The sequence below is a fragment of the Gordonia rubripertincta genome (genome assembly GCF_038024875.1).
Classification (GTDB): domain Bacteria; phylum Actinomycetota; class Actinomycetes; order Mycobacteriales; family Mycobacteriaceae; genus Gordonia; species Gordonia rubripertincta.
The window spans coordinates 1,496,458-1,727,143 of the sequence record NZ_CP136136.1 but is presented as its reverse complement, the minus strand read 5'-3'; the positions used below and the strand labels follow the sequence as shown (position 1 = coordinate 1,727,143).

At 67.0% G+C, this 230,686-nt stretch carries 186 protein-coding genes, 5 tRNA genes, 1 other RNA gene and 10 pseudogenes (2 of these 202 running past the window's edge); 101 read left to right on the top strand and 101 right to left on the bottom strand.

From position 1 onward, the window contains the following. The 5 genes from recR to RVF83_RS07715 all read right to left on the bottom strand — a co-directional run. Positions 1-450, bottom strand: the 5' portion of a protein-coding gene (gene recR, locus RVF83_RS07735; RefSeq protein ID WP_005199058.1) for a recombination mediator RecR. It extends 162 nt beyond the left edge of the window; only the first 450 of its 612 coding nucleotides appear in the window; its start codon is at positions 448-450; its stop codon lies off the left edge, out of view. Between the two features lie 51 nt (positions 451-501). Further along, positions 502-918, bottom strand: coding sequence for a YbaB/EbfC family nucleoid-associated protein (locus RVF83_RS07730; protein WP_005199059.1), 417 nt, complete (start codon positions 916-918; stop codon positions 502-504). Then, positions 896-1,225, bottom strand: a complete 330-nt coding sequence (locus RVF83_RS07725; protein WP_005199060.1) for a hypothetical protein — start codon at positions 1,223-1,225, stop codon at positions 896-898. The genes RVF83_RS07730 and RVF83_RS07725 overlap by 23 nt, the downstream gene beginning before the upstream one ends. A 160-nt stretch (positions 1,226-1,385) precedes the next feature. Beyond that, positions 1,386-2,252, bottom strand: coding sequence for a pseudouridine synthase (locus tag RVF83_RS07720; RefSeq protein WP_005199061.1), 867 nt, complete (start codon positions 2,250-2,252; stop codon positions 1,386-1,388). A 68-nt stretch (positions 2,253-2,320) separates the two neighbouring features. Then, positions 2,321-2,758: an SRPBCC family protein gene (locus tag RVF83_RS07715; protein WP_005199062.1), complete on the bottom strand. Its 438-nt coding sequence runs from the start codon at positions 2,756-2,758 to the stop codon at positions 2,321-2,323. Positions 2,759-2,839: 81 nt separating this feature from the next. Between RVF83_RS07715 and RVF83_RS07710 the strand changes: the two genes are divergently transcribed. Further along, entirely contained in the window at positions 2,840-4,222 is a 1,383-nt protein-coding gene (locus RVF83_RS07710; protein ID WP_005199063.1) for an FAD-binding oxidoreductase, read from the top strand. Continuing rightward, positions 4,219-5,538 (top strand): class I SAM-dependent methyltransferase, encoded by a 1,320-nt coding sequence (locus tag RVF83_RS07705; protein WP_005199064.1) that lies wholly within the window; start codon positions 4,219-4,221, stop codon positions 5,536-5,538. The genes RVF83_RS07710 and RVF83_RS07705 overlap by 4 nt, the downstream gene beginning before the upstream one ends. 82 nt (positions 5,539-5,620) lie before the next feature. On the opposite strand, the gene RVF83_RS07700 is transcribed toward RVF83_RS07705, so the two are convergent. From RVF83_RS07700 to RVF83_RS07675, 6 genes and pseudogenes are all read right to left on the bottom strand, one after another. Beyond that, positions 5,621-6,316, bottom strand: coding sequence for a M15 family metallopeptidase (locus tag RVF83_RS07700; RefSeq protein WP_005199065.1), 696 nt, complete (start codon positions 6,314-6,316; stop codon positions 5,621-5,623). 32 nt (positions 6,317-6,348) lie between these two features. Further along, on the bottom strand, positions 6,349-8,955 hold the full coding sequence (locus tag RVF83_RS07695; RefSeq protein ID WP_005199066.1) for a DNA polymerase III subunit gamma and tau: 2,607 nt from the start codon (positions 8,953-8,955) through the stop codon (positions 6,349-6,351). A 43-nt stretch (positions 8,956-8,998) separates the two neighbouring features. Then, positions 8,999-10,459 (bottom strand): glycosyltransferase 87 family protein, encoded by a 1,461-nt coding sequence (locus RVF83_RS07690; RefSeq protein ID WP_039880581.1) that lies wholly within the window; start codon positions 10,457-10,459, stop codon positions 8,999-9,001. A 112-nt stretch (positions 10,460-10,571) separates the two neighbouring features. Continuing rightward, positions 10,572-11,847 (bottom strand): annotated as a pseudogene (locus RVF83_RS07685) (aminotransferase class I/II-fold pyridoxal phosphate-dependent enzyme). A gap of 77 nt (positions 11,848-11,924) precedes the next feature. Next, positions 11,925-12,019, bottom strand: an RNA gene (ffs, locus tag RVF83_RS07680) — signal recognition particle sRNA small type. A gap of 156 nt (positions 12,020-12,175) precedes the next feature. Further along, positions 12,176-12,264 (bottom strand) — tRNA-Ser (locus RVF83_RS07675). 79 nt (positions 12,265-12,343) lie between these two features. Here RVF83_RS07675 and RVF83_RS07670 point away from each other — a divergent pair. Next, complete coding sequence (locus RVF83_RS07670) at positions 12,344-13,192, top strand: NmrA family NAD(P)-binding protein (protein ID WP_005200495.1); 849 nt, start codon at positions 12,344-12,346, stop codon at positions 13,190-13,192. Positions 13,193-13,202: 10 nt separating this feature from the next. On the opposite strand, the gene RVF83_RS07665 is transcribed toward RVF83_RS07670, so the two are convergent. Both RVF83_RS07665 and RVF83_RS07660 read right to left on the bottom strand, forming a co-directional pair. Next, on the bottom strand, positions 13,203-14,285 hold the full coding sequence (locus RVF83_RS07665) for a DNA polymerase domain-containing protein (protein WP_005200496.1): 1,083 nt from the start codon (positions 14,283-14,285) through the stop codon (positions 13,203-13,205). Between the two features lie 2 nt (positions 14,286-14,287). Beyond that, positions 14,288-15,340 carry an ATP-dependent DNA ligase gene (locus RVF83_RS07660; RefSeq protein WP_005200497.1) on the bottom strand — a complete coding sequence of 351 codons (1,053 nt, stop codon included), beginning with the start codon at positions 15,338-15,340 and terminating at the stop codon, positions 14,288-14,290. Positions 15,341-15,485: 145 nt separating this feature from the next. On the opposite strand from RVF83_RS07660, the gene gluQRS reads away from it, so the two are divergent. Then, complete coding sequence (gluQRS, locus tag RVF83_RS07655; protein ID WP_005200498.1) at positions 15,486-16,403, top strand: tRNA glutamyl-Q(34) synthetase GluQRS; 918 nt, start codon at positions 15,486-15,488, stop codon at positions 16,401-16,403. Positions 16,404-16,406: 3 nt separating this feature from the next. Here the strand turns inward: gluQRS and RVF83_RS07650 are convergent, their stop codons facing one another. From RVF83_RS07650 to tgt, 3 genes are all read right to left on the bottom strand, one after another. Then, positions 16,407-17,417: a hemolysin family protein gene (locus RVF83_RS07650; RefSeq protein WP_005200499.1), complete on the bottom strand. Its 1,011-nt coding sequence runs from the start codon at positions 17,415-17,417 to the stop codon at positions 16,407-16,409. Then, positions 17,410-18,831, bottom strand: a complete 1,422-nt coding sequence (locus tag RVF83_RS07645; RefSeq protein ID WP_005200500.1) for a hemolysin family protein — start codon at positions 18,829-18,831, stop codon at positions 17,410-17,412. Before RVF83_RS07645 ends, RVF83_RS07650 begins: the two co-directional genes overlap by 8 nt. Before the next feature lie 287 nt (positions 18,832-19,118). Beyond that, complete coding sequence (tgt, locus tag RVF83_RS07640) at positions 19,119-20,375, bottom strand: tRNA guanosine(34) transglycosylase Tgt (RefSeq protein ID WP_005200501.1); 1,257 nt, start codon at positions 20,373-20,375, stop codon at positions 19,119-19,121. 117 nt (positions 20,376-20,492) lie between these two features. Here tgt and RVF83_RS07635 point away from each other — a divergent pair, with 117 nt between their 5' ends. Both RVF83_RS07635 and RVF83_RS07630 read left to right on the top strand, forming a co-directional pair. Continuing rightward, positions 20,493-20,990 (top strand): hypothetical protein, encoded by a 498-nt coding sequence (locus tag RVF83_RS07635; protein WP_005200502.1) that lies wholly within the window; start codon positions 20,493-20,495, stop codon positions 20,988-20,990. Positions 20,991-21,055: 65 nt separating this feature from the next. Next, complete coding sequence (locus tag RVF83_RS07630; RefSeq protein WP_005200503.1) at positions 21,056-21,853, top strand: MerR family transcriptional regulator; 798 nt, start codon at positions 21,056-21,058, stop codon at positions 21,851-21,853. 21 nt (positions 21,854-21,874) lie between these two features. Here the strand turns inward: RVF83_RS07630 and RVF83_RS07625 are convergent, their stop codons facing one another. Then, positions 21,875-22,690, bottom strand: a complete 816-nt coding sequence (locus tag RVF83_RS07625) for a tyrosine-protein phosphatase (RefSeq protein WP_005200504.1) — start codon at positions 22,688-22,690, stop codon at positions 21,875-21,877. 670 nt (positions 22,691-23,360) lie between these two features. Between RVF83_RS07625 and RVF83_RS07620 the strand changes: the two genes are divergently transcribed. The 5 genes from RVF83_RS07620 to RVF83_RS07600 all read left to right on the top strand — a co-directional run bounded on the left by RVF83_RS07620 (position 23,361) and on the right by RVF83_RS07600 (position 29,374). Beyond that, positions 23,361-24,092 carry an ATP-binding cassette domain-containing protein gene (locus tag RVF83_RS07620; RefSeq protein WP_005200505.1) on the top strand — a complete coding sequence of 244 codons (732 nt, stop codon included), beginning with the start codon at positions 23,361-23,363 and terminating at the stop codon, positions 24,090-24,092. A 4-nt stretch (positions 24,093-24,096) separates the two neighbouring features. Then, complete coding sequence (locus tag RVF83_RS07615) at positions 24,097-25,974, top strand: YhgE/Pip domain-containing protein (RefSeq protein WP_005200506.1); 1,878 nt, start codon at positions 24,097-24,099, stop codon at positions 25,972-25,974. Positions 25,975-26,086: 112 nt separating this feature from the next. Beyond that, positions 26,087-27,496 carry a glutamate decarboxylase gene (locus tag RVF83_RS07610; RefSeq protein WP_005200508.1) on the top strand — a complete coding sequence of 470 codons (1,410 nt, stop codon included), beginning with the start codon at positions 26,087-26,089 and terminating at the stop codon, positions 27,494-27,496. Positions 27,497-27,588: 92 nt separating this feature from the next. After that, the gene (locus RVF83_RS07605) at positions 27,589-28,263 is read left to right on the top strand and encodes a hypothetical protein (protein ID WP_005200510.1); all 675 of its coding nucleotides are present in this window, start codon (positions 27,589-27,591) and stop codon (positions 28,261-28,263) included. 58 nt (positions 28,264-28,321) lie between these two features. Further along, the gene (locus RVF83_RS07600; protein WP_005200513.1) at positions 28,322-29,374 is read left to right on the top strand and encodes a helix-turn-helix domain-containing protein; all 1,053 of its coding nucleotides are present in this window, start codon (positions 28,322-28,324) and stop codon (positions 29,372-29,374) included. A 19-nt stretch (positions 29,375-29,393) separates the two neighbouring features. Here RVF83_RS07600 and RVF83_RS07595 read toward each other — a convergent pair whose 3' ends face one another. Continuing rightward, the gene (locus RVF83_RS07595) at positions 29,394-30,707 is read right to left on the bottom strand and encodes a UDP-N-acetylmuramoyl-tripeptide--D-alanyl-D-alanine ligase (RefSeq protein ID WP_005200515.1); all 1,314 of its coding nucleotides are present in this window, start codon (positions 30,705-30,707) and stop codon (positions 29,394-29,396) included. Positions 30,708-30,838: 131 nt separating this feature from the next. Between RVF83_RS07595 and RVF83_RS07590 the strand changes: the two genes are divergently transcribed. The 22 genes and pseudogenes from RVF83_RS07590 (at position 30,839) to RVF83_RS07485 (ending at position 55,168) form a co-directional block, all read left to right on the top strand. Further along, a complete protein-coding gene (locus tag RVF83_RS07590; protein WP_005200518.1) occupies positions 30,839-31,915 on the top strand; it encodes a D-alanine--D-alanine ligase family protein in 1,077 nt (358 codons plus the stop codon). Between the two features lie 70 nt (positions 31,916-31,985). Further along, the gene (locus tag RVF83_RS07585) at positions 31,986-32,396 is read left to right on the top strand and encodes a hypothetical protein (RefSeq protein WP_005200519.1); all 411 of its coding nucleotides are present in this window, start codon (positions 31,986-31,988) and stop codon (positions 32,394-32,396) included. Positions 32,397-32,554: 158 nt separating this feature from the next. Continuing rightward, complete coding sequence (locus RVF83_RS07580) at positions 32,555-32,962, top strand: NADH-quinone oxidoreductase subunit A (protein ID WP_005200530.1); 408 nt, start codon at positions 32,555-32,557, stop codon at positions 32,960-32,962. A 39-nt stretch (positions 32,963-33,001) separates the two neighbouring features. Beyond that, positions 33,002-33,556, top strand: coding sequence for a NuoB/complex I 20 kDa subunit family protein (locus RVF83_RS07575; RefSeq protein ID WP_005200532.1), 555 nt, complete (start codon positions 33,002-33,004; stop codon positions 33,554-33,556). Continuing rightward, complete coding sequence (locus tag RVF83_RS07570) at positions 33,553-34,242, top strand: NADH-quinone oxidoreductase subunit C (RefSeq protein WP_005200534.1); 690 nt, start codon at positions 33,553-33,555, stop codon at positions 34,240-34,242. The genes RVF83_RS07575 and RVF83_RS07570 overlap by 4 nt, the downstream gene beginning before the upstream one ends. Then, positions 34,242-35,603 carry an NADH dehydrogenase (quinone) subunit D gene (nuoD, locus tag RVF83_RS07565; protein WP_005200536.1) on the top strand — a complete coding sequence of 454 codons (1,362 nt, stop codon included), beginning with the start codon at positions 34,242-34,244 and terminating at the stop codon, positions 35,601-35,603. Before RVF83_RS07570 ends, nuoD begins: the two co-directional genes overlap by 1 nt. Beyond that, the gene (nuoF, locus tag RVF83_RS07560; protein ID WP_005200538.1) at positions 35,600-37,642 is read left to right on the top strand and encodes an NADH-quinone oxidoreductase subunit NuoF; all 2,043 of its coding nucleotides are present in this window, start codon (positions 35,600-35,602) and stop codon (positions 37,640-37,642) included. Before nuoD ends, nuoF begins: the two co-directional genes overlap by 4 nt. Further along, positions 37,639-40,050 (top strand): NADH-quinone oxidoreductase subunit G, encoded by a 2,412-nt coding sequence (locus tag RVF83_RS07555; protein WP_005200539.1) that lies wholly within the window; start codon positions 37,639-37,641, stop codon positions 40,048-40,050. The genes nuoF and RVF83_RS07555 overlap by 4 nt, the downstream gene beginning before the upstream one ends. After that, positions 40,047-41,381 carry an NADH-quinone oxidoreductase subunit NuoH gene (gene nuoH, locus RVF83_RS07550; protein WP_005200541.1) on the top strand — a complete coding sequence of 445 codons (1,335 nt, stop codon included), beginning with the start codon at positions 40,047-40,049 and terminating at the stop codon, positions 41,379-41,381. The genes RVF83_RS07555 and nuoH overlap by 4 nt, the downstream gene beginning before the upstream one ends. After that, on the top strand, positions 41,374-41,943 hold the full coding sequence (gene nuoI, locus RVF83_RS07545) for an NADH-quinone oxidoreductase subunit NuoI (RefSeq protein ID WP_005200543.1): 570 nt from the start codon (positions 41,374-41,376) through the stop codon (positions 41,941-41,943). The genes nuoH and nuoI overlap by 8 nt, the downstream gene beginning before the upstream one ends. Beyond that, positions 41,940-42,756, top strand: a pseudogene (locus RVF83_RS07540) (NADH-quinone oxidoreductase subunit J). The gene nuoI and the pseudogene RVF83_RS07540 overlap by 4 nt, the downstream one beginning before the upstream one ends. Beyond that, on the top strand, positions 42,753-43,052 hold the full coding sequence (gene nuoK, locus RVF83_RS07535) for an NADH-quinone oxidoreductase subunit NuoK (protein WP_005200546.1): 300 nt from the start codon (positions 42,753-42,755) through the stop codon (positions 43,050-43,052). Before RVF83_RS07540 ends, nuoK begins: the two are co-directional and overlap by 4 nt. Before the next feature lie 10 nt (positions 43,053-43,062). Beyond that, on the top strand, positions 43,063-44,976 hold the full coding sequence (gene nuoL, locus RVF83_RS07530) for an NADH-quinone oxidoreductase subunit L (protein ID WP_005200548.1): 1,914 nt from the start codon (positions 43,063-43,065) through the stop codon (positions 44,974-44,976). Beyond that, positions 44,973-46,610 (top strand): NADH-quinone oxidoreductase subunit M, encoded by a 1,638-nt coding sequence (locus RVF83_RS07525; protein ID WP_005200549.1) that lies wholly within the window; start codon positions 44,973-44,975, stop codon positions 46,608-46,610. Before nuoL ends, RVF83_RS07525 begins: the two co-directional genes overlap by 4 nt. Then, on the top strand, positions 46,607-48,424 hold the full coding sequence (gene nuoN, locus RVF83_RS07520) for an NADH-quinone oxidoreductase subunit NuoN (RefSeq protein WP_005200550.1): 1,818 nt from the start codon (positions 46,607-46,609) through the stop codon (positions 48,422-48,424). The genes RVF83_RS07525 and nuoN overlap by 4 nt, the downstream gene beginning before the upstream one ends. A 247-nt stretch (positions 48,425-48,671) precedes the next feature. After that, positions 48,672-48,920, top strand: a complete 249-nt coding sequence (locus RVF83_RS07515; RefSeq protein WP_005200551.1) for a hypothetical protein — start codon at positions 48,672-48,674, stop codon at positions 48,918-48,920. After that, entirely contained in the window at positions 48,917-49,420 is a 504-nt protein-coding gene (locus RVF83_RS07510) for a hypothetical protein (RefSeq protein ID WP_005200552.1), read from the top strand. The genes RVF83_RS07515 and RVF83_RS07510 overlap by 4 nt, the downstream gene beginning before the upstream one ends. A 1,039-nt stretch (positions 49,421-50,459) precedes the next feature. Beyond that, the gene (locus RVF83_RS07505) at positions 50,460-51,056 is read left to right on the top strand and encodes a hypothetical protein (protein WP_005200554.1); all 597 of its coding nucleotides are present in this window, start codon (positions 50,460-50,462) and stop codon (positions 51,054-51,056) included. 158 nt (positions 51,057-51,214) lie between these two features. Continuing rightward, positions 51,215-52,096 carry a LysR family transcriptional regulator gene (locus RVF83_RS07500; protein ID WP_005200556.1) on the top strand — a complete coding sequence of 294 codons (882 nt, stop codon included), beginning with the start codon at positions 51,215-51,217 and terminating at the stop codon, positions 52,094-52,096. Beyond that, on the top strand, positions 52,093-53,022 hold the full coding sequence (locus RVF83_RS07495) for a serine hydrolase (protein ID WP_005200562.1): 930 nt from the start codon (positions 52,093-52,095) through the stop codon (positions 53,020-53,022). The genes RVF83_RS07500 and RVF83_RS07495 overlap by 4 nt, the downstream gene beginning before the upstream one ends. A gap of 100 nt (positions 53,023-53,122) precedes the next feature. Further along, positions 53,123-54,895 carry a penicillin-binding transpeptidase domain-containing protein gene (locus RVF83_RS07490; protein ID WP_005200569.1) on the top strand — a complete coding sequence of 591 codons (1,773 nt, stop codon included), beginning with the start codon at positions 53,123-53,125 and terminating at the stop codon, positions 54,893-54,895. A 48-nt stretch (positions 54,896-54,943) separates the two neighbouring features. Beyond that, entirely contained in the window at positions 54,944-55,168 is a 225-nt protein-coding gene (locus RVF83_RS07485; protein ID WP_005200571.1) for an amphi-Trp domain-containing protein, read from the top strand. A gap of 61 nt (positions 55,169-55,229) precedes the next feature. Here RVF83_RS07485 and RVF83_RS07480 read toward each other — a convergent pair whose 3' ends face one another. Together RVF83_RS07480 and RVF83_RS07475 are read right to left on the bottom strand one after the other, a co-directional pair. Continuing rightward, positions 55,230-56,075, bottom strand: coding sequence for a DUF5995 family protein (locus RVF83_RS07480; RefSeq protein ID WP_005200573.1), 846 nt, complete (start codon positions 56,073-56,075; stop codon positions 55,230-55,232). Between the two features lie 243 nt (positions 56,076-56,318). Then, positions 56,319-57,974 (bottom strand): nuclease-related domain-containing DEAD/DEAH box helicase, encoded by a 1,656-nt coding sequence (locus RVF83_RS07475; protein ID WP_005200574.1) that lies wholly within the window; start codon positions 57,972-57,974, stop codon positions 56,319-56,321. A gap of 396 nt (positions 57,975-58,370) precedes the next feature. On the opposite strand from RVF83_RS07475, the gene RVF83_RS07470 reads away from it, so the two are divergent. Next, complete coding sequence (locus RVF83_RS07470; protein ID WP_005200575.1) at positions 58,371-58,889, top strand: OsmC family protein; 519 nt, start codon at positions 58,371-58,373, stop codon at positions 58,887-58,889. 153 nt (positions 58,890-59,042) lie between these two features. Here the strand turns inward: RVF83_RS07470 and RVF83_RS07465 are convergent, their stop codons facing one another. Further along, on the bottom strand, positions 59,043-59,756 hold the full coding sequence (locus tag RVF83_RS07465) for a DUF1275 family protein (RefSeq protein ID WP_005200576.1): 714 nt from the start codon (positions 59,754-59,756) through the stop codon (positions 59,043-59,045). Between the two features lie 239 nt (positions 59,757-59,995). Here RVF83_RS07465 and RVF83_RS07460 point away from each other — a divergent pair, with 239 nt between their 5' ends. Beyond that, positions 59,996-60,718: a GNAT family N-acetyltransferase gene (locus tag RVF83_RS07460; protein WP_005200577.1), complete on the top strand. Its 723-nt coding sequence runs from the start codon at positions 59,996-59,998 to the stop codon at positions 60,716-60,718. A 6-nt stretch (positions 60,719-60,724) separates the two neighbouring features. Here the strand turns inward: RVF83_RS07460 and RVF83_RS07455 are convergent, their stop codons facing one another. Beyond that, the gene (locus RVF83_RS07455) at positions 60,725-61,600 is read right to left on the bottom strand and encodes a hypothetical protein (protein WP_039881127.1); all 876 of its coding nucleotides are present in this window, start codon (positions 61,598-61,600) and stop codon (positions 60,725-60,727) included. A 125-nt stretch (positions 61,601-61,725) separates the two neighbouring features. On the opposite strand from RVF83_RS07455, the gene RVF83_RS07450 reads away from it, so the two are divergent. Further along, the gene (locus RVF83_RS07450) at positions 61,726-62,697 is read left to right on the top strand and encodes a hypothetical protein (RefSeq protein WP_005200579.1); all 972 of its coding nucleotides are present in this window, start codon (positions 61,726-61,728) and stop codon (positions 62,695-62,697) included. Here RVF83_RS07450 and RVF83_RS07445 read toward each other — a convergent pair. Next, a complete protein-coding gene (locus RVF83_RS07445; protein ID WP_005200580.1) occupies positions 62,687-63,607 on the bottom strand; it encodes an NADP-dependent oxidoreductase in 921 nt (306 codons plus the stop codon). The genes RVF83_RS07450 and RVF83_RS07445 overlap by 11 nt on opposite strands. Positions 63,608-63,718: 111 nt before the next feature. Between RVF83_RS07445 and RVF83_RS07440 the strand changes: the two genes are divergently transcribed. Further along, positions 63,719-64,159 (top strand): winged helix-turn-helix transcriptional regulator, encoded by a 441-nt coding sequence (locus RVF83_RS07440; RefSeq protein WP_005200581.1) that lies wholly within the window; start codon positions 63,719-63,721, stop codon positions 64,157-64,159. Between the two features lie 85 nt (positions 64,160-64,244). Beyond that, a complete protein-coding gene (locus RVF83_RS07435; protein WP_168432619.1) occupies positions 64,245-65,993 on the top strand; it encodes a DUF3556 domain-containing protein in 1,749 nt (582 codons plus the stop codon). On the opposite strand, the gene RVF83_RS07430 is transcribed toward RVF83_RS07435, so the two are convergent. Both RVF83_RS07430 and RVF83_RS07425 read right to left on the bottom strand, forming a co-directional pair. Next, positions 65,911-67,257 (bottom strand): NAD(P)/FAD-dependent oxidoreductase, encoded by a 1,347-nt coding sequence (locus tag RVF83_RS07430; protein WP_255220661.1) that lies wholly within the window; start codon positions 67,255-67,257, stop codon positions 65,911-65,913. The two genes, RVF83_RS07435 and RVF83_RS07430, sit on opposite strands and share 83 nt — an antisense overlap. 58 nt (positions 67,258-67,315) lie before the next feature. Next, complete coding sequence (locus tag RVF83_RS07425) at positions 67,316-67,675, bottom strand: UBP-type zinc finger domain-containing protein (protein WP_005198761.1); 360 nt, start codon at positions 67,673-67,675, stop codon at positions 67,316-67,318. A gap of 411 nt (positions 67,676-68,086) precedes the next feature. Here RVF83_RS07425 and RVF83_RS07420 point away from each other — a divergent pair, with 411 nt between their 5' ends. Beyond that, positions 68,087-68,557, top strand: a complete 471-nt coding sequence (locus tag RVF83_RS07420; RefSeq protein WP_005198762.1) for a hypothetical protein — start codon at positions 68,087-68,089, stop codon at positions 68,555-68,557. A gap of 13 nt (positions 68,558-68,570) precedes the next feature. Here RVF83_RS07420 and RVF83_RS07415 read toward each other — a convergent pair whose 3' ends face one another. Then, positions 68,571-69,470 (bottom strand): helix-turn-helix domain-containing protein, encoded by a 900-nt coding sequence (locus tag RVF83_RS07415; RefSeq protein ID WP_005198763.1) that lies wholly within the window; start codon positions 69,468-69,470, stop codon positions 68,571-68,573. A 161-nt stretch (positions 69,471-69,631) separates the two neighbouring features. On the opposite strand from RVF83_RS07415, the gene RVF83_RS07410 reads away from it, so the two are divergent. Next, positions 69,632-70,465 carry an SDR family NAD(P)-dependent oxidoreductase gene (locus RVF83_RS07410; protein ID WP_005198764.1) on the top strand — a complete coding sequence of 278 codons (834 nt, stop codon included), beginning with the start codon at positions 69,632-69,634 and terminating at the stop codon, positions 70,463-70,465. Between the two features lie 14 nt (positions 70,466-70,479). Here RVF83_RS07410 and RVF83_RS07405 read toward each other — a convergent pair whose 3' ends face one another. From RVF83_RS07405 to RVF83_RS07365, 9 genes and pseudogenes are all read right to left on the bottom strand, one after another. Then, entirely contained in the window at positions 70,480-71,781 is a 1,302-nt protein-coding gene (locus tag RVF83_RS07405) for a PucR family transcriptional regulator (RefSeq protein ID WP_039880480.1), read from the bottom strand. Between the two features lie 23 nt (positions 71,782-71,804). Next, positions 71,805-73,231: pseudogene (locus tag RVF83_RS07400) on the bottom strand (phytoene desaturase family protein). Next, entirely contained in the window at positions 73,228-75,090 is a 1,863-nt protein-coding gene (locus tag RVF83_RS07395; protein WP_005198767.1) for a DUF3556 domain-containing protein, read from the bottom strand. Before RVF83_RS07395 ends, RVF83_RS07400 begins: the two are co-directional and overlap by 4 nt. A 119-nt stretch (positions 75,091-75,209) precedes the next feature. Beyond that, positions 75,210-76,676, bottom strand: a complete 1,467-nt coding sequence (locus RVF83_RS07390) for a class I adenylate-forming enzyme family protein (protein WP_005198769.1) — start codon at positions 76,674-76,676, stop codon at positions 75,210-75,212. A gap of 220 nt (positions 76,677-76,896) precedes the next feature. After that, positions 76,897-76,987: transfer RNA gene (locus RVF83_RS07385), tRNA-Ser, on the bottom strand. A gap of 78 nt (positions 76,988-77,065) precedes the next feature. Then, positions 77,066-77,275, bottom strand: coding sequence for a CsbD family protein (locus RVF83_RS07380; RefSeq protein ID WP_005198770.1), 210 nt, complete (start codon positions 77,273-77,275; stop codon positions 77,066-77,068). A gap of 170 nt (positions 77,276-77,445) precedes the next feature. After that, positions 77,446-77,715, bottom strand: coding sequence for a hypothetical protein (locus RVF83_RS07375; protein WP_005198771.1), 270 nt, complete (start codon positions 77,713-77,715; stop codon positions 77,446-77,448). Positions 77,716-77,838: 123 nt separating this feature from the next. Beyond that, complete coding sequence (locus RVF83_RS07370; protein ID WP_005198772.1) at positions 77,839-78,303, bottom strand: nucleoside deaminase; 465 nt, start codon at positions 78,301-78,303, stop codon at positions 77,839-77,841. 10 nt (positions 78,304-78,313) lie between these two features. After that, positions 78,314-78,856, bottom strand: a complete 543-nt coding sequence (locus tag RVF83_RS07365) for a tRNA adenosine deaminase-associated protein (protein WP_039880483.1) — start codon at positions 78,854-78,856, stop codon at positions 78,314-78,316. Positions 78,857-78,935: 79 nt separating this feature from the next. Here RVF83_RS07365 and RVF83_RS07360 point away from each other — a divergent pair, with 79 nt between their 5' ends. Further along, positions 78,936-79,946, top strand: coding sequence for a prephenate dehydrogenase (locus tag RVF83_RS07360; RefSeq protein ID WP_341262011.1), 1,011 nt, complete (start codon positions 78,936-78,938; stop codon positions 79,944-79,946). Here RVF83_RS07360 and RVF83_RS07355 read toward each other — a convergent pair. After that, the gene (locus tag RVF83_RS07355; protein ID WP_005198775.1) at positions 79,912-80,562 is read right to left on the bottom strand and encodes a putative glycolipid-binding domain-containing protein; all 651 of its coding nucleotides are present in this window, start codon (positions 80,560-80,562) and stop codon (positions 79,912-79,914) included. The two genes, RVF83_RS07360 and RVF83_RS07355, sit on opposite strands and share 35 nt — an antisense overlap. Before the next feature lie 62 nt (positions 80,563-80,624). Further along, a complete protein-coding gene (locus tag RVF83_RS07350) occupies positions 80,625-81,371 on the bottom strand; it encodes an MmpS family transport accessory protein (protein WP_005198776.1) in 747 nt (248 codons plus the stop codon). A 465-nt stretch (positions 81,372-81,836) separates the two neighbouring features. On the opposite strand from RVF83_RS07350, the gene helR reads away from it, so the two are divergent. Further along, positions 81,837-84,017, top strand: coding sequence for an RNA polymerase recycling motor ATPase HelR (gene helR / locus RVF83_RS07345; protein ID WP_005198777.1), 2,181 nt, complete (start codon positions 81,837-81,839; stop codon positions 84,015-84,017). Positions 84,018-84,076: 59 nt separating this feature from the next. On the opposite strand, the gene RVF83_RS07340 is transcribed toward helR, so the two are convergent. Further along, positions 84,077-84,149 (bottom strand) — tRNA-Arg (locus RVF83_RS07340). Between the two features lie 36 nt (positions 84,150-84,185). Next, positions 84,186-84,277, bottom strand: a tRNA-Ser gene (locus tag RVF83_RS07335). A 117-nt stretch (positions 84,278-84,394) separates the two neighbouring features. Here RVF83_RS07335 and hisC point away from each other — a divergent pair. Then, positions 84,395-85,462 (top strand): histidinol-phosphate transaminase, encoded by a 1,068-nt coding sequence (gene hisC, locus RVF83_RS07330; protein WP_005198778.1) that lies wholly within the window; start codon positions 84,395-84,397, stop codon positions 85,460-85,462. On the opposite strand, the gene RVF83_RS07325 is transcribed toward hisC, so the two are convergent. Further along, positions 85,459-86,499: an alpha/beta hydrolase gene (locus RVF83_RS07325; protein WP_005198779.1), complete on the bottom strand. Its 1,041-nt coding sequence runs from the start codon at positions 86,497-86,499 to the stop codon at positions 85,459-85,461. The genes hisC and RVF83_RS07325 overlap by 4 nt on opposite strands. Positions 86,500-86,655: 156 nt before the next feature. Here RVF83_RS07325 and RVF83_RS07320 point away from each other — a divergent pair, with 156 nt between their 5' ends. Beyond that, positions 86,656-87,135 (top strand): acyl-CoA thioesterase, encoded by a 480-nt coding sequence (locus RVF83_RS07320; RefSeq protein WP_005198780.1) that lies wholly within the window; start codon positions 86,656-86,658, stop codon positions 87,133-87,135. Here RVF83_RS07320 and RVF83_RS07315 read toward each other — a convergent pair. Then, positions 87,109-88,344, bottom strand: coding sequence for a hypothetical protein (locus tag RVF83_RS07315; RefSeq protein ID WP_005198781.1), 1,236 nt, complete (start codon positions 88,342-88,344; stop codon positions 87,109-87,111). The genes RVF83_RS07320 and RVF83_RS07315 overlap by 27 nt on opposite strands. Before the next feature lie 148 nt (positions 88,345-88,492). On the opposite strand from RVF83_RS07315, the pseudogene RVF83_RS07310 reads away from it, so the two are divergent. The 4 genes and pseudogenes from RVF83_RS07310 to RVF83_RS07295 all read left to right on the top strand — a co-directional run bounded on the left by RVF83_RS07310 (position 88,493) and on the right by RVF83_RS07295 (position 92,409). Beyond that, positions 88,493-89,588 (top strand): annotated as a pseudogene (locus RVF83_RS07310) (magnesium transporter CorA family protein). 7 nt (positions 89,589-89,595) lie between these two features. After that, entirely contained in the window at positions 89,596-90,510 is a 915-nt protein-coding gene (locus RVF83_RS07305; RefSeq protein WP_005198784.1) for an ABC transporter ATP-binding protein, read from the top strand. Then, positions 90,507-91,307: an ABC transporter permease subunit gene (locus RVF83_RS07300; protein WP_005198785.1), complete on the top strand. Its 801-nt coding sequence runs from the start codon at positions 90,507-90,509 to the stop codon at positions 91,305-91,307. Before RVF83_RS07305 ends, RVF83_RS07300 begins: the two co-directional genes overlap by 4 nt. A gap of 118 nt (positions 91,308-91,425) precedes the next feature. Beyond that, the gene (locus RVF83_RS07295) at positions 91,426-92,409 is read left to right on the top strand and encodes an alpha/beta hydrolase (protein ID WP_005198786.1); all 984 of its coding nucleotides are present in this window, start codon (positions 91,426-91,428) and stop codon (positions 92,407-92,409) included. Position 92,410: 1 nt separating this feature from the next. Here the strand turns inward: RVF83_RS07295 and RVF83_RS07290 are convergent, their stop codons facing one another. After that, the gene (locus RVF83_RS07290; RefSeq protein ID WP_005198787.1) at positions 92,411-93,085 is read right to left on the bottom strand and encodes a winged helix-turn-helix transcriptional regulator; all 675 of its coding nucleotides are present in this window, start codon (positions 93,083-93,085) and stop codon (positions 92,411-92,413) included. Between the two features lie 176 nt (positions 93,086-93,261). On the opposite strand from RVF83_RS07290, the gene RVF83_RS07285 reads away from it, so the two are divergent. After that, entirely contained in the window at positions 93,262-94,077 is an 816-nt protein-coding gene (locus tag RVF83_RS07285; protein ID WP_005198788.1) for a class I SAM-dependent methyltransferase, read from the top strand. A 21-nt stretch (positions 94,078-94,098) separates the two neighbouring features. On the opposite strand, the gene RVF83_RS07280 is transcribed toward RVF83_RS07285, so the two are convergent. Both RVF83_RS07280 and RVF83_RS07275 read right to left on the bottom strand, forming a co-directional pair. After that, positions 94,099-95,328 (bottom strand): multidrug effflux MFS transporter, encoded by a 1,230-nt coding sequence (locus RVF83_RS07280; RefSeq protein WP_005198789.1) that lies wholly within the window; start codon positions 95,326-95,328, stop codon positions 94,099-94,101. A gap of 13 nt (positions 95,329-95,341) precedes the next feature. Next, the gene (locus RVF83_RS07275) at positions 95,342-96,271 is read right to left on the bottom strand and encodes an exodeoxyribonuclease III (RefSeq protein ID WP_005198790.1); all 930 of its coding nucleotides are present in this window, start codon (positions 96,269-96,271) and stop codon (positions 95,342-95,344) included. Positions 96,272-96,478: 207 nt separating this feature from the next. On the opposite strand from RVF83_RS07275, the gene RVF83_RS07270 reads away from it, so the two are divergent. Further along, positions 96,479-97,234, top strand: a complete 756-nt coding sequence (locus RVF83_RS07270) for a dienelactone hydrolase family protein (RefSeq protein ID WP_005198792.1) — start codon at positions 96,479-96,481, stop codon at positions 97,232-97,234. A 36-nt stretch (positions 97,235-97,270) separates the two neighbouring features. Here the strand turns inward: RVF83_RS07270 and RVF83_RS07265 are convergent, their stop codons facing one another. Continuing rightward, positions 97,271-98,044: an SGNH/GDSL hydrolase family protein gene (locus RVF83_RS07265; protein WP_005198793.1), complete on the bottom strand. Its 774-nt coding sequence runs from the start codon at positions 98,042-98,044 to the stop codon at positions 97,271-97,273. A 188-nt stretch (positions 98,045-98,232) separates the two neighbouring features. Here RVF83_RS07265 and RVF83_RS07260 point away from each other — a divergent pair, with 188 nt between their 5' ends. Both RVF83_RS07260 and RVF83_RS07255 read left to right on the top strand, forming a co-directional pair. Next, a complete protein-coding gene (locus tag RVF83_RS07260) occupies positions 98,233-99,225 on the top strand; it encodes a hypothetical protein (protein WP_005198794.1) in 993 nt (330 codons plus the stop codon). Continuing rightward, the gene (locus RVF83_RS07255; protein WP_005198795.1) at positions 99,218-100,678 is read left to right on the top strand and encodes a hypothetical protein; all 1,461 of its coding nucleotides are present in this window, start codon (positions 99,218-99,220) and stop codon (positions 100,676-100,678) included. Before RVF83_RS07260 ends, RVF83_RS07255 begins: the two co-directional genes overlap by 8 nt. 230 nt (positions 100,679-100,908) lie before the next feature. Here the strand turns inward: RVF83_RS07255 and RVF83_RS07250 are convergent, their stop codons facing one another. From RVF83_RS07250 to RVF83_RS07230, 5 genes are all read right to left on the bottom strand, one after another. Then, positions 100,909-101,304, bottom strand: coding sequence for a hypothetical protein (locus RVF83_RS07250; RefSeq protein ID WP_168432618.1), 396 nt, complete (start codon positions 101,302-101,304; stop codon positions 100,909-100,911). A 247-nt stretch (positions 101,305-101,551) separates the two neighbouring features. Next, entirely contained in the window at positions 101,552-102,613 is a 1,062-nt protein-coding gene (locus RVF83_RS07245; RefSeq protein ID WP_341262010.1) for a UvrD-helicase domain-containing protein, read from the bottom strand. After that, a complete protein-coding gene (locus RVF83_RS07240) occupies positions 102,610-104,214 on the bottom strand; it encodes an ATP-dependent nuclease (protein WP_005198796.1) in 1,605 nt (534 codons plus the stop codon). Before RVF83_RS07240 ends, RVF83_RS07245 begins: the two co-directional genes overlap by 4 nt. Before the next feature lie 319 nt (positions 104,215-104,533). Then, positions 104,534-104,860 carry a hypothetical protein gene (locus RVF83_RS07235; protein ID WP_157226876.1) on the bottom strand — a complete coding sequence of 109 codons (327 nt, stop codon included), beginning with the start codon at positions 104,858-104,860 and terminating at the stop codon, positions 104,534-104,536. Positions 104,861-104,983: 123 nt separating this feature from the next. Further along, positions 104,984-106,693, bottom strand: coding sequence for a DUF349 domain-containing protein (locus RVF83_RS07230; protein ID WP_005199186.1), 1,710 nt, complete (start codon positions 106,691-106,693; stop codon positions 104,984-104,986). 1,033 nt (positions 106,694-107,726) lie between these two features. Here RVF83_RS07230 and RVF83_RS07225 point away from each other — a divergent pair. Next, positions 107,727-108,254 carry a zinc ribbon domain-containing protein gene (locus RVF83_RS07225; RefSeq protein ID WP_005199187.1) on the top strand — a complete coding sequence of 176 codons (528 nt, stop codon included), beginning with the start codon at positions 107,727-107,729 and terminating at the stop codon, positions 108,252-108,254. 501 nt (positions 108,255-108,755) lie between these two features. On the opposite strand, the gene RVF83_RS07220 is transcribed toward RVF83_RS07225, so the two are convergent. Both RVF83_RS07220 and RVF83_RS07215 read right to left on the bottom strand, forming a co-directional pair. Continuing rightward, positions 108,756-108,843 (bottom strand) — tRNA-Ser (locus RVF83_RS07220). 88 nt (positions 108,844-108,931) lie between these two features. Next, positions 108,932-109,081 carry a hypothetical protein gene (locus tag RVF83_RS07215; protein ID WP_085950796.1) on the bottom strand — a complete coding sequence of 50 codons (150 nt, stop codon included), beginning with the start codon at positions 109,079-109,081 and terminating at the stop codon, positions 108,932-108,934. Positions 109,082-109,155: 74 nt separating this feature from the next. On the opposite strand from RVF83_RS07215, the gene RVF83_RS07210 reads away from it, so the two are divergent. After that, positions 109,156-110,124 (top strand): NAD(P)H-quinone oxidoreductase, encoded by a 969-nt coding sequence (locus RVF83_RS07210; protein WP_005199189.1) that lies wholly within the window; start codon positions 109,156-109,158, stop codon positions 110,122-110,124. Position 110,125: 1 nt separating this feature from the next. On the opposite strand, the gene RVF83_RS07205 is transcribed toward RVF83_RS07210, so the two are convergent. Further along, the gene (locus tag RVF83_RS07205) at positions 110,126-110,620 is read right to left on the bottom strand and encodes a MarR family winged helix-turn-helix transcriptional regulator (protein ID WP_005199190.1); all 495 of its coding nucleotides are present in this window, start codon (positions 110,618-110,620) and stop codon (positions 110,126-110,128) included. Positions 110,621-110,695: 75 nt separating this feature from the next. Continuing rightward, positions 110,696-111,892, bottom strand: coding sequence for a cysteine desulfurase-like protein (locus RVF83_RS07200; protein ID WP_005199191.1), 1,197 nt, complete (start codon positions 111,890-111,892; stop codon positions 110,696-110,698). A 117-nt stretch (positions 111,893-112,009) separates the two neighbouring features. Here RVF83_RS07200 and RVF83_RS07195 point away from each other — a divergent pair, with 117 nt between their 5' ends. From RVF83_RS07195 to RVF83_RS07160, 8 genes and pseudogenes are all read left to right on the top strand, one after another. Beyond that, complete coding sequence (locus RVF83_RS07195; protein WP_005199192.1) at positions 112,010-112,567, top strand: bacterial proteasome activator family protein; 558 nt, start codon at positions 112,010-112,012, stop codon at positions 112,565-112,567. Positions 112,568-112,594: 27 nt separating this feature from the next. Next, the gene (locus tag RVF83_RS07190; protein WP_005199193.1) at positions 112,595-113,458 is read left to right on the top strand and encodes an ABC transporter permease; all 864 of its coding nucleotides are present in this window, start codon (positions 112,595-112,597) and stop codon (positions 113,456-113,458) included. A gap of 11 nt (positions 113,459-113,469) precedes the next feature. Then, on the top strand, positions 113,470-114,306 hold the full coding sequence (locus RVF83_RS07185; protein ID WP_005199194.1) for an ABC transporter ATP-binding protein: 837 nt from the start codon (positions 113,470-113,472) through the stop codon (positions 114,304-114,306). Then, positions 114,303-115,220, top strand: a complete 918-nt coding sequence (locus tag RVF83_RS07180) for a glycosyltransferase (RefSeq protein WP_005199195.1) — start codon at positions 114,303-114,305, stop codon at positions 115,218-115,220. The genes RVF83_RS07185 and RVF83_RS07180 overlap by 4 nt, the downstream gene beginning before the upstream one ends. Before the next feature lie 273 nt (positions 115,221-115,493). Next, complete coding sequence (locus RVF83_RS07175; protein WP_005199196.1) at positions 115,494-116,372, top strand: TIGR03619 family F420-dependent LLM class oxidoreductase; 879 nt, start codon at positions 115,494-115,496, stop codon at positions 116,370-116,372. A 204-nt stretch (positions 116,373-116,576) separates the two neighbouring features. After that, positions 116,577-118,130 carry an ABC transporter substrate-binding protein gene (locus RVF83_RS07170; RefSeq protein ID WP_005199197.1) on the top strand — a complete coding sequence of 518 codons (1,554 nt, stop codon included), beginning with the start codon at positions 116,577-116,579 and terminating at the stop codon, positions 118,128-118,130. A 1-nt stretch (position 118,131) separates the two neighbouring features. Beyond that, positions 118,132-119,097 carry an ABC transporter permease gene (locus RVF83_RS07165; protein ID WP_005199198.1) on the top strand — a complete coding sequence of 322 codons (966 nt, stop codon included), beginning with the start codon at positions 118,132-118,134 and terminating at the stop codon, positions 119,095-119,097. Further along, positions 119,094-121,680, top strand: a pseudogene (locus tag RVF83_RS07160) (dipeptide ABC transporter ATP-binding protein). The gene RVF83_RS07165 and the pseudogene RVF83_RS07160 overlap by 4 nt, the downstream one beginning before the upstream one ends. A 1-nt stretch (position 121,681) precedes the next feature. Here the strand turns inward: RVF83_RS07160 and RVF83_RS07155 are convergent. Genes RVF83_RS07155 through RVF83_RS07145 form a run of 3 tightly spaced genes read right to left on the bottom strand, consistent with a single transcriptional unit; the run spans position 121,682 to position 124,475 of the window. After that, on the bottom strand, positions 121,682-123,085 hold the full coding sequence (locus RVF83_RS07155) for a phytoene desaturase family protein (protein WP_039880623.1): 1,404 nt from the start codon (positions 123,083-123,085) through the stop codon (positions 121,682-121,684). 19 nt (positions 123,086-123,104) lie between these two features. After that, entirely contained in the window at positions 123,105-123,623 is a 519-nt protein-coding gene (locus RVF83_RS07150) for a GtrA family protein (RefSeq protein WP_005199201.1), read from the bottom strand. 21 nt (positions 123,624-123,644) lie between these two features. Continuing rightward, on the bottom strand, positions 123,645-124,475 hold the full coding sequence (locus RVF83_RS07145) for an aldo/keto reductase (protein WP_005199202.1): 831 nt from the start codon (positions 124,473-124,475) through the stop codon (positions 123,645-123,647). A 148-nt stretch (positions 124,476-124,623) separates the two neighbouring features. Between RVF83_RS07145 and RVF83_RS07140 the strand changes: the two genes are divergently transcribed. From RVF83_RS07140 to RVF83_RS07115, 6 genes are all read left to right on the top strand, one after another. Then, positions 124,624-125,862 carry an alpha/beta hydrolase family protein gene (locus tag RVF83_RS07140; RefSeq protein WP_210735381.1) on the top strand — a complete coding sequence of 413 codons (1,239 nt, stop codon included), beginning with the start codon at positions 124,624-124,626 and terminating at the stop codon, positions 125,860-125,862. Positions 125,863-125,917: 55 nt separating this feature from the next. Next, positions 125,918-127,552: a phytoene desaturase family protein gene (locus RVF83_RS07135; protein WP_005199204.1), complete on the top strand. Its 1,635-nt coding sequence runs from the start codon at positions 125,918-125,920 to the stop codon at positions 127,550-127,552. Positions 127,553-127,640: 88 nt separating this feature from the next. Further along, on the top strand, positions 127,641-129,065 hold the full coding sequence (locus RVF83_RS07130; RefSeq protein ID WP_005199205.1) for an FAD-binding oxidoreductase: 1,425 nt from the start codon (positions 127,641-127,643) through the stop codon (positions 129,063-129,065). Positions 129,066-129,141: 76 nt separating this feature from the next. Then, complete coding sequence (locus tag RVF83_RS07125) at positions 129,142-129,903, top strand: decaprenylphospho-beta-D-erythro-pentofuranosid-2-ulose 2-reductase (RefSeq protein WP_005199206.1); 762 nt, start codon at positions 129,142-129,144, stop codon at positions 129,901-129,903. 25 nt (positions 129,904-129,928) lie between these two features. Further along, entirely contained in the window at positions 129,929-131,932 is a 2,004-nt protein-coding gene (locus RVF83_RS07120) for a galactan 5-O-arabinofuranosyltransferase (protein WP_210735380.1), read from the top strand. A gap of 3 nt (positions 131,933-131,935) precedes the next feature. Continuing rightward, positions 131,936-132,703, top strand: a complete 768-nt coding sequence (locus RVF83_RS07115) for an MBL fold metallo-hydrolase (protein WP_005199208.1) — start codon at positions 131,936-131,938, stop codon at positions 132,701-132,703. 1 nt (position 132,704) lies between these two features. Here RVF83_RS07115 and RVF83_RS07110 read toward each other — a convergent pair whose 3' ends face one another. Next, complete coding sequence (locus RVF83_RS07110; RefSeq protein WP_005199209.1) at positions 132,705-133,385, bottom strand: nitroreductase; 681 nt, start codon at positions 133,383-133,385, stop codon at positions 132,705-132,707. Between the two features lie 235 nt (positions 133,386-133,620). On the opposite strand from RVF83_RS07110, the gene RVF83_RS07105 reads away from it, so the two are divergent. Both RVF83_RS07105 and RVF83_RS07100 read left to right on the top strand, forming a co-directional pair. After that, the gene (locus RVF83_RS07105; protein WP_005199210.1) at positions 133,621-136,200 is read left to right on the top strand and encodes an alpha/beta fold hydrolase; all 2,580 of its coding nucleotides are present in this window, start codon (positions 133,621-133,623) and stop codon (positions 136,198-136,200) included. Positions 136,201-136,421: 221 nt separating this feature from the next. Further along, positions 136,422-137,984 (top strand): HNH endonuclease signature motif containing protein, encoded by a 1,563-nt coding sequence (locus tag RVF83_RS07100; protein WP_005199211.1) that lies wholly within the window; start codon positions 136,422-136,424, stop codon positions 137,982-137,984. 30 nt (positions 137,985-138,014) lie between these two features. Here RVF83_RS07100 and RVF83_RS07095 read toward each other — a convergent pair whose 3' ends face one another. From RVF83_RS07095 to aroQ, 3 genes are all read right to left on the bottom strand, one after another. Next, entirely contained in the window at positions 138,015-138,332 is a 318-nt protein-coding gene (locus RVF83_RS07095) for an ArsR/SmtB family transcription factor (RefSeq protein ID WP_005199212.1), read from the bottom strand. Further along, positions 138,325-138,807, bottom strand: coding sequence for a hypothetical protein (locus RVF83_RS07090; RefSeq protein WP_005199213.1), 483 nt, complete (start codon positions 138,805-138,807; stop codon positions 138,325-138,327). The genes RVF83_RS07095 and RVF83_RS07090 overlap by 8 nt, the downstream gene beginning before the upstream one ends. Before the next feature lie 85 nt (positions 138,808-138,892). After that, entirely contained in the window at positions 138,893-139,363 is a 471-nt protein-coding gene (aroQ, locus tag RVF83_RS07085) for a type II 3-dehydroquinate dehydratase (protein WP_005199214.1), read from the bottom strand. 68 nt (positions 139,364-139,431) lie between these two features. Here aroQ and RVF83_RS07080 point away from each other — a divergent pair, with 68 nt between their 5' ends. The 7 genes from RVF83_RS07080 (at position 139,432) to RVF83_RS07050 (ending at position 158,423) form a co-directional block, all read left to right on the top strand. Next, positions 139,432-142,794 carry an arabinosyltransferase domain-containing protein gene (locus tag RVF83_RS07080; protein ID WP_005199215.1) on the top strand — a complete coding sequence of 1,121 codons (3,363 nt, stop codon included), beginning with the start codon at positions 139,432-139,434 and terminating at the stop codon, positions 142,792-142,794. A 69-nt stretch (positions 142,795-142,863) separates the two neighbouring features. After that, positions 142,864-146,181, top strand: coding sequence for an arabinosyltransferase domain-containing protein (locus RVF83_RS07075; protein ID WP_005199216.1), 3,318 nt, complete (start codon positions 142,864-142,866; stop codon positions 146,179-146,181). Then, the gene (locus RVF83_RS07070; protein WP_005199217.1) at positions 146,174-149,452 is read left to right on the top strand and encodes an arabinosyltransferase domain-containing protein; all 3,279 of its coding nucleotides are present in this window, start codon (positions 146,174-146,176) and stop codon (positions 149,450-149,452) included. Before RVF83_RS07075 ends, RVF83_RS07070 begins: the two co-directional genes overlap by 8 nt. 165 nt (positions 149,453-149,617) lie before the next feature. Then, on the top strand, positions 149,618-150,157 hold the full coding sequence (locus RVF83_RS07065; protein ID WP_005199218.1) for a Dps family protein: 540 nt from the start codon (positions 149,618-149,620) through the stop codon (positions 150,155-150,157). Positions 150,158-150,421: 264 nt separating this feature from the next. Then, positions 150,422-151,630 carry a DICT sensory domain-containing protein gene (locus RVF83_RS07060; protein WP_005199219.1) on the top strand — a complete coding sequence of 403 codons (1,209 nt, stop codon included), beginning with the start codon at positions 150,422-150,424 and terminating at the stop codon, positions 151,628-151,630. Between the two features lie 177 nt (positions 151,631-151,807). Next, positions 151,808-155,065 carry an arabinosyltransferase domain-containing protein gene (locus tag RVF83_RS07055; RefSeq protein WP_005199220.1) on the top strand — a complete coding sequence of 1,086 codons (3,258 nt, stop codon included), beginning with the start codon at positions 151,808-151,810 and terminating at the stop codon, positions 155,063-155,065. Beyond that, positions 155,058-158,423 (top strand): arabinosyltransferase domain-containing protein, encoded by a 3,366-nt coding sequence (locus tag RVF83_RS07050; RefSeq protein ID WP_005199221.1) that lies wholly within the window; start codon positions 155,058-155,060, stop codon positions 158,421-158,423. The genes RVF83_RS07055 and RVF83_RS07050 overlap by 8 nt, the downstream gene beginning before the upstream one ends. Before the next feature lie 99 nt (positions 158,424-158,522). Here the strand turns inward: RVF83_RS07050 and RVF83_RS07045 are convergent, their stop codons facing one another. The 13 genes and pseudogenes from RVF83_RS07045 to glf form a co-directional block, all read right to left on the bottom strand. Further along, positions 158,523-160,073, bottom strand: a complete 1,551-nt coding sequence (locus tag RVF83_RS07045) for an acyl-CoA carboxylase subunit beta (protein WP_005199222.1) — start codon at positions 160,071-160,073, stop codon at positions 158,523-158,525. A gap of 40 nt (positions 160,074-160,113) precedes the next feature. Further along, positions 160,114-165,474, bottom strand: a complete 5,361-nt coding sequence (gene pks13, locus RVF83_RS07040) for a polyketide synthase Pks13 (RefSeq protein ID WP_005199223.1) — start codon at positions 165,472-165,474, stop codon at positions 160,114-160,116. A gap of 101 nt (positions 165,475-165,575) precedes the next feature. Continuing rightward, positions 165,576-167,480 carry a long-chain-fatty-acid--AMP ligase FadD32 gene (gene fadD32, locus RVF83_RS07035; protein ID WP_005199224.1) on the bottom strand — a complete coding sequence of 635 codons (1,905 nt, stop codon included), beginning with the start codon at positions 167,478-167,480 and terminating at the stop codon, positions 165,576-165,578. 260 nt (positions 167,481-167,740) lie between these two features. Continuing rightward, positions 167,741-168,752: pseudogene (locus tag RVF83_RS07030) on the bottom strand (LLM class F420-dependent oxidoreductase). Between the two features lie 177 nt (positions 168,753-168,929). After that, positions 168,930-169,937: a cutinase family protein gene (locus RVF83_RS07025; RefSeq protein WP_005199226.1), complete on the bottom strand. Its 1,008-nt coding sequence runs from the start codon at positions 169,935-169,937 to the stop codon at positions 168,930-168,932. A 1-nt stretch (position 169,938) separates the two neighbouring features. Further along, positions 169,939-170,487: a DUF732 domain-containing protein gene (locus RVF83_RS07020; RefSeq protein WP_005199227.1), complete on the bottom strand. Its 549-nt coding sequence runs from the start codon at positions 170,485-170,487 to the stop codon at positions 169,939-169,941. Between the two features lie 183 nt (positions 170,488-170,670). Continuing rightward, positions 170,671-172,146: an alpha/beta hydrolase-fold protein gene (locus RVF83_RS07015; protein ID WP_005199228.1), complete on the bottom strand. Its 1,476-nt coding sequence runs from the start codon at positions 172,144-172,146 to the stop codon at positions 170,671-170,673. A 275-nt stretch (positions 172,147-172,421) separates the two neighbouring features. Then, on the bottom strand, positions 172,422-173,411 hold the full coding sequence (locus RVF83_RS07010) for an alpha/beta hydrolase (RefSeq protein ID WP_005199229.1): 990 nt from the start codon (positions 173,409-173,411) through the stop codon (positions 172,422-172,424). A gap of 393 nt (positions 173,412-173,804) precedes the next feature. Continuing rightward, a pseudogene (gene zomB / locus RVF83_RS07005) lies at positions 173,805-175,903 on the bottom strand (flagellar motor control protein ZomB). Next, positions 175,890-176,813 (bottom strand): decaprenyl-phosphate phosphoribosyltransferase, encoded by a 924-nt coding sequence (locus RVF83_RS07000; RefSeq protein WP_005199231.1) that lies wholly within the window; start codon positions 176,811-176,813, stop codon positions 175,890-175,892. Before RVF83_RS07000 ends, zomB begins: the two are co-directional and overlap by 14 nt. After that, positions 176,810-177,568, bottom strand: coding sequence for a phosphatase PAP2 family protein (locus RVF83_RS06995; protein WP_005199232.1), 759 nt, complete (start codon positions 177,566-177,568; stop codon positions 176,810-176,812). The genes RVF83_RS07000 and RVF83_RS06995 overlap by 4 nt, the downstream gene beginning before the upstream one ends. Beyond that, complete coding sequence (locus RVF83_RS06990) at positions 177,549-179,492, bottom strand: glycosyltransferase (RefSeq protein WP_005199234.1); 1,944 nt, start codon at positions 179,490-179,492, stop codon at positions 177,549-177,551. Before RVF83_RS06990 ends, RVF83_RS06995 begins: the two co-directional genes overlap by 20 nt. Then, complete coding sequence (gene glf, locus RVF83_RS06985; RefSeq protein ID WP_005199236.1) at positions 179,493-180,701, bottom strand: UDP-galactopyranose mutase; 1,209 nt, start codon at positions 180,699-180,701, stop codon at positions 179,493-179,495. It lies immediately after the preceding gene. Between the two features lie 155 nt (positions 180,702-180,856). Here glf and RVF83_RS06980 point away from each other — a divergent pair, with 155 nt between their 5' ends. From RVF83_RS06980 to RVF83_RS06960, 5 genes are all read left to right on the top strand, one after another. After that, entirely contained in the window at positions 180,857-181,573 is a 717-nt protein-coding gene (locus RVF83_RS06980; RefSeq protein ID WP_005199238.1) for a glycosyltransferase, read from the top strand. Then, positions 181,570-182,532 (top strand): acyl-CoA dehydrogenase family protein, encoded by a 963-nt coding sequence (locus tag RVF83_RS06975; protein ID WP_005199239.1) that lies wholly within the window; start codon positions 181,570-181,572, stop codon positions 182,530-182,532. The genes RVF83_RS06980 and RVF83_RS06975 overlap by 4 nt, the downstream gene beginning before the upstream one ends. Beyond that, positions 182,529-183,311, top strand: coding sequence for a PIG-L deacetylase family protein (locus tag RVF83_RS06970; RefSeq protein WP_005199241.1), 783 nt, complete (start codon positions 182,529-182,531; stop codon positions 183,309-183,311). The genes RVF83_RS06975 and RVF83_RS06970 overlap by 4 nt, the downstream gene beginning before the upstream one ends. After that, positions 183,308-183,913, top strand: a complete 606-nt coding sequence (locus tag RVF83_RS06965) for a class I SAM-dependent DNA methyltransferase (RefSeq protein WP_005199242.1) — start codon at positions 183,308-183,310, stop codon at positions 183,911-183,913. The genes RVF83_RS06970 and RVF83_RS06965 overlap by 4 nt, the downstream gene beginning before the upstream one ends. Before the next feature lie 113 nt (positions 183,914-184,026). After that, positions 184,027-184,713 (top strand): GAF and ANTAR domain-containing protein, encoded by a 687-nt coding sequence (locus RVF83_RS06960; RefSeq protein WP_005199243.1) that lies wholly within the window; start codon positions 184,027-184,029, stop codon positions 184,711-184,713. Here the strand turns inward: RVF83_RS06960 and RVF83_RS06955 are convergent. After that, a pseudogene (locus tag RVF83_RS06955) lies at positions 184,710-186,198 on the bottom strand (SpoIID/LytB domain-containing protein). The gene RVF83_RS06960 and the pseudogene RVF83_RS06955 sit on opposite strands and share 4 nt — an antisense overlap. A 458-nt stretch (positions 186,199-186,656) precedes the next feature. Here RVF83_RS06955 and RVF83_RS06950 point away from each other — a divergent pair. Then, entirely contained in the window at positions 186,657-188,258 is a 1,602-nt protein-coding gene (locus RVF83_RS06950; RefSeq protein ID WP_005199245.1) for a peptidoglycan recognition protein family protein, read from the top strand. A gap of 19 nt (positions 188,259-188,277) precedes the next feature. Here the strand turns inward: RVF83_RS06950 and RVF83_RS06945 are convergent, their stop codons facing one another. Genes RVF83_RS06945 through RVF83_RS06930 form a run of 4 tightly spaced genes read right to left on the bottom strand, consistent with a single transcriptional unit; the run spans position 188,278 to position 191,361 of the window. Next, complete coding sequence (locus RVF83_RS06945; RefSeq protein ID WP_005199246.1) at positions 188,278-189,111, bottom strand: Cof-type HAD-IIB family hydrolase; 834 nt, start codon at positions 189,109-189,111, stop codon at positions 188,278-188,280. Continuing rightward, a complete protein-coding gene (locus RVF83_RS06940; protein ID WP_005199247.1) occupies positions 189,108-189,935 on the bottom strand; it encodes a lysophospholipid acyltransferase family protein in 828 nt (275 codons plus the stop codon). Before RVF83_RS06940 ends, RVF83_RS06945 begins: the two co-directional genes overlap by 4 nt. Positions 189,936-189,952: 17 nt before the next feature. Then, a complete protein-coding gene (locus tag RVF83_RS06935; protein WP_005199248.1) occupies positions 189,953-190,711 on the bottom strand; it encodes a lysophospholipid acyltransferase family protein in 759 nt (252 codons plus the stop codon). 35 nt (positions 190,712-190,746) lie between these two features. Beyond that, positions 190,747-191,361: a TetR/AcrR family transcriptional regulator gene (locus RVF83_RS06930; RefSeq protein ID WP_005199249.1), complete on the bottom strand. Its 615-nt coding sequence runs from the start codon at positions 191,359-191,361 to the stop codon at positions 190,747-190,749. 126 nt (positions 191,362-191,487) lie between these two features. On the opposite strand from RVF83_RS06930, the gene RVF83_RS06925 reads away from it, so the two are divergent. The 5 genes from RVF83_RS06925 to RVF83_RS06905 all read left to right on the top strand — a co-directional run bounded on the left by RVF83_RS06925 (position 191,488) and on the right by RVF83_RS06905 (position 196,461). Next, complete coding sequence (locus RVF83_RS06925; RefSeq protein ID WP_005199250.1) at positions 191,488-193,089, top strand: Rieske 2Fe-2S domain-containing protein; 1,602 nt, start codon at positions 191,488-191,490, stop codon at positions 193,087-193,089. 4 nt (positions 193,090-193,093) lie between these two features. Further along, a complete protein-coding gene (locus RVF83_RS06920) occupies positions 193,094-193,714 on the top strand; it encodes a TetR/AcrR family transcriptional regulator (protein WP_005199251.1) in 621 nt (206 codons plus the stop codon). A gap of 95 nt (positions 193,715-193,809) precedes the next feature. Beyond that, a complete protein-coding gene (locus RVF83_RS06915) occupies positions 193,810-195,234 on the top strand; it encodes a lipase family protein (protein ID WP_005199252.1) in 1,425 nt (474 codons plus the stop codon). A 440-nt stretch (positions 195,235-195,674) separates the two neighbouring features. Next, on the top strand, positions 195,675-196,079 hold the full coding sequence (locus RVF83_RS06910; protein ID WP_005199253.1) for a four-helix bundle copper-binding protein: 405 nt from the start codon (positions 195,675-195,677) through the stop codon (positions 196,077-196,079). A 169-nt stretch (positions 196,080-196,248) separates the two neighbouring features. Continuing rightward, positions 196,249-196,461, top strand: coding sequence for a hypothetical protein (locus RVF83_RS06905; protein WP_005199254.1), 213 nt, complete (start codon positions 196,249-196,251; stop codon positions 196,459-196,461). 24 nt (positions 196,462-196,485) lie between these two features. On the opposite strand, the gene RVF83_RS06900 is transcribed toward RVF83_RS06905, so the two are convergent. From RVF83_RS06900 to RVF83_RS06855, 10 genes and pseudogenes are all read right to left on the bottom strand, one after another. After that, the gene (locus RVF83_RS06900; protein WP_005199255.1) at positions 196,486-197,733 is read right to left on the bottom strand and encodes a lipase family protein; all 1,248 of its coding nucleotides are present in this window, start codon (positions 197,731-197,733) and stop codon (positions 196,486-196,488) included. 62 nt (positions 197,734-197,795) lie between these two features. Then, positions 197,796-198,674 (bottom strand): hypothetical protein, encoded by an 879-nt coding sequence (locus RVF83_RS06895; protein ID WP_005199256.1) that lies wholly within the window; start codon positions 198,672-198,674, stop codon positions 197,796-197,798. Between the two features lie 34 nt (positions 198,675-198,708). After that, a complete protein-coding gene (locus RVF83_RS06890) occupies positions 198,709-199,278 on the bottom strand; it encodes a hypothetical protein (RefSeq protein WP_005199257.1) in 570 nt (189 codons plus the stop codon). An 82-nt stretch (positions 199,279-199,360) separates the two neighbouring features. After that, positions 199,361-200,237 (bottom strand): annotated as a pseudogene (locus RVF83_RS06885) (aldo/keto reductase family oxidoreductase). A gap of 3 nt (positions 200,238-200,240) precedes the next feature. After that, complete coding sequence (locus tag RVF83_RS06880; protein ID WP_005199259.1) at positions 200,241-201,065, bottom strand: alpha/beta fold hydrolase; 825 nt, start codon at positions 201,063-201,065, stop codon at positions 200,241-200,243. A gap of 130 nt (positions 201,066-201,195) precedes the next feature. Continuing rightward, on the bottom strand, positions 201,196-202,758 hold the full coding sequence (locus tag RVF83_RS06875; RefSeq protein ID WP_005199260.1) for an HNH endonuclease signature motif containing protein: 1,563 nt from the start codon (positions 202,756-202,758) through the stop codon (positions 201,196-201,198). Between the two features lie 142 nt (positions 202,759-202,900). Then, positions 202,901-205,624 carry an AAA family ATPase gene (locus RVF83_RS06870; RefSeq protein WP_005199261.1) on the bottom strand — a complete coding sequence of 908 codons (2,724 nt, stop codon included), beginning with the start codon at positions 205,622-205,624 and terminating at the stop codon, positions 202,901-202,903. Between the two features lie 66 nt (positions 205,625-205,690). Next, complete coding sequence (locus RVF83_RS06865) at positions 205,691-206,629, bottom strand: hypothetical protein (RefSeq protein ID WP_005199262.1); 939 nt, start codon at positions 206,627-206,629, stop codon at positions 205,691-205,693. 14 nt (positions 206,630-206,643) lie between these two features. Beyond that, positions 206,644-207,903: a serine--tRNA ligase gene (gene serS, locus RVF83_RS06860; RefSeq protein WP_005199263.1), complete on the bottom strand. Its 1,260-nt coding sequence runs from the start codon at positions 207,901-207,903 to the stop codon at positions 206,644-206,646. Positions 207,904-207,978: 75 nt separating this feature from the next. Next, positions 207,979-208,389 (bottom strand): ankyrin repeat domain-containing protein, encoded by a 411-nt coding sequence (locus RVF83_RS06855; RefSeq protein WP_005199264.1) that lies wholly within the window; start codon positions 208,387-208,389, stop codon positions 207,979-207,981. Positions 208,390-208,485: 96 nt separating this feature from the next. Here RVF83_RS06855 and RVF83_RS06850 point away from each other — a divergent pair, with 96 nt between their 5' ends. The 3 genes from RVF83_RS06850 (at position 208,486) to RVF83_RS06840 (ending at position 210,634) form a co-directional block, all read left to right on the top strand. Continuing rightward, positions 208,486-209,679, top strand: coding sequence for a septum formation family protein (locus RVF83_RS06850; RefSeq protein ID WP_005199265.1), 1,194 nt, complete (start codon positions 208,486-208,488; stop codon positions 209,677-209,679). Between the two features lie 3 nt (positions 209,680-209,682). Then, positions 209,683-210,033, top strand: coding sequence for a metallopeptidase family protein (locus tag RVF83_RS06845; protein WP_005199266.1), 351 nt, complete (start codon positions 209,683-209,685; stop codon positions 210,031-210,033). Between the two features lie 100 nt (positions 210,034-210,133). After that, positions 210,134-210,634, top strand: a complete 501-nt coding sequence (locus RVF83_RS06840) for a hemerythrin domain-containing protein (RefSeq protein ID WP_005199267.1) — start codon at positions 210,134-210,136, stop codon at positions 210,632-210,634. Between the two features lies 1 nt (position 210,635). Here RVF83_RS06840 and RVF83_RS06835 read toward each other — a convergent pair whose 3' ends face one another. Together RVF83_RS06835 and pheA are read right to left on the bottom strand one after the other, a co-directional pair. After that, positions 210,636-211,295, bottom strand: a complete 660-nt coding sequence (locus RVF83_RS06835) for a histidine phosphatase family protein (RefSeq protein WP_005199268.1) — start codon at positions 211,293-211,295, stop codon at positions 210,636-210,638. Then, positions 211,295-212,266 carry a prephenate dehydratase gene (gene pheA / locus RVF83_RS06830; RefSeq protein ID WP_005199269.1) on the bottom strand — a complete coding sequence of 324 codons (972 nt, stop codon included), beginning with the start codon at positions 212,264-212,266 and terminating at the stop codon, positions 211,295-211,297. The genes RVF83_RS06835 and pheA overlap by 1 nt, the downstream gene beginning before the upstream one ends. Before the next feature lie 120 nt (positions 212,267-212,386). Here pheA and RVF83_RS06825 point away from each other — a divergent pair, with 120 nt between their 5' ends. Both RVF83_RS06825 and RVF83_RS06820 read left to right on the top strand, forming a co-directional pair. Beyond that, the gene (locus tag RVF83_RS06825) at positions 212,387-213,139 is read left to right on the top strand and encodes a DUF2470 domain-containing protein (protein WP_039880633.1); all 753 of its coding nucleotides are present in this window, start codon (positions 212,387-212,389) and stop codon (positions 213,137-213,139) included. A gap of 73 nt (positions 213,140-213,212) precedes the next feature. Continuing rightward, positions 213,213-214,010, top strand: a complete 798-nt coding sequence (locus RVF83_RS06820) for a CPBP family intramembrane glutamic endopeptidase (RefSeq protein ID WP_005199271.1) — start codon at positions 213,213-213,215, stop codon at positions 214,008-214,010. Positions 214,011-214,022: 12 nt separating this feature from the next. Here RVF83_RS06820 and RVF83_RS06815 read toward each other — a convergent pair. Beyond that, positions 214,023-215,376: pseudogene (locus RVF83_RS06815) on the bottom strand (APC family permease). A gap of 535 nt (positions 215,377-215,911) precedes the next feature. On the opposite strand from RVF83_RS06815, the gene RVF83_RS06810 reads away from it, so the two are divergent. Beyond that, positions 215,912-216,811 (top strand): LCP family protein, encoded by a 900-nt coding sequence (locus RVF83_RS06810; RefSeq protein WP_005199273.1) that lies wholly within the window; start codon positions 215,912-215,914, stop codon positions 216,809-216,811. A gap of 94 nt (positions 216,812-216,905) precedes the next feature. After that, a complete protein-coding gene (locus RVF83_RS06805; RefSeq protein ID WP_005199274.1) occupies positions 216,906-217,442 on the top strand; it encodes a ferritin in 537 nt (178 codons plus the stop codon). Positions 217,443-217,520: 78 nt separating this feature from the next. On the opposite strand, the gene RVF83_RS06800 is transcribed toward RVF83_RS06805, so the two are convergent. The 5 genes from RVF83_RS06800 to RVF83_RS06780 all read right to left on the bottom strand — a co-directional run bounded on the left by RVF83_RS06800 (position 217,521) and on the right by RVF83_RS06780 (position 221,916). Further along, positions 217,521-218,444 carry a DUF5926 family protein gene (locus RVF83_RS06800; RefSeq protein WP_005199275.1) on the bottom strand — a complete coding sequence of 308 codons (924 nt, stop codon included), beginning with the start codon at positions 218,442-218,444 and terminating at the stop codon, positions 217,521-217,523. Positions 218,445-218,506: 62 nt separating this feature from the next. After that, positions 218,507-219,316, bottom strand: a complete 810-nt coding sequence (locus tag RVF83_RS06795) for a glycerophosphodiester phosphodiesterase (RefSeq protein WP_006868046.1) — start codon at positions 219,314-219,316, stop codon at positions 218,507-218,509. Beyond that, positions 219,313-220,308 carry a DUF4328 domain-containing protein gene (locus RVF83_RS06790; RefSeq protein WP_005200855.1) on the bottom strand — a complete coding sequence of 332 codons (996 nt, stop codon included), beginning with the start codon at positions 220,306-220,308 and terminating at the stop codon, positions 219,313-219,315. Before RVF83_RS06790 ends, RVF83_RS06795 begins: the two co-directional genes overlap by 4 nt. Beyond that, positions 220,308-220,661: a rhodanese-like domain-containing protein gene (locus RVF83_RS06785; RefSeq protein ID WP_005200853.1), complete on the bottom strand. Its 354-nt coding sequence runs from the start codon at positions 220,659-220,661 to the stop codon at positions 220,308-220,310. The genes RVF83_RS06790 and RVF83_RS06785 overlap by 1 nt, the downstream gene beginning before the upstream one ends. Before the next feature lie 391 nt (positions 220,662-221,052). Continuing rightward, positions 221,053-221,916 (bottom strand): S49 family peptidase, encoded by an 864-nt coding sequence (locus RVF83_RS06780; protein ID WP_039881165.1) that lies wholly within the window; start codon positions 221,914-221,916, stop codon positions 221,053-221,055. Positions 221,917-222,014: 98 nt separating this feature from the next. Here RVF83_RS06780 and RVF83_RS06775 point away from each other — a divergent pair, with 98 nt between their 5' ends. Further along, positions 222,015-222,782: a VOC family protein gene (locus tag RVF83_RS06775; RefSeq protein WP_005200850.1), complete on the top strand. Its 768-nt coding sequence runs from the start codon at positions 222,015-222,017 to the stop codon at positions 222,780-222,782. Here the strand turns inward: RVF83_RS06775 and RVF83_RS06770 are convergent. Beyond that, a complete protein-coding gene (locus RVF83_RS06770; protein ID WP_005200848.1) occupies positions 222,751-223,842 on the bottom strand; it encodes a winged helix DNA-binding domain-containing protein in 1,092 nt (363 codons plus the stop codon). The two genes, RVF83_RS06775 and RVF83_RS06770, sit on opposite strands and share 32 nt — an antisense overlap. Before the next feature lies 1 nt (position 223,843). Then, complete coding sequence (msrA, locus tag RVF83_RS06765) at positions 223,844-224,557, bottom strand: peptide-methionine (S)-S-oxide reductase MsrA (protein ID WP_005200846.1); 714 nt, start codon at positions 224,555-224,557, stop codon at positions 223,844-223,846. 172 nt (positions 224,558-224,729) lie between these two features. Between msrA and RVF83_RS06760 the strand changes: the two genes are divergently transcribed. Both RVF83_RS06760 and RVF83_RS06755 read left to right on the top strand, forming a co-directional pair. After that, complete coding sequence (locus tag RVF83_RS06760) at positions 224,730-224,882, top strand: hypothetical protein (protein ID WP_005200844.1); 153 nt, start codon at positions 224,730-224,732, stop codon at positions 224,880-224,882. A 198-nt stretch (positions 224,883-225,080) separates the two neighbouring features. Continuing rightward, positions 225,081-225,710: a superoxide dismutase gene (locus RVF83_RS06755; RefSeq protein WP_005200843.1), complete on the top strand. Its 630-nt coding sequence runs from the start codon at positions 225,081-225,083 to the stop codon at positions 225,708-225,710. Positions 225,711-225,790: 80 nt separating this feature from the next. Here the strand turns inward: RVF83_RS06755 and RVF83_RS06750 are convergent, their stop codons facing one another. Further along, complete coding sequence (locus RVF83_RS06750) at positions 225,791-226,543, bottom strand: energy-coupling factor transporter transmembrane component T family protein (RefSeq protein ID WP_005200842.1); 753 nt, start codon at positions 226,541-226,543, stop codon at positions 225,791-225,793. Further along, positions 226,540-228,657: an ABC transporter ATP-binding protein gene (locus tag RVF83_RS06745; protein WP_039881163.1), complete on the bottom strand. Its 2,118-nt coding sequence runs from the start codon at positions 228,655-228,657 to the stop codon at positions 226,540-226,542. The genes RVF83_RS06750 and RVF83_RS06745 overlap by 4 nt, the downstream gene beginning before the upstream one ends. A 205-nt stretch (positions 228,658-228,862) precedes the next feature. On the opposite strand from RVF83_RS06745, the gene RVF83_RS06740 reads away from it, so the two are divergent. From RVF83_RS06740 to RVF83_RS06730, 3 genes are all read left to right on the top strand, one after another. Further along, a complete protein-coding gene (locus RVF83_RS06740) occupies positions 228,863-229,384 on the top strand; it encodes a hypothetical protein (RefSeq protein ID WP_005200840.1) in 522 nt (173 codons plus the stop codon). A gap of 148 nt (positions 229,385-229,532) precedes the next feature. After that, positions 229,533-230,252, top strand: a complete 720-nt coding sequence (locus RVF83_RS06735) for a TMEM165/GDT1 family protein (protein WP_005200839.1) — start codon at positions 229,533-229,535, stop codon at positions 230,250-230,252. Between the two features lie 121 nt (positions 230,253-230,373). Further along, positions 230,374-230,686, top strand: partial view of an SDR family NAD(P)-dependent oxidoreductase gene (locus RVF83_RS06730; RefSeq protein WP_005200838.1) — the beginning only. 449 nt of this gene lie beyond the right edge of the window; 313 of the gene's 762 nt are visible here — the first part of the coding sequence; its start codon is at positions 230,374-230,376; the stop codon falls past the right edge of the window.

The window sequence follows — 230,686 nt, the reverse complement described above, 5'->3', positions numbered from 1 at the left end:
CGTGTTGGGGTCGGTCGCGACGATCACCTCGCTGACGTCGACGCCGTCCTCCTGATTGGCGAGCCGACGCAGCAGCTCTCGGATGCGGAGCTGGTCGGGCCCGATCCCCGACAACGGGTCCAGTGCACCGCCGAGCACGTGGTAGCGACCGGTGAACTCCTTGGTCCGCTCGATCGCGTGCACGTCCTTGGGTTCTTCGACGACACAGATCTTGGTGGCGTCCCGACGCGAGTCGGAGCAGATCCGGCACAAGCGATTCGCCGACACATTGCCACATTCGGCGCAGAAGACGACGTCGTCGCGTACACACCCGAGTGCGGCGATCAACCGGTCGATGTCGGACTTCTCCCCCGCGAGCAGATGGAAGGCGATGCGCTGCGCACCCTTCGGACCGAGACCCGGCTGTTTGGCCAGTTCATCGATCAGATCCTGGATCGGTCCTTCATACATCGCGTGCCCGGGTTCTCTGGTGTGGTGGGAAGGATCGCGCGGCGGGCGCGATCAGCCGCCGAGCCCGGGGATGCCGCCGCCGAGGCCTCCGGCCAGCGGGCCCATCTTCTCGCTCGTGAGCTGCTCACGCTTCTGCGACAGGTCGGCGAGCGCGCCGAGCAGCAGGTCCTGCAGGGTCTCTACATCCTCGGGGTCGACGACCTTGGGATCGATGGACACCGCGGTCACCTCGCCGGTGCCGTTGCCGGTCACGGTGACCAGACCGTTGCCCGCGCTCCCGACGATCTCCGCCGCGGCGATCTCGTTCTGTGCGGAGAGCAGCTTCTCCTGCATCTGCTGCGCCTGGGCCAGCAGACCCGCCATCGGGTTCTCGCCGCCCTGGCCGCCGCCGAACAATGCGCTGGGATCGAATGGTTGCGTCACGCCGTCCAGGGTAGCCCCCGGGTCAGCGCAGCAATCGATCGACATGCGCGGCGATGTCGTCGACGGTCGTCTCGTCGACCGGGCTGATCTCGAAGGACAGCACCTCGTCGCCGAACAGATGACTCGCCCGCCGCGTGAGCGAGAACTCGAAACGGTCGTCGACGCGCCGCCACTCGACGATCCCGCCGTAGACGGGCGCACTCGCCCCGGTGGTGACGCAGTGTTCGTCGGCGCGCGGGCCGCCGGTGAGGTCCCGCTGGATCTGGAAACACGCCAGCGACTCGTCGTCGATGAACACGACGGCCTCGCAGCCCAGGTCGGGGTGTCGTTCGTACGACGCGCGGATGGTCACGGTCGCCAGGGTACTTTCCGCCACCCGTCTGGAGGCCGCCGCTGAAAAACGCCCCTGCGAAGGGCCCTCCAGAACCCGGCCGACGACACTGTGTCGCCGGTCCGGCTGTGGGGGGTGGATTCCGGTGGCGGATTTCAGGCGAGGTTTAGAGGGGCGCTTTTCAGCGCAGCACCGACCGCCGACTCTCGAATCGACGCTCCGTCCCGTCGAGCGGGTCGGTGAACTCCAGGGCATGAGCGACGAGCCTCAGCGGGGCCGAGAAGTCTCCATGGTCGGGCCGTTCCGCGAGCTCGGGGCGGACCTCGGGATACAGCGGGTCGTCGACGATCGGCACACCGAGCGACGACATGTGCAACCGCAGCTGATGCGTGCGTCCGGTGTGCGGCACCAGCCGGTAGACGCCGCCACGCTCGGTCTGTTCGACGAGGGTGACGTCGCTGATGGCGTTCACCGGCCCGTCGACGACGCGGGCCCTCAGGTCACCGGCGGTCTTCTCGATCCGGTCGCGCACGGTCACGGTCTCGGTGAGTCGCTCGTCGACCGGCGCCAGCGCGCGGTACTCCTTACGTGCCAGCCGGGAGGCGAAGAGGTCCTGGTACGCCGCCCGGACCTCGGGGCGCAGCGTGAAGAGCAGCACACCGGCGGTGAGCCGGTCGAGGCGGTGGGCCGGCGAGATCGTCTCGCTGCCCAGTTCGCGGCGGAGTCGGACCAGCGCGGTCTGCGTCACGTGACGACCCCGCGGCATGGTGGACAGGAAGTGCGGTTTGTCCACGACGACGATGTTCTCGTCGCGGTAGAGCACCGGGACGTCGAACGGGATCGGGACCTCGTCGGGCAGGTCGCGGTACAGGTAGAGCGAGACGTTCACCCGCGACGGGGCGTCGAGATCGACGGGCCGGCCGTCGGCGTCGACGATCTCACCGGCCGCTGCACGCGCGTGCAAATTCTCGATCCCGAGACCCACGAGGCTCGGCGACGCCAGTAGTGCCTCGGCGACGGTGGATTCCGGCCCCGCCCGCAGCACCACCCGCGTCGAGTCGACGCCGTCCCGGATCGGGAGCGGCGAGGGCCGGGCCCGACCCCTCCTCCGTGACGTCAGTTCTCGAGGCGCTTCTTGAGATTGCCGAGTACCTCGGCCTGGATGCGGTTGATCGCCTTGGGCGCGAAGGTCTTCTCGAAGAAGCCGCCGATGCCGCCGGCGCCCTTCCAGCTGGTGGTGGTCGTGACGCGCGAGCCGCCGGCCGACGGGGCGACGGTGTAGGTCGTCACCATGGTGGAGTTGGCGTCGCGCTCGGTCACGGTGTCCGGGGTCACGCTGACGGTCGCCTGGACGTCGCGCTGCCGCTTCTCGGAGGCCTGCAGAATCCAGTGCACGACGGTGCCGTCGCCGTTACCGCCGCTGATGACCTTGTAGTCGCGGTAGTGGGCCGGGAGGATCGCCGGGCGCACGTCGTTGTAGTCCGCGAGGGCTCCGATGACGGCGTCCGGGGCGGCGGTGATGTCGATCGACTGCGATGCGGAAACCTGACCCACGATGGAACACTCCTCGGGACGAAACGATTGGCGGGCGAACTGATCAAGTCCTAGGCTAACCGGGTGAGCTCTGGCTTGGAGATGGGGGGACAGGCATTTGACCAGGGGGTGTCCACCCTACTGGCCAGCTATCGTGCCATCCCTCCGAACGCGACCGTGCGCCTTGCGAAGAAGACTTCGAACCTCTTCCGCAAGCGCGCAGCCAATCCACATCCCGGACTGGACGTCTCCGGACTCGACCGGGTGATCTCGGTCGACCCCGACGCCCGCACCGCCGACGTCGCCGGGATGTGCACCTACGAGAACCTGGTCGCGGCGACACTGCCCTATGGTCTGGCACCCCTGGTGGTCCCGCAACTCAAGACGATCACCCTCGGCGGGGCGGTGACCGGCCTCGGCATCGAGAGCACGTCGTTCCGTTCCGGACTGCCGCACGAGTCGGTGTCGGAGATCGACATCCTGACCGGCGACGGGGAGATCATCACCGCGACGCCCACCAACGAACACGCCGACCTGTTCTTCGGTTTCCCCAACTCTTATGGAACGCTGGGCTATTCGGTCCGCCTGCGCATCGAACTCGAACCGGTGAAGCCCTACGTCGCGTTGCGCCACGTGCGTTTCACCTCGATCGCCGAACTGCAGGCGACGATGGCGACCATCGTCACCGAGAAGACCTACGACGGTGAACAGGTCGACTACCTCGACGGAGTCGTGTTCTCCGCCAACGAGTCCTACCTCACGCTCGGGCGCCAGACCGACGAGGAGGGCCCGGTCAGTGACTACACCGGCATGGACATCTTCTACCGGTCGATCCAGAACAAGACCACCGACCGACTCACGATCCACGACTACCTCTGGCGCTGGGACACCGACTGGTTCTGGTGCTCACGAGCTTTCGGGGCGCAGAACCCGAAGATCCGCCGCTGGTGGCCGAAGCGCTACCTGCGCAGCAGCTTCTACTGGAAGCTCATCGGACTCGACCAGCGTTGGGACATCGGCGACCGCCTCAATGCCCGCAAGGGCCTCCCACCGGGTGAACGGGTCGTCCAGGACATCGAGGTGCCGATCGAGCGGACCGCCGACTACGTCGAATGGTTCCTGGACAACATCCCGATCGAACCGATCTGGTTGTGCCCACTACGCCTTCGCGAACCAGCCCTGCCCGGTTCGGACTCGGCGCGCCCGTGGCCGCTCTACCCGCTCGAACCGCGACGCACCTACGTCAACATCGGCTTCTGGTCGGCCGTGCCGGTCACCCCGGGCGATCCCGGACACACCAACAAGATCATCGAACGCAAGGTCGCCGAACTCGACGGCCACAAGTCGCTGTACTCGGAAAGTTTCTACGAGCCGGAGGAGTTCGACGAACTCTACGGCGGAGAGAGTTACCGGCTCCTGAAGAAGCGGTACGACCCCCGAGGCCGCCTTCTGGACCTCTATGCGAAAGCGGTGAAACGCCAATGACGACATTCAAGGACGCAGCGACCGGTGCGGAATCCCAGACCGGGAAGATGTCCCTGTCGGAGATCTTCGAGACCCTCTTGGGCGGCAACCTGTCCATCCGGATCTCGGCGTACGACGGCAGCAGCGCAGGCCCGGCCGACGCCCAGTACGGCCTCAACCTGAAGACCCCGCGCGGCACCACCTACCTCGTCACGGCGCCCGGCGATCTCGGCCTGGCCCGCGCCTACATCGCCGGTGACCTCGAGCTCGTCGGCGCACATCCCGGCGACCCCTACCCCGCCCTGAAGGCGCTTGCAAGCGATCTGGACTTCCACCGCCCGTCGCCGCTGGCCCTGGCACAGATCGCCCGCTCACTCGGCATCGAACACTTCAAGCCGATTGCCCCGCCGCCGCAGGAGGCTGTGCCGCGCTGGCGTCGTTTCGCGGAAGGCCTGCGTCACAGCAAATCTCGTGACGCCGAAGTCATCCACTACCACTACGACGTCTCGAACACCTTCTACGAGTGGGTCCTCGGCCCGTCGATGACCTACACGTGTGCGGTCTACCCCGACCGCGACGCGTCGCTCGAAACCGCCCAGGACAACAAGTACCGCCTCATCTTCGAGAAGCTGCGCCTCAAGCCCGGCGACCGGCTCCTCGACATCGGTTGCGGCTGGGGCGGAATGGTCCGCTACGCCGCCAAGCGCGGCGTACACGCCATCGGCGCGACGCTGTCGGCCGAGCAGGCCGAGTGGGCGCAGAAGGCCATCGTCGACGAAGGACTCTCCGACTTCGCCGAGGTGCGCCACAGCGATTACCGCGACGTCACCGAATCCGGTTTCGACGCGGTGTCGTCGATCGGTCTGACCGAGCACATCGGTGTCGGCAACTACCCGGCCTACTTCGGCTTCATGCGCGACAAGCTGCGCCCGGGTGGAATGCTGCTGAACCACTGCATCACCCGGCCCGACAATGCGAGCCGCAGCAAGGCCGGCACGTTCATCGACCGTTATGTGTTCCCCGACGGCGAGCTCACCGGTTCGGGCAAGATCATCTCCAAGCTCCAGGACATCGGCGGCATGGAGGTCATCCATGAGGAGAACTTCCGCGAGCATTACGCGATGACCCTGCGCGACTGGAACATCAACCTCGTCGATCACTGGGACGAAGCCGTGGCCGAGGTCGGCGAGGGCACCGCCCGCTTGTGGGGCCTGTACATGGCGGGCTGCCGGATCGGCTTCGACCGCAACATCATCCAGCTCCACCACGTGCTGGCGACCAAGCTCGACAGCCACGGCGGCCATCAGGTCCCGCTGCGGCCCTGGTGGAACGCCTGATCCTTCTCGACCAACGAGACCCCGTCGGATGTCCGGCGGGGTCTCGTCGTTCAGGTCCCGGGATTGTTCATCCCCGAGCGGCTCAGACGAGGGGGACGTCGATGATCGGCCTGCGCTCGTCCGCGCCGGGGCCGTCGAAGTGCCACCACTCACCGGAGTAGACGGTCAATCCGCCGGCCGCCATCGCCTGGCGCAACCGCGCCCGAGCCGCTTGCGCCGACGCCGAGACCCCCTGCGTCGCATAGGCGGTCGCGCGTGGGGTGAACGAGTCGAAGTCGGTGCCCATGTCAACGCGACAGAGATTGCCGACCTTGCGCGGCACCGGACAGTTCGGGGTGCGGACGGCCAGGGTCACGTCGACCGAGCGTCCCGCCTCATGGCTGGTCGAGTACGGGCCGGGGGCGGCGACCCACGCCGGATCGGGGACCTTCTGGAACATCTTCTGCTGCACCGAATGCGGCCGATAGCAATCCCAGAACACCAGCGTCTCGCCGCGGGCCCGGAGCCTCTGGGCCGCGGTCCGCAGTCCCGGAGCCATCGACTCGTGGACCAGGCAGCGGGCGTTTCGCGGATACAGCCGCTCCCCCACGAAGTTGTTGGTCGTCGCATACCGCAGATCGAGCACTGCGTCGGCGACGACGGTCTCGACGTCGACGAGGCCGACCGCGCGTGCCTGCTGGTCGACGGGAGCCGCCTCGGCATCTGCCATCGACAACGTCAGCACCGCCACCACCGCTGCCGGCACCGCGGCCAGACGTAGGACCGATCGGATCTGCATGTCTGCGTTCTACCAGCCCTTCGTCTTGCCGGTCACTCGATCGGCCGTGCCCCGAGCTCGGACTTGAGGAGTTCGAGAGCAACCTGGTCGGGGTCGAGGCGCTTCTCGGGACCTCCGGTCCGGGCGTCGGCAACCATCTCGGCTCGCTCCTCGTCGGGGATGTCCTCGTCCGCGCGTGGCGGTTCGGGCTCCTCCGGCTCGGCCACCGGCTCGGGCGGCGGCGCGGCGGCGGACTGGTCACGGGACCGACTGGGGCGTGAGTACGACTGCCGGGGCTTGGCCTGCTGTTTCGCTGCCTGTGCGCCACCGGCCGCCGACGGCGCGACCGCCGTGCCCGGGGCCTGGTGCACCGTCCGCACGTCCAGCGGTGTGCCGAAGACCTCGGCGAGCGCCTCCCGGATGATCGTGACCGCGTGCGGCGCCGAGAGTCGTCCGACGAGCACCTCGACCGGATGTCCGAGCACCACCGTGGTGCCCTCGAGGTCGGCGATGACCGCCGCCGACAGCATCGGCTCGAGACTCTTGGAACGCTCCCGCACCGCGGCCCGGATCTCCGGGTAGCGCTTGCGGATCGCGTCGGCGTCGAGCCCGCCCGGGGCAGCCGGCTCTGGTTCCGGTTCCGGCTCGGGCTCCGGTGCGGGGCGCTTCGCCCGGGCCGGCATCGCATCGGGCGGCGGGACCGAGTACTCGTCGACCGGCTCATCCGGCAACGGGATGTCGTCGGAGTAGGCCGACGGGGCCGGCTCGGCCACAGGTTGCCGGGTCCGCTCCGGAGCCGGTTCGGCCACGGGTGCACGCGAGGGCGGCTCCGGCGCCGTGGGGGTTCCGCCGTTCCGGACCGCCGGGCGCACGGGTTCGGCAACCGGCTGCGCCGGCGCGGCGGCCTCCGCTTCGGGTTCGTCCCAGGGGACGTCGAGTGTCGGTGCAGCAGCGTCGACTTCGGGAGTCTCGGTGTCGGTGGTCCCGGTGTCGAGATCCCCGAGATCGAGCCCCTCGGGTTCCGGAAGCGCGTCGGCATCGGCCAGGGCATCGGGGTCGGGAAGGGCGTCCAGATCGGCGATGGCGTCGGGCGCGGGCTGCTCGACGATCAGTTCCTCGAGCATGTCCGCGTCGTCGGTCTCGACGGCGGCGGCCGCGGCGGCCTGCGGTGCGACAGCAACCGGTTCCGCGGCGGGCGCGGCCGGCTCGGGCTCTGCAGCCGCAGCGGCGGGTTCGGCCGGCGCCGGTTCAACCTTCGCGACCGGCGCAGGCGGTTCGGGTGCGGTGGGTTCCGGTGCGGTCGGCATCGGGGGCACCGCAGCAGCCGGGGCAGCCGGTACGGATGCCGGCGAAGCAACGGGGGTGTCGGCCTCGGCGGCCTCGGCCGCAGCGCGACGTGCCTCCTCGGCGGCCTTCGCCTCTTCCATGGCCTTGCGCTGCGACGGACGCACGAACTTCGGTTCCGGTTCGGGCTCAGCAGGTTTCGCGGGCACCGGAATCGACGTGGTGCCGATCCCCGACTCCAGACGCTCGAGTCGCTGCAGCAGGGCCGCGTCGTCGTTCGACACCCCGGGCAGCAGCATGCGCGCGCACATCACCTCGAGGAGGAGTCGCGGCGACGTGGTTCCGCGCATCTCGCCGAGGGCGTCGTGCACGATCTCGGCGAAGCGCGTCAACGAAGCGGGGCCGAGCGTCTCGATCTGGCCCCGCATCCGTGCGAGCTGATCACCCGGCGCCTCGACCAGGCCACGGTCGGCGGCATCGGGGACGGCCTGCAGCAGGATCAGGTCACGGAGCCGTTCGAGGAGATCGACCGCGAAGCGTCGTGGGTCGTGACCCGCGTCGACGACCTTCTCCACGGCGCCGAACAGCGCCGCGCCATCGGCCGACGCCAGTGCCTCGACGGCGGTGTCGATGAGCGCGACATCGGTGACGCCGAGCAATGCGAGCGCCCGCTCGTACGCGACGCCCTGGTCGTCGGCGCCGGCGAGGAGCTGATCGAGGATCGACAACGAGTCACGCGGCGAACCGCCGCCGGCACGGATGACCAGCGGGTAGACCTCGGGCGCGACGGTGACGCCCTCCCGTTCACAGATCTTCTCCAGCAGCCCGCGCATGACCGGCGGGGCGAGCAGACGGAACGGGTAGTGGTGGGTACGCGAGCGGATCGTCGGCAGCACCTTCTCGGGTTCGGTCGTCGCGAACACGAAGATGAGGTGCTCCGGCGGCTCCTCGACGATCTTGAGCAACGCGTTGAAGCCGGCGTTGGTCACCATGTGCGCCTCGTCGACGATGAACACGCGATAGCGCGACTCGGCCGGCGCATAGAACGCGCGGTCACGTAGCTCGCGGGTGTCGTCGACGCCGCCGTGGCTGGCCGCGTCGAGTTCGATGACGTCGAGGTTGCCGGGACCGCCGGGGGCGAGAGCCACGCACGACGTGCAGGTGCCACAGGGACGCGAGGTGGGGCCCTCGACACAGTTCAACGACCGCGCCAGGATTCGCGCCGACGACGTCTTGCCACAACCGCGCGGACCGGAGAAGAGGTACGCGTGATTGATGCGCCCCGAGTCGAGGGCACGGCTCAACGGATCGGTGACGTGCTCCTGCCCCACGACGTCGGCGAAGGTAGCCGGGCGATAGGTGCGATACAGAGCCACGCGTCGAGAGTACCGGCGACCCGTGACATCGGATGCGCCTGCCTCACACTGCGGGCGACGCCCCGGTCTCGGGCGCTTCACCCATCGACTCACCGGCGGTTCCGACCAGGTCATCGGCCATGCCGGCCGACAGGTTCACCCGCTCGGCGTCGGCCCGTACCACCGGTTCGACGCCCCGCGGACTCCCACCCTCGGCCTGCTCGGTGGACAGTCCGCCGTCGGCGATGACCGCGGCCGCCACCCCCGGGGCGATGACCGCGGCCGGATCGGCCGCGGTGGTCGGACGGGAACCGAAGACCCGCAGGGCGACGACCGTCGCGATCAGGATTCCGACATACGCGAACAGATAGGGACTGACGGTGAACCAGTTGAGCCAGGTGACCCGCGTCTTCACGTAGAGCCCGGTGTAGTAGCCGTCGGGCACGAGCGCCGGGACGTGCGTCGGCCAGGCGAACGCGAGCAGCACGAGCGCCGCGGCACCCACCGCCGCCAGGCCGCGTTCGAGCTGGGTTCGCCTCAGGTCGAGGGCCAGGTGCACCCCGATCACCACGATCGGCACGAACCAGACCCAGTGATGCCCCCACGACATCGGCGACACCTCGCAAGCGGTCATGCCGACGATGCTGACCGCCAGCAGCTCTTGACCCCTGCGGTGGGCGTAGGTCGCGACCGCGAACCCGGCGACGAGCGCGGTGAGCGCCAGGGCTCCCCACAGGAGGGTCGACGGGTGGTCGGTGTCGAGGTGGTTGGCGAGCATCCCGCGGATCGACTGATTGCCGCGCAGCTGCGCCGAGCCGACGCGTTCGGACTGGAACAGCTTGCCGGTCCAGTAGGCCCACGAGTCACGGGGCAGGACGAGGAACCCGATCGCCACCGTCATGACGAATCCGCCGATGACCCCGAAGAACGCACGCCAGTTGCGTTGCACCGCGTAGTAACCGGCGAAGATCAGCGGAGTCAGCTTGATCCCGGCGGCGATGCCGGCACCGACACCCTTGGTCCTACTGGTGTCGGAACGGGTGAGGTCGGCCAGGATGAGCAACATCAGGAAGACGTTGATCTGGCCGTACCAGATGGTGGTGCGGACGGGCTCGAGCAACATCGCCACCGCGACGAGCGACATTGCGATCACCCGCAGTGGCCAGGTCACCGGCCGGCCCAGGCTGCGGAAGCTCAGCAGAACGACGAGATAGAGGGCGACCACGATGCCCGCGGTCCACAACCATCGCGCCACGTCGAACGAGATCCATGCGAGCGGGGTGAAGAGCAACGCCGAGAACGGCGAATAGGTGTAGTCGAGGTCGCCGATCATCTTGACGTCGTAGAGGCTGGCGCCCTCGGTGACCGCCTGAGCACCCTGCCGATAGACGGCCAGATCGATCTGGTTGTTCAGCAGACCCCAGAACTGGGCTCCCCAGGGCACGACAACATCCTGGAGGACAAGAGCGATGACCCCCACGATGGCGAAACCGGATGCGAGAAGAACCGGCCTGGGCAGATTCACGATTTACAAGAGTGGCATAAGAGTCGGTGCATACCGGCTCACTCGCCGCCGAATGAGAGCTATCTAACGTCGATTCGGCGTTTGACAGCGGCGCGTCGGCGCGACGAGTGGCTCAGCTGCGCTCCGCCAGCAGGGTCTCGGCCGAGGCGAGGAGCACGCACGTCGCGACCCCGTCCATCGCGGCCCGCAGGTCGTCGGTGTTCGGGAAGGTCGGCGCGAGGCGGATGTTCCGGTCGTGCGGATCGGTCTTGTACGGGAATGCCGAACCAGCGCCGGTCAGGGCGATTCCGGCCTCCTTGGCCAGCTCGATGGTGCGTCGGGCGGCGCCGTCGACGACGTCGAGGCTGACGAAGTAACCCCCCTCGGGCTCCGACCACGAGGCGACCTTGGCCTCGGACAGCCGGTCTTCGAGGATCTCGAGCACCAGCTTGAACTTCGGCGCCAGGATCTCGCGGTGGCGCGCCATGTGCGCGCGCACGCCGTCGGCGTCGCCGAAGAACTTGAGGTGACGCAGCTGGTTGACCTTGTCCGGGCCGATGGTCTTGAAACCGAGGTACTTGCTGAACCACGCGAGGTTCTCGTCCGACGACCCGAAGAAGGACACCCCGCCTCCGGCGAAGGTGATCTTCGACGTCGAGCCCAGGACGTACACACGGTTGGGATGACCGGCCTCGGCGGCCATCTCGAGGACGCGCAGCGGCGTAGGTGGGGCCTCCACGAGGGTGTGCACCGCATAGGCGTTGTCCCAGTAGATGCGGAAGTCGGGTGCCGCGGGCATCTCGAGCAGTCCGCGGGTCACCGCCTCGGAGAAGGTGACGCCGGTCGGGTTGGAGTAGGTGGGTACCGCCCACAGGCCCTTGATGCTCGGGTCGTTGGCGACGAGTTCGGCGCAGAGGCGCACGTCCGGACCGTCGGGGAGCATCGGCACCGGGATCATCTCGATGCCGAAGCTCTCGGTGATCGCGAAGTGCCGGTCGTATCCGGGCGACGGGCACAGGAACTTGATCTTCTGGCGGCCCCACGGCTCGTCTGAGTCGGCGGTGCCGTGCAGCAGGCCGAAGACGGTGAGATCGTGCATGAGCTCGAGGCTCGAGTTGCCGAACGCGATCAGGTTCTCCGGAGCGACGGCGAGCAGTTCGCCGAAGATCTCACGCAGTTCGGGCAGGCCGTTGAGGCCGCCGTAGTTGCGGGTGTCGGTGCCCTTGCCGTCGCGGTACTCGTCGCCGGGCAGCGACAGCAGGGCGTTGGAGAGATCGAGCTGTTCGGGAGCGGGCTTGCCGCGGGTGAGGTCGAGCTTCAGACCCAGAGCGGCCAGCTCGTCGTAACGCTTCTTCAGATCCGCCTGGGGTGTCACGTAGTTGGTCGGCACTCATCGAGTGGAAATTCAACGTCTGGACCTTCCGCGGCACGACGCCGGTGCGGGTGTCCGACGCCGCAGACCTGAAATTCGAATCTGAATCTGGGATATAGGGGACCCCGCGCACCCGAGAGAGCCCGTTGACCCTTGCTGCCTTCCGGCCCTGGGGGAGTTCACAGGATGCACGCCGCGCGGGATCCGTCGTCCAGTGTAGCGATGGTTCACAGACGGGTGACACCGGGTGGTCACACGGCCGCGGTGGCCGAGGTCGGCGCAGGCGACGCGGGTGTCCGTCCCCTGAATACGACGAAGGTCCGTGGCGCGACTCCCGTGCGGGGTTGCGCACCACGGACCTTCGGTGGCGGAGGATAGGGGATTCGAACCCCTGAGGGCTGTTAACCCAACCCGCGTTCCAGGCGAGCGCCATAGGCCACTAGGCGAATCCTCCAACGTCGAGATGATAGCCGCCGGGGACTCCCACACCCAAACCCGCCTGCCGGCCGCCCGGTCGGCACTAGGGTCGGGGCATGTCCGATTCCTCTCCCGTGGTCGTGATCGGAGCAACCGGCGGACAGGGCGGTACCGTCCTCGACGCGCTGCTCGACGCCGGTTTCGCGGTGCGTGCCCTCGTCCGCGACGCCGTGTCGTCGAAGGCCGCGGCGCTCGCCGACCGCGGTGTCGAACTCGCCGTCGGCGACATCGTGAGTGGCGTAGGACTCACCGATGCGTTCACCGGGGCGGCGGGCGCCTTCGCGCTGACGACGCCCTTCGAGTCCGGCGTCGACGCCGAGGTCGCCCAGGGCACCGCGCTGATCGAGGCGGCCACCGCAGCCGCACTCCCCTACCTCGTCTTCTCGTCGGTGGCCTCCGCCGACCGCGACACCGGCGTCCACCACTTCGACTCCAAGTTCGAGGTCGAGCGGATGCTCGCCGCCACCGACATCCCGCACACCATCGTCGGGCCGGCCTACTTCTACGACAACCTGCTCGCCGGGTCCGACGCGCTCGCCGCCGGCGTCATGCCGATCGCGATGCCCGCGGATCAACCGCTGCAACAACTCTCGCGCCGCGATCTCGGCCGGTTCGTCGCGACGCTGTTCCGGGACCCGGGTGCGTACACCGGCGAACGCATCGACATCGCCTCCGACCAGCCGACGCCGGTGGAGATGGCGCAGATCGCCGGCGACGTCCTCGGGATCAGGGTGAGCGCGGAATCCTATAATCCCGAACGCATCCCGTCGCCCGACATGAGTGCCATGTTCCGCTTCCTCGGCGACCGCGGATACGAGGTCGACATTCCCGCACTGCACCGCCGGTTCCCCGATGTCGGGTGGCAGAGCTTCGCGGAATGGGCGGCCGAGGCCTTGTGCCGCTGAGCGGAGGACCTCAGTCCCCGATCCGGTTGCCCTTGTCGTCCCAGTGCTCGGCGACCTTCTTGCTGGGCTGCACACGTGGCGGTTCGCCGGGCATCTTCGGGTAGCTGGGCGGATAGGGCATGTCGGCCAGGCCGTTCGCGTCGTCCTCGTGGACCATCTCGAGCAGTTTCTCGATGCCGCGGCGGTGGTCGGCGATGTCGGCCCACGGATCACCGCGATCCTCCAGCAACTTCGGCACCGTCGCCATAGTGCAGTCGTCGGGATCGACGTCGGCCAGTTCGTCCCACGTCACCGGCGTCGACACGCGCCCGATCGCGCTGCGCCGGACGGAGTAGGGCGAGGCCATCGTGCGGTCGCGGGCGTTCTGGTTGTAATCGATGAAGATCCGTTCTCCGCGTTCCTCTTTCCACCACGAGGTGGTTACCCGGTCGGGGTCGCGGCGTTCCAGTTCACGGGCGATCGCTATGACACAACGCCGGGTGGCGATGAAGTCCCACAGCGGCTCGATGGGGACATAGACGTGAATCCCGCGACCACCCGAGGTCTTCACGAAGCCCGTGAAGCCGAGCTCGTCGAGCAGTGGCTTCAGCCCGTCGATCGCCACGCTCCGTACGTCGTCGAATGTCGTGCCGGGTTGCGGGTCGAGGTCGATGCGGAGCTGATCGGGATGGTCATTGTCCGGGTGCAGGGTCGGCCAGGTGTGGAAGGTGACCGTCCCCAGGTTCGCGGCCCACACCAGGTCGGCCGGCACCGTCGGCCGGATCGCGTCGCCGGTTCGCTTGGACGGGAACACGATCGGCGTGGACTGCACGTGCTCGGGACGCTTCTTCGCGATGTGCTTCTGGTAGATCTCCTCCCCCTCGACGCCGTCGGGGAAGCGTTGCAGGAAAGTCGGCCGGTCGCGCGTCGCGCGCATGAGCGGCCCGTCGCCGCTGTCGTCGACGCCGAGTGCGAGCATCCGGTAGTAGCCGACGAGATCCCGCTTGCGGCCGCCGTTCTCACCGAGCTCGGGAAAATAGATCTTGTCCGGGTTGCTGAGGCGGACGGTGATCCCGTCGACGTCGAGTTCTTCTGCAGGAGAACGTGATGCCATGGTCATTCCCCTTCGAGGACGTCGTGCAGGTCGTAGGTGAGCGGGACCTCGAGCTGGTCGTAGCCGCAACTCTCCGGGTCCCGGTCCGGACGCCAGCGGAGGAATTTCACGGTGTGACGGAAGCGCTGGTTCTCCATCTGGTCGTAGGCGAACTCCGCGACCAGTTCGGGGCGGATCGGAATCCACTCCCCCGACTTCTCCGACCGCCAGCGGGTGGGCTCACCCGGCGACGGTTTGTCCGGGTCGAGGCGCATCGGCTCGAACATCTCCTGTAGCTCGACGCGTTTGGCGTCGGAGAACGCTCCCGCTCCCCCGACCATGCGCAACTCGCCGTCGTCGCCGTAGAGCCCGAGCAACATCGAGCCGATCCCTCTGCCCGACTTGTGGATCCGGTAACCGAAGATCACGCAGTCCGCGGTCCGCTTGTGTTTGATCTTCAGCATCTCGCGCTTGTTCTCGACGTAGAGTCCGTCGAGCCGCTTGGCGACGACGCCATCGAGGCCTGCGCCCTCGAAGGCGGAGAACCAGTCCTCGGCAACCGACGGGTCGCCGGTCACCCGGCTGACGTGCATCCGTCGATCCCGGCCACCGGGTCCGACCGCACGCAGCAACGCCTCCCGGCGGACCTCGAACGGCTCGTCCTTGACCGACGTCGATTCCAGTGCGAGTGCGTCGAATCCGATGAAGATCGCCGGCGTCTTCTCGGCGAGCATGTTGACCCGCGATTCGGCGGGATGGATCCGCTGCGCCAGCGAATCCCAGTCGAGCCGGTGCGTGTCGCCGATGAGTGCGGGCACCCCGATCTCGCCGTCGAGGACGACCCTGTCCGGCAGCTCGACCTTTGCCGCGGCCACGACCTCCGGAAAGTACCTGGCCAGGTCTTTCCCTCCGCGGGAACCGATCACCACCTCCTCGCCGTCGCGGAAGATCAGCGCGCGGAATCCATCCCACTTCGGCTCATACGACCAGGCGGTGTCACCGTCGGGCTGCTGCGGCACGGCGGTGACCGCCTTGGCCAGCATCGGGGCTACGGGCGGCATGACCGGAAGATCCATGGCTTCACTGTTCCTCACTTCTCCGGGCGCTGGCAACGACCCGCCCGGAAGTCCGGGCCGACCGCCGGGTCTGGCGCAGAGACAGACCACCGGCGAGACCGGTTCTCATCGCGGGTCGTCGGAGCGACGCGGTAACCTCGACGCGATGTCGACACAGCACGCAGCGGGCCGGTATGCGCCGTCCCCGTCGGGCGACCTCCACGTCGGCAACCTGCGGACCGCCCTGCTGGCCTGGTTGTTCGCCCGCACGACGGGTCGGCGGTTCCTCATCCGCATGGAGGATCTCGACCGCGCGCTCGCCGGCGCCGACGCCCGGCAACTCGCCGACCTCGCCTCGCTGGGCATGGACTGGGAGACCCCCGTCGTCTATCAGACGCAACGACGGGACATCTACGGCCGGATCATCGACCGTCTCCGCAAGGGCGGCCGGACCTTCGAATGCTTCTGCACACGTCGCGAGATCCTCGAGGCCCCGTCCGCTCCCCACGCACCGCAGGGCGCCTACCCCGGCACGTGCCGGAAACTGACCGACGCCGAACGCGCCGAGAAGATCGCCGCCGGCCGGCCGCCCGCGATCCGCATCCTGGCCGACACCACCGAGTTCACCGTCACCGACCTGCTCCACGGCACGTTCACCGGAATGGTCGACGACTTCGTGATCCAGCGCAACGACGGCACCCCCGCCTACAACCTGGCCGTGGTCGTCGACGATGCCGCGCAGGGAGTCGATCAGGTCGTCCGCGGCGACGACCTGCTGTCGTCGGCTCCGCGCCAGGCCTACCTCGCCACGCTGCTCGGCGAGACCCCGCCGACCTACGCCCATGTACCCATGGTGCTCAACACCGACGGCGTCCGACTCTCCAAGCGCGACGGTGCGGTGACCCTCGCCGATCTTGCGGCCGACGGGGTTCCGGCCACGACCGTTCTGTCGCACATCGCGCGGTCGCTGGACCTCGCAGACCCCGGCGAGACCGTCGACCTCCCCACGCTCGCAAGCCGTTTCGACCCCGATGCACTCCCCCGCGAGCCCTGGTTACTGGGGCCCACGGAGTGGTCGTCCTGACCGCTAAGCGGTCGTCGCCAGCAACCTCTGGAGCAGGTCGTTGAGCGTGATCAATCCGATGGCCCGACCGGAGTCGGTGACCAGCGCGAGGTGGGCCCGGCGTTCACGCATGGCGGCGAGCGCCTCGTAGACCGGTTGCCCGGACTCGAACCTCAGCACCGGACGCATGAGGTCGGCGGCTGCCGCGTCCGGCGCCGCGCGCAGGCTGTCGCGCACGTGGACGACACCGTGCACCGGGCCCCGATCGGCGTCGCGCACCAGCAGCCGCAGATGTCCCGAAATACGTCCGGCAGTCTGGATCTCGCCGGCAGTCGCGGTCGGCAGCACCGCCCCCAGGGTGTCGCTGGGCGTGACGACGTCGCCGAGCGTCAGCGATTCCAGTTCGAGCGCGCTGGTCAGATGTGCGTGATACCGCTCGTCGAGTGTTCCGACCGTCGCCGAGTGCTCGACCAGGTGGCGCAACGCGTCGCTGTCCTGTCCGGTGGCGACCTGGTCCACGGGTTCGACGCCCACGCGCCGCAGGCACCAGTTGGCCAGGTGGTTGAGCTGCACGATGATCGGTCGCGTGAGCCACATGAAGGCTCGCATCGGCAGGGCCAACACGATCGCCGACCGCTCCGGGTGGGCGATCGCCCACGACTTCGGGGCCATCTCACCGACAACCAGATGCAGGAACGTCACGATGATGAGCGCCAGCACGAAGCCGACGATGTCGGCAGACCAGTACGGCAGGCCCCAGGTCTCGAACAGCGGCGTGAGCCAGTGATGCACAGCAGGTTTCGTGATCGAACCCAGCGCAAGCGTGCAGACGGTGATACCGAGCTGTGATCCCGCGAGCAGCACCGACAGTTCCGATGCGCTGCGCAGGGCGGCGCGGGCACTGCTACTCGTGGCGGCCTCGTCCTCGAGGCGGTGGCGTCGGGCCGCGATCAGTGCGAACTCGACGGCGACGAAGAAGGCACTCGCCGCGATCAGCGCAACGGTGATCGCCCCGATGACCCACGGGTTATCCATTGTCGGTCTCCCGTCCGGCATCCGATGCCGTTGCGGTGCTCGCTTCGGTGCCGAGTGACATCGACACCAGAGCCGGCACATGCTTCTCGACCTCGAGCACTTCGACGTGGACCACGCGGGGTGGCGCCTCATCGTCGTCGAGAAGCGAGGCGGGATCGGGGTCGATGGTGATCTCGACGGTCTCACCGACCTCGGGCAGTCCCACGAACTCTGCGATCACCAGACCGGCGATCGTCTCGTAATCCCCTTCGGGCAGTTCCCATCCCGTCGCACGGGACACCTCGTCGACGTGGGCGTCGCCTCGGACACGCCAACCGTCGGCGGTCTTCTCGATCGCCGCGGACGCCTCCGGGTCGTGTTCGTCGTCGATCTCGCCGACCAGTTCCTCGGCGATGTCCTCGGCGGTCACGACGCCGGCGAAACCACCGTATTCGTCGATGACGATGGCCATCTCCTCGTGTGCGGTGGAGAGGTTCTCCAGCACCTCCGGCAACGGCAGGGTCGACGGCACCACGACGGGGCGGCGGCAGAGATCACCCGCGGTGGCGGTCGGATCGGCCTTCGAGGGTTCTTTTTGCAGCGCGTACGACCATTCGAGGAGGTCGGGGAGATGTACGACGCCGAGCACTTCGTCGTCGTCTCCGGCGACCGGGTAGCGGGTGTGTCCGGTGCTCATCAGCGCCAGCACCTCGGACGCGGGCAGCGACGCATCCACCTGGTCGGTGTGCGGACGCGGGATCATCGCGTGTTCGGCTGTGCGCGTGGGAAATTCCAGCACGCGATCGAGCAGCACGGACAGGTCCTCGGGCAGTTCGCCGGCGTCGCGGGACTCGGCGACGATGTGTTCGAGGTCGCGGACCGACGCCGAGTGCTCGACGTCGTGGACCGGCTCGATACGCAGGGCGCGCAGCAACAGGTTCGATGCTTTGTCGAACAGCGCGATCAGCCAGCCGAAGACGGCCAGATACATCGTGGTCGAACGAGCGAGCCACAGCGCGACCGGTTCGGGCCGGGCGATTGCGAGGTTCTTGGGGAAGAGCTCACCGAAGACCATTTGCACCACGGTGGAGAACAGGATCGCGATGATCGTGCCGACCGCGACACCGACTCCCACGGGGATGCCGACGTTGTTCAGCAGGTCGCCGACGCCGGAACCGATCAGCGGCTCGGCGACGTAACCGACGAGCAGGCCGGTGACGGTGATGCCGAGCTGGGCGCCGGACAGCATGAACGAGGTGCGTCGGGTGACGGAGAGCGCGCGCTTGGCGGCGGCGTCACCGGATTCGGCGCGCGCCTTCAGGCGGGAGCGGTCGACCGCCATGAAGCCGAACTCCTGGGCCACGAAGTAGCCGGTGACGGCGGTGATCGCGAGGACCACCAGAATTCCCAGGAAGATTCCGAGAACGGTCAGCATGTCGCCGTCCGATCAACGTCGACGCCTGGGACGCCGGGGATGTTCTCGCAGTGGACTGTGGGCCCGGAACGCGGGTCAGGGCCCGGTTCGGAACAGGGTGCGGACGGGTGTCGTCGGCGTTTTCGGCGCTTTGCGCGTCTCATCGTCTCTCTCGCTGGTGCTCGAATACCCCTACAGGGTGCCGAGTGTTCGGGGGTGTTCGCAACCTCGTTGCGATGGGTTCACAACGAATCACCGTTCCGCACGGTTCCGGCACGTGACCCACCGCACGCCGGTCGCCGACCCGTTCAGTCCCGCATCGAACCGTAGTAGCGCCGCAGGAACTCGTCGCGGTACTCGATGTACGTGCCGTTCTCGATCGCCTGTCGGGCCCGGTCGACCAGCGTGACGATGAACGACACGTTGTGCAGGGTCGCCAGCGTCGGGCCGAGACCCTCCTTCGCCTTGAACAGGTGATGCAGGTAGGCGCGGCTGTACTGCGAGGTGTAGTTCTCGATCTCTGGGTCGAGCTGCCGGAAGTCGTTGCGGTACTTCGCGTTCGTGACGTTGTATCGACCGTCGAGCGAGTAGATCGCACCGTTGCGGGCGACGCGCGTCGGCGACACACAGTCGAAGGTGTCCACGCCGTTCTCGATGGCGGTGAAGATGTCGTCGGGTTCGCTGATGCCCAGGAGATGCTTGGGCGCGTCCTCGGGCAGTTCGTCGTTGACCCAGCCGACGATGGTGCCCAGGTTGTGCTTCTCGAGCGCGCCGCCGATGCCGTAGCCGCCGAAGCCCTTTCCGCCGGTCTCCCGGTCGGCGTCGCTCAGCGCGACCAGATCGCGCGACGCCTTGCGCCGCAGATCCTCGTACTGGGCTCCCTGGATCACACCCCACAACGCCTGCTGGGGCCGATGCGCACGCTCGACACTCAAGCGGTTGTGCTCGGCCAGGCACCGGATGGCCCACAACCGGGTTCGTTCCAGCGAATTTTCCTGGTAGGCACGGGTATTCATCAATGTGGTGAGCTCGTCGAAGGCGAAGATGATGTCCGCACCGAGCTGGTGCTGGATCTGCATCGACACCTCGGGGGTGAAGCGATGCGCCGAACCGTCGAGGTGCGACTTGAACGTCACCCCGTCGTCGTCGACCCGCGAGAGACGTTCCTTGCCCTCGGCGATGAGGGAGTCGTCGGGGCTGACCTCCATCGCGATGACCTTCTTGAACCCCGCGCCGAGCGACATGACCTGGAACCCACCGCTGTCGGTGTAGGTCGGGCCCGACCAGTTCATGAAGGCACCGAGCCCGCCGGCCTGATCGATGATCTCGGGCCCCGGCTGCAGGTACAGATGGTAGGCGTTCGCGAGGACGGCCTGCGCACCCAGCTCGGAGACCGACTCGGGCAGGACGGTCTTCACCGTCGCCTTGGTACCCACCGGCACGAAGGCGGGGGTCTGGATCGCGCCGTGCGGGGTGTTGATCACCCCGGTGCGGCCGCGGGTGCCGGGCAGGGTGGTGCCGACGGTGTAGGCGGGGTCGGCGACTTCGGTTCCGGTACTGCTCACCGGTGCATCCTCCCAGGTCGGCGCCCTCCACCCCAAACCGGCGGCGGCGCGGTCGGGCCCTTCGGCGGCCGTGACGACCGACCGGTCCGGCATTCCTGGATTCGATACGGTGGGACCATGTCGTGCAGAACGCGCCGCGCCATCGCCTCCGGGGCCAGGGTCGCCACCACCGCATTCGGCCTGTCGTTGGCCCTGTTCACGCTGTCCGCCTGCGGTTCGGAACAGGATGTCACCGACACCTCCGCGAACAGCGTGTCCGCATCGGCGGAACAACCCGCCGACGCCCCGTCAACATCCGCCCCTGTCGTCCCCGGCCGCAAGCCCGCGTCGGCCCGCGCCGACTCGGTCACACCGCGCGCCGACGCGGACGAATCAGGAAGCGGCCCCGGCACCACGTGCGGCAGCATCCCCGGCCCCGACGGCGCGCTGCGAGTGTTGATCCTGGCCGGCGACGTCGAGTGCGACGACGCGAAGTCGGTCGCGGACGATTACGGTCCCAAGATCGTCACCGGCGCGCAGCAGTCGGTCTCCGGCTGGACCTGCGGGCCGTCGCAACTGCAGGGCGTACTCGCCGCCTGCCAAAAGGACGCGACGGTCATCGGTTTCGCACCCTGACCCCCGAAACTCGCTGACCGAACCGCCTTGACCCTCACGCGACGTCAGACCCCAAGGTTGCTCATGTGAGTGAAGAGAAGCACCGACCGCGCCCCGCTCCCTCGTCGGACCTGACCGTGGGCGTCGTCGCGGGGATGGTCGGCGTCAGCGTCCGCACACTGCACCACTACGACCGGATCGGTCTGGTGACACCGTCGCGCCGCACGCCGGCGGGATACCGCGTCTACGACGACGCCGACGTGGCACGGCTCTACCGTGTCCTGCCCTACCGCGAACTGGGCTTCTCACTCGAGCGGATAGCGACTCTGCTCGACGATCCCGATGCCGACGAATTGCATCAGCTCCGGGCGCAGCACGAGCTGCTCACCGACCGGATCGATCACTTGCACCGGATGGTCGCAGCGGTGGAGGAGATGATGAGCGCGAAGAAGCAGGGAATCCAGCTGTCGGCGGCCGAACAACGCGAGATCTTCGGCGAGAACTGGCCCGGCGAAGAGTACGCGGCGGAGGCCGAGGAACAGTGGGGCGAGACCGACGCGTGGCAGGAGAGCCAGAAGCGCGCCGCCCGGTTCTCGAAGGAGGACTGGCGGCAGATCAAGGCCGAGACCGACGACCTCGAACGACGCCTCGCCGACGCGATGCTCCGAGGACTCACGCCCGGTACCGCCGAAGCCGATGCCCTCGCCGAGGAGCACCGCGCGCAGATCGGCCGGTTCTACGACTGCACGCACGAGATGCACGTCGGGCTCGCCGACGTGTACGTCACCGACCCGCGTTTCACCGCGCACTACGACGAGCAGGCCCCCGGGCTCGCCGTCTACCTGCGCGAGGTCATCCGGGCCAATGCCGAGAAACGCATCTGATCGACGCCGGCCGGTGTCTGCTCACTCGTCCAGATAACGCTTCCGGAGCGCTTCCGGCACAGCGGGATCGAGTCCCAGCCCGTCGCGGAAGTAGCCCTCGATGTCACCGAACTGTGCGGTCATCTCCTCGAAGGCGCCCTCGAGGTAGTTCCGCTGGACGCCGAGGATCGGCTTCAACACCTCGGGGTCGCCGCCGGCCGACTGGAACGCGGCGAAGACCGGGTGCAGTGCCGGGATGAGCTCGTCGTTGGTGAGCAGGTAGTCCTCGAACACCTCGTCACGTCCGACACCGAGCACAGAGAGGAAGGTGGCGGCGGCCCAGCCGGTCCGGTCCTTGCCGGTCGTGCAGTGGAACAGTGCCGCTCCCGGCTGTACGGGCTCGGCGAGTGCGCTGAACAGCCGGTGGTAGGCCGCATGGGCGCTGGGCAGGGTCAGGATCTGCCGGTAGGTGCCCTCCATCAACTCCGCCGCCTTACCTCCACCGAGCGCCTCGCTCACCGCGGCGGCCGCGGCCGGATCGGCGACCACCTCGTTGAGACGGGCCGGGATCGCGGTCGACGAATCGGCCAGCACGTCCAAGGGGACCTCGGCGACGCCGGGCAGTGCCGGGTCCGGCGCAGCCGAACGCTCGGCAACCGTGCGGAGGTCGTAGACGGCCGTGATACCCAGCGCGTCGAACTTGGCGAGGTCGTCACCGGCCAGTCGGTGGAGCTCGGTGGACCGGAAGACCAGACCGGGTCGGACCCGGCGTCCATCGGCGGTCGTCCATCCGCCGAGGTCCCGGAGATTCGGCACGGTGGAAAGAGACAAGGCGTGGGCGTGGGTGAGGTCGGTCATGACGAGAGATTCTGACAGGCGGATCCGACGACGATTGGGCCCAGCGACCGAAATGTGGCACCGATTCACACACCGCGAACCTGGTGAGGCACTTCGGTGGCGTCGCGACGACGAGAAGTTAACGCGAACTATGGTGTTACTCCCGGGTAACGGCAATATCGTGCCGTCTTCGGAGATTGCCCTGGCCCAGCCATTCTTTCCCCCGGAAAGGGGACACCGAAACCCAGTCCGCGGGATTCCGGACACATCATGAGGATTACGGCCGTTCACCCCAAACGCGCTGTTCGCGGACGTAGCGGGCACTTCGAACCGGACCCCGGAGCCGTTACAGGTTGCCGGGGCGAATTTCGTGCCAGGTTCGCCCTCTGTGACCTGCGCGTTCGCATTGATATGCCGGATATGCCTGGGCTAAGTTCCAACGTATGTCCAGCAAAGTGACTGTTCACGGTCGCACACTCAGCCGAGTCACTCGGGTATTCGACGGGACGTCCCAAGGACTGGTCGACGGCACAGACCCACTCATCAAGGGCGAAGCCGCGCGAATCTTCAAGAACCTCTGAATTCACCCCCAGCCTGTCGTACTGCTCACCGGCGGTACGGCAGGCAAGTCGGTTATGCCGACACAACGACAGAAAGTTGGACGATGTGGTCTTCGGATCGGGCGGCAGCGATGCGTGATGCCCCGGAGCCTGGCGGCACCCCCTCTGACGCGACCCTGATCGAAGGCCACGGACTCTCCGTGGATGCTTCCTGGGGCCACATCTACGGCCCGGTCGACCTTCGGGTCCGCACCGGCGGGGTCACGGTCATCGCCGGGCCGGAGGGCCGAGGCCGCACCGCACTGCTCCTCACCCTCGCAGGTCGCATGAAGCCGACGAAGGGTGAGCTGGTCGCCTTCGACCGCGCCAACGACGCCCACCACCTGTTCGAGAACGCGGCTGTCGCGTGGATCGACGAGGTCGACGGGATCGAACAGACCATCCGTGTCAGCGACGTCATCACCGAGCAGATCCGGTGGTCGGCGCCTTGGTACAAGTGGGTCACGCCCGCGCGCGAGGAAGACCTCGAGCGCATCTGCCGGCCCGTCTTCGGTCCCTACCCCCTTCCCGCGATGGAATCGTTCGTCGAGGAACTCCCCGAGCTGACCGCGGCTCTCTTCCGGATCGCCGTGGGCAACCTGCGCCGTCCGCCACTGCTGGTCGTCGGCGGAGTGGACAACCTGACCCGGCGCGAGAACCAGGTCCATCTCATGGACCGCCTCGTCGACCTGGGCCGCACCCAGACGGTGATCACCGCCGACATCAACGCCGTGTCCCCGGCCGGCGGCGTCCGTGACGTCATCCCCGTCGACAACCTCACAGATGGCCAGTTCGTCGGCCTCGAGCACGAAGATCGGACGTAGGAACATGTTTGCCGCATTCTCGCCGGGCAGCGACATCAAGCGCTACTACCGGGGCCGGATGCCCCGGCTGGCGCTCGTGGTCATCATGCTCATGCCGCTCCTCTACGGCGCGATGTACCTGTGGGCGTTCTGGAATCCGTTTGCCGCCGCCGACAAGATCCCCGTCGCACTCGTCAACGAGGACACCGGTGCAGTCGTCGAAGGGCAGAAACTCGACGCCGGCTCCCAGGTCGCGGCCGGACTGATCGAGTCCAAGCAGCTCGATCTGCACGAGGTCTCCGCCGCCGAGGCCGCCGACGGTGTCGCGCACGGCAAGTACTACTTCTCGATCACGCTGCCCGCCGACTTCAGCAAGGCGATCGCCTCGCCCACGAGCGACAAGCCGCGTTCGGCGCCGCTGGTGTTCACCTACAACGACGCCAACAACTACCTGGCGACGATCATCGGTCAGGACGCCGCCCAGCAGGTCGTCAACAAGGTCAGCGCACAGGTCGGCGCGCAGACGTTCGAGATCGTCCTCAACGAGGTCGGGGACCTCACGCCCAAGCTGACGGAAGCGGCCGACGGCGCGAACGAACTTGCCGCCGGTCTGAAGACCGCCGACTCGGGCGCTCAGGAGCTCGCGTCCGGTCTCGGCCAACTCGACTCCGCACTGATCAAGGCCACCGATCCCCTGCTCAACGCACTCGGCGCCGACCAGACCGGTCTGTCCTCAGCCGAGGTGAATGCGGCCGCAGATCGACTCGCCCGCAATGCCGGAGCGGCGTCGAACGAACTCACGACCGCCGCGAATCAGCAGTCGCAGGCCAGCAAGGGCCTCGACGCGGTCGTCGCCCAGCTGAGTTCGTCGGCGGATCCCACGATGCGATCTCTCGCCAATGCCCTTTCCCCCGCACAACAGTTCCTGCGCACCAGCGGACTCGGACCGGACGCGAACAACCAGCTCACCCAGCTGAACAACGACGCCAACCTGCTCTCGCAGCAGCTCGGCAATCCGAACAGCCCCCTCCGCCTCGGACTCACCCTCGTCGAGAACGGCGGCCTTCGCGACGACATCCTCGCCGCACGCGGTGCCGCCAACGAACTGAAGAGCGGCTCAGCCGAACTCAGCTCTGGCCTCGGTGAGCTGAGCGCGGGTGCCGACGAACTGGCGTCCGGTCTGGAAGAAGGGGTCAAGGCCATCCCGTCCTGGACCAACCAGGAGAAGACGGAGATCGCCAAGACGCTGGCGCAGCCCGTCGAGTTGCAGGAGGACTACACGCACGAGGCCCCGACCTTCGGTACCGGCTTCGCTCCGTTCTTCATGTCCCTGGCATTGTTCGTCGGCGGCATCATCACCTGGATGTTGTTGACTCCGCTCCAATCCCGCCCGATCGTTCAGGGCTTCTCCTCGCTGCGCGTCGTATTGGCCTCGTACACACCCGCTTTCGCCATCGGTTTCATCCAGGCCACCGTGCTGTACACGGTGGTCACCTTCGCGGTCGGTCTCCGTGCCGAGTACCCGATAGCCACGTTCCTGTATCTGTTGCTCGTGGTCGCCACCTTCATGGCGATGATCCAGATGTTCAACGCCGTCTTCGACGTCGCGGTCGGACGTGTTGTGACACTGGCGTTCCTGATGGTCCAGCTGGTGTCCGCCGGTGGTATCTATCCCGTGCCGACCACGGCCACGCCGTTCCAGTACATCCACTACGTAGACCCGATGACCTACACGGTGGAGGGCCTCCGACAACTCACGGTCGGCGGCATCGACTACCGACTGTGGCTCGCCATCGGTGTCCTCAGCGGAATCACCTTGGGCTGCCTGGCCATCTCGTCGTGGGCCGCCCGCCGAAACCGCCAGTACACGATGGACCGTCTGTATCCGCCGGTGGAAGTCTAGGGAGGTCAAGACAGACAAGCCCCCGTGACTGTCGTCTACCTCGAGTAGATCGCTTCAACCGCCCCCATTTTCGGTATTGAGCGCCTTAGCATCTGAACACCAGGAGGAATACATGACACCTAAATCGAACTCGCAAGCCCGCGCCACGACCAACATCGGCGACAACCTGAACCTGCGGACCGTCTTCACACGCCCGGGCGAGGCCACCGATCTGCCCAAGTTCTCGATGGCCGACGACATGCTGTTGCCCGAGACCGCCTACCAGATCGTCCACGACGAGGCGATGCTCGACGGCAACGCCCGCCTGAACCTCGCAACCTTCGTGTCCACCTGGATGGACGACGAGGCGAAGAAGCTCTACTCCGAGACCGTCGACAAGAACATGATCGACAAGGACGAGTACCCGCAGACGGCCGCCATCGAGGACCGCTGCTGGAAGATCCTCGCCGATCTGTGGCACAACCCGAACGTCGACAACGCCATCGGCACCTCGACCATCGGTTCGTCGGAGGCCTGCATGCTCGGCGGCCTGGCCCTCAAGCGTCACTGGCAGGCCCGCCGCAAGGCCGAGGGCAAGTCCACCGAGACCCCGAACCTGGTGCTGTCCACCGCTGTTCAGGTCTGCTGGGAGAAGTTCTGCAACTACTTCGAGGTAGAGCCGCGCTGGGTGCCGATCAGTCCCGAGCACATGGTCCTCGACGGCCATGAGCTCGAGAAGTACGTCGACGAGAACACCATCGGCGTCGTAGCCATCATGGGCCAGACCTACACCGGCATGTACGAGCCGGTGAAGCAGATCGCCGCCAAGCTGGACCAGATCCAGGCCGACACCGGCCTCGACGTGAAGATCCACGTCGACGGCGCGTCGGGCGCCATGATCGCTCCGTTCTGCCAGCCCGACCTCGAGTGGGACTTCCGCGTCGACCGCGTCGTCTCCATCAACACCTCGGGCCACAAGTTCGGCCTGGTCTACCCGGGTGTCGGCTGGATCGTGTGGCGCGACACCGAGGCCCTGCCGGAGAGCATGGTCTTCCACTGCAGCTACCTCGGTGGCGACATGCCCACCCTGGCACTGAACTTCTCGCGCCCCGGCGCCCAGGTGCTGCTGCAGTACTACCAGTTCCTGCGTCTCGGCCGTGAGGGCTACCGCCAGGTCCAGCAGGGTTCGCTCGACGTCGCGCAGTGGCTGTCGTCGGAGATCGCCAAGATCGAGGCCTTCGAGCTCGTCAGCAAGGGCGACACCATCCCGGTCTTCGCGTGGCGACTGAAGTCGGGCCATACCGAGAACTGGAACCTCTACGACCTGTCGGATCGCCTGCGCATGAAGGGCTGGCTGGTCCCGGCCTACCCGATGGCCGACGACCTCGCCGACCTGACCGTCCAGCGCATCGTCGTCCGCGCCGGCCTGAGCCACGACCTCGCGCGTGCCCTCATCGCCGACATCCAGACCGAGGTCGACTTCCTCGATCGTCTCGAGGGCCCGATCCCGGCCGAGGGTGAGCGCTCGCACTTCCACCACTGATCGCGAGATCGTCGCGATCCCCTGATGTGTCCCCGGCCTGGCATCCCCATCCAGGCCGGGGACGCATCGTCGCATTCACAGACAGGTAGAAAATGAGTATTGCCGCGTCAGCCCCCAGACGCAGCACGGCCTTCATCCCGACCCTGGACAAACAGTGTTGGGGCTTCATGATCGGATCCGCACTCTTCGCGTTGAGCGCGGCGCCGGGCTTCGGCAGCTGGGCGGGATCGTCGGCCGTCAATGTCTGCTGCTTCGTCGGGGCGTGGTTCTTCACCGCCGCCGGCCTGATCCAGCTGATCCTGAGCGGCCCGGTGACGACCAAGGTCGACTACGGCAGCGGCATCATGGTGCGCGCCGACTGGCTCGCGGCGTCGACCCAGTCGCTGGGAACGATCCTGTTCAACGTGAGCACCACCGCGGCACTCACCGCGCATTCGATTCCCTCCCAGAGAGAGTTCGTCTGGTCTCCAGACGCCGGCGGATCGATCCTCTTCCTCGTCAGCGGCTTCATGGCCGTTCGCGGCTACCGGCACGCACACAAGTTCTTCGATCCGGGTTCGGCGGGCTGGTGGTCCGTACAGATCAACCTCATCGGATGCATCGCCTTCGGCGTCGCCGCGGTGGGCGCCTACATGTCCAGGGGCGGAGTCACGGTCGACACGGCGATGGCGAACTGGGGAACCTTCATCGGGGCGATCTGCTTCTTCCTGGCGTCCCTCGTGGTCCTCCCGGCCTGGAACCGGAACTCCTCGGGTGAGTCGGCATGACCGGATCACGTACACAACCGGATCCCGGCGGGGGCGCACCGGCACCGGGGAGCCGGGGATGACCGAGTTGTTCCGGAACGACGTCTCGTCGGCGCCCCTGCCCCCGAAGGTGATCGCGGCGTGGGAGCGCCGGATCGGCTTGCACCGCAGCAACATACCTGCCGAGCCGATCCGACTCACCGGACCCGACGGCATGCGCGACTTCGGGCAGCACGTCGAGGTGCAGACCGATGACCCCGGTTCGTTCGACTCGCTGATGTACGTACGTCAGCTCTCGATGATCGGCACCTTCTGCAGCCTGCACACCCCGCTCCAGGTGTCGCGGAACCCGCGCCTCATCTCCGAGCAGCCCTCCGAAGACCTGGTCATCGGGGTTCACACCCTGGAGGGCAGGCACATCATCCGCCAGGGGTCACGCGATTTCGCCTATGGCCCCGGACAACTCGCCTTCGTCAGCAACGCCTCCCCCTATCTCGAGCGGACCTTCGAGATCAATGACCCTGCGGGCCTGGTGATCCCGCTCGAACTCCTCGGGAACCAGCGCCGTGTCGCCGAACAGGCCCGCCGGCCGGTCGCCTCCCATACCCTCCTGGCGCGCGCGACCGCCTCGTTCATCCTGCAGTTCGCGTCCGACACCGCAGTCGGCGTGACCGAACCCGACCCGGACACGGAGATGGCCGCCATCGAACTCGTTCGCGCTGCACTCGGACAGCTCGACTACGACAATCGACAGATCACCGACAACGCCCTCTACGTGCGAGAGGCGGTCTCCGACCTCATCGAGCGTCACCATCGTGACCCGTCGTTCACCCCGAACGCGATCGCCCGCTACCTGCACATCAGCCGTCGTCAGCTGTACCGGCACTTCGAGGACACGGAGGACTCGTTGGCCGCACGCATCGCCGACCGCAGACTCAAGACCGCCTGCGAGCTCCTCCGGACGCGTCCGGACATTGCGGTCTCCGAGGTCGCCAGGGTGTCCGGCTTCCCGTCGAGTCCCACGATGCGCAACCGCTTCCGGGCCGAACTCGGGATTGGCCCCAGCGAGTACCGCGCCCGTGCGGCCGCCGAGATCGACGCCGCGGAGAACTGGGAACCACCGACCGCGTGACACCTGGCTGAGGCGGACCTCAGCTGAGCAGGGCCTGCGCCACCCGCTCCAACGCGGCGACGCGACTTCCCTTGACCAGCACTGCATCTCCTTCGCCGAGGTCGCCGAGCGCGGCAACCGCCTCGTCGACACCGGAGGTGTGGCGCGCGGTGTCGCCGTAGTCGGGTTCGTCGACCGCGATGACCTCGATGCCGAGCTCGTGCGCCTCGAGTGCGATCGCGTGATGCTGGGCCGGGGAGTCTGATCCGAGTTCTGCCATGGTGCCGAGAACGGCGACGCGTCGTCCAACCGGCAGCGCGGCGAGCGACTTCAGTGCCGCCGACATCGACGTCGGGTTGGCGTTGTAAGCATCGTTGAGCACGATCGTGCCGTTCGCGGTCTTGGCGAGTTCCATTCGCAGACCAGACAATTCAGCGGCCGACATGCCGTTGGCGATGTCCTCGACGGAGACTCCGAGACCGCCGCCCGCCGCAGCGGCCGCGAGCGCATTGGGAACCTGGTGCTCACCCCGCGCGCCGAGACGCACGTCGGTCGAACCCCACGGAGTGTGCAGCCGGAAGGACGCTCGCAGCTCGTCGTCGACGACGATGTCCGATGCGTACACGTCGGCGTCCGGCGACAGGCCGTACCGCAGCACCCGGGCCGAGGTGCGATCCGCCATCGCCGCAACGTAGCGGTGATCGGCGTTGAGGACGGCGATCCCGTCGGCCGGAAGGGACTCGACCAGCTCCCCCTTCGCGCGGGCCACCGATTCGATGTTCCCGAACAACTCGAGGTGGACACCTTCGACGCGGGTGATCACGCCGACGGTCGGGCTGGCGATGGAGCACAGCAGATCGATGTGGCCGATCCCGCGCGCACCCATCTCGAGGACCACGGCCTCGACGTCGTCGGTCGCTCCGGCCAGGGTCAGCGGGAGGCCCAGTTCGTTGTTGAAGGACTTCTCGCTCGCCGCGGTGCGGTAGGTGGTCTGCAGGACACCGGCGAGGAGATCCTTGGTGGAGGTCTTGCCCACCGAGCCGGTGATACCCACGACGCGGTCAGGGATCCGACGGCGGACCGCGCGACCGAGGTCGGCAAGGGCGAGGGCCGTATCCGGGACCCGGATGGCGGTCCCTCGAGAGACCACGTCGCGCGAGGTGAAGTAGGCTGCCGCGCCGCCCTCGAGGGCAGACGCGATGAAGTCGTGCCCGTCCCGCTCGGCGACGATCGGCACGAACAGCTGCCCGGGCCGGACGTTGCGCGAGTCGATACTCGCCCCGTCGATCTGGACGTCGGGACCGATCAACTCGCCGCCGACTGACGCTGCGACCTCACTCGCCAAGAAATGCACGACCTCACGCTAGCCGACGGCCGCCGACCGGCTTCCCGAGCCGTCTCCGCTGCTGGTCGAGCCGTGTCGAAACCCACAACCGGCCACTCCACCCCGAGAACTCGGTTGCCGAGGGCCGTATCGTGACATGCATGTCTTCGCGGCTCCTGCGTCTTGTGGTCCTCTACGGCGGGGTCTCCGCCGAACATGATGTGTCACGGGTCACAGCCGCGCACGTGCTCGCCGCCGCTGACCGGCAGAAATACGACCTGGTACCCATCGGCATCGCCAAGGACGGCGCCTGGCTGCGCAACGACAAGGCCATCGCCGCGATCGCCGACGGCACCCCGCTCCCGGACGTCCTGGAGGTGGCCGGCACCGTCGTCGACCCGCTGACCGAACTCCGCGGTCACGCCGACCAGGCGATCACCGTCGTACTGCCGCTGCTGCACGGACCGCACGGCGAGGACGGCACCATCCAGGGCATGCTCGAGCTGTTCAAGCTTCCTTACGTCGGCGCCGGGGTGCTCTCGTCGGCGGTGTGCATGGACAAGGCGATGGCCAAGATCGTCGCCGCGCAGGCCGGCATCCCGCAGTGCCACTGGCTCGAATTCCGCGACGGCGTCGACGACCCGGACACCATCGTCTCGCGGGTCGTCGAGGACCTGGGTCTCCCGGTGTTCGTCAAGCCCGCGAACCTCGGATCCTCGGTCGGCATCTCCAAGGCGCACGACGAGCGTGAGCTGGACGCGGCGATCAACCTGGCGCTGCGCTACGACGACGTGGTGATCATCGAGGAGAACGTCACCGGTCGCGAGATCGAGGTGGCCGTGCTCGGCGACACGGCCCCCGAAACGTCGGTGCCAGGCGAGATCGAGCCCGGTAGCGAGTTCTACGACTACGAGGACAAGTACGTCACCGGCGCGGCGAAGCTCGTCATCCCGGCGGTCCTGCCCGACGACGCGATCGCCGAGGTCAGGGAGCTCGCGGCCCGCACGTTCACGGCGATGCGCTGCACCGGCATGGCCCGGGTGGACTTCTTCTACGAGGCCGACGGTCGCGGCTGGCTGCTCAACGAAGTCAACACCATCCCCGGGTTCACCCCCGGTTCGATGTACCCGAAGCTGTGGGAGGCCACCGGCGTGCCCTACGCCGATCTCATCGATCAGCTCGTCGCCTTCGCGCTCGAGGTCCACCGGCGCCGCGTCGGCTTCTCGACCGAGCACTGAACCTCACCGACGCCCGACGCGCGGGCCAAGTCACCCGAACCGGACGTCGAACGGCTGTAGCATCGCACGCGTGACCCACACCCAGGCTGCCCGGTCGCTGCGCGTGCTGGTCTATTCCGACGATTCCGAGACCCGGGCCCAGGTCATCAGTGCGCTCGGAGCCCGGCCGTCCCAGGACATCCCCGAGCTCAGCTTCATCGAAGTCGCCACGGCTCCAATGGTGTTCGCCCAGCTCGACGCCGGTGTGATCGACGCGGTGATCGCCGACGGCGAGGCCACCCCGGCCGGCGGGATGGGGATCGCCAAACAGATGAAGGACGAACTCGACCCGAGCCCGCCGGTGCTCGTGCTGCTCGGTCGCGCCGACGACCGCTGGCTCGCCGAATGGTCGCGAGCCGACGCCGTAGCCACTCTCCCGGTCGATCCGATCGCCCTCCCGGAGGCCTTCGTCGAGATGATCGAGAAACGCCGAACTGCCTGAAACGGGTGACTCCCGCGGGACGACCACCTAGGCTTGTGGTGTAGCTCACAACCGCGCCGGGAGGTTCTGATCGAACCCCTGGCACGGGCAGGAGAATCGCCGAGCCGGAATCGCCCACCAGGTGTTTCGGCCGCCCGGAGCGAGGAGGAGTCCACGCTTTGAACGCCTACGTCCCGATCATGATCCTCGGGGCAATCGGCGTGGCGTTTGCCGTTTTCAGCGTCTTCATCGGCGTCGCGATCGGCCCGAAACGGTACAACCGCGCCAAACTCGAGGCGTACGAGTGTGGCATCGAGCCGGTCGGCCAGAGTCTCCTGACTCCCGCCCTCCGGCGCGGGGGCGAGGGTCCCACCTTCAGCGGCCCGATCCAGCGGGTGCCGGTCAAGTACTACCTCACCGCGATGCTGTTCATCATCTTCGACATCGAGATCGTCTTCCTCTACCCCTGGGCCGTCGCGTTCGACTCCTTCGGCTGGTTCGGCCTCGCGGCCATGCTCTTGTTCATCGTCAACGTCTCGGTCGCCTACGCCTATGAATGGCGTCGCGGTGGACTGAGCTGGGACTGAGGACTTTTCGCCCGGTCACCGTCTGCAAGGAGGTCAGTCATGGGACTCGAGGAACGACTCCCCAGCGGTTTCCTGCTGAGTACCGTAGAGGATCTCGCCGGCTTCATGCGCAAGGGTTCGTTGTGGCCCGCCACCTTCGGACTCGCCTGCTGCGCAATCGAGATGATGTCCACCACGTCGGGCCGCTACGATCTCGCCAGGTTCGGCATGGAGGCGTTCCGTGCGTCTCCGCGGCAGGCCGACCTGATGATCGTCGCCGGCCGCGTGAGCCAGAAGATGGCGCCGGTGCTGCGGCAGATCTACGACCAGATGGTCGAACCCAAATGGGTTCTGGCGATGGGGGTCTGTGCATCGTCCGGCGGGATGTTCAACAACTACGCGATCGTCCAGGGCGTCGATCACGTCGTGCCCGTCGACATCTACCTCCCGGGTTGTCCTCCTCGTCCCGAGATGTTGCTCAACGCGATCCTCAAGCTGCACGAGAAGATCCAGGAGATGCCCCTCGGGGTGAACCGCGAAGAGGCCATCTGGGCCACGGAACGCGCTGCCCTGCAGTCGACTCCGACCATCGAGATGAAGGGGCTGCTGCGATGACCGACCTCGGCATGCCCGACCCGAAACCGCCCGATCCCGAGGTCATCGGCGTCCGGCACGGACTGTTCGGCGCACCGGGCACCGGCGACACCTCCGGATACGGGGGCCTGATCGATCCGATCACCCTGCCGCCGAGCTCGTCTCGACCCTACGGCAGCTACTTCGACGAGGCCGCCGATCTCCTGGAGGCCGAACTCGGCGACACCTACGACGCGGCAGTCGAAAAGGTGGTCGTCTTCCGCGACGAGATGACCATCCACGTCGCGCGGCAGCACCTCCCCACCGTCGCGTTGACCCTCCGCAACGCCCCGGGGTTGCGCTTCGAGCTGTGTCTGGGCGTCAACGGAGTCCACTATCCCGGTGACACCGACCGGGAGCTGCACGCCGTGTATCCCCTCGCCTCCCTGACCCACAACCGGCGTGTGCGCCTGGAGGTGTCGGCCCCCGACACCGATCCACACATCCCGAGCATCTGCGACATCTATCCCACCAACGACTGGCACGAACGCGAGACCTACGACTTCTTCGGCATCGTCTTCGACGGCCACCGATCGCTGACGCGCATCGAGATGCCCGACGACTGGGAAGGTCACCCCCAGCGCAAGGACTACCCGCTCGGCGGAGTGCCCATCGAGTACAAGGGGACCCGCGTCGACCCACCGGACCGGAGGAGGTCGTACAGCTGATGACCGACACAACCACCGGATCGTCGACGCCCCGTGCCACATCCCCCGACCGGGAGACCCCGACCCGCACCTACACCGTCTCCGGACAGGACTGGGACTCCATCGTCTCCGACGTCCGCACCCGCGCCGAACAGCAACCCGGCGACGAGCGCATCGTCGTCAACATGGGCCCCCAACACCCGTCGACGCACGGCGTGCTGCGGCTCATCCTGGAGATCGAGGGTGAGACGGTCACCGAGGCGCGCTGCGGAATCGGCTACCTGCACACCGGGATCGAGAAGAACCTCGAGTATCGCAACTGGACACAGGGCGTCACGTTCGTGACCCGGATGGACTATCTGTCGCCGTTCTTCAACGAGACCGCGTACTGCCTGGGCGTCGAGAAGCTGCTCGGGATCACCGACGACGTCCCCGAACGGGCCACCGTCATCCGCGTCATGCTGATGGAGCTCAACCGGATCAGCAGCCATCTCGTGGCCCTGGCCACCGGCGGAATGGAACTCGGTGCCGTCACCGCGATGTTCCTCGGCTTCCGCGAACGGGAACTGATCCTCGACCTCTTCGAACTCATCACCGGCCTGCGGATGAACCACGCCTACATCCGACCCGGTGGTGTCGCGCAGGACCTCCCATCCGACGGGCCGGGTCGGGTCGCCGAGGTCATCGCCCAGCTACCCGGCCGCCTGGACGAGCTCGGAGATCTGCTCACCGACAACTACATCTGGAAGGCGCGCACCCAGAACGTCGGATACCTCGACCTGACGGGCTGCATGGCTCTCGGCATCACCGGACCGGTGCTGCGGTCGACCGGTTATCCACATGATCTGCGGAAGACCCAGCCGTACTGCGGGTATGAGACCTACGACTTCGACGTCATCACCGCCGACACCTGTGACTCGTACGGACGCTACCTGATCCGCGTCAAGGAGATGCGCGAGTCGATCCGAATCGTCGAACAGTGCCTGGAAAGGCTCCGGCCCGGCCCGGTCATGGTCGCCGACCGCAAGCTGGCGTGGCCGGCAGATCTGGCCCTCGGCCCCGACGGCCTCGGCAACTCCCCCGAACACATCGCCCGGATCATGGGGACGTCGATGGAGGCGTTGATCCACCACTTCAAGCTGGTCACCGAGGGCATGCGGGTGCCGGCGGGACAATGCTACGTCGCGGTCGAGTCCCCGCGCGGTGAGCTCGGCGTCCACATGGTCAGCGACGGCGGCACCCGACCCTACCGGGTCCACTTCCGCGATCCGTCGTTCACGAATCTGCAGGCGGTGGCGGCGATGTGCGAAGGCGGCATGGTCGCCGACGTGATCACGGCTGTGGCCAGTATCGACCCGGTGATGGGAGGCGTGGACCGATGACCGATCCCGTGTTCGTGGAGCTCTCCACCTCACCGCCCACCGAGGATCCTGCGCCCGCGCAGGGAATCCCGGCGCCGACCATCACCTTCGACGGCCCGGCGGCCTACCCGGTCGAGGTCACCGAACGCCTCGCCGAGCAGGCGGCCCCGATCATCGCGCGCTACCCGCAGGCACGGTCGGCTCTTCTCCCCCTGCTTCATCTCGTGCAGTCCGAGGACGGTTTCATCACTCGCGCCGGCATCGAATTCTGTGCGGCACAACTCGATCTGACCGCCGCCCAGGTCGCGTCGGTGGCCACCTTCTACTCGATGTTCCGCCGCTCGCCGACCGGTGAGTACCTCGTCGGAATCTGCACCAACACGCTCTGCGCCACCCTCGGCGGCGACGCCATCCTCCGCGCGGTCTGCGACCACCTCGGGGTTCGTCCCGGCGACACCACTGCTGACGCGCGCATCACGGTCGAACACGTCGAGTGCAACGCCGCCTGCGATTTCGCGCCCGTGGTGATGGTGAACTGGGAGTTCTTCGACAACCAGACCCCCGAGTCGACAATCGAACTCATCGAGGACCTCCGCGCCGGTGTCTCGGTGGAACCCGCCCGCGGCACCGGGAGCGTGTGCTCCTTCCGCCAGACCGAGCGCGAGCTCGCCGGAGCCGCGCCCTCGTCGGCCGAACATGCCCCGAGCGCAGCCGAGACCCCACCCGAACCCGAACCACCGGAAACCCCGGTGCTGTCCCGGCATTGGGACGAACCCGAGTCCTGGTCCCTGACGAACTATCTGCGCCACAACGGATACCGCGGCCTGCGCTCCGCGCTAGACACCCCACCCGACGACGTCATCGAGATGGTCAAGGCTTCCGGCCTCCGGGGGCGCGGCGGCGCCGGCTTCCCGGTCGGGATGAAGTGGTCCTTCATCCCGCAGGAGAAGTCCCCCGGCGCCGAGCCCTCGATTCCGCATTACCTCGTGGTCAACGCCGACGAATCCGAGCCCGGCACGTGCAAGGACATGCCCCTCATGCTCGCGACACCGCATACCCTGATCGAGGGCGTGATAATCGCGGCGTACGCGATCCGCGCGCACCACGCGTTCATCTACGTGCGCGGAGAGGTCGCCTCGGTTCTGCGCCGTCTGCGCACCGCAGTGGACGACGCCTATGCCGCAGGCTATCTCGGCAGGAACATCCTCGGTTCGGGATTCGATCTCGAGCTCGTGGTGCACGCCGGGGCGGGCGCCTACATCTGCGGTGAGGAGACGGCACTCCTCGACTCGCTCGAGGGTCGTCGGGGCCAGCCGCGCCTCCGTCCGCCGTTCCCAGCGGTCGCCGGCCTCTACGCCAGTCCGACCGTGGTCAACAACGTCGAATCCATCGCGAGCGTGCCGTCGATCATCCGGAACGGTGTCGACTGGTTCCGATCAATGGGCACCGAGAAATCGCCGGGTTTCACGCTGTACTCCCTGTCCGGTCACGTCACTCATCCGGGCCAGTACGAGGCCCCGCTGGGGATCACCCTGCGGCAACTCCTCGAACGTGCCGGCGGTGTCCGCGCCGGGCACGAACTCAAGTTCTGGACCCCGGGCGGGTCGTCGACGCCGTTGCTGACGCCGGATCACCTCGACGTCCCACTCGACTACGAGGGCGTCGGCGCCGCGGGATCGATGCTGGGCACCAAGGCACTCCAGATCTTCGACGAGACGACCTGCGTCGTCGGCGCGGTGCTGCGCTGGACCGAGTTCTACGCGCACGAGTCGTGTGGCAAGTGCACGCCGTGCCGGGAAGGCACCTACTGGCTGGTGCAGCTACTCCACCGACTCGAGCACGAGGGCGGCACCACCGCCGACCTCGACACCCTCGCCGATGTCACCAACAGCGTCGTCGGAAAGTCGTTCTGCGCGCTCGGTGACGGTGCGGGCAGTCCGATCGTCTCCTCCCTCGAACACTTCCGCGACGAATACCTCGCCCATCTCGATCACGGTTGCCCGTTCGATCACTCGTTGTCGACCGTGCTGGGTTCCGAGCCGACGGGAGATGTCCGATGACCCTCACCCACGGCGGTGAACCGAAGACCGACGCCGACAACCTCGTCGGCATCACCATCGACGGCGTCGAACTGCGGGTACCGAAGGGCACCTTGCTGATCCGCGCCGCCGAGCAGATCGGCATCACCATCCCCCGCTTCTGTGATCATCCGCTGCTCGATCCGGTCGGTGCCTGCCGCCAGTGCCTCGTCGAGGTCGAGGGCCAACGAAAGCCATTGGCATCGTGCACCACCACTGCCACCGACGGGATGGTCGTCCGTACCCAGCTCAGTTCGCAGATCGCCGCAGATGCACAGCGCGGCGTCATGGAACTGCTGCTGATCAACCACCCGCTGGACTGTCCGGTGTGCGACAAGGGTGGTGAGTGCCCACTGCAGAACCAGGCCATGTCGGCCGGTCGCAGCGAGTCCCGGTTCGACGGCGTCAAACGCACCTTCACCAAACCGGTCCCGCTGTCGTCGGAGGTACTGCTCGACCGCGAGCGATGCGTCCTGTGCGCCCGGTGCACGCGCTTCTCCACGCAGGTCGCCGGTGATCCGCTCATCGAACTGGCGGATCGCGGTGCGCTGCAACAGGTCAGCATCTACTCCGACGAGCCGTTCGACTCGTACTTCTCCGGCAACACCGTCCAGATCTGCCCGGTCGGCGCGCTGACCGGTGCCCAGTACCGTTTCCGTGCGCGGCCTTTCGACCTCGTTTCCACGCCGAGTGTCTGTGAGCACTGTGCGAGCGGTTGCGCCCAGCGCACCGATCACCGGCGCGGCAAGGTGCTCCGGCGCCTCGCCGGTGACGACCCAGAGGTCAACTCCGAGTGGAACTGCGACAAGGGGCGGTGGGCCTTCGCCTACGCGACCGAGTCCGACCGCCTGACATCTCCCCTGGTTCGCGACCGGCACGGCGATCTTCGGGAGGCTTCTTGGGCGGACGCCATCCGCATTGCCGCCGAGGGGATCTCGACGGCCGCGGGTAACGTCGGAGTCCTGGTCGGCGGTCGCCTCACCGTCGAGGACGCCTACGCCTACGCACGGTTCGCCCGCACGGTTCTGAAGTCGGACGACATCGACTTCCGCGCCCGTGTTCACAGCACCGAGGAGGCGTCTTTCCTCGCGAGCCGGGTGGCCGGTCGGGGACTCGAGACCACCTACGACGACCTGTCCGCCGCGCCGGCGGTGCTCCTCGCGGGTTTCGAACCCGAAGAGGAATCCCCGATCGTCTTCCTCCGCCTTCGCCGGGCGGTGCGGACGAACGGGCAGCGGGTGGCGACCCTGGCCCCGTTCGCGAGCCGCGGTGCGCAGAAACTCGGTGCGCGACTGTTCCCCACCACGCCGGGCGCCGAAACGGAGGTCCTCGCCTCCGCCGAGGTGGCCGACCATCTGCGCGGAGCGGGTTCGGTGATCGTCGTCGGAGAGCGACTCGCCGGCGTCCCGGGTGGCCTGCAGGCCGCCGCCGACCTCGCCGACCGCACCGGCGCCCGCCTCGCCTGGATTCCGCGACGGGCCGGTGAACGCGGGGCACTCGAGGTCGGCGCACTCGCGGGTCTGTTGCCGGGCGGACGGCCGATCACCGACAGCGCCGCACGCGACGCTGTTTCGGAGGTGTGGGGTCCCGGCATCCCGACCCTGCCCGGTCGCGACACCACCGGCATCCTCGACGCGGCCCGCTACCACGGACTGTCGCTGATCGTCGCCGGCGTCGACCTCGACGATCTCCCCGATCCCGCGGCCGCGCGCGACGCACTCGCCGCCGCGCCGTTCGTCGTGAGTCTCGAACAGCGGCATTCGACGGTGACCCCGCACGCCGACGTGGTGTTCCCGGTGGCGACGGCCGCCGAGAAGGAGGGCACGTTCGTCGACTGGGAGGGCCGTCCACGCAGCTTCACCATCGCACTGACCGAATCGGGGCAGATTCCCGACCATCGGGTCCTCGACGCACTCGCACGGCGACTCGGCGTCGAGCTGCGCTGCGACGGACCACAGACCATCCACATGGACTTGCGCCGCATCGGGGCGTGGTCGGGTGAGCGACCGGCCGTCGTCGCCCACGAACGTCCGCAACGCGCACCGGCGGCCGGCCAGGCCGTCCTGGCCACCTGGCACATGCTGCTCGACCTGGGCCGCCTACAGGACGGCGAGCCGCACCTCGCCGGGACCGCCCGCCCGCCGGTTGCCCGGATGTCTCCGACGACCGCCGCCGAAGCCGGTGTCGCGGTCGGCGGGCGCGTGCGGATCAGCACCGCCGACGGGGAGATCACATTGCCCGTCGAGTACGCCGACATGCCCGACCGCGTCGTGTGGGTCCCGCTCAACTCCCCCGGCTCCCGGGTGCACGCCGACCTCCGGGCCCGGGCGGGTGATCTCGTCGCGCTGTCGCCGGCCTCGTCGGCGGACGTGGCGGGAGGTGTTCGATGACCGCTCTCGCCATCGACTACCCCGACCTCGCCGACTTCGGCCACGACCCCATCTGGCTCATCGTCCTCAAGGCCGTCGCCGTCTTCGCATTCCTGGTCGTCAACCCGTTGGTCGCGATCCTGCTCGAGCGCAAGATCATGGCACGCATGCAGTCCCGGATCGGACCCAACCGCGTCGGGCCCCGCGGAATCCTCCAGAGTCTCGCCGACGGTGTGAAACTCGCCCTGAAAGAGGGGATCATCCCGTCCGGCGTCGACAAGGTGATCTACCTCCTCGCACCGATCATCGCGGTCGTACCCGCGGTGATGGCGTTCGCGGTGATCCCGTTCGGGCCGATGGTGTCGGTGTTCGGCCACGAAACCCCGCTGCAGCTCACCGATCTCCCGGTCGGCGTACTCTACGTCCTCGCCGTGACCTCGGTCGGCGTATACGGCATCGTGCTGGCCGGGTGGTCGTCCGGTTCGACCTATCCCCTCCTCGGCGGCCTCCGTTCCACCGCACAGGTGATCTCCTACGAGATCGCGATGGGACTCACCTTCGCGGCGGTGTTCCTCGACGCCGGGACCATGTCGACCTCGGGAATCGTTGCGGCACAGGAGCACCACTGGTACTTCCTGCTACTGCTCCCGTCCTTCGTGATCTACGCGATCTCGATGGTCGGCGAGACCAACCGTGCCCCGTTCGACCTGCCCGAGGCCGAGGGCGAGCTGGTCGGCGGCTTCCACACCGAGTACTCGTCGCTGAAGTTCGCGATGTTCATGCTCGCCGAGTACATCAACATGGTGACGGTCTCGGCCCTCGCCACCACGATGTTCCTGGGCGGCTGGCAGGCGCCGTGGCCGCTGAGCACCTTCGACTGGGCGAACTCCGGCTGGTGGCCCGTCCTCTGGTTCACCATCAAGGTCTGGGCGTTCCTGTTCGTGTTCATCTGGCTCCGAACCAGCCTGCCGCGGTTGCGTTACGACCAGTTCATGAATCTGGGCTGGAAGGTGCTCATCCCGATCTCACTGGTGTGGGTGATGGTCGTCGCGATCATCCGCGCCTCCGTCGGCGGCGACGATGCCGAGTTGATCCGGGCACTCGTCTCGGCGGGCGCCGGTCTCGCGGTGACCGCGCTCATCGGTTACGCGATCTGGCGGATGATGCGGGTCCCGGAGGTGCCGGAGGCCCCGGCCGAGCCGGAGAGCCCGGCCGAGTTCGATCCCATGGCCGGAGGGTTCCCCGTGCCGCCCCTTCCCTCGACGGATTCGAGATCCCAGCCCGTCCGGATCGATCCCGAGCCGCCCCTTCCCGCCGATCGGACGCCGAGCAGGGAGACCACCGATGCCTGATTTCCTCAAGCCCGTCAGTGGATTACGCGTCACCTTCGGTGGCATGTTCCAGCCGACCATCACCGAGCAGTATCCCGAGGAGAAGCGGCCGACCGCGCCCCGCTATCACGGTCGGCACCAACTCAATCGTCATCCCGACGGCCTGGAGAAGTGCATCGGCTGCGAGCTCTGTGCGTGGGCCTGCCCCGCCGACGCCATCTACGTCGAGGGCGCCGACAACACCCCGGACGAACGGTATTCGCCCGGGGAGCGGTACGGCCGCGTCTATCAGATCAACTACCTGCGCTGCATCGGCTGCGGGCTCTGCATCGAAGCCTGTCCGACCCGTGCCCTGACGATGACCAACGACTACGAGCTCGCCGATGACAACCGCGCCGATCTCATCTACGAGAAGGATCGGCTTCTGGCGCCACTGGCACCGGACGTCGAACCGCCACCGCACGCCATGGCGCCCGGCGCGACCGAGGAGAACTACTACCGCGGTGAGGTCACCTCCGACGGCCGGGTGGTGCCGCTCCCGACCCCGACGGTCCGCGAGGGTGCCCGGGAGCCGCGCCCATGATGCCCGGGTCGATGACCGCGATACTGGCCGACGAGGTGGTCCGCACCTCGACCGGTGAGGCCGTGCAGTTCTGGGGTGCTCGGTGTGATCGCGGTGGCCGGCGCGCTCGGCGTCGTCTTCGCCACCAAGGCGGTGTACTCCGCGATCTTCCTGGCCACCACGATGATCGTGCTGGCGGTCTTCTACGTGGCGCAGGGTGCGCTGTTCCTCGGCGTCGTGCAGGTGGTCGTCTACACCGGCGCGGTGATGATGCTGTTCCTCTTCGTGCTCATGCTGATCGGTGTCGACTCCTCCGACTCCCTGAAAGAGACCCTGCGAGGGCAACGCGTCGCCGCGATGCTCGTCGGCCTCGGGTTCGGCGTCCTGCTGATCGCCGGGATCGGCAACGCCACCATCGCGGTCACCTCCGGCGCGACCGCCGCCGGCGCTTTGGGTACCGACAGCAACTACGGCATCGAGGCCATCGCCGAACTCATCTTCGTCCGGTACCTCTGGGCGTTCGAGCTCACCGGTGCACTCCTCATCGCGGCGACCCTCGGCGCGATGGTCCTGGCCCACCGGGAGAAGTTCGGTCCACGCCTCACCCAGAAGGAGTTGTCGCAGGCGCGATTCCGCACCGGCGTCAACATCACGCCCCTCCCGAGTCCCGGTGTCTACGCCCGGCACAACGCGGTCGACGTCCCGGCACGACTCCCCGACGGGAGTCCCTCCGACCTCTCGGTGAACGCCATCCTGGCCGCCCGTACCCTGCGCCGGAAGAGTACGGAGTCCCCGGAGAACTCGGGGGACCGGGATCCGGGGGGTCGATCATGAACCCGGAGAACTATCTCTACCTGTCGGCATTGCTGTTCACCATCGGTGCCGCCGGAGTGCTGCTGCGGCGCAACGCCATCGTCGTCTTCATGTGCATCGAACTGATGCTCAACGCCGCGAATCTCGCCTTCGTCACGTTCGCCCGCATGAACCAGTCCTTCGACGGGCAGGTGATCGCCTTCTTCACGATGGTCGTCGCCGCGGCCGAAGTGGTCGTCGGGCTGGCCATCATCATGACCATCTTCCGATCGCGCCGTTCGGCGTCGGTCGACGACGCGGATCTGCTGAAGCGGTAGAGGAGGATTGGTGAACGCCGAACTGACCGCGTCACTGCTCTGGTTGGTCCCCGCGCTCCCGCTCGCCGGTGCGGTGATCCTCCTTTTCGGTGGCCGGACGACCGACCGCTGGGGCCATCTCCTCGGTACCGCCGCGGCGATCGCATCGTTCGTGGTCGGGCTGGTGATGTTCGCCGGAATGGTGTCCCGTGCCGCCGATGACCGAGGCGTCACCGATACCCTGTTCAGTTGGGTTCCGGTCGGAGAACTGCAGGTGGACTTCGGTTTCCGCCTCGACCAGTTGTCGATGTGCTTCGTCCTGCTGATCACCGGCGTCGGGTCGCTGATCCACATCTACTCGATCGGTTACATGGCCGACGACCCCGACCGTCGACGGTTCTTCGGCTACCTCAACCTGTTTCTCGCGGCGATGCTCGTCCTCGTCCTCGCCGACAACTACCTCGGCCTGTATCTCGGCTGGGAGGGCGTGGGCCTCGCGTCGTATCTGCTGATCGGCTTCTGGCAGTACAAGCCGTCCGCGGCGACCGCCGCGAAGAAGGCTTTCGTGGTCAACCGCGTCGGCGACATCGGGCTCGCCGTCGCTCTGATGATCATGTTCGCGACCTTCGGGTCGGTGGCGTTCACCGCGGTCTTCGACGGTGCGCCGCAGGCCGGCGAAGGCACCCTCACCGCACTGGGTTTCGTGCTCCTGCTCGCCGCCTGCGGCAAGTCGGCACAGGTGCCGCTGCAATCGTGGCTCGGCGACGCCATGGAAGGCCCCACACCGGTGTCCGCGCTGATCCACGCGGCGACCATGGTGACCGCCGGGGTGTACCTCATCGTGCGGTCGGGTCCCATCTTCGACCTCGCCCCCACCGCGCAGGTCGGGGTCGTGGTCGTCGGTGCCGTGACGCTGCTGTTCGGCGCGATCATCGGCTGCGCGAAGGACGACATCAAGAAGGCGCTCGCGGCGTCGACGATGAGCCAGATCGGATACATGGTGCTCGCCGCCGGACTGGGACCGGCCGGTTACGCATTCGCGATTCTGCACCTCCTCACCCACGGCTTCTTCAAGGCCGGTCTGTTCCTCGGCGCCGGTTCGGTGATGCACGGGATGAACGACGAGACCGACATGCGACGGTACGGTGGGCTCCGCAAACTCATGCCCGTCACCTTCGTGACGTTCGGGGTCGGCTACCTCGCGATCATCGGCGTCCCACCCTTTGCGGGTTTCTACTCGAAGGACCACATCATCGAGGCAGCCTTCGGCGCAGGCGGCGCCAAGGGGCTGATCCTCGGTGGTGCAGCACTTCTCGGCGCGGGCATCACCGCCTTCTACATGACCCGCGTGATGCTGCTGACCTTCTTCGGCGAGAAGCGCTGGCACGACGGCACCGACGCCCCCGCGCCGCATCCGCACGAGTCCCCGCGGGTGATGACCGGGCCGATGGTCCTGATCGCACTGGGTTCGGTGGCCTCCGGCGGTCTGCTCGCGATCGGCGGATCGCTCGAGCATTGGCTCGAACCGGTGGTCGGCGAATACACCGCGCACCACCTGATCCCGGTGTGGGCGATGACCGCCATCATCCTCGTCGTCGTCGCGGTCGGCGTCGCGATCGCGTACCGGCAGTACGCGACCCGACCGGTGCCCGTCGTCGCGCCGGACGACGTGTCGGTGCTGACCCTCGCGGCACGGCGTGATCTGTACGGCGATGCGATCAACGAAGAACTGCTCATGCGTCCAGGACAACGGTTCACCGCCGGGCTCGTCGCGGTGGAGTCCGACGGCGTCGACGGCCTGACGAGCGGGGTCGGCGAGACCGTGACCCGCACGTCCCGTCGAATACGTGGGTGGCAGAACGGCTATGTACGTTCCTACGCGTTGTCGATGTTCGCCGGGACGACCCTGATCGTCGCACTCGTGATGGCGGTGAACGTGCTGTGAACATCCCCTGGTTGACGATCCTCTGGCTGGCGCCCGCGGTGGGCGCGGCACTCGTTCTGGCCGTCCCCGCGAACCGTCCCGCGGCGGCCCGGTGGTTCGCCTTCGCGATCACCGTCGGGGTCCTCGTCCTGGCCGTCGGTCTCGCGATCGGTTTCGATCCGGCCGGTGACCGCTATCAGTTCACCGAGGACGTGAGCTGGATTCCGGCACTGGGAACCCGATACGCACTGGGACTCGACGGAATCGGGCTGATCCTCATTCTGCTGACCGCTGCCCTCCTGCCGTTGCTGTTGCTCGCCGGCTGGCACGACGCCGACTCCGACGGTTCGCTGGATCACTCCGGTGGACGGGCACAGAAGGGCCCGCACATCTATCTCGCACTGTTCCTCGCGACCGAGGCGATGGTGCTGATGAGTTTCGTCGCCCTGGACATCCTGCTCTTCTACATCATCTTCGAGGCCATGCTCATCCCGATGTACTTCCTCATCGGCGGCTTCGGCACCGGGCCCAATCGCTCCGGTGCGGCGGTGAAGTTCCTGCTGTACAACCTGTTCGGCGGTCTGCTGCTGCTCGCCGCGGTGATCGGCCTGTACGTGGTGACCGCGCAGAACGGGGTCGGCGCAGACGGCGGTGGGACGTTCGCGCTCGGCGACGTCGTGGCCGCGGTGTCGAGCGGACAGATCGACGACACCACCGGCCTCGCGAAACTGCTGTTCCTCGGTTTCATGTTCGCGTTCGCGGTCAAAGCCCCGCTGTGGCCGCTGCACTCATGGCTTCCCGATGCCGCGGTCGCCGCCACCCCGACGTCGGCAGTGCTGATGATGGCCGTCATCGACAAGGTCGGGACCTTCGCGATGCTGCGGTTCTGCCTGCAGCTGTTCCCGGACGCCAGCCAGTACTTCGCACCGTTGATCTGCGGTCTCGCGGTCGTCAGCATCATCTACGGCGCGATCCTGGCCATCGGCCAGACCGACGTCATGCGTCTGATCGCGTACACGTCGATATCCCACTTCGGGTTCATCATCCTGGGAATCTTCGTGATGACCGATCAGGGCCAGACCGGTTCGGCGCTGTACATGGTCAACCACGGACTCTCCACGGCCGCACTGTTCCTCATCGCCGGGTTCCTGGTGTCGCGGCGGGGCAGTCGCCTGATCGCCGACTACGGCGGAGTCCAGAAGGTCGCCCCGGTCCTCGCCGGGACCTTCCTGGTCGCGGGTCTCGCGACCCTGTCGCTACCCGGACTCGCACCGTTCATCAGCGAGTTCCTGGTCCTCATCGGCACCTTCACTCGCTACCCGATCGCAGCGGTCCTCGCGTGTTCGGCACTGGTGCTCTCCGCCATCTACATCCTGTGGACCTACCAGCGGATGATGGGCGGGCCGGCAGAACCCGTCGAAGAGCGGTCGTCGCCGATTCGCGACCTCGCCGGCCGCGAACTGGCCGTCGTCGTCCCGCTGCTCGCTCTGCTCATCGCCCTGGGTGTGTATCCGAAGCCGATGATCGACCTGATCGATCCGGCCGTGCAGAGCACCCTGACCACGGTCGGGGTCACCGATCCCGAACCCGCTGTCGCGGACCCCGCCCATGACCGGCCCGCCGGCGCGACCACCGATGCGGAGGCTCACCGATGACCACGTCTCTGGTTGCTCTGAGTACGACACCGCTGGCCGCGATCGAAACCCCGAGCGTCGAATACGCCGCGCTGTCACCCATGCTGATCGTGTTCGGCGCGGGTGTCATCGGGGTCCTGGTCGAGGCCTTCGCCCCGCGTAGATCGAGGTACTCGCTGCAACTGGGGCTTTCGCTGGGCGGGCTCGTCGTCGCCCTCGCCGCTCTGGCCACCGTCACGGCCGCACAGACGGCGGACGGCGCGAACGGCCAGTTCGCGATGTCGGGTGCCGTTGTGATGGACCGTCCGACCCTGTATCTGCAGGGACTCCTGCTGATCATCGCGATCATCGCGGTCGGGTTCATGGCCGAACGGCGACTCGAGCGGGTCGTCGCACCGGTCACCATGCGCACCCTGGCCGGGGCCGGGGTCAACGACGATCAGTCCGGCAGAGCAGGTCTCAACGGCGGCGGCGTCGACGCGGACATGTTCACACCGTCCGGCGCGTCGGTGCCCAACACCGACGCCGAATTCGAGGCGACCCGCGCCGGGGCCGTGACGACCGAGGTGTTCCCGCTCGCCCTGCTCGCGGTCGGCGGCATGATGCTGTTCCCCGCCTGCGGCGATCTGCTCACCATGTTCATTGCACTGGAAGTCTTCTCGCTGCCCCTCTACCTGTTGTGCGGACTGGCGCGGCGTCGGCGGCTCATCTCGCAGGAGGCATCGCTCAAGTACTTCCTGCTGGGCGCCTTCTCGTCGGCCTTCTTCCTGTTCGGCGCGGCCTTCGTCTACGGAGCGACCGGCTCACTGAACCTGTCGACGATCGGGGCGTCGCTCACCGATGTCGCCGGGACCGGCGGGGACACCACGCTGGCGCTGATCGGGCTCGCCATGCTGGCGGTCGGGCTGTTGTTCAAAGTCGGTGCGGTGCCGTTCCATTCGTGGATTCCCGACGTCTACCAGGGCGCCCCGACCCCGGTCACCGCGTTCATGGCGTCGGCCACCAAGGTTGCCGCGTTCGGTGCGTTGCTCCGCGTCTTCTACGTCGGTTTCGGTGCGCTGCGCGACCAGTGGGAGCCTGCACTGTGGGCGGTCGCGATCGCGTCGATGGTCATCGCGTCGGTGATGGCCGTGACGCAGAGCGACGTGAAGCGGATGCTCGCCTACTCGTCGATCGCGCACGCCGGTTTCATCCTGCTCGGCCTGATCGCCTTCGACGACGCGGGTCTCGGCGCAACGCTCTTCTACCTGGCGGCCTACGCTTTCACGACGCTCGGCGCCTTCGCCATGGTGGCAGTGATCCGCGAACCCGACTGTGACACAGCACCTTCGGACACGACAGCTTCGGACACGACAACTTCGGGTACCAGCACATCGGCACGCACGGCCGCGATCCACGGCACCACGGCGACGGTTCGCAACCCGCACCTGTCCGGCCGCGAGGCCACCGACCTCACCCAGTGGTCGGGTCTCGGCCGTCGGTACCCCTTGGTCGGCGCCATGTTCGCGGTCTATCTGCTGTCGTTCGCGGGCATCCCGCTGACAAGCGGGTTCATCGCCAAGTTCGACGTCTTCGCCGCAGTCGCCGGCAACGGCGGCGGAGTCCTGGTGGTCATCGGCGTCATCAGCAGCGCGATCGCCGCCTACGTCTACATCCGCATCATCGTCGCCATGTTCTTCGACGACGTCCCTTCCCACGACGCACCGCACGTCGTGAAGCCGAGCATCCTCACCACCACGGGCATCGCGATCTGCACGCTGGCCACCGTCGTTCTCGGCATCTTCCCGCAACCGCTCCTCGACCTCGCCGACGCGGCCGCGACGTTCCTGCGCTGACCCTCACGCCAGTCGGTGTCGCCGGTGCCTCCGGTTGCGCATCGTATCCACAGCGAGTCCCCGTGGATCCGTCTCCACTGCGGCCGCCTACTAGGCTTCGGGCTTGGATCTGTAATGACTAATCGACTTCGGGGGAAGTGTGAGCGACAAAGTATCGGTTGATCTTGTCGAGTTGAGGTATGGAGGCCACCAACTGGGTGGTTGGCACGTCGAGTCAGCGGGCACATTCGAGGGAGGTTTTCGGCAGGTGGCCGAGGCAGCCGAAACCGGCTGGGTCGGCGCCTCAGCCAAAGCACTCGCTGAGAAGCTTGAGACCCTGCAAGCTTCTGCTCAGTCCGTTACGGCGCGACTCGGCCAGCATGGGGCGGGGTTCGTCTCGGCCGCCAACACCTACGATGCGCAAGACGCAGAAGCCGCCACAGTGCTGAATACTCGAGAAGCCTTCTCGCCTCGCATCAATGACGAAGGCGACGGGCACCGCCCACTGAACCTGTGATCTCCATATCCGACATCGACCGCTGGAGTGTCGCAGACATCGAGGCTGTCTTCAGCGTCTGCGCAGACCAGGCCGATCACTGCAGCACCCAGTCTGCCAACCTCAAGAATCTCGACACCTTCTCTACGTGGGACGGAGATGCAGCGGCCGCCGCCAAGCGATCAGTAGGACGCACGCGAGTCGATTTCGACGTCCATGGCAACCAGGTCTCGGCTATCGCCAATGCGGCTCGCGCAGCAGCACAGAAGATCGAGGCCATCAAAGAAGCGCTTGCAAAGATACGTGCCGATGCATTCCTGGATCACTTTGCCATCGACGACGACGGAACCGTCAGATCGACTCTCCAGACGGTTGCATCGAAGGAGGAAATGGAGAAAAGGGAAGGCAATCGTATTGCCCTCCAACTCCGCGTCAATCAACTCCTGATCAACGCAGAAGCTGCTGACGACGATTTGGCGGCAGCAATCAGAGCCGCGGATGGCGAACTGAACCCGAGCTGATTCCGCCCAGCGCCTTCGATGGAACATACGCCGGCGTGTTCGGTATCGCCTCTCTTGGCCTACCCAACTACCCCGATGCATCATTGACCGACGCGGAGACACGCAACTATTACGGGCTCTTCCGGAACGACGGTGCGTAGAACGGGTTCTACGCACCGTCGTTCCGGAAGAGCCAGTTTCGGTAAGGAGATTGGCGGTTTGTTCGATTGAGTAACGAGTGGTCCATTTACGAGCGCCTTCACCGGATGGCAGTCTCCCACGCCCGCGTAGTAGATCCACGCACTATCGCCGGAGACGTTCGCCTCGACGTCGACCCTGCCAGGTTCCGGCCCGACCCCTCGGGCTTCAAATTGGGATTTTTTGCCTTGTTCTCCGCATATCAAGGAACGGAAACCGCCTTCAGAGACAATGTGGCCGTCGTCTTGACCAGGTTCATCGTCGATTCGACGGTTGATGTCAATGACTTGTTCGACCATGCTTTCGTAGAGGCGCGATCACTCCCCGATTGGACCGAACAACGCGCAGACCGGTATCCGATCACATCACGAACACAGGGCGCCAGCATCCAAGCCGGGAGTTTCCGCGATCCAGCCGGACAGTGGTTGTATGCAGTCAGCAAATACGAGCTATACCAGCGCGCGAATGTTGCATGTCTTCTGCAGTGCACTGGAACCACGAGTTCCGAGGATGTTTCCACCTGGACCGCCCTCATCGATGCGGTCAGTTCAGCTCGAATTGACGACTAAGGAGTTTAAATTGGTTAGTCGAGCATCCTCCGTTGTCGATCTTGAGCAAGCATTGTCCACGCGAATCGATTTTGTGGCCGACCCTCAGGACCGCTCCTGGTACGTTGGCGATGCTGTTGGGTTCACCATTTACATTCGAATGGGAAACTTTCCTGATGAGGAGGCCTACTCCCTGTACCTCGGCCACGGCCGTTGGATGGACTTCAGCCGAGTGCCAGACAACTGGACGATAACGACGCCCCCTCAAGGCTGGCCGGCGACGGCACGACCCCGACTCCCCAAGGGGGAGTTCCATGCGTGACGGCATTACGCAGACTCCCTATCTCACCGAGGCCGAACGAGAGCAACTCCTCTCCAGATGGCGCGAACCACACCGCAAATATCATGATCTCAACCATCTGCGCACCGTGCTGACCGCGCTGGACGAGTTCCGTTCTGCAGGTGCCAGTTTCGACCACGAAGCCGTAACTCTTGCAGCCTGGTTCCACGATGCGATCTACGATGTCGGCGCTCCTGACAACGAGGAACAATCTGCTGTTCTAGCTGAGACGATGTTGGCGGGTAGGTCATGCGCGACCGAAGTCGCACGTCTGGTTCGTGTGACTGCCAGTCACAACGTTGCTCTGACCGACCTGAACGCGTCAGCTCTGTGCGACGCCGACCTGTCGATACTGGCGAGCGATTCGTCGCGATACTCCAGATACTGCGCCGACGTAAGACATGAGTATTCCAGATTCGAAGACAGCGTCTACCGCGCTGGACGGACACGGGTACTCGAGCACTTCCTGGCCCTCGAACGGATCCTCAACACCACGTTCGGATACGAAAACTGGGAGTTGCGTGCTCGATGCAATCTTGAAGCCGAACTGCGGTCCCTCCAGCCGGACTGAGTGGCGCAAGCACTCCGGCCCCCGGACGGGTCGAATGCAGAAGGACCCGTCGCCCGTCTGAGAAGCCCGTTTCACGGTCAGCTCGCCACTGATAGAGATTCGCCCATCCGTGGCGGGTTTGCGAGGCCGGCCGAAGGCGCCGTGCCATCCTGGAACCCGTGGATCTCGTCAGGCACCTGCGGTTCTTCGTCGCCGTCGCCGAGGAAGGCCACTTCGGGGACGCGGCTGCTCGGCTGGAGATGACGCAGCCACCGGTGTCTCAGGGGCTGAGACGCCTGGAGAAGGAGCTCGGGGTCCAGCTGATCCGACGTACCTCCCGCGGCGCCGAACTCACCGACGCGGGCCGCGACCTGCTGCCCCGCGCACGTCTTCTCATCGACGACGCAGCGCGGTTCCTCGGTGAAGCCCGACACCTTCACCACGGATCCGAGGTGCTGCGTTGGGGTGCAGTGCCTCTCGCCGGTGCCGTGGCGATTGCGGCAGTCGCACAACGTCTCGGTGACGTGTCCTCCGGCCAGGAGATGCTGAGTGCAACTGCGGTGAGTCTGGTCGAGCAGGTATCCGCGGGCACGCTCGACCTCGCGATCGTCGACGCTCCCTGTGTCACTGGCACTCTCGCCACCGGTCCGATCGTTGTGTTTCGTCGCCACGTGGTCGTACCCGCAAACCATCCGGTGACCACCACGGTGCGTCCGCGGTTGCGACAACTGGCCGGACTCGACCTCTGCCACCCATCGCGCGCGGCGAATCCACCCGCACATGATCAGCTGATCGACCGCCTCCGCGAATCCGGGCTCGATCCACGCATTCTGCCCAGCTCGTCGTCCGAACACCTGGTGGCCGCCGTCGCCGGCAGCGGAGCCTTCGGTCTGACGGCCGACGCGCAACGCCTCGCATCGCTGGACTCCATTAGCTGCCTGCCCATCGGGCGTGACGCAACAGCACTGCGACTCCGCGTCGTCTACCGGGAGTCTGCGCTCGGCGAGGTGGCCGACGTGGCGACGGCCGCACTGTGGAAGATCAGCAAGGCGACCGGGTGACCGTCGGCCCGGGTGAGCTGCCTGCCCACGTGAGAGATCGGATCGACCGCAACGTCGCCGAGATCCTCGCCGACGCCGGCTGTTCCGGCTGGCTTCATGCGACGACGATCGGCTCGCCCCAGATCAGCTACTCCTACGACGCCGACGCACCGGTGGTTCTCGCATCGGTCTACAAGCTCGCTGTCCTGATCTCGTTGTGCCGCAGCGCAGATCGCGGAGAGATCGACCTGACCTCGCCGGTGACCGTCGATCCCACCCGGTGGGCGCAGGGACCGACGGGCCTGGCCGCGTTGCGCGACCCGATCACCCTGAGCCGACGCGATCTCGCCACCTCGATGATGACCGTCTCCGACAACGTGGCCGCCGACGTCCTCCTCGACGAGATCGGGCTCGACCGCGTCCGAGAGGACCTCATCGGCCTCGGTGCCACGAGCACGCGCATCGTCGGAGGGGTCGCAGAACTGCACGAAAGACTCCAGCGCGAGACCGGAACGAGCACGGTGGCAGAGGCTTTCGCCGCACTCGCCGACCCGGACTGCGACACCACGGTGAGCGCCTACGACGCCGCCTATACGAGTTCGTCCACGCCTCGGGACTGCTCGACGCTCCTGTCCGCCGTGTGGACCGACCGCGCGGCGTCGGCCGAGATGTGCGCGTTCATCAGGGACACCATGCGTCGTCAGGTCTTCACCTCCCGACTGGCGTCGGGCTTTCCGTTCCGACGGGTCACGGTCGCGGGCAAGACGGGCACTCTGGTCGCGATCCGCAACGAGGTCGGCGTCGTCGAGTTCCCCGGCGAGCTCCCGGTGGCCGTTGCGGTCTTCACCAGGAGTGCACGGTCGGAGCCTGCATTGCCGCAAGTCGATCGCGCGATCGGCGAGCTGGCCCGGACCGTCGTGACGGAGCTCCGCATTCCTCGGGAATGACGCCGTTCATCCGGTGTGATCTGGGCCGATACTGGTTCGCTATCGCTTGATCGCGCGTTGTGACTTTGCATCGGGGCACTCCGGTCGGTTGTCTGACCACATGCGTCGATGGTTGGTGATCCTGAGCGTTCTCGCGGTTCTGGTCGGCACGTTGTCGGGGTGTTTTCTCACGAAGGACTCGCCGGAGGACACCCTGCGGTCGTTCGCGGAGGCACTCCAACGGGGTGACGTCGACGCGGCCGCCGGACTCACCGACAACCCGGCCGCCGCGCGCACCACCATCAAGTCGATCTTCGAGGGCATGGGCTCCACCCCGAAGCTGTCGGTCACCCCCGACCTCGTCGATGACAAGAAGGTCACCGGGACTCTCGACCACCAGTGGCAGATCCGGAACGGGAACACCGCCTATCAGACGTCGGTCGTCCTCACCGAGACCGATTCGGGCTGGCGTGTGCGGTGGCAGCCCTCCGTGATGCACCGGCAGCTCCGCGACGGACAATCCTTCTCCTACAGCGACGACCGCGCCTACCGCACCCCCGTACTCGACACCAACGCCCGCCCGCTGATGACATGGCAAGCCGTGACGCTGATCGATCTCGAACGGGCACAGCTCGTGTCGGCCGGTCAACTGGCGCGCGCGCTCCGGCCGATCGAACCGTCGATCACCACGGCAACCATCCGAAAACTGTTCGACGGCAACAAAGCCCCGAGCCAGACCGTGATCAGGTTGCGCGACAGCGATCTCGAACGTGTCCAGCGCAGCATCAGGTCGATCGCCGGCATCACGACCACCGAGCAGGGCGCGCTCCTCAGTGCCACCAAAGCTCTCCACTCCCCCGCGATGGCCGGCCTCGAGGACATCTGGCGAAGCGCGATCGACGCCACGGCCGGCTGGTCGATCCAAATCGTCGACAAGGAGGGCGCACCAACGCATCTCGTTGACTCAGCTCAACCTGGCGAGACGTCTCCGGTCCGCACCTCGCTCGATCGCGACATCCAGGCCCAGGCGCAGCGGGCCGTCGACCGGGAACGACGCCCCGCGATGATCGTCGCGATCACCCCCTCGACCGGTGGAATCGTCGCCGTCGCCCAGAACGACGCCGCGGACCGCTCCGGCGCAGTCTCCCTGACCGGGTTGTATCCGCCGGGCTCGACCTTCAAGACCATCACCACCGCCGCAGCCCTGGCATCCGGCGGGGTGCAGCCGACATCGCAGGTCCCGTGTCCGGGACGGACGACGATCGAGGGGAGGACGATCCCCAACGAGGACGAATTCGATCTCGGAACCGTCCCTCTACCAACGGCTTTCTCGCGCTCCTGCAACACCTCCATGGGTGCGCTCGCGAACAAGCTCCCCGCCGACGCGTTGACCTCGATGGCCCGCCGGTTCGGCATCGGCGCCGACTACACCGTTCCGGGCCTGACCACCGTGACCGGTTCCGTACCGAACGCCGACACCCCCGCCCTGCGCGTCGAGAACGGCATCGGCCAGGGCACGGTCACCGTCAGCCCGTTCGGCCTGGCACTGGCCGAGGCGAGTCTCGCGCGAGGTGAGACCGTCACCCCGACGCTCATCGAGGGACGAGGAACCACCGGCGACACCGAACCCCGGCCGATTCCCGACGATGTGGTGCGCGCGCTGCGAAGCATGATGCGCGACACCGTCACCCGCGGAACCGCCGCCGCGCTGCAGGACATCCCTGGCCTGGGCGGCAAGACCGGGACGGCTGAGTACGGCGACAACAAGAACCCGCACGGCTGGTTTGCCGGCATCGTCGGCGACCTCGCCTTCGCGACGCTGGTCGTCGGCGGCGGATCGTCGGCGCCCGCAGTTCAGGTCAGCGGCGAGTTCCTGCGGCCGCTGAGCAACTAGTCCGGCTTCTTCCTTGACCAGCCCATCACGATGGGCTCAGATGAACGCATGAGCGATGAACTGTTCGAGCACGAGACCAAGACCACGCTGACTCGCGAGGAAGCTGCGCAACGGCTTCACGACCTTGCCGATGCGATCGCCCGACACAACGAGGTGTCGTACGTCGAGAACAACAAGACCGTGCGTATCGACATCCCGACGCAGGTGAAGCTGAAGGTCGAATTCGAGCGCGGCGAGGACGAATCCGAGATCGAGATCGAGATCTCCTGGTAGTCGGACCTGTAGGAACCAACATGCGGGCCGGTGACGGGATGTCACCGGCCCGCGTTCATGGTCAGATCTGGCCGAGCTTCTCCATCACGTCGAGCGCGACGTTCGACGTCTGGAACAGAGCATTGATCTCGGCCACGGTCACGCCGCGGGTTGCCGGGTTCTGCAAGCCGAAACTGTTGACGAGTGCAGCGGTCCGGGTCGACTGGAAGAGGAGCGTCGTGGCCTGGCTGTCGCCGATCAGGTCGCCGACGAACCATGCGGTGAAGAGCGGCCCGAGGTCGACACCGTAGGTGCTCTTGACGTCCTTGACGATTGCCGGCGTGGCGTCGACCAGCGCCCCGCCGAAGGTGTAGAAGTCCCGGGTGTGGCCGACGGTCGTGTCGATGTTCTCCAGCGCGTACGGGAAGTCGACGAGGAGATGGGCGAAGATCTGCCCGAGCAGGACCCGTCCCGGGCTGCGGTCGCACGCGGTGGTCAGAGCGAACGCCTGCGCCCAATGCGCCTGCGGCTTGCCGCCGATGACGTACTCGTGGAGGTTCCCGACGTAGAGGCGGACGACCTCCACCGCGAGATCCGAAGCCCACTCCGGGTCCTCGTAGATTCCGGACTCGATGCTGGGTCCGACGAGCTCGAGGATGTTGTCGAAGGCGATCGGGAACGTGCCGAGATAGTTGTTCGCCTTGCTGAGCTCACTACGCAGGTCGCTGATCGTGGAGCGTGCATCGTCAAAGGTCTTGATCTCGGACGGATCAGTCAGTTCCGAGAGCCGCTGCTTCGTCTCAGGGGTCGAGGCGGGGGCACAGCGGCTCGCGGGAGCAGCATTGGCCGCTGGGGTCAGTACGCCGGCACCACCGACGAGGACAGCGACTGCTGCGAGGCCCGCACAGAGGGCGCGTCTGGCATTCATGCCGACGGAGCGTAAGGAGCTTCTCAACCGAACCAAACGGTTGTGAAGGCGGTGGACTCAAATCTTCTCGCCTTAGGTAACTACGTCCCGGCACCCACACGCCATAAGTCCACTTATCCTCGGGGCCAAAGTCCCATAGGGCGCGCGATCTCGTGCCAAACTAGGGCAAACGTCCTGGTCGGCGGCTTCTGTTTGCCTTGTCGAAGGCCGTCGTTCACCGCTGCCATCGTCTGTACGGGTCGGTTAGGCGATGCCGAGTTGTCGGGCGACCTGGGGTCCGCCGACCTCCCGCACGAACTCGGGATCACCGCAGACCACCAACTCATCACGGGCCCGCGACAATCCGACGTAGAGGCGTTCGCGAGACCGGTCCCACGCCTTCGTCTCGTTGAGCGCCAGCACCACGACGCGCCGTTCCAGCCCCTTGAACCCGAGGACGTGACCGTAGAAGACCTGCTCGCCATCCCAGAACGACGCCCAGTACTCCTTGGTGCCCTCGGCCTGGCGTGCCTTCTGTTCGGCGTGGCGACTCCCGGTGGTCAGCAGCGCGATGTCCTCGGGACGCCATCCCTTGTCGAGCAACGGGTCGATCTGGTCGTCGGCGACGTCGACCGCCTCTGCTGCCGTGCACGGCACGAAGGTCACCGCCGGACCATCACCGCCGTGTAACTGCATTCGCTGTCCCACAAGCGGTTTGAAGGTCTCGGCGATCTGTTTGGTGTTACGCAGATTGTGGTCGAGGACCAGCGGCACCAGGTCCACCGGCGGCGATCCTTGCCGGGCGAAGACACGTTGCGCCTCGTCGCTGAACACGTAGATGCCGCCGGACTCGGTGTCACGCAGGCACGCGAGCATCGGTTTCCACCAGTCGTCGGCGAAGTCCTGCGCCTCGTCGACGACGATCGAGTCGAAGCGCTTCCCCGGCGGAAGCTCCTGTGCGAGTTCGTACATCAGTTGCGGCAACGTGTGTTCCCAGAAGTCCTGCGCTGCTTGGGTTCGTTCCTGTTCGTCGGGGCCGGTGGGCGCACCCCATTCGATGCCCAGTTCGTGGAACTCGCCGACATACGCGGGTCGTTCCTTGTGTTTCCACGTGGCGGTGAGTCGCCGGAGAAAAGACGCCAGCCCATGCGAGTAACAGACGAGGGCAACCCTCTGCCCGTCCTTCGCGAGTCGTCGTGCCTGTTCGACGGCAAGGAATGTCTTCCCGCTGCCGGCACCGCCACGCACCTCGACGCGATTGAGCTGATGGATCGCACGGAGTATCACCGCCTGGTGGGAGGTGAGCGTGTCGGCGACGCTCTCGTTCTCCAGAGCACGGGCGACAACATCTCGTTGCGGTAAACCCCTGCCGCTCAGCGCGAGTCGAAGTCGACCGATCCCCTCGGCATCGATCCCGGGAACCTCGACGTCCTTCTTCAGCAGAACGTTCCGGATCAGGGGCATGAGCTGGTGGAGTTGGGTGCGGTCGACGACCTTCCATCGCGGGCACTCGGGAAGTGCAAAGGTGGAATCCACCTCCGAGTGCGGGAACACCACCACGTGATCCCATCGCACCCGCCCCTGCGTCCACCGGGGGTCATGCTCGACGAAATCACGCAGCGAGTAGCAGCCGTCCCTGACCTGTGCGACCGGGTCGATCCGCTTCGGAGCCTGCCCGATGCGCTCCTGCCACCACGACTCGCCGTCGTGCCACACCTCGCCACCCTTGACCTCGACACACACGACCCCGGCGCCCTCGATCGCGACGACGAAGTCGATCTCGTGATCCTTCGAGTGGTCGGTGACCCGCTGCCCTACGACGAGCAAATCCTCGTCCAGGAGCTGCTCGTCCAGCGCGTTGAAGACGACTTGCTCGCTCGCCGCCGCGAACCGCGGGTTCTCGGGGATCACGCTCGGCATGGCGGGATCATTCTTCCCAAGCCCCCACCAGGGGTGTCGTCCGTAGTCACTGGTCAACCTCGTGTCGTCGGTAGCCGGCCTTGCCGCAGGCTACCGCGCGGTTGCGACGTGCCCGCCGCGTAACCGGCAGTCAGATCTCGATTCCTTCATTCGAACCAACTGAACGCATAGGTAGGCGCGGGTGCCCCTACGCGCCCAATCGTTCGGGGAGCGCGAGGCTGTTCGCTCGGCCGTGAAGATCGGCGAACCGAACAACTGCTGACCGGCCGGGCCGGTCATGATGCTCCGGTTGCGTACCGTCGCCAAGACTTCGGCTCAGGATGACGCTGACTGGTGATCGCGGCGTCGCCGCCGGATAGCTTCGCCGGAGATCGAGAATCTTCGCGAAGGAGCACCATGACCGACACCGCCACCCGCCTCAACGACGTCGACATCGCAGCCGTCGGTCAGCTCGTCGAAGCCATCCAGGCCGACAACTCCAAGGCCCAGACGACCTGGGCGGCACACGTCCAGTGGAACGGCGCGTTCGCGTCCGAGGCCCGCGTCCGGAACTTCTCGCCGATCGGGTCCGACGAGCCGGCAGCCCTGGGCGGTGGGGACACGGCACCAAACCCGGTCGAGCAGCTCCTGGGTGCGCTCGGCAACTGCCTCGCTGTCGGTTACGCCGCCAACGCGACTGTGGCAGGCATCGAACTCAAGGACCTCCGCATCGACCTCAAGGGTGACCTCGATCTTCGCGTCTTCCTCGGACTCGCCGAAGGCCATGCCGGCTTCAGCTCGGTCACCGCGAACGTCACCATCGACTCCGACGCCCCGCGCGAGAAGCTGGACGAACTGCACGCGAAGGTCCAGGCCAGCTCTCCCGTCGGCCACACCCTCGGCAGCGCGGTGCCGGTCGACATCGTCCTGAGCTAGTTTCCCGCGGCCTCGGGCTCGGCGACCGTTCGGCCGGGACCTGAAAGGCGGTCGGCGAGCGCGCTTCTGCGTGTTCGCCGACCGTTTTCTTTGCGAGGCCGTCAGATCACGTTGCGTCTTGTGCCGTTTCCCGCGACAAGACGCAATGAGTGATCAACCGAGCGCATCCGAACCACCGCCCGCCGCCGCAAGCACATGCCCGCACACCACCACGACGAAGCTGACGACCGCGGCCACCGCGAAGACCGACCACAGTGCGACTTTCACCAGCAGCGCACCGACCAGGGCGCCCACCAGGATCGTGACGATCGCCGCGAGCCGACGGTTCAGGATCGTGGCCCGGCTGGGGCGGGAGAACATGTCGATCGCCCAGGCGGCGATCGTCGACGTGACGACGACGGTGGTCACGTCCGCGACACCGATGGTGCGCGCCGCGGCGGCCTGCATGCCCATTGCGCCCGCCGTCATCCCGATCGCGAACATCGCCGCTATGTGCTCGGTCGGTTGCAGCCAGACGAGGACCGCGGTACCGGCGACCAGCGACGCCGACACCGCAAGCACCACGGTCAACCGCGGACTCCATCCACGACGCCCGGAACGTAGGAACAGGCTCGCGACTCCGGCGCCGACGATGAACGCGACCAGTGCCAGGGACAGCGCGAGGACCGGCAGTCCGTCGGCGCCGGCCGCACCCATTCCGAGAATCAGCACGTTGCCGGTCATGTTCCCAAGGAACACGGTGTCGAAGCCGAGGAATCCGCCCGCATCGACCACGCCGGTCGCGAACGTCAGCACGAGCATCAAGATGACATGGCGCGTCGCCTCACGGTCGACGCCGACGTCGGGGGCACGCTCACTCGTCGCCACGCGCGGCTCCTTCTGGCCCTGACCTCCGCCGGCGACGTTCCGCGGAACGTCGTGACCAGCGCTGTTGACCGCCCGATCGTAAGGCCGAGAACGTCCAGGCGTCCTGCGCAGGCCGATTCCCGCGTGCGCGTTTCCCTCCCGCCCGCGTGTCTCCTTCCCGCTCATCAAGCCTGTTGAGCGGATAGGAGACAGGCCCGCGCGAACTCGGAACGGAAAGCACCACCGGGTATCGTCGTCGTGTGCCCGGAATCGTCGACGAGTTCACGGGCGGGACAGAGCGTTCCGGCTCCACACCGCTCGACAATCCGGCCCACGCCGCCCTGTCCGGTCCGCATGCGCAGTTCGCCGAGAGAGTCGGCACGGCTCTGCGGTATCACCCCGACGTCTGCCCGATGGCCGCACTCCCCGACGACCCGACCGCGGAGGACTGGGCCGACGCCGCCCGATTGGTCGGTCCGGGAGGTGCTCTCCTCCTTCCGGTCGTCGCCGACACGCCGCCCGCCGGCTGGCAGTCCGAGATGCATCTGCCCGGGGTGCAGATGGTCGACGCCGGGGTGCCCGCGAGCCCCGACGACTCCGCTATTCGACTGACCGCCGACGACGTCCCGGAGATGACCGACCTCGTTCGCCGCACCCGTCCCGGGCCATTCCGTAAGCGCACCATCGAAATGGGCACCTACCTCGGGATTCGACGCAACGGCCGCCTGATCGCGATGGCCGGCGAACGACTCACTCTCCCGGGACACACCGAGATCAGCGCCGTGTGCACCGACCCCGGTCACCGCGGCGAGGGCCTCGCGTCACGGCTGGTTCTCGCACTTGCACAGGGCATTCGGGACCGGGGCGCCATCCCGGTCCTGCACGCGGAAGCGACCAACGTGAACGCGATCCGCCTCTACGAGCACTTGGGATTCCAGGTCCGCAAGGAAGTGCTGTTCCAGGTGGTCATCGCCCCGTCGTGACCAGCCCTACGCCGCATCACTCTGCTTGAGCGACTTCGCCAGTGGTGCGATCTCATCCAGGTAGATGGAGGCGAGGACCTCCGATTCGTCGGCCATGTGTCGGACGCGGTCGCTCTCGGCGCGGTCCCACTCGGCGTCGACGACATGCTCGAATTCGTCTATGGCACTGACCCTGTCGAGCCAGGCCTGCTTCTCCTGACGCTGCTGGATGCGGGCGACGATCTGCTCGTAGTCGGCGAATGCCTCCAGGCGCGCGACGAGGCCGTCGAGTCGCCCGGACAGCACCCGCGATTTCTCCGTGAAGGTGGCGACCACCTCGTCATCGACGCCGAGGTGGCCCTTGGGTGAATCACCGAGGATGTCGAGCTGGTCACGTAGACCGGCGGCGACGGTGGCGATGGAGGTGACCTCGCCGTCGAGATCGACGCGGACCGCATGGCGGTCGAAGAAATCCAGCTTCCAGGCCGGGTGACCGGCCACGCTGTCGGCGACCATCGCCGTCGTCCAGACGATCTGTCCGACGCGGTCGCCTCTGAGCCGGTCGAGGTCACCGCCACCCCAGATCTCGAGAGCGCGGGCGATGTATCCGGAAGTCTCGTTCGCCGTGTCGGGGAGTCGGCTCTGCACGGACTGGCACGACGCCCATCGCCGGGCCTGTGCCAACCGCATGTCGTCGGCGAGCTCGCCGAGCGGGTCGCTCGAGTTCGACGCGACGGGGTCCGCCACCGAGATCGGCGAATCACCGCGCCCGGCACGCCGTCGCACGGAGTCGGCCTTCATCTCGCTGAACATCGCCGAGAAGGCACCGATGGCCATGGACATCAGCAGGACGAGCGCCACCGCAACCACCACCACGAAGACGGCCACCGCGACGAACATCATGCTTCCAGTGAACCACTCCGCGCTGGTCCCGTCGCCGGTTCGAACGCAGGTCTGCGGACGCCGGGAACTGTCGGACCCGACCTCTAACGTCGGCGACACACATCAGCACCAGCCGGAGGCCGCACATGTCCCCCACCGTCACCCGGAACCAGTTGGAATTCGCTTTTCCCGATGTCCACCCCGACGCCCGACTGCACATCCGCGTGCATCGCACCCTCCGCGTTCCCGACGACGAGACCACCTACGGGCTGCCGCCCGGAATCGGCTCGTTTTACCTGATCAATGCGGGAACCGTTGCCCACCGGCCTCGCACCTGGGCCGACTCTGACGTACTCCTGCCCATGTGGCAGGCCGAGGCCGCCTGGTTCAGCTTCAACTCGCCCGAGGACTACCCGTTCCTCGTCCGGATCTCCGTCGGCGGCATCAACGCGGTCACCGGCGACGACTTCTCCGACGCCGTCGACTTCCAGGGCGAGGACTATTTCGAGGTCCCCGAGCAACCCTGGCTCGACGGCTTCCGAGTGGACGACAAGACCGTCCGGCAGTTCGTAGCGATGCCACTCGGCGGCGGCTACACCGCTGCAGAACAGCTCAGTGGTGCCGACGACGGAAGAGTCCGCATCCAGGTCACCCCGCTTCGCTCGTCGACTTGGGACGAACGGGTCGCCGCACGACGTGAGGCCACCCGTCTGTCCGATCCCGGCATGATGGTTCTGTGCGCAGAAGCGCCCGGGGCCACCGGCGGGATGGGCATGGGCGCAGGCGGATCGATCACGCAGTCGATCGCGACGCCGGTCGAACCTCGCACCAACTGGGACACCGACACCACCGGCGAGGCCGTCCTGCGCATCGTCAACAGCGCCGACTGGGAGGGACTGACCGGGGCGGCTCCGCACCACGCACCTCCCACCATCGAGGAGTATCTGCAGTACGGGTACCCGTGGTTCGAGTGGTACGACGACTCGCTCGCGCGGCGCGGCGACTCGAAGCTCTCCGGCCTGAAGACGGTCAAGGAGATCGGGGACTCGAAAGGCGAATCGCCTCTCCCCGACAACCCCAGCTTCGATCCGCCCGCACCGCACATCGTCACGGCGTGATCACCCACCGACCCCGCCCGCCCGGTTTCGCCGCGGCCTTCTGAGCGTCGGCAACCCGGTCGAGCGGCAAAGTCCCCTCGACTCGGACCGGCAGGTCACCCGCTGCGGCGAGCTCCAAGAGGTCTCCGAGCCGACCGTCGGCGTGGGAGTCGACGACCTCGACGGTGATCCCACGTTCGGTGGCCGGCGCTCGACCGGGCATCACCCCGACCAGCCGGCCGCCGTCGCGCACCAGCGCGAGGGCGTCCTCCTGCATTGCGGCGGCGTCGGCGACCGCGGGCCAGCCGCCCTGCGGCCGGTCGAGGAAGCCGGCGCCGAGGCCGCGGACGAACTCCTCGTCGGCCGGGCGGGCGAGCCCCGTGACGTCCCACCCCCGATGCCGGGCCAGGACCAGCAGGTATCCACCGACCACTCCGGCCGCGCCGGTCACGAGTAGTCGGTCGCTGCCGGGTCCGGGTTCGCCGAGCAGGTCGAGGATCTGCTCGGCGGCAAGGACGTTGATGGCCACGGTCGCCGCCGCGACGAGGTCCAGGGATTCCGGCACGACCGCCACCGCATCGACCGAAGTCACGACCTCTTCCGCGTAGGCGCCGGTCGGATGGCCGAAGCCGGGCAGGACCCCGGCGACCCGGGTACCCGGTGCGAGGTCGACGCCGACGCCGGACTCGAGGACCGTGCCCGCGAAGTCCATACCCAGCCCGACGGGCGTGTCGCCGCTGATCACCCCCACCGAGTGGAAGAACCCGGACGACACCGCGAGGTCGACCGGGTTGACCGAGGCGGCGGCGACCGCGACGCGCACCTCGCCGTCCGCGGGTCGCCGCACCGGGACGTCGACGATCTCGATCGCGTCGGGTCCCGACGGCGTGGTCACGACCGCGGCGCGGAAAGTGTCTCGACTTGTGCTCATGGCGTCTCCTTCTTGTGTGTAGCGGTTCTAGGAACCACCATGAGAGAGCAACTCTCTAATGGGAAGTACGCACTTCGAAGTGCGTTACACACCGAAACGAAAGGTGCCGCCATGCCGACGCAGACCGCAGCCGACAAACGAGCCGAGGCTCGCGCCCAGTACGACGCCTTCCTCGCGCAGTGCCCGAGTCGCCAGCTCCTGGACCGCATCTCCAACAAGTGGGTCGCGCTCATCCTCGCCGCACTCGGCAGCGACGGGCCCGCCCCGGGAAACGACTGTCCCGGAGGCCCGCGGGCGATGCGCTACTCCCAACTCGCACAACGCCTGGCCGGTGTCAGCCAGAAGATGCTGACGCAGACGCTGCGCTCGATGGAACGCGATGGACTCGTCACCCGCACGGTGACTGCCACCGTCCCGGTCACCGTGACCTACGAGCTCACCGACCTCGGGCTGTCCCTGCACGGCGTCATGGCGTCGATCAAGACGTGGGCCGAGGCCCACATGGACGAGGTGCACGCTAGCCGCGAGGCATACGATGCCGCGCATCGGTGACCGGAATGCACGCACGGTGCCGAAATCGCTCGACCAGGCCTGATCCGACCCCGAGCAATCGCTTGGTTTGTTACGTTCGGCAACGATGGGATTCCTGAAGCAGACCACGCCGGACATCGATTTCCCGACCTGGAGTCAGGGCACGCGAGCGGAGAAGATCCGACCGATGGCGCGACACTGGGCCGAGGTCGGGTTCGGAACCCCGGTCGCCCTGCACCTGTTCTATGTCGCAAAGATCCTCGCCTACATCCTGATCGGCTGGGCGATCGTCATCTCGACGCCCGGCATCGACGGCTTCTTCGCGGTCACCGACTGGTACAACGAGCCGATCGTCTTCCAGAAGATCGTGCTTTACACGATGCTGTTCGAGGTCGTGGGATTCGGTTGCGGGTTCGGTCCGCTGAACAACCGCTTCTTCCCGCCCTTCGGTTCGATCCTCTATTGGTTGCGCCCCAAAACGATCCGCCAACCCCCGTGGCCGCGGATTCCCCTGACCGCGGGCGACACCCGAACCCCGGTCGACGTCGCGCTCTACGGCGCGCTGATCGTCGTCGTGCTGATCGCGCTCTTCAGCTCCGGGTCCGGGGCCGTACCCGCTCTCGACACGACCGTCGGGGTGCTGCCGGTGTGGCAGATCTGGACCATCCTCGCGCTCCTCGCCGCCATCGGGCTCCGCGACAAGACGGTCTTCCTCGCGGCGCGCGGCGAGGTGTACGGGGCGCTCACGGTGACGTTCCTGTTCAGCGGCGTCGACATGATCATCGGCGCCAAACTCCTGTTCCTGTGCATCTGGCTGGGCGCGGCGACATCGAAGCTGAACAAGCACTTCCCCTTCGTCATCGCGACGATGATGTCGAACAACCCGATCTGGCGGTCGCCGAGGATCAAACGGAAGTTCTTCGAGGACTTCCCCGACGACCTGCGCCCCGGACGACGCTCACGCTGGATCGCCCACTTCTCCACCGCCGTCGAGGGACTCGTTCCCATCGTGCTGTTCTTCTCACACGGGGGATGGGTGGGCGGGATCGCCGCTGCGATCATGCTCGTCTTCCACTTCGGCATCCTGTCGTCGATCCCGATGGGCGTCCCGCTGGAGTGGAACGTCTTCATGATGTTCGGCATCCTGGCGATCTTCGTCGGACACCCGGGGATCGGCCTCACCGATCTCGAATCACCCTGGCCCATTGTGCTGTTCGCGGTGTCGGCGACGACCGTCGTCGTCGGGAACCTGATGCCGCGCAAGGTGTCGTTCCTGCCGGGCATGCGGTATTACGCGGGCAACTGGGACACCGGGTTGTGGTGCATCAAACCGTCGGCGTCGGCGAAGATCGAAGCGGGCATCGTGGCGATCGCATCGATGCCGGCCGCGCAGCTCGAACGTTTCTACGGCAGCCCCGAAGCCGCGCAGATCCCGCTCTACATGGGATATGCGTTCCGCGCCTTCAACAGTCACGGCCGCGCGCTGTTCACGCTCGCCCACCGCGCGATGGCCGGAACTCCCGAGCAGCAGTACGTCCTCACCGACGGTGAGCGGATCTGCAGTACCGCCATGGGCTGGAACTTCGGGGACGGTCACCTCTCGAACGAGCAGCTGATCGAATCACTGCAACGGCGTTGCCGTTTCGAGCCCGGTGAGGTCCGGATCGTCCTGCTCGACGCCCAGCCGATCCATCGCCAGACGCAGGAGTATCGCCTGATCGATCCGGCGACCGGCATCTTCGAACGCGGGTACGTCCGGGTCGCCGACCTCGTCACCCGCCAGCCCTGGGACGACGAGGTCCCGACGACGGTGACGTGGCGTGCCGACGGGAGCCACACCGGCGTGCACAGCTAGATCTGAAACAACTAGATCGAGGCCGGTAACTGTGGACGAAGGTCACCGCCATCGCCCCTTCACCCACGGCGGACGCGACGCGCTTCACCGAGTTCCGGCGAACGTCGCCGGCCGCGAAGAACCCGGGTACCGAGGTCTCCATGTAGTAAGGGGCGCGCTCGAGCGGCCAGTGCGCCTCGCGATGGGTGCGCACGAGATCGGGTCCGGTGATGAGGAATCCGTGATCGTCGCGCACCAGCGGTGTCCCGGCAGCCCATTCGGTGGCAGGGTCGCCACCGATGCAGACGAACAGTCGTTCCGTGTCGGCCTCCTCGACGGCGCCGGTCCTGGTGTCCTCGAGACGGATCGCCGTCAGCCCCTGCGCTCCGTCGAGGCCGACCACCCGGGTGTTCGTCCTGATCTCGACATTGGGCCGGCGGACGACACGCTCCTCGAGATAGGCGGACAGCGTCGCCGACAAGGACGGCCCGCGGACCAGCATGGTGACGCGCTTGGCGTACGCCGAGAGGTTCATCACCGCCTGACCTGCGGAATTCCCGCCACCGACGACGAACACCTCGAGATCGGAGCACGTCGACGCCTCGCTGGTCCCCGCCCCGTAGAACAGGCCGCAGCCCATGTAGCGGTCCTCGTCAGGGAGTCCGAGACGTCGCCACTCGACGCCGGTTGTGCACACCGCAGTCCGTGAGACGACGGTCGTCCCGTCGTTCAGGGTCGTGTACACCCGGTCGTCGGCGAAGCGGGTCTGCATCCCGTCGCGCATGAGGAGGAGTTCGGCGCCGAACGACACCGCCTGCTGGCGGGCGCGTTCCGTCAGTTCGCCTCCGGGGATGCCCTTCGGGAAGCCGAGGTAGTTCTCGATGAGGCTGCTGTAACCGGCCTGCCCGCCGACGGCCTCGCGCTCCAGGACGGCCACGCTCAGCCCCTCCGACGCCGCGTAGACCGCTGCGGACAGTCCCGCCGGCCCGGCGCCGTAGATCGCGACGTCGTACTCCGGCAGCTTCGGTTCCTGGACCCACCCGAGCCGGTCGGCCAGCTCGGCGACCGTCGGCGAGTGCAACCGCGAACCATCGCTCAGATCGACGATCGGAAGATCGGTCTCGTCCAGTGGCAGACCGAAGTGCCGTGTGGAGTCGACGTCGGTGTCGATCGGGATCCATTCGAAGTGAACGACGCTCCGGCTGAGGAAGTCACGCAGTTCGAACGCACGCCGGCACTGAGTGCGACCGTAGACTCTGACGAGGTCGGTGGCGTGTGAATTCATGGTGGACATGGTGGGCTCCGTGGTTTGTGAATCGAAGTGGTGAAATCGGTTTCGGGAGTCAGCGTGAGTGCGCATGATTCAGTTGCCGAACCCAATCACCTGGCACGCGACCGACCGGTCCGGGAACGCCTTGATCGGCCGGGTGCGACGTGGGTTCGACCATCGTCGGGCCGTCGAACACCTGACGGGTTCGGAAGCTGTAGAACCAGTTCTCCCCCGGTTCGAAGCTCTGCATCACCGTGTGTCCGGTCTCGGCGGCGTGCTGACGGGCGTGGCGGCTGAGCGAGTCGTCACAGCAGCCGATGTGACCGCACTCGGCGCATCGCCGCAGGTGAAACCACCATGACCGGGCGGCCTCGCATTCGACGCAACCCGGCCCGCTCGGCGGAACGCTGGTGTCGATCGATGTGTCGTTCATGATGAGAGCTCCTCTCGCGCAGTGCCACTGCAGAGTCTTGGATCGGTGACTTCAAGACTCGTCCGGCCGCGGGCGGATGTCGTCGATGCTGACCGCCAACCCGACCGGGGGCTGGCCGGTGCACCGGGATACCGGCTACCGGGTAGCCCGGTGCCCCCGATCAATCGACAACGGCGTGTCCGAGGTGCGGAGGCGTGATGTTGCGCCATGATCGGTGCACACGACGAGATCGCGGTCGAGCACCCGATCGTCGTTCGCGTCGGATCGGCGCCGACTCCAGCGTGTGCGCTCCGGCACACACCGACCACCGATTTCGTTGTTGTTCAACATCTTTCCGTCGCGTCCTGGTGCAGAACTGCACTCGATCGGTCACACTGTGAGAACACAGTCCTTCGCCGAGAGGGGTCAGAAGTGACCAGAACCTTCGATGCATCCACCTGGGGAGCCCAGCTCAGCGCCGCCGGCGACGACATCCTCGCGGGAGAGGTCTCGTTGCGCGAGGAGTCCCTCCGGCGCAAGGTCGCCTTTTACCTCGACGCCGATGGACTACCCGTCAGCCAGTCCTCGTGCGAACCGTCGGAGTGGTTCTCGACGCTGGTGACCCGGATGACCTCGGTCGTGATCTCCCACGGACGCGCGGTCGTCGCCATCGATGCCGCACTTCCCCTCCACTCGTCGATCCTCGACGTCGCGTTCCCCGGGGCCGGCTCGACAGGGTCGATGCTCGACATCACCGTCGTCGACCTGTCCCGGCATCGGCGCACACTTCATGCCGTGGTCCCGTCGCACCTGGTGGTGACCGGCACCATCGCCGTCGCACTGTCTCCGGTCGCGGCGGCACGGAAGAACACCGCGCAGGAACGCCGGACCGCCATCGGCTGATACCCGGGGTCGCTCAGGTACCCGGCTCGGCGGCGCGCGAGATGGGCTTCGTCCCGGCAGGCGACGCCGGATCGTCGGCGAGCCCGGACAGCAGCTGGAGTGCATGTCGCGACGCCGATTCCGGTTCGGTCCGGTAGACGAAGATCGTCTGCTCGGGATCGTCGCCCGGTGTCAGGGCCTGGTAGGCGACAGTCAGATCACCTACCAGCGGGTGGTGATAGCGCTTGGTGCCGACGCTGCGCTCGTGCACGCGGTTACGGGCCCAGAGCTTGACGAATTCCGGACTGTGGATGGACAGTTCGCCCACCAGGGCTCCGAGCCGGGGGTCGTCGGGATGTTTGCCCGCGTCCATGCGCAACATGGCTGCGGTGTCCGCGGCGACACCGTCCCAGTCCGTATACAGGTCGCGCGCATGCGGGTCCAGGAAGACGAAACGGGCTTGATTGCGCTCCGCCGCAGGCAAGTTCTCGAAGTCGACGACGAGGAGTCCGGCAAGTCGGTTGTGGCCCAGCACATCCAACCGGCGTCCGAGGACGAACGCCGGCTGCAGCGCAGCGTCGAAGGTGGCGAGTAGTTCCCGGGTCGACTCGTGGAGGCGTTGCGGCCTGTCGGCGCGGCGCCTCCTGGCCGGTTCGCGACGAGCGATCGCGTGCAGATGGGAGCGCTCGCTGTCATCGAGCTGCAGGGCGTCGGCCAGCGCGTCGAGCACCTCCAGGGACGCGCTCTTGCTGCGTCCCTGCTCCAACCGCGTGTAGTAGTCGACGCTCACACCGGCGAGCATCGCCAGTTCCTCGCGCCGCAGGCCCTTGACCCTGCGGCGTCCCGCATCGGGTATCCCGGCGGCGTCCGGCGACAGCCGACCGCGAGCCGCGCGGAGGAAATCGGCGAGTGACGGTTCCAGCTGATCGGCCATGTCTCCATCCTGGGAGGTCCGTCGACCTGCGTCAAAGGGTGAAGGTGGCCCAGTTTGTCCCAGGAAGAACTCTCTCTTCACCGGTGCTCGCGGCATCGCAACCATGGATGTCATCGCCTCGACGGCGATTCACCACCATCCCAACGAAAGTGAGTACGAACATGTCTGTCTGGATGATCACCGGCGCGGGCCGCGGACTGGGCCTCGAGATCGCACGGGCCGCTCTTCAGGCCGGCGACAGCGTCGCCGTCTGTGCACGCAAAATCAACTCCATCCCCGACGACGTCCGCAATCACCCCGACGTCCTCCCGGTGCCGCTCGACGTCACCGACGTCGACCAGGTCGCCACCGCCGTCGCATCGACGGTGGAGCGATTCGGGATCATCGACGTCCTGGTCAACAATGCCGGCCGCGGCCTCCTCGGCGCGGTGGAAGAGATCTCCGATGCCGAGGCCAGGTCGGTGTTCGACGTCAACGTCTTCGGGCTCCTGAACGCCACTCGTGCGGTCGTGCCGCTGATGCGGGCCGCCGGTCGCGGCAAACTCGTGCACATCGGGTCCCGTGGCGGCTTCGAGGGCGAGCCGGGCGTCGCACTCTATTCGGCGACCAAGTTCGCGGTCGCGGGCATCAGCGAATCACTCGCCGGTGAGCTGGCTGCGTTCGGAATCCAGAGCACCGTCGTCGAACCCGGTGTGTTCCGCACCGATTTCCTCGACGTCAGTTCGCTGCAGCTCCCGGCGAATCAGCTTGCCGCGTACGACGGCACTCCGGCTCACGCAACACTCGAGTGGGCCGAGGTGACCAACCACTCGCAGCTCGGCGATCCGGTCAAGGGCGCCGCGTTCATCCATCGGATCGTGTCGTCGGACGATCCACTGCCACTGCATCTTCCGGTGGGCCAGGACGCACTCGACCGGCGGGTGGCGATCACCGAACGCATCGAGAAGGAGATCGCGCCGCTATGGGAGGCCTCGGCGGCCACCGCGTGTGACTGACCGGCGGCCCGGGGTCAGCCGTCGAGCACCGTGGGTCCGAGGAACTCGCAGACGGTGAGCGCCAGGGCGAGGTCGAGGCGATCGCGGTCGCGCGGCGCCTCGGCCAACGCCTTGCCGATGCGGTACTTCACGGTGTTGCGGTGCAGGTTCAGCCGCTCGGCGGTGCGCAGGTGGCTTTCCTTCGTGGCGAAGTACACCGACAGCGTCTCCCGGAGCATGGCAGCGTTGGGGGTGTCCTCGGCGAGGCCCCCCAGCACCTCATGAACCCAGGACCTCGTCGAATCCAGATCCCTCGCGAGCAGGGACACGACGGCCACACCACGGTCGCCGAAGCCGACGACCCGGCCGGCCGAACTGCCGGCGGTCGTCGCGACCGAGTAGGCAGCTCGCGCCTGTTCATGGGTGCGCCGGAAGCCGCGGGCACCCGATCCGGGCAGGCCCCACGCGACCCTGACCCCCGTCGGCAACGTCGCCCGCGCAACGCTTTCCGACGGGTCGTCACCGCCCCCTCGACCGGGGGCGAGTGGAATCCAGGCCCAGACCGTCGATCGGTCGATGGCGGTGACGATGGGGTCCCCGCCACCGCCCAGCGCGACCGCGAGATCCCTTGCCGCGCGGGTGAGGACCACCAGCTCGACCGGATCATCGTCGGCCGACCACACGATCAGCGCCAGATGTCGCCGGTCCAGACGGTATCCGGTCTCCCTCTCGAAGTCGCGGTCGTCGGTGTCGAGGCTGCCGAGGAACGTGTGGATCGCCGCCGACTGCACATTGCCCTCGACGCCCAGCCACCGGCGTCGCTCGTCCTCGTATGCCTCGAACACGTAGAGGGTGATCCAGTCGATGTATCCGAAGACCACATCGGAGATGTGTCGGATGAGCGCCATGGACGCCTCGCCGTCGAGGTCGAGTTCCTCGACCAGTCGGTAACAGCGGTGCATCATACTGTTCTGGCCCATGTGGTACGCCCGGACGAGTGAGTTCGACGGGACGTCGCGCTGCGCCAACCTGAGGGCGTACTCCACTGCGGCAGTAGCCGGTTGGAGATGCTCGATGGGTATGTCGTTGGCCAGGACATGGATGATGGTCGACACGTTGCCGTGCACACTGGCCGCGAGGAGTTCCACCAGTTTCGGGTCGGTGTCGAGTTGGTCGATGCCGCGGGCCATCATCGAGCTCAGCTCGGCGACGAGCTCGGACTCGCCCTCCCGCAACATCTTCGCGACCAGCGCGGCGTGTTCGAGCAATTCGGAGTCGGCGGCCGCGGGCACCCCGGCCAGCCGATCGCGGGCGGCGTCACCGGCCGCCGTCGACATCGATCGAAAGGAACCCGAACCGGTCAAGGCTTCGAGACCTTTCGGCTGTGCCGAAGCGCCGACTCCGCCGCATGGAATCCGCACAATCCGTGCACACCGGCTCCCGGGGGCTGGCCTGCGAGCAGATGTACACGCCCGGAACACCTGTCGAGTACGGGTCCATGCCAAGGCGGGGGCGCAGGACCATCTGCAGTCCGTCGTTGGCGCCGCCGATGATGTCGCCGGCCGCGAAGTTGGCGTTGCCCTGATGCAGGGCCTCGGTTCCCAGGCTCGTCGTGGCGACGATGCGGTCGCGGAAACCCGGAGCGAATCTCTCGATCTGCGCCACGATCTGGTCGGTGGCGTCGCCCTCGAAACCCCGTGGGACGTGGGCGTAGGCGTAGATCGGATTGATTCCGCCCGCACTCCGGCTGGGGTCGGCAACGTACTGCTGACCGAGCAGGACGAAGGGCCGGGACGGCATGACCCCCGCGGCGCGCTGCTTCTCCGTGTACGCGACCTCGTCGAAATCGCCGCCGAGGTGAACGGTTCCGGCCCGCACACAATCCGGATTGGTCCACGGGATGTCGCCGTCGATGGCGAAGTCGACCTTGAAGGCCGACGACCCGACGCGGTACCGCCGGTAGGAGCGGCGAACCCGCGCGGGCATGGCGTCGCCATAGATCGAAAGCACTTGCGCCGGCGAGAGATCCAGAAGAACGAGATCGGCGGGCGGGATGTCGGCGCGGGAGCTGACTCGGACCCCGGTCTCGATCTTGCCGCCGGCGTCGAGCAGTGCAGCCGTCACCGCCGCGATGATGGCGCCGGAACCGCCCTCGGCGACAGGCCATCCGTACCGATGTCCGCTAGCGGCGATCATCAGGCCGAGTGATGCGGTCAACGGCCGGTCGAGGCGGGAGAACAGATGCGCGGCGATCCCGCCATAGAGCGCCCGCCCGCGCTCGGTGCGGAACCAGCGGGCCAGCACGGTGGCCGGTAGCACCGCGCGAGGCCCGAAGGCGGCCAACCTGATCGGGTGTCCGGGGATGTTGACGATCGGCCTGAGCAGGTCCTCACCGAGGTCGTCGAAATGCTCGGCCAGGTCGCCGAACATGGATCGCCAGCGCCTTCCGTCGTCGCCCAGACCCGCGGCGGTCTCGGTGATCGACTGGTACAGCAGCGCAACGTCCCCGGAGTCGAGCGGGTGCGCGCAGTCGACCTCCGGCCACTTCCACACCAGCCCGTACTTCTCGAGTCCGACCTCGGCCCAGAACGGCGACCCCACACCGAGCGGATGGAACGCCGAGCAGTGATCGTGGATGACGCCGGGCACGGTCAGTTCACCGGACCGTGCACCACCGCCGACCGTGTCGGCGGCTTCCAGTACCTGCACCTGCACGCCGTTGCGGGCCAGGTGCAGGGCGGCGGCGAGCCCGTTGGGCCCGCCGCCGACCACGACAGCAGTGGTCACTGCTGCACCTGATCTGTCGCCTGCACGGGCGACGTGCCGCTGTCGTTGCGGCGCATCTGCGGTTCACGCACCACCTCAGGATCGGTGACCGCGCGACGAGCGTCAACGTCGAGAGTCCACTCGACGTCGAACGGGATCGGCCCGTTCGGCAGCCACGGCTGCTCGTTGACCGCGTCGACGACCCGGTAGGTTCCGGTCTCGATGACACCCAGCGCGGCGTCGATCACCTTGTAGCTCTGCGTGCCCTTGTGGATGGGTTGCGACTCGATCCACGCGACAGTGAACTCACCGGGCGCGAAGTTGCAGCGTCGCTGGAGAGCGGCGATGAGCTTCTCGTCGTGGAGGTGTCCGTCACCGAAGTTGAAGGCCACCAGTGAGTTACAGGAGAACTCTGCCTCCCGCAGGGTGTAGGTGTCGATGTCCTCACCGAGGTGGCGCATCATCAGTGAGTACAGCGCGCGGCCCTGGCTGTGCAGCGACCGCCAGGCCAGCAGCTGGTGCATCACCACGTCGGCGACCTCCGGCGGGTACGACTCGAGCAGCTGCGTGCGGGTGTTCTTGGCCGGTCGCACGACGTGCTTGTCGAGCTTCTCCTCGGCGCCCGGCGCGAATGCCCAGGTCGCCGACGCCCAGTTGCCGGCGTACTGACGCATCGACGGCAGGAAGGAGACTAGGTCGGGCCGCAGGTTGCCCAGAACCGGGAAGAAGCAGAGCGCCGCGGCGATCAGCGCCAGGCCCCACGGGGTCGAGGTGTCGGCGAGGGCGTAGCCGTCCCACGCCGGGAACCCGAGGAACAGGAAGACCGACGCGTAGGCGAACAGCATGTTCCATTCGAGAGGGACGGCCAGCGGGAACGTCGACAGGATGAACAGGTGGAAGCACACCATCAGCACGACCGCGGCCACAGTGAGCGTCTTGTTGGTGGAGAAGAGCAGCACCAGAGGCGTGACGATCTCGACGATGGTGCCCAGCACGTGCCCGACGCCGCCGGCCAGCTTCGACGGCCGCATGTCCTCGGGGAAGTTGCGGTAGTGCGCACGCTTGATGGTCTTGCTCGGCAGCCACGGGGTGTTCGACAGCATCGGCGGGATCACCATCGAGAAGTGGTGGCCCATCTTGGAGATGCCGGCACCGACCCAGACGGTCACGATCAGCAACTTCAGCGCGAGGATCATGTCCACGAACGGCAGGATTCCGAAGAAGATGATCGCGGGCAGATACTGCTCGGATCGTCCCGCCAGGAAGATGACCTTGTCCCGAAGTCCCATCACGACGATCAGCGCGATCAGCGGGTACATCAGCGTCGGGTTCACCAGGCCCTGGTTGTCTGCCATCGCCGCGTCGAGCGAGTCCGACGAGACACCCGGAAGAGCGATCGCGACAACGAGATTCGTGAGAATGAGGGCGTACACCGCGACGTCGAAGGGGGTGCGGGAATCGCCCTTGGTGAAGGGCACCTTGCCGGGCCACGGTGGGAGCCGGATCGTCTTGGGCCGCAACCAATACAGGATGCCACCGGTCATCGGCTTGAAGTGGCCGGCCAGCGGACCCCACGAGCCGCCGATGCCGAGGATCTCCACCAACACCGTCCACAGGATCGCCTTCTGGTAGACGATGGGCTGGTTCCACCATTCGGTGACGTGGAGCGGGTTGAGCCCGGACGTCAGGGTCGCGAGCGTGATCCCCACGCCGACGTAGAAGACGAAGACCTTCACCAGATAGATGATGTGCACCATCTTCGGTGTGCCGAATCCGTAATCGGCCCAATGGGCGCCGAGTGTGCGGATTCGGTCGAAGAACGGTCTCTGGAGGAATGTCTCCGGGTCCACTTGGGGGAAATCGGGTTGGGTGAGTCCCATTTCTGTGCACTCCTTTTCCGGTGGAATATCACTGGATTCGGGCGTCGCGGGGGTCCGTGGCGCGTGGGGTATCGCCTCGGCAGCCGGCGGCTGCGAGTCGGTGGATCGTGTGGTGGTCGTCAGATTGGTGCGGGGCTGCGCAACTCGTTGCGCAGGGCCGGCTTGTCGATCTTGCCGACGGGGTTGCGCGGCAGTTCGCCGACGACGTGGATCACGCTGGGCTGCTTGACCTTCGCGAGTCGGCCGGCGATGTGGGCAGCGAGTTCCTCGGCCGACGGGTTCCGGTCCGGGTAGGCGACCACGAAGGCGACCGGTAACTCGCCGTAGAGCTCGTCGGGGGCACCGACGACGGCGCATTCGAGGACGCCGGGGTGGGTGGCGAGCGCGTTCTCGATCTCCTTCGGGTAGATGTTCTCGCCGCCACGGATGATCATGTCCTTGATCCGGTCGACGAGGGTCAGGTAGCCGTCGGAGTCGAGACGGCCGACGTCACCGGTGTGCAGCCGGCCGTCGACGATGGTCGAGGCGGTGGCATCGGGACGATTGAGGTAGCCGCGCATCACATTCGGTCCGCTGATGACGACCTCGCCGATCTCACCGGTCGGCACCTCGGCGCCTGCGGCGTCGACGATGGCGATGTGCTGGCCGGGTAGCGCAGGCCCGACCGTGCCGAGTTTGCGTACACCGTCTACCGGGTTACAGGCAGATGCGCATGTGCCCTCGGTGAGCCCGTAACCCTCGACGATCGGGATGCCGAAGGCCTGTTCGACGCGGTCGAGCAGTTCCTTGGAGATCGGGGCCGCACCGCAGACCGCGAACCGCAGCGACGCGGTGGCGTCCGGGGTGAGCCCGGGCTGCGAGACCAGGAGCGCGTAAATGGTCGGGACGGCGGAGAAGTACGTGGGCTTCAGTCGCGCGACGTCGTCGAAGAATCGACTCGGCGAGAACTTGCCGGTGATGCTCAACTGCCCGCCGACGAGCATCGGCGCCAGGAAGCTCACGCAGATGGCGTTGACGTGGAACAGCGGCAACACGAGAAGGGCATGGTCCCGATCGGTGAGCGAGAAGTGTTGGGCCATCGCCGATCCCATGTGGTGCAAGTTTCCGTGGCAGAGACGCACGCCCTTGGGGCGGCCGGTCGAGCCGGACGTGTAGATGAGCAGGGCGTCGTCATCGAAGCCCGGCGCGGCCGGGACTCGCCAGCGCGGGCTTGGCGACGTGGCGAGGTCGCCGACGGAGAGGAAGTCACGATCGGGATCGGTCCCGCCCGCGTTCACTCCGACGACGAGGCGTGCGCCCGAGTCCGTCAGCTGGTACTCGGCCTCGTCGGGCGTGAACGCAGGGTTGACCGGGGTGGCGATCGCTCCGAGCCGCCAGGCGGCCATCAGCGTGATCAGCAGTTCGACGCGGTTCGGCAGGAAAGTCGCCACCACGGCGCCCCGGCCGACACCCCGCGCAGCGAACTGTTCCGCAGCGGCTTCGACGCGTTCGGCGAAGCTCATGTAGTCGAGTGCGGTCTCGTCGTCGCGGACGCATGGTGCGTCGCCACGCTTCGTCAGGTCCCAGGCAAAATAGGAACTGGTCACGGGTAGGGCCTCCAAGACTCGGCGTTCTGTCCTCAGATATGTGATCCAGAACACTAAGGAAGCCTGAAGTGATCTGGAACGGCCCGGGAGGCCAGACTTGGGAGGGGCCTTTGTGCTCGGAGCACAACGGTGGTCGAAGGACCGAAGATGCACTCCGGATTCTCCGCAACGGTATCGCCGAATGAGAAATGGCCCCCGTCTACTTGACGGGGGCCATTTCTGGCGGTGGCGGAGGGATTTGAACCCTCGGTACGGGGTTACCGCACACAGCATTTCGAGTGCTGCACCTTCGGCCGCTCGGACACGCCACCGCGAAAGACTGTACCGCAGCAGGGCGTTGAGTCTTAAATCAGCTGGTCAGAGCCATAAAACCGGGTGCAGCGGGCATCTCAGTGTCCTGTGAGCTTGTCCTTGACGTCGTCGACTTTGCCCTTGACGGCGTCGGCGGCCTCGGTGATCTTCTGCTTGCCCTGAGCCTGGGTCTTGTCGCCCTTGCCCTCGTTCTTGAGGTCGTCGTTGTCGGTGAGGCTGCCGGCGGCTTCTTTGCCGCGGCCCTTCAGCTCTTCGGCCTTGTTCTTGGCGTCGTCAGTGGTTCCCATGAAGCCTCCTCGATGAGGTTCGGCGCGGCCCGGTGCCGGCCGAGGTGGAAGAACTCAGCGGCCATCACGCGCCGGTGGCTCGACGCGAGCGTCGCTTGAAGGAGCTGACTCCTGGTTTCCACCGTGCCACAGACACGCCCCTAGCTGCAGAACCGCAGGTCACAGGGGGCTCACCGATTGTTGAACTTCTGGGCGACCTCGCTGATCTTGTCCTTCGCCGTGCTCACGGCGTCCTGAACCTTCTCGTTCTCGGCGAGTTCGCTCAGCTTGTCCTTGGCGGTGCCGAGCGCATCCTGGACCTGCTTGCTCTCGACGAACTCGTCGATCTTGTCGCGGGCGGTGCCCAGCGCTTCCTGCACCTTGCCGCTCTCGGCCAGTTCGTTGATCTTGGACTTGGCGGTGTCGAAGGCTGCGGTGACCTTGTCGGCCGGGTCGGACATGGCTACTCCTCGAGATCTGGTGGGGGACTACCTGTCCAATCTGCCAGAGCGGCACAGCACCGACCATCGGTCGCGACCCTGAGATCTCCCCGATTTTTTGGTGTCCCGCCCCGGACCGTCTGCTCAGCGCGCGCGCTTGGTCGCGAAGAAGTCGACCATCAACGCCCGGCACTCGTCCTCGAGGACGCCGCCCTTCACCTGGGGGCGATGGGTGAGGCGCGGGTCGCGCACGACGTCCCACAGGGATCCGACCGCGCCGGTCTTGGGCTCCCACGCCCCGAACACGAGCGCATCGACACGGGAGAGCGTGATCGCACCGGCGCACATCGTGCACGGCTCGACGGTCACCGCGATCGTGCAGCCCGGAAGTCGCCAGCCGTCACCGAACGCCCGGGCGGCAGCACGGAGGGCGAGTACCTCGGCATGAGCGGTCGGGTCACCGTCGGCTTCCCGGCGATTGGCCGCACGCGCGAGTTCGACGCCCTCGGGGTCGAAGACCACGGCACCGATCGGGACGTCGTCGGTTCCCGACAGCGATGCGGCGTCGAGTGCCGCGCGGACCATGCTCTCCCAGGCGGGCGCGCTCATCGGGCGCCGGTCAGTGTCCGAGGGAGTCGAGAACCTTGCCCAGTTCGTCGGCGAAGCCGAGTCGGGCGGCGATCATGCCGAGCTGTTCGTCGGCGTAGAGGTCGGTGTCGCCGACGATGATGCTCATGACCGCGTCGGGCAGGCCGAGATCGGCGAGGACCGCGAGGTCGCCTTCCTCCCACGGATCGATGGTGTCGAGCTCGTCCGGGTCGATGTCGGGGACGTCGAGGTTCAAGGCGTCGAGGACATCGGCCGCGACGTCGTAGTCGATCGCCGCGGTCGCATCGGACAGCAACAGTCGCGCGCCCGACGGGCCGGGGCGGATGACGATGAAGAACTCGTCGTCGACGTCGAGCAGCCCGAAGACCGCTCCGGCGGAACGGAGCTCGCGTAGTTGCCGCTCGGCGTCGTCGAGATCAGAGAGCGCCGACGGTTTGAGCGCGGTGACCTTCCAACCGCTCTCGTCACGGACCACCGCGACGGCGAAACCGTCGATGTCGTCGTCCACGTCTTGCGCGTTCGACCCCGACTTCCCAAATCCGGCACCAGCCATGGGAGAAACCGTAGCCGCTATCACCGGCAGTCCCAAGTCCCGGGACGGGCATCGATCAAGGTATGGGAACGTTGTCAGCGTGACTGCTGACTCGTCGTCCTCGCATTCTGCGCCCACGACGCCGGTGTGCGTACTCGGTCTGGGTCTGATCGGTGGCTCGCTGCTGCGCGTCCTGCACGACGCCGGCCATGACACGTTCGGCTACAACCGCTCGCCGGCCACCGTCGACGCAGCGACTGCAGACGGCTACCAGGCGTCGACCGATCTCGTCGCCACCCTGCGCCGGGCGGCCGAGACGGATGCCGTCGTGGTGCTGGCGACGCCGGTCACGACGATCGAACCGATCGTCTCGGCCATCGCCGAACACGCGCCCGGTGCCCTGCTGACCGATGTGATCAGCGTCAAACAGGAGGTGGAGAAGGTGATCGCGCGGGCGCATCCCGGCGCCCGGTACGTCGGCGGCCATCCGATGGCCGGGACGAGCCGGTCGGGCTGGTCGGCGACCGACCCGACGCTGTTCCAGGGAGCGATGTGGGCGGTCACCACGACCGATCACACCGACGCCGACGACTGGCTGGCCGTCGCGTCGATCGCGCGGCTCGCGGGCTCGCAGGTGGTACCGGTGGCGCCCGACGCGCATGACCGGGCCGTCGCCGCGATCTCGCACATGCCGCATCTGACGGCAGCCGCGACTGCGGCCGTGGGCGCCGGCGAGAGCGACCTGGCACTGCGCCTGGCCGCCGGTAGTTTCCGCGACGGGACCCGGGTCGCCGGAACCGCACCCGCGCTGCAGCGGGCGATGATCGAGGCCAACGGCATCGCCGTCCTGAATGTGCTCAGCGAGACCATCGACCGGCTGATCGCCGCGCGCGACGAGCTGCGTGACCACGGGACCGCGGAGGTCCTGGTCGACGACGGCCACCGGGCGCGCACGGCGTACGAGCGACTGCACGAGGGCGACCCGGACCCGATCAGCGGAGTGACCATCGGCGAGCCCGGCTGGCAGGAGGAACTCCGCCGCCAGGCCCATCAGGGCAGGGTCTGGGGTGGGTTGACTAGACCCGTCGGGCGAGTCCCGGGTAGTCGGTGACGAATCCGTTGTCGTCGAGCGTGAGGGTCGTGGTGGCCAGCGGCGACACGAGGTCGATGCCGTTCGCCGTGGCGGTGTAGGACATCGTCGCGGCCCTCACCTCACCGCTGGGCAGGTACATGTACATGACCGGGATGTCGACGGCACCGTCGGCCGGGGTCAGCGCCTTGCGGCGCAGCGGAAGCGCGTTGAACATGGGCGACAGCCCGAGGTCGACGTCTTCGGCACCGTCGAAGTCCGACTGGATGATCTCGCCGTCGGGACGCCGGATCAGCCAGGTCCCCTCGTTGTCGCGGGTGATGCCGAACTGGGTCTCCCCCGCTTCACAGATGAGGTGCACGGTCAGGCGTTTGGTGACGCCGGACTCGGTGGTCTGCAATTCGTACGACGCGGAGAACGCTTCGTGGTCGTCGGTCTCGGCGGCGATGATCCGGCCGTAGGCCTTCACGCGCGCGCCCGAGACGACCAGGCGCACCTGTTCGAGCCGATCGGTGTCCTCACCACGCCACGTCAGCACTGTCTTGAACTCGTCCGTGGTGGCGGAGGACTGCCCGTTCTCTGGGGCTGTCTGCGGGGAACTCACACGACTACGGTAGCGAGCCGACGGGCCGATCACACATCGGACGTGCTGGTCACTCCACCAGTCGGACGACCGAGGAGACGCCGATCACTGCCGGGTCAGGCGATACAGGAGGCGGTGCGCCGGGCCGACGACGCGGTCACGGTGTCCTCCACGACCACCTCACCGTCGACGGTGATCGAACATTTGGCGCCGCTCCCCGTCCCGGCGATCACGAGCAGGCGCAACGGATTGTCGCTGCCGGTGAACTCGACACTCCACGGATTCGACGGCGCGAACTCCGACCGCAGGCCCATCGCGTCGACGTAGAGGATGGTCGCCTGGCCGTCGATGGCGACCTCGTAGGTCACCGGCTTGTCCTGCGGGTTGACCCGCTCGTCGGGTCCGCCGGGCGCCGACCGGCCGGGACCGTCGGGGGTCAGCCGCGGCGGCTCGAATGTGCGGGGAAGCGGGACCGTGTCGATCGTGGTGGGCGGGTCGGCGAGCGGCGGCTCGGTGGGCTCGTTCCGGAATATTCCGCTGAACCCGACGATCGCCACTGCCACCAGCACGACGAGTCCGAGGCAGACGATGAGCGACGTCGTGGACACCTTCGGGATGCGCGACTCGTCGTCCGCCCCGGCGGTCGACTCGGCGGCGGCCCGAGACTGTTCGCGTTCGGCTTGCTCGGCGAGCCGGAGTTCGGTGTTCGTCGGCTGGCCGGGCGTGAAGAGGGCCGTACCGTCCGGGGCGTAACCGAGCGGCGGGTACAGCTGCGATGACGCGGGTGTCTGCGTGTACGGGTCATTGCCACGATCCCGCGGGTCGCGGGCATCGCGGTTCGGCCCGCCGTACGGCTGTCCCATCGTCGGCCTCCGGTCGAAGTGTCGTCTGTCTTCGACCTTACGGCGGGTCGCGATGCCGGTGTCCCCGCGTGGTCCGGAATCGCAGGTCGCCCGGGGCGCGGCAGGTCTCGGAACCGGCTGATCGAATGAGATCGAGAATGACACCGCGGCCCGGTGTCCCTGCGGGAACTCGCGTCGACCGAAGCCGCGCTGCCGCCCCTACCCCCAGTACCTGGGGGCGGCAGCCCCCTGACAGGCCCCACCGAAATAGTTCACCGAATGAACTGATGACACCTTCACACAACTGGAAACAGCGTGCAACAGATGGGCGCGGCGCGTCGTCATCCGTGACCCGCTCGGTGTCCGAAAGTTTTCCCTCTTCACCATAAGCGCTGGACGGGGCCTTGCCGCAAGACCCCCCACCGGGTGCAGAATCGCCTTCCCACCTGCCGAAAGTCTTACCCGCATCGCACCATCGGAGCCGCCTTGTCCGTGCCGTCCGCCCCGCTCGCCCCGGAACCCAGCACTGTCTTCGACCTGCCGCCCAGGCTGACCGTCAAGGCTTACCCCGCTCTCATCGCCGACGACGAACGGCATTTCGCCACGATCGCCACGAGCCTCGCCGAGAGCATCACGGACGCCACCGCCCGGATCGCGGTATTGCGGCGATCCAATGGCGGCGGCGGGCGTCGAGCCCTGGATCGGGATCTGGAGATCCACGAAACCCTCTCCCGCGTACGGGCTCTGCAGCGCTTCAGCCTCGAAACGTGTCTGGGTCGCATCGTCGGCGCCGACGGTGAGGTTCTCTACATCGGTCGGCTCGGTCTCACCGATGCCGCCGGTCGAACCCTTCTCGTCGACTGGCGTACACCCGTGGCGGCACCCTTCTTCGCCGCGACCCTGCGTGATCCCGCAGGACTGGTCAGCCGACGCCGCTACCGATGGACGCGAGGGCGGATCACCGACTACTGGGATGAGGTCTTCGTCGACGACCCGGCGGCCCTTGATCGTCACGCAGCTCTCGACGACCAGTCGGCGTTCATCGCCGACCTGGGCGCCGTCCGTTCGCCGCGGATGCGGGACGTGCTGGGCACGATCGCCGCCGATCAGGACGCGATCATCCGTGCCGGCTCCCAGGGCGCGCTGGTCGTCGACGGCGGCCCCGGGACGGGCAAGACGGTGGTGGCCCTCCATCGGGCGGCCTATCTCGTCTACGCCGACCCTCGACTCGCCGGTCACCGCGGAGGGCTCCTCGTCGTCGGTCCGCATCGCCCGTACCTCAACTACGTCGCCGATGTGCTGCCGAGCCTCGGGGAGGAGAGTGTGCAGACGTGCACACTCGCCGATCTCGTCGTCGAAGGGGATTCGGTGACAACGGAATCCGACGATCGCGTGGCACGGCTGAAGTCGTCGGTGCGGATGGTCGCAGCCGTCGAGCCGGCGGTGTCCTTCTACGAACAACCACCCACGACGCCGCTGGTCGTCGAAACCCCCTGGGCCGAGGTCACTCTCACCGCCGCGGACTGGGCCGAAGCGTTCGACGTCCCCGAGTCGGGAACACCGCACAACGACGGCCGGGACGAGGTGTGGGAGGAACTCGCCTCGATCATCGCCGCGAAGCACGACGCCGATGTCCCCTTCGGCGCACTGCGGCGTGCCCTAGCCGGCAATGAGGTATTCACGTCGGCGTTCAATCGCGCGTGGCCGGTTCTACGACCGGCGGACATCGTCGGCGATCTGTGGTCGGTGCCCGCCTACCTGCGCCGATGTGCACCATGGCTGTCGCCCGACGAGGTGCGTGCCCTGCAGCGCGACATCCCCGACGCCTGGACCGATGCCGACCTCCCGCTCCTCGACGCCGCGCGACGCAGGGTCGGGGATCCCGAAGCCGCACTGCGCAGACGTCGGCGGCGGGCGACGGTCGACGCCGAGCACGAGCGGATGAACCGCGTGGTCGACGATCTCATCGCCGCGCAGGTGTACGACGACGGCGAGGGTCTGATGACGATGCTCCGCGGCGAGGACCTGCGAAACACGCTCGACGACGGCGTCTTCGCCGACAACGACGCCCCGGACCGGCTCGCCGGCCCGTTCGCGCACATCGTCGTCGACGAGGCACAAGAGCTGACCGACGCGCAGTGGCAGATGCTCCTGAGCCGTTGCCCGTCGAAGAGTTTCACGGTGGTCGGCGACCGAGCACAGGCCCGCCACGGATTCACCGAGTCGTGGTCGGATCGGTTGCGGCGGGTCGGGTTCGACGATGTCGCCCGGTCGGGACTGAGCATCAATTACCGGACGCCCGAGGAGATCATGGCCGCTGCGGAACCGGTCATCCGTGCCGCGCTGCCCGACGCCAACGTCCCGACCTCGGTACGCCGCACGGGCGTCCCGGTCCGGTACGGACGGCGATCCGAGCTCGCCGGCGTCGTCGACGACTGGCTGGCCGCGCACGACGAGGGCATCGCGTGTGTCATCGGGGCCCCGGACTTCGCCGGGACCGAACGGGTGCGGTCGCTGACCCCGACCCTCGCCAAGGGACTCGAGTTCGATCTCGTCGTGCTCGTCGATCCGGAGTCCGTCGGGAACGGAATCAAAGGGGCCGTCGACCGGTATGTGGCGATGACGCGCGCGACGAACGAATTGGTGGTGCTCACCACAGACGCGTAGATCACCTCTGGCACAGACGAAGAAACCCGCCACCGGGAATCGGTGGCGGGTTCTCGCTGTGCGCCCGTAGGGATTCGAACCCCAAACCTTCTGATCCGTAGTCAGATGCTCTATCCGTTGAGCTACGGGCGCGTGTTATTCAGTTGTACCGCCGTCGGCCGACTGCGGTGGCGGAGGCGAGAGGATTTGAACCTCCGGTCCCGTTTTAGCGAGACAACTCATTAGCAGTGAGTCCCATTCGGCCGCTCTGGCACGCCTCCTTGGCGGAGTCCTTTCGAACTGCCGGGCCAAAGATTACACACCCGCCGCGTCCACAAGCAAACCGTTTGGTCAGAGCCGGTTTTTGCCCCTCTGACGGGTCGGCCTACATTGGTCTGGTGAGCCTGCGAATCCGCCCCGATCTCGACACCCTTCCCGTCTATGTTCCGGGCAAGACGTTTCCCGGGGCCGTGAAGCTCGCGAGCAACGAGGTCACCGAGGGTCCGCTGCCGAGCGTCGTCGACGCCATCGCCGCAGCGGCGGCCGGAGTCAACCGCTACCCCGACAACGGCATCGTCGAACTCACCGCAGCGCTCGCCAAGAAACTCGGCGTCACCGAGGACGAGATCCAGGTCGGGTGCGGATCGGTGATCCTCTGCCAGAACCTGATCACCATCACCAGCGGCCTCGGGGACGAGGTGGTCTTCGGCTGGCGTTCGTTCGAGACCTATCCGCTGGCCACGCGTGTCACGGGCGCGACGCCGGTCCAGGTGCCGCTCACCGGCGACCTCACCTACGACCTCGAGGCGATGGCCGCCGCCGTCACCGAGCGGACCCGCCTGATATTCGTGTGCAACCCCAACAACCCGACGGGCACCGTCGTCGAGGCCGCCGACCTCCGCGCGTTCCTGCAGAAGGTGCCGTCGGACATCATCGTCGTGCTCGACGAGGCGTACTTCGAGTACCTGCGTCTGCCGGAGAGCCAGGCCTACGACGCACTCGAGCTCCGTCGCGAGTTCCCCAACCTGGTGATCCTGCGCACCTTCTCCAAGGCATACGGGCTGGCCGGCCTCCGTGTCGGGTACGCGATCGCCGACCCCGAGGTCATCACCGCGCTGGGCAAGGTTCACGTGCCGTTTTCGGTGAGCAGCGTCGCCCAGGCCGCCGCCATCGCGAGCCTCGAAGCGGGCGAAGAACTCGTCGCGCGGACCGACGCCGTGGTCGCCGAACGCGCCCGCGTCACCGAGCGGCTGCGTGCCGCCGGGTACCGCGTACCCGACTCGCAGGCCAACTTCGTCTGGCTCGAACTCGGCGCCGCGGCGATGGACTTCGCGCGTGCCGGTGTCGACGCCGGTGTGGTGATCCGCCCGTTCGACGGTGACGGCGTCCGGGTGACGGTCACCAACGCCGTCGAAAGCGACGTCTTCCTGGCCTTCGCCGAGAACTGGGGCGGCCCGCGGGCCTAGAGACCGCGCGCGATGGTGGGCCACGCGACTTCGAGGTCGCGTTCCCAGTAGCCCCAGGTGTGCGTACCGATGAGGCGGAAGCCGTTGGTGTACGGAATGCGCGCGGCGCGCAGGGTGACCGCGAACTCGAGCGAGCAGCGGTAGGCGCCCAGCTCGAGGGCCGACGACGACGCCGTCACGACGTCGCGGGTCCCCTCTTCGGGGTCGATCCGGCGCTGCAGATCGAGCGGGCCGATGGCCCCTGAGCCGGCGGAGAGGAAGATGTTCTTGCCGCGGAGTCTGTCCAGATGGTGGGCCGGATCGTGGGCACGCCATCCAGCGGAGCCGAACGGTCCCCACATGTTCGTCGCGTCGCCGCCGTCGCGGCCGACCGTCGAGCGCACGTATGCCTCGTTGAACGGACCCGACACCGGCGGGCATCCACTGAGTGATGCGACGCCGGTGTACATCGCCGGGTTTCGGACGGTGAGCGCGAACGCCGCCTGTCCGCCCATCGACAGACCGATGATCGCGTTGCGCCCGTTTCCGTTGAACCGTTTGTCGACGAGCGGGGGCAGCTCCTTGGTCAGGAACGTCTCCCACATCGGCTTGCCGAGTTTGGCGTCCCGCCTCTTCCAGTCGGTGTAGAAGGTGCCCGACGCCCCGGCGGGGAGCACTACGTTGACGTTCTTGTCGGCGAAGAACCGGCCGGCACGGCCCTTGGTGATCCAGTCGCTGACATCCTTGTAGTTGCCGGCGCCGTCGAGCATGTACACCGTCGACCGGGGACCCGTGGCACCCTTCGGGGTCAGGACGGACACGCGGATGCGGTCCTGCATGGCCGGGGAGTACACCCAGACGTCGGTGCGCAGGGCACTCATCTTCACGGTCTTGGCGATCCGTGCGACGGGTTTCGGCTCGGTCGTCCGCGGTGCCGCATGGGCGACCACGGGGGTCAGCGCAGCCGTCATCACCAGACTGGCAAGGCCCGCGATCAAGCGCCTCGAAATCACGTCGAACTCCCTACCCGGCAAAACCCCGACCGCACCGGAAGTCATCTTTTGCCATGCTGATGCACCGAACCGTACGGCTCGTACGCGTGGCAGACATCTAGACTGTCAGACTACCTGCCGGTCGGCAGGGCGAGACGTCCCGAAAGTGGCCGATCCGATACCAAGGGCCGAACATTCTTAGTCCCCGAGCGAAAGTCGACGATGAACGCAGCGAAGACCGGTGTCGAGGACGGCGGGCTCGCCGACGACGGGTACGCGTTCGTCGCCGAGGTCGGGGTCCGGTGGTCGGACATGGACGCCTTCGGGCACATCAACCACGCGCGCATGGTCACCCTCATGGAGGAGGCGCGCATCGCCTGGCTCCTCAGCGCCGGCGAGGAGTACGCCCCGCTGATCACCAGCGCGATGATCGTCCATGTCGACATCCGCTATCAGGCCCAGCTCCGACACGACGACTCGCCGCTGCGAATCGGCATGTGGATCAAGAACTTCCGCTCGGTCGACTTCACCATCGGCTACGAGATCCGGGGCGCACACGCCGACCCGGCGAGCCGCCCGGCGTGCGTGGCGAGCACCCAGATGGCCGTCGTCGACGTGGAGAAACACACGCTCCGGCGCCTCAGCCCCGGCGAGAAGGATTACCTCAAGGCCTGGTCACGACGGCTCGTAGCGGGCCGGTAGCTCCCGGGGCACGGCCGGTGATATCCGGGCGATGTTGCCCTGCAACACATCCCGGTAGATCCGAAGCTGCTCTTCGCCGCTGCGCACCTGCTCGGTGAGCCGCTTGGCGTTGTCGACGCTGATCTCCCGATCCCCCGACCGCGCGATCAGGGCGTCGATGCGGTCGTCGAGGGTCATCGCCTTGTTGTACTCGGCGAGCACCTGTAGTTCGACGGCCGCCGACTCGACGACGTGTGCGACCTCGCCGAGTGCCTGGACGCGATCGATGAGTTCACTCCACACCGGGCGGAGCGTCGTCTCACGCTGGTCGATCTGGGCCGCGAAGGTGCGGTCGAAGCCGCCGTTGCGCTTCGCGCGGTCGAGGTCGATGCGGACCGCGCGGAGGGCGATCACGTCGGCGGCGATCTCGGCCAGCTCGGCATGCAGGTTGACCTGGGTGCGCTGGACCTCGAAGTGATCTGAACGCCACGCGGGGTTGCCGACGATGCGGTCGTAGTAGTGGCCCGCGATGAACAGCAGTGTCTCGTAACCGTCGACGAAGGTCGCCGACCGAGGGGCGCCCGCCTGCGCCGAGTCGCGACCGGCGGTCAGGAGCTGATCGGCCCACTGCCCGGCCTGGGGGTTGCCCGACTTCGCGGCGACCTGCCCGACGACGCCGGCGATGCGGTCGATGGCCGCGGTGCCCGCGCGTCGGACGTAGCCCGAGGAGTTGACGTTCGGGGTCGGCGTGCACAGCAGGCCGGAGAAGAGCCGCTCGCGTTCCTCGATCTCGAGGTAGATGTTCTCGCGGCGCTCACGACGGATCGCGCGCGTCCCCGAGGCGAGGACGCCCTTCGCGGTCACGATGTGCTTGCGCGCGTCCTCGCGGCGTCGTTGGAGACCGTTCAGTCGGTTGCGCATGACTGCGCCGACGACGCTCGGGACGACCGGGCTGGACAGCTGGTGTTCGAGCTGGACGATCGCGCGCTGCAGACGGCGCAGGTCGCCGAACCCGGCGGGGACCGTCGGCATCGGGCGGCCGGTGGAGATCCTCCGCACCACGACCGCGCGGCCTCCGGGGGTCAGGTAACCGGCTGCGACGAGCAGTGCTGCGGTGTCGGACAGCTCGCGGCGCTCACCCGGCAGTGCGGACCGGTCGCACCACTCGCGGATCTGTTCACTGCTGCGCGCAGGCATCCGCCTCTGCCCTCTCGAGCCGTTCTCGACCATGCCATTGCCGCCTTACCTGGGAGAATCGGTGCGCCCCCGTTTCCGCAAACACCGATTTCGATGCTACCCGCGGTTTCCGACACGCCGGGGTGACCGTGATCTCCTCACCTGGGTTCGCCCGAGGCGTTCGTGCTGTCACGATGTGGGCATGACCGATTCCGTCGAGGCCGATACCGGACGACACGCGAACGAGCGGATACGCGGCCAGCTCTGGCGCGACGGCGAGGCCGTCGACGGCTTCGACATCGAGGCGATCTCGGACTGCCTCGACGCCGACCAGGACGGCACCCTCATCTGGGCCGATCTCGAATGCCCCACGCACGAGACACTGTCGCGGGTCGCGGCCGAACTCGACCTCGATCCCTTCGCCGTGGAGGACACCGTCGCGGCGGCCGAACGTGTGAAGACGGTGATGTACTCGGGACACACGTTCGTGATGGTCTACGCAATCACGCTGCACGACGGCGAGTCCGGTGAGGAGTCGACCGACGATGTCGCGGAACGAGCCGCGGGGACCGCCGTCCGGGCATCACCGGACGGTCGGGCGCGGCTGTTCGACCTGCACCGCATCTCGATCTTCGTCAAACAGAACGTCCTGATCACCGTGCGTCCGACCCCGGATTTCGACATGGACGAGGTGGTCCGGCGCTGGTCGGAGAGCGGCGCGATGCAGTACGGCGTGGGCGCCCTCGTCCACGGCCTGCTCGACGTCGTCGTCGACGGGCATTTCGACGCGGTCCAGCTGCTCGACGACGAGATCGAGGACCTCGAGGCGCTGCTCTTCGAAGCGCGTGCCGGGCCGCGAGCTCCAGCGCCGTACCTACGATCTGCGCAAGGACCTCGTCGTGCTGCGGCGCGTGGTCCTGCCGATGCGGGAGGTGATCGCCGGTATCCAGCGGCGCCGCTTCGACAACCATGCACCACCCGAACTCGATCCCCACTTCTCGGATCTGTATGACCACGCCCTGCGCGCCACCGAGTGGACGGAATCGTTGCGGGACATGATCACCACCGTTTTCGAGACCAGCCTGACGCTCGCCGACGCACGGCTGAACACGGTGATGAAGAAGCTGACGGCCTGGGCGGCGATCATCGCGGTACCGACGGCCATCACGGGCTTCTACGGACAGAATGTGCCGTTTCCGGGTTACCTCGACACGCTTGGTTTCGTCATGAGCATCAGTTTGATAATTGTTGTCGTGCTGGGCCTGTACATCTCCTTCCGACGCCGCGATTGGTTGTGACCCGACGTTGAACTCCCCTGCCATCACGATCGATGGTCTGACCAAGCGCTTCGGCGCGGTCACCGCGGTCGACGAACTGTCGTTCACGGTCGCGCCGGGGCGCGTGACCGGCTTCCTCGGACCGAACGGTTCGGGCAAGACGACCACCCTCCGGATGCTGCTGGGTCTCGTCGAGCCGACGGCCGGCCGCGCGCTCATCGGCGACCGTCCGTACCGGCAGATCCGTCGGCCCGCACAGCAAGTCGGGGCGGCGCTGGAGGCGTCGAGCTTCCACCCGGGCCGCACCGGACTCGGGCACCTCGAGGCCCTGGCACCGCAGGTCGGAGTGTCCACTACACGGTGCCGGGAGTTACTGGACTTCGTCGGACTCACCGGGGCCGTGGACCGTCGGGTCGGTGGCTACTCGATGGGCATGCGCCAGCGCCTGGGCCTGGCGACGGCACTGCTCGGCGATCCGGGCGTGATCATCCTCGACGAACCGGCGAACGGTCTCGATCCACAGGGCATCGTCTGGCTGCGCGGACTCCTCCGATCGCTGGCACGCGAAGGTCGGACGGTGCTGCTCTCGAGTCACGTTCTGGCAGAGGTGCGCAGCACCGTCGACGACGTGGTGGTCATCAGCAACGGCCGGCTCGTTCGCGCCTCGACCCTGACCGAGTTCGAGGACCTCGCCGTCCACGCCGTTGGGGTCCGGACCCCGAGCCCCGCGTCGTTCGTGGCACTGGCACGCGAACGCGACTGGCGGATCGAGGACGCCCCCGGCGGTTTCCGTGTCCATGGTGTCGACACGGCCACCGTCGGCTCCGCGGCCTTCGGCGCCGGAATCGAGTTGCACGAACTCACCGACGCCGGAGCCGATCTCGAGACCGTCTTCCTGCAACTGACCGGTGCGGCCACGCCGGCGATGGGAGCTGTGCGATGAAGGCGGCGCTGGTCGCGGAGTACCGCAAGTTCATCTCCACCCGGATGTGGTGGGTGCTGCTCGTCGCGATGGTCGGATATCTGGCCTTCATCGGTGCAGTCCTTGCCTTTTCGCTCAACGCCGAGAGCGCGATGAACCAGCCGGTGCTGCTCTCCGGCGGCGACCTCGCCCGCTCGATCTACGCACTGACCTCACCGATCGGTTACGTCTTCGCGCTGGTGATCGGCAGTTTGGCGGTGACCGGCGAGTTCCGCCACAAGACCATCACCGCCAGCCTCCTGGTGGAACCACGACGCGGAATCCTGTTGACGGCCAAGCTGATCGCAGGCATCCCGATCGGTGCGCTGTACGGCATCCTCGGCACGCTTGCCGTCGTGGCGACCGCCGCCCCGGTTCTCGCCCTGGTCGGCGACGGCGCCTACCTCGGCGACACGTCGACCATCGAGGTCATCGTCCTGTCGATGCTCGTGATGGTGTTGTGGACGGCACTGGGCGTCGCCTTCGGCGCGGTGGTCTACAATCAGGTCGCCTCGATCGTCATCCTGCTGGCGTTCACCCAGCTCGTCGAGCCGATCGCCCGGATCGCGCTGGCCTCCTTCGAGGCCACCGCGTCGGTGTCGAAATTCCTGCCCGGGTCGGCGGCCGACGCCCTGGTGGGCACGAGCTTCTACGCCAGCATGGGTGAGGGCGCGGGGGATCTGCTCCCGCAGTGGGCCGGCGCTCTCGTGATGCTGGTGTACATCGCCGCGTTCGCGGTGATCGGGCGGTACACCACGCTGCGACGCGACATCGCCTAGCTCCCGAATCGGCGGCGTGTGCAGCGCCCGTCGTTACGATCCGGTCACAACACCTGCCTCATCCGTCACATCTGTCCCATACTCGACGGGTCACCAGACCCACGACGAGGGATGACGCATGCGACGACGCCGAACGCTGACCGGGGCACTGGTGGCGGTCGGGGCGTCACTCGTCGCGCTGGCACTCGCCCCGGGAGTCCCGTCCGCCGTCGCCGACCAGAACACCGCCCGCATCGTCTCGACCACCGCCTTCGACGGACGCGAGCGCCTGAAGGTCTGGTCGCCGTCGATGGGTCGCGAGATCACCGTCGACGTCCAGCATCCGGCCGGGGACACCACGCGCCCGACGCTGTACATGCTCGACGGCGCCGAGGCGCACGATGAGGAGTCCGGCTGGTACGCGATGACGCACCTGCAGCAGCTGGCCGCCGGCGAGAAGCTCAACGTCGTGACGCCGGTCGGCGATCCGCACAGCTACTACACCGACTGGCGCGCAGTCGATCCCGGCGTCGGCAAGAAGTACATGTACGAGACTTTCCTGACCGAGGAACTGCCCCCGCTGATCGACGAGGAGTTCGACGGCAACGGTCGCAACGCCATCGCCGGGGCGTCCATGGGCGGGGTCGCAGCCCTGACCCTCGCCACCCGACGCCCCGCGCTGTACCGCGGGGTGGCCGGTTACAGCGACTGCGCCAACATCTCGAGCCCACAGAATCAGCTGCTCACCCGATGGGACGTGAGCCGCGGCGGCGGCAACGCGAACAACATGTGGGGCCCGATGGGCGACCCGGAGTGGAGTGCCCACGATCCCTACGTGAACGCGGAGAAGCTGCGCGGCAAGACCATCTACATGTCGTCGGGCAACGGACTCCCGGGGAAGTACAACAACCTGCTCTCCGACCCGATCGGCGAGACCATCCAGGGCATGATCGCCGAGTTCGGCAGCTGGACCTGCACCGGACAGATGAGCAACCGCTTCAAGCAACTCGGCATCCCCTACACCTCCAACCTGCGACCCAGCGGGACCCACAAGTGGGGCTACTGGAAAGAAGAGCTGGCGGTGTCCTGGCCGATCCTGACGCGGTCGGTCGGGTTGCGCTGATTCACGCGGGACGCGGGATGGCCGCCGAGAGGCTCTGCCCGATCCACAACGGGATCTCGCGGGCGATCCCCACCGGGGCATGGACCTCGGCTCGATCGGCGCTGAGCGCGTACCGCCAGTCGATGTCGCCGCGCCAGATCTCGGTCAGGGTTCTCAAATCGGTCACGATGGTGGCGTCGACCTCGTAACCAGGATCGAAATCGCACACCTGCGCGTCGTCGCCCGACACAACCAGCCACCAGGATCGCGACTTGCCGATCACATCGCGAAAGACGAACTGCACCATGGTTCGTCGACGTGGCCACCGGCCGACCGGGATGGTCCGGCGCATGTCCCACATCAGCAGATGAGGATCGAGGTCGGCGTCGCCGAGCTCACCGACCCAGCGAATTCCCCACTCACTCAGGGCATCCACCACCGGCATCAAATCTTGTCCCATGGCCGTCAGGGTGTACACCGAACGACCACCGACCACCGACCTGTTGACCACCCCGGCGCGTTCCAGACTGCGCAGCCGCTTGGTCAGCAGCGCCGGTGACATTTTGGGCACCCCGCGCCGCAGATCGTTGAAATGTCTACTCCCCAGGAGCATTTCGCGGACGATCAGAATCGTCCAGCGTTCGTCGAGCAACTCCATCGCCTTCGCGACGGGGCAGAACTGTCCGTACGACGTCATCGCATCCTCCCTCACGCCGTCGACTCCAAGTACACACCCACCGCACACCGTTGACCAGTACAGAATGTGAACCGGTTCCGGTACAGATGTTGGTCTGGAGGGATGCACCGTGGACGGCGGATGCTCGAGAGGTCCGCCAGATGAATACGACACCAACGAGCACGAGGATTCCCATCATGACCACGATCCACCCCACCCCGTTCGACGCCGAGATGAAGGCCAAGCACCGCAAGCTGTGGGCGGCCGGCGACTACCCGGCCGTCGCCGACCTGATCGCACCACTGGGCAGGCGCCTCGTCGACGCCCTGCACGTCCGGTCCGGCGAGAAGGTCCTCGATGTCGCGGCCGGTGCCGGCAATGTCGCGGTTCCCGCGGCCCGGGCCGGCGGTCACGTCGTCGCCACCGACCTCACGCCCGAACTGCTGGAGACCGGCGAAGCGCGGCACAAGGACCTCGGCATCACCTGGCGCACCGCCGATGCCGAGGACCTCCCGTTCGACGACGACGACTTCGACATCGCGACGTCCTGCGTCGGCGTGATGTTCGCACCGAATCACCAGAAGTGCGCCGACGAACTCGTCCGCGTCGTACGAACCGGCGGGAGAATCGGTCTGATCAACTGGACGCCAACGGGATTCATCGGTGAGCTGTTCGGGGTCATGAAGCCGTACGCACCGCCCCCGCCTCCCGGTGCACAACCCGGCCCACTGTGGGGCAGCACCGACCACGTGCGATCCCTGTTCGACGGCCGCGTGACCGACCACCGGTTCACCACCACGACCGTGAAGATCGACGAGTTCACCGACGGCGCCGCCTTCCGGGACTTCTTCAAGGCCCACTACGGTCCGACGATCATGACCTTCCGCAACATCGCCGGCGACCCGACCCGCGTCGCCGAACTCGACGCCGCCATCGCCGAGCTCGCCGACCGGTACATCACCGACGGCCACATGGAGTGGGAGTACCTGCAGGCGGTGCTCACCGTCGTGTGAGCCCCGTCCCCGCCGCGCGGGTCACGCGCGCGCGAACGCCGCCTCCGATTGCGGGTTGCGCGCGACGTAGCGCCGGCCGACCACGAAGCAGACCGCGGTGAGGATCGACGAGACGATCATGAGGCAGGCCATCGGCACCGCGGTGTGGTCGCCGGCGAGGCCGCCCAGCGGGGACAACGCGCCACCCACGAGGAACATGATCCCGCCGAGCACGGCACTGCCGGCGCCCGCGGCGTCGTGGGTGTGCTCCATGGCCAGGGCGGCCGCGTTGCCGAAGATGAAGCCGATGGCCGTGGCGAGGACGAACAGCGGGACAACCAGCAGGACCGGCACCGACGACACCGCTGCGCCGAGCACCCCGCACGCGGCGAGGATCAACACGGGAAGACTGCGCCTGATCGTCGTCGCGGGATGGACCTGCCGACGCGCCAGCCTCGACGAGATCAGTCCCCCGCCCATCATCCCCAGCGCGTTGACCGCAAAGGCGCAGCCGTACACCAGCTCCGACGTTCCGATGACGTTCTGATACACGAACGACGAGCTCGAGATGTAGGCCATCAGCGCGCCGAACGCGAAGGCCTGCGTCAGGACGTAGGCCATGAACCCCGAGCGCTTCAGCCGACCGAGTAGGTCCCCGAACCGAAGTCGCGGTGCACGACGCTCCTGCGGCAGGGTCTCCGGCACCGAGGTCACCGCACCGATCAGCTGCAACACCGCCGTAGCCAGGATCACCGCGAGGATGCCGCGCCACGGAACATGCCCTGCGAGAACACCTCCCACGAGCGGCGCGATGACCGGCGCGAGACTCTGGATACTCATCATCAGCGTCATCGACCGGGCGCCGGCGAACCCGCGGAGGAGGTCGGCGATGACGGCGCGGGCGATGACCATGCCGGACGCCGCCGCGAGCGCCTGCACGAACCGGGCGCCGATCAGCACCTCGATGTTCGGTGCCGCGACCACCACCACACCGGCGATGACCGCGCCGGCAGAGCCGATGATCAGCGGGAGACGCCGACCGAACCGGTCCGAGATCGGACCCCAGATGACCTGGCCGACACCCACACCGATCAGGAACGCGGTCAGCGTCAACTGCACGTGCGTGGCGTCCGTGTGTAGAGCGTCCTGGACGTCGATGAACGAGGGCAGGTACAAATCGGTCGCGATCGGTGCGGTCGCCGACAGGAGCGCCAGAGTGAACAGGAGGCGCGCACCCAGGCCGTCGCGGGTGGTCGGAGCAGAGCTTGTCACCGGCGGGAGATTATCAGCCCAGTTGAGTACCTGCGGGTCGTGGACCGCCTGACAGCCCCTTCTCTACGTCGTTGACCTCGGTGTATTCGACGACGAGGGGCGCGTGATCGGAGAGCCGCAGCTCGGGTGCGGCTTCCTTGTCGACCTCGACCCACCGCGCCCCACGCGCGAGCCCGGGCGTCGCGAGATGGTGGTCGATGCGCCAGCCGACGTCCTTGACGAAGGACTCCCCTGCCCAGCTCCACCAGGTCAGCGGCCCCGGACGGTCTCCGTGGAGTGCGCGCACCACGTCGACGAGGCGGCGCGGTCCGGTGATCTCCCCGAACCACTCCCGTTCCTCGGGCAGAAAGCCCTCCATCTTGCGGGCCGCGCGCCAGTTGGTGACGTCGTGCTCGAGATGGGCGACGTTGAGGTCGCCGAGCAGCAGGAACTCCCGCCCGGCGCGTCGTGCCTCCAGCCGGTTGCGCTGCAGCTCGCGGGCGAAGGCCGCCAGAAAACGTTGCTTGCGTGCGTGTTTGGCGCCACCGTCGGGCTTCTCGCGCATCGACCCCGGCCGCTGCAGCTCCGCGGGCAGACCGCCCTTGGGCAGGTAGATGTTGGCGACGGTGAGCGGCCGGTCCGCCAGGTCGACCTCGACATACCGTCCTTCGAGCGCGAAGGCATTCAGGCCACGCGCTTTCGGGGGATGCGTCAGCCAGGTACGCACCGCGGCGGGTGCGCTGCGGGTCAGGATCGCGACGCCGTTCCGTCCCGGGATGGTGCCGACGTCGACTGCCGCGGTGTAGCCGGCGAACTCCCCGACATCGTCGACGCCACACCGTAGTTCCTGCAGGCCTACGACATCGGGATCGCGCTGCGCGAGCCAGTCGTCGAAGCCGCGCCGACGCGCCGCCCGAATCCCGTTGACGTTGAACGACGCAACGGTGAATCCGTCGATACTCATGGAACACCTCTCACTCGCGTTCAAGTTAGTGGCCGGCACGAGCCGACACCAACCACGGGGGCGCGGGGCTATGCTCATGCGAGACCGTGCCGAGGACGAGGAGGTGGTGCCCGTGAACGATTCGACGTGGGTGCTCCTCGCAGGGGTAACGGTCGGGCGGTAGGTCGTCCGGGAGCGCCGCATACGAGCACTCCGAAGGACAGAACCATGCCATTCTCCCCCGCACGATTCACCACCGGTCGACGCCTCGACGACGGTGTCCTCGAACGCGACCTCGTCATCGACGGCATCCCCGGCACCCTGTGGACGCCTCCCTCGACGCCGGCTCCGCTCATTCTTGCCGGCCACCCCGGCGGGCTGCAGAGCATGCACCCGCGACTCGTAGCCCGGGCGCGCATTGCCGCAGCCAGCGGTTTCGCCACCGCCACGGTCGAACTCCCCGGTAGCGGCGAGCGAAACCCGCTACCCGATGTCGATCATGCTCGCACCGAACTCCGCACTGCACTGTCGGTTGGAGAACCGGTCACCGAAGACATCATCGACCGGCTCGTGCTCCCGCTCGTCGACAGGGCGGTGCCGGAGCTGCAGGCGACCATCGACGCGGTGCTCCGCCTCCCCGAGGTCGACGGGCCTGTCGGTTATTCGGGTGGCGTGACGGCGATCGGGGTGCGCCTCGCCCTGGTCGAGCCACGTATCGCCGCTCTCGGACTCTTCGCCGGCAGCTACCTTCCGCGCGCCACGTTGCAAGAGGCCCGCGAGGTCGCCGTCCCGGTGCACGTCCTGCTGCAGTGGGACGACGCCTGGAACGACCGGCCACGAGCCCTCGAACTGTTCGACGCCCTCGGCTCGCAGGAGAAGACCCTGCAGGCGAACATGGGCGGGCACACCGGGATTCCGCTGCACGCGGGCGAGGATGCCGGTCGCTTCTTCGCCAGACATCTCAAATCCTCACTGCCGCAATGACGGTGGCACACCGCCAATAGGCAGACATCTGAGCCTTCAGTTGTCGCGGAGGATGATCGGGCTCAGTGACGGCCGCTTGGGCTCGCGGCCGTCGCCGAGGGAAACCCCGCGGAACTTGCGGATCAGCCACGGTGTGAAGAACTCCACCGCCCACCGGGTGTCGCGGACAAGGGCCGCCACCGGATGTGGAACCGGTGCGGGCGGCAGCGGATTGCCCCAGTCGGCGGTGGCGTCGGGGAGACCGAGGGCATGCGCTGCGGCGTCGGCGAACCGCTCGTGTCCGAACGGTGAGGCGTGCAGGCGGTCCGACGACCACGACCGCGGGTCCGTCAGCACCGGCGCCGCATGGAGGTCGACGAGAAGGAAGCCGTAGGTCGCGGCGAACTCGCGATTCATCTCGTTCAGCTCCAGCAACCGGTGTTCCTTGCGGGCGGCGAACGGAATGGTGCGGACGATGTTCGGGAAGGTCGAGACGATCACCGTGGCATCGGAGTCCGCGAGTCGGCGATAGATCGCGTCGAGGTCGGCGCGGACCTGGGCGAGGTCGGAGCGGCCGATCACGTCGTTCATCCCGAGCGGCGCGGCGATGAGATCCGGTCGCAGGGCGAGCGCCGGCTCCAGCTGATCCTCCAGCACCTGCCGCGTCCGTTTCCCGCGGATCGCCAGGTTGGCGTACTGCAGATTCGGGTTCAGCGCCGCCATCCGCTCGGCGAGGCGGTCCGCCCACCCGCGGAATTCGTACTCCGGGTGCGGGTCTCCCAGACCCTCTGTCTGACTGTCGCCGATGGCGACGAACCGCGAGTACTGCACGGCAGGAAATGATAGAGCGCGGCACCTCGTGTCACGATTCACAGCTGGGTCGGCGCCGACCGATTGCCTTCTTTGCGGAAGCGGTCATAGCGAATCCAACCGATGCATCCGACGTGTCACTCACAACGGATACTCTCTTGTCGCCAGGACAGACAAAAGGGACACAGGAATTGAGGTCAGGCATCTCGATGGTCGAACCGCTGAGGATTGACAAGGCCAAGCAAGGGTTCGACAAAGCTGTGGGCGGCTTCGGCAAGTTCGCGCGAAGTAGTACCAAGCAGTTGGTGGAGCAGACCAGCGATCTAAAGGACGCCGCTGTCGACACCGTCGAGCGGCTGACCATCAAGACACCCGACCCCTACGAGCAGGCCATAGCCGAGTACAACAACACGTTCACCTCGATGAACGACAAGGGCCTGTCCCTCCTCCTCCAGCGCGAACGCTCGACGGACCTGATAGAGCTCGTCGGGTTGCTGGTGAACAGCATCGTGAACACTCCGAAGTCATTCGACACCGACTTTTGCGAGATCGACTTCCAGAAGGCCGAGTTCCTTGCAGCGGAGGAATTCGCGCGGAAGGACCTCGAGGCCGCGCGAAAATCGGCTGCCGGCGCCACTGCCGGGTTCACCGCCGGCGCCGCGGTCGCGAGCATGGCTCCCACAGCTGCGCTGTGGGTCGCCACCACCTTCGGTACCGCGTCAACCGGCACCGCGATCTCCGCACTCTCCGGGGCTGCAGCGACCAATGCCGCCCTCGCCTGGCTCGGCGGAGGCGCTGTCGCGGCGGGCGGCGGAGGCGCGGCGGCAGGCGGCGCGTTGCTCGCCCTCGCGGGGCCAGTTGGTTGGACTGTCGCGGGGGCCACCCTCCTCGCGTCAGTCGCTCTGTTCACCAAGAGCAAGTTCGAGAACCGGGAGGCGAAGCAAGAAGCGCTGACCTCGGTGAAACAAAACACCGCGCTGGTCAGAGGTCTGGACGCCGAGATCGACGACCTCCTCCGACGCACGGTTTCCCTCCGCGAGCAGCTCCTGCAGAGTTACTCGCAAGGGCTAAAATTCTTCGGTGCCGACTTCCGCACGCTTTCCGCTCCGCAGCAGTCCCAACTCGTTGCTCTGGTGAATAATACGAAGGCGTGCGCAGCGCTGCTGAACAAACGCATCGAGCAGGGCGACGAGGATGACTGATGCGGTAAAGCTTGGAAAGAGCAACCAGGAGCAGGCCGTGGCCGCCTGGGTGAACTACCTCAATCAGCTCCGACTCGGCAACCTGCTGAGCACCCTGAACCGACAGGACGTGAACCTGAAGGACGCGCTCGCCACCATCGACAAGGCGATCCGGAAGATCGATCTCGAGGTGGTCGCGAGAAACCGTGGCGGAACGAAGGGCATACACGGCTTCATCGCCGAGGTCGCAGAAGTGGGCGTCGGCAATGCTCGCAGTCAGATTTGTGGTGGGGACGCTGTCTACGACTGGGTAAACGACAACGGCCCCGTGGACCTGATGCGCAACGGCATAGAGATTCAGCAGAAATTCGTCGCGGCCGGTGGCAGCTTCGGCCTCGGCGCGATCACGGAACACCTCCGGAAGTATCCCGACTTCGTCGAGAGGGGCGGAAAGTACCAGATCCCTCGCGACCACTACGAGTTGATCCAGAAGCTGCACGCCATGCCTCGCGAGGAAGGCGACAAGCTCCTAACGCTCGGCGGCGACGGCCCATCGCTCAAGGACTGGAGACGAGTCCAAGCCTTTTTCGAAGAGGGATCTGTCGACTTCGAGTCGCTCGAGCCCTCCCACCTGAAGTACTCCGAAGTTCAGAGGGGCGCCGTCGACGCGACTCTAGAGACCGAGAAAGTTACCCTTCGTGACACCGATCGATCCCAGCGGGACGCTGCTTACCAAGAAGCCCGGCCGACCGTAAGGGAGGGCGCGCAGGCCACGCTTACCGCCGCCGCTATCGAGGGCGGTACCGCCGTCGTTCTGGCCGTGGCCGCGAGACGCCGTGCGGGCAAGCAGCTTAAAGACTTCACCGGCGAGGACTGGGCCGCCATCGTAGGCGAAGGCGGCTTCGGCGCCGTCAAGGGCGGCGTCCGAGGACTCAGCATCTACTGGCTCACGAACTTCACCGCCACATCCGCGGCCGTCGCCAGCTCGATCGTCACTGCGGCGTTCGGCGTAGCGGAGCAGGCGAACATGCTTCGTCGCGGCGAGATCGACGAGTTGGAGTTCATCGAGAACGCCGAGCTCGTCTGCCTGGAGACCGCCGTCAGCGCCCTATCCTCCTTCGTCGGGCAGACGCTCATTCCAGTGCCGGTCCTCGGGGCCGTGATTGGCAACACCGTCGGCACCATCATGTACAAGGCGGTATCGTCCTCACTCTCCGAGCGGGAGGCCGCACTGATCCTGCGCTACGCCGACGAACAGCGAGCGCTGGACGGACAACTCGCCGCTGATTACCAAGACCTCATCATGACGCTCAATACGAGCGTTGCCGACTACCTCGAGGTGCTCGACCGAGCCTTCTCTCCCGACGTCGAGCTCGCTCTCCTCGGTTCGGTCGAGCTCGCACTCGAGCTGGGAGTGGCTTCGGAAGAGGTCTTGGACACCGACGAGAAGGTCCTCGCGTACTTTCTCGACTGACGAGAACCGCACGTCCCTTGAGAAGATGCGCTCTGGGCCGACGACCCGTTCCAGTTCTCCAGCGAAACTTCTGAATCAGCAAGGGATTCGCACAACTCGGGGGCCAATCACGCCGACCGGCCCCCGATATGCAGCGGAAGGAACGTCATGGCTTTCAAACCTCAGTAGCGAGACTAACCACTTGCTCAATCTGCCGTCTGACATGCCCAAACCCCGGCGCAGATAACCCGTTACGCCGCCTGCCCTAGCTCGTCGCCGACGACGTCCCGGGCGTGTAGCGCTAGGGACACCCACATCGAGTGCTCGCCGCTGTCGACACGCCAGTTCTCCATGACCATATCCCCAAGTACCCACTCTGCCCGGTGGGCGGGGATCGGGCGCTTAGACGAAGCTGCCGGGATGCGCACGACGAGCATGCGCCTCTCCACGCACGCGAAGGCGTGGCCATCCCAGTACAGCATGACGAAGAACCTGCTCAACGACACACCCGAGATGCGCTCGTCACACTCAAGCATCTCCCGAACGAACGCCTCTTGCTTGACGAGGTCCCCCGCCATGCTGATGAGCGCCTTGGCGATACTGCGTGTGGACTCCGGATGCTCCCGGCGCACCGCGCTGACCGTCACCCTGCCTGATACTTCCGGTGACGACGACTCTTTTTCGATTTCTTCATAAGCACCCCTCACGCCTTATAATGAGACATAGCGGAGACAATAGCGACTCCCCGATCGACTGCAATCGAAGGTCTCCCGAAAAGGACAGCGCGGGTAACGGCGTAGGCTTCAGAATATGCGCAACTACTGCTGCAAACCTCCAGGTATTATTAGTGCCCTATCATCCCACTAACCAGGCGTCCAAACAGGTAGCCCACTCTTAGCCGGTTCTTCCATGACAAACGTCACGCTGAAGATTGCGCGTGTAACTCCAACGTACAGTCCGCATGCAGATTTGGGGTGCAAGCATCGTGCCTTTAGTGAGAAAAGTCTTTATCGGACCTGTTGGGAAAATAAGTACGCGTTCGTGAGTCAAGCCCTTTGAAACTCCGAAATTCGTGGCTTCGTATCCCTCTGGAATCACAGTCGCGACTGTCTGCCGTAGCACAGCTACAGGCCGATACGCCTCAACATAAGCATCAACATGCTCAGGAGCGATGACGAATACCCCATCATGCCCGGAACTGCGCACTTGTTTAGAGATAGTAGGAGGGAAACCGAACGATGCATCGAAAATTGAATCGGCGAACGTCGCAACATCCTGAACGCAGCGCCAAGTATCAGATGAATAGTTGATATCCAGCCGACCATGCTCATGCTGGGCATTGAACCAATCCAACATTTTCAGGCCGCGGTAGATTTTGTGGCGAGGGTCCTGGGGGTTAGTATCAAAGACCGACTGCCGAATGTCTCCTACCAAAAAAATGGTACTCGTCGACTTTAGTAACTGCTCGAGTATGTCTAGGTCGTACCCTGTCATGTCCTGGACTTCGTCGACATATATCTCATCGTACATACGCTGCAATCTATCAATCACCGTACCCTCGGCCTTCTCGGCAACATCTACGGCGAGCTTGGATAAAAACCTCTTATAGGCACGCGAATCGGAATCGAGAAACCGTTCCTCGCCAGACGCGACTACGATCCCCCGTCGATTACTGGCCGGAGAACCTTCGAAATTCAGACCGGCAAGCCGTCTACCGGGATATAGGAGCGGAAGGAACGGTCGCACCCATTGACGAAGCAGAAATGCGTACCATCCGCAAATCTCGGGAATACGTTGCGGGTCACACGCCGCATTGAGTCGTCGCTCAAGGTCTCGCTGACCAGTCAGCGTGTATGTGAGTACAAGCCGTCGGCGATCAGTCGGGCCATCCTTGCACGCATCCACGATCGACTGGGTTTTACGTGATCCGGCTACCGCGAGAGTGGCTGTGTTCATGAGACGAAGTCGACCGCATCCTTCAGATACTGAGGGTACTCAACTGACGCCTCAGACTCTTCGAGCTTAAGTGCCCAATCGGTCTTGTGGGATGCCATCCATTGGTCGGTTTGCACCTCATCGTCCGTGATGCCGAACAGTGAACGCAATTCCGCATCATCGTTCAGCTTCAGAAACTGTGGTTCGAGGGTTCTTCCGTCGGCGGGATCACCGATAAACACTTCGCGGACGCCATCTGCGAGCCAATTCTGCAATGGATCACGCCAGTGATCCGGCGGCTTCCCGTCGTTGTCACGTATTGCCGCCACCTTGCGGTTAAGTGCAGAGGCCAGTTGCAATCCACGCTTCAACGAGACGCCGGCCATCGAGATTACGTCGACGCCAAGCTCCATCGGCACCCTGTCTTCATGCTTTGCTCGAAACGCGTGTTCAAAGACCATTTCGTCGGACGGGCCCTCTACCAGCACAACCTTGTCCGCTAGCACTAGCCGCATGGTGTCATAACCCGACAGCCTCTTAAAGTAGCGGACCGTATCCTCGGGTAGTACTTCGAATGTGGCCTTAGTACCCTGGTGTAGCAGAATCAACTTATCTAGGCCGAGTCTGTTCAGCACGAATGAGCTGTGCGTCGTCAAGAATATCTGCCTTTCACCAGCCAACGCCTCGATCCGAGACACCAACTTCGTAAGGCTAGTATGGGACAAGTGGTTCTCAGGCTCTTCAATCAGCGCGTACGCAGTTGTATCGACAGAACGATTCATTGCTAGGGCAACCTTGATAGCTGCTTGTTGACCTTGCCCCGCCATCGCGAATGGCACATCAGAAACCTGCGGCACTATGCTATTCTCCCACGAAGCGTTTGCCGACTGGTCCATGTGAAGACCTATAGGCTTATCGTGAAGCGTTTTGCTCTTCTCGGCGATACGCTCATTCACCGGGAGAAGTGTCTTCGTGCTAATAACGTGGCGAGCACTTCGATGCGCGATCGCAACAGCAGCACGCTCCTTCGGCTCGATAAAATCTGCAAGCATCTCACGAGTGTGGTAATCCACACCGGCACTGGATCGAATAGTTCGGGAATCAACCACTGCAACACCAAGGTGTTTCGGTCGCCTATTTAGTGGCTCGTCACAGAAGTTTCTCCAATCAACGGTGTACCACTCTGTTGGAAGGATCTCCGGACGATCTTCGGAACGCATGTAGTCCGCATACTCTTCGCTGGAGTCCGAGGCCGGGTGGATATGAATCCTTACTCCGGGGAGTTTGTCCTGGCGAGAATTGTGGACTCCGAGGAGGGGTTGTAGTTTGTCATCCTCATTTGTCAAGTATAGCTCAATAAGTATTTCCGGAGGAGGCAAAGGAGACTCCGTATCGAGCGCGCTGAAATACTCTGAAACATTCTCTTGATTGAACCAGTACGGATTCAGCTCATCCTGGGCCCAACGGCCGTTCAGCCGACCTGTTAGAGCTAACGAGATCGCTTCCAGCAGAGTGGACTTACCAGCCTCATTATCTCCGACAACGATGTTGGTCCCCGGATTGGGCTCAAGTTCGAATTCCTTGAACAGCCGGTATCCCTTTATTGCAATTCGAGTGATCATACGCCCCCATTATCTCACGGCCAAGTGTATTACAAAAGCGCGCACACGCCACGCACTACTCGAAACACAACGGGTAACGATACTGGAACATCAATCGCGTTTCATGACAATGAACGTCCGGAATTTGAACCCAGCCATCACCGGTAAGCAGCACAATTTCCTAGATGCCCGTGCGACTTCAAACCTCGTCGGCCCCTGTTAATTGACAATGATTTCCATTTGGCGGAAGGAACGTCATGGCTTTCAAACCTCAGTAGCGAGACTAACCACTTGCTCAATCTGCCGTCTGACATGCCCAAACCCCGGCGCAGATAACCCGTTACGCCGCCTGCCCTAGCTCGTCGCCGACGACGTCCCGGGCGTGTAGCGCTAGGGACACCCACATCGAGTGCTCGCCGCTGTCGACACGCCAGTTCTCCATGACCATATCCCCAAGTACCCACTCTGCCCGGTGGGCGGGGATCGGGCGCTTAGACGAAGCTGCCGGGATGCGCACGACGAGCATGCGCCTCTCCACGCACGCGAAGGCGTGGCCATCCCAGTACAGCATGACGAAGAACCTGCTCAACGACACACCCGAGATGCGCTCGTCACACTCAAGCATCTCCCGAACGAACGCCTCTTGCTTGACGAGGTCCCCCGCCATGCTGATGAGCGCCTTGGCGATACTGCGTGTGGACTCCGGATGCTCCGTGGCAGTGGCTGAGGCAGTTCAGGTGCAGGGAAATACGTTTGACGACATCGCGGCCCATTCTTCAGAAAGAAGTAGTCAGTACATGCTGCGCAGCTTTGCTTCCATATCGACGAGTGCGTTAACGATATCGTTCCTCTTGCCCTGCATGCTGGCGAGCTTGTTCCTTTTGTTGCTGATTGCCTCGTTGCGCCGACTAGCAATCTCCCAGCGCCGGGGGTTTTTGTACGAAGGTTTCGGGCGACTATATAGGTCAGACAGCTGCGATTCTGTACTACGGATTGCATTCTCAATGCGGCTCAGGGCTTCCTTCTTACGCTGGATTGCATCTTGAAGTCTCGACACTCGTTCTCGCTTTTGATTCTCCCAGGCGGCGTTAGCAGCCTGGTTGAATCGGTCCCTGGCACGCTGGAAGCGCTCCCACAGTTGGTTCTCCACATCCCGTTCGGCACGTCCAGCCGCCTTCCACTCATCCATCAGAGTTCGCATCTCTTGGCGCGCCAGCTTAAAATCGGATGTGTTGCTGAGTGACTCCGCACGCGATACCAGTCGCTCCTTAGCGGACCTAGCTTGCTGCTGTTCTCGCTGTCGGTTCTGCCGCTCGACATCCGAGCGTCGCCGGAGTTCGTCTTGGGCCTGGCGAAACTGTTGCCATAGTTTATCCTCGTCAGTGCGCGAGGCGCGAGGCGCTGCCTTCCAACGGTCCATTAACCCTTTCATCGACTGCCGGGCAGACCGTAGATCCGTGGCACGGGACAGCGATTGAGCTTCGCTCACTAGGGACTGCTTTGCCCGCACCGCCTTTGCTTGGTCGGCTTTCACATTCTCGAAGTGCTTCTCACGGTTGCGGTTGAATTTGTCCCGCGCACCGCTGAATTGCTGCCATAGCCTATCGCTATCATTCTTCTTGCAGTGCCCGGTAGCTTTCCAGCGTTCTTGAAGTCGACGGAACTGATCCCCTGTCGCCTTCCAATCTGTCGACGATACAAGGCGCTCAGCCTCACGCACCAGGTCTTCCTTGGCGCGTTTGGCCCGCTCCGAGTCGCGGTCCCTTGTTTCGAAGAACGCGGTGCGTTTGGCGTAGAAGCTGTCTTTCGCACTCTTGAACTCTTGCCATAAGCGGTCGTTGTCTTCGCGACGACACGACCCCGCGGCTTTCCATTCCTGGTCGAGCTTTTGCAAGCGCGCGGCCGTCGCTTTCCAGTCGGTGGATGCCGCCAGCCTATGGGCCTCTGCTACTATCCCCTCTCTACGTTCGAGCGCATGCTGCTGGTCACGCTGTCGACGTTCGTTGGCTTGGCGGCGGTTCTCAAAGAATGTGTCCTGCGCCTCCCTGAACTCGCGTCGCAGGCGGTCCCGCTCTGCATAATCGATGGTTCCGGGCCGGAAAGTGTAGCGCGGATCGCGCCACACTGAATTCCACTGATGTCTAAGGCTGTCCATCGTCTCTTTGCCTGCTCGCCAGTCGGTCGTGGCGGCAGTCGCTCTAGCCTGCTTAACAAGGTTTTCGAGTTGCAGCGCGGCGGTGCGGTTGTATTCGTTGCGGGTGGACTTCTGTTCGTCTTTGCCAGGGGTCGAAGGGAAGATCGCGGCCGACCAGCGTCGATCATGATGGTCAAGCTTGCCGTCGCTGCCCCGCCAGATATGCACATGGTCGTTCCACGGCTGAATGTCGCTGAGGTGGCCGAGAGCTACCAACACATCGTCGCTGTCGGCCGCGAACTTCAGGGTGACATACCGTCCGTCATCCAGGCTGCCGTGTATCACAGACTCACTCCATGCAGGCATATCATGCCCCCCTCGTCTAGACGCGCTCTGAAGAGGCAGTCTCGAAACGAGCGCAACCGCTGGTCAGAGTCCCAAGCCTTGATTGTGCAGCAGATGACTCTATTGAGCACGTCGTTTGCTGACTCCCGCTCTCCAAGTAGGTAAGGCCGAGGACCCGCAGCGGACCAGCGAGGCGGCGCACCAGATGGTTGTCAGTTTGACCGGTTTATAACTCACCTGCCGTTGTCTGTCACGGGACAAGATGGATCACAGAATTGATACTGCGCCGAAACCGTTGACCAACCGCACCCCTGACGCCTCACAAAAGACAGGGCGAACGCGGCCAGGTAATCTCTCGGCAGAATTTCCGCATTCTAACTTAACTAAGAAACGATTCTTCTCTAAACCAACAGGGACGCGATCATCTCATCCTCTCCAATTTCGCTTTTTAATTCATCAAAGGAACACAGAACTATGACCGGTTGCTCGATAGAATTTTTCAACCGAGAATCCTTGATTCGATCGACATCCATCATATCTATCTCACTATAATAGTATGACCTAAGCGAATAGGTTCTATCATCCACGTGATAGTCACTGACTGTGACCTCGTCATGAAACTTTGAGAAGTTATTTAGAACGAAACCATTCTGGAAGAATAAGTCTATCAGACTTTAAACTACGCGCTCGTCTTCAGAGCTCAGTGAAGCCAGTGAAGTCTGAAACAATCCATAGATGATGCTAGGGTTGTCTATGTCTACCGAGAATGGATCAGCCCTGCCTACTAGTACGAACTGGCGCGTCGCTCTGTCCCGCAGGAGAAAGTTCTGTTGATGAGTCATGAGTCTGAATTGCTTCATCTGTCAACTATTATACACTGGAATATTCCTCGGTAAAGCGCCGATGAAAGTGCTCGACGCGATGCTGCTTCTGGTTCACGCCGGCGGCGTCATCCGGATTGCAAACCGCGTTTGAACCGCCACTACGCCTCATTCGGGTTTTCATATAGAGCTTTTCGAAGATTCCTCTCTGAGAAGAGAACGAACCAGCATCAATGAAGCAGTTTCCGCAACCAGTTGCAGGAGTTTCGATTCTTGCGCTGAACAACTCCAGCCCACGTGAGCCGCTCGTCCCGCTCGAAACGTGGATTCGCGTGCAGGACATTCTTCACGCACACAACACGGCCGGGGAAAAGGACAACAAGCACAACCATCACCTGCGCGGCACGATCTGGTGCAGCCACTGCGGCCAACGAATGGTGTATTCCAAGAACAAGGGACGGGGCGGCACGTATGAGTACTACTTCTGCATGGGGAGGAAGGACGCCGACAATCCCTGCCCGCGCGGCTTCGTCCAACTCAGCAGGATCGAAGAAGGCATCGAAGATCTTTACAGGGCGATGTCCCTGACGACCAAGGACGCGGCTGCTATGAGCGAAACCGTCCACGACGAACTGAGCGCCCACAACAAACAAGTTGAACTCGACACGTCCGCCGCCAAGAAACGGCTCACACGCGCCCAGAATGATCAGGAGAAGCTCCTAACGGCGCACTACGACGGGCAATACCGCTGGAACTGTTGAAGAAGGAAATGAAGCGTCTGTCCGACGTAATCGAGGCGGCCACAAACCAGCTTGCTACGTCAAGCCAAGGCCTCGACGATCTCCGCCACCGGGCCGATAGCGCCATCGAACTCGCTCACCACCGCCACCGTCTCTACGAGAGGGCGCGACCATCCGAACGGCGCATGCTCAACCAGGGATTCTTCACTCGGATCTACATCAACAGCGACGGCACCGTCTCAGACGCGGAGCTGCAGCAGCCATTCGTTCACCTGCTTGCTGTCGACAAGCGGACGACCATCCAACACCGTCAGAAGCGTCTCAGGCAGGCCATGCCCGAGCAGAACGAATCCGATTCGGGCGACACTCCGACAGCTCATGTCGTGTCGCTCGTCCCGCGCGGACAGCGGTACCACCAAATGCAACAGGAGCACAGCCAGACGGCCGTGCTCCTGAGCTTCACTCCCAGACCACGTCAGACACCAGTGCTGACGTTCGCCCAGGGTTTGAAGGACGAACGTTTGGCGGAAGCGGAGGGATTTGAACCCCCGGTGGTTTTACCCACGCTCGCTTTCAAGGCGAGTGCATTCGGCCGCTCTGCCACGCTTCCCTGACCAGCAAGAGTACGTGAAACACGGTGATCGGCCGCCACCACCCCATCGCGCCGACGTTCCTCTGCTCGCCGGCACCCCGAGCAGTCAGTCCTCCTCGGCTTCGCGCTCCCGTCGCGCCGCCTCGATCACCTCGGGTGGAGCCGGCTTCCGCAGCCAGGCCTGCATCCGCAGCAGCCCGCCGGCAATCGTGCAGATGGCGACCACGGTGATGATGATCCAGAACGCAGTGGACATGGACCCATTGTCCGCCCACCGGGGTCGGGTGGACACCGGTTCGGCCCGCGCCGCGGTGTGGAACCATCGACAGGGTGAAAGCCATTGTCGTCGAATCCGAGAACCTGTCCGTGCAGGACGTACCCGACCCGACGCCGGCTGCCGGCGAAGTGGTGATCGACGTGGTCGCGGCCGGGGTCAACCGTGCCGACATCCTCCAGCGGGCCGGAAACTATCCGCCGCCGCCCGGTGCCTCGGGGACGCTCGGCCTCGAGGTGTCCGGGCGGATCTCCGCACTCGGTGACCAGGTATCGGGCTGGGCGGTGGGCGACGAGGTGTGCGCCCTGCTCGCCGGTGGCGGTTATGCGGAGAAGGTGGCCGTCCCCGCCGAGCAGGTGATGCAGGTGCCGCGTGGCGTCGACCTGGTGTCGGCGGCCGCGCTCCCCGAGGTCGCGTGCACCGTGTCGTCGAACGTCTTCGACACCGCGCACCTGAGTACGGGCGAGCTGCTTCTCATCCACGGCGGATCGAGCGGCATCGGCACCCACGCGACGCAGCTCGCACACGCGATGGGCGCGCGGGTCGCGGTCACCGCCCGCACCCAGGCCAAGCTCGACCGGTGCCGCGAGTACGGCGCCGAGATCCTGATCGACTACACGCGAGACGATTTCGCCGCGATCCTGAAAGAGAACGGTGGCGCCGACGTCATCCTCGACATCATCGGCGCCAAGTACCTGTCGTCGAACATCAAGGCGTTGAGCACCGACGGACGCCTGGTGATCATCGGGATGCAGGGCGGCACGAAGGCCGAACTCCCGATCGGTCTGCTGCTCGCCAAGCGACTGTCGGTGATGGGTACGACGCTGCGCGCGCGTCCCGTCCACGGGCCGGGCGGCAAGGCCGAGGTGGTCGCGGCAACGGTAGGCCGCACCTGGCCGCTGATCGAATCCGGCAAGGTCGTGCCGGTCGTCGACCGCACCTTCCCGCTCGCCGACGCCGCCGCAGCCCACGACCATCTCAACAGCGGTGACGCCATCGGCAAGGTGCTGCTGACGGTGGAGTAGCTCAGGGAACGGGAGGTTCGTCAGCGGCGTCGACCGCCTCCCTGATCTTGCGGAAAGCGGTCCCCAGGCAGGCGAATTCATCGGGGCTCATCGCGTCGACGACGAACCTGCGGATGACGCGGTCGCGGAGCGAGACGTGGGCGGCGAGTGTCCGGTGGCCTTGATCGGTGAGGCGGACGAGTCGATGCCGACCGTCTGCCTTGGACTCGAGGCGTTCGACATCGCCGACGTCGCTGAGTCGTGCGATCATCCGCGACACCGTGCTCACCCGCATGTGTACGGTGTCGGCGACCTCGCTGACCCCCAGCTTCGGCGATTGTGCGATGGCCTCGAGGATGCGCAGGTCGGACAACGCCATTCCGCGCTTCACGAACTCGTCGTTGACCCGTGCGAACAGCGCCCACCCGCCGTCGACGAGATTGAGCCAGCTCTCGGCCTCGGCTGAGGTGAGCGACCGTGGAGGACCTGCTGCTGGATCTTCCTGTTTTCCCGACACAGGGTGCAAACATACACGGTGGTGAATTTTGTGCACGCGATAGTGAATTGGGGTGCACAGACGCTGCAGATGCGCCTAGGCGAGCGAACCGAGGGTCCGTACGAGGTGGTCGACCTCATAGGGCGTCGAGTACGGCGCGAGGCCGACCGTGACGGCACCGCCGAAGTCCGGGGCGCCCATCCGGACCAGCGCCCGGTTGGGCACGTCGGCGAGCGCGCACACCCCGTTGTCGGCGAGTCTGCGAACGACCTTGTCGGCGCTCACTCCGTCGACGGTGAAACTCACGAGCGGCACCCGGTTCTCCTCGGTGCCGACCACGTTGACGTGGTTGAGCTGGGTCAGCGTCGTGACCAGGTAGTAGGTCAGACGCTGGAGGTACTCGTAGACGCCGTCGAGTGACGTGACCAGACGTCGGCGGCGTTTGCCGATGCCGTCCTCGTCAAGACCCGCAATGTGTTCGACCGAGGCCACCAGTCCGGCGAGCATCGACCCCTGGTGTGGTTCCGGTTCGAGTCGTGCCGGCCCCTTGGCACCCGGGTCCATCGACATCAGTCGTAACCGGTCGATGACCTGGGGCTCGCGGAACACCATCACCGACATGCGCGGACCGCCCCATCGTTCGGCGGAGACAAGAAGGACGTCGGCGCCGAGTTCGTGGATGTCCAGCGACAGGTACGGCGCGGCATTGGTGGCGTCGACGACGAACAGCGCGCCCGCCTCACGGACCAGCGGCGTGATCTCGCCGATGTCGGTGATCGCGCCGGTCGTCGACGAGGCGAGGGTCACCGCGACGACCTCGGTCCCGGGCGTGATGAGGTCACCGAACTGCCATGCGGGCAGTGCGCCGGTCTCGACGTCGACCTCGGCCCACCGGATGCGGCCGGCATACCGTTCGGCGGCGCGGACCCACGGGACGATGTTCGGCTCGTCGTCCTGCCGGGTCACCACCACGTCGCCGCGCAGGAAAGCGTGCGGAGAGAGCGCCTCGGCCAGGCAGGCCAGCAGCGAGTAGCGCGAGGGACCGAGGACCACCCCCGCGGCGTCGCCGCCCACGAGATCGGCGATCGCGCGGCGAGCGCTGTCGGTGACTTCCGCGGACGCACGGGCCGACGGGTACACGCCACCGGGAGCCGCCGCCAGATGACGGAAGCTGGTGGTCACCGCCGTGGCGACCGAATCCGGGACCTGCATTCCCGCTTGCGGGTCGAGGTGAATCCAGCCGTCGCCGAGCGATGGAATCAATCCACGCACATAGGCGACGTCGAAGGGCATGGCACGAGGATAGACGCCCCTACTCACGCCGTTCACCGCCTCTGGTCGGTCCCGGCATCCGAACGATCAGTGCGCCCGGCGAGGTCTCGGTCGGTGCGGATGGGCACAATGGGAACCATGGCAATCGATGGCACTCCAGGACCCGGTTCGACACCCGGCAGCCCCTTCGGCGCCGGCGACTCCGAGAACGTGATCGTGGTGGGCGCAGGCGTGGACGGTTCGAAGTCCGGCGACGAGTCGTCGGAATCGACGAGCGTCGCCGACATGGTGGAGCAGCCGGCCAAGGTCATGCGTATCGGCACGATGATCAAGCAGCTGCTCGAGGAGGTGCGGGCCGCACCTCTCGACGAGGCCTCGCGTAACCGGTTGCGCGAGATCCACGAGTCGTCGATCCGTGAACTCGAAGAGGGCCTCGCGCCCGAGCTGCGTGAAGAGCTCGAGCGCCTCGCACTGCCGTTCTCCGACGAGCAGACGCCGTCCGACGCGGAGCTGCGGATCGCTCAGGCCCAGCTCGTCGGCTGGCTGGAAGGCCTCTTCCACGGCATCCAGACGGCGCTGTTCGCCCAGCAGATGGCGGCCCGCGCCCAGCTCGAACAGATGCGTCAGGGTGCACTGCCCCCGGGTATGCCCGGACCCGGCGGTGGCCCTGGCCACAGCACCGGCCAGTACCTCTGAGTCCCGGCGCGGGTACGCTGACTCCTCGTGTCAGCGGTAGTAGACGACGACGCGATACCCGCGCGTCCCGAGAGTTCTGAGTCACGCACCTTCGCGCGTGCGGTCAAGGACCTCCGCGACGGTCTCGCCAGCCGCGAGCTGTGGTTCCATCTGGGTTGGCAGGACATCAGGCAGCGGTATCGCCGATCGGTGCTCGGTCCACTCTGGATCACCATCGCCACCGGCGTCACCGCTACCGCGATGGGCCTGCTGTACGGCGAGCTGTTCGGCATGGACATCAAGGTGTTCCTGCCCTACGTCGCGTTGGGCTTCATCTTCTGGAACTTCATCCAGACCTCGATACTCGACGGCGCGGAGGTGTTCGCGAAGAACGAGGGTCTGATCAAGCAGCTCCCGGCCCCGGTCAGCGTGCACGTCTACCGGGTCGTGTGGCGGTCGCTGATCATCTTCGCGCACAACGTGGTGATCATCGTGATCATCTTCGCGATCTTCACACCGCCGCTGAACTGGACCGTGTTCCTCATCGTCCCGGCCATCGGCCTGTACGTGCTGAACGCGGTCTGGGTGACGATCGTCTTCGGCATCCTGTCCACCCGCTTCCGCGACATCGGTCAGCTCCTGACCACCGCCGTGCAACTGGTGTTCTTCATGACGCCGATCATCTGGACGACGTCGAGCCTGAGCAGCACGACCGGCGAGACGTCGTCGCGGCTGAAGCTGGTCGAGCTGAACCCGATGTTCCATTACCTCGAGATCGCGCGCGGACCGCTGCTCGGCGAACCGGTGGAGTTCTACCACTGGGCCGTCGTCCTCGGATGCACCGCCGTCGGCTGGGTTCTGGGCATGCTGGTGATGCGCAACTACCGCGCCCGCGTGGCGTACTGGGTGTAGGGACTCAACTGATGGCCAGAAACAACAACCTCGGCGACAACCGGGTCCGCGTCGACACGTGGGACGCCTGCGTCGACTTCCCGATCTTCGACGCCAAGACGCGTTCGCTGAAGAAGTCCGTCATCGGCGCCGCCGGCGGTGTCATCGGCTCCAACGCGTCGAACGTGGTGGTGGTCGAGGCACTCAAGAACATCAACCTGCACCTCAAACACGGCGACCGCATCGGTCTCGTCGGCCACAACGGCGCCGGCAAGTCGACGCTGCTCCGCCTGCTGTCGGGTATCTACGAACCGACCCGCGGCGCCTGCCGGGTGCACGGTCGCGTCGCCCCGGTCTTCGACCTCGGCGTCGGCATGGACCCCGAGATCTCGGGCTACGAGAACATCATCATCCGCGGCATGTTCCTGGGCATGACCCGCAAGGAGATGCTGAAGAAGATCGACGACATCGCGGAGTTCACCGAACTCGGCGACTACCTGCAGATGCCGCTACGCACCTACTCCACCGGTATGCGCGTGCGCATCGCACTCGGCGTCGTCACGTCGATCGACCCGGAGATCCTCATTCTCGACGAGGGCATCGGCGCCGTCGACGCCGACTTCATGAAGAAGGCCCGCGGTCGTCTGCAGGCGCTCGTCGAACGTTCCGGAATCCTGGTCTTCGCCAGCCACTCCAACGAGTTCCTCGCCCAGCTCTGCGACCGCGCACTGTGGATCGACAAGGGTGAGGTCCGCATGGAAGGCGGCATCGAAGAGGTCGTCGAGGCCTATGAGGGCCCGGGCGCCGCGGCCCACGTCCGTAAGGTGATCGCCCAGGTCGAGGCCGACTCGCAGAAGGCTTCCGAGTGACCGGTTCCCGGCCGGAGAAGGTTGTCGCGGTGGTGGTCACCCACCGTCGCGTCGAACTGCTCGCCGAATCCCTCGCGGTGGTGTCCGGTCAGGACCGGCCCGTCGACCACCTCATCGTCGTCGACAACGCCGACGAACCCGAGGTCGCGAAACTCGTTGCCGCTCAGCCTGTTCCCACAACATACCTGGGGTCGCAGCGCAACCTCGGCGGCGCCGGCGGTTTCGCGCTGGGCATGCTGCACGCACTCGCTCTGGGGGCCGACTGGGTCTGGTGCGCCGACGACGACGGCCGGCCCGACGGATCGTCGGTGCTGTCGACGCTGCTCGACTGCGCGAAGCGTCACGAGCTCGACGAGGTGTCGCCGGTGGTCGCCAACCTCGACGACCCGGACACCCTCGCGTTCCCGCTCCGGCGCGGACTCGTGTGGCGTCGCAAGCGTTCTGAGCTCTTTGCCGACGGAGAAGCGCAGTCCGACGATCTGCTCCCGGGTATCGCGTCGCTGTTCAACGGGGCGCTGTTCTCGGCGGAATGCCTGGAGCAGGTCGGCGTCCCGGACCTCCGGCTGTTCTTCCGCGGCGACGAGGTCGAGGTACACCGCCGTCTGGTGCGCTCCGGGGTGAAGTTCGGGACCTGCCTGCGCGCCGGTTACCTGCATCCGGACGGCTCGGCGGAGTTCCGCCCGATCCTGGGTGGCCGAATGCACACCCAGTACCCGGACAACGACACCAAGCGCTATTTCACCTACCGCAACCGCGGCTACCTCATGAGCCAGCCCGGTATGCGCAGGCTGATCCCTCAGGAGTACGCCCGCTTCGGCTGGTTCTTCCTTGTGCAGCAGCGTGACCCGAAGGCGTTCGCCGAGTGGGTTCGCCTCCGGGGGTTGGGCCGGCGCGAGCGGTTCACGAGGCCCTGAGCCGGTCAGAAATTTCTTGGGGCAGTTGTTTCCGGATACCGGAACCAATTGCCCCAACTACTCCGCCGGATTCCCGCTGGCCGAGTAGGCCCGGGGCGCCAGCCGAGGGGCCCGGAACCCGACTGCCGAATCTCAGCTCGACCGGCAGACGTCGATCGAAGTCTGCCGGTCGGGTTGAAGTCGACCGGTGCGTCGATGACGGACTCTTCCCGAGCAAACTAGAACGTGTTCTACTGTGGGGAGAGTTCCGTCTGGACGTCCTTGAGGAGCATGATGCGGTTCACTTTCGCCGAGGCCATGACCGACCCGTCGTACTACGCGCCGCTCGCGCAGGCCGCGGAGAAGGCGGGGTACGCCGGCTTCACCATCCCCGACTCGCTCGCCTATCCCGAGGAATCGGACGCCAAATACCCGTACACCCCCGACGGCAATCGCGAGTTTCTCGACGGCAAGGCGTTCATCGAGACCTTCATCCAGGCCGCGGCACTGGGCGCGGTCACCTCGACCATCCGCTTCACCCCGTTCGTGCTGAAACTTCCCGTTCGCCCGCCGGCCCTGGTCGCCAAGCAGGCCAGTTCGGTCGCCTACCTCACCGGTAACCGCCTCGCCCTCGGCGTCGGCACGAGTCCGTGGCCCGAGGACTACGACTTCATGGGTGTCGACTTCCGCCGCCGTGGCAAGCGGATGGACGAGTGTATGGACATCATCCGCGGCCTCACCACGGGCGAGTACTTCGAGTTCCACGGCGAGTTCTACGACATCCCGAAGATCAAGATGACACCCGCGCCCACCGAGCCCATCCCGCTGCTCGTGGGCGGCCACGCGGACGCCGCACTCAAACGAGCGGTGATCCGCGGCGACGGCTGGATGCACGGCGGCGGCCCGCCCGAAGAGCTCGACACGCTTCTCGATCGGATCAACGAGATCCGCAAGGCCGAGGGCAAGGCCGACGACCCGTTCGAGATTCACGTGATCTCGATGGACGCCTATACGGTCGACGGATGTAAACGATTGGAAGACAAGGGGATCACCGATGTGATCGTCGGCTTCCGACTGCCCTATGTGATGGGCCAGGACACCGAGCCGCTCCAGACCAAGATCGATCATCTGAACTGGTACGCGGACAACGTGATCGCGAAAGTCAACGGCTGATCTGGTTGCCTGTCAACCATATTCACCGCGACACCTGATCGGGCCACACCCGAACCGGCAACGGTTGCACGGGTCCTTCACCTGGGGCAGACTGCAGAACACGGACAATGCAGACCCCAGGTGTGAGCGATCACCGGGTGGGAGGACAGCGATGACCGATTCACCCGGTGGGTCGGCCTCGCGGTCGGGGCAGGGGCCGGTCGGGTGAATGCTCCATCTCGCCTGAGCAGGCGCACCTTCTTCAAGGCCGCGGGGGTCACCGGTACGGCGCTTCTCGGCGCCTCGGCGCTCGCCGCGTGCGGCGGGTCGTCGACGTCGCCGAACACCTTGCGCGTGGCCATCGCCGGCGAACCCGACCAGCTCGATCCCCAGAAATCCAGTTCGTACTTCACCTTCGAGGTCCTCGAGAACGTCTTCGACACCCTCGTCGAACCCGACGAGGACCTGCAGATGCAACCGGCTCTCGCCGAGAGCTGGGAGGTCAGCCCCGACGCCCGGCAGTGGACGTTCCTGCTGCGGCCCGGGGTGACCTTCCACAACGGCGACACCCTCACCGCCGCCGACGTCGAGTTCTCGTTCCGACGCATCCTCGACGAGGAGCTGTCCAACGCCTGGAAACTCGAGGCCATCGAATCGATCACCGCGCTCGACGACCGGCGCGTGCAGTTCACCGTCCGCGAACCCACTCCGAACCTGCTCACCAACATCGGCGGCTTCAAAGGACTCGCGATCGTCAACCGGCGCAACGTCGAATCCGGGGAGATCGCAACGAAGCCCGTGGGCACGGGACCCTTCTCGTTCGTCTCGCGCTCCCCCGGCGCCTCGATCGTGCTGAAGGCCAACCCCGACTACTGGGGTGGGGCGCCGGCCATCGACGGCGTGAACTACGGCTTCATCTCCCAGGGGACGACTGCGGTTTCTGCGCTCCGTTCCGGCGAGATCGATTGGACGGACGCGATTCCCGCACAACAGCTGAGCATCCTGTCCCGAGACGACACTCTTGAGGTCGGCACCGTCACGGCGAACGACTACTGGTACATCACGATGAACTTCGAGGCCAAACCGTTCGAGGACACCCGGGTGCGCCAGGCCGTCGCCTACGCCATCGACCGCCCGTCGATCGCGCAGGTCGTCGGATACGGCACCGCCACACCCAACGAACTCGCGATCCCGTCGACCAGCCCGTGGTTCGCCCCGTACGACCGATACACCGCGGGCCTCGACCGTGCCCAGGCGGTCGACAAGGCGAAAACCCTGCTGCGCCAGGCCGGTATCCGGTCGATGGACATGCGGCTCATGGTCACCACCGAGTACCCCGAGACCGTGACCGCGGCGCAGGTCATCGCCTCGAATCTCGCCGACGTCGGTATCAGCGTCACGATCGAGCAACTCGACTTCGGCGCCTGGCTCGACCGTCAGGCTGCCGGTGATTTCGACGCCCTACTACTCGGCTGGCTCGGCAACATCGACCCCGACGACTTCTACTACGCCCAGCACCATTCGAACGGGACGTCGAACGCCCAGAAGTACTCGAGCCCACAGGTGGACGCACTGCTCGACCGGGGACGCACCGAACTCGACGTCGAGGCCCGCAAGAGCATCTACGCCGACGCGGCCGGCCGGATAGCTGATGACGTCAGCTACCTGTACCTGTACAACCCCTCTGCCACGCAGGCGTTTTCGAAGGAGCTCCACGGGTACACGGTCCGGTCCGACAAAGCGGTCCGGTTCCGGTCCGCCCGGCTGGAGAGGAGCTGACGTGACCGCGCTCCGTTCCCCGCTGGTGCGATTCATCCTCATCCGGCTCGCCTACACCGTCGCCGTGCTGCTCGGGGTGATCGTCGCGGTGTTCTTCCTGATCCAGATCGTGCCCGGCGACCCGGTGCGCATAGCACTCGGCACGCGCTACACGCCGGAATCGTATGAGGCGCTGCGCAGTGCATCCGGCCTGGACCAGCCACTGGCCAATCAGCTGTTCGCCTACGTCGGTAACGCCTTCACCGGCGACCTCGGTGTCAGCTTCCGCAACAGCGAACCCGTCACGACCATGTTGTTCGACCGGTTGCCCGCCACCATCACGCTCGCCCTCGCCGCCATCGTGGTGGCCCTGCTCATCGCGATCCCACTGGGGGCGTGGGCGGCGCTCCGCGAAGGCCGTCTGGCCGACAACGTCATTCGCGTCATCAGCCAGTTCGGCATCTCGGTCCCGGACTTCTGGATGGGCATCCTGCTGATCGGCCTGTTCTCGACCGCGCTCGGCTGGCTGCCGTCAGCGGGATACCAGCCGTTCACCGACGGGCCGCTCGGCTGGTTCGAGCATCTCGTTCTGCCCGCGGTGACGGTCGGGGTCGTGACCGGCGCGATCATGACGCGGTACGTCCGGTCGTCGGTGCTCGAGGTCGTGAACACCCCGTTCGTCACCACCGCCGAGTCAAAGGGTCTGAGCAAGAAGAAGATCATGATCGACCACGTGGGGCGCAACGCACTGGTTCCGGTCCTCACCATCTCCGGGATCCAGTTCGCCGGGCTGCTCGGTGGCGTCATCGTCGTGGAGGTCGTGTTCGCCTGGCCGGGTCTGGGACTGCTGGTCTACGACTCGGTCGCGGCCCGCGACTATCCGGTGCTGCAGGGAGCCATCCTGCTGATCGCAGTGATCTTCCTGCTCGTGAACCTCGTCGTGGACATCCTCTACGCCGTCATCGATCCGAGGATCCGGTTGTCATGACCCTCCGCGCACCCGAACCTCCCGCCGCCACCACGGATTCGGCCTGGCGACTGCTGCTCCGCAATCGGGCGTCGGTCGCGGGACTGATCATCATCGCGGTGGCCGTCATCGCCGCGATCTTCGGTCCGCTGATCGCCCCGTACGGCGCCAACGCGATCGACGTGCCGAACGCGCTGCAGGCACCGAGCTGGTCGCATCTGTTCGGCACCGACGACCTCGGTCGCGACGTCTTCTCCCGGGTCGTGCTCGCCGCGTCGGTGAGTCTGCGGGTCGCGGTGATCGCCGTGGCGATCTCGCTGACCGTCGGCGTGGTCCTGGGAATGGTCGCGGGTTTCGCCGGCGGGGTGCTCGACACGGCGCTCATGCGCATCGTCGACGTGGTCTTCTCGTTCCCCGTGCTCCTCCTGGCACTGGCGATCGTCGCGGTCCTGGGACCCGGTGTCACGTCGGCGATGATCGCCATCGGGGTCGTGTACATCCCCATCTTCGCCCGCGTCGCCCGCGCGGACACGCTGAGGGTGCGGCAGACCCAGTACGTGCAGTCGGCTCGGACGATGGGTGTGCGCACCTCCCGGATCCTGTTCAGCCATGTTCTGCCGAACATCTCGGGGCCGGTCATCGTGCAGACCTCGATCTCCCTCGCGTTCGCCATCCTGTCGGAGGCTGCGCTGTCCTTCCTGGGCCTCGGTGTCCAGCCGCCCGATCCGTCGTGGGGCCGGATGCTGTTCGACGCACAGGGTTTCATCACCACCGCATGGTGGATGGGCGTCTTCCCCGGCCTCGCGATCCTGTTCACCGTGTTCGCGTTCAACCTGGTCGGCGACGGTGTGCGCGACGTGCTCGACCCGCGGCAGCGCACCCTGCTGCGCAACCGGGGACACGACCGCGGGTCCGTCACCGTCGCCACGGCGAATCCGAAGCCGGCACGCGCCGTCACCGAGGATTCCGTGCTGGATGTGGAGGACCTCATCATCGGGGTCGGACCGCGAGAAATCGTGCACGGCATCAGTTTCACGGTGGCACGCGGAGAGACTCTCGGCATCGTCGGTGAAAGCGGTTCGGGAAAGTCGCTGAGCGTGCTGTCGGCGACCGGCCTGTTCGACGCCCCGAGCGCCTACGTTCGCGGATCAGCTCGACTCGGCAGAACCGAGATCGTCGGTGCCACCCCGTCGACGCTGCGGGCCCTCCACGGGACGAAGGTCGGGTTCGTCTTCCAGGACCCGTCGTCGAGCCTCAATCCGCTGCTCACCATCGAGCAGCAACTCACCGAGGGACCTCGTCGGCATCTCGGCCTCGGTCGCGCCGAGGCACACGACCGCGCACTGCAGCTGCTCCGCGACGTCAACCTGCCCGACCCGGAAAGCCGTTTGCGCGCATACCCGCACCAACTCTCGGGCGGCCAGCGCCAGCGCGTGATGATCGCGATCGCCCTCGCCTGCGACCCCGAACTGCTCATCGCCGACGAGGCGACCACGGCCCTCGACGTCACCACCCCAGGCGCAGATCATCGACCTCGTCGCCGAGCTGCAACGCAAACGCGGGATGGCGGTGATCTGGATCAGCCACGACCTCGGGGTGATCGGCCGGATCGCCGACCGCGTCATGGTCATGCGTTCGGGTCGCATCGTCGAAAGTCGAGACGTGGCAGCGCTCTTCGACGACCCGCAGGACGAGTACAGCCGGAAGCTCCTCGACTCCCGGCCGTTGCTGAGCAAGGTCGGGGAACGCGACACCGGCCCGGGCCTGACGAAGGAAGTCGCGGAGTCACCCGTCCTGCAGGTGAGCGGACTCGGCGTGGAGTACGTCGTGCGCGGACCGACGGGCCGAAGCCTGGTGCACGCGATCGACGGGGTCGACCTCGAGGTGGCACGCGGCCGGACGCTCGGCATCGTCGGCGAGTCGGGGTCGGGAAAGTCCACTGTCGCAGGGGTTGTCACCGGACTTATCACCTCCGGCCAGGGAACGACGGTGACGGGCAGCGTCATGGTCTCCGTCGACGGGCGCGAGGTCGAGGCGGTGGGCGTCCGCGGCACCGACGAGGCGCTGCTCCGACGCCGGGTCGCGATGGTTTTCCAGGACCCGACCGCCTCGCTCGATCCGCGGATGACCGCCGCCGCGTCGATCGTGGAACCGCTCCGCGCACACGGGCTGACGTCCGGCCGCGACGCGATGCGGAGTCGCGCAGAGCAATTGCTCGCCGATGTCAGTCTCGACGCCTCCTTCCTCGGCCGCTATCCACATGAGATGTCCGGCGGACAGCGCCAGCGCGTGTGCATCGCGCGGGCGCTGGCCTCCGAACCGGAGATACTCATTCTCGACGAGTCGACGGCATCGCTGGACGTGTCGGTGCAGGCGGGTGTCCTCGAGCTGCTGCGCGGCCTGCAGCGCGAAAAGGGCCTGACCTTTCTGTTCATCGCACACGACCTTGCCGTCGTCGAGCAGATCAGCGACACCGTCGCGGTGATGCATAACGGCAGGGTCGTCGAAGCAGGTCCGGCGTCGCAGATCCTGCACGATCCCGAAACCGATTACACCCGAAGCCTTCTCGCCGCGATTCCGCCGGAGGTGCCGCAGCGGGCTTGAGCTACCCCCGCAGCGCGGCCTCCGCGGCGCGGAACCCGCACATGCCGTGCACTCCCCCGCCCGGCGGGGTCGACGAGGAGCACAGGTACACGCCGTCGACCCCCGTGGCGTACGGATTCGGCGACAAGCGGGGGCGGGCGACGAGGTGCCACAGGTCATTTCGGCCGCCGCCGATGTCACCGCCGACGTAGTTGGGGTTCTCGACCTCGAGTTCGGCGGGACCTGTGCTCCGCGACGCACGGATGCGCGACCGGAATCCCGGGGCGAAGCGTTCGATCTGCGCGGTGACCGCCTCGGTCGCGTCACCGGTGTAGCCACGTGGCACATGCGCGTACGCCCACAGCGGTTTCCGATCACCCTTCGCCCGGGAGGGGTCGGCGAGCCACTGCTGGCCGATGAGGACGAACGGATCGTCGGGCATCCGACCGTCGAGAACCGTGTTCTCCGCTTTCACCACCTGGTCCATCGTGCCGCCGAGATGCACAACGCCGGCGCGGTCGCATCCGGGTGCGGTCCACCCGACCTCGCCCTCGACGATGTAGTCCACCTTGAACGCCCCGGGTCCACCCTGGTGATGGCGATAGGTCCGGGCGGTGCGCGACGGCTGTTCGGTGCCGAGAATGCGTTGCGCCGCTGTGGGGTCGGTGTCGAGCAGGACGATGTCGGCGTCGAGGTCGGCGCGGCTGGTCACGGTGGTGCCGGTCTCGATCCGACCACCGAGATCGGCCAGTTTCGCGGCCAGCGCCCGGGTGATCGCGGCGGAACCGCCCTCGGCCACCGGCCAGCCCTCGACGTGGCCGGCCGCGGTGAGCATCACGCCGCCCGCCGCAGTCCCGATCCGGTTCAACCGCACGAAGGGATGCGCCGCGATGCCGATGAAGAGCGCGCGTGCCTGCGGGGTGGAGAAGGCGCGGGCCAGCAGCGTCGCCGGTAGCCCCGACCGGGCGGCGAAGCCGACGAAACCCAGCGGGTGCCGGGGGATTCGCATCATGGGCCCGAGCGCGTCGTCGGCGATGGTGGAGAAGCGTTGCGCCACGGGCCCGAAGATCGCGCGCCACCGTCGACCGTCGGCGCCGAGCCCGGCCGCCGTCTTCTCGACCGACTGGTGGAAGAGGCCGGCGGTGCCGTCGTCGAGGGGATGCGCGGCGTCGATCTCCGGTCGGAGAAAGCGCAGGCCGTACTGCTCGAGACCGAGGGTCCTCAGATACGGCGACGCCGCGCCGAGCGGGTGGAAGGCCGAACAGATGTCGTGCATGATGCCCGGCTCGAACAGCTCAGCACTGCGTGTGCCGCCACCGATCTCGTCGGCGGCCTCCAGCACGGTCACCTCCAGACCCGCCTGGGCGAGCCGGACCGCGCCCGCGAGTCCGTTGGGTCCTGCTCCGACTACGACGGCTCTTCGCATGCCGCCACGGTAGCCGCGATCAGCGGATCTTGAAGATGACCGCCCGCTGGACCACGAAGTTGATGACCGTCGCGGTGCCCTGCGCGATGACGAACGCGATCGCCGAGTAGAGGGCGGTCTTTTCCCACAGGGAAGACAGCCAGCTGTACAGACCGACGTTGACCGCGAAGGTGACCAGGTAGAGGAGCACGACCGCGGCGAAGCGGGCGGCGCTCGGCTCGGCGCGGAACGTCCAGCGCCGGTTGATCAGGTACGCGACGGTGGTGCCGAGGATGAAGCCGAGTGCCTTCGCGACCCAGTCCGGGGTTCCGACGATGTATTGCAGGAACAGCGTCAGCCCGAAGTCGAGGACCGCCGACCCGGCACCGGTGACGACGAAGCGGATCAGCTGCGTCTTCAGGTCGACGTCGGTCGACGCCTCTTCGTCGTCGAAGGGCAACTCGATCGGCATCGGCGCATGCCGCGTCTTGAAGTCCTCGTGGTGATCGTGGGGGACGTCACCTGCGGGTTCGTCGTTGCCGGGGTCGGGTCGAGACACGCTGACACCCTAGCCGACGTGTCAGAACTCCTCGTCGACGTCCGAGTCACGGGCGGCGCGTTCGCCGCGGTCCAGCGAGGCGAGGTCGGCGAGGTCCGCGTCGTCGAGGGCGAAGTCGAAGAGGTCGGCGTTCTCGAGCTGGCGCCCGGCGTGCGAGGACTTCGGCACGACGCCGATGCCGTGCTGCACCGCCCACCGCAGCGCGATCTGGGTCGGCGACTTGCCGTACTTCCGGGCGATCCGCAGGATCACCGGGTCGCCCAGGAGACCTTCCTTACGGCCGGTGGGATGCCACGCCTGCGCGTGAATCCCCTGCTCCGCCATGAATTCCCGGAGCTCGGTCCGCGGCAGCGCCGGTGAGCACTGGATCTGGTTGAGCACCGGCCAGCGCCCCGTCTCGTCGAAGAGGGTCTGAAGGTGGTGCTGTTTGAAATTCGAGACACCGGGCGTACGCACGTAGCCCTCGTCGGCCAGGGTGAGCAACGCCTTCCACGAGTCGACCGTGCGCCCGAGACTCGGGCACGGCCAATGGATCAGGTAGACGTCGATGTAGCCGACACCGAGCCGCCGCGCACTCTCCTTGGCCGCGTTGATCGCCTCGTCGAACCCCTGGTCACCGCCACTGAGCTTGGTCTGGACGATGACCTCGTCGCGAGCGATCCCCGAACCGTGCACACCCATGCCGACACTGAGCTCGTTGCTGTAGCGGGGAGCGGTGTCGAGGAGTCGGTATCCCGCCTTGAGCGCGGCGCTGACCGCGCCGATGCACGGTCGGCCGAGCATGTTGTAGGTCCCGAGTCCCACGAGAGGAATCGACTGACCGTTGCTGAGCTCGACCGAGGGGATGTCCACCCGACAAGGATAGGTCGGCTGCGGCCCGCGTTCGCTCCGCCGAGACCAAACTGGAAACCGGCAGCGGCACGGAAACCACTCCGGTACGGCACGAATAGTCACCGCCTCGAGGTGTACCCGGCACATGAGTACCTTTACTGTGCTGAACATGTCTGCCTTCACGTCCAGATCACCGGTGTCGCGCACCACACGAACACTCGTCTCCGTCATCACCGGCATCGGCATGGTGCTGCTCGCACTCGGATCGACCGCTCCGGCACACGCGGATGACGCGGTCTCCGTCGGTATCCCGAACTGGTCCGGCCTCGATGTCACCGAATACTCCGGCCCCATCCCGGCCAAGGCGGGCACCCTCATCGCCAAGGTTCCGCTGGCGGAGGAGCTCAACCTCCCCGCGGCCGGTGACGCCTACCGCATCCAGTACTCGTCGCTGAACCAGCACGGCAAGATGGCGACGGGCACCGGTGCGGTGTTCCTGCCCAAGGGCAAGGCTCCGGCCGGTGGCTGGCCGATCATCTCCTGGGCACACGGCACCGTCGGCATGAACGACGACTGCACGCCGTCGGCGTTCCCGCGCAGCGACCGCGACCAGAAGTACCTGGGCCACTGGCTGAACCAGGGATACGCGGTGGTCGCAGCCGACTACGTCGGCCTGGGCACCCCCGGTCTGATGGCCTACCTGAACGGCGTGACCGCGGCGCACGCGATCGTCGACATCGTCGTCGCGTCGCATCAGATGGATCTGCCGCTGGCCAAGCGCTGGGCGATCATCGGGCAGTCGCAGGGTGCGGCAGCCGCGCTGAACGGCGCTCGCTACGCCACCGAGTTCAGCCGCGGATCGGGTCTGGACTACCGCGGCGTCGTCGCCACCGGCATCCCGGCCAACCTCGAGTACCTGTACCAGAACCTGGGGCCGGTCGTCCCGCCGGTGAACCTGCCCGGCGGCCTGAACGCCTACACCGCCTACATCCTGGCCGGGTTCAACGACACCCGTCCGGACATGAACATCACCAAGGTCATGACGCCGAAGGGCATCGCACGCCTGGCCGAGGGTCGCACCACCTGCTACCCGATCCTCAAGAAGTCCCTTGCCGGTGACGATGTGCGCACCTGGTTCAAGGCACCGCTGATGTCGATCCCGGGTCTGAGCCCGGCGCTGCACAAGTACATGGCGACGCCGTACAAGGGATACGACCGCCCGATCTTCCTGGGCCAGGGCCTTCGGGACGTCGATGTGCCGGCGCCGTCGGCACTGTCGCTCTACGCACAGATGAAGGCCAACAACCAGCCCGTCGAGCTGTTCGTCTACCCCGAGGACGACCACTCCAGCGCGGTTCTCGCCTCGATGAAGGACTCGACCCCGTTCGTGGCCCGCATCCTGCGCTGACCCGAGAATTGCAGGACGCCTCTGCGGTGTCCGTCGATCTGAGACCCTGTTATCGATGGGCACAGGATCGACGGGCACCGCAGTTGCTTTTTATGACGACGTCATCATCGGCGCGGGACACAACGGCCTGACCGCCGCCGCCTATCTCGCGCGCGCCGGTCGCCGGGTCCTCGTCCTGGAGAAGGCAGACCACGTCGGCGGGGCGACCGTCTCGGCGATGCCCTTCCCCGGTCTCGCCGCCCAGCTGTCGCGGTTTTCGTATCTGGTCTCGCTGATGCCCCGCGAGATCATCACCGACCTCGACCTCGACATCTCGCTGATCCGCCGCCGCTACTCGTCGTACACACCGCTGCCGTCGGACCCGACGCGCGGCATCCTCATCGACACCCAGGACGACGACGCGACCGCGGAGTCCTTCCACCGGGTGCTGCACGCCGACCGCGTCGGCGCCGACGCCGTGGGCTACTCCAACGCCGCCTTCACGGCGTGGCAGTCCTTCTACCGCCGCGTCGGCACCATCGCGCAGCGCGTCTTCCCGACCCTGACCGAGCCCCTCCGCACCGCCGCCGACATGCACGAACTCGCCGTCGGCACCGACACCTCCGACGCCGAGCTGTGGGAGGCGCTCACCACGCTGCCGCTCGGCACGCTGCTCGCCCAGTACTTCGACCACGACCTGCTGCGCGGCATCGCCGCCACCGACGGCCTGATCGGCACGTTCGCCGACCTCGACGACCCGTCGCTGCGGCAGAACATCTGCTTCCTCTACCACGTGATCGGCGGCGGGACCGGGGACTGGGACGTCCCGGCCGGGGGCATGGGGGCGGTCTCGGGCGCGCTGTACCAGGCTGCGGCGTCAGCGGGTGCCGAGATCTGCACCGGGGTCACGGTGTCCGGCGTCGACCCCGCCGACGGGACCGTCGAATACTCCGACCGCGCCCAGGGCACACGCACGGTCCGCGGTTCGATGCTCTACGCCGCCTGCGCACCGCAGGTCCTCAACACGCTGCTCGACGAGCCGATCACGTGCGAGGCCCACCCGAGGGGTTCGCAGCTGAAGATCAACCTCCTCCTTGACCGTCTCCCCCGCCTTCGCGACGAGTCGGTGTCACCGGAGGCGGCGTTCGCGGGCACCTTCCACATCAACGAGACCGCGAGCCAGCTCCACGAGGCCTGGCGGCAGGCCACCCGCGGCGAGGTCCCGGAACTGCCGCCGTGCGAGATCTACTGCCACACCCTCTCCGACCGGTCCATCCTCGGACCCGAACTCGACGGCAAACACACGCTCACGCTGTTCGGGCTGCACATGCCGCCGGACGTCTTCGACGAGCCGGGCGCCGTCGAGCACGCGGTGGGCGCGACCTTCGCCTCGCTGAACATGCTGCTGGCCGAGCCGATCCAGAATGTCATCGCCCACGACCTCGACGGCCGTCCGTGCATCGAGGCGAAAACCCCTCAGGACCTCGAGGAGATGCTCGGGCTGCCCGGCGGCAACATCTTCCACCAGTCGCTGCGGTGGCCGTGGGCGGAAACGGCGACGGAGGTCGGCACCTGGGGCGTCGAGACGCGCCATCCGCGACTGTTGCTGTGCGGCGCCGGCGCACGACGCGGCGGAGGCGTGAGCGGTATCCCGGGTCGTAACGCGGCGGCCGCGGTGCTGGGGGACACCGAACTCGGCGCGCTGCGGTAGCCCGACACCACAGCCTCGCAAAAGTGCGACGCCTGTCGCAGGTCGTCTCTCACCGTGGGCGCAGGGCGGCCGAGTACTCTCTTCACCGATGTCTACTGAAGAGTTGCTGCCGATCACGACCCGCAAGCTGGTGGGTTGGTCTCGCACCACCCCGATCGAGGGCCACGTCCTGTCCACGCCGTACCCCGAGGTCATCGCCGAGGCGGTGGCCCGCGTCGCGAGCGACAACGCGGACAAGCCGGACTACCTCAAGCGCGGTGTCATCGCCCGCGGACTCGGCCGTTCCTACAACGAGTCGGGCCAGAACAGCGGCGGTCTCACGATCGACATGACCCCGCTGACCAGGATCTACGCCATCGACGAGGAGACTGCGACGGTCGACCTCGATGCCGGCGTCTCCCTCGACACCCTCATGCAGGCCGCGCTTCCGTACGGCCTCTGGGTGCCGGTGCTCCCGGGCACCCGTCAGGTCACCGTGGGTGGTGCGATCGCGCACGACATCCACGGCAAGAACCACCACAGCCAGGGCAGCTTCGGCAACCACGTCGTCGAGATGCAGCTCCTCGTGGCCGACGGCCGCATCTTGACGCTGACCCCGGACGGCTCCGGCGACGACCCGAACGGCGAACTGTTCTGGGCGACGGTCGGCGGCATCGGCCTCACCGGCATCGTGCTGCGCGCGAAGATCCAGATGAAACGCACCGAGAGTGCCTACTTCATCGCCGACACCGCGCGCACCGGGTCGCTGCAGGAGACGCTGGACCTGCACCTGCAGGACGGTTTCGAGGACGGCTACGAGTACGCCTCGGGCTGGTTCGACACCATCAGCGCGCCGCCGAAGCTCGGCCGCGGCACCTTCTCGCGCGGCAACCTCGCGCGCGTCGACGAGCTGCCGGAGAAGTATCGCGACAACCCGTTGTCGTTCAACAACAAGCCGCTCGTGCGGTTCCCCGACATCTTCCCGCGTGGACTGGCCAACAAGCTCAGCTTCTCCGCGGTCGGCGAGGCGTACTACCGGATCGGCCCGCCCAGCGAGGGCAAGGTCAAAAATCTGGCGCAGTTCTACCACATGCTCGACGTGTTCGGTGATTGGAACAACGCCTATGGTCGCGGCGGCGGATTCTGCCAGTACCAGTTCATCGTGCCGACCGGCAACGAGGCCGAGTTCACCAACCTCATCGAGCACATCCAGGCGTCGGGACACGTCAGCTTCCTCAACGTGATCAAGCTCTTCGGCGAGGGCAACAAGGCGCCGCTCAGCTTCCCGTTCAAGGGCTGGAACGTCTGTCTGGACTTCCCGGTCAAGGCCGGGCTCGCCGAGTTCCTCAACGATCTCGACCGTCGGGTGATGAGCATGGGCGGACGCCTCTACACGGCGAAGGACTCACGGACGTCGGCGGCGGCCTTCCACTCGATGTACCCGCGCATCGACGAGTGGATCGCCACGCGCCGTCGGATCGACCCCGACCGGGTGTTCATGTCCGATATGGGCCGTCGACTCGAACTCGCCTGACCCACAACCGGTTCCGACCTCCATTCCACCGCTACGGCCCACCGGCCGCAGACCACCGAAAGCGAGAAGACCCACGATGATGAACGCCGTCGGCGTCCCACAGTCCATCCTGGTCCTGGGCGGGAGCTCGGAGATCGGGCTCGCCATCACCGCCGAGTACCTGAGCAAGGGCCCGGCCCGGGTCATCCTCGCCGCGTTGCCGGGCGACCCGTCCGTCGAGGCCGCGGTCGAGAAGGCCAAGAAGGCCGGTGCCACCGAGGTCAGCGTCATCGACTTCGACGCTCGCGCCACCGACACCCACCGCGACGTGATCGAAAAGGCCTTCGCCGACGGTGACGTCGACGTCGCCATCGTCGCCTTCGGCATCCAGGGCGACGACGAGCAGGCCTGGCAGGACCACGGCCTCGCGGTCGCCGAAGCCCAGATCAACTACACCGCAGCGGTTTCCGTCGGCGTCCTGCTCGGCGAGAAGATGCGCGCCCAGGGCCACGGCCAGATCATCGCGATGAGCTCGGTCGCCGGTGAGCGCGTCCGTCGCAGCAACTTCGTCTACGGCTCCACCAAAGCCGGACTCGACGGTTTCTACCTCGGACTCGGCGAGGCGTTGCGCCCCTTCGGTCCTCGCGTCCTCGTTATCCGCCCGGGCCAGGTCCGCACGCGACTGTCGGCGCACGTCAAGGAAGCGCCGCTGACCGTCGAGAAGGAAGACGTGGGACGTCTCGCGGTCGCTGCGGCCACCAAGGGCAAGGAAATCGTCTGGGTCCCCGGACCTTTCCGCTACATCATGATGGTCCTGCGCCACATCCCGCGCCCGATCTTCCGCAAGCTGCCCGTCTAGCAGCCCTCGACTGCGATTGCGAGCGATGACGACTTCGGTGAGCGCTGACCGCCAGGACCCCACGACCGCGCCTCAGGAAACGGACTCCGGTCCCACCACGGCCTCACGCCTCGGCCGGACGGTGCTGCTCCTGCTGACGGCGGTGGTGGTCGGTGCGGTGGTGTCGATCGTCGGCCTCAAGGCGATCGAGACCGTCAACTGGCCGGCCTTCAACTCGTCGAACGTGACCCGGTCGCTGACGACCGCCGGTCAGGTCCTCGCGATCGCGGTGCTCGTCGTCGTCGCGCTGCTGTACCGCTACGGCAAGGGACGGGCCTTCATCCCGTTCCTGTCGGCGGCGGCGATGTCGGCGTTCGTGACGGTCACCATCGGGATGCCCTTGGGGGCAACCCGTCTCTACCTCTTCGGCCTGTCCGTCGACCAGGAGTTCCGCACCGAGTATCTGACGCGGATGACGTCGAGTCCGCGCCTGGCGGACATGACCTACCCGGATCTGCCGCCGTACTACCCGGCCGGCTGGTTCTGGTGGGGCGGCCGGTTCGCGAATCTGCTCGGCCAGCCCGGTTGGGAGGCCTACAAGCCGTGGGCCATCGTGTCGATGGCGGTGGCCGCGGCCGTCGGCGTCATCCTGTTCAACCGGATGTTCGGCGCAGATCGCGGGGTGGCACTGGGACTCGCAGTGACCACACTGGCGCTGCTGTACGCCTCGCCGGAGCCGTACGCCGCGATCCTCGTGATCATCGGGGTGCCGATGATGATCGTCCTCACCTACGCGCTGCGGGGTCGCACACGTGCCGCCGAGGGGCCAATCGGACCGCTGCGAGGTGCCACCAGTTGGCCCGCGGTTTCCGGTGCCGGTGTGTTCCTTGGCATCTCGGCCGCGACCTACACGCTCTACACCGGCCTGTTCGCGCTGACCGCGATTCTCCTGGCCTGCTACTTCCTCGTCCAGGGTTGGCTCGCGGCGTCCAACAAGGCCACCCCGACCCGGACCGTCAAGGCGCACCGCCGCGAGATCGTGGTCGCCGTCATCGGCCGACTCGTCTCGATGGGCGTCATCGCCGGAGGAATCGCGCTGCTGGTCTGGGCGCCCTATCTGCTGAAGCGTCTGTCCAGCGCCCCCGCCAGTGGCGGAACCGCCGAGCACTACCTCCCGGAGCGCGGGGCTACGTTCCCGCTGCCCATGTTCGGGGTCAATCTCGTCGGCGCGATCACGATGATCGGTCTGCTGTGGATTCTCCTACGGTTCCGCACCCGCACCGTCGCAGTGGCCATGGGCGCCACCGTGATCACGGTGTACCTCTTCTGCCTGCTGTCGATGCTCATGACCGCAATGGGCACCACCCTGCTGTCCTTCCGGCTCGAGCCGATCCTGGTGACTGCGCTCGCCGCCGCCGGCGTCTTCGGTGTCGTCGACATCGGCCGTTGGGCCGTGGGCAGGTTCGGTGACGTACGCGTCGTCGTGGGCGCGGTGGCCGTGCTCGCCGCAATCGCAGCGGCACAGAGCATCCCCGGCCATCTCGGCACGGAGATCACCACGGCGTACACCGACACCGACGGTTACGGTAAGCGCGCCGATGCACGCCCGGCCGGCGCCGAGTCGTACTTCGCCGAGATCGACAAACTGATCGGGAAGCAGACCGGCCGGCCGCCGACCGAGAACGTCGTCCTCACCGCCGATTTCGGATTCCTGTCGATCTACCCGTACTGGGGTTTCCAGGGGCTGACCTCCCACTACGCCAACCCGCTGGCCGAGTTCGACAAGCGCGCCGCCGCCATCGCACGCTGGGCGAAATCGGAGGACTCCGACCAGCTGGTCGCACACCTCGACGAGTCGCCGTGGAAGGCCCCCAACGTCTTCCTGTTCCGATACAGCTCGGACGGGTATTCACTCCGCCTCGCCGAGGACGTCTACCCGAACGACCCGAACGTGAAGCGCTACACCGTCACCTTCGACCCCTCGGTCTTCGACGACCCGCGGTTCGAGGTCACCGAGGTGGGCCCGTTCGTCCTCGTCGTCCGGAAGTGAGCGATGCGCCCCTCCTTCCGCACCGCCCGGCCAATGGAGCTCACGCGCCTCGACGCCGACTCGGCGACAACGTATTTCGTCCACACCGACGTCGTGAACTGGGTGCTGCTGGAACAGGACGGCGAGCTCACCCTGATCGACGGCGGTTACCCCGGACAAGCAGGGCAGGTCGTCGAGTCGATCAACCGGATCGGCCGTCGTCCGGAGGACATTCGGGGCGCGCTGCTGACGCATGCGCACGTCGACCATCTCGGCGGGCTCGCGAAACTCCAGACGCGGTACGGATTCCCGGTCTACATGGATCCCGTCGAGGTCGATCACGCCCTGCGGCACCATCTCCAGCAGGCGAACGCACTCGATCTCGCGCCACTCGCCGGCACCCGACGCCTGTGGTCCTGGCTCGCGAAGACCACACCTCTCGGGGTGCTGAGTCGAGCCGGACTGCCGTCGCCAGAGTCCTTTCCGGAGCAGCTCGACCTGCCAGGGTCGCCGGTGCCGGTGGCCAGCCACGGCCACACCGACGGCCACAGCTCCTACCTGGTCGGCGACGGGCGCGCCCTGGTCTCCGGGGACGCACTGGTCAGCGGCCATGAGGTGTCGGCGATCGTCGGGCCACAATGCATTCCGTCGCCGTTCCAGCACGACGAGGCCACCGCGCGCCGGAGCGTCGAACGGTTCACCGAGCTCGACGCCGAGCTACTGCTGGCCGGTCACGGACCGCTGTACCGAGGCAGCGTCGCCGACGCCGCTCGTCGAGCACTGGCGCTCTGAACTAGTCTGCGAACCCCACGAACGTGGTGGCTTCCTCGACCGTCTTGCGTTCGGAGACCACCGAATTGGCGGGGAACGTCTCATCCGGCCAACCCAGCGCGATGCTCTTCATGATGACCTGATCGTCCGGTATCCCGGCATGCTCCCGGACCACCGGCGACTGCATGATGCCCTGGCTGTTGATCACGGCACCGAGACCGCGGGACCAGGCGGCGTTCACGAGCGCGGTGGAGACCGCTCCGCAGTCGAAGGGGGTGTCGTCGCTGCCGTCGAGGATGCGGTCGTAGGTCACGATGACGCAGACCGGGGCATCGAACTGGCGGAATCCCCGTAGGACCCAGTTCTGCCGCATCTCCATGTCGTCGCGCGCGATGCGCATCGCGGTAAACAGCTGCTTCGCCACGCCGACCTGGCGATCACGATGGATGCCGGTGAACTTCTCCGCGCCGGTCCGGAACTCGCGAGAGTGCGGTACACCGGCCAGGTTGCGCTCGGTGTTGCCCGCACGGATGCGATCGAGTGGTTCACCGGTGATCACGTGGAAGTTCCAGGGCTGGGTGTTCATCGAGGACGGAGCCCGCATGGCGAGCGCGAGGATCTCCTCGATCAGCTCCCGGGGCACGGGCTCCGGTGTGAAGCCGCGGATGCTGCGCCGCCCCAGGATCACGTCGTCGAACTGCATCGTTCCCTCTCGTCGGGCGATCCGAACCTACGGATCTGTCCTCAACCCTACTGTTACCCGCGCCACGTTCTCACCGTCCAACGGTGCCAATCCGCCGAACAAAGGGTAGCTTTACCTGAGTAATTCCCGGGGCCGGAGGAGGGGCCGCGTCCCGCACGGAATCGCATCGTCCGGGCCGAGAACCGCGGCCCGCTCGCAACCGTGGTCATCCCCGCCACCTGGGGAGTTCGAGGACATGACCGTCGATAATCATCTGGAAGGCCTTGCGTCCGCCACAGCCGGATCATTTGAGTCGGCGGAGACGACCGTCGCCGCCCGATGGCGAGCCATCGCCCGCAGCCGTGGCGACTCGGCCGCGCTCCGCACTCCGGAGCAGTCGATCACTTTCGCGGAGGCGGCCAGGCGGGTGGACGACCTCGCCCGCGCAATCCTCGACACCGTCCCGACGGACAGCCCGGTCGCCGTCGAGATCGAATCCGACATCGACTCGGTGATCTCCATGCTCGCGGTTTGGTGCGCCGGGCGCCCGCTCGTCCTGGTCGACCCGTTCCTGCCCGAGGACCGCCGCACGAACATCTTGGAACTGTCCGGGGCCCAACTCCTCACCCCGGCGACCGCCGTCGATCACGAGCCGCTCGAGACGCATGTCATCGAACCCGCCCCCGATGATCCCGCGGTTCTGCTGTTCACCTCCGGATCCACCGGCACCCCCAAGGGCGTGGTGCTCGCCCAGCGGACACCCGTCAACCACGCGCGTGACGGCCGCCGGTTCATGGAACTCGGCCCCGACGATCGCGCGGCGGTGCTGCTGCCGCTGAGTTTCGGCGGCGGACTCGACGCGCTCGCGATGAGCCTCCTGAACGGCGCGACGATGCTGCTGTGGGATGTACGGCGCCGCACCACCACCGGGTTACGCGACTGGCTGTCCGCCGAAGGCGCCACCACCGCGCACTGCACGCCGTCACTGCTCCGTTCGTGGCTGGGCGAGCTGGACGCCGAGGACGCCGTTCACTCGCTGCGCCTGCTGTCGACCTGCGGCGAGCCAGCGCATCACACGGACGTCGAACTCGCGCGGAACACGGTCCTTGCCCGGGGCGTTTTCTGTTGCTGGGCAGGCGCATCCGAGGTCGGCAACCTCGCCTTCAATCTCTTTCCACCGGATCGCGAGGTCACCGACGGTGCGATACCGGTCGGAATCCCCGCCTCGGACAAGTCGGTCCGCATCGTCGACGAGCACGGCCAAGATCTATCGCCGGGGTCCACCGGCGAGGTCATCGTCGAATCCGTGAACATCGCCTCCGGGTACCACGCGAATCCGGAGCTGACCGCAGCCCGCTTCTCCTCGCTGCCCGACGGCCGCAGGCGCTATCGCACCGGAGATCTCGGCCGTCTCGACGAGAACGGTGAACTCGCACTCCTCGGTCGCGGCGACGACGCCATCAAGGTGCGCGGCTACCTCGTCGAACCGCTCGAGGTCGAGTCCGCGCTGCGCTCGCTGCCCTGGACCACCGACGCCGTCGTCACCGCCGACCGGAAGGAAGGTCGACTCACCGCTCATGTGGCCGTCGACCCGCAGAAGTGGTCACCGTCGCCCGCCGAGATCCGCCACGAACTCGGAAAGACACTGACCCCGTGGATGATCCCGCGCGACATCGTCGTGGTGTCGGAGATCCCGCGCAACGAGCGCGGCAAGGTCGACCGTGGTGCGCTGCCGCCTCCCCCACCGCGCCCGTCACCCGAACGGCCGCGCGGGCTCACCGAGATGGCGTTGCACCGCTTCTGGAGCGAGATCCTCGGTCTCGAACCTCAGTCCTTCGGGCGCCACGACGACTTCGTGGAACTCGGCGGCGACTCCCTCGCCGCGGCAAAGATGCTCTCCGAGGTCCAGCATCACCTGCAGTTGGAGGTGAACACCGCCATGCTCGCCGAGGCACCGACGATCGCGCAGTTCGCGCAGCGGATCGAGGCGGCCGCAAAGGAACGCTCCAAGAACGCCACCGGCGCGACGCTGATCCCGTTGCGGAAGGGGGTCGGCGACCCGATCTTCCTGGTCGCCGGGGCCGGCAGCCTCGCGACGAGCCTGACGCCGGTCGCCCGCGCACTGCAGACCGACCGCCCGGTCTACGCCATCCAATCGAGGGGCGTCGAAAAGCGCGGTCGTGCCGATCATTCCGTGCGCGCCGCGGCGCGCCGTGCCATCGCCGACATCCGCTCGGTACAACCCCACGGCCCGTATCAGATCGGCGGCTATTCGCTGGGCGGGTTCATCGCCGTCGAGGTCGCTGCGCGTCTGACCGAGGCCGGCGAGACCTGTCATCCGGTCGCCGTTCTCGATTCGGTTATCGACCCCGCTCTGGCGCAACGCCTTTCCGGGAACGCGCCGAACGTCGCACAGCGCGTTCGTGACTCGTTGCGCTCGTTGACCGGGACCGATGAGACGCTGCCGGACCGAACCGGGACCGACGAGAAGAAACCCACCGGCTCACCGGTCCAGCGCGTCGTGCAGGAGATCTCCCTCAACGCCCTCGTCCTCACCGCCGGACTCGTCCCGTTGTCGACGCCGGTCCAGTGGGTGGTCTTCTTCCGCCTGGGCACCAGTATGATCCGACGGCACCGGCCCAGCCCGTACTCGGGTCCGATCACGGTCGTCAAGGCGCGCACCAACACCGACGATCCCGCCCTGTGGGGTCACTTCACCTCGGGTAGGGTCGAATTCCTCGACATCGACGGCGACCACATCTCGATGATCCGGGCACCCCACGCCGCGGAGACAGCAAAGGCGATAGAGAAGATTTTGGAGCGCGCGGCAGGTTAGAACGTGTCTGCCAGACTTCATTTCGTCGGTGCGACTTCGATCGAGGTCGTGTTGCCGGAATCATGTCGCGCGCGACTTCATTCCGATCAAACCGTTTGCCCCGCAATGTGTCACTCCCCAGCTCTTGTGGATGAAGATCCGAGTTTGTCGGTGGTGGGGTTTACCTTGGGTGGTGACAGATTCGACCATCCTGGTTGGGTTGTAGACGTTGTGGGGGCAGCGTGTCGCGTGCGTGGACCGATCTACCGGGCGGGTTCCTCGCCGGGGTCGATCCTGCCCACCCCGAATTGTCTGACACCGCAACTCATATGGCGCGGTTCGGTTCGATCCGTCACGGCGAGGCTTACCTGGCGTGGTGCCGGTATGAATCGATTGTGACCGTCTACGACCAGCTCGTGGTCAACACCGGTGGCGGGTTCTTCATCGACCGCTACACCGAGATGGTGACCCGGGTCTGCCGTGAAGCCGCCATCACCCGCTACCAGGCCGATCAGTGGGTGGGTGAAGCGCTCGCGCTGCGTGACCGGTTGCCGAAAGTGTTGACCACGCTGCGCGATGGCATCCTGTCGCGGCAGCTGATCCAGACGGTCATCACCCGCACCGACCTCATCTCCGACGACGCGGTCATCGCGGACCTCGACACCGAGATCGACACCATCCTGCGCAGCCGTAAAGGCGCGTGGACCCCGCCGAAGCTGCGGGACATGGTCGATCGCCTGGTGTTCCGTCACGACCCCGACGCGGTGCGCGAACGCCGCAAGGAAGCGTTGGACAAGCGTGGGATGTGGACCGAGAACTTCGCCGACGGGACCGGTGAGATCACCGGTGTGATGGCGGCGGAGCACATTCGTATTGCCGCGAAAGCGGTGACAGCGTTGGCCGATACCGTCTGCGCCCACGACGGGCGCAACCGTAACCAGCGCAATTCCGATGCCATGTTCGCGCTGTTGACTGGCACCGTCTTCGATTGCCAATGCGGGCGGGAGGATTGTGACGCCGAGATCCCCGACCCCGCCGAGGTGGTCCGCGCGGTGTCCACCGAGGTCGTCGTCCACGTGGTCACCGATGCCGCCACCCTCGCCGGGGCTTCGGGGATCGGTTGGGTCGACGGCCACGGGATCATCTCTGATGAGCATGTGCGTGATCTCGCCACCCGGGCCGACGCGACCATCACACCTGTCACCCCGGTGCGCACACCACCGGCCCGCGTCGTCGCCGAGGACGTCCCGGCGAACGACGTCGTGATCGTCTACCCGGGTGCGCAAACCGCGGACCCGTACCGGCCGACCACGGCGTGCGCCGATTTCGTGCGTGTGCGTGATGGGTACTGCACCGAACCGGGCTGCGGGTGTTCGGCTTTCGACTCCGATCTGGACCACGTCGCCGAGTACGACCACACCAACCCCACCCAGGGTGGGGCCACGGCGAGTGAGAACCTCAACGCCAAGTGCCGGTTCGGGCATCTACACAAGACGTTCGGCGACTGGATCGACGTCCAGTACCGCGACGACGACGGCCACCTGGTCACCGAATACCGCACGTCCGAGGGGTTCGTCATCCCCGGTGACGCCGAGAACCTCGAAGACTCCTTCCCGAACCTGCGTCGTATCCGCTACGAACAGCCACCCCAAGCCCCACCGTCCCCACGGGTCATCACCGGGGACGACACCCCGCCCACCAGCAACCGGCTCGCGCAGAAGCACGCACGCCGGCGGGCGGAGCGTGCCCGCAACCAGCGAGAACGTGAACGACGTGAACAGGCCGACGGTCCACCGCCGTTCTGAGAGGTCACCCCACGAGCAACCTCTCGCGGATCAGTCGCGTTCGGCGGCCTTCCTGATACCGGCCAGTCGCCGATCCCATCCGCGCGCGATCATGTCCAGATGTCGTGCGAGGCGCGAGAGCTCCGAACCGACCGCCGCGTAACGGATTTCGCGCCCGGCGCGGGATGCGGCGACCAGGCCCGCATCGGTCAGCACCTTGAGGTGCTTGGCGATCGCCTGACGGCTGATCGGCAGCTCGGTGGCGAGGGTCGACGCCGAGGCCGGTTCGGCCCCCAATCTGACGAGGATCTGCCAGCGGGTCTCGTCGGCGAGAGCGCCGAAGATCTCGACGGGAGCGACCTCAGGCATCGGAGCCGCTCGTCAGGTGAGTACGTGCGAGTTCGAGCTCGATCTTCCAGCCTTCGACGTTGCCGTCGAACCTGGCGCGTCGTTCCGCGTCGGAACCGGACAGCGAAGCGAATCCCGACTCGACGACCCTGAGGATCACCCCGGACCCGGAGTCGGTGATCCAGAACTCGACGAGCGTCGACTCCGAATCGGGGTCAGATGCGTCGGCGAGCCACCGGAAGGCGGCGTAACGCGGTTCGTCGAGTTTCACGGTACGAAAGGTAAAGGCGCCGTGGACCGGATCGTGCACCGTCGACAGATCTCCGTCGCGGTCGATCCGGTGGTCGCTGATCACGCTGTCGTTGATGTACCAGCCCGGCTCGCTGACGAGCTGCCACACGCGCTCGGCGGTCGCCTCGATGGCGATCTCCCGCTCGATCCGATCGGGGTTCTCATCGGTTGCCGCACTGATTGTCTCGGGATCGGTTGCACTCATGACGCCTCCTGGGCCGCTTCGAATGATGCAACCCAATGGTTGCATCATTCGCCGGCGACTCGCAACCCCCAGGTTGCAATAATACTCAGTCCACGATCTCAGCGAGACGGCGGATCGCGAATTCGTAACCGCGGATGCCGTAGCCCGCGATGACACCGGCTGCGAGGGGCGAGACATAGGAGTGGTGCCGGAACGCCTCACGCTTGTGCACGTTGCTGATGTGCACCTCGAAGATCGGGACTCCGGGCACCACGAGGGCGTCGGCGAGGGCGACGGACGTGTGGGTCCACCCGCCGGGGTTGATGACGATGCCGCTGATCTTCCCCACCGCCTCGTGAATCCAGTCGATCATCTGTCCCTCGTGATTGGTCTGCGCCGCTCGCAGGCCGAAACCGAGTTCCGACGCGGTCCGCTCGGCGAGGTCGACGACGTCGTCGAGCGTCTCGGAGCCGTAGATCGCCGGCTCACGGGTACCCAGGGTGTTCAGGTTCGGCCCGTTGAGCAGGAGGATCGGCAGCGGCTCGGGACCGGCCGGATCGGGCGTGGAGTCGGACATGGGTTCACCATAGTCTCAGCCGCCTCGCCGACCGGGGCGAGACAGCTCAACGGCTACCATCTCTCTTTGTGCCAGCGCAGACCGTTCGACGAGCGAGGATCGTCGCCATAGTCACCGGCCTGCTCGGGTTCCTGCTCGCGCTCGCCACCCCGCTGATGCCGGTCGAGCAGAAGACCGCGGAGATCAACTGGCCTCAGAACGGACAGATCGATTCCGTCACCTCCCCGCTCATCGGCTACACGCCCGTCGACCTCGACGTCACGATCCCTTGCGACGCCGTCGCCGACCTCCCTCCCGGTGGCTCGGTCCTGCTGTCGACCACGCCGAAGCAGGCCGAGAAATCCGCCGAACGCGGCCTTTTCATCCGTAAGACGGGTGCCGCCGATTCCCCCGCCGACCGCCAGGGCGTCGAGGTGGTCATCCGCAACGTCTCGCTGATCTCCGCCAGCCTCCAGGACATGCGCGCGCAGGATTGCCGCGAGATCGTCGTCCGCGCCGATTCCGACGCGGTGACCGCCGAGTTCGTCGGCATGACCAACGACGCCGGGGAACCGCTCGAGGGGACCACCGAGGACAAAGAGGCCTTCAAGAACTCGCCCGACCAGCGGCCGCAGGTCACCGGCCTCTTCACCGACCTGTCCGGGCCCGCGTCCGAGATCGCCGGTCTCGACGCACATGTCACCGTCGACTCCCGCTACAACACCGCGCCGACCATCTCCAAGTGGCTCGTCATCGTCGTCGGAGTGGCCGCGACGCTCCTCTCACTGGCGGCACTGGCAACTCTTGACGCAACCGATGGCCGCAAGCACCGCCGCATCTTCCCCGCCCGCTGGTGGCGCCTCAATGCACGCGACTATGTGGTCATCGGTGCGTTGATCCTCTGGCACATCATCGGACCCAACACCTCCGACGACGGCTACCTGCTGACGATGTCGCGGGTCGCGCAGGACACCGACTACACCGCAAACTACTTCCGCTGGTACGGCGCACCGGAGGCACCATTCGGCTGGTACTACCAGGTCTTCGGACTGCTCAGCCATGTGTCGGTGGCCAGCCCGTGGATGCGACTCCCCGCGCTAGCCTGCGGAATCCTGGTGTGGCTCATCGTGAGTCACGAGGTCATCCCGCGGCTCGGTCGGGCCGCGGTCATCCGCCCGATGGTGGCCTGGACCGCCGCCTTTGCCTTCCTCGCCTGCTGGTTCCCGTTCAACAACGGCCTGCGCCCCGAGCCGATCATCTGCCTCGGCGCCCTCCTCACCTGGTGTTCGGTGGAACGCGCCATCGCCACGGGGCGTCTGCTACCCGCCGCGGTGGCCTGCATGGTGGGCGCGTTCAGCATCGCCGCCGGCCCCACCGGTGTGCTCGCCGTCGCCGCACTGATCGCCGGCGCCCGACCGATGATCATGGCGCTGATCAAGCGCGCCCGGGTCATCACCGGCGACTCGATGTCGCGCCGCGCGCTGAGATGGTCGTTCGTCGCACTGATCGCGCCGATCCTGGCCGCCGGCAGTTTCGTGGCCTTCGTGGTGTTCTCGAATCTGACCCTGCGCTCGTTCTCCGAGGCCTCGAGCATGAAGACCGCGCTCGGTCCGTCGATGAACTGGTACAACGAGCTCGGCCGCTACTCGGCGCTGTTCGCCTTCTCCGCCGACGGCTCCATCGCACGACGCTTCGCCGTCCTCGCGATGATCCTCGGCCTGGTGGTGGCCGCGGCGGTCCTCATCCGCAAGAACCGCATCCCCGGCACCTCCATCGGACCCACCCGGCGCATCGTCGCGATCACCTTCGCCTCGCTGGTGTTCCTCATGTTCACGCCGACCAAGTGGACCCACCACTTCGGCGTCTTCGCCGGTATCGCTGCCGCGCTGGCCGCCATCGCCGCGGTCGCCGCCAGTCAGCAAGCGATGCACTCACGACGCAACCGCACGCTGTTCTGTGCGCTCGTCCTGTTCATCGGCGGGCTGGCGTTCACCGCGCCGAACTCCTATTACTACTACTCTGCGTGGGGCATGCCCTGGGCCTACGAGCAGGTCACGATCGGCGGGGTGATGCTCGGCAGCGTGTTCCTGTACGCGGCGCTGGCACTGCTCCTCCTCGCGCTGTGGTTCCACTTCCGGGAACCGTTCACCGGCACCGACCCGCACTCCCCCGACGGGGACCCCACCCAGCAGGCCGACACCTCCGACCAGCGCTGGTACCGGCGCGTGTCCGCGTCGATGGCCGCCGCACCGCTCGCCTATCTCGCGATGGCCGTCGTCGTCTTCGAGATCATCACCGCGGTTTTCGCCGGTATCCACCAGTCGTCGTCGTACTCGGTGCCGCGCTCCAACCTGGCCGCGCTCACCGGCAAGCCGTGCGGCATGGCCGACAAGGTGTGGGTCGAGGGCGACCCCAACCGAGACATGCTGCGGCCCGTCGACGGGTCGCTGAGCAACCCGCTGGGCGGAGCGGCCCCGGCGCCCGGCACCTCGCCGAAGACGGTCGGCTTCTCCCCCGACGGTGTGCCGCTGGATCTCGCGTCGACGGCCAGTGAGGGCTCGTTGGGCGTGCTGTCCGGCAATGTGTGGGCCGACCCGAAGATCGTCAACTCCAACCCCGGCGGCACCGGTGGCGGTGAACTGGCCGAACCCGGCGTCAACGGCAGCAGGGCCGCGTTGCCGTTCTTCCTCGACCCGAAGACCACCCCGGTCATGGGTAGCTACTCCAAGCTCGACCAGGTCCCCGCCCGGCTCACCTCCGGTTGGTACGCGCTCCCGAAGGACTGGCGCGACCGTCCGCTGCTGACGATGTCGGTGGCCGGCGAATACGACAACCCGAACGTGATGCTCGAGTACACCGCCGACCCGATCGGACCGGACACCAAGGACGCCGACCTCACCGCCGCCGGCGAAACCGAACTCATCGACCCCGGCCCGCGCCCGGCCTGGCGGAACCTTCGCTACAACACCAGCGAGCTGCCGGCGGACACCACCGCGGTCCGCATCGTCGCCGCCGACGACAACCTCAACGAGGACCGCTTCATCGTGCTCACCCCGCCGCGGGTCCCGCAGATGAAGACGCTGCAGGACGTCGTCGGCAGCACCGACCCGGTGCACGTGGACTGGACGTCGGGTCTGGCCTTCCCGTGCCAGCGGCCGTTCACCCACGATGCGGGTGTCGCCGAGATCCCCCAGTGGCGGATCAAGCCGGGGTCGGATCTTGCGGCTGCGGTCTCGGCATGGCAGAACTACTACGGCGGCGGCCCGCTCGGCTGGATCGACGTTTCGCAGCAGCCCACCGCTCTGCCGACGTACCTGATGGCCGACATCGGACGCGACTGGGGCGCGCTCGAGCGCTACGAACCGTACGGCGGCGTGGACACCCTCGCCGACATCGACACCGGCACGGAGACCCGCAGCGGCCTGTGGAGCCCGGCGCCGATCCGGCACTGAGGAGCGCCGCAGCTCAGGGTGGGCGCTAGGTGGGCGAGTGCCGGTCGCATACGATCAAGCACCGTGCCTGTGACAGCCTCGACGTCCCGTGTTTCCGCACGTACCGCCCGTCTGATCGCGATCGTCGCGGGTGTTCTCGGCGTCGTGCTGTGCGCTCTCACCCCGTTCCTGCCGGTGAAGGCCACCGACGCCGACATCACCTGGCCCGCAGGTCAGGAGCTCGCTGCCGAGACGTCGTCGGTGATGGCGCCGCTCATCGCGCAGACCCCGCAGACGCTCGACGCCCGCATCCCGTGTTCGACGCTGGCGAGTGCCCGCAACGGCGTCGTCCTGTCGACGATGCCGGTGAGCGCGCCGAAGTCGAAGGGCTCGTCGCTGTGGGTGACGAAATCCGATCAGGCCGTCACCGTCACCTTCCGCAACAGCGTCGCGGCCACCGCGGCCCGCGCCGAACTCGACCGTTGCCGTGAGCTGCACATCTTCTCCGCCCCGAGCGGACCCGGCGCCCAGTTCGTCGGCCTCGGCGACTCGACGGTCCTGCCACCGGAGAAGCGCCCGCAGGTCGCCGGCATCTTCAGCGAGCTGAGTCCCGAGCAGGCCCGCGCCGCGGCCGCCGCCGGGATGTCGGTCTCGATCGTCGTCGACAACCGGTACGAGTCCTCGCCGACGGTCCTGAAGATCATCGTGATGGTCCTCGCCGTCATCTCGGTGATCGTGGCGCTGATCGCCCTGGCCCTTCTCGACCGCATCCAGGGCTACCACCGGCGGATCGGGGTCCGCACCCACGCCTGGTGGCACTCACTGAAGCCGCGCGCCGCCGACCTGGTCGTGACGGCGATCCTGCTGGTCTGGCTGTTCCTGGGTGCCGGGTCGCCCGACGACGGTTACATCCTCAACATGGGCCGCACCGCCGACGGGTTCGGTTACCTGGCCAACTACTACCGCTACTACGGCATCCCCGAGGCGCCGTTCGACTGGTACTACAGCTTCCTCTCGATGTGGTCGTCGATCTCGCCGTCGATCCTGTGGATGCACATCCCGGCGCTCGTCGCCGGCCTCGCCTCGTGGTTCGTGCTCAGCCGGGTGCTGCTGCCGCGTCTGGGCCCGGCGGTGCGCCGCAGTTCGTGGGCCACCTGGGCTGCCGCCCTGACGTTCACCGCGTTCTGGCTGCCGTTCTGCAGCGGCCTGCGCAGCGAGGGCATCATCGTCCTCGGCTCCCTGTTGACCTGGTGGGCAGCCGAATACGCCATCTCCACCCGACGCCTCCTGCCGGCGGCACTGGCTGCCGCGCTCGCCGGGTTCACCCTCGCGCTCGCCCCGCACGGCGTCGTCGGCATCGCGATCCTGCTCGTCGCCGCCCGAGCGCTGCTGCACATCCTGCTCCGGCGACGCGACGAGCTCGGCGGCTCGAGATGGACCTCGACCGCGGCGCTGGTCGCGCCGATCGCCGCCGCCGGGATGGTCGTACTGGTCATCGTGTTCCGGGATCAGACGCTCGCGACGGTGCTCGAGGCCATCAAGCTCCGCTACACCGTCGGCCCGGTGATCTCCTGGCACCAGGAGTTCCTGCGCTACTACTTCATCTCGGTCGTCACCGACGACGGTTCGCTGACCCGTCGCGTGCCCCTGCTCCTTCTCCTCGCCGGCCTGTTCGTGGTGGTCGCGGTGATGCTGCGGCGCACCCGGATCCGCGGCGTCGACCCCGGTCCGGTGTGGCGCCTCGTCGGCGCCGTCGGCGTCACCCTGCTGCTGTTCGTGTTCACCCCGACCAAGTGGACGATCCAGTTCGGCGTGCTCGCCGGTCTCGCTGCGGCGACCTCCGCGGCCGCGACCCTCGCCGTCGCCCAGTCGGCGGCACGATCGGCCCGCAACCTCACCGTCTTCGTGTCGGGTCTGCTCTTCGCGATGGCCGCGGCGATGGCCGGTTACAACTCGTGGCCGTTCGCCTACGAGTACGGCATCTCCTGGTTCGACCGGGCGCCCGTCATCGCCGGCTACGGGGCGTCGACGCTGTTCCTGATCCTCGCCGTCCTGGCCGCCGCCCTCGCGGTCTGGCAGCATCTTCGGCTCGACTACGTCACCAATCGCGGTCTCGCACACAGCGACACCGGCCCCGGTGAGACACGGGCCGACCGGCGCCGCCTGTTCCTCGCCTCCTCTCCCATCGCGGTGATCGCCGGTCTCCTCGTCGTGGTCGAGATGCTGTTGTTCGTCAAGGCGGCCGTGAGTCGGTATCCGGCGCCGACGGTGCTCACCGAGAATCTGAACACCCTGCGCGGCAACCCGTGCGGGCTGGCCGACGAGGTGCTCGTCGAGGTCGACCCGAACACCGGCATGCTCACCCCCGCGGGCGGGGCGTCGGCGACCGAGGCCCTACGCGGCGAGAACCCGGTCGGCTTCTCCCCCAACGGAATTCCCGGCGACCTGCAGCCCGAACCGGGCAGCCAGCGTCCGGGCCAGATGAACGTTTCGGCGAGCATGGCGCGTCCGTTCGCGATCACCGGCGGACTCGGCTCCGGGACCACCGGCGGTCGCGGCCCCGAGACCGTCAACGGATCGAACGCCAAACTCCCCTTCGGACTCGACCCCGCCACCACGCCCGTACTCGGCAGCTACGGGTACAACGGCGAGGCGCGCCTGACGACGGGCTGGTACGACCTACCCGCCAACCGTGCCGCGTCGCCGCTGCTCGTGTTCAGCACCGCCGGCGCCGTCTCGACCATCGACACCTTCGGGGTGCGGAACTTCGGACAGAAGATGGTCGTCCAGTTCGGGCGGCCCGGCCCGGGCGGTGAGTTCGAGCAGGTCGGCCCGGACATCCTGCCCATCGACCCCGGACCGGTCATCCTCAACCGACCGTGGCGCAACATGCGGGTGCCGATGGCGGCCGCCCCGCCGGCTGCGACCGTGATGCGACTGACGTTGCAAGACAACAACCTCGGCGACAAGCAGTTCATCGGGATCACCCCGCCGCGCGCGCCGCGGCTGCAGACCCTGCAGGAGGTCGTCGGGACGACGGCGCCGACCCTGATCGACTTCGGGGTGGCCTCGCACTTCCCGTGCCAGCAGCCGATGGGTGTCTCGCACGGCGTCGCGCAGGTGCCGCAGTGGCGGATCCTGGGTGACTACCCGCTGACCAACTCCCAGTCCAAGACCTGGCAGGCCGGGGTCGACGGCGGCCTGCTCGGCATCTCGGAGGCGACGACCTCGGCCCAGGCCGTGTCGACCTACCTCAAGGACGACTGGGTCCGTGAATGGGGCGCCCTGGAGAAACTGACGCCGCTGGTACCCGACGCACCGAACGCACAGATCGACACCGCACAGACGACGCAATGGGGCTGGTCACGCGCCGGCTCGATCAGGGTGGAGCCCGAATCCGATGAGTGAACCCAACCGCACCGCCAAGATCGTCGCCGTCGTCACGGGCCTGCTGGGCTTCCTGCTCGCGATCGTCACGCCGATCCTGCCGGTCAACCAGACCACCGCGGAACTCGAGTGGCCGCAAGGTGACTCGGTATCGGATGTGGCGGCACCGCTGGTGGCCTTCGTCCCGATCGACATGGACATGTCGGTGCCCTGTTCGCTGGCGTCCCGATTGCCTGCCCAGGGCGGGGTCTTGCTCTCCACGACGCCGGAAGGCGGTCAGGACGACTCCGCCCGCGGTCTCTTCGTCCGCGCCACCCCGGACGCCCTGACGATGACCGACCGCAACGTGGTGCTGCTCAACACCGATCGTGCCGCGGCACAGGCGAACCCGGACTGCCGCATCGTCATGCACGCCGACGGTGAGGGCGTCGCCGGTCGCTTCGAGGGTCTGCCCGCCCCGGACGCCGACACCGGCAGCCTGCACGAGTTCGCCATCCCCGACCACGAGATGCGTCCGCAGATCGTCGGGATCTACAGCGATCTCCCGGCCGACGTGTCCCGCGACGGCCTGTCGTTGCACGCGACCATCGACACCCGCTACGTCTCCTCGCCGACGCCGCTCAAGCTCGCCGCGATCGTCATCGGCATCGTGATGACGGTCCTGTCGCTGATCGCGCTCGGCGTACTAGACCGCCGGGACGGCCGCGCACACAAGCGTTTCCTGCCGACCGGCTGGTGGACCATCCGCCCGCCCGACGTCGCGGTCTTCGCGATCCTCGCCTTCTGGTGGTTCGCCGGCGCCAACACCTCCGACGACGGTTACAACTTCACCGTCGGCCGCATCACCAGCGAAGCCGGCTACGCCGACAACTACTTCCGCTACTTCGGCGTCCCGCAGGACCCGTTCGGCTGGCATTTCCAGGTCATCTCGTGGATGTCGCACATCAGCGTCGCCACGCCGTTCATGCGCCTGCCCGCCTTCCTCCTCGGACTTCTCGGCTGGTGGCTCATCAGCCGTGAGGTGATCCCGCGCCTGGGGCGCGCGGTCCGCAACAGCAGGCCGGCCGTGTGGTCGGCCGCGTTCGTCTTCCTGGCGATCTGGTTGCCGTTCAACAACGGTCTGCGGCCGGAGCCGGCGGAAGCGGTGGGCGCGCTGCTCACGTGGTGCTGCGTGGAACGGGCGATCGCGACGCGGCGCCTGCTGCCGTACGCGATCGCGGTCGTGACCGCGGCGTTCACCCTGGCCCTCGCCCCCGGCGGGCTGATGGCCGTCGCGGCGCTCCTCGCCGGTATCCGGCCGATCGTGAAGACCCTGGTGTCGCGCCGTTCCCGTGACGGACTCCTGCCGATGTTGGCGCCGATCCTGGCGGCCGGCACCGCGGTCCTCTTCCAGATCTTCTTCGACCAGCCGATCGGCGCGCTCATCGCCGGCAACAAGGTCGCGTCCGACGTGGGCCCGACACTCGAGTGGTGGCAGGAACCGATCCGCTACTACTACCTGATCCTGCCGACCGCCGACGGCACGCTCGCCCGTCGCTTCGGCGTCCTCGCGATGATCCTGTGCCTGTTCGTCGTACTGCTGCGCCTGCTGCGTCGTGAACATCCCAACGGCGTTGCGCGCGCACCGATCTGGCGATTGGTGGCGGTCACGCTGGGCACTATGTTCTTCATCGCCTTCACCCCGACCAAGTGGACCCACCACTTCGGCGTCTACGCGGGTATCGCCGCCGGTCTCGCTGCCGCAGCGGGCGCGATGATGGCGCCGGCCGTCCTTCGGTCGCGGCGTAACCGCACGTTCTTCGCGGCCGCCGTGCTCGCGATCACCGGGATCTCCTTCGCCGGGACCAACGGCTGGTGGTTCGTCGGCAGCTACGGCGTGCCGTGGTGGGACCGCCCGCCGGCCGTCGGCGGCGTCAACGTCGCGTGGTTCATCCTGCTCGCCTCGATCGTCACCGCACTGGCTGGTCTGTGGTTCCACTTCCGCGACGACTTCGTCGACGAACAGACCCGAACCCGCGGTGGTGACCACTGGTATTCGAAGCTCAAGTTCTCACCGCTGCCGGTGATCTCGGGACTGATGGTGCTGTTCATGGTCGCGTCGTTCCTGAAGGGCGCCTACGTGCAGCGCGACTCCTGGTCCTGGATGAAGTCCAATGCGCGTGCCCTGACCGGTAATTCGTGCGGCCTGGCCAACGACGTCCTGGTCGAGGCCGATCCGACGGCAGGGCTGCTGGCTCCCGCAGCGGTGAACGGCCGCCCGGCACCCGGCGTCGCACAGGCATTGTCGGGCACGGATTCCACCGGCTTCACACCCAACGGGGTTCCCGACAAGCTGTCGGTGGACGCCACCGAGAGCGACACCCCGTCCACCACGAGCGCCCAGAACACCGCGCAGACCGGTGCCGGCGCGGACGAGTCCGGCGACTCGTCGTCGGCGCAGGGTGGCACCGAGGGCGGCCAGGGCGCACGCGGCATCAACGGGTCGACGGTTCGGCTGCCGTTCGGCCTGAACCCAGCTGCCACACCGGTTCTCGGCAGTTACGGTTCGCCGTCGGGCACCGCCTCACTGACCACGGACTGGTACCAGTTGCCCGAACGTTCCGACGACGCCCCGCTGCTCACCATGGCGGTCGCCGGATCGGTCGAGGCCGTCGACGGCATCGGTGTCGTCCACGCGGGCCAGAAGGTGGTCGCGCAGTTCGGTCGCGTCGGCGCCGACGGTCGCGTGGTGCCGACGGGCCAGATGTTCCCCATCGACATCGGCGAGGTCCCGACGTGGCGCAACCTGCGGTTCCCGCTGGCCGATTCGCCGGCCCAGTCGACCGTGGTGCGCATCCTGGTCGAGGACACCGCCGCGGCGTCGTCGGAGTGGGTGGCCATCACCCCGCCGCGCGTCAGCAAGCTCGCGACGCTCGACGAGGTCGTCGGCCGGACCGATCCGGTGTTCATCGACTGGCTGCCCGGTCTGGTCTTCCCCTGCCAGCAGCCGATGAAGGTGCGGCACGGTGTGCTCGAGGTGCCGAAGTGGCGGATCATGCCCGACGCCGAGGCCACCCGGAAGAACAGCCAGACCTGGATGTCAGGCACCGCGGGCGGACCGTTGGGCATCACCGAGGCGATGCTGCGTCCGACACTGATGCCGACGTACCTGCGCAACAACTGGGGACGTGACTGGGGCGGTCTGCAGCGATTCACCGAGATCATCCCGGCGCCGCCCGCCGAGATAGAGCTCGGCGAGGCACGACGCTCGGGGCTGTACGACCCCGCGCCGATGAGATCCAGCGGCTACTGACAGCCTCTGACCTGGGCCGACGGGGGTGTGGCGGTTTTACCCACCACATCCCCGTCGAAACCCGTCGCACCCCGTTCGTTACCGCACCGTGATCTCCAATCTCGGTTGCGTCACTCATCTCCCGGGCCCCTCGATCCGACCGTGACCGCAGCCTAGCGTCGTGTCATGAGTAAATTCACGGCACCAGGACTCAGCACGGACTCGGCCGATAAGGTGGCCGGGATCCTGCAGGAGCGTCTCAGCGCACTGAACGACCTGCACCTCACCCTCAAGCACATCCACTGGAACGTGGTGGGCGCGAACTTCATCGGCGTGCACGAGATGATCGACCCGCAGGTCGAGCTCGTCCGCGGTTACGCCGACACCGTCGCCGAGCGCATCGCGACCCTCGGTTCGTCTCCCAAGGGCACCGCCAAGGCGATCGAGTCCGACCGCTCGTGGAGCGACTACTCCATCGGTCGCGACACCGCGCAGGCACATCTCGGCGCCCTCGACCTCGTCTACGAAGGTTTCATCACCTCGCACCGAGACGCGATCGAGAAGATCGGCAAGATCGACCCGATCACCGAGGACGTTCTGATCGGCCAGACCGCCGAACTCGAGAAGTTCCAGTGGTTCGTCCGCGCCCATCTCGAGAGCTACACCGGCGAGCTCAAGCACTCCGGTGCCAGCGGCGAGAAGGAAGCCGCCGATGCCGCGCGCTGACCGCTAGACCGGGTGCGGGCCCTCCCCCGGTCCCGCACCGGAACCGCGGTCGCGGCCGCCTCACCACCCCCGCGGCCGCGGTTTCCCCTTTCCACCCGATCACTTTGCGAGAGTTGAACTCTCGCTGTGCTGCGGGTGCTGTCGCACGTCCTTTCGACGACGCACTGTTACTCTGAGCACAGGCTTAGGCCGTGAACAGGATGTGAAGACAATTGCGTCCGCCGGATCGATCGGGGCGTACCTCGCTCTGACGGGGAGGTACGTGTGGCCGAAACACGATCATTCACGCTGTTCGACGATCTGGAGCTCCACATGCAGTTCGCGCCGGTGTGCCGGCTGTCGGACGGGGCGCTGGCCGCCGTCGAACTGCAGCTCCGTGGACCCGCCGGAACCCGTCTCGCCACCGCAGCCGCCCTCAAACGGGCCGCGCGCCTCGTCGAAGAGCATCCGGTTCTGGACGAACGCAAGCGCAAGATGGCTGCCAGCCCCCGTGCGCAGTCCCTGGCGAAGATCCTTCCGTTGCTGGTCAACCTCGATCTCGAGCTGATCGACAACCTCGACGCCGAGACGACCCGTACGCTCGAGCGTCACGTGATGATGGTTCTCCCGGACGCCGTCGAACGCAGCCCGCAGCGCACGCTCGCCCGGGTCGCGCGCGCCCGTGCGGCAGGCAAGATCATCTGCGTCGACGGCCTGGTCCGCAGCGAACACGCCGCGACCCTTCTCTCACTCGTCGAACCAGACATCATCGTGACCGGCGCCGAACTCCTGTCCAAGCAGGCCACCGCCGATGCCGCCCACCTCGCGCACGCGCTGGCCGCGCACACCGAACGAAGTCACGCCGTGGTGATCGCCGAGGGCGTCGACGACGAGTCGGCTCGCGTCACCGCACAGACGATGGGAGCTGCCTTCGGTATCGGCGACCTGTATCCCCCGGTGGCCGATCCCTCGACGCTCGCGACACGGACCATCGTGCCGCTGCCGGACATGCCGGTGTGGACGACGCCCGACCCGGACAAGTCGACGCCGTACCGCATCGCGTCGACCTCGATCGAGCCGCGCATGGGCAACAAGCGTCTGCTGATCGAGATGAGCAAGGCCCTGGAGCACCAGGCCGCGATCGGGGGCGCCGCCATCGTCCTGGGCACCTTCCAGTTCGCCGAGCACTTCACCCCGCGCACCGCCAAGCGGTGGCGGGAGATGTCGGCCAAGACCGGCCTGGCCGGCGTCTACGGCGTCGGGCTCCCCGACGTGCGGGACGGCAACGTGCACCGCGCACCGCTGGATCCCGAGGACGACCTGATCAACGAGTGGAACGTCGCGGTCCTGGGCCCGCACTTCGCCGCCCTGCTCTCCGCGCGCGACCAGCACGACGCGGGTCCCGACCTGGAGCGCACCTTCGAGTTCGTGCAGACCTATGACCGGATGACCGTCACCCAGGCGGTTCACTCGATCCTGGCCCGGTTCACCTGAGTTCCCGAGCGGAGCTCGATTTGGGATTGTCCCGAGCGGAGCTCGATTTGGGATTGTCACAGCATCGCTGACTACGATGCGCCTGTGCCGAAGTCGCCTGGAGTGTCCGAATCAGACGAGCCCACCGTCGGCGCCGATACCCCCGTAGAGCAGTCTCCTCACCGTTCCTCGCGACCCGTGGCGATCGTGGCCGCGGTTGCCGGACTGGTCGCCGTCGTCGCCGGTGTTCTGACGCCGTTCCTGCCGGTCAGCACGTCGACGGCGTCGGTCACCTGGCCGCAGGGCCAGGAGTTGGGCGCGGAGTCGGCATCGGTCACCGCGCCGCTGGTCGCGCAGACCGCGCGCGATGTACAGATCACCGTCCCGTGCCGGGTCATGGCCGCCACGCCGACCGATGCGTCCACCACGGTCCTCTCGACGATGCCGGCGAATGCCACCAAGGCGCGTGAGAACGGTCTCTTCGTCGTGGCCGACGGCTCGAACGTGACGGTGTCGGTCCGCAACAAGACGCTGGCCTCGGTGCCGCGGTCCGCGCTGGCCGAATGCGGCGAGCTGCGCATCTTCTCCGACGCCACCGCGACCGGCGCACAGTTCGTCGGGTTGCCGCCGGGTGCTGCGACGGCCGGTGGCGGCGACGTCGGCCTGGCCGAACCGTCGTCGAACCCGCAGATCGCCGGGGTGTTCACCGGCCTCACCACCGAGCAGGTCCGGACGTCGGGCATCGATGTGCGGATCGAGATCGACGACCGCTTCGACTCGTCGCCGTCGGTGATCAAGTGGCTCGTCATGATCGTCGGGATCATCGCGGCGATCGTCGCGCTGGTCGCCGTGGGCCGGCTCGACCGCATCCACGGCTACCACCGACGGGTGGGCGGCAGGCTCCGCTGGGGCACGGTGCTGCGCCCCACCCCGACCGACATCGGCGTCACGCTGACACTCGTCGTCTGGCACTTCCTGGGCGCGGGGTCGCCGGATGACGGCTACATCCTCAACATGGGCCGCAACGCGGCGGACGCCGGTTACCTGGCCGACTACTACCGCTTCTACGGCATCCCCGAGGCACCGTTCGACTGGTACTACAACTTCCTCGCCTACTGGTCGACGATCTCGACGACGGGCCTCTGGATGCGTCTGCCGTCGCTCATCGCCGGCCTCGCCGCCTGGTTCATCCTCAGCCGAGTTCTGCTGCCCCGTCTCGGCGGCGCCGTCCGCCGCTCGCAGTGGGCGATGCTGACCGGCGCCGCGGTGTTCCTGGCGTTCTGGCTGCCGATGTGTTCGGGCCTGCGCAGTGAGGGCATCATCGTGCTCGGCACGCTGCTCACCTGGTGGGCGGTCGAGGTGACGGTCTCCACCCGTCGCATGCTCCCCGCCGCGCTCGCCGCGCTCACCGCGCTGCTGACCCTGGCCCTGGCGCCTCACGGACTGATCGCGCTGGCGCTGTTGATCGCCAGCGCCCGGCCCCTGTTGCGCATCCTCGTCCGCCGTCGCCGGGAGAACGGCCTGTTGCCGCTCCTCGCACCGGTTCTCGGAGCAGGCGCGCTCGTCGTCATCGTGGTCTTCCGCGATCAGACGCTGGCGACGGTCTTCGAGGCGATCCGCATCCGCTACTCGGTCGGGCCGACGCTGGCCTGGTACCAGGAGCTGCTGCGCTACTACTTCCTGGCCGTCAACCACACCGATGGTGCGCTCGCACGACGCATCCCGGTGCTGCTGTTCGCCGTGTCGATGTTCCTCGTATTGGCGATCATGTTGCGCCGCAAGCGGATCGACGGTGTCGATCCCGGCGCGGTGTGGCGTGTCCTGGGCGCCTCGCTGCTGACGATCCTGCTGCTGTCGTTCACCCCGACCAAGTGGACGATCCAGTTCGGCATCTTCGCCGGTCTCGGCGCCGCACTGGCCGCCGTCGCCTGTGTCGCGATCGGTCAGGCCGCACGTCGCACGCTGCGCAACCTGTCGATCCTGATCGCCGGACTGCTCGTGGCGTGCGCCGCCGCCGCGGCCGGCAAGAACGCGTGGCCGTGGCCGTACAACTTCGGCATCGCCTGGTTCGACAAGGCGCCGGTCATCGCCGGCATGCAGGTCTCGACGGTGTTGCTCGCGCTGGCCGTCGTCGCGCTCGTGTTCGCCGTCTGGCAGCACCTGCGCATGGACTACGTGGACGAGACCGGTCTGGCCCATGCTCACGGTGCCGCACCGGCCGGTTGGCGCATCGGTGTCGCGTCGGCACCTATCGCGGTCATCGCCGTCCTCATCGTCGTGTGTGAGCTCGCGGTTTTCGCCAAGGCCGCCGTGAGCCGGGCCGACACGTTCACGGTGCTGTCGGCCAACCTGGACTCCCTGCGCGGCAACACGTGCGCCATGGCCGACGCTGTGCTCGTCGAGCCGGACCCCAACAAGGGCACGCTCACCCCGGCGGACGGCGGATCGGCGTCGAAGACCCTGGAGGGCGACTCGCATGGCTTCAGCCCGAATGGTGTGAAGCCCGACCTGACACCGCAGGCCGGTGCCCAGAAGCCCGGCGCCATGAACACCTCGGCCGATCTGTCCAAGACCTTCATCGTCTACGGCTCCAACCCCGGGACCGCCGGCGGCGAGGGCCCGCGCGGGGTCAACGGCAGTACCGCCGCACTCCCGTACGGCCTTGATCCCGCGACCACCCCGGTCATGGGCAGCTTCGAGACCAGCGACGGACAGGCGACGCTGACCACCGGGTGGTACCGCCTCCCGGATCGGAACGCCTCACCGCTGATCGTCGTCACCGCCGCGGGTGCCGTGTTCACCTACGACCGCGACGGTGTCCCGATCTTCGGACAGCAGTTGCAGGTCGAGTTCGGCCGCGAGGTCGACGGTCGGTTCGTCGAGGTCGGCGCACCGGCCGTCCCGATCGACGCCGAGCGCACCAACCGCCCGTGGCGCAACCTCCGCATCCCGATGGACCGGGTGCCCGCCGACGCGACGGTGATGCGCCTCGTGGCCAAGGACAACAACCTCGACGCCGACCAGTGGCTCGCGATCACGCCGCCGCGCGCTCCGGTCCTCGAGACCCTGCAGCAGGTGGTCGGTTCGACCGATCCGGTTCTCATCGACTTCGCCGCCGGTGCCTGGTTCCCGTGCCAGCGGCCGATGACGGCCCACGACGGCGTCTTCGACGTCCCGGACTGGCGAATCCTGCCGGAGTCCTGGATCGCCAACTCGCAGTCCAAGACCTGGATGGCCGCCGAGGACGGCGGCCTGCTGACGACGACCGAGGCACTGACCCGGCCGACGACGGTGGCGACATATCTCGACAACGACTGGTATCGCGAGTGGGGCAACCTGCAGCGACTCAACCCGCTGGTGCCGCAGGCGCGGCCGGCGGACGTGATGACCGGGGCGGCGACCACATGGGGATGGTCGCGCCCCGGCCCGATCAGGGTGGTGCCCCAAGATGACTGACCGCGTTGACGCTCCCATCGAAGCGGAGCACGACGACTCGCCGCCGGCGAAACGAGAGCAGAGTTTCTCCCAACGCAATGCGGGCAAGGCACGCATCGTCGCCATGGCGGCGGGCGCGCTCGGCATCCTGCTGGCGCTGCTGAGCCCGTTCCTGCCGGTCGACTACACGAAGTCCGAACTCGTCTGGCCGCAGCAGGGTTCGATCGCCAACGTCGCCGCACCGAACGTGTCGTTCGTGCCGGTGTCGATGGAGGTCTCCGTCCCTTGCGCGTTGGGTGCCTCACTCCCGCGCAACGGCGGCGTCCTGCTGTCGACGGTGCCCGAAGGCGGCGCGGAAGCCGGCAAGGTCGGCCTGTTCATCCGGGCCACCGCGGACAACCTGCAGGTCGTCCAGCGGAATGTGGTGCTGCTCAACACTCCTCGTGCACCCGCCCAGAACTCCCCCGACTGCCGGATCGTCGTCGTCGCCGACACCGACGGCAGCCGCGGCTCGATCCAGGGCGTGCCCGAGACCGACGGCTCGATCCACGAGTTCGATCTCAAGGACCCGAACGCGCGCCCGCAGATCATCGGCGTCTACTCCGGACTGCCGTCCAATGTGTCCACCGAGGGATTGTCCTTCCGGTCGACCATCGACACCCGATTCGTCTCCACCCCTACGACTCTGAAGTTCTGGCTGCTGGTACTGGGCGTGGCATCGACGATCCTGTCGCTCGCCGCCCTGGCGGTTCTCGACGCCCGCGACGCCCGCGGACACCACAAGATCTTCCCGGCCGGCTGGTGGCGGGTACGCCCGGTCGACGGCTTCGTCGCGCTCGTCCTGGGGATCTGGCTGTTCGTCGGCGGCAACACCGCCGACGACGGGTATCAGGTGACGGTGGGCCGGATCGCCCGCGAGGCCGGTTATCTCGACAACTACTACCGCTACTTCGGGGTGCCGCAGGATCCGTTCGGCTGGCATTACCAGTACCTGTCGGTGTGGATGGACATCAGCACGGCCACCCCATGGCTCCGCCTGCTGCCGTTCATGTTCGCGATGGCGTCCTGGTGGCTGATCTCCCGTGCCGCGATCCCCCGCCTGGGTCGCGCGGTCCGTGAGTCGACGCCCGCGGTCTGGGCTGCCGCCCTGGTCTTCCTCGCCGTGTGGATGCCGTACAACAACGGTCTGCGCGTCGAACCGCTGATCGCGCTCGGCACCCTGTTCACGTGGGTCTGCGTGGAACGGGCCATCGCCACCGGCCGGTTCTTGCCGCTGACGGTCGCCATCATCTCGGCGGCGTTCACACTGACGATCCACCCGACCGGTGTCATCGCGGCGATCGCTCTCGTCGCCGGAATCCGCCCCCTGCTCAAGCGGTTCATGGTGCGCCGCAAGCGCGATGGCGCACTTCCGTTGCTGCTGCCGATCCTGGCCGCGGGTCTGGCGGTGATGTTCGAGATCTTCGCCGACCAGCCACTCGCCCCGATCCTGGAAGCGGTGTCGGTCAACGGTCAGGTCGGTCCCACCAACAAGTGGTGGGAAGAGCCGATGCGCTACTACATGCTGATGAACCCGACCGCGGACGGCGGCATCGCCCGACGCTTCGGCGTCCTCATCGTGTTCACGTGCTTCATCCTCGTGGTGATCATGCTGCTCAACCGGCGTCGTCTGCCCGGGATCGCGACCGCGCCCACCTGGCGCCTGCTCGCCATGGTCGCGGGTTCGGTCGTGCTGATGGCCTTCTTGCCGACCAAGTGGACCCACCAGATGGGTGTGTACGCCGCGATCGGCGGCGCGCTGGCCGCGGTGGCGACCGCGTGTGCGGACCGGACGATCATGCGGCGGCGTCGGAACCGCACGCTGTTCGCGGCCGCCTGCGCCTACGTTCTCGCCCTGGCGTTCTCCGGACGTAACCAGTGGTGGTACGTCGGCAGCTACGGAATTCCTTGGCGCGACGCGGTTCCCGACGTCAAGGGCATCCCGCTCTGGACCGGCATCCTCGCCGTGGCCGTTGCGCTGACCCTGCTCGGCCTCTGGCAGCACTTCCGCGACGACTACGTCGACGAGGCCGCGCGTGCGGGATCGAAGACGCTGTTCTCGCGCCTGCGGAGCCCGTCGATCATCATCGTGTCGGCGATCATGCTGATGTTCACCCTGGTCTCGTTCGCGAAAGCCGACTGGACACAGCGCAACTCGTGGTCGTGGCTGAGCTCGAACGTGAACGCCCTCAAGGGCGAACCGTGTGCGCTCGCCGACGCCGTGCTCGTGGAGAACGATCCGACCGCCGGACTCCTGGCCCCGGCGCGCGTTGCCGGACAGAACAATCCGTCGCCGGGTGCGGCCCTTGCGGGCGCAGGCCTGGTGGGCTTCGATCCCAACGGCGTCGCGTCGGATCTCTCCGAGGACACCGAGGAGGAGTCCGACGACTCCGCGGGTACCTCGACCGCCGAGGTCGATCGCACGCAGACCGATCCGACCGAGGACGGCAGCAGCTCCGATGACACCACCACGTCGTCGACGACCGACACCAGCGGAGGCCGTACCGCACAGGCTGGCGTCAACGGCTCGACGGTGAAGCTGCCGTTCGGCCTGTCGCCGTCGAAGACCCCGGTCCTGGGCACCTACAACTCCCCCACCGGGACCGGAAGCCTCACCTCCGACTGGTATCAGCTGCCCGACGGCCGTTCCGACGCCCAGCCGCTGATCACCATGTCGGTGGCCGGTTACGTCGAGTACATCGACGACCTCGCGGTCGTCCGGCCGGGCCAGAAGGTCCGGCTGCAGTTCGGCCGAGTCGCGCCGGACGGCACGGTGGCCCCCGCCGGTCAGATGATCCCGCTCGACATCGGTGGCGCACCCGAGTGGCGCAACCTGCGTTTCCCGCTGGATCAGGCACCTCCGGGCGCCACCGTGGTCCGCGTGCTCGCCGAGGACACCTCGCCGCTGCGCGACCAGTGGCTCGCGGTGACCCCGCCGCGGGTGTCGTCGATGGAGACACTCAACAAGCTCGTCGGCAGCGAGGAACCGGTCCTCATCGATTGGGAGGCCGGACTGGCGTTCCCGTGTCAGCGGCCCGCTCAGGTCAAGAACGGCGTGCTCGAGACCCCGGTCTGGCGCATCTCCCCCGACCGCGAGGGCGAGCGGGTGAACTCGCAGCGCTGGATGTCCGGCGACGCCGGTGGTCCGCTCGGCATCATCGAGAACGAACTGCGCGGTCGCGTCTACCCGTCGTATCTGCGCAACGACTGGGCGAAGGACTGGGGCTCGCTCCAGGGCCTCACCCCGATCCTGCCGCAGAAGGACGCGGAGCTGATCGTCACGACCGAGACCCACAACGGCCTGTGGACACCGGGCCCGATGCGGGCGATCGGCAACTGACCCAACGCAAACCCACCCTCTTTCCGTAGACCCGCCCGCTCACCGGAAGGCGGGTCTACGGAAGAAGGGTGGGTTTGCGGCGCGGGGTGGGTGTGCGCGCTAGATCGGCATGAGGAAGTGCTTGCGCGGGGTCTTGAGGACCTGCTTGTCGCGCAACTGCGCCAACGCCTTTCGGAGCTGGAGGCGGGTCTCGGCGGGTTCGATCACCGCGTCGACGTAACCGCGTTCCGCCGCCAGGTAGGGCGTGGCCATCATCGTGTTGTAGAAGTCGATGAAGTCGCGGCGGACCTTGTCGGCCTCGGCGGCCGAGAGTCCCTCGGTCTGACGCCGCGTGAGCACCGCGGCGGCCGATTCGGCGCCCATGACGGCGATCTTGGCGGTCGGCCAGGCGAAGTTGATGTCGGCACCGAGGTGCTTGGACCCCATCACCGCGTAGGCGCCGCCATAGGCCTTGCGCAGCACCACGGTGACCTTGGGGACGTCGGCCTCCACGTAGGCGTAGAGGAAGCGACCCGACCGGCGGATGGTGCCCTTCTGCTCCTCGGCGAGGCCGGGGAGGATGCCCGGCGTGTCCACCAGGAACACGAGCGGGATGTTGTAGGCGTTGCAGATGCGGACGAACCGCGTCGCCTTCTCCGACGAATCGGTGTCCAGCACACCGGACATGACGCTCGGCTGGTTGGCGACGACGCCCACCGACCGGCCGTCGACGCGCGCGTAACCGGTGATGATGTTGGGCGCGAACAGTTCTCCGACCTCGTGGAAGGCGCCGTCGTCGAACAGCCGGATGATGATGTCCTTCATGTCGTACCCGGCGTTGTCGTTGTCCGGCATGAAGTCGTTGAGCGACAGATCCGACTCGGTGATCTCCGGCTCGAGGCCCGGGTTGATCACCGGCGGTTCCTCGTAGGCGCTCGACGGCATGTACTGCAAGTACTCGCGAACCCAGTCGAAGGCGGCCTTCTCGTCGGGCGCGATGTGGTGGATGTTGCCCCAGCGCGCCTGGTTGTGGGCGCTGCCCAGGTCCTCGGCGGAGATCTCCTCGCCGTTGACCTGCTTGAGCACGTCCGGGCCGGTGACGAACATGTAGGACTTGTCCTCGACGGCGACCAGGATGTCGGTGTTGGCCGGGGTGTAGACAGCACCGCCGGCGCACTTGCCGAGGATCACCGAGATCTGCGGTGCGAGACCGGAGAGCAGGTCGTTGCGTCGACCCATCTCGGCGTACCAGGCGAGCGAGGTGACGGCGTCCTGGATGCGGGCGCCGGCCGAGTCGTTGATGCCGACCATCGGGCAGCCGATCTTGCCCGCCCACTCCATCAGCGATGCGACCTTGCGGCCGAACATCTCACCGACGGTGCCGCCGAAGACGGTCTGGTCGTGCGAGAACGCGGCGACGGGGCGTCCGTGGACGAGGCCGTGACCGGTGACCACACCGTCGCCGTAACCGCTCTCCGCGGCGCCCGGCATCTTGGCGAGCGCGCCGATCTCGACGAACGTCCCGGGGTCGAACAGCATGGCCAGGCGTTCGCGAGGGGAACAGATCCCCTTCGCCGCACGCTTGGCGACTGCCTTCTCCCCTCCGGGTTCGCGAGCGGCCTCCAGCTTTTGCCGGAGGTCGGCGAGCTTGCCTGCGGTGGTGTCAGTCACGGTCCTTCACTTTCTACGCGACCACGATGTCTCGTTGAAGCTACTTCTTATCAAGCTCGCCGAGACGCGTGGCCAGATCGGCGCCGATCTTGGCGATGTACGGCTCGTCGACGATCGACAGGTGGTCACCACCGACGTGGATGATCTCGAGGTCGTCGACGACCTCGCCCCACCGGCCGTCCTCGTCGATCTCGGCCCACTGCGGTTCGAGCTCGATCGCCCCGGCGTGCATCTTGTCGGCGCGGTACAGCACGACCTTGCCGTCGTACGGTTCCGGCGCGATGTTGCTGAGCACGCGGTTCTCGATGAACGAGGTCCGCTGGTGTTCGATGATGCCGCCGGGGATCTTGGTGCCCGACATCGACATCATCTCCATGATGATCGCGAACTGTCCCTCGTCGTCGGCCTCGACGAGCCGCTCCATCGGGATCGGCACGTCCGGGTCGAGGTCGTAGTTGCGGATCGCGAACTCTTTCCACCGCTCCAGGCGGGCCCGTTTGGTATCGGGGGTCTCGGTCATGTCCTCCCGCGGACGCACGACGTCGATCAGGCCTACGAAGGCGACCTCTTCACCGGCTTCGCGGAGAACCTGGGCGACCCCGTAGGCGAGGGCACCACCGAACGACCAACCGACCAGCACGTACGGCCCGTTCGGCTGCAGTTCACGCAGACGCGGGATGTATTCGCGGACACGGTCTTCGATCGTTCCCTCGACGCCGCGGTCGAAACCGATGACCGGCCGGTCGTCGGGCAGACGCTTGAGCAGCGCCTCGTACGACGAGGTGTTGCCGCCGGCCGGGTGGAACAACAGGATCGGGGTCGGGTCGCCCGCTGCGGGGTCGTAGACCTTCTTGTCCTCGGGAACCAGACGCAGGTAGCGCAGGAATCCGTCGGTCGACGCGCCGGCATCGAGGTGCTCGCGAACGTAGTTCGACATCTCCTCGATGGTCTCCGAGTCGAGGATGTCCTCGACGTCGATGTCGCCACCGGTGCGCTCGTTGAGGCGGTCGGTGAGCTGCTGGGCCATCTCCTCCGACAGGACCGGCAGCTTGTTGAAGATGCCACCCGCGGACTTCTTGGTCACGACCGCGTAGGTGCCGAAGGTCAGACGCTCGGCCGCATCACGCGGCGGGACATCCGAACCCGCGGCCTCGGCGACGGCCTTCTGCGAGGTGATGTCGGTGGCCGGCTTCGGCTCCGGCGTGGGCTCGGGAGCCGTGACCGGTTCCGGGTCGGTGCCCGGCGAGGTCGCGACGGCGTCCTCGACGTCGACGACGTCCTGGGCCACCTCCTGCTTCGGCTCCGGCGATTCCTCCACGGCCGGCACGCCCGACGATGCGTCCTTGGCATTCTGCTCGTCGATGTAGGCGTTGAGCGCCGCCGTGTCGAGTTCGCCTCCGCTGCCGGCGTTCTCGGCGAGGTCGTCGAGCTGGTCGCGGTGGGTGACCGCGAACTCGACGAACTTCTGGACGTCGGCCAGGTTCGCCTGCCGCATCGCCTGCAGCTGCAGCTGCGGGATGTCGAACTCGTACTCGACGCGGTTCTTGATCCGCACGGCCATCAGCGAATCGAGGCCCAGCTCGATGAGCGGGATCTCGCGCGGCAGGTCCTCGGGGTCGTAACCCATCGACTCGCCGACGATGATCGCGAGGCGATCGCCCACGGTCTCACCGGATTCCGGATTCCACTTGTTGCCGATGTCGTCGACGATCTCGTCCTCGACGACGACCTTGTCGTCGGCGAACGCCGCGGCACCGGACTCGGCGGCCGACGCCGGGGCGGACACCGCGCCGGCGGTCTCGTCGAGGTCACCGGTCACCACGGCCTCGAAGAGCAGGCGGAAGTTTCTGTCCGCCTTCACATGCAGACTCACCGACGCGCCACCCGGATGCGGGCTCAGCGTGGTGGTGACCGTGCCGCCCGTCGGGATCTCACCGTGCGACACCGCGGCGCCGACCGAGGCGTTCTTCAAGACCTGAGCGGCGGCGGCGTGCACCAGCGCGCGCGGGTCGGTGACGGCGGCGGCGTTGACCTCCCAGGCGTGCCGACCGTCGGGCAATGCGACATGCGAGCCGGGAACCGAACCGGCCGAGCCACCCGAGGACAACTGCGCCTTGAGCCAGAACTCCTTGCGCTCGAAGCGGGTCCGCGGGATGGCCGCGTAACCACCGGCGCCGAACAACGACGCGACGTCGACCGGGTGGCCGTGCACGTACAGCTTCATCAGGGCGTTGACCAGACCAAAGCTCTCGTCTTCCTTGCGGCGCAACGTCTCGATGAGCTCGGCGTCGTGCAGACCGGCCGAGAAGGTCACGGCGGCAACGGAGATCAGGACCGCCGGGTTGGGCGACAGCTCCAGGAAGGTGCGGTGGCCGTTCTCCACCGACTTCTGGATGGCCTGGCTGAACCACACGCTGTGGCGCAGACCCTTGAGGAAGTAGTCGATGGTGTGGACCGGCTCGTGACCCGCGCGGTAGAACACCTCGCGGTCGACCGAGCTGTAGAACCCGGTGGTCAGGCGCCGCGGCTCGATGCCGGTGAGCTCGTAGGCGAGTTCACCGAGGATCGGGTCCATCTGCGAGGTGTGGCTCGCGCCCTTGGTCTGCAGCTTGCGGCCGAGTTTGCCTTCGGCCTCGGCGCGCGCGACGATCGCGTCGACCTGCGACTCCGGCCCACCGATGACGGTGTGCGTCGGCGCCGCATAGACGCAGATCTCGAGGTCGGGGTAGTCGACGAGGACTTCGTTGATGTCCTCGGCGCTGTACTCGACCAGCGCCATCAGGCGGATGTCGTCGCCCTGCAGCATCGACTCGCCCTCGCCCATCAGGCGCGAACGCTGGCAGATGACGCGGGTCGCGTCTTCCAGCGACAGGCCGCCACTGATGTAGGAGGCCGAGGCCTCGCCCATCGAATGCGGCACCAGCACACCGGGTTCCGCGCCATGGTGGCGCAGCGTGTCGGCGAGTGCGACCTGGATGGTGTAGATGCCGACCTGGCTGGTCTCGATGCCGTAGGTCTGCTCGTCGTCGAGGAACATCTGGGCGATCGAGTAACCCAGCTCGTTCTGGATCAGCGCATCGACGCGGTCGACGTACTTCGCGAAGATCGGGTTCTCGGTGTAGAGCTGCTTGGCCATCTTGCGGTGCTGCGAACCGAAGCCCGACAGCAGCCACACGGCCGACGCCGCATCAGGCGAATCCGACGAGTAGACAAGGGGATTGCCCTTGCCATCGGCGATCGCACGGACACCGGTGATGGCGTCCTCGTGCGTACGGGCCATCACCACCGCACGCGAACGACCGTGGTTGCGGTGTGCGAGCGCGCGCCCGATGTCGGCGAGCGGGGTGGCCCGGCCCTCGTCGGATTCGAGCCACTCGAGCAGGTCGGCAGCGGTCCTGCGGCGGCGCGACGGCAGGAAGCCGGAGAGCACCAGCGGGACCACCGAACCCTCGACGGCACACGGCGCGAAGCCTTCGGCCGGGTCGGCCGCGGTCTCGGCGACCTCCGGCTCGACGTGGCGCGCCTGGGCGGCCAGTACGGCCCGCTCGGCGTCGGTCAGGAACTCGTCCTCGTCGTCGAGATCCGGTTCGCCGGGCAGCGATCCGGTGGCGGGGAGCTCCGACGCCGCCGCGTCGACCGCAACCGTCTCCGGCTTCAGATCGCTCGGCAGGACCTCGCGGACCACCACGTGGGCGTTGGTGCCGCCGAAACCGAAACCGGAGATGCCGGCGACGGCGTGGCCCGAGTAGCGGGGCCACTCGGTGGTCTCCGGGATGACCTTGAGGTTGGTCGCGTCGAACTGGATGTACGGGTTGGGGCCGCTGTAGTTGCGCGACGCCGGGATGACGCCGTTCTTCAGCGCGAGGACGACCTTGGCGATCGCACCCGCACCCGCGGCGGATTCCATGTGTCCGTAGTTGGTCTTCACCGAACCGAGCAGCATCGGCTTGTCGGCGGTGCGGCCGCGACCGACGACGCGTCCGAGGGCGTCGGCCTCGATCGGGTCACCGAGGATGGTGCCGGTGCCGTGGGCCTCGACGTAGTCGACGGTGCGCGGGTCGATCGCCGCGTCGGTGTACGCCGAACGCAGCACCTCGACCTGGGCCTCGGGGTTCGGGGCGGGCAGACCGTTGGAACGACCGTCGGAGTTGACGGCCGAGCCCGCGATGACCGCGAGGACGTCGTCGCCGTCGCGGCGGGCGTCGGCCATGCGCTTGAGCACGACGAGACCACCGCCTTCGGCGCGGATCATGCCGTCGGCGTCGGCGGAGAAGGCCTTGATGTGGCCGTCCTTGGCCTGCGCGCCGATCCGGTCGAAGCCGAGGGTCGCGGCGGGGGTGAGCAGCATGTTGACGCCGCCGGCGAGGGCGACGTCGGATTCGCCGGTGCGGAGGCTGCGGACCGCCTGGTGAATCGCCACCAATGACGACGAGCACGCGGTGTCGATGGCGATCGACGGTCCGCGGAAGTCGTAGAAGTAGGAGACGCGGTTGGCCACGATGGCCGTCGAGGTACCGGTCAGCGCGTAGGCCGCGGTGTCCTCGGCGCCCTCACCGAGGCCGAGGGTCGCGAGCAACTGGTAGTCGTTGGTCGACGTACCGATGAACACACCGACCGGGGCACCCTTGAGGTCGCTCGGAGGAATGTGGGCGTGCTCGAGCGCCTCCCAGGTGAGTTCCAGCGCGAGCCGCTGCTGCGGGTCGACCATCTCGACCTCGCGCGGGCTCATCTGGAAGAAGTCGGCGTCGAACGACCGCACGTCGTCGAGGTAGCCGCCCTTGATGTTCGACGACTCCAGGATCTCGGCGAAACGCGGATCGGAGGTGAACTCGGTCCACCTGCCCTCGGGCAGGTCGGAGATGCCGTCGACACCGCCGACGAGCGCCTCCCAGGTCGACTCCGGGGTGGTGCCGGACTTGGGGAAGCGGGTCGACAGACCGACGATCGCGATGTCGTCGTCCGCGCTTCGCTCGCGCTGCCAGAACGTGTCGGCCGTGTCGTCGAGACCTTCGTCGGGATCGCCGTCGATGATGCGCTGGGCCAACGACGAGATCGTCGGGTGGTTGTAGACAACCGTGGCGGTCAGGATGACCCCGGTCTTGTCCTCGACGTCGGCGGCAAGTGCCACCGCATCGCGCGAGGACAGCCCGAGCTCTTCCATCGGGCGGTCGACGTCGATCTGGCCGATCGCCACGCCGGTCGCCTGCGACACCCATTCGCGCAGCCAGTCCCGCAACTCGTCGACGGTGAGGTCACCGGCGGTCTCACCGGGGGTGGCCTCGGCGCCGGCGGGTGCAGCGCTCGCGTCGGCGGTTGCTCCGTCTACCGAACCGGGGGTCTCGAAGGACGAATCGTCGGGCAGATCGGTGCTGCGTGACTCGTCGGTATTCAGTTCAGACATCGCTTCCAGACTACTGCTCTCGTCGGCACCCGAAACCGGATGCCGGGTGACTGTTGTGGACGATCACCGACACCGCGGCCGTGAACGGGTGGCCGGACGCGCTATTCCGCCGCGTCCGGGAACGCCGTCTGCTTGTAGCCGCCGCGCAGGCTGCCGTCGATGTAGGCGGCACGGGTTGCCCGGCGGGCGATCTTGCCCGACGAGGTACGCGGGATGGAGCCGGCGGGAACCAGCAGGACGTCCCGGGCCATGACGCCGTGACGCTGCGCGATGGCGGCACGCACGGTGTCGGCGACCTCCTGCGGATCGGCCTTGCGGCCCGGACCACGCTCGGCGACGATGACCAGCTGCTCGGAGGCATCGTCGGGATCGGGGGTCAGACCGCTGCCGGCGAACTCGAAGACCACGGCGGGCAGCTGGTTCGCCGGCACCGAGAAGGCGGCGACGAAGCCCGGACGCAGCGCGGCGCTGGCCTCCTGGGCGCTGTACTCGAGGTCCTGCGGGTAGTGGTTGCGTCCGTCGACGATCACCAGGTCCTTCACGCGACCGGTGATGTAGAGCTCACCCTCGAGCCACACACCGTAGTCGCCGGTCCGCATCCACAGGCCGTCGGCCGGGGCACCCTCGGAGTGGCTGCCCTCCGCGAGCGGGGTGACGAGCTTGTTGTGGAAGGTCTCCTCGGTCTCGGCCGGCTTGTTCCAGTAACCGGCGCCGATGTTGAGGCCGTGCAGCCAGATCTCACCGACGTGACCGTCGGGACGTTCGGAGGCCGTCTCGGGGTCGACGATGACCGCCCACTGGCTCACCGCGACCTGGCCGCAGGACACCTGGGCGACCGAGTTCGGCGTGCCCTCCTCGACGACGGTCAGCTTGCCGGCGTTGAGATCGTCGCGGTCGACGTAGATGACCTTGGCCTCGTTCTCGCGTTGGGTCGCGGAAACGAACAGAGTGGCCTCGGCCATGCCGTAGCAGGGCTTGATGGCGGTCTTCGGCAGTCCGTAGGGCGCGAAGGCCTCGTTGAACTTCTTCATGGAGCTGACCGTGACCGGCTCCGACCCGTTGATCAGGCCGATGACGTTCGACAGGTCGAGTTCCTCACCTTCCTTGGGCAGACCACGCGCGGCGGCGTGCTCGAAGGCGAAGTTCGGGGCCGCGGCGTAGGTCTCCGCGCCGTCGGCGGCCGCGGCGAGTTCCTTGATCCAGCGGCCGGGCCGGCGGACGAACGCCTGCGGGCTCATGATCGTGATGTAGCGGCCGCCGAGCGCCGGCAGGATCACGGTCAGCAGACCCATGTCGTGGAACATCGGCAGCCAGGTGACACCGCGCGCGTTGCGGTCGATCTGGATGGTGTCGGAGATCTGCAGGACGTTCGCGGCGACCGCCTGGTAGGTGATCTCCACGCCCGCGGGGACGCGGGTCGAACCGGACGTGTACTGCAGGTACGCGACGGTGTCCTTGTTGTGGTCCTTGCCCGCGACCGGGGCGACCCAGCTCGAACCCACCGAATCGGGCACCGCGTCGACGGCGATGACGCGCGGGCGCTCCTTGGCCGGCAGCGGCGCGAAGAAGTCGCGGACCGCCTCGGCGGACTTGGTGGAGGTGAGGATCGCGGTCGGCTTGCAGTCGTCGAGGACGGCGTGCAGACGATCGGTGTGCCCGGGCTCGTCGGGCGAGAACAGCGGCACCGCGACGTTGCTGGCATACAGGGCGGAGAAGAACCCGATCACGTACTCGAGCGACTGCGGCGCGAGGATCGCAACACGGTCACCGGGCTTGGTGACCTGCTGCAGGCGTGCGGCTACAGCGCGCAGGCGCTTGCCGAACTGCGCCCAGGTCAGGTCCTGCGCTTCGCCGTCGCGCTCGCGGCTGTAGTCGATGAAACGGTAGGCCAGCGTGTCGGCCTGCTCTCGTACGTTCTGCTCGACGTAGTCGACAAGCGTTGCTTCCTCGGTGAAAGAGATGTTCCCCGTCTCATCGAGAAAGTCTTCGAGTTCAGTCTTCAGCATTCATTACTCCTGTGGCCCCCTCGTGGACTCCCCCACGCGAGTGCAGTTCCCCGGTGACGTCCTTCGGCGACAACACCCGGCGCTTCTGCCATCCACGTCCTGTGCCGACCGCGGGATACGGTAGCGCACGTCCAGTTACACAACGAAAAGCTTGTGATCGTCATGGTCAGCTTTGAAAAAGCGTACGTCGGCCATCCGGCGTACACATTCGATTCGACGACCCACCACCTCGCGGTTCACTCGCGAGACAAACGGCCATCCTACTCCCCCTTCAACTGGGCCAGCACGGGCGCAAAGGCGTCCATCTGGGGTGGGGAAGACCCCGACGTAGGACATGGTCGTCCGGCGGCGGACCTCGCGGATCTGATCCGCGATCTCCTCGAAACTGCCGATCGCGATGTACGGCGAGGACAACACGTCGTCGACGGTGAACTCGGTGTCGTGCGCGATGTTCGGCGGATAGCCCTGTTCGAGGGCCTTCAGCGCCATCTCGGCGGTCGCCACGCGATCGTCGGTGATGACGATGACGGCGATGGTCCAGTTCAGCTCGATCTCGTCGAAGCGATCACCCGCGGCCTGGCGGATGCGGTCGACGCGTTCGGCCGTCTTCTCGATGGTCATGTCCGACAGCTTCATCTTGCCGTCGGGCGTGGTGCCCGGGGCGACGGAGATGATGTCGGCGTGCTTTGCGGCGAGAGCCAGCATCTTGGGTCCGCCACCGCCGACCGCGATCGGCGGGCGAGGCCCCTGACGGGGTCGCGGGCTGCCCTCGAGGCAGTTGATCTGGTAGAACTCGCCGTCGAAGTCGACGGTCTCGCCGCGCATGAGGCCGTCGAGGATGGTCAGCGCCTCGTCGAGCCGGCGGATGCGGACGCCTGGGGACTCGAACTCGATCCCCGCCTTGTCGAACTCTTCCTTCATCCAGCCTGCGCCGATGCCGAGCTCGAGTCGCCCCTTGCTCAGCACGTCGATAGTGGTGGCCTCCTTGGCCAGCAGCGCCGGGTGGCGGAAGCCGTTGGCCAGCACCGACGTCGCCAGCCGGATCGTGCTGGTGGCCTGGGTCAGCGCACCGAGCGCGGCCAGCGGACCGACCTGGTTGCCCAGGTGATCGGGCACCGCGAAGGTGTCGTAGCCGTACTCCTCGGCGGTCTGGGCCAGCTTGACGAACTTGCGGGCTCCGCCCTCGTCCTTGTTGCCCTCACCACCCGCACCGAAGCGGAACTTGCGCAGACCGGAGGAGCTGCCACCCGCATCATTCGGGGGTTGCGTCATCGCTGTCCTCTCCTCGTGTCCGGCCGTCGAGGACGCCGTCCGGCATCCTGTGTCGTTCGCCCGGACGAAGCCCGGGCCAGCCCAACACGTTAATGCAGCGTGACGGCCCCGCAAAACGAATCGGTGGTGTTGGCGACCGGGTTACCGCGAGTTCGCCGACCGCGGGACGTCGAGGGGTCACTCGTGCGCGGGACGCGGGGCCTCGTCGATGAGATCCCGAGCCCACGCGTACATCCACTGGGTCGCGGTGCGACCGTCGGCCTCCCAGTACTTGGGGGTGGCATACATCGCGTGGATCGGGTTGCTCGCGGCATTGGCCAGCTTCGACACGGCGGCGAGCGGATTGAGGACCGTCGGCGAATCGCAGATGAGATCGCCTGGCGCACAGATGGACTGCACGCGGTCCTCGAGGTCGCCGAAGCCGCCGTTGCGCGGGCCGGTCATGGTGATGCCGGGGACGATGTTGCCCATGCCGCCGAGCGCGATCTCGGCGCCGACGCCGTCTGGGCTGGGGTCCACGTCGTTCTGCTTGCCAGGCTGACGACGCCCGTCGGCGATGAGTCCGACTCCGAGAACGAGATCCTGATCACCGTCTTCGAGCACACCCCGGCCGTTGCCGATGTTGCTGGCGAGATCGCCCGCGATCACCGCGCCCTGACTGAAGCCCATGAGCACGTAGCTGGTGAGCGGGCAGCGCTTGTTGGTGTTGATGATCTTGCCGGCCGCACGCTGGTACCCCTGTGTGCGCGAGACGTTGTAGTCGGCCTGACGGTCGGCGAGGTTCGTCGGATTCCGGAACTGTGCGGTGTAGGGCACCGTGTAAATCTCGGTCCGTGACGAGTCGAACTCCTTCGACAACGCGCGTGAGACCCGCAACATCAGCGAGTTCGGGTTGGCCGAGGGCGCGTACGGGTCGTCGGTCGGACTCGACTCCCAGGTGCCGGGGATCACCACGGTCAGCACATCGGGACAGTCCGCGGGCTGCGCCTCTGGACGTTCCTTCGACGGGGTCGACGGCGTCTGGGGTCCGATCGGCGGGACCGGTCCGGGCTTCAGCCAGACCAGGACGAGCAGCACGATGAGCACGATCGCGATGACCGCGAGCGCGAGCAGGAAGAGGGAGAACTTCCCCAACCGCCGGGCGGGGCTCTTCCGAGCGCGACCCGCGGTGCGTCTGGCCATCACGTCAGCAGTAGTGCTGTTCTGCCGCGCGAATCACCTTGTCGGCCTTGGTGTTCGCCTCTTCGACGGTCTTTGTGCCCGGCCCGACCGATGCGGTGACGAAGGCCTTCACCATGCCCGGGTCGGTGCCCTTCTGTTTGGCGCCGCACACGTACTTTGCCATGGTGAGCGAGACGGAGTGGTCGCTGTCGCCCATGAAGGTGACGTTGTCCGCCTTCAGCGCCGCGAGGTAGGCCTTGGCCTTGGCGTCGAGCGGAGCACCATTCGGCCCCGGGAAGTCGTCCGGGACCTTGGTGCTCGGATTGGGCTCGGTCTCGGGCAGCTGCGAAGCGGTGCCCGACGGCGCGTCCGAGACCTTGGTGGTCGGCTCGGCCGAGGCCGAACCCGACGCGGGCGTGGACGAACCCGCGGCCGAGTACAGCGACGTGGTGGTGACCGGGTTGTTGGTGATCGGCGCACTGGCCGTCGAATCGTCGGAGCACGCCGAGACCGAACCGAGCGCGAGTGCGAGTCCCGCCAAGGGCAGCACCAGCCGAGCACACTTCGTTGTCATCGCCACTTCCTGTCGAACCTCTATCCCGCCGGACGCGGCACAGTCGGACACTGCACCGCACGCCCCGCCAGGCTACCGTCCCAACACACCCCGACGATCCCGCCCACCGGCGCGACCTGCGCGAACACCTCGATTCCTCAGCGAAGTCTCAGCGCCCGCACACGTGCGATCGAGGTTAAGGCCTCACTTGAGGACCTCCGTGCCGTCCTTGGCCGTCCAGGTGATGCGGCCGTGCTCGAAGTAGTTGACCCGGCCCTTGCCGTCGCGGGTCGGTTCCTCGTTGCTAACCGGCTTGCCGAGACGCCCGCCCGGACCGCCGGCCGCCACGTAGGCACCGCCGATGGCGCCGGTCACGATCTTCGGACCCTTCGGGCCGGTGAAGATACGGCCGTTGGCGAAGTCCTGGGCCTTGCCACCGGGGACGCCGTAGGCCGGCGTCAGGCAGCCGCCCAGGTCGCCCTTGTTGGCATCCCAGAGCTTGCGGAAGGCGCCGTCCACCCGGCAGGCGACCGCGTCTCGCGAAAGGCCGAGGGCTGCCGCGGCCTGCGGCCACGCCTGCATCATCTCGAACTCCCAGTACGGCCAGGTGTGCGTTCCGGACGGGCGGTAGACCGCCTGGCCCGGAATCCCCTTGCGGTTCAACTGGACCGCGAACTGCTGCGACGTGACGCGGCTGAGCATCTCCAGGCCGACGCCCGAGTAGTTGGTCGCGAGCAGCGGGATGTCCGACGGCTTGTCGTGTGGGCCGACCATGCCGTTGCCGGAGGATACGTAGAGACTCGTGCCCTGCAGCTTGTCGGCGAGGACGTACGGGTCGTGCTCCTTCCAGGCCGGGTCGGAGGGCGGACCGAACATCTTCATCGAGTCGTAGCCGCCGCCGTCACGGACGGCGAACTGGATCGCCTGCGGCATACCGAAGGAGCTGAACTGCAGGATGCCGGAGAACGACGCGGCGAACTTGTAGAAGCCGGGATTGCGCGCGGCCAGCATCATCGCGGCCGAGCCACCCATCGACAGACCCTCGATGCCGCGAACGTCCGTGGAGCGCCAGTCGTTCTCGAGAATGGGCGGCAGTTCCCGCATCAGGAACGTCTCCCACTTGTAGTTCTTGCCGCGGTCGGGTTCCTTCCAATCGGTGTAGAAGCTCGACTCGCCACCGATCGGCAGGATGACGTTGACGTTCTTGTCCTTGTAGAAGTCGACGATCTTGGTGTTGAGAACCCAGCCGCTCTGATCGTCCTGCGCGCGCAGACCGTCGAGCATCGTCAGCTGCGGGAACTTCTCCTTGGGCTTGGCGTGCCAGTCACGCGCGAGGAGGATCTGCACCTGGATGTTGGTGTTCATCGACGGCGAGTACACCCACAGGGCGACGCGGCGATCGGTGTACCAGTAGGTGTTGGTCACCTTCCCCGGCGGAACCGGGGCCGGTGCGGCTGCCGGAGCCGCCGACGACGGGGGCGCCGAGGGCGGTGCAGCCGGAGAAGCCGGGGGCGCAGCCGGCGAGGCCGGGGCCGGGGCGGGTGCCGGGGCGGGCTCGGCGCCCGCGAGTCCCTGACCCACGACAAGCGTCATCACGGCCACGATCGCCACCACGGCGGCCATCACCGTTCGCCAGGTCACTCGCGCACCGAACGGTCGGGTACCACTGTTTCGCCGCATAACTCTCCAGAACTCCTTCAACCCAGTACAACGGCGTCCGCACGTTCTGACCGATTCCCCGTCAGTCACAACTGCATCATCAATACCAAACGCCTCAGGAGTTTCTTACACGCAATCAGACCCGGATGTCCCAACGCCACGCTGTGACTCGTGGGATTTGTGTGACAGTTGATACCGACGGGCCCGCCGCAATTCGTTGCCGAGAACGACGACGCCCCGCCCGGGAATCCCGGACGGGGCGTCGTGAAGGCCGTGTCAGGCCGGTCTGTTGCCGATCAACGGAAGAAGCCGCGGTTCTTGGCGTTCCAGACCATGTCCTGCCAGTAACCCCAGGCGTGGGTGCCGTTGGCGTAGTACGTCATGAGCGGCACGCCCTGGACGAACGCGGCAGCCTCGAAGGCCTTCGACTGGGTGAACGCCAGCAGCTCCAGCGTCGATCCCTTGAACAGGTCGTCGAAGACGTTGGGCAGCGCGTTGTACTTGCCGAAGAGACCGTTGCCCGAGCCCACGAAGATCTTCATGCCGCGCATGTTGCCGATGTTCCAGAAAGGATCGTTCTGGAACCAGCGGATGCTCCACGGCGGACCCCACATCGCGTCGATGTTCCACGGCTTGGGATCGACATCGAACATCGCCAGGCGCAGCGCGGTGCGCATGCCGGGGGCGCTCAGGAAGTTGTAGCCCGACAGCGAGCCGGCACGGTCGAAGTGCTGGCGGTTCTGCGCACCGATGACGAGAGCGGCGTTACCGCCCATCGACAGACCCATGATCGCGTAACGCTTCGACGGGCCGACGCGGAAGCCGCGCTTGTCGAGGGCGCCGACCAGCGACTTGGTGATGGCGCAATTCCAGCGGTACCGGTACTTCTGGCCGTTGAAGTTACTGGGTGCGTCCCAGTCGGTGTAGAAGCTGGCCGGTCCACCGATGGGCTCGACGACGTTGACGCCGGACTTCACCATCTCCTGGACGTTGGTGTTGATCTCCCAGCCGTTGTAGTCGTACTGGGCGCGCATGCCGTCGAGCAGGATGACGGTCTTGTAGTTGCCCGGCTTCTTCCAGGCGCGGACCTTCACATCGGGCATTCCGCAGCCGTTGATGAAGAACTCCTGCTTGCCGATCTGCGTTCCGCCGATGCGGGCGGTGGCCTGTCCGGCGACCACGCCGGTCAGACCCACAACTGTCAGCACGGCGACGAGTGCGGCGATCAGCCGGTTCCCCATCCGGCCGCGCGCAGGCTTGTTCGCCTGAGTGGCAGCTTCACGCATGTACAGAATCTCCCTCTTCGGCCGATCGGATCGCCGGAGGTCCTACCTCCCGCGGAACCCGACCGGTTCTTGTGCGTCTCACATCTCTCGTCCCCGCGCGTGCGCGGCGCGACGATGGTTTCCGAGCCGATCTCGCATGCGATTCGCCGTCGGCGAGCCTATTCGATGCCCCCGAACCTGACAAACCTTGTGATCGCGATCACAACCCCGCCACCGAGCCTGCCCCGATACTCCAGGACAGCTCGGTCACGATCGGATTATCGGCCTCTGAAGCCGGGACGTTACCGATCCGAGATGTTCTGGGGCAAGTCCTCAGTGCAGAGTACGGGTTTTCTGTGCATTTGCTTGGGTTCGTGTGCCACGGTCGCGCACACCCGCGTACCGCCCGGCCCTCTACTCCGGGTTCACGGGCGGCGGCATCTCGAGTCCGCACCGGGCGATCTCGTACTCCGGCTCCCGCTGGATCCGATAGCTGTTGAACGTGAACGCCTGCTTCAGATTGTGCTTGAAGCGGCTGAACGACCACTCTCCCTCGAAGGATGCGAACCGGTCCTTGGTCTCGGGGCACTGCAGGGCCACCTGCGCCTGGCGGACGAGGTCCTCGTCGAGGTACCCCGGCAGAACCGGCTTGCGCGGATAGGCCCCGGCCTCGGCGACAACCCATTCGCTGGGCAGGATCTTGTCGTGCCCGATGCGGCCGTCCTCGAGTCGCTCGGTGTGTGCCGCGAGCGGATACGCCAGACCCATCTGGTCGATGACGCGCACGTCGAGCGGCGCGTTCATGCTCGTCATACCGAGATTGAGGAAGTAGACCGTCACCTGACGCTCGGCCCCCTTGGGCATCACCGCGGGCAACTGCGCGACGTACCACTCGTCGTAGTTGAACGACGGCAGGATGACGCCGCCCTCCTCGCGATACTTGTCGATCTTCTCGACCATCGCGCTCATGCGCGGGTAGGCGAGATAGTCCTCGGCGGTCACCGGGTTCTCGTTGCCCATGTTCGTCACGTAGAAGCGACGCTCGTCGACGATGCCGCTGCGGCCGATGTCGATGCCGGCGTTGGGCAGCACGTTCGCGTGGGTGCTGATCCCCCAGACCAGGACCGTGATCCACAGGCCGGCCATGGCGACCGCACCGGCCAGTCCGACGCGGGTCCGGCGACGTTCGGCCGGCGACACCTCGACGGGCTCGGGCTCGTCGTCGATGACCGACTCCTGCGCGGCACGACGCCGACCGAAGGCGGCACCCCAGATGCGCGGGAACCGTCAGCGGTACGACCATGAGCGGGAGCAGCGTGACGAACAGCGGCACGAGCAGCACGCGGCCGTGCATGAAGTCGCCACCCTGACGCATCCAGTAGACGATCAGGATGAGACCGGCCACGACGACCACGGACACCACGGCCGTCGACGACTGGAGCCGGGCCGACAGCGCGCCCAGACGGGAGCGGCCGGGGTCGACGGTGGCCGGGTCCGCGGTGGTCGTGCCGGCATCGCGGCGCAGACGCGCCCCGACGACGAGGATCACGCCGGCGACGACGGCCATCACGACCGGCAGCAGGAGCACGTACGGACCGAACAGGTTGGTGAGGTAGGCGAAACCCTGCTCCCACTTGGCGCCGCTGGCGTCCTTGGCGACCGCCGGGTTGGGGACCAGCAGGGCGTAGTACCCCATCCGGAAGATCTGATAGCCCACCGGCAGGGCTCCGGCGACCACGGCCACGCCGAGGCGCATCTTCCAGCCGAGCGGCGCGAAGAAGACCAGCAGGAGCACCAGTCCGCCGAACACGGTGAGTTCGGGCCGGACCAGGGGTGCGAGACCTGCGGTGAATGCGAGCGCGAGCGTTGCCGCCGACGCTCGACGCGTCGTCTGCGGACCGCGTCGGGCCCAGGCGACGAGCTGACACCACAGGACTGCGGCCCAGAAGATGCAGAGGCCGTTCTCCAGACCGCTCGTCGCGAAGTCGCGGGCCGGCGGGAGGGCGATATAGATGATGGCACCGAACGGGAGCAGCAGCGTCCAACCGTCACCGGTGAGGCCGCCGAGGCGGTTGCCGTAGAGACGTGCGCTGCCGTACATGGCGATCGGGATCGCGGCGACCGAGCACACCAGGGCCACCCCAGAGGGCGACGTACTCGAGCTGGCCATCGGTGACCCACGCCCAGAACCACAGCAGATAGGTCCAGGCGGTCGAGGTGTTCGCCTCGACGCGTTCGCCCGCGTTGAACACCGGCCCGTTGCCGGCGAAGAGGTTCCGCAGCGTGCGCAGCACGATCAGACCGTCGTCGGCGATCCACCGGCGCTGCCAGGCGCCGACGGCGAAGAACGTGCTGACGGCGACGGCGCCGATCAGGAAACTGGCCGCCGCGAGACGCCGACGAGCCTTGTCGACCACGGGCACGCCCGTCGCGCGAGGGCCCTTTACCTCGGGGTCGTCGACGGCATCGGTACCGACACCGTCGGTGGATTGCAGACCGTCAATTGACTGCATAGACCGCGACACCCACGCATACTAACCAGGCCACGGCCAGCAGCTGCAGAATGCGGTCGCCGAGGGCGATCTCCTCGGGCTCACCTGCGGCGCCACCGTCGACATCGACCGCATAACGCAGGATCGCGACAGTGAACGGCACCATCGAGATCGCGTAGGCGACGTTCGTGTCATGGTTTTCGGCGCCCTTGTCGAACGCCCAGAGTCCGTAGAAGACCACCACGGCCGTGGCCGACAGCGTCCAGACGAATCGCAGGTAGGTCGTGGTGTAGTACTGCAGCGCCTTGCGGATCTTGGCGCCGGTGCGCTCGGCGAGCTGCAGCTCGGCGTACCGCTTGCCGGCGGCCATGAACAGCGAACCGAAGGCCATGACGAGCAAGAACCACTGCGACAGCACGATCTCGGCCGCGACGCCACCGGCGATCGCGCGCAGCAGGAAGCCCGACGACACGATGCAAATGTCGATGACGGCCTGGTTCTTGAGGCCGAAGCAGTAGCCGAGCTGGATGATCAGGTAGATCGCGATGACGACCGCGGTCTGCCAGTTCGCGAGGAACGAGATCCCGATCGAGGCGGCCAGCAGCACCGCGGCGAGGCCGTAGGCCAGCGGCACCGGGACCACGCCCGCGGCGATGGGACGGAACCGCTTGGTCGGGTGATTACGGTCGGACTCGACGTCCATCGCGTCGTTGACCAGGTAGATGCTCGACGCGGCGAGGCAGAACGCGACGAAGGCGATGCCGGCGGAGGCCAGCACCGAGGCGTCGGTGATGTTGCCGGCGGCCAGCGGTGCGGCGAGCACCAGGACGTTCTTCACCCACTGCCGCGGACGGATCGCCTTGATCAGCCCGGTGGCCAGGTTCTTCGGGGGCCCGGCGACCTTCCCGTGCTCGATCGGCTCCTCGCTCATGCACTCTCCCTGTGTCGTGTCACCCGTGCGATGACGGGGGACGCGGCGAGTCGCAGCGGCCCGCCGGGCACCGCGGCCGTGAGGCCGAGCCGGGTCAGGGCGCGCGCCGCGCGGCGGGCACGTCCTGAGGCCGGAGCATTCCGGGTGGGTTCGAGCAGCACCTTATCGCCCGCGATGACGGCCGCTGCGCTCGCGGCACCGATCGCGGCACCCGCGGTGACGTCTGTCGGATAGTGAACGCCGAGTACAAGACGCGACAGGAGCATCGGCGGCACCAGTGCCGCGGGCAGCACCTTCGCGTCCCAGCCGGCTGCCCGGCCGATGAGGATCGCCGCTGCCGTGGTCGAGGTGGCGTGCGACGACGGGAAGCTCAGCTTGCTCGGCGTGGACACCCCGATGTCGATGGCCGGATGCGCCGGCCGGGGCCGGCGCACGATTCGCTTGATGATCACCGAGGCCGCATGCGCGCCGAAGGCGCCCACACCGGCTTCGATCCACAACTGCTGGGAGCGCACGTCGCCGCGGGCACGCGCCAGCGTCCAGCCGGCACCGGAGATGGCCAGCCAGCCCAGGGCGTGCTCGCCGAAATGCGACAGCCCGCGCGCCGCCGACCGCACACCGGGACGCGAACCGATGCCCGTCTGGATGGCGACGAGGATCTTCTCCTCCCCGGCGAGGGGTCTGGGGGCGTCGTCGGCCGGGAGCTTCGTCGACTCCTCGACCTGTATGTCAGAACTACTCGATTCCGAAGACACCCGCCCAGCTCTCCTTACTGGTCAACTCACGATGTGCGGCGCGGTACTGCTGCTTCATGTCGCCGAACTTGTCCTGGAGTTCCTTGATCAGGGCGAAATGCTCACGAGCGAGCGCGATCATCTTCTCGCGGTCACGCTGCCGGTACACCACTCCCCGACCGTCGGCCGTGGTGACGGTGACACCGTCGACGCGGCCGAGCGAGAACCAGCGCGCCTCGATCGGCGGGTAGTTCGCCTGCGGGACCTCGTGATGGCGAGGGTCGGCGGGCCGGGCGTTGTTGACGACGGCAGCGGCCAGCGCCTTGACCTTGCTGATCGGGTTCAGCGGGATCGAGGTGCCCAGATGGGTTGCCTCACCGGAGGTCCGGGGCAGCTCGGTGGCCGACGGCAGCACGACCGCATCCGGGTACTCCTTGCGGATCGCCGCGACCTTCGGCAGCGCGGTCGGCAGGAGGCTGCGGATGTGGTCGGGACCGGCGAGGAAGTCCCGGATCGCCTCGTTCTGAATGGCGACCGTCGAGTACTCAAGACAGAGAAGATGTTTCGCGGTCGCCTTGGTCATCGACCGGAGGATGCCCTTGATCGGTCCGTCGTGGTGGATGGATGCGACGACGAGCCGGTTGCGCAGATGGAAGTACGCCTGCCAGTCGATGGCGTCGTCCTTGTCGCTCCACGCCATGTGCCAGATCGCGATGCCCGGGACGGTGGCCGTCGGATAGCCGGCCTTGGCCGCGCGCAGCGCGAATTCCCAGTCGTCCCATTTGATGAACAGCGGCATCGGCAGGCCGACGGTCTCGGCGCATTCGCGGGGGATCATGCACATCCACCAGCCGTTGCCCTCGACGTCGATCCGGCGGTGCAGGTTCTTCGAGTTCTCCCGGTCCCGCAGCGGGTACTCGGAGAAGTTGTGGTCGTATTCGACGAACGGCGCCGCGGTCCACATGAAGGTGTCGCGGCGAATGACCTCACCCATGCAGTGCAGGTGGCTGCGGTCCTGCAGGTTGAGCATCTGACCGCCGACGAGCATGGGGGACTTGGCGAATCGCGACATGGCCAGCGCGCGCAGGATCGAGTCCGGCTCGATGGCGATGTCGTCGTCCATGTAGAGGATGTAGGGCGAATCGGTGAGTCGCAGCGCCTCGTACATGATGCGGGCGTAGCCGCCCGAACCGCCGAGGTTGCCCTGGTCGAAGATGTGCAGCCGGTCGCCGAGAGCCGTTGCGGCCTCGGTGTATCCGGGTTCGTCGACGACCTTCTTGGTGCCCTGGTCGGGCATGATGACCGCGTCGATGACCTCGTCGACCATCGGGTCGGAGGTCAGGGCGGCGAGAGCGTTGACCGCGTCGGTGGGGCGGTTGAAGGTCGGGATGCCGACGGTCACGCGCTTGGTGTCGGCGTCGGAGGTAGGCGCGTCGATCGGCGAATACCAACCGGCGGAGACGATCTCGGTGTCGGTGTCGGTGGTGATGTCGAACCAGATCCAGCCGCCGTCCTCGAACGGTCCGAGGTCGAGCTCGAACTCGACCACGCCGCGGCCGTGTTCGTCGGTGGCGATGAGGTCGCCGCCGATACCGATGCGCGAGCCGTCGATCTTGGAGCGGTACAGGTCGACCCGGGCGGTGCCGATCACCTCGATGCGCAGCACCACCGAGTCCAGGATGCTCCAGCGACGCCAGTAGGCGGCCGCGAAGGCGTTGAAGTAGGTCTCGAAGCTGACCTCGGATTCGCCGCCGAGAAGCACCGAGGTCCGGCTCGGTGCATGTGCCCGCCGGTTGTTGGAGTCCGACTCGAGCAGGTACAGCGACCGCACGTCGAGCGGCTCACCCGCGCGCGGAAAGATCACGCGCTGCAGAAGGGATTTCGCCTTCGACGGCCCGATGCCCGCGTCGGGGATCTCGGACTGGTTCACGGGGGTCACCGTCATCTATTCGGCTCCTGCGGGGTCGGACACCAGCGGCGCACCGTCACGCAGATGCGGCGCCAGGGTGTTGTCGAACATGGTGAGCGCGCTGGCGATCGCCATGTGCATGTCGAGGTACTGGTAGGTACCGAGGCGACCGCCGAACAGCACGTTCGCACTGGCGGTCTCGGTGCGGGCGAGTTCGCGGTAGGCCGACAGCTTGGCGCGGTCGTCGGCGGTGTTGATCGGGTAGTACGGCTCGTCGTCGTCGTCGGCGAAGCGGCTGAACTCGCGCATGATGACGGTCTTGTCCGCGGGGTAGGAGTCCCGTTCCGGATGGAAGTGACGGAACTCGTGGATACGCGTAAACGGCACGTCGGCGTCGTTGTAGTTCATCACCGGGGTGCCCTGGAAGTCCCCGGTGTCGAGCACCTCGGTCTCGAAATCGAGTGTGCGCCAACCGAGTCGGCCGGCGGAGTACTCGAAGTAGCGGTCCAGCGGGCCGGTGTAGACGACCGGCGCGTCGGGGTTCTGCTCACGCAGCTCGTCGCGGACGGCGAACCAGTCGGTCGACAGGCGCACCTCGATGCGCTCGTCGGCGGCCATGTTCTCCAGCCAGGCGGTGTACCCGTCGACCGGCAGGCCCTCGTATTTGTCGTTGAAGTACCGGTTGTCGAAGGTGTAGCGGACCGGGAGGCGGGTGATGTTGCCGGCGGGCAGCTCGGTGGGATCGGTCTGCCACTGCTTGGCGGTGTAGTGCTTGATGAACGCCTCGTAGAGCGGCCGACCGATGAGGCTGATCGCCTTCTCCTCGAGGTTCTTGGCGTCGGCGGTGTCGATCTCACCGGCCTGCTCGGCGATCAGCTTTCGCGCCTCGTCGGGCGAGAAGTAGCGACCGAAGAACTGGCTGATGAGGCCGAGGCCCATCGGGAACTGGTAGGCCTGCCCGTTGTGCAACGCGAACACGCGGTGCTGGTAGTTCGTGAAGTCGGTGAACTGGTTCACGTACTCCCACACCCGGTCGTTGGAGGTGTGGAACAGGTGGGCGCCGTACTTGTGGACCTCGATCCCGGTCGTCGGCTCGGCCTCGGAATAGGCGTTGCCACCGAGATGGTTGCGCCGTTCGATCACGAGGACCCGCTTGCCCAACTGGGTGGCCGCCCGCTCGGCGACGGTGAGACCGAAGAATCCGGAGCCGACGACGATCAGGTCATAGCTGCTACTGGTTGCCACGGGTCCTCAGGGTAACGGACCCGTCCTGAGGATTCTCCGAGCCACGGTGGTCGCCGGGTAATGTTCGATCGTCGGTCTGCAGACATCGGGCCGGTTCCTCTGCTTCTCGAGTAGTTCGGGGCACCGTGACGTCATCGCCTGAGTTGTCGGCACCTGTGGCCGCCTCGCCACCTCCCGCGGCGGCCGCCGCCATCACGGACATCGTGGTCGTCGTGCCCGCCCACAACGAGCAGACCCTGCTCCCCTCCTGCCTGGCCGCGCTCGACGCCGCGCTCGCCGTCGTCCGACCGTCGGTGCAGGTGATCGTGGTGCTCGACTCCTGCGACGACGACTCCGCCGGCGCCGTCCCCGACCATATGACGACGGTCCACGTGACCGCGCGGTGCGTCGGTACCGCGCGGCGGGCGGGCTTCGCCGCGGCATCACCGACGCCGGCCGACACCACCTGGTTCGCGACGACCGATGCCGACTCGACGGTGCCGCCCGACTGGCTGGTCACCCACGTCGAGGCCGCGGACTCCGGAGCCGACGCGTTCGTGGGCATCGTCACTCCTGACGGCTTCGACGGATGGCCACCGGGAACCGGGACGATGTTCGACGCCCGCTACGACGCCCGGCCCGGCCACCGTCACGTGCACGGCGCCAACCTGGGCGTACGAGCGACCGCCTATGCCACTGCGGGCGGATTCCGGGATCTCGACGCTCACGAGGACGTCGACCTCGTCCGGCGGCTCGAGGAGGCCGACGTGCCGATCGAGTGGGGCGCGGACGCCCCGGTACGTACGTCGACGCGGCGGGTGGGCCGGACCGCCGACGGTTTCGCGTCCTACCTGCGAGAACTCGCCGACCAGACTCCCGGGACGATCCGATGAGCGCCGAAGCGGCCCGCACGATCGTGGGCTCCGCAGGATTCGGCCTGCCTCGGCCCGGCGCCGGCGCAACCCTCGAGCGCTTCGCCACGCTCACCCGCCTCTGCTCCGAAGACATCAGCACCGGGCGGCTCGTCGAGGCGCACGCCGACGCCGACGCCATCCTCGGCGAGATCATCGGCGGCGCGGTCCGTCCCGGCGAGTTCTGGGGTGTCTGGGCCGCTCAACCGCCCGGGACGCGGGTCGATGCCCGGCCGGTCGCGAACGGTTTCGAGCTCGACGGCGTCAAGGAATGGTGTTCGGGCGCGGGGGCGTGCACCCATGCGCTCGTCACGGCCGCGACCGCCGACGGCAACCGCCTGTTCGCGGTCGACCTGAGGCAACCGGGCGTGTCCGCCGACCTCTCGTCCTGGCACGCCACCGGCATGCGGGACACCGACACCGGGACCGTCACCTTCGATGCGGTTCCCGCCACCGCAGTCGGGGCGGTCACGGCGTACCTGGATCGTCCCGGCTTCTGGCACGGCGGGATGGGTGTGGCGGCGTGCTGGTTCGGCGGGGCGCGGCGAGTCGCCCGCCCGCTGTACCGCGCGGTGGGCCGCTCCGACGACCCGCTCCTGCGGATGCACGCCGGTGCGGTGGATGCACTGCTCGCAGCCGGATGGGCCGCGATCGAGGCCGCCGCCCGGCACATCGACGCCGATCCCACCGCGCGCGCGCAGCGCGAGGCGTTCGCCCTGCGATGGTCGATCGAACAGCTCGCCACCGCCGTCGTCGATCGGGTCGGCCGGGCGCTCGGCCCCGGGCCGCTGGTCGCCGACCCCGATCACGCGCAGGCGGTCGCCGACCTCACCGTCTACATCCGGCAGTCACACGCCGACGCCGACCTCGCGGTTCTCGGGTCTCTCGTCGACGGGCGCATCCCCGGTCCCCACGATGATCCGGCGAAGGAGAAGTCATGAGCCCAGATGTCGACAGCATGTCGGAACGTTTCGCGGCGACGCCGGTCACCGAGAACGGAACCCCGGAACCGGAGTGGCAGCGCTGGTTCGCCGAGCGAGGTCGGTGGCCGGGCGTGGATCTGTCGGTCGAGCGCCTCGTCGTGCTGTCCGCGCATCCCGACGACGAGGTGCTCGGGGTCGGCGCTCTGCTCGCGGCGGCCGCGCACCGCGGGATCGACGTGGTGACGGTGTGCCTGTCCGACGGAGCGGCGTCGCACCCTGGTTCGCCGACCCTCACCCCGGAACAGCTGGCCGACCGTCGACGCGATGAACTCAACTCGGCGACAGCACAGTTGGGCCTGGCCCCGTCACGATGGTGCGGCCTCCCCGACGGCGGCCTCGCCGAGCACGAGGAGGAGATCGAGGTGATCGTGTCCCGGGTTCTCGCCGAGAAGCCGGACGTCACCACCGGGCTGCTGGCCGTGTGGGCGCACGACGGCCACCCCGACCACGAGACCGTGGGTCGCTGCGCCCAGCGTGTCGGCGACGGGCTCGGCGTTCCGCTGTGGATGTACCCGATCTGGATGTGGCACTGGGCACTTCCCGACGATCCGACCGTCCCGTGGCACCGGGTGCAGACCTTCGACCTCGACGACGAGGCGCTCACACGCAAACGTGCCGCGGTCGAGGCATTCGGCACCCAGGTCAATCCCCTCTCGGACGCTCCCGAGGACGCCGTCGTCCTGGGTCCGCACATCCTGGCCAGACTGCTCCGTGATCGAGAGTTTGTGTTCGTATGAGATTGCCCGACAGCTACTTTCACGAGATGTACGCGGCGAGCGACGATCCGTGGGGCTTTGCCTCGCGGTGGTACGAACAGCGCAAGTACGCACTCACACTCGCGGCGCTGACCAAGCCGCGATACCGGTCGGCCTTCGAGCCCGGATGCTCGATCGGGGTGCTCAGCGAGGGGCTGGCCCCGCGGTGCGATCGGCTCTTGTCCACCGATGTCAGCCCACGGGCCGTCGACCTCGCCCGGCAACGGCTCGCCGGGCACGCCCACGTCGACGTCCGGGTCGGCGACATCGCGGCCGACTGGCCGTCGCAACCCTTCGATCTGGTCGTTCTCAGCGAGGTGCTCTACTACCTGGACGCGGATTCACTCATCGACCTGATCGCCCGTCTACCCGCGGCACTGGCCCCGGGCGGGGAGGTCGTCGCCGTCCACTGGCGGTGGCCCGTCGACGAGTATCCGCAGTCCGGCGACGACGTCCACACAGCCCTGTCCGAATCTCCGATGGTGACCTCGACGTCCTACTCCGACACCGATTTCCGCTTGGATGTTCTCCATTTGTCACCTGAACGGTCGGTTGCGCAACGAGAGGGGCTCGTTGATTCGTAAGGGTTATACGATCCGGCATAATGGATTATCGACAAACGAGTGTTTCGTTTCCTGCGCTCAGCTGTCGTGTGCCGGCTGAGATGCGCGAAACGCGGTCTCCCAAGGAGGCAGGAGTGACCCAATTGTCGGATTTCGGAGCGCAGATGACGCGCATCGCCGGCGAGATACGTAAACAGAGCGACGACACCGAGGCCGCCGTGCGGTCGATGACGAAGTACGCGGTCGACGCCATCCCGGGTGCGGAATACGCATCGGTGACGCTTGTGTCGGACGGCGTCGTCGAGACCCCCGTCATCATCGGCGACCTGGGCGGCGAGGCCGACGAACTGCAGCGCAAACTCGGCGAGGGTCCGTGCATCCGCGCCGCGGTCAACGACGTGACGGTGTGGATCGACGACATGCACGCCGACGAACGCTGGCCGCGGTTCGCCGCAGCCGCCGCCGATATCGGCATCCGCTCGATGGCCTGCTTCTTCCTGTACATCGACGGCGACGACTTCGGCGCGCTGAACCTGCACAGCACCCGTCCCCACGCGTTCCCGACCGAGGCGCGACAGCTCGGCGAGCTGTTCGCCGCGCACGCCGCGACCGCGTTCGGTGCCATCCGGGAGAAGCAGCAGCTCCGGGCGGCGCTCAGCTCACGCGACATCATCGGTCAGGCCAAGGGCATGATCATGGAGCGCTACAAGCTCGACGCCACCGAGGCGTTCGCGTTGCTCGCCAGACTGTCGCAGGACACCAACACCAAGCTGGTCGATGTCGCTGCGCAGATCGTCGTGGCCGGTCCGGAGACCTCCTAACCGAGCCCGTCTTCCCTCGGAAACCCCAGCGCCGGGATGCCGCCGCGTTCCTGGAACTCCGCGAGACTCTTGCCGACCAGGACCCGCGGTCCCGTGGCAGGGGTGAAGAACATCATCCCCTTCTCGTAGACCTGCGTGACGCCGGCGGCGTCGGGGGTCAGCGACGGGAGGCCCATCGCCTCGCCGAGCGGACCGGAGAGCCCGCCGAGGTCGGCGAACTTGCCGTCCATGGCCGATGAGGCGATCTCCAGGAACTTCGCCCCGCCGGGGATGATCTGGTCGACGAACTGCCCGAAGCTACCGAAGTCGAGACCCAGCGAGGGTCCGGACGGGCCCGTGGGCGGCTTGACGATCCGCGGCGCCGGTTGGCCCTGCACGGTGAACCACGAGGACTTCAGCTTGAGCTTGGTGCGGGCTTCCTCGCCGGAGACCTCGGAGGTTCCGCCGGAACCCACGGCGCGGACCTTGATCGCGCGACCGTGTTCGGCACCGAGGCCGTTGGCCTCGACGACCTCGAAGCTGCGGAGCGCACCCACACCGAACGCCGAGCCGATGGTGCCGGCGGAAATGGTCACGGTCCAGTTGTGATTGGGCGAGACCGTGTCACCTTCGTCGGGCACGGCCGGGAATCGGCCGCCGGCCGAGAAGCCACCCGTCGAGGCGGAGAACTCGGTGAACGCGGGCTGGCCGTTCTGCAGCAGGATCTGGCCTGCGGTCGCGTCGGCCGCCACATTGGTCCGACGATCCTCGCCGGACACGCCGCCGTACACCTGGGAGTTCTGGGGTGTCGTCGATCTTCTTGCCGCCGGCGATCGCGGCGAGTGCGTAGGTGCGGGCGGCGACGGCCTGAGCCTGCAGTGCCGCCGCGCCGCCGGAGTCGGCCCAGGCGGGAAGGCTCTCGCGCGGGATGACGCCCTTGACGTAGTCGTCGATGTGGATGCGGTTGACCACGCGTCCACCTTCGAGGCCGAGTGCGCCTCGGTAGGCCTTCTCGGAACCACAGAACTTGAGGAACTCGGCCGCGGGCCGGTTCGGCGCCATGCTCAGCGGTTCGACGAAAGTGGCCGGGACGGAGCGGATCACGCCACCGCCGCAGCCGCTGCGGATGGTGGCGGTGCCCCCGGACAAGCTGACCGCCTGTCCGGGAGCCACCGTCTGACCTCCGACGCGCATTCCGGCGTCCGCATGCACATTCACCGAGTTCTGGCCCGTGAGGGCCACGATGATCTCGGGCCTGTCCACCTTCCCCGCGGTGGTTCCACCGTAGAAGTGACGCAGGATCTGCTGTGCCGACCAGCCCTTACGGGCGTAGCCGTACGCACCCCATTGCCCCATTCCGCGGCCGTGGCCATGACCGTGTCCGATCAGCGTCACCGTCGACCCGACCGAAAGCTCGACCCCGGGGGTCGATTCCGTTGAACTCGCAGCGACGAGTCCTCCGGCCAGCAGTGCGGGCGCGAGCCCGGCCGCCGCCCAGGTCAGCAACCTTCCGCGAGTCCGTGCGGGCCGGGAGCCGGTCGCCGGCCTCCCCGGCAGGAGCCGTCTGGGTCGGGCTTCGTTCACTGCAGAACACATCCTTCGGTCGCGACGACACCAGCCTCATAAGTTGCCTTGGAGCTACAACTTTCACTCGATCGTGGCCGATGTGACGATTGGGACTTACGTGACATTAGTGAACCTCATTCGAGTTCACCAAGTCGAGCAGATCACAACCGGATCACGAGTTGTGACCGCAATCGTGACCTCAGGAATATCACCAGTAACACCAGCCTCATAAGTAACAAGAAAGTCACGAGTGGTCCGAAGTCGGCGTGTGGCGTGTCGACCAAGGGCGGCCCCGCATCACGATGGCGGCCGAGACCGAGCACGCCTCGACGCCCGCCCGGCGCGCGAGGCTGCGCATCGCATCGATGACCGGACACCCTCCGGCGAGGAGACCCCCAGTGCGTTACCCCCGACCGAAGCATTCGATCGCTCTCGCGGCCATCGCCGCGGCGGTGGTCGCGAGTCCGTTCGCGGTGATCGCGAGCACCTCCGGCCCGCAGGCCGGCGACACCCGGCTCGTCGACAACAAACGGAAGATCGCCAACACCGAGATCGAGCAGGTGCCACTGCGTGAGCTGCCCGCCGCCATCCTCGACGTCGCGTCGTCGGGCCTCGCCGCCGCGGGCGTCGCGCTGCCGGAGATCGACCCCGATGCGTTCCCCCTCCCCGATCTGACGGTCCCGCTGCCGAAGGGGATCGTGCCGAGCGCTTTGACACCGAGCACTCCCGGGTCGAGCACCCCCGACTCCGGTGCACCGGAGACCACCACTTCCTCCGAGGCTCCCGCGCCGTCGACGACCGAGTCGGACCCGGCTCCCGCTCCGACCAGCACCACTCCCCCGCCCGTCACGACGATGCGCGACGGGCGCGAGGTGGGTGCCGCGGTGACGCACATCGTGCGCGAGGACCCCATCAAGATGGTCGCCTTCACCTGGGACCGCCCCGTCGACGTCGACCTGAAGCTGCGCGCCAAGCAGCCCGACGGGACCTGGAGTCCGTGGACCGTCCTGGAGCAGATCTCCAAGGGCGGCGCCCCGAGTGCCGAGAAACCGGCGGGCACCGAACCGGTGTGGGTCGGCGATGCGCGGGAGGTGCAGGTCGCCGCGTCGAAGGACGGTCTGGCGATCCCGGCCGCCGAGACCCAGGGCGGCGACCTGGCCCAGCTGGCCGTCGGCTCTGGAAGCGAGATCGTGACGAAGCTGGCCGAGACGGCCCTCAACACTCTCAAGGCAACGCTGATCAGCCCGGAGGGGCTGCTGTCCCTGGGTTCGTCGCTGCTGTCCCCGCTGACCGGCGGGCCGCAGGTGGTCGCGCGTCAGCAGTGGGGTGCCGACGAAGGGATCCGCTGCTCACAGCCGGTGTACTCGCCGCAGCTCAAGGGCGCGATCGTGCACCACACCGCGGGCAGCAACGACTACACCCCGCAGCAGTCGGTCGAGATCGTGCGCGGTATCTACGCCTACCACGCACAGAGCCTGAACTGGTGCGACATCGGTTACAACGTGCTCGTCGACAAGTACGGGCAGATCTTCGAGGGCGCGTTCGGCGGACTCGACCGCAACGTGGAGGGCACCCACACCGGCGGGTTCAACAAGGACACGGTCGGCCTGTCGTTCATCGGCAACCTGGAGGAGGTGCCGCCCACCGCGGCGGCGGTCGCCGCAGCCGGACGCTTCCTGCGCTGGCGACTCGGCAAGGCGGGTCTGAACCCCGCGGGCACGGCGACCCTGATGTCAGAGGGTTTCGCGGGCACCAAGTTCGCGGCCGGGACGCAGTCCAACCTGCCGATGATCTCCGGCCACCGCGACTACAACAGCACCAGTTGCCCCGGCGTGCACGGCTACGCGGCGCTGGAGCAGGTCCGCGCGCTGGCGGGTGGCGCAGCGCCGGCCCCGGAGGCGACTCCCGAGGCGACCCCGGAGGGAGCACCGCCCGCCGAGCCGGGGGCACCCGGGCAGGCCCCCGCGCCGGCGCCGGAGGCAGCCCCGCCGGCAGCGTGAGACGCGCGGGTCGATCGGTTCAGGCGAACCAGCGCTCGAGGACCTTCGCGACGCCGTCGTCGTTATTGCCGACGGTGATCTCGTCGGCGGCGTCGAGGGCGGCCTGATGGCCGTGCCCCATGGCGACGCCGTGGGACGCCCACGTGAGCATCTCGACGTCGTTGGGCATGTCGCCGAAGGCGATCACGCCGTCGCCGGGTAGCCCGGTCGCCTCACAGAGGCGCGCGAGTCCGGACGCCTTGTGCGTACCGGGCACCGACAGTTCGACGAGGCCGTTGTCGGTGGAGAACGTCACCTGGGCGAGGTCGCCGACTAACGGCTCCAGACGCGCGGCCATCTCGCCACTCGGCATGTCCGGTTTGCGCACCAGCAGCTTCACCGCCGGTTCGCTGAAAACCTCGTCGTCGCCGACCTCGACGTGATCCGGGTTCAGCCAGGCGTGTTCGTAACCGGCACTCGCGACGAACGGCGGCGTGGCGGCGTCGTGCGCCGACCGTCCGGCACGTTCGGCGGCGATACCGCATCCCGGGATCTGCCGGTAGGCGATCTCTCCCAGCTTCACGAGGGCGTCGGGTTCGAGGTTGGCCGACCACAGGACCCGGTCGTGCTCGGCGTCGTAGATGATGGCGCCGTTGGCGCACACCGCGTACCGGACGAAGGCATCGGTGCCGGCGAACTGATCGGTGATCTCGGCGATCCACCGGGGCGGGCGGCCGGTCGCGAGCACGAACTCGACGCCCGCCGCACGGGCCGCCGACAACGCGGACACGGTTCGCGACGACACCCGGTTCTCGTCGTCGATCAGTGTTCCGTCCACGTCGCTGGCGATGAGGGTGGGTGGACCGAATGTCATCTGTTTCCTCTGTCTCGGGCCTGGGTGGCCTCGCGTTCTCTCGCCGCGGCCTTGCGGGCGCGGGCTTCGGCCTTGCGAAGCGCTTCGTCGGCCTCGATGACCGCGGCCTCCTGCGGTGTCGGTGCAGACCCGCCGAGCCGGGCCGGAACCCAGAACTCACCCGCCGGGTGCGGGCCGTAGGCGTCCTGGACCTCGTGGAGCATGGAGCCCATCACCTCGTGTAGCCGCAAGGTCTCGCGTTCGGGTTTCTCTTCTGGGTCGACGGTGAAGGGCAATCCGTATCGGACGTGCACCGGGATGCGGCGACGGCCCATGTTCCGGCGCGCGCCCTTGGTCCATTGCCGGTGGGCGCCCCACACGATCGCCGGGACGATGGGGACCCCGGCCTCGGCGGCCATCCGCACCGCGCCGCTCTTGAACTCCTTGAGTTCGAAGCTGCGGCTGATCGTGGCCTCCGGATAGACGGCGACGACGTGGTCGTCGCGGAGGCGTTCGAGTGCCGCGCGGTAGGCGTCGGCGCCGCGGGACCGGTCCACCGGAACGGTCTTGGTGTGGTTGACCAGGAAGCGCATGATCGCGACATCCATCACCTCGGACTTGATGAGGAACCGCGTCCGCCGGCCGGCACGTTGCACGCCCAGCGCGGCCGGGATGAAGTCGACGTAGCCGGTGTGGTTGATGCACAGCACCACTCCGCCGGTTTCCGGGATGTTCTGGATCCCGGTGAAGTGCAGGCCGAGCGCTTGGGCGCGGACGAGCGTGTTCGCGATGATCTCGAGGGTCCGGTAAACCGGCTCCCGTCCTCGACGCGGCCCGCTGCTCATGCCTCCCAGGTTAACGGTCAGGGGTTGTGACGCTGAGCGCGCTTGGCGGCACGTTCGGCCTGTTCCTCGGCGTCCATGCGGTTCGCCTCCTCGAGCGTCGGCGCCGAGCCGCCGAGGCGTGCGGGGACCCAGAACTCACCCTTGGGATGCTCGCCGTAGGCGTCCTGCAGCTCGAGGAGCTTCGCACTCATGACCTCGTGCAGCTTTGCGGTGAGGGCGTCGGGATCGCCGGTGGGCTCGAGCGCCTCGCAGACCCCGATCGAGATCGGGTAGCCGGTGCGGCCGAGCCGCTTCGGGTGTCCCTTGGTCCACACGCGCTGCGCACCCCAGATGACGGTCGGGATGATCGGCGCACCGGACTCGATCGCCATGCGTGCCGCACCCGACTTGAACGCTTTCAGCTCGAAGCTGCGGCTGATCGTCGCCTCCGGGTAGACGCCGACGAGTTCACCGCGCTTGAGGTACTCGACCGCAGCCCGGTAGCTGTCGGCGCCGGCTGCGCGGTCGACCGGAATGTGCTTCAGCGACCGCATGATCGGGCCGGAGATCTTGTTGTCGAAGACCTCCTTCTTCGCCATGAACCGCACCTTCCGACGCCCCTGGAGGTGAGCGGGGATGCCGGCGTAGGTGAAGTCGAGGTAGCCGGTGTGGTTGATCGCGACGACGCCGGGGCCCTCGGCCGGGACGTGCTCGACGCCCGACACCTTGAACTTGAGACCTTCGGCCAGCCACAGCAGGCGGGCGGCGGTGATCACGGTGTCGTAGACGGGTTCCATGCCGCAAAGCTTAGCGATCGTGCTCCCGGTAGAGGTCAGGCGTCGGTCGCACCGATCCGGGTGACGGCGAACACGAGGTCGAGGGCGGCGTCGGAGAGCTGTGCGGGGGTCAGGGCGAGCCTGCCGTCGATGTGGTCGAGGTAAAGGGCCACGAGCGCGCCGGTGAGCGCGGAGGAGATCACCGCGACGCGTTCGGGGGCGAGCGAGTTCTCGTCGGCGACCATGCCCAGGACGGTTTCGACGAATCCGGGAACGGTGGCCGCGCGATGCGCGCGGAGGACGTCGTCGGCGAGCGGTTCGCGCAGCAGGATACGGGCTCGGCCCGGGTTGTCCTGGAAGAACTCGCGAAAGACCTCGAGCAGTGCACGCACGCTTCCCCGCAGGTCGTCGGGCCGCTCGATGCCGGCGATCCGGGTGAGGAGCTGTTCGGTGACCCGGTCGTACACCGCGGTGACCACCTGCTCCGTCGACTCGAAGCTCTCGTAGAAGTAGCGCGGGCTCAGGTTGGCCTCGCGCACGACCGCGCGCATCGTCACCGCCCCGGTGCCGCCGCTTCCCAGCAGGGTCTCGGCGACGGCCAGCATCTGCTCGCGCCGGTCGGTGGACCGGTCCTCGAGCGTCTGTCCGCGCCACAGCTTCCCCGAACTCATGTGTTCATCGTCGCATCTGCGCGGGGTGGGACTCATGGCCCACGCCACGGGAAATGGCGGCTCGATACCCTGGAGGCCTGTAGTGCTCGCCGCGGCAGCCCCGCGCACACCAGGAAAGGCCCCTACGTGCAGATCACCAGCATCGGTCATGCCGGTTTCCACATCCAGACCACCGCCGGATCGATCCTCTGCGACCCCTGGGTCAACCCCACCTACTTCGCCTCGTGGGTACCGTTCCCGGACAACTCCGAACTCGACTGGAAGACGCTCGGCGACTGCGACTACCTCTACGTCTCGCACCTCCACCGGGATCACTTCGACGAGAAGAACCTCCGCGAGAACGTCAGCAAGGACGCGACGGTCCTGCTCCCCGACTACCCGGTGCCGGACCTGCGTCGCGAGCTCGAGAAGCTCGGCTTCACCAAGTTCATCGAGACCACCGACTCGGTGAAAACGACGGTGACGAACGACAAGGGTTCGCTCGACGTCATGATCATCGCACTGCGCGCGCCCGCCGACGGGCCTATCGGCGACAGCGGTCTGATCGTCTCCGACGGCGAGACCGTCTGCTTCAACATGAACGACGCCCGCCCGATCGACCTCGACGTCATCGACGACGCGTTCGGCCACGTCGACGTTCACCTCCTGCAGTACTCGGGCGCCATCTGGTACCCGATGGTGTACGACATCCCGCGGAAGTCGAAGGCCAATTTCGCTTCTCAGAAGCGTCAGCGCGGAATGGACCGTGCGCGTTCTTACATCGAGCAGGTAGGCGCGACCTGGGTCGTCCCGTCAGCCGGCCCGCCGATGTTCCTCGACGAGGAGCTGTTCTACCTCAACGACTTCGGCTCCGGTGAGACCGCCGACGAGACCTCGATCTTCCCGGACCAGGAGACCTTCCTGGAGCAGATGCGCATCCACGGCACCGACGACGGCGAGAAGCATCGCGGTCTGATGATGGTCTCCGGTTCGGTCGCCGACTTCACCGGTTCGACGCTGAACGAGGTCAGCCACCCGTACGCGCCGGGCGACGTGTTCGGCGAGAACAAACGCGCCTACCTCGAGCGGATGAAGGAGAAGTTCGCGCCGGTCATCGCCGCGGACAAGGCCACCTGGGCACCCGCCGAGGGCGAACCGCTGATCGGCGCGCTCCGCGAGCTCTTCGAGCCGATCATGGCCCAGTCGGATCTGATCTGCGACGGCATCGGCTACCCCGTCGGCCTGGTGATGACCCCGGGCGGCGGTCCGGCGAACGACGCCACCGAGACCGTCGTACTCGACTTCCCCAACCGCATCGTGCGCGAACCGAAAGAGGGAGAAGGCAAGTACCGCTACGGTTTCCGTATCGCCACCGAACTCGTGCGCACGGTCCTCCGCGACAACGAGCCGGACTGGGTGAACACCATCTTCCTGTCCACGCGCTTCACCACGTGGCGCATCGGCGGATACAACGAGTTCCTCTACACCTTCTTCAAGTGTCTGACCGACGAGCGCATCGCCTACGCCGACGGCTGGTTCGCCGAGGCCCACGACGATTCGGCCTCGATCACCAAGGACGGCTGGGAGATCCAGCGTCGCTGCCCGCACCTGAAGGCCGACCTCGGCAAGTTCGGCGTCATCGAGGGCGAGAAACTGACCTGCAACCTCCACGGCTGGCAGTGGGACCTGACCTCTGGCCGCTGCCTGACGTCGAAGGGCCACGAGCTGCGCGCGAGCAAGCTCGACTGACGCGATGACGGCGTCCGAACGGACCTACGCCGGGCGGCCGGTCAGCGATCGCGCCGCCGAGCGTCGGCGTCGGTTCCTCGACGCCGCCCTCGTCGAGTTCACCGGTGCCGCCGGATACGCCGGCTCTTCGGTGACCTCCATCTGCCGGGCCGCCGGGCTCTCGCGGCGGCAGTTCTACGAGGAGTTCAGCGACCGCGAGGACCTGCTCGTCGCGCTGTACGACGAGATCCAGCACGCGGCCCGCGACGCCGTCGCAGAAGCGTTGGCGGGCATGGCATCCCGCGATCTGAGGCAATTGGCCACCGCCGCGATGAGCGCCTACATGACCTCGGTCGGCACCGACCCGCGTCGTGCGGAGGTCTCGTTCGTCCAGATCGTGGGCGTGAGCTCTCGCGTCGAGCAGCACCGCCTCGACGGGCGTGAGGAGTGGGTCGAGTTCTTCGTCGCGGCGATGGCCGACTTCGCCGGGCGCGCACCGAGCGAACGGCAACGCCACCTCGCGATCGCCTATGTCGGCGCCCTCACCGGGCTCGTCCACCGCTGGAGCGTGGCGCCGGACCCGGCAACGCTCGACGACATCGTCTCGGTCCTGTCCGACATCCTGCTCGCGTTTGCCGCGCTCTAGCCCTTCCCTGCCCGACGATTGTGCGCCGGCACACATCCATGTATGTTCGCTCAAAGTGTGAGACACAGACGTCTCACTATCTCGAGGGGGTCTTCATGGGTCGGGCATCCGGCAGGAGAACGGGACGTGGCCTGCGAACATTCATCGCAGCACTGACTCTCGCGCTCGTCAGCGGTACAGCACTCGGCGCCGGGACGGCCGCCGCAGTACCCGTTGCGCCACCCCTCCCGTTTCCGGTCCCGCCGGCCATCCCCGAGTTCGACAAGGACTTCTACCTACCCCCGGCGTCGGTATACGCGGACAAGAAGCCCGGCGAGTTGATCGCCGCCCGGCGCGTCCACCTCGCCGCGTTGTCGGTGATCCCGATCAACGTCGACGCCTGGCAGATCTCTTACCGCTCGACCAACACCCGGGGTGAGGCCATTCCCGCGGTCGCAACCGTTCTCAAGCCGAGGGGGCCGGTGAGGCCCGGACCGTCGAAGCTGGTGTCGTGGCAGTCTGCCGAGGACTCGACCGCGCTGTACTGCTCACCGTCATATGCGCTGCAGCAGGCATCGATCCCCGGTCAGCTGACCGGGTCGGTGGACTCCGCCTACGAGGTCCTGCAGATCACGTCGCTGGTCGGCGCCGGTTGGTCGGTCGTGATCCCCGACCACCAGGGACCCGAATCCGCCTTCGCAGCGGGCCCTCTCGCCGGACGGATCACCCTCGACGGCATCCGCGGCGCACGCGATTTCGCGCCGCTCGGACTGAAGAAGGACCTGCGGGTCGGGATGATGGGTTACTCCGGCGGAGCGATCGCGACCGGTTGGGCCGCGGAGCTCCACGAGCAGTACGCGCCGGAGCTGCCGATCGTCGGTGCGGCCGAAGGCGGTGTCCCCGCGGACATCCGGGCCATGGTGGACCTGGCCGACAGGAACGCCGCGTCGGGGCTCATCCTCGCCGGCATCATCGGCGTCAGCCGCGAATACCCCGAACTCGACCGGTTCCTGCAGCGCAATCTAAATCCGCTCGGAAAGGCGCTGCTCGCGAGCAAGAATCCTCTGTGTCTCACCTACCAGGCCGCGCTGGCACCGTTCGTGGACATCAAGGGCCTGGTGAACCTACCTGATCCGCTGAGCCACCCGACGCCGCGAAAAGTGCTGGGACAGCTGAAGATGGGCGAGCATGTCCCGCGGTTTCCGATGTTCGTCTACCAGTCGAATCCCGACTGGATCGCCCCGGTCGGCCCGGTGAACGAACTGGTGGGCACCTACTGCGCCGACCCGGATGCCAGTGTCCGATACGTCCGCGATCACTTCAGCGAGCACGTCTCGCTCGCGATCGAGGGCTTCGCACCGGGGATCGTGTGGATGCGGGATCGACTGGACGGCAGACCGGCTGGGATCGGCTGCACCACAACCGATCAGGGTTCGATGGCCCTCGATCCGAAGACCTGGCGCGCGTTCGTGAATCTCGTCGGCAACAACCTGGCTCTGGCGATCAACCAGGAACTCGGTAATCCTCCGCGCCTGCCCTAGGGCACGGCTCCGGCCCGCGCGGCGGGGAGTCGCCGGTGATGTGCACCCCGCATCACCGGCGACCCGGCCGCACCAGGGCGAGTGACGCGACGCCGGTCTTGAAGATGGGCTGGGCGGATGCCCGTGATGCGTGCCGAGGCGGTGATGGTGCCCCGGGGGCTGGTGATCGCGAGCAGATCGCCGTCCAGGACGTGCCGAGCCTCGGCATCGGAGGTCGCACACTTGGCCGACGTGTAGAAGCCGATCGCCGACGGCTGGGCAAGTCGTCGCCTGGACCGTACGGAGTGCGCTGACCCCAGGGATCTCGGATGCTGCTGGTTGCATCGCCGCTGGTCACGTCCCGACGGTTACCCAACGCGGGCAGTTTCATTCCGGGGTGTCGCGGGTACACGATTTCTAACTGAAATCGACGTTTCCCCGATACGACAGGGAGAAAATCATTGACGACTGTCACCGAGATACTCGAGGCACATCCGGTCCGCGACGACATCGACGACGCCGTGCTCGCGGCCTGTATCCAGGCGTGCGCTGAATGTACGCAGGCCTGCACCTCGTGCGCGGACGCATGCCTCGGCGAGAGCGGCGTGGAGCACCTCGTCGAGTGCATCCGCGCCGACCTCGACTGTGCCGACCTGTGTTCCGTCACCGAACGAGTGTTGCTCCGACGCACCGAGGCCAGCATCGCGGTGGTGCGGGAGACGTTGGAAGCGTGCGCCATCGCGTGTGGAGCCTGCGCTGACGAATGCGCGAAGCACGCCGACATGCATCAGCACTGCCGGATCTGCGCGGACGTCTGCCGACGCTGCGAGGAGGCCTGCCGCCGGCTGCTCGAGGTGCTCGGCTGAACACGACTCAAACCCGAAGACGCCCATCGTTACCGAGGCGTTGCCGGCCGGGCACGATCCGACGGCGATGATTGCCACCCAGCCACTGTGGGTAGGCAACTGAATACGGTCGAATGTGGCGCCACATCAGAGGCGCCCTGGTCGAACCCGACAGTGAGGAGAGAAGAACATGGCTCAGTACCGCGTCGTGGATTCCGACGAAAAGGTCATCGAGGAGAAGGATTTCGATGACGCCACCAGTGCATACGACTGGTTCAAGACCGTCGCCGCACCCGAGGACAGCCTCGGCACCGTCATGCAGGTCCACGACAACGGCGAGTGGAAGAACTTCGAGGTTTCCGATGGCGGCACCAACACTCATCCCTCAGCCGACGCAGAGTAGTTGCGATGCCGGCGGGCGGCTGCCTCAGCAGCCTCCCGTCGGACGTCCGGCGAACCGGTTGTCCAGAAACGCAAGAGCCTCGACGCTCCAGGGAATGAACGCCGCCGTGTGTGACTGACCGCGGTACTCGGTGAACGTCGTGGGCACACCGCGACGGCAGAAACTACCGGCCAGACGCGCGACGTCGGCGGTGATCATCACGCCGTCGCCTGTGCCGTCCGAATTCCCTACTCCCAGCATCATCGGCGCGCGCGGGGTTCCGAGCGTCCCCATGATGTTCTTCGAAAGGGCCTGGCGCGCACCGGGAACGTCGAGGATGCCACCGACCTGAGGCTGGAGAAGTTGACGGTCGGTGAGCCCCGGGTAATTGTCGGCGAACTGCTCGATGCACTGCCCGGCCACCTGACGGAGGATGCGAGTGCCTTTCCGGGACAGGTAGCCGGCCAGGTTCAGGTCGTAGGTCTCGTTGTATACGGCCATCAGCGCGGGGATGACCCCGGCCCAGTCCTGCTTACCGTTGATGTAACCCAGATTGTGGATGGGGTCGACGACCACTCCGCCGGCCGCCGCCCCGATGATGTTGAGCTCCGGTGCGTACTTCGGTGCCAGTTCCGCACCGAACCCGGTGGGCACCGATCCGCCGGAATAGCCGAACAGTCCGATCGGCGTGTGCGCCGGGGCGCGAAGTTGACGCAGCGTCGCCCGGAGACCGTCGAGAGCGGCGTACCCGGATTCGCGGGCGATCGTCCAGCGCAGTCCACGTCCCTCGTAGTCGGGCACCGACACCGTGTACCCGGCGGCCATCAGGCCGGTGACCAGGCTGATGTCGATCGGTCGCTCGGACATGTTACCGCCGCGCAGCGTATACGACGGGTCGCACTGGGAACCCAGCGCGTCGTAGAAGGAGTGGTACGACACGAGGCGACGCGGCGCCCCTGGCCCGACCCCCGGCGGAGAGATCACGGTGGTGACCGTCGACGTCGGCTTGCCGAAGTTGTTCGTGCTGCGGTACAGGATCTGCGTCGCGGAGATCGGCACATCCGTTCCACGCCAACCGAGTTGAACCTGGCGGGTTCGTAGTATCGCGCCCGGCACCCGGTTCTCGTAACCGCGGGGCGGCACGTAGAAGGGGTCCTGCGACGGGAGCCTGCTCGGCGCCGCGACCGGGTTCGGCACTGGCGCGGCGGTCGCCGGTTGGGCCACCAGACACAGGGAGACCCCCATGCCGATCACGGAGGTCAGCGTCGCCAGGAACCGCAGCATCAGGCGCATGGGCAGTAATGATGCCGGGGTTGTCGCCTTTTGGACGGCTTAAGCGGCATACCTGGCACAGTTCAGCCGACCGGTGTGCTCTCCCCCGCTCGTTCGACCTCCTCGACGACCGGCGACATGGCGACGACCACCGCGCCGACGACGGCGGCGATGAACGCGACCACCGCGACCGGTCCCCAGCCTTCCCGGACGGTGTCGCCGAGGACCACGATCCCGATGACGCCCGGCACCACGGTCTCGCCGACCACCAGCGACGCCGACGCCGCGCTCACCGCTCCCTTCTGCAGGGCCACCGTGAACATGTAGAACCCACCGGGTCCCGCCAGGATGATGGCGTACAGGGCGGGGTCGGTGACGAGTTCACCGAGATCGAAGGGGTCGAGGCCGTCGAGGATTCGCACCGCGACGGCGAGAACGCCGAACAGGACACCGCCGGACAGGCCGGCCAGCACCGCGACCCGGCTCTGCATCCGCGGGAGGATCGCCGCCCCGAGACCGAGGATGACGACCGCTGCGATGAGAACCGCCCAATGCAGCCACCATTCGTGTTTGCGTCCCTCGTCGCCCGCGGCGAACCCGAGCAGCACCAACGACACCACGACGACACCGATGGCGATCCAATCGCGCTGGGACAGCTTCGCTTTCAGCACGATGGTCGCCAGCACCACGGTCACGACCAGGTTGGCGCTGACGATCGGCTGTGCGAGGAACAGCGGGATCATCCGCGCCGCCACGAGGTTGCCGAGGAAACCGATACCGTCCAGCGCCATTCCCGCGATGAACGCCACCGTCAGCATGGCCGCGATGGTCGATCGCAACGACGGCGCCTCACCAGGCCCGGCACCCGTGTCGTCGACGCTCTGCGCGCCCCGTGCCTGCAGCACCGAGGCCGTTCCGTAGGCGAGTGCCGCGAAGACGGCCGCGAGGATTCCGATCAGCATCGGATCAGTATCCCCGCTTCAGACCGAAAATCGGTCACAGACCGGGACCTTCGGCACGCAAGTTGTCCACCTCGTCCATTGCGGCACGCAATTTGCCCAGCCACTCTTCGGTGTGGGCGCCGACCAGTTTGACCGACCAGGCCAGTGCGTCGGCCCTCGACCGGGCGACCCCGGCGTCGACAAGCGTGTCGAGCACGCGTCGTTCCGGCTGACGGAGTCGCGTCATGACCGGTACTGCGAGATGAGTGAAGAGGATTCGCTCGTCGCCGACGGCGACACCCCACGAGACCTTTCTTGCGTAGCGGGCCTGCGCCTCGTCGGCAATCGACATCCGTTCGGCGCGGGTCTCCTCGCGGAACCTCGACGCCCGCCCCTGCGCGGCGGCGCGTACGTCGGCATCGTTGCCGGTCGTCGGTGGCTCGAGCATTCCGATGACGGTTATCTCGTCGCGGTCGACGGTGACCTCTGCGGGTCCGGTGAACCAGGCGTCGGGCAGGCGGCCGGCGAACCACGCGGCCGCATCCCCGGCGTCGGGCAGTTCGGCCCGCTGCCAACCACCACGACGCCCGCCCGACCCTCGGCTTCCCTGTTGCGCGTTTTTCATGACCGCCTCCTCGAGCTGTATTACATGATTACAGTGTTACACCCCCGAGGAGATAAGTCACGAGCCCACTTGCCGGTTCTCGTCAGGCGCTGATGGTGTCGAGTTCGGCGATGTCTTCTTCGGTCAGTTGCAGTCCCGCGCCCGCGATGTTCTCGCGGAGGTGTGCAGCCGACGACGTCCCGGGGATGAGCAGGATGTTCGGTGAACGCTGAAGCAGCCAGGCCAGTGCGACGGACATGGGTGTGGCGCCCAGGCGGCCGGCGACCCGGGACAGCGCTTCGGACTGCAGCGGCGAGAAGCCGCCGAGCGGAAAGAACGGCACGTACGCGATGCCGTCGGCGGCGAGTTCGTCGATAAGGGCGTCGTCGGCGCGATGGGCGAGGTTGTACATGTTCTGGACGCAGACGATCGGGGCGACGGAACGTGCCTCGGCGACCTGCTCGACGGTCACGTTGCTGACCCCGAGGTGTCGGATCAATCCGTCCCGCTGCAGCTCGACGAGCGTCTCCATCCCCTCGGCGATCGAACCCGCCTGCAGCCCCAGCGTGTCGCCCATCCGCATGTTGACGAGGTCGAGCGCCTCGACGCCGAGGGCAAGAAGGTTGTCGTGAACCTGTTTACGTAGGTCCTCGGGTTCCCGGGCCGGTGGCCAGCCGCCCTCGGCGTCCCGGGTGGCGCCGACCTTCGTTGCGATGAACAGCGAGTCCGGATACGGATGAAGGGTTTCTCGGATCAGGTCGTTGGTGACACGCGGTCCATAGGCGTCGCTGGTGTCGATGTGGGTGATGCCCTGCTCGACGACGTCGCGGAGCACGGCGCGTGCCGCGTCGGGGTCGGCGGGCGGACCCATCACCCACGGACCGGCGAGTTGCATTGCGCCGTAACCGAATCTGGTGACTGTTGTGTCACCCCAGGGTCCAGGTGCCACCGGGCAGTGTGGTGGATGTGTTCACGGACATTCCTCAGTTCTTGATGTAGTCGAGTAGATCGGCGTTGATGGTCGCGGCGTTGACCGTGCACATGCCTTGCGAGAGGCCCGGGTAGACCTTCAGCGTGGCGTTCGGCACCAGCTTCACCGACCATTCGGCGGAGTCGGCGATCGGGACAACCTGGTCGTCGTCGCCGTGCATGATCAGGGTCGGCACGCTGATGGCCTTGAGGTCCTCGGTGAAGTCGGTCTCCGAGAACGCCTTGATGCCTTCGTAATGCGCCTTCGCGTCGCCGGCCATGCCCTGGCGCCACCAGTTGTAGATGACGCCCTGCGATGCTTCGGCGCCCGGACGGTTGTAGCCGTAGAACGGTCCCGACGCGACGTCGAGGTAAAACTGCGAGCGGTCGCCGGCCACACCGTCGCGGAAGCCGTCGAACACCTCTATCGGCAAGCCGCCCGGATTGGCTTCCGTCTTAACCATGATCGGCGGAACAGCACCGATGAGGACGGCCTTGGCCACGCGGCCGACGCCGTGCCGTGCGACGTAGCGGGCAACCTCGCCACCGCCCGTGGAGTGTCCGACATGGATGGCGTCGCGCAGGTCCAGGTGCTCGGCGACCGCCGCGGCGTCGGCTGCGTAGTGGTCCATGTCGTGTCCGTTGCCGACCTGTGCCGAGCGTCCGTGGCCGCGGCGGTCGTGAGCGATCACCCGAAATCCCTGCTGGACGAAGAACAGCAGTTGGGCGTCCCAGTCATCGGAGCTGAGGGGCCAGCCGTGATGAAACACGATCGGCTGACCGGCGCCCCAGTCCTTGTAGAAGATCTCGACGCCGTCGGTGGTGGTGACGAAAGGCATGATGTGCTCCTCGCGATCGTGCCCGGTGGGCGGTATTGATGACCGCTCCAGCGTCGCTCCACACACGGGTCGACAGCCTCCGTCAGGTGACTGCAATCCGACGACGGTACTGACTTAGGTCAGTCGGTCATCAGAAGGGCGGAGGTCCGTCGGCCTGCTGACGGCGTTCGCGTTCTCGCTGGTTGCGGGCGCGTTCGGCTCGCCGTCTGGCGTGTTTGTCTGCCAGTCGGTTGCGTGGGCGCGGCGGTTCGTCGCCGGTGATGACCCGTGGGGTCGGTGGGGCTTGGGGTGGCTGTTCGTAGCGGATACGCCGCAGGTTCGGGAAGGAGTCTTCGAGGGTTTCGGCGTCACCGGGGATGACGAACCCCTCGGACGTGCGGTATTCGGTGACCAGGTGGCCGTCGTCGTCGCGGTACTGGGTGTCGATCCAGTCGCCGAACGTTTTGTGTAGGTGCCCGAACCGGCATTTGGCGTTGAGGTTCTCACTGGCCGTCGGCCCACCCTGGGTGGGGTGGGTGTGGTCGTACTCGGTGACGTGGTCCAGATCGCTACCGAAAGCGGACTGGGCGCAGCCGGGTTCGGTGCAGTACCCGTCACGCACCCGCACGAAATCCGCACACGCAGCGGTCGGCCGGTACGGGTCCGCGGCTTGCGCACCCGGGTAGACGACCACGACATCCTTCGACGGGACATCCTCGGCGACGACGCGGGCCGGGGGTGTCCGCACCGGGGTGACAGGCTTGATGGTCGCGTCGGGCCGGGTGGCGAGATCACGCACATGCTCATCAGAGATGATCCCGTGGCCGTCGACCCAACCGATCCCCGAAGCCCCGGCGAGGGTGGCGGCATCGGTGACCACGTGGACGACGACCTCAGTACTCACCGCGCGGACCACCTCGGCGGGGTCGGGGATCTCGGCGTCACAATCCTCCCGCCCGCACTGGCAATCGAAGACGGTGCCAGTCAACAGCGCGAACATGGCATCGGAATTGCGCTGGTTACGGTTGCGCCCGTCCTGGGCGCAGACGGTATCGGCCAACGCTGTCACCGCTTTCGCGGCAATACGAATGTTCTCCGCCGCCATCACACCGGTGATCTCACCGGTCCCGTCGACGAAGTTCTCGGTCCACATCCCACGCTTGTCCAACGCTTCCTTGCGGCGTTCGCGCACCGCATCAGGATCGTGACGGAACACCAGCCGATCGACCATGTCCCGGAGTTTCGGGTTGGCCCACGCGCCCTTGCGATTACGCACGATGCGTTCGATCTCGGCATCGAGATCAGCCATGACCGCGTCATCGGAAATGAGGTCGGTACGGGAGATGACCGTCTGGATCAACTGGCGCGACAGGATGCCATCGCGCAGCGTGGTCAACACCTTCGGCAACCGGTCACGCAGGGCGAGTGCTTCACCGACCCACTGATCGGCCTGGTAGCGGGTGATCGCGGCTTCACGGCACACCCGGGTCACCATCTCGGTGTAGCGGTCGATGAAGAACCCGCCACCGGTGTTGACCACGAGCTGGTCGTAGACGGTGATGATCGATTCATACCGGCACCACGCCAGGTAAGCCTCGCCGTGGCGGATCGAACCGAACCGTTCCATATGGGTTGCGGTGTCGGACTGTTCGGGGTGGGCAGGATCGACCCCGGCGAGGAACTCGCCCGGTAGATCGGTCCACGCACGCGACACGCTGCCCCCACAACGTCTACAGCCCAACCTGGATGGCTGAATCTGTCACCACCCAATCTAGATCAACCCACCGACAAACTCGGATTCTCATCCACAAGGTCCCGGTAACCAACACGTTGTGCGCCAAACGGTTCCATCGACCTCAGTCGGTACCTGCCAAGGCATCGAGCGCATCACGAAGCGCTGCCCGCGAGGTGATTCCGAGTTTGGGGAACAACCGATACAGGTGCGACGAGACGGTGCGTGGCGACAGAAACAACCGCTCGGCGATCTGCGGGTTCGACAGACCCGACGCCGCAAGTCTCGCGACCTCGAGTTCCTGCGGAGTGAGTTCCGACCTCGACCGCGCACGACTCATCCCCGTGGCACGCAGCTCGGTGTTCGCACGGCTCAACCATGTACGAGCTCCGATGTCGGCGAACAACTTTCGCGCAGCGTCCAGCTGCCGCCGAGCATCACGTGCTCGACCCTGACGACGAAGAACCTCACCGGATGCGAGGTGTACTCGACCGACCTCGAAGGGCCACTGTTCGCGGCCCGGGATCGTCAGTGTCTCCTCGTGTATCCGTACGGCCTCGTCGGGTTCTGACGCCATCGCGGTACACAACCCGGAGATGAGAGCCAACCGCGACGAGATGCGTTCGAGGCCGGCCGAGCGGAACGCTTCGGCGTGTGCACGGGCCTCGTCGACCCGCCCGGTGCGCACTGCGGCCTCGATGAGATCTGGTGCAGCCCATACCGCCTCGGGATTGAAGCGGGCGAGCTCACCAGGTGTGCACACCTCCACCGCGTGGCGGTGAGCCGTCTCGAAGTCGGCGACTCCGAGTGCCGCCCTGGCCCTGGCGAAGTGGGCACATTTCACGAGCCGGTGCACCCGGCGAGGACCGGACCAGCCCCAGATCCGCTCGCAGTGTTCGATGGACTCTTCGAGGTCCCCGCGCTCCGCCGCAGCCATCGCTGCGGCGTAGTGCCCCACCTGAGCCCACAGCGGGTACCCGGTCCTCTCGGACAGTGTGATGAGCTCTGCTGCGGCATCCGACGCCGCTGAAAGCCTTGCAGCATAGAGATGATCGAGGGCAAGGTAGATGAGACCAGGCATGCTCGATCCGACCGCACCGCCGTCACGGATGACCCGCGTGACAGACTCCCGGCATCCGGGCAGGCGATCGACGTACGAGGCGACCAGTGCGGTGCGGATCACGATGTCGGTGTCGGTCTCATCGCGCAGACGGTCGATCGCCGCGTCAAGGCGCCGCAGCTGCTCGTTGTCCATCGAGCCGAGATCATGGTGGACGCGGGCCAGTGTTGCTGCGGATGCCGTTGACGGGTCGGGGAATCGCCCGACGAGATCCATCAACGGCTGCCAGTACTCACGGCCACCGAGATAGTCCGCTGCGAGGGTGAGAGTGAAGAGAGCGTCTTCGACGTCGCCGGTGCGCGGACCGTCGACGGACGTCGCGGCCTCGAGCGCCGGCATCAACATGGTGTACGCGGTGTCTGCGTCACCCTCGGTGACGAGGACGAGAAACGCAGCCGCCGCAGTGGCTCCGATCGGTTGACCCCCGGGAACCCCCTGGAGCGCGTGCAACAGTTCATGAGACGTGTCGAGTTCACCGGCGATCCAGGCGGCGACATAGGCGGCCTGCGACAACCGCCGCCTCCCCTTTTCGGCCTCCGGACTCAGCTCCGCCGCCCGTCGCAACATCGCGACCGCCCCGCCGGGATCGCCTCGGCGCAAGCTGGTCTGGGCCGCCACCTCGACCACCGAGGCAACGGACTCGTCAGGCGTGGTCGTCGACTTCGCCAAGTGGACACCACGACGGTCGGGCTGGTCGACCAGCACGTCCGCGAGCCGTCGGTGCGCCGTGCGCCGCTGCTCCGCGGTGGAACCGTCGACCACCGCCGACCTGACCAGCGGATGCCGGAACCGAATGATGTGGTCATCCTCCTCGACGATCACCAGGTGATCACGTTCGGCCGCGGCCAGGTCGTCGAAACCTTCTGACGCACCGACCACTTGGAGGATTCGGAGATCGCCGGAGCCCTCGAGGGCGGCCAACAGGAGCAGGTCGCGGGTCCGCTCGGGTAGTCGACCGATCCGAGCGCCGAAGAGTGCGCTGACATCTCGGGCCGGTCCGCCCACCCAGCCGGCGCGGTCACCTGATGCGCCCGTGGTCCCGGCGAACTCGAGCAGTGCCAGCGGATTGCCCTGCGCGTCACCGGCCACGGAGGACAGAACACTTCGGGGGAGGTGAGCGAAACGACGCGCGAGGAGGCGGAGGGAGTCCGCATCCGTCAGTGGGGTGACATCCAGTTCGGCGACGCCGGTCGGCCGGAATGCACCGCCTGGTCCCGACCGCCGGGCCGCCAGAACTCCGATCCGCCGCCCTTGCACCCGCCGGGCGATGAAGCCGATCGCGGCAATGCTCGGTTGATCCACCACGTGCAGATCATCGATCACGAGTAGAAGAGGATCGTCGGCCGCGGCCGCGGCGAACAACCCCAACGCAGCGTTCAGGACCGCTATCTGGCTTGGCGCGCTGCCGTCTTCGAGACCCAACGCCACCTCGAGAGCAGCGCGCTGGGACTCCGGGAGACGGCCGAGCTCGGCCGCCAGCGGGAGGACCAGCTGATGCAGGACAGCGAAACCGAGCTCGGACTCGAATTCGATGCCGCTCCCGCGGATGACGCGCATACCCGCGGCACGCGAGGTGTCGACGGCGGCGTCGAGCAACGCGGTCTTGCCGACCCCGGGATCGCCGGTGAGCAGCAATGCGGCGCCATCGATCCGGGTGCTGTCGAGAAAGGTTCGGAGCGCGGCGAGTTCGGCGTCCCGCCCGACCAGCCCCGCTCGCGCATCGCTCATGGCTGACATTCCCCGACCTGTTCCCGTCCTGCCCGAAGACCACGTCCTACGCACTGGCCAGATCGCCTAGTGGGGCCGGCCCAGTTCCCGCGGTGGATGTCCGTACCCACGAGGCGCATTCGTTGCGTCGGCGGTCTCCACCGCGGTGACGGCACCCGACGACGCGAGCACCACTCCGCCGCCGACTGCCGCGACGAAGGCGACGATCGCGACCGGTCCCCAGCCGGCGCGCGTGACGTCGCCGAGGAAGGCGATGCCGACCGCGCCCGGGAGCACCGTCTGCCCGACGACAAGAGCTGCCGCGGCACCGTTCACCGAGCCGGTCTGCAGTGCCACGGTGAACAGGTAGAAGCCGCCGATCCCGCTGAGCAGCAACCCATACAGAGCCGGGTCGGTGAACAGCACGGTGAGGTCGAGGGGGTCGATACCGTCCAGGATTCGAGACGCCACCGCCATCACACCGAACACCGCGCCGGCGATGAGACCGGTGACCGTCGCGATGTGGGTCTTCAAGCGGCGCATCACGATCAGACCGAGGAGGATCAGCGCGGGCCCGGCGACCAGCACGGCCCAGCGCATCCATGCGGTGTGGTCCACCCCCTCGCGGCCTGCCGACACCGCCAGCAGGATCAACGAAGCCACGACCACCGCACCGGCGATCCAATCACGCATGGTGAGGCCGACTTTCAGCACGACCATGGCGAGCAGTGCCGTGGCGACCAGCCGGGCCGAGATGATGGTCTGCGACAGGAACAGCGGGATCAGTCGGGCCGACGCGATCGTCGCGATAAACCCGATGATGTCGAAGACGAACCCGATCAGGAACGGCACCGTCAACATCGTCAGCGCGGTGGACTTCAGCGACGGGTGCGCAGCCGCGGATCGTCGACGCTCCTCACGGATGGCGGCGCGCTGCGAGACCTGCTCGGCGCCGAGCGCCTGCAGAACGGCCGCGGCGGCGAACGCCAGCGCACCGATCACCGCGATGACGATCCCGCTGGTCATGACGCAGGCTCAGATCAACGAGGCGTGAGGACGTCGGTGCCCACGAACTTCGCCAGCTCCGGCGGCAGTTTCACCGAACCGTCGGGCTGCTGGTGGTTCTCGAGGATGGCCACCAGCCAGCGGGTCGTCGCGAGCGTGCCATTGAGCGTCGCCGCAGTCTGCGGCTTCCCGTTCTCGTCGCGGTAGCGGATCGAGAGGCGACGGGCCTGGAACGTCGTGCAGTTCGACGTCGACGTGAGCTCCCGGTAGGTGTTCTGCGTGGGAACCCATGCCTCGCAGTCGAACTTGCGCGAGGCCGACGAACCGAGATCACCACCGGCGACGTCGATGACGCGATAGGGCACGTCGATCGCGGCCAGCATGTCCTTCTCCCAGCCCAGTAGACGCTGGTGCTCGGCCTCGGCGTCCTCGGGCTTGCAGTAGATGAAGCCCTCGACCTTGTCGAACTGGTGCACGCGGATGATGCCGCGGGTGTCCTTGCCGTAGCTGCCGGCCTCGCGGCGGAAACACGTCGACCAGCCGGCGTAGCGCTTCGGACCGTCGGACAGGTCCAGGATCTCGTCCATGTGGTAGCCGGCGAGCGGCACCTCCGAGGTCCCGACCAGGTACAGGTCGTCGTCCTTGTCGAGGTGGTAGACCTCGTCGGCGTGAGCGCCGAGGAAGCCGGTGCCCTCCATGACCTCCGGACGCACCAGGACGGGCGGGACCATCAGCGTGAAGCCGTTGGCGGCAGCCTTCTGCGCGGCCATGTTCAGCAGGCCGAGCTGCAGGAAGGCACCCTGCCCGGTCAGGAAGTAGAACCGCGAACCCGACACCTTGGCGCCGCGCTCCATGTCGAGCAGACCGAGCGACTCACCCAGCTCGAGGTGGTCCTTCGGGTTCTCGATCTCGCGGGGCTCACCCACGTGCTCGAGGACCACGTAGTCGTCCTCGCCGCCGGCGGGAGCCTCGGACGCGACGATGTTGGAGATCGCGCGGTGCGCTTTCGCGGCGGCCTCGTCGGCCTCGGACTGACGCGCGACCGCGGCCTTGACCTGTTCGGCGAGCTCCTTGCCCTTGGCGAGCAACGCCTGCTTCTCGTCGCCCTGGGCCTTGCCGACCTGCTTTCCGAGAGCCTTCTGCTCGGATCGCAACGTGTCGGCGTCGACGATGGCCGCACGACGGGCCGCGTCGGCATCGAGCAGGGCATCCACCAGGCCGGGGTCCTCGCCGCGGGTGCGCTGCGAAGCGCGGACCAGATCCGGGTCGTCACGAACAATCTTCAGGTCGATCACGCCTTCAAACCCTACTTGAGCGCGCGATGCGAACCCGATCACGCCACCGAAGTGAAACGCGGGCCGGCCCGCAGGTCAGCTCCAGAGCGCCCGGAGATCGTCGCGACCGAACATCGCCGCGGCATCGGCGGCCGACGGGGTGCCGCCGTACGGGTCGGCCCCGGCGTCGACGAGCAGCCGGACCACATCGTCGAATCCCTTGAACACCGCACCGGCCAGCGGCGTCTGGCCTTTGTCGTTGGCGAGGTCCGGATCGGCGCCACGGGTCAGCAGAGCCGACACCACCGCCGCATGGCCGTGGTAGGCCGCCAGCATGAGCAGCGAGTCGCCGGCCTGGTTGCGCAGGTCAGCCGGCACGCCGGCATCGACATAGACACCCAGGGCGGAGTCTCCGGATCGGGCCATGCCGAAGAGCCGGGTGGCCAGCTCGACGACCTCCGGATCGGGCGACGGTTCCGATGCGGGCGGTGAGGAATCGGCGGACACCTCCGCGAGTGTAGGCAGCCACCGACAAGGGTGCCGGGCTCCGCATCGGCTGATGCGGGTGTGCCCGGTCCCATCGACCAGGCATGATGGATCCCGATGAACGAGCCCGACCCCGACCGCCACCCGCCCGGCCCCGACGACGCGCACCACGCCCCCGCCGACGACTTCACCGCCGTCGACCCGGTCGAGCCGCACGACGAGCCGGCGAAGGCCGCCACCCGGCCCCCGCGATCCGCCACGCGCAACCCCGTCTTCGTCGTACTGGCCGCGATCGTCGTCGGCGCTCTCGTCGCCGGCGGCATCGCCTTCGCGATGGGCGTCTTCGACGACTCCGGCAGCGTCGGCGGCAGCAAGGTCGGCGAGGGCGAACGCCTCGTCCAGAACGCCTTCACCCAGTCGGTGGCCGGCGACTGTCTGGACTGGCCCGAGGGCAACCCCGGACAACCGACCGCGGTGGACTGCGCACAGAAGCACCGCTTCGAGGTGGCCGGCGGCATCGACACCTCCCTCATCCCCGGCGTCGAGTTCGGTGAGGACGCGCTGTGGCCCGGGCCCGAACGCTTCGCCGCCATCCGCGACGAACAGTGTCCGGTCATCGTCGACCAGTACCTGGACGGCCGCCTCGACCCGCAGGGCCGCTTCTCGGTCGGCATGATGTACCCGTCGCAGGCCCAGTGGGACAAGGGTGCCCGGCAGCTGCGCTGCGGAGTCCAGGAGGACGGGGCCGACGGTCAGCCCGTGCAGTTCTCCGGCCGCGTCGCCGACCAGAACCAGTCGTATGTGTGGCCCGAGGGAACCTGCATCGGCATCGACCCGGAGACCCGCAATCCCACCGGATTCCCGGTGAACTGCGCCGAGCCGCACGCCTTCCAGACCACCGGCATCGTCGACCTCGCGGTCCGCTTCGGCGACCGGATGTCGAACAAGCCGTGGCCCGCGACCGGCGCCCAGAACAACTACCTCGGCACCATCTGCCCGAAGCAGGCCGAACGCTTCGCCGGCGGCGCGCCCGCCCTCGACAAGACGACGCTGAACGTCCAGTGGTCGGTGCTCAGCGAGCCGAGCTGGCTGGCCGGCAGCCGAAAGGTGGTCTGCTACCTCGGTCTGCCCGACAAGCGCGGCGGATTCGCCACCCTCGTCGGCGACGCCAAGGACGGTGCGCTGCTGATCAACGGCAAGGCACCCGTTCCGCCACCTGCCGCTCCGCCCGGTCGTGCTCTTCCGACGCCGGTGCCGCTCCCGCCGGGAATCGCGCCGAATCCCGACCAGGCCCCCGCCCCGGCGGGCTGACCCATGGCCGTTCCGATGTCCGACGACGAGTTCGACGGGCTGGTCTCCGACGCACTGGACACCATCCCGTCGGAACTGACCGGCGCGATGAACAACGTGGTCATCCTCGTCGAGCCGTACAACCCCGAGGAGCCCGACATCCTCGGGTTGTATCAGGGCGTGGCGCTGACCCTGCGCGATCACGACTACGGCGGATTCCTGCCGGACACGATCACGATCTACCGCGACCCGATCCTGGCGATGTGCAACTCGCGCGACGAGGTGGTGCACGAGGTCGCGGTCACCGTCATGCACGAGATCGCCCACCACTTCGGAATCGACGACGCCTGGCTGCACGCCAACGGGTGGGGCTAGGAACCAACCCCGGAACCCCAGGTCAGGCCGGATGTTTCATCGTGGCCGGAATGCGGAATACCGAGATTCCGATGTCCAGCCCACATCCAGGAGTATCGCCATGTCCACCGACGCCATCGTCATCCTGAAGGACGACCACAAAGAGATCCGCAAACTCTTCCGCGACTTCAAGTCACAGGGCCCGAACGCCGTCAAGACCAAGGGCAAGATCGTCGACAAGATTATCGAGGCCCTCACCGTGCACACCTACATCGAGAACGAGTGCATGTATCCCGAGATCCGTAAGCGTGTACCCGATCTCGAGGACGACATCCTCGAGTCCTACGAGGAGCACCACGTCGCCGACGTCCTCGTCGTCGAGCTCGCCGCGCTGAAGCCGGACTCCGAGCGGTTCGACGCCAAGACGACCGTGCTGATCGAGAACGTCGAGCACCACATCGAGGAGGAAGAGGACGAGTGGTTCCCGAAGGTGCGGGAAGCCCTCGGCCGCAAGGACCTCCAGGAGATCGGTGAAGAGATGCTCCGCCTCAAGGAGAAGGCACCGCGACGCCCGTCTCAGCCGTCGGCGTTGAAGAAGACGGTCGACGCGATCATCAAGTAGCTCAACCCATCGGGTCGTCGACCAGCGGTTCGTCGACCCGGTCGAAGGGTGCGGTCTCGGCTCCCCAGCGGTGGCAGACCCAGATGCCGTCGGTGTACTCGAGTTCGATCGAGCCGGTGTTGCCCAGGTGCGTCGCCGCGGCGAAGCGGGAGTCGATGCCGGCCAGGCGCGCCGCGATGAGGCGGATCGCCGCACCGTGGCTGACCAGGAACACATCGCGCGGTTCGGTTCCGGTCAGGTACGAGCGGGCGAGGTCCTCGACGGTCGGGATGTAGCGGTCGTAGACCATCGCGAGCGACTCGCCGCCAGGGATGCGCACGTCGAGGTCACCGGCATGCCACTTCTCCATGACGTCGTGGAAGACGTCGTGGGCCTCGCGGTCGCTGCGATCCTCGAGCACACCGGCCTGGACCTCGTGCACACCGTCGACGGCCTCGGTGTGGACGTCCCACACCGAGCTGATCAGTTCGGCGGTCTGCCGGGCGCGCCGGGCCGCTGAGCTGAACAGGACCGCCTCGCGTTCGGGCCGATTCTCCAGGCCGAACCGGACGCCTTGTCGCGCACCGAAATCGGTGAGCGCGGCTCCGGGCAGCGCGGTGTCGAGCCGGCGCATGACATTCGCGGTGGTCTCGCCGTGCCGGACGAGGTGCAGGCGCGCCATCACACTTCTCCTTGTCGCAGGGACTCGATCCAGGCCAGCGACTCGGCGTGGTCGGGAGGCGCCGATCCCGTCGTCCGCACCGCGGGCCACGAACCGAGGTAGACGACCCGTTCACACCGGCGATGCAGCGCCGCAAGGGCTTCCGCGACCGCCGCGTCGTCGATGTGGCCGACGGCGTCGAGGAAGAACCGGTAGCGGCCGGCGATGGCCCGACCCTCCGCCTCGTCGCGTTGCGGCCGGGATTCGATGCGTGTGAGATCGATTCCCCGCGAGGCGAATTCGTTCATCGCGTTCATCAGGCTGCCGGGCTCGTTGGACAGGTCGAGGATCACCGAGGTGCGATCGGTGCCGGTCCGGCGCGTCGGGGCCGCGGGGCGTCCGAGGACGAGGAAGCGCGTGGTGGCCTCCTTCGCATCGCAGACCCCGTCGGCGATCACGGTCAGATCCGACAACCCTGCCGCGAGACCGGTCGTCACCGCGGCATCGGCTTTGCCGGACGCGACATCCAGCGCGGCAGCGGCATTCGAGCCGGAGGTGACGAACTCCGCGTTCGGGAACAGCTTCGCCACGGACTGCCGGACCTGCGCGGCGGCCACCGGGTATGCCGCAATGGTGCGGACGTCCTCCGGGGCGATCGGACCGTTCGCGGCGATGGCGAATGCGATGTCGAGGACGGTCTCGGCGAACACCTGGACGCGCCCGTCGGTACCGGACCGCGCCGGCGGTACGAGGGCGTCCATCGTCGCCGGTACCGATCCCTCGAGCGAACTCTCGATTGGCACACAGCCGTAATCGGCCTCGCCGCTGCGGACCATCGCGATGGCGGCAGCCGGGCTCGAGGCGTCGACCTTGGTGACGTCACGCGAGAGGTCGAGACCCCCGAGTGCGGGGTCATGGGCGGCGATGGCCGCGTCGAGTGCCATCTCGGTGAAGGTTCCGGGCGGGCCGAAGTAGGCGATCACAGGCACCACACGAGCCTAGTGGACGCCGGTCCGAGTACCCATTGACGATCACGCCGGCCGTATTTAGGTTAGGGTTACCTTTCACAAGTGATGAGCAAAGCAGCCGCCCGCGCCGACCGGAGAGACAACATGACGCGTACGACGACCGACCGACCCACGGATGCCGAGATGATCCAGACGGCCTGCCGTCGGGTCGGCTCCGCCATCCTCGCCGTCGAGGGCGCCGACACCACACCGATCGAGGTCGTGCACCTCTTCGAATCACAAGCCTTCGTCCTCGTCCCCACCGACGGCGGGGCCATGCCGGCCGTCGCCGGCACCGAGGGCGCCCCCGCGATGCTCGAGGTCACCGACTGGGCGCCCATCGACCTGCGCGAACGAGTCCGGTCGGTCGTCTGGCTCAACGGCACGCTCCACGAGGTCCCCCGCGACCTCGAACGCGACCTGGCCATCGAGATCGCCGCCGAACACCCCGACGACGGCCTGCTCGACATCGGCCACGGCGCGTCGATGCTCCGCCTCCAGGTCGACTCAGCGGTACTGGCGTCGAGCTCCGGAGCGACGTCGGTGTCGGCCGCCGAACTGGCCGACGCCCAACCCGATCCGTTCTGGGAGTGTGAGGCCGGCTGGCTCGAGCACCTCGACGCCGACCATGCCGATCTCGTCGGTCAGCTGGCCCGCAAGCTGCCCACCGACCTGCGTCAGGGCCGCGTACGTCCCCTCGGCCTCGACCGTTTCGGCATCCGCTTCCGGATCGAGGGCATCGCCGGCGACTCCGACGTCCGGCTACCCTTCCCCCGCCCGGTGACCGACGTCTTCGAACTGTCACGTGCTCTGCGGAACCTCGCGGGTTGCCCGTTCCTGAATTCGATGCCCGACTGACCTTTCGAGGCTCGCTCCGCTCGCACTCAGGGAGCGATGGAAGCAGGGAGTTCCATTCCTTAGGCTGACCGGCATGTCTCTGCGCGAGTACCTGCGGCCGTCGCCCCACGGCATCCCGGTCGTCACCGATCGCGTCGAGCGGCGCGGCCTGATCGCCGAACTCGTCATCGTCGGCGTCCTGACCTTCGCGTTCTCGGCGGTCTCGGCCGCGCTCGCACTGCTCGAAGCCCAACTGGCCGGGGGCATCGGCGGGACGACCGTCGCCCTCAACCCCAGTCGCTCCGACCTCGCCCTCATCGACGCAGCGCGTCAGGTGCTGAGCGTCCTGAGGCTGTTCGCCATCGCCGCGCTCGGCGTATACCTGCTGTGGCGCAGCGGGCTCGGACTGTCGCGTGTCGGCCTCGGCCGCTGGACCCCGCGCCGCGACGTGCCCGCGGGACTCGTCCTCGCCGCCGTCATCGGCATCCCCGGTCTCGCGCTGGTCGCGGTCGCCCGCGCCTTCGGACTCAACGCGAGCCTCGTGCCCAGCCAGGCGGACACCTGGTGGGAATGGCCGGTGCTCATCCTCATCGCGATCGGGAACGCGGCCGCCGAGGAGATAGTGGTGGTCGCCTACTTCATCACCCGACTTCGGCAGCTCGGTGTCTCGGACGCCAAGTCGCTGGCCGCCAGCGCTGTCCTCCGCGGCGGCTACCACCTGTACCAGGGCTTCGGCGCCGGCCTCGGCAACCTGGTGATGGGCGTCGTCTACGGCCGCTTCTACCAGGTCACCGCCCGCGCCTGGCCGCTCGTCATCGCCCACGGTGCCATCGACGTCGTCGCATTCATCGGCTACGCGCTGTTGCGCGATCACCTCTCCTGGGTCGGCTGACGACGCAACCGGTCAGTCGCGAGCCTCGGTGTGCTTACCCGAACCGGTGGCACGGGCCAGTCCGAAGAGCGCCAGCCCCACGAGCATCAGGATGCCTGCGCGCAACCAGGTCTCCGCGCTCTGCTGCGTCAGCAGGACGATGCACGTCACGATCGCCAGCACCGGCACGATCGTCCACGCCCGGAAGTGATCGGTGTCGGCGCGGTCGCGTCGAAGCACCAGGACCGCGACGTTGGTGCTGAGGAAGACGAACAGCAACAGCAGCACCACGGTCTCGGCGAGCGCGGCCACCGAACCGGTCGCCGAGAGCACCATCGCGATGGCGGTGGTGGCGATGATCGACGCCCAGGGCGTACGCCGACCCGGCAGGACCTTCGCCAGCGCCGAGGGCAGCAGTCCGTCACGGGCCATCCCGAACGTCAGACGCGACGCCATGATCATGGTGAGCAGCGCACCATTGGCCACCGCGATCAGGGCGATCAGCGAGAACAGCTGGTCCGGGACACCGACGTCGGCGATCGTGACCACCTCGAGCAGCGGGCCCGACGAGCCGGCGAGCTCGTCCGGTAACACCACGATCGAGACCGCGAGGCCCACGAGCACGTAGACGACGCCCGCGGTGATGAGCGCGCCGAACAGCGCCTTCGGGTAGACCCGCCGCACGTTGCGGACCTCCTCGGCCACATTCGCCGACGTCTCGAAACCCACGAACGAGTAATAGGCGAGCAACGCCGCGCTCAGCACGGCCAGCGCGGGGGTCGTCGAACTGTCGAACTCGAACACGCGATGCGGTTCGCCGTCTCCCCGACCGAGGACGACCGCGGCCAGGACGACGACGAGCACCAGACCCGACACCTCGACGATCGTCATGACGACGTTCGCGCGCACCGACTCGCTGATGCCCCGCGCGTTGAGTGCCGCGATCGCGACCAGGAACACGAGAGCGGTGGCGGTCGTGGGCACGTCGAAGAAGGTCGTGAAGTAGTCACCGGCGAACGCCAGCGCCAGACCCGCGGCGCTGGTGACACCGGCGGCGAGCATGCAGAATCCCACCAGGAACGAGACCAGCGACGACCGATAGGCCTGCTGGGCGAAGACCGCGGCGCCACCCGCCCGGGGGTATTTGGTGACCAGCTCCGCATACGACCCCGCCGTCAGCAGCGCCATGACGAGGGCCACCACGAGCGGCACCCCAGATGGCACCGCCCACCTCGCCGGCGATCTCGCCCACGAGCGCGTAGATGCCGGCGCCCAGCACGTCGCCGAGGATGAACAGGAACAGCATCTTGCCGGAGATCGCGCGCCGGAGCGGGGTGCGGTCGTCACCGGTCTCGGTGTCGGGCCGTGCGGCCACATCGTCGGTCATGGCGACCCGGATACCCCGTCGCGGGCCGATCATTCGTGTGATCTGCGCCGAATCCGTGCCGGGCACCGGCGGATGCGTACATTGGTTGGGATGAACGAGCAGGACCCGCCGATCATTCGGCGCGGTCGTCCGGGGCCGCAGGTACCGCCCGGGCGGCCGGCGGGGGGCATACCACCACGCCAGGGACCGCCTCCCGGTGCACCTCGACGACCCCATCCGCAGGGTCCCGCTCCCGCCGCACACCCCCAGGCCATGCCGCGAATCCCCGCGCAGGGCCCGCCGCCGCGACGGGCTCCCGGCCCTGCCCCGACAGCCGGGCCCGTTCCCGGCAGAGGCGCTGCCCCGGGTCAGTACGCACCCACCCCAGAAGCCCGAACCGATCCCGGCCGGCGAGCGTCGGGGAGACCGCGGCCGGTCGCCCGCGCGCCCGCCCGCACCGCCCGTCGGCGCTCCGCCCGCCGCGAAACCGGCGCGTCCCCGGCGTCGTCGGCGCCGGGGACTGCGCGTCGGCAGAATCCTGCTGATCCTGCTGCTCGTGTTCGTGCTCGGCAGCGCCGGACTGCTCTTCTACTACGACTCGCGACTCGACCGCATCGACGCGCTGCCCGCCTACGCCGGACGGCCGTCGGACACCCCCGGCACCAACTGGCTCATCGTCGGCACCGATTCCCGCTCCGACCTGTCCGACGAACAGCGCACCACCCTGTCCACCGGCGACGCCGACGGTTCGCGCACCGACACGATCATGCTGGTGCACAACCCGCCCGGGAGCGGGAAGGCGACGGTCGTCAGCATCCCGCGCGACCTCTACGTCGAGATCCCCGGCCACGGCAGCCTGAAAGTCAACGCGTCGTACAACATCGGCGGTCCGCAGCTGCTGGTACAGACCGTCGAGAACCTGACCGGCATCCACATCGACCACTACGCGGAGATCGGGTTCGGCGGCTTCGACACGCTCGTCGACGCCGTCGGCGGTGTCGACATGTGTATCGACCAGCCGCTCAACGACCCCAAGGCCGGACTCAGACTGACCAAGGGCTGCCACCACCTGAACGGGCGCCAGGCACTCGGACTGGTCCGGACCCGCGCCTTCCCCCGCGCCGATCTCGAGCGGGTCATCAATCAGCGGAAGTTCCTCGCCGCCTTGGTCTCCCGCGCGACGAGCCCGGCGGTGCTGTTCAACCCGTTCCGGTTGTTCGGGTTCATCGGCGGTGCGATCGACTCGCTCACCGTCGACGAGCGCGACCACATCTGGAACCTGGCCTCGTTGATGTTCGCCCTCCGTGACCCCGTGACGACCACCACACCCACGGGCGAGAGCATCTACACCGATGACGGTCTGGCACTACCGGTCACGGAGACGACCGAACAGTTCTTCGGTCTCTTACGTGCAGGTCAGCCGATCCCCGACGATCTGCTCGTCGACGCCGGGTGACAGCGTGGCCAGGCTGCCCAAAGCCAGGCCAGACTTGCCTTACTTAGCCTGAACTTGCTGGTAGAGGCCACTTTTCGGCACCTACGATGGAAGCATGACCGAATTCACGAAGTTCCATCAGCTGCTGCACGACCAGATCGGTAACGAGTTCTACGCCTCGCAGCAGTACATCGCGGTCGCGACCTACTTCGACAACCACGACATGCCCCAGCTGGCGAAACTCTTCTACGGCCAGGCCGTCGAAGAGCGCAACCACGCGATGATGATCGTGCAGTACTTCCTCGACCGGGACATGGAGGTTGAGATCCCCGGCATCCCCGCCCCGAACAACAAGTTCGAGGACTACAAGGCCCCGATCAATCTGGCTCTCGAGCAGGAGAAGACGGTCACCCAGCAGATCGTCGATCTCGCGAAGTCGGCCCGCGACACCGGCGACTTCGTCGGTGAGCAGTTCATGCAGTGGTTCCTCAAGGAACAGGTCGAGGAGGTCGCCACCATGACGACCCTGCAGACCATCGCCGACCGGTGCAACGGCAACCTGTTCGACCTCGAGAACTTCGTCGAGCGCGAGTTCAACAGCGCCGCGGCCGACGATCCGACGTCACCCCCCGTCGCCGGAGGCAACATCTAGCCTCCGACCAGCAGACGATCCCGGCGGCGCGACTTCACCCGAAGTCGCGCCGCCGGAACGGTTTTCCGATGTTCTCGCCTAGCGCAGGGTGACCTGGCGGCCGCGGATGCCGTCGCGCGAGCTCCGCTCGGCGATCGTCAGCTCCGAGGAGTCGGCGAGTGCCTCGCCCAGCCACTGATCGAGCTGGTTGAGACCCGCCTGCCACTCCTCGTGGTGCATCTCGTTGTCGAGGTCGAAGACCGGGACCAGCAGGCCGTGCGTGCGGAACGACCCCGCGAAACGCGAGCCCTCACCCATCGTCAGACGGCCGGCCGCATGCAGGCGGGCCATCGCGGCCATGAGGTCGTCCTCGGGCTCGGGGCGGATCCAGCGTAGGTGCGCCCGTTCACCGGCGTCGACCCACCACGGGGCGCCTGAACCGCTCTCGACGACGAGTCGCGCCGTCGGCAGCACGGAGTCGTTGGCGCGCTCGAACATCGGCGCGATCTCGGCGGGCACCTCGGTACCCTCCGGGAACCACCACGAGAAGTCCTGGTGCACGGTGATGTCCAGGATCGCGTCGGCCTTCAGCACCTCGTCGAGCGAGGGCGATTCGTCGGCGGATTCGAGGTCGAACTCGCTGCCGGCCTCGGCGTGCGCGGCCCACGCGATGGCGGCCGCCAGCTCCACAGCCGGCGCCATCCGGTCCGGTTCGGTCTGCAGACCCACCAAACCCTCTGTGGCGCCGTTGGATTCACGTGCCAGTGCCGGACCGGCACCCGGCAGGATCGTCACGAGGGAGACGTCGTTGCGCGTGTCGGCAGGCTCCGTCAGCTCGAGACGTGCAGTCGCCGATGCCACGAAGGTCCGCAGTGCGACGAAATCGCATTCGGAGGCCAGCCCCGCGAAGGGACGTGGCGGCGGTGCCATCGACGCCGCCTGCCGAGCCTTGCGAGCGGCGACCCGCTCTGCGCGATTGCTTCCCGGGCGGGGTCCACTGCCCCGCTTGCTCTTCTTGCCCATCGGTCCACTCTCTCACGAGCCGCTCACGGCGCCGGAAAGCCCGGGGAGGGCGAGAGCCGCGCTCAGTCGACGGTGACCAGCCAGTCGCGGACCTTGGCCGGGTGGTTGGTGGCCAGCCAGCGCACCCCGAGGTCGGCGCAGAGCTGGACGTCCACCAGTTCGTCGACGGTCCAGCAGTACGTCACGCGGCCGGCCGCGGCGGCGCGGTCGACGAGATCCGGGTACTGCCGCAGGGTCATCACCGAGGGTCCGATCCCGGTGGCCCCGACTGCGGTCGCCGCGCTGCCACCGAGTACCCGGGCAGTGTCGCCCAGCAGGATGGTGGGGAGCATCGGGGCATGGCGGCGGATACGCCAGACGCCGGCGGAGGAGAACGAGATGACCACGGCGCGACTGTGATCGGCCGACGGCGGAGTGGCCACGCCGAATTCGTGGAGGATCTCGAGGAGCTTCTGCTCGACGAGGCTGCCGAACCGCACGGGATGTTTGGTCTCGATGAACAACCGGACCGGCCGGCGCCAGTCCAGGGTGAGCGTGAGCAGCTCGCGGAGCGTCAGGATCGACGCGGGGTCGCCCGCGGAATGCCAACTCCCGAAGTCGAGTTCGCGGAGCTGGGCCAGTGTCATCTCGCTGACGATGCCGGAACCGTTCGACGTGCGGTCGACGGTTCGGTCGTGCACGCAGACGAGTTCGTGATCGGCGGTGAGCCGGACGTCGCACTCGAGTCCGTCCGCACCCTGCGCGAGTGCGAGCTCGTATGCGGCCAGAGTGTGTTCCGGACGGTCCCCGGAGGCGCCGCGGTGCGCCACCACCGCGGGTTTACCCGAACGCGACACCTTCTCGGCCGCACCCACGTTCACACCTGAGTTCATCCGACCGCCACCCACCTTCTCTTCGGGACCGGGGCCGCCGTGGCGGCGTCGAACAGCAACGGCAGGCGGCGTGCCGACCAGAAGGCGAAGGCGGCCGACACGGCCGCGCTGATGATCACCATGGCGAGCGCATTGGCGCCGGTCTGCACCGAGTCCGAACCCCACGCGACGGCACGGGCGACCAGCGCCAGTAGAGCGGTGACGGTGACGAACACCCACGCGACCCACAGACGCCGGACCCGGCGGCCGACGCGTTCGGCGTCGAGGGACGGATCGTGGGCCACGCGCTGGGCCACGACCTCGCCGAGCACGAGCGGCCCACCGACCAGGTTCACCAACGGGACTCCCACCAGCACCCCCACCCACAGCGGACGCCTCGGGTCGAGGAGTCGGGCTTCCTCATAGGTACCGGCCCGGAGGTCGATCACCCAGCGGATGAACGCGAGGGTCGCCCAGATGTAGGCCAGGAAGGCGGCCACACCCACGAACACGATCAGCCAGTCGGAGACCACGATCAGCGGGTCCGGGAGCGGTTGGGTGCGGTTGACGGCCAGCAGGATGTAGCGGATCAGATGGATGACCGCCGACGCCGCGAGCGCCGTTCCGGCCACGACGAGCGCGAACAGCAGGCGTGCCCGTGAGGAATCGATCCGGTCGTGCGTCGCGTCGGCGGTCACCGGTTCGTCGTGCAGGCCCCAGGTCGGGATGTAGACGTAGCGCGGGATGAGACGCGGGCCGCGCGGGCCCGACGGTCCGCGGCGGCTGGGGATGGCCTCGGGAGGACGCCGCGCGACCCACCGGACGTTCCGAGCCCGGTACAACCGGCCGGTCGGCGCCGTTCGGGGCGGCGCGGGGGTCACGGGGCGCGCGGGTGCGGACACCGCGCGAGAGACGTCGTCGACGACGCTCAGCGGGCCGCCACAGCGAGGGCAGTGCTCGCGCCCGGGGCGGTGCGGCGCCTGGATGCGGCACCGCGGACAGAGGTCGATCATCAGTGGGCGTCGCCCCCGGTCCCGAACTCGACGGGCTTGCCGTGCTCCTGCCACGCGAGCATCCCGCCACGCACGCAGATTCCGTCGTACCCGACCTGCGCGAGGTACTGCAGCACCCGCATCGAGCGTCCGCTCGAATGACACACCACGTAGAGGTCGGCGTCGGGGTCGAGTTCGCCGAGTCGTCCCGGTATCTCGGCCATCGGGATGTGGACGGCGCCGCGGATGTGTCCGCTCGCCCATTCGTCGTCCTCACGGACGTCGAGCATCACCGCGTCGGCCGTGTGAGTGAAGTCGTCCGGCAAATCGGTCACCGGCACCTGCGTGATGTCGCCCATGGTCACGATTTCCATGGTGGCACAGTCGAGGCGCCGTGCGCGTCACGTCATCTCCGCGGCGGTTGTCGACAGTCTCGTGAAGATCACGTTCGGAGTCGTACAGACCGCCCAAAAGGGTCCTATGCTGATCATCATAGTTTTATCCACATGCGTTCAACAGACAGCTGTCCACAACCCACACCTCACCGTCAACCTGGGGATGAGGCTGTGGAAACTGTGGAAAAACCCTGGCCAAAGGCCTCGCCATTGTGACTGCGATCACTTGTTTGACCCGATGTGCGCGTAGGAAATTCACGAAACTGCAGGGGTCGACCGGTGGTGCATTTTCTTTCCAGTGCACACACCTGTGGATAACGTGGGGACAAACCCTTGGGGAATCCCCCCGAACTGGGTCTGGTATTACCCGTCAGTCACGGTGTAGAAACCGCGTCCGCACCGCAGGAGCGCGGTCGATCGCGGTGATCACGCCCGAGGTGAAGCTCTCGGCGAGCCCGGACACCGACACCTGGTTGCCGACCAGTCGTGCCAACAGCGGCTTGGGGGCCTCGATGACCATGATCTCCGCGTCGGGGTACCGCTCGGCGACCACCGAACGCATGACGCCGATGCCGTCGACCAGACCGAGTTCGGCCGCCCGGCGCCCGACCCAGACATCGCCGTTGAACAGCTCCTCGTCGGACGCGGTCAGCTTCTTGCCCCGACGCTGCCGAACCCACGCGATGAACGCCTCGTGCAGCTGCCCCTGAAGTCCCTTGAGCCATTCGACGTCCTCGGCAACCTCCGGCGAGAAGGTGTCGAGCCGGGCCTTGTTCTCCCCCGTGGCGTACAGACGACGCTGCACGCCGAACCGGTCGAGCAGCGCCGAGAAGCCGAATCCCGAGGACACCACTCCGATGGAACCGACGATCGAGGTGTGGGCAGCGAAGATCTCGTCCGCCGCGCAGGCCACCCAGTAGCCGCCGGACGCCGCGACGTCCTCGCAGAAGGCCAGGACCGGCACGCCCTTCTCCGCAGACAGCTGCCGGATGCGCTCGGCGATGTACTCCGACTGCGCCGGCGAACCTCCCGGTGAGTTGATCACGACGACGACGGCCTTGAGCCGGTCGGTGTCGAACGCCCGCTTGAGCACCGGCTCGACCGTATCGGTGGTCAGTCCGTGCTTGCCCATGCCGGCCACGCCGATCGGGCCGTCGAGTCGGACCACCGCGACGTGCTCGGCACGCGACTTCGCGAACTTCTTGCCCACCGCCGCCAGCGGTCCCGCAGTCATCTGCCCGAGTCTAATGGCGGACAACCGCTTCCTGTTCCGCGCGGTGCGCTGCGCAGTCCGCAGCGCACCGGTTGCAGTCGCACCGTAGACTCTCCCGCGTGCAGGTCAGGTGGCTCAGCGCATTCCTCGATTTCCCAGCCGACGAGTTCGGCTCCGAGGTGACCTTCTGGCGCGCGATCGCGGGTAGCACCGTGTCGCCGCCCCGCGGCGAGCACCGCGAGTTCGCCTCCCTCGAACCGTTCAACGGCGACCCCCACCTCCGTGTGCAACGAGTCGACGACGGCCCGGGCGGCGTCCACCTCGACATACACACCGACGACCCCCATGGCGCAGCCGAAGAAGCCGTGGGACTCGGGGCGACGCTGACCCACGACGCCGGCACCCACCTCGTCCTCCGTTCGCCCGCCGGTTTCGTGTTCTGCCTGGTGCCGTGGGAGGGCGAGTCGACACGGTCCCGGCCGATCCGCTGGCCCGGTGACGCCATCAGCATCATCGACCAGTTGTGCATCGACATCCCGGCCGCCGACTTCGACGCCGAGGTCGCGTTCTGGACGGCACTGACCGGGTGGCCACTCAAATCGCCCGGCTCCCGACCCGAACTCGTGGCGCTACGCCGCGACCCCGCGATCACCGTCGGAATCCTGTTGCAGCGCAGGCAGACCGACCCGGACGGGCCCGTGCCCGGCGGCTCGTCACCGGCGACCGGGCACCTCGACCTCGCGACCAGCTCGGTCCCCGACGAGGTGGCACGCCACGAGGGCTGGGGCGCTCGCGCGATCGAGCACTACCCGCACTGGACCACGATGGCCGACCCGGCGGGACGCCCCTACTGCATCACCTCGCGCAATCCGCGGACGGGCGACTGAGGAACTCGCGCAGTCTTTCGACCTCGGCGTCGATCTCCCGTTTCTCGGCTTTCGTGACCTCGCGCAGCATCTCGATCCGTATCCCGTCGTCACCGGCGAGATGCCATGTGCCGGCGAGGAATCCGTCGGCGAAGACGAACCCGGGCGAGCGACCGTTGGGTGTCACGGTGCGGCGGAACAACTCCGGGTCGGCGACACGGACACGGTCGGCCGAGACGCCGATGACATGGTCGAACGGCGCCACGAGTCGGGCCGGGGCGGGAGCGTCGGCGGCGGTGAGGCCGAGTCCGTCGAGGTCGTAGAGGATCTCGCCGTGCGGCCCGTCCAACCTGACGAGCTCCCAGTCGGACTCCATCTTCTCGACCAGCGCCTTGAGGCCGGTCATGCCCGCCCACGCCTGGATGGCCTTGACGGTGGCGGGCCCGAAACCGCGGAGGTACAGGCGGATCAAGTCGGCTCGCGCCTCCTCGCCCTCGACCGCCGGTTCGCCGGGACCGGCCCATTCGTCGAACAACCGGTAGGTGGGCGCCCCGCGGCCCCGCCAGAGTCCTCGCGGCGGCACCTGGACGAGTGGGAGCCCGCAGCGGGCGATCCCGGTGAGCGTGGACGGGTTCTCCGCCGGATGCCGCTGCGCCAGTTGCTTTCCCAGGTCGGCACCGGAGAGCTCACGACCGGCCAGGACTTCGGCGGCGTCGGCGATCACCCGCGACGGATCGGCGTCGACCAGCCTCGGGACGTGCGCTTCGGCGATCTCACGCCGGAGAATCGGCTCGGCGAGCGGCCGTATCCACCGGGCGTCCTCGGCGTCGATGAGGAACACCGTGGAACGCAGCAACGCGATCCGCACGGCCTCCCGCTCGGTGAGGAGCTCATCGAGTTCGGCCGCGTCGAATCCCTTGATACGGGACCACAATCCGAAGAAAGCCGCACGCGGGTCCTGGGATTGCATGCCGACGCATCGGTCCAGCACCTCGATCGCGTCCTCGTCGACTCGTTCCAGCAGATGCTGACGGGACAGCAGGGTGCGATTCCACTGCCGGAGGGTGAGCGGCTCGGACACCTCAGGCGGGATAGCTGATCCCGGTCGCCGCGTGGCAGCGGTAACCGTGCGGGTTCTTCGCCAAGTACTGCTGGTGGTGGTCCTCGGCGTAATAGAAATGTCCGTCGCCCGCAGCGGCGAGCGGCTTGATCTCGGTGGCGATCGACCCGATACCGGCGGCATCGAGCGCAGTCTGGAACTTCGCCGCCGACTCCTCGACGATCGCCGCGTCGTCGTCGGAGAGGGTGTAGACCGCCGACCGGTACTGGGTACCGATGTCGTTGCCCTGGCGCATCTCCTGCGTCGGATCGTGAGACTCCCAGAAGATCCTGAGGATCCCCTCGAGGTCGATGACGGCCGGGTCGAAGACGACGAGCGTCGACTCGGTGTGGCCGGTGCGCGCGGTGCAGGTCTCCTCGTAGGTCGGATTGGGCGTGTACCCGCCCGCATAACCGACCGCCGTGGTGTACACGCCCGGGACCTGCCAGAAGATCTCCTCGATCCCCCAGAAGCAGCCACCCGCCAGGATCACTGCGGACAGCCCGTCGTCGAACGTGCCGACACCGCCGTTGGCGAAGGAGCCGTCGGCCTCGGGCCGCCCACGCATGGGGGTCTCCAAGACCAGATGGACCCCGGGGGCCGTGATCTCGGTGTCGCGTCCGGGGAGTGCGGAGTCGGCCGCGATGAGTTCCTGTTTGTGCGCACCGGCGGCGAAGAGCTGGTCGAGCCAAGACATGCGCCAAGTCTACGCGCGCCGTCGGCGCTGGCCCGGTCGTCCGAGTTGAGTCAGCCGTCCCAGTCTGCCTATGATGGCGGTCACATCCATGTGTGACACCCGTCACGTCCGGCCGTCGGTCCTCGGACCGACGACGCGGGATGGTGAGCCGATCCGCTGATGAAAGGCGACCATGGCGACGCACGCGACCGGAGACTATCGAGGTTCCCTCCGGACTCCCCGCGGCGCACCGCGCGCCAACTACGATGTGGCGAGAAGGTGCCGCACCATCGCGTTGAGCATCGTCGCACTGCTGGCCGTCATCGTTGCGCTCGCACTGATCTGACCCGACCCGGACATCTCACCCACGGGACCGGGGCGAGTTCAACGCCGGTGATCTTCAACCGCACTTGATATTTCTTCGGGCCTGTTTGTTGCAATCACCCATGGTGTGGGGAAGGCTGGAACCATCCGCGTGGCGCCGACACAATCGGCGGACCCACGTGTGAACAGGGAATACGAAAGCACCTCAGAGAGGAACATCGTGGCTGAATACACCTTGCCGGATCTGGATTACGACTACGCGGCACTGGAGCCGCACATCTCCGGCAGGATCATGGAGCTCCACCACAGCAAGCACCACGCGACCTACGTCAAGGGCGCCAACGACACCCTGGAGAAGCTGGCCGCGGCCCGCGAGGACGACAGCATCGCCGGGAAGGTCTACGGACTGTCGGCGACCCTGTCCTTCCACCTGGGCGGCCACACCAACCACTCGATCTTCTGGAAGAACCTGTCGCCCAACGGCGGTGGCGAGCCCGAGGGTGACCTCGCGGCCGCGATCACCGAGCAGTTCGGTGGCTTCGACAAGTTCAAGGCCCACTTCACCGCCGCTGCCACCACCCTGCAGGGTTCGGGCTGGGCGATCCTGGGTTACGACACCATCGGTGGCAAGCTGGTCATCCTGCAGCTGACCGACCAGAGCGGCAACATCCCCGCCGCGATCATCCCGGTCGTCATGCTCGACATGTGGGAGCACGCCTTCTACCTCGACTACCAGAACGTCAAGCCGGACTACGTCAAGGCCTGGTGGAACGTGGTCAACTGGGCCGACGCCGGAGAGCGTTACGGTCGCGCGAAGACCCAGGGCAGCGGCCTCATCGTGCCTGCCTGATCCTCCCTTCGCCAGATACCAACGGCGCCGGTCACCTTCGGGTGGCCGGCGCCGTTTCTGTTCTGCGGGAGCAGGAAAGATCAGAAGATCAGCGTCACCGCGACGGCCAGCCCGCAGGCGAGAGCGATCACGATGAGCGCCAGGAGATCCGCGCGTCCCGGCCGGGCCGGATGAGCGGTGAGACGACCGGTGCCGCCGCGGGCGGTGATCGCCTCGGCCATCTCCGCGCTACGACGCAGCGCCGACGACATGGCGGCCGTGATGAGATCCATGATCCCCATCTCCGCAGACGGATGATCGCTGCGCCCCTTCGCCGTCGGCCGCAGCTTGTGTGCGGCGCGCAGCATGCGCAGCTCCTCGATCAGCAGCGGAAGCCCTCTCAGGCACAACGCGATTGCGACGGCCCATTCGTCGACGGGCAGACGCAGCCGCCGGAGGGGTCGCATCAACCGTGCGATCGCCGGAGCGACGTCGGCCATCGGGGTGGTCCAGATGACGAGGATCGAACTCGCCACCAGGACGAGCGCGAGGGTCACCGCGCGGAGGAAGACCAGCCCACCGTGGAGGCCGGCGAACGAGACGTTGAAGGCGACACCGATACCGATCAACCCCCAGAACCACCACGGCGGACGGGGTATGGCGCCCAACGGGATGCCGGCGATCAGCGCGGTGAGGACGACGATCGCGGCCACCATCCCCAGCGCCGGCCACGACGGCAGCACCCAGGTCATGATGCCGAGGATCAGCACGATCACCAGTTTGGTTCCCGCCCACAACCGGTGGACGAAGGAATCGCCGGGGACCTGCCGCAACGGAACCGTGCGCATGGTCATCGGGCACCTCCGTCCCAGCCGGACGGCTGATCGACGTTCTGATGGGTGTCGGGCAGCAACTGCCCGTCGACGAGCCGGACGCGCCGCGTGCACACCGAGTCCAGCGATTCGAAGTCGTGCGAGATGATCACGATGGTCATGCCGTCGGCGCGCAGACGCGCGAGGAGCGCGACGATCTCCTCTCGGGCCAACGGGTCGAGACCGGCGAGCGGCTCGTCGAGCACCAGCATGTCGGGATTGCGCGCGATGAGGCCGGCGAGCACGACACGACGCATCTGCCCGCCCGACAGGGAATCGACCTTGCCGGCCGCCATCTCCCGCGGCAGGCCGACGAGTTCGAGGACACGAGCGACCTCGGCGGTACCGACCTTCTCGCCGCCGGCCGCCATTATCTCGTCGGCGACGGTGACCTTCTGCAGCTGTAGGCGCGCGTGCTGGAAGCCCAGCCCGACCGCGCCGACATGCTCGGTGACCGGTTCCCCGGCGTCGTAACCGGCTGCGGGAGTGAACTTTCCCGCGGCGTTCAGGAGGTGACACGTTCCGGTGCGAGGTGACAGTAGGCCCGCCATGATCCAGGCGAGGGTGGTCTTGCCCGACCCGTTGCCACCGACGATGAGCAACCCCTCCCCGCGGTACACGGTCATCGTGACGTCGGTGAGGGCCACGACCTCCCAGGGCGAACCGGGAAGGTGTGCATAACCCACGTGGTCGAGCACCAGCAGCGGGCCGCCGATGTGCGGCCCCGGCGCCGCGAGGGACGTCGAGGATCCGGTCGGTGAAGCATGGTCGAGGTCGGCGTGGGGGTCCGGCATCCAGTGCGGCGGATGCGGAACCACCCGGCCGGCCTCGAGGTGGATGACGCGGTCGGCGGCCGCGGCCTCGCTGCCGCGATGGGTGACCAGCACGACCGCGATCCCGCGTCGGGCCGGTAGCGACGCCAGCAGATGCAGGAGCTGCCCGCGGCCCTCCGGATCGACCATCGAGGTGACCTCGTCGGCGATGAGGAGCTGTGGATCGCGGGCGAGCGCCGCCGCGATCGCCAGGCGCTGCTGCTGCCCGCCGGACAGATCGGTGGTCTCCCGGTCGCCGAGACCGGTCAGCCCGACCTCGGCGAGGAGTGCCTCCACATCGACGTCGGCATCCGGCGGCAGACCCCACACCACGTCGTCGGCAACGCGGGAACCGAGCATCTGGATCTCCGGGCGCTGCAGGACGAGTGCGGTGCCGCCGTGTACGCCGAGCCCGGCGAGTCCCGGGCGGTGCACGACGCCGGTGGTCGGGGCGCGACCGGCCAGGATCTTCGCGAGTGTCGATTTGCCCGAACCGTTGGCGCCGACGACCGCCACGAACTCACCGGGGTCGATGCGCAGGTCGATGTCGTGGAGGACCGGTTTCGAGTCCGGGTTGTAGGCGAACCCGACCCGCTCGGCGACGATCGGCAGCGGCGCGACGTCGGTTGCCGTCGACGCCGCGGCGTCGGTCACGTCGGACGCCGGACCGTCGGAGGTGAGCGTGTCCTCGCTGGGCACATCGCGAAGTCGAGCGATGACGCCACCCAGTATCCACCAGGCGGCGAGCAGCGAGATCGCGGTGCCGACGGTGCCGGAGATCCAGATCCACGCCCACCAGTGGCTAGCGATGCTGAGGCTCATCGAGTCGAGCGCATCGGCCACGGCATCGGTGGGCCCCCACCCGCGCAGCCACTTCGCGACACCGTGGAGGGAGTTCGTCATGGCCTCGATGGTCAGCTCACGCAGGGGTACCAGGACCCAGAGAAGGAGAACGGACACCCCACCGAGGAGCGGCGAGGCCACCAGCGTGGACAATCCGAGCGACGCGAGCCCGCGGCGGCGTCGTTTGAGGTCGCCGACGATCCCGCCGATCAACGCCGAACCGATCACGGTCGCCATGGCGCCCGTACCCGCCATCGCGAACGCGACCGCCGTGGTCGCAACCGTGGCCGTGAGCAGTGCACGCGGCCGCGTGCGGGCCGCGACGAGGGCGAGCGGAACCGGGGCGAGCAGCCCGGCGGCCTGCGCCAGCGGGATGACCGAGGCGATGACCACCGCGGCGACGGTCAGGCCGCCGAAGATCGCGACGGACGCGAACTCCATCGGACGCAGCGGGGGCGAGTTCTTCACCGGTCCAGTGTGCCTGGGCACCGGAGCAGTCGGTCGATCGCATGTAAACGAACCGTCACAAGACCGCGGTTCGGGTTGTCCGTTTCGTCCACGCGGTGGATTCTTTTCACACGGGTGATCTTCGGCGGGCCTGGGTCCCAATGACCAGGTCTCCCACCCGGATTGGAGGTAGGACACGATGCAGTCGATTCCGATCGGACTCACCCCGTTCCAGCATGAGGGCACGCTGAACGGAATCCTCATCTCGGGCCGTTGGCCGGAGTCCACACTCGAGTGGACGCAGACCCTCGTCGGTTCGGTGCGGATCGCATGCCGGCCCGGCTTCCTGCCGACGACGACGATCTTCGGTGTCGTCGAGCAGCGTCCCCCGAACGGCGGAGAGGACACGGTCGGGATGATGGTCGCGATCGGGAACGTCGTCGACGACAGCTTCGTCGAGGCCGGGAAGTTCCTGAACAATCCCCCGGCGCTCGTCATGCTGCACCCGCCGTCGCAGACCCGTCCGTCGCTGCCGGAGTGTTCCGAGGTCGCGTCGGGCTGTGTACTGCTGCCGGGGCTCCCCGAACTCGGGCTCGAGCACCGGGCCGGTTGGGCCGAGGCGGAGGCCGACGGGACAGTGGTGAACCTCCGCAACGAGGTCGGCATCGACCCCAACGCCGACCCGGACACCGCCGTGCTCGCCATGCTTCTCGCAGCTTAGGGCCCCGAGGCGACCCGAAGGCTTCCGAGAGGGTCGCCAACACGCGAGATCAGGGGCTCCGAACTTTCGTTTTCATGCCTCCCACCTGCGCCGATACGGGTTACTGAGGAGTTGCGTTCGCCAGTTAGGGCTCACTAACCTGGCGTTCGTGATTGCTGCCCTGCTCCTGAGTTTCGGCGTGATCTTCGTCGCCGAACTGGGCGACAAGTCACAGCTGATGGCGATGACCTATGCCCTGCGGTACCGCTGGTGGGTCGTCCTGCTCGCCATCACCGTCGCCACCACCGCGGTCCATGCCGTCTCGGTGTTCTTCGGTCATTTCCTCGGGAAGTCGCTGCCCACCGATCTGATGTCGGTCCTGGCCGGCCTCGCCATGCTCGTCTTCGGCCTGTGGACGGTCTACGGCGACCGCCTCGACGACGAGGAGCAGAATCGCGCGACCAGGATCGGTGCCTCGGTGTTCCTCGCCGTGATGTCGGCCTTCTTCCTCGCCGAACTCGGCGACAAGACGATGCTCGCGACCATCACGATCGCCACCGACCGCGACTGGCTCGGCGTCTGGATCGGCTCCACCGTCGGGATGGTCGCCGCCGACGCCCTCGCGATCGGCGTGGGAGTCCTGCTCGGCAAGCACCTCCCCGAACGCGTCATCGCGATCGGTGCCGCCGTGTTGTTCTTCGGTTTCGCGCTGTGGCTGACGGCATCCGGACTGATCGGCGCCTCGACGCCGGTGATCGCCGCGACGATCACCGCAGCTGTGGCGATCATCGGTGTCGGTACGGTCCTCATCCGTCGCGACCGGCGGTTGCGCGCCGACGACGTCGAACCAGCTACTCCCGAGCGTTCGCTCGGTGTACACGAGGGCTGAACGCGGGAGTCCCGCAACCACTGACTATCGTGAACGTGCACCCTGCGCCGGTGCACGTCGTCCCCTTCTCCGGGACACGGGTCCGGCGGCAATCAGTACCGCGAAAGGACTACATCAACCCATGGACGTTTCAGGCGCTTCTGTACTGGTCACCGGCGGGGCCTCGGGCCTCGGCGCAGCCACTGCCCGTCGCTTCGCCGCCGCAGGCGCGCAGGTCTTCGGCCTCGACCTCCAGGCTTCCATCGACAAGGCAGCACCCACCGACGGTGTCACCCTGATCGGCGCCGATGTCACCGACGAAGCGCAGGTCCAGGGCGCCATCGACACCATCGCCGAATCGGGCGCGCCGCTGCGCGTCGCCGTCAACTGCGCCGGCGTCGGATGGGCCGCACGCATTCTCGGCAAGAACGGCCCGCACGAACTGGACCTGTTCC

What these genes read in the sequence shown, in the direction of transcription:
- RVF83_RS07660 (WP_005200497.1), bottom strand. Translation starts at nt 15,340, where the DNA reads ATGGATCTTCCGGTCATGCCGCCCGTAGCCCCGATGCTGGCCAAGGCG.
- RVF83_RS07620 (WP_005200505.1), top strand. Translation starts at nt 23,361, where the DNA reads ATGCGTGATGCCCCGGAGCCTGGCGGCACCCCCTCTGACGCGACCCTG.
- RVF83_RS07065 (WP_005199218.1), top strand. Translation starts at nt 149,618, where the DNA reads ATGAGTAAATTCACGGCACCAGGACTCAGCACGGACTCGGCCGATAAG.
- RVF83_RS07315 (WP_005198781.1), bottom strand. Translation starts at nt 88,344, where the DNA reads ATGGTCGAGAACGGCTCGAGAGGGCAGAGGCGGATGCCTGCGCGCAGC.
- RVF83_RS07600 (WP_005200513.1), top strand. Translation starts at nt 28,322, where the DNA reads ATGACCGAGTTGTTCCGGAACGACGTCTCGTCGGCGCCCCTGCCCCCG.
- RVF83_RS07325 (WP_005198779.1), bottom strand. Translation starts at nt 86,499, where the DNA reads ATGACTTCCGGTGCGGTCGGGGTTTTGCCGGGTAGGGAGTTCGACGTG.
- RVF83_RS07570 (WP_005200534.1), top strand. Translation starts at nt 33,553, where the DNA reads ATGACCGACCTCGGCATGCCCGACCCGAAACCGCCCGATCCCGAGGTC.
- RVF83_RS07095 (WP_005199212.1), bottom strand. Translation starts at nt 138,332, where the DNA reads ATGCCTGAGGTCGCTCCCGTCGAGATCTTCGGCGCTCTCGCCGACGAG.
- RVF83_RS07445 (WP_005200580.1), bottom strand. Translation starts at nt 63,607, where the DNA reads ATGAGCACAAGTCGAGACACTTTCCGCGCCGCGGTCGTGACCACGCCG.
- RVF83_RS06780 (WP_039881165.1), bottom strand. Translation starts at nt 221,916, where the DNA reads ATGACTGCGGGACCGCTGGCGGCGGTGGGCAAGAAGTTCGCGAAGTCG.
- RVF83_RS07195 (WP_005199192.1), top strand. Translation starts at nt 112,010, where the DNA reads ATGGCAATCGATGGCACTCCAGGACCCGGTTCGACACCCGGCAGCCCC.
- RVF83_RS07665 (WP_005200496.1), bottom strand. Translation starts at nt 14,285, where the DNA reads ATGGCATCACGTTCTCCTGCAGAAGAACTCGACGTCGACGGGATCACC.
- RVF83_RS06935 (WP_005199248.1), bottom strand. Translation starts at nt 190,711, where the DNA reads ATGGAACCCGTCTACGACACCGTGATCACCGCCGCCCGCCTGCTGTGG.
- RVF83_RS07255 (WP_005198795.1), top strand. Translation starts at nt 99,218, where the DNA reads ATGACTGATGCGGTAAAGCTTGGAAAGAGCAACCAGGAGCAGGCCGTG.
- RVF83_RS06835 (WP_005199268.1), bottom strand. Translation starts at nt 211,295, where the DNA reads ATGGCGCGCCTGCACCTCGTCCGGCACGGCGAGACCACCGCGAATGTC.
- RVF83_RS07615 (WP_005200506.1), top strand. Translation starts at nt 24,097, where the DNA reads ATGTTTGCCGCATTCTCGCCGGGCAGCGACATCAAGCGCTACTACCGG.
- RVF83_RS07475 (WP_005200574.1), bottom strand. Translation starts at nt 57,974, where the DNA reads ATGCCGAGCGTGATCCCCGAGAACCCGCGGTTCGCGGCGGCGAGCGAG.
- RVF83_RS07730 (WP_005199059.1), bottom strand. Translation starts at nt 918, where the DNA reads ATGTCGATCGATTGCTGCGCTGACCCGGGGGCTACCCTGGACGGCGTG.
- RVF83_RS07235 (WP_157226876.1), bottom strand. Translation starts at nt 104,860, where the DNA reads ATGGCGGGGGACCTCGTCAAGCAAGAGGCGTTCGTTCGGGAGATGCTT.
- nuoI (WP_005200543.1), top strand. Translation starts at nt 41,374, where the DNA reads ATGCCTGATTTCCTCAAGCCCGTCAGTGGATTACGCGTCACCTTCGGT.
- RVF83_RS07090 (WP_005199213.1), bottom strand. Translation starts at nt 138,807, where the DNA reads ATGAGTGCAACCGATCCCGAGACAATCAGTGCGGCAACCGATGAGAAC.
- RVF83_RS07700 (WP_005199065.1), bottom strand. Translation starts at nt 6,316, where the DNA reads ATGCAGATCCGATCGGTCCTACGTCTGGCCGCGGTGCCGGCAGCGGTG.
- RVF83_RS07290 (WP_005198787.1), bottom strand. Translation starts at nt 93,085, where the DNA reads ATGACGTCGTACGGACAGTTCTGCCCCGTCGCGAAGGCGATGGAGTTG.
- RVF83_RS06895 (WP_005199256.1), bottom strand. Translation starts at nt 198,674, where the DNA reads ATGCTGATCGGAATCCTCGCGGCCGTCTTCGCGGCACTCGCCTACGGA.
- RVF83_RS07425 (WP_005198761.1), bottom strand. Translation starts at nt 67,675, where the DNA reads ATGAACGACACATCGATCGACACCAGCGTTCCGCCGAGCGGGCCGGGT.
- RVF83_RS07135 (WP_005199204.1), top strand. Translation starts at nt 125,918, where the DNA reads ATGGGCACAGGATCGACGGGCACCGCAGTTGCTTTTTATGACGACGTC.
- RVF83_RS06850 (WP_005199265.1), top strand. Translation starts at nt 208,486, where the DNA reads ATGAACGAGCCCGACCCCGACCGCCACCCGCCCGGCCCCGACGACGCG.
- RVF83_RS06825 (WP_039880633.1), top strand. Translation starts at nt 212,387, where the DNA reads ATGACGCGTACGACGACCGACCGACCCACGGATGCCGAGATGATCCAG.
- RVF83_RS07120 (WP_210735380.1), top strand. Translation starts at nt 129,929, where the DNA reads ATGACGACTTCGGTGAGCGCTGACCGCCAGGACCCCACGACCGCGCCT.
- RVF83_RS07375 (WP_005198771.1), bottom strand. Translation starts at nt 77,715, where the DNA reads ATGTCCGACCCGGCCGACAAGGTCACCGCAGCCTTCGACACCGCCAAG.
- RVF83_RS07225 (WP_005199187.1), top strand. Translation starts at nt 107,727, where the DNA reads ATGAAGCAGTTTCCGCAACCAGTTGCAGGAGTTTCGATTCTTGCGCTG.
- RVF83_RS07705 (WP_005199064.1), top strand. Translation starts at nt 4,219, where the DNA reads ATGACGACATTCAAGGACGCAGCGACCGGTGCGGAATCCCAGACCGGG.
- RVF83_RS06750 (WP_005200842.1), bottom strand. Translation starts at nt 226,543, where the DNA reads ATGACCATGCGCACGGTTCCGTTGCGGCAGGTCCCCGGCGATTCCTTC.
- RVF83_RS07370 (WP_005198772.1), bottom strand. Translation starts at nt 78,303, where the DNA reads ATGAGCGCGCCCGCCTGGGAGAGCATGGTCCGCGCGGCACTCGACGCC.
- RVF83_RS07010 (WP_005199229.1), bottom strand. Translation starts at nt 173,411, where the DNA reads ATGCGTGAAGCTGCCACTCAGGCGAACAAGCCTGCGCGCGGCCGGATG.
- RVF83_RS06745 (WP_039881163.1), bottom strand. Translation starts at nt 228,657, where the DNA reads ATGGAGTTCGCGTCCGTCGCGATCTTCGGCGGCCTGACCGTCGCCGCG.
- RVF83_RS07395 (WP_005198767.1), bottom strand. Translation starts at nt 75,090, where the DNA reads ATGGGACTCACCCAACCCGATTTCCCCCAAGTGGACCCGGAGACATTC.
- RVF83_RS06880 (WP_005199259.1), bottom strand. Translation starts at nt 201,065, where the DNA reads ATGCCTTTCGTCACCACCACCGACGGCGTCGAGATCTTCTACAAGGAC.
- RVF83_RS07710 (WP_005199063.1), top strand. Translation starts at nt 2,840, where the DNA reads ATGGGGGGACAGGCATTTGACCAGGGGGTGTCCACCCTACTGGCCAGC.
- RVF83_RS06975 (WP_005199239.1), top strand. Translation starts at nt 181,570, where the DNA reads ATGAGCGCCGAAGCGGCCCGCACGATCGTGGGCTCCGCAGGATTCGGC.
- RVF83_RS07455 (WP_039881127.1), bottom strand. Translation starts at nt 61,600, where the DNA reads ATGATGTTCGTCGCGGTGGCCGTCTTCGTGGTGGTGGTTGCGGTGGCG.
- RVF83_RS07275 (WP_005198790.1), bottom strand. Translation starts at nt 96,271, where the DNA reads ATGAGTATCGACGGATTCACCGTTGCGTCGTTCAACGTCAACGGGATT.
- RVF83_RS07215 (WP_085950796.1), bottom strand. Translation starts at nt 109,081, where the DNA reads ATGTCCACTGCGTTCTGGATCATCATCACCGTGGTCGCCATCTGCACG.
- RVF83_RS07240 (WP_005198796.1), bottom strand. Translation starts at nt 104,214, where the DNA reads ATGATCACTCGAATTGCAATAAAGGGATACCGGCTGTTCAAGGAATTC.
- RVF83_RS06760 (WP_005200844.1), top strand. Translation starts at nt 224,730, where the DNA reads ATGGCGACGCACGCGACCGGAGACTATCGAGGTTCCCTCCGGACTCCC.
- RVF83_RS07555 (WP_005200539.1), top strand. Translation starts at nt 37,639, where the DNA reads ATGACCCTCACCCACGGCGGTGAACCGAAGACCGACGCCGACAACCTC.
- RVF83_RS07610 (WP_005200508.1), top strand. Translation starts at nt 26,087, where the DNA reads ATGACACCTAAATCGAACTCGCAAGCCCGCGCCACGACCAACATCGGC.
- nuoH (WP_005200541.1), top strand. Translation starts at nt 40,047, where the DNA reads ATGACCGCTCTCGCCATCGACTACCCCGACCTCGCCGACTTCGGCCAC.
- RVF83_RS06790 (WP_005200855.1), bottom strand. Translation starts at nt 220,308, where the DNA reads ATGATCGACCTCTGTCCGCGGTGCCGCATCCAGGCGCCGCACCGCCCC.
- RVF83_RS07645 (WP_005200500.1), bottom strand. Translation starts at nt 18,831, where the DNA reads ATGCTGACCGTTCTCGGAATCTTCCTGGGAATTCTGGTGGTCCTCGCG.
- RVF83_RS07230 (WP_005199186.1), bottom strand. Translation starts at nt 106,693, where the DNA reads ATGCCTGCATGGAGTGAGTCTGTGATACACGGCAGCCTGGATGACGGA.
- RVF83_RS07175 (WP_005199196.1), top strand. Translation starts at nt 115,494, where the DNA reads ATGCGGTTCACTTTCGCCGAGGCCATGACCGACCCGTCGTACTACGCG.
- RVF83_RS06805 (WP_005199274.1), top strand. Translation starts at nt 216,906, where the DNA reads ATGACCGAATTCACGAAGTTCCATCAGCTGCTGCACGACCAGATCGGT.
- RVF83_RS07000 (WP_005199231.1), bottom strand. Translation starts at nt 176,813, where the DNA reads ATGAGCGAGGAGCCGATCGAGCACGGGAAGGTCGCCGGGCCCCCGAAG.
- RVF83_RS06965 (WP_005199242.1), top strand. Translation starts at nt 183,308, where the DNA reads ATGAGATTGCCCGACAGCTACTTTCACGAGATGTACGCGGCGAGCGAC.
- RVF83_RS07650 (WP_005200499.1), bottom strand. Translation starts at nt 17,417, where the DNA reads ATGGATAACCCGTGGGTCATCGGGGCGATCACCGTTGCGCTGATCGCG.
- RVF83_RS07575 (WP_005200532.1), top strand. Translation starts at nt 33,002, where the DNA reads ATGGGACTCGAGGAACGACTCCCCAGCGGTTTCCTGCTGAGTACCGTA.
- RVF83_RS07435 (WP_168432619.1), top strand. Translation starts at nt 64,245, where the DNA reads ATGGGATTCCTGAAGCAGACCACGCCGGACATCGATTTCCCGACCTGG.
- RVF83_RS07590 (WP_005200518.1), top strand. Translation starts at nt 30,839, where the DNA reads ATGTCTTCGCGGCTCCTGCGTCTTGTGGTCCTCTACGGCGGGGTCTCC.
- RVF83_RS07410 (WP_005198764.1), top strand. Translation starts at nt 69,632, where the DNA reads ATGTCTGTCTGGATGATCACCGGCGCGGGCCGCGGACTGGGCCTCGAG.
- RVF83_RS07430 (WP_255220661.1), bottom strand. Translation starts at nt 67,257, where the DNA reads ATGAATTCACACGCCACCGACCTCGTCAGAGTCTACGGTCGCACTCAG.
- RVF83_RS07380 (WP_005198770.1), bottom strand. Translation starts at nt 77,275, where the DNA reads ATGGGAACCACTGACGACGCCAAGAACAAGGCCGAAGAGCTGAAGGGC.
- RVF83_RS07260 (WP_005198794.1), top strand. Translation starts at nt 98,233, where the DNA reads ATGGTCGAACCGCTGAGGATTGACAAGGCCAAGCAAGGGTTCGACAAA.
- RVF83_RS06845 (WP_005199266.1), top strand. Translation starts at nt 209,683, where the DNA reads ATGGCCGTTCCGATGTCCGACGACGAGTTCGACGGGCTGGTCTCCGAC.
- RVF83_RS07625 (WP_005200504.1), bottom strand. Translation starts at nt 22,690, where the DNA reads ATGACCGACCTCACCCACGCCCACGCCTTGTCTCTTTCCACCGTGCCG.
- RVF83_RS07505 (WP_005200554.1), top strand. Translation starts at nt 50,460, where the DNA reads ATGCGTGACGGCATTACGCAGACTCCCTATCTCACCGAGGCCGAACGA.
- RVF83_RS07020 (WP_005199227.1), bottom strand. Translation starts at nt 170,487, where the DNA reads ATGACAACGAAGTGTGCTCGGCTGGTGCTGCCCTTGGCGGGACTCGCA.
- RVF83_RS07130 (WP_005199205.1), top strand. Translation starts at nt 127,641, where the DNA reads ATGTCTACTGAAGAGTTGCTGCCGATCACGACCCGCAAGCTGGTGGGT.
- RVF83_RS07415 (WP_005198763.1), bottom strand. Translation starts at nt 69,470, where the DNA reads ATGGCCGATCAGCTGGAACCGTCACTCGCCGATTTCCTCCGCGCGGCT.
- RVF83_RS06800 (WP_005199275.1), bottom strand. Translation starts at nt 218,444, where the DNA reads ATGGGCAAGAAGAGCAAGCGGGGCAGTGGACCCCGCCCGGGAAGCAAT.
- RVF83_RS07285 (WP_005198788.1), top strand. Translation starts at nt 93,262, where the DNA reads ATGACCACGATCCACCCCACCCCGTTCGACGCCGAGATGAAGGCCAAG.
- RVF83_RS06905 (WP_005199254.1), top strand. Translation starts at nt 196,249, where the DNA reads ATGGCTCAGTACCGCGTCGTGGATTCCGACGAAAAGGTCATCGAGGAG.
- RVF83_RS07015 (WP_005199228.1), bottom strand. Translation starts at nt 172,146, where the DNA reads ATGCGGCGAAACAGTGGTACCCGACCGTTCGGTGCGCGAGTGACCTGG.
- RVF83_RS07470 (WP_005200575.1), top strand. Translation starts at nt 58,371, where the DNA reads ATGACCGACACCGCCACCCGCCTCAACGACGTCGACATCGCAGCCGTC.
- RVF83_RS06970 (WP_005199241.1), top strand. Translation starts at nt 182,529, where the DNA reads ATGAGCCCAGATGTCGACAGCATGTCGGAACGTTTCGCGGCGACGCCG.
- RVF83_RS07115 (WP_005199208.1), top strand. Translation starts at nt 131,936, where the DNA reads ATGCGCCCCTCCTTCCGCACCGCCCGGCCAATGGAGCTCACGCGCCTC.
- RVF83_RS07200 (WP_005199191.1), bottom strand. Translation starts at nt 111,892, where the DNA reads ATGCCCTTCGACGTCGCCTATGTGCGTGGATTGATTCCATCGCTCGGC.
- RVF83_RS07350 (WP_005198776.1), bottom strand. Translation starts at nt 81,371, where the DNA reads ATGGGACAGCCGTACGGCGGGCCGAACCGCGATGCCCGCGACCCGCGG.
- RVF83_RS06870 (WP_005199261.1), bottom strand. Translation starts at nt 205,624, where the DNA reads ATGAGCGATGCGCGAGCGGGGCTGGTCGGGCGGGACGCCGAACTCGCC.
- RVF83_RS07295 (WP_005198786.1), top strand. Translation starts at nt 91,426, where the DNA reads ATGCGACGACGCCGAACGCTGACCGGGGCACTGGTGGCGGTCGGGGCG.
- RVF83_RS07185 (WP_005199194.1), top strand. Translation starts at nt 113,470, where the DNA reads ATGGCCAGAAACAACAACCTCGGCGACAACCGGGTCCGCGTCGACACG.
- RVF83_RS06900 (WP_005199255.1), bottom strand. Translation starts at nt 197,733, where the DNA reads ATGCGCCTGATGCTGCGGTTCCTGGCGACGCTGACCTCCGTGATCGGC.
- RVF83_RS06795 (WP_006868046.1), bottom strand. Translation starts at nt 219,316, where the DNA reads ATGAACTCAGGTGTGAACGTGGGTGCGGCCGAGAAGGTGTCGCGTTCG.
- RVF83_RS07605 (WP_005200510.1), top strand. Translation starts at nt 27,589, where the DNA reads ATGAGTATTGCCGCGTCAGCCCCCAGACGCAGCACGGCCTTCATCCCG.
- RVF83_RS07140 (WP_210735381.1), top strand. Translation starts at nt 124,624, where the DNA reads ATGTCTGCCTTCACGTCCAGATCACCGGTGTCGCGCACCACACGAACA.
- RVF83_RS06840 (WP_005199267.1), top strand. Translation starts at nt 210,134, where the DNA reads ATGTCCACCGACGCCATCGTCATCCTGAAGGACGACCACAAAGAGATC.
- RVF83_RS06890 (WP_005199257.1), bottom strand. Translation starts at nt 199,278, where the DNA reads ATGAAAAACGCGCAACAGGGAAGCCGAGGGTCGGGCGGGCGTCGTGGT.
- RVF83_RS07440 (WP_005200581.1), top strand. Translation starts at nt 63,719, where the DNA reads ATGCCGACGCAGACCGCAGCCGACAAACGAGCCGAGGCTCGCGCCCAG.
- pks13 (WP_005199223.1), bottom strand. Translation starts at nt 165,474, where the DNA reads ATGTCTGAACTGAATACCGACGAGTCACGCAGCACCGATCTGCCCGAC.
- RVF83_RS07050 (WP_005199221.1), top strand. Translation starts at nt 155,058, where the DNA reads ATGACTGACCGCGTTGACGCTCCCATCGAAGCGGAGCACGACGACTCG.
- aroQ (WP_005199214.1), bottom strand. Translation starts at nt 139,363, where the DNA reads ATGTCCGACTCCACGCCCGATCCGGCCGGTCCCGAGCCGCTGCCGATC.
- fadD32 (WP_005199224.1), bottom strand. Translation starts at nt 167,480, where the DNA reads ATGCTGAAGACTGAACTCGAAGACTTTCTCGATGAGACGGGGAACATC.
- RVF83_RS06945 (WP_005199246.1), bottom strand. Translation starts at nt 189,111, where the DNA reads ATGACATTCGGTCCACCCACCCTCATCGCCAGCGACGTGGACGGAACA.
- msrA (WP_005200846.1), bottom strand. Translation starts at nt 224,557, where the DNA reads ATGTCTTGGCTCGACCAGCTCTTCGCCGCCGGTGCGCACAAACAGGAA.
- RVF83_RS07485 (WP_005200571.1), top strand. Translation starts at nt 54,944, where the DNA reads ATGAGCGATGAACTGTTCGAGCACGAGACCAAGACCACGCTGACTCGC.
- RVF83_RS07245 (WP_341262010.1), bottom strand. Translation starts at nt 102,613, where the DNA reads ATGAACACAGCCACTCTCGCGGTAGCCGGATCACGTAAAACCCAGTCG.
- RVF83_RS07070 (WP_005199217.1), top strand. Translation starts at nt 146,174, where the DNA reads ATGAGTGAACCCAACCGCACCGCCAAGATCGTCGCCGTCGTCACGGGC.
- RVF83_RS06930 (WP_005199249.1), bottom strand. Translation starts at nt 191,361, where the DNA reads ATGAGTTCGGGGAAGCTGTGGCGCGGACAGACGCTCGAGGACCGGTCC.
- RVF83_RS06740 (WP_005200840.1), top strand. Translation starts at nt 228,863, where the DNA reads ATGCAGTCGATTCCGATCGGACTCACCCCGTTCCAGCATGAGGGCACG.
- RVF83_RS07365 (WP_039880483.1), bottom strand. Translation starts at nt 78,856, where the DNA reads ATGGCTGGTGCCGGATTTGGGAAGTCGGGGTCGAACGCGCAAGACGTG.
- gluQRS (WP_005200498.1), top strand. Translation starts at nt 15,486, where the DNA reads ATGTCGACACAGCACGCAGCGGGCCGGTATGCGCCGTCCCCGTCGGGC.
- RVF83_RS07480 (WP_005200573.1), bottom strand. Translation starts at nt 56,075, where the DNA reads ATGAATGCCAGACGCGCCCTCTGTGCGGGCCTCGCAGCAGTCGCTGTC.
- RVF83_RS06940 (WP_005199247.1), bottom strand. Translation starts at nt 189,935, where the DNA reads ATGAGCAGCGGGCCGCGTCGAGGACGGGAGCCGGTTTACCGGACCCTC.
- nuoK (WP_005200546.1), top strand. Translation starts at nt 42,753, where the DNA reads ATGAACCCGGAGAACTATCTCTACCTGTCGGCATTGCTGTTCACCATC.
- RVF83_RS07105 (WP_005199210.1), top strand. Translation starts at nt 133,621, where the DNA reads ATGACCGTCGATAATCATCTGGAAGGCCTTGCGTCCGCCACAGCCGGA.
- RVF83_RS07450 (WP_005200579.1), top strand. Translation starts at nt 61,726, where the DNA reads ATGTCCCCCACCGTCACCCGGAACCAGTTGGAATTCGCTTTTCCCGAT.
- RVF83_RS07670 (WP_005200495.1), top strand. Translation starts at nt 12,344, where the DNA reads ATGTCCGATTCCTCTCCCGTGGTCGTGATCGGAGCAACCGGCGGACAG.
- RVF83_RS07405 (WP_039880480.1), bottom strand. Translation starts at nt 71,781, where the DNA reads ATGTCGACGGCGGCCGGTGACGCCGCCCGCGATCGGCTGGCCGGGGTG.
- RVF83_RS07155 (WP_039880623.1), bottom strand. Translation starts at nt 123,085, where the DNA reads ATGCGAAGAGCCGTCGTAGTCGGAGCAGGACCCAACGGACTCGCGGGC.
- RVF83_RS06920 (WP_005199251.1), top strand. Translation starts at nt 193,094, where the DNA reads ATGACGGCGTCCGAACGGACCTACGCCGGGCGGCCGGTCAGCGATCGC.
- RVF83_RS07125 (WP_005199206.1), top strand. Translation starts at nt 129,142, where the DNA reads ATGATGAACGCCGTCGGCGTCCCACAGTCCATCCTGGTCCTGGGCGGG.
- nuoN (WP_005200550.1), top strand. Translation starts at nt 46,607, where the DNA reads ATGACCACGTCTCTGGTTGCTCTGAGTACGACACCGCTGGCCGCGATC.
- RVF83_RS07320 (WP_005198780.1), top strand. Translation starts at nt 86,656, where the DNA reads ATGAACGCAGCGAAGACCGGTGTCGAGGACGGCGGGCTCGCCGACGAC.
- RVF83_RS07300 (WP_005198785.1), top strand. Translation starts at nt 90,507, where the DNA reads ATGAAGGCGGCGCTGGTCGCGGAGTACCGCAAGTTCATCTCCACCCGG.
- RVF83_RS07110 (WP_005199209.1), bottom strand. Translation starts at nt 133,385, where the DNA reads ATGCAGTTCGACGACGTGATCCTGGGGCGGCGCAGCATCCGCGGCTTC.
- RVF83_RS06785 (WP_005200853.1), bottom strand. Translation starts at nt 220,661, where the DNA reads ATGGAAATCGTGACCATGGGCGACATCACGCAGGTGCCGGTGACCGAT.
- RVF83_RS06820 (WP_005199271.1), top strand. Translation starts at nt 213,213, where the DNA reads ATGTCTCTGCGCGAGTACCTGCGGCCGTCGCCCCACGGCATCCCGGTC.
- RVF83_RS07635 (WP_005200502.1), top strand. Translation starts at nt 20,493, where the DNA reads ATGTCGTGCAGAACGCGCCGCGCCATCGCCTCCGGGGCCAGGGTCGCC.
- nuoD (WP_005200536.1), top strand. Translation starts at nt 34,242, where the DNA reads ATGACCGACACAACCACCGGATCGTCGACGCCCCGTGCCACATCCCCC.
- RVF83_RS06865 (WP_005199262.1), bottom strand. Translation starts at nt 206,629, where the DNA reads ATGACCAGCGGGATCGTCATCGCGGTGATCGGTGCGCTGGCGTTCGCC.
- RVF83_RS07270 (WP_005198792.1), top strand. Translation starts at nt 96,479, where the DNA reads ATGCCATTCTCCCCCGCACGATTCACCACCGGTCGACGCCTCGACGAC.
- RVF83_RS06915 (WP_005199252.1), top strand. Translation starts at nt 193,810, where the DNA reads ATGGGTCGGGCATCCGGCAGGAGAACGGGACGTGGCCTGCGAACATTC.
- RVF83_RS06990 (WP_005199234.1), bottom strand. Translation starts at nt 179,492, where the DNA reads ATGACGGTGACCCCCGTGAACCAGTCCGAGATCCCCGACGCGGGCATC.
- RVF83_RS07490 (WP_005200569.1), top strand. Translation starts at nt 53,123, where the DNA reads ATGCGTCGATGGTTGGTGATCCTGAGCGTTCTCGCGGTTCTGGTCGGC.
- nuoF (WP_005200538.1), top strand. Translation starts at nt 35,600, where the DNA reads ATGACCGATCCCGTGTTCGTGGAGCTCTCCACCTCACCGCCCACCGAG.